Source organism: Melioribacter sulfuriphilus, from assembly GCF_052656625.1.
In genome coordinates this window covers 1-230,686 of record NZ_JBQXXK010000003.1, presented here as the reverse complement: position 1 = coordinate 230,686, position 230,686 = coordinate 1, and the positions used below count along the sequence as shown (strand labels likewise).

Sequence of the window (230,686 nt, the reverse complement as noted above, 5' to 3'; positions counted from 1 at the left end):
ACTTACATTCCGTGCCAATGTTGTGGCAAAGCTGTCAAATCAAAATCCTGAATCGGCTCCTAAAATTAAGCTCGAAAAAAACATAATTGATTTCGGAGAAATAGAAGAAGGTTCAGTAAAAGAAGCAACAGTAAAAATTAAGAATGCCGGCAAGTCGAAACTTGAAATAAGAAATATAAAAAGTTCTTGTGGTTGCACAGCGGTTTTAATATCTAATCCTGTTATCGAACCCGGTAAAGAAATCGGAATGAAAGTAAAACTCGACACCAAAGGAAGAGAGGGCGAACTGGTAAGAACAGTTGTTTTATTCACAAACGACCCTGATAATCCGAAACAAGTAATTACCGTATCCGCAAAAATAATTAGGAAGAGCTGATGCCCTGGTTCAAAAGAAAAAAAGAAAATATTTCGCCCGAAAGTAAAAAGACCGATATTCCCGACGGACAATGGTCAAAATGCAACGACTGCGGTGAAATTATACACAATAGACAACTGGAATCTAATTTGTGGGTTTGTCCGAAATGCAATTATCATTTTAGAATCGGAAGCGACCAGTATATTTCCATTATTCTTGACAAAGGAACATTTAAAGAATATGACAAAAAGATGATTTCAGCTGATCCACTTCAGTTCGAGGACACAAAAAAATATACCGACCGTATTAATGAGACGATTAAAAAGACCGGTTTGAATGACGCAGTTAGGACAGGAACGGGAAAAATTAACGGTATCAAATCAGCGATAGCGGTGATGGATTTTCGTTTTATTGGTGGAAGTATGGGATCGGTAGTGGGTGAAAAGATCGCACGCATCACAGATGTTGCCTATCAAGATAAAATTCCGCTCATAATTGTTAGTCAGAGTGGTGGGGCAAGAATGATGGAAGGTGCATTTTCGTTGATGCAAATGGCTAAAACAAGTTCACGCCTGGCCAGATTGTCTGATGCAGGGATCCCCTATATTTCAGTTTTATCGGATCCTACAACAGGGGGAGTTACTGCAAGTTTTGCCATGTTGGGCGATGTGATCATAGCCGAACCGAAGGCTTTAATTGGATTTGCAGGACCGCGTGTTATTAAACAAACAATTGGAAAAGATCTGCCCGAAGGATTTCAACGCTCCGAGTTCCTTTTAGAAAATGGCTTCCTCGATTTTATTGTTAATCGAAAAGAGCTAAAAGATAAACTAACATTGTTAATTGAATATTTAACCTGATTACTTTCGAAACTTTTTTAGTAGTCTTGAAATTATTTCAAGTGTGTATTCGATTTCTTCGATAGTGTTTTGACTTCCGAATGAAAATCGTATAGTGCCGATTACATCTTCATATTTCATGCCTGTGCTAAGTAAAACATGAGAAGGTTTAAGAGTGCCTGAAGTACATGCAGCTCCGCTCGATACGGCTATTCCATTTATATCGAGATACATCAGAATTGCTTCTGTATCGTTGTTGTAAAAATCAGATAAAAGAGTAATGCTCGTGATGAAAGGGAACTTATGTGGTTCTCCGTTGACAATAAAACTATTGTCGTTCAATGATTTTAAGCCTTCGAGAAATTGTCTTTGTAGAAATTCTGCATGTTCATAATTCTCTTTCATTTCTTTTGAAGCAATTTTTACAGCTTCGGCAAATCCAACAATTGCAGGGACGTTTTCCGTTCCACCTCTTCGATTCCTCTCCTGGGCACCACCATATATTAAAGGTGAAATTGGAGTGCCCGATTTGACATACGCAAACCCGATTCCTTTCGGACCTCTTATTTTGTGTGCAGATGCAGTGAAGGCATCAACACCTAATTCCTTAACATCAATAGTAACTTTTCCAAAACTCTGAACCCCATCTGTGTGCAAATAAACATTCGCCGGTTTTTGATCTGATAGCTTTTTTATGTTGTTAATAATGCCGGTTTCGTTATTAATATGAATGATTGAGATCAACGACGTATCATTGTCTATTAATCCTGCAACATTTTCAACTGGAACAGCAGTAGTTTTCTCGAGGGCAGATTTACGGATTATAAAACCTTCTGATGCCAGTTTATCGCATGTTTCAAGTACTGAATGATGTTCGGACAACGATGTAATTATGCTTTTTTTGCCAGATTCGATGTATTCCGTTTTGCTGATTCCTGACAGAACAAAGTTATTAGCTTCGGTTCCAGAACTGGTAAAATAGATTTCGCCAGGTTTGCAATTAATAAATTGGGCGATAATTTCGCGTGCTTCTTCGACAGCAACACGAGCTTTCCTCCCAAATGAATGAATTGAAGAAGGATTTCCAAAATATTCATTCAAATAAGGAATCATTTTTTCAATTACTCTGGGATCAGTTGGAGTAGTTGCTGCATTGTCCAGATATATTTTTTTCACTTAGTTGCCTTTCGCTTATCTTAGACTTACATCCCCATAATGAATTTTTTCAATTTTGTCTGCTGTCTTTAGCATTAAATATCCTTCCTCGTCAATATCGTCAAAAACTCCCACTAAAGTTTTATTATCCTGAATAATCTTGACTTTTTCGCCTATCATTTTGCAGCGCTCACGCCAGTCGTTCAAAATTTTGTCTGTATTTTCAAATGCTGTAAAGAGTAGATTTTCGAATATATTTAATACTTCACTCAGGAGGCGTTCACGGCTAACGATCGATTTAAATTCCTTTCTAACTGAAGTCGGTTGGATCTCGAATTTACCTGGAAAATTTGGCTGATTTACGTTGATGCCAATTCCCACTACAAGCTTTTCGATTTTTTTCCCTTTCGATACCGATTCGAGCAGTATGCCAGCTATCTTTTTTTTATTTACCAAAATATCATTAGGCCATTTCAATTCAATGTTTAGCTGATATAAATTTTCAAGCGCCTGTGCCACCGAAAGGGAAGAGAGTAGATTAATTATATTGATCTTTTTTTCAGGATAATTTTGTTTGAGTAATATCGAAAAAGTAAGATTTTGTGCGGCATTGCTTATCCATTCTCGATTTTTTCTCCCTTTACCGCGTGTTTGATACTCAGCCATTAATACAGTACCATGCTGATCAAAATCCTTTGATTTCAAAAGTAGGTCGTTTGTCGACTCAACTTCGTCACAATAAACAAAATTTCGTCCAATTATTTCTGTGTCGAGCTTAATATCGAATTCTTCAATATTAAACACTTTATACCTCCGTAATTTCTTGTGAATTTTTGTCGGCCATTTTTGCCATAATTACAAAATATGTTCAATTCTGACTGTTATCTGTCATAGTTACAGAAATTGTTAACTTATACGAAAATTCTCGTAACTTATTATATTTCAATAAATTGCGTAATATTTTATGTTTGGCACATATCTTGAGCAGTATAAAACGAAAATATGTAAAACCAATAAAAGGAGGTGATAACTATGACACTCGTAAAATTTGAACCGTTGAAAGAACTCGAAACCTTACATGACAGAATACAGAGATATTTTGAAGATTTCACCAACTTCGGTTTTACATTTGCCGATAATTTTAATCCTCGTATTGACATTTCTGAAGATAACGAATCAATTAATGTAGTTGCCGAAATTCCCGGCGTTAAAAAAGAAAATGTAAAAATTACTTTGCAAGATAACATTTTAACGATAGAAGGTGAAAAGAAAAAAGAAGAAGAAAAGAAAGAAAAAAATTATTATCGCTCCGAGCGTGTATTCGGTAGCTTCAAGAGGTCATTTACGCTTCCGGCAGATGTTGATACCGACAATGTTGAGGCTAAATTTGAAAATGGAATGCTCAGCATCAAAATGAAAAAATTGAATCCAAAGCCAAAGAAAGAAAAAGTAATAGAGTTGAAGTAATTCACTTCAACTCTATTTTTTCTTATGGTAATTACTAAAACATTAAAAACAAGAGGAGAATAAAATGGGAAAAATTATTGGAATTGACCTGGGTACTACAAATTCGTGTGTCGCTGTAATGGAAGGCAACGAACCAGTAGTAATACCAAATTCTGAGGGTGGAAGAACTACTCCTTCTGTAGTTGCATTTACTAAAAACGGTGAAATTCTGGTAGGACAGCCTGCAAAACGACAGGCTATAACAAATCCGAAGAATACCGTTTTTTCAATTAAACGCTTTATGGGAAGACGCATCGATGAAGTTCAACAGGAAATAAAAGAAGTCCCGTATGAAGTTACTGGTTCGGAGAATGGTTCGGCACGTGTTAAGATTGGAGATCGACTTTATTCTCCGCCCGAAATTTCTGCCATGATTTTGCAGAAGATGAAAAAAACTGCAGAAGATTATCTCGGACAGGAAGTTACAGAAGCTGTTATTACTGTGCCTGCATATTTTAACGATGCTCAAAGACAGGCCACGAAAGACGCAGGCGAAATTGCAGGACTGAAAGTTAAAAGAATTATAAACGAGCCTACTGCCGCTGCTCTGGCTTATGGTCTCGATAAAAAACATAAAGACCAATTGGTAGCAGTTTATGATTTAGGTGGCGGTACATTCGATATTTCGATACTTCAGATTGGCGAAGGTGTTTTCGAGGTTAAATCGACTAATGGTGACACACATCTTGGTGGAGACGATTTCGATCAACGTTTAATCAATTACCTTGCAGACGAATTCCAGAAACAAGAAGGAATTGATCTCAGGAAAGATCCGATGGCTTTGCAACGCCTGAAGGAAGCTGCTGAAAAGGCTAAAATTGAACTTTCTTCGTCAGCTCAAACAGATGTAAATTTACCGTTCATAACTGCAACTCAAGATGGTCCTAAACATCTTAACATCACAATTACAAGGGCAAAATTTGAACAGTTAATTGACGATCTAATTCAAAGGACAATAGAGCCGTGTGAAAAGGCGATGAAAGATGCTGGTGTAACTCCTTCGCAAATTGACGAAGTTATACTTGTAGGTGGTTCTACACGTGTTCCAAAAGTACAGGAAATCGTCAAGAAAATATTCGGAAAAGAACCTCATAAAGGAGTTAATCCAGACGAAGTTGTAGCTATTGGAGCTGCAATTCAAGGAGGCGTACTTGCAGGCGACGTTAAAGATGTTCTCTTGCTTGACGTTACTCCGCTTTCACTTGGTATTGAAACCCTGGGCGGTGTAATGACAGTATTAATACCTGCAAATACGACAATTCCAACACGCAAGAGTGAAATATTCTCGACGGCTTCAGACAATCAGCCTTCTGTAGAAATCCACGTGCTGCAGGGTGAACGTCCGATGGCTGCCGACAATAGAACTCTCGGGCGATTCCATCTCGATGGAATTCCGCCAGCACCACGAGGAGTTCCTCAGATTGAAGTTACATTCGATATTGATGCAAACGGTATTTTGCATGTATCCGCAAAAGACAAAGCAACAAATAAAGAGCAAAGTATACGTATTACATCATCAAGTGGTTTGACAAAGGAAGAAATCGAAAAGATGAAGCAAGAAGCCAAAGCTCACGCAGCCGAGGATAAGAAAAAGAAAGAAGCCGCCGAAGTTAGAAATAACGCAGATAATCTGATATTCCAGACGAAAAAGCAGATTAATGAATTGGGAGATAAATTGTCACCCGACAAGAAAAGCAGGCTCGAAAGTGAAATTCAGAAGGTCGAAGACGCTTTGAAATCTAATGATGTCAATCAAATTAAATCAGCTACAGACAGTCTAACAAAAGTTTGGAACGAAATTGCTCAAACACTCTATCAGCAGCAAAGCCAGCCTGGCGCTCAACAAACACCAGGTGATGGTAGTGCCAAAGCAGAATCAAAAACGGAAGGTAATGTTGAAGACGCTTCGTATGAAGTAGTCGATGATGATAAATAAAAAAGTTTAATAATAAAAAAAGGAGGTGATAACTATGGCAGAAACAAAAGATGTAATGGAAGTTCAGAGCCAGACCCAGAAGAGCTGGGAAGAAGCACTTGAAAAAGAATCGTGGGTTGCTCCCTTAGTTGATATTTACGAAACTGATAACGATTTTTATCTCAATGCTTATTTACCCGGCGTTTCAAAAGAGAATCTTAAAATTAAACTTGAAGACGAACAACTCATAATTATGGGTAGAATCAATTTCGATGAAGCAGTAAACAGAAAATACGTTTTGAAAGAAACCGAAACTGGCAATTTCTACCGCAGCTTCAAAATTGGCGATTCAATCGACGAATCGAACATTGAAGCTCGTCTCGAAAACGGTATACTCGAAATCAAACTGCCGAAACACGAAAGGATAAAACCCAGAACAATTGAAATAAAATAAGATTTAAAAAGGCTGCTTCAAGCAGCCTTTTTTATTGAATAAATCCTTCCTCCTTTATAAGTTTAATTGCTATGAAAATCCGTTATATTATTCTTTCAATTCTTTTAATCGGAGTAATTTTACACTATTCCGAAGAAAAGTCTTTCTTCGATTTCCATTATTCGTACAATGGCCAGGTATACAATAATGGATTAATTGCTTCAGAAAACAAAAACTTTATTCCCGTTGCAAATTACTCATTCAATATAAATTACGACCCGATCAATAACCTTGCTGATGTCAGTGAAAAAATTTACTGGATTAATAGAACCAACTTTCCGACCAATGAAATTTATCTTCACTTATATCCAAACGCTTATAGCAATAATAATACTTTTTTTGCGCAAGCTTATCATCTCGACAAGATAAATATGACTCGAGTAGAAATCGAATCGATTGAATCTGAGGGATTAAAGAAAAATCTCGTTTTTGTTAATCCGGAAATTAGTAATCCGTACGATAGTACTGTGGCAAAATTTACACTCGAAAAAACTGCCAATCCTGGTGACACAGTTGTAATAAAAATTAAATATAAGCTAAGAATTCCTGTGTCTGTTAAAAGGTTTGGTTCGGCAAGAGGGCGAAATTTTGATTTTATTTCTCAGTGGTATCCCAAAGTTGGCGTTTTTGAAAATGGTAAATGGATCTGTAGTTCGTATTATCCGTATCTAAATTACTATTCAGATTTCGGTCAATATAAATTGACAATTACAATTCCTGAGAGTTTTACATTGATAGCTGGTGGCGAAATCACAGATGTGCATGAAAAAGAAGGCTACAAAACGTATACAGTAGTTCAAGCTGGAATACACGATTTTGTATGGGCAGTCACAGATCGCATTGAATATGAAAGAACATATTATAAAAGAAAGGACGGCACGATTGTTAATGTAAATCTTTTTATTCAACCGGAGAGGCGTAAATTTAAAGACAGATACAGAAGAGCTGTTATTAATTGTTTGACTTACTTCGAAGATAAAGTTGGAAGTTATCCATACAGCCATCTTAGCCTTGTTGATGTACCACGTACTTCTGCTTCGAGCGGGATGGAATATCCTACATTGTTTACTTTGAGTGCAGAATTATTCTCACCTGAAAAAACAGGCTGGCCTGAATATCTGGTTGCGCATGAATTCGCACACCAATACTTCCAGGGAATAATTGCAAATAATGAAGTTTACGAAGCATGGCTCGACGAAGGTTTCGCGTCGTATTTTGCCACTAAATTTATGTACGAATATTATCCTGGAATCTACGCTTATTTTCGGATTGCTAAATTTATCCCCGTTTTCGGTCTGAATTTCCTCTCATATGGTGAAATACCAATTATTTATACCATAGCCGATATACCGATAAACCCTGGAGCTCAAAGCGCCGCAAATTATTACAGAAATCTTACAATCGGTTCTATTTCCGACCTCTCATTTACTCATCCAAACAGACTTGCCTATGTGGTTAATTCGTATTCAAAACCGGAATTAATGCTCCATACACTTGAAAGGTATCTCGGTTTCGATAGAATGGAAAAAATAATTAAAGAGTATTACAATACATATAAATTCAAACACGTTACGGCAAACGACTTTATTAATCTGGTCAAGCAATTTTCTGATGAAGAAATAAATTGGTTCTTCGAAGAATTTTATGCCAATTCAAAAATTTTCGATTACAGTATTACAGCTGTCAACAGAGTTAGCCGTAATCGTTATGCAGTTACGGCTGAACGTAAAGGCGATGGATTCTTCAAAAACGACATTGCATTCTACACAGAAAACGACACTTTATTCACAAGATGGGAAGACGAATCGAGATGGAAAATATTTTATTTCGAAACTGATGATAAAGTAGTTGGCGCTGAAATCGACCCTTTCCGTAAAAATCTTCTTGATATCGATTTTGCAAACAATTCGTACATGATTAAAAAAAGGTATTGGGCATCCTTATCGATTTCAGCACGCTGGTTTTTCTGGGTGCAAAATGCTTTGATAATTCTCGGGAGTATCGGATGAAATTGACTGTAAAGGATGCCCTCATTCAGGCTTTTAGACTTGTATTCTATAATATAAAATTTGTCATATTGCTCTGGATTACAAATTCCGCATTTGCTCTTTTGACGAGTGTGGTAATTTTCAATTTGCTTGAAAACAGTTTAAGTCATTCCATTATTAGCGATCAGTTAAATCAACAGTTCGATTATTTCTGGTTTATTCAATTTCAAAATCTCAACAAAACTCAATTTGAACAAATCCCTATGCTCATTTATATAGTAGTTATTATTTATACCTTGATTCAAACATTTTACCTTGGAGGATTGATTTCCGTTTTTAATACAAACGAAAAGAACCACATGGTTGATTTTTTTTACGGAGGGGTGAAGTATTTCTTTCGTTTTTTCAAGGTACTCCTGATTTCGACCTTATTATACGCTCTGACATTTATTTTTAACGACTCCCTGGGAAAGGTAATTTCTTATTTTTTCCGTAATTCTGAAAATGTAATGGCGGAATTTTTAATACGGAGTCTGAGATATTCTTTCCTAATATTTTTAATTGGTATTATCTCAATCATATCTGATTATACTAAAGTATCTCTTGCACTCAACGATAAATATGAAATATTCAAATACATTTTTAAGGCAGCGCATTTTATTTATAAAAATTTCAGAGTTATCTTCATTGTTTTTTTTATTATTGCATTTATTGGGGCAGGGGGAGCTCTACTTTATAACGTAATTGTCTACTTCATGCCGCGTACTCCATATTACTTTTTGGCAATTGCCTTTCTTCTTCAACAAATCTTAGTTATTTTTCGATTGTTGATTCGAATGTATTTTTATGCCAGCGAAGTTTTATTATACAAAGACTTAAGCGCTGAAGTCATAAACAAATTATAAACAGAAGGAGTTATTATGGCTGTTTTACCGATTAAAATTTACGGAAGTAAAATACTCAGGCAGAAGACAAAGAAAATTGATCAGATAGATGATACTGTTATTGATAATATCCGAAATATGTTTGAAACAATGCGCAAGGCATACGGAATTGGTCTGGCAGCAAATCAAGTTGGAATCGATAGATCCATTTTTGTCATCGATTTAAAAGAAGTGGAAGGATACGAAAAATTCAAACCACTTGTAATGATTAATCCAGAAGTAATTGAAGAATCGGACGAATATGTTTCGATGGAAGAAGGGTGCCTCAGTTTACCGACTTTACGTGCCGAGGTCGAAAGACCAAAAGAAATTAAAGTACGATATCTTGACACAGACGAAAATATTCAGGAAATGGATGCTTCTGATTTTTTAGCTCGCGTTATACTTCATGAGTACGACCATTTAATTGGCAAAATGATTCCCGACAGAGTTGCCGACGATGTAAAGAAGCAACTTAAAGAAAAGCTCGAAAAAATTCGCAAAAAAGAAGTTGAAATTGATTATCCGGTGTCGGATTAATTGCTCGGAGGAGATAATTGAATTTAGTATTTATGGGCACACCCGATTTTGCCGTCCCATCTCTGGAACGACTCATTGAAAGTTCACACAAAGTTAAACTTGTTGTTACCGCTCCGGATAAAGAAAGAGGTAGAGGTCGTAATGTAACGCCAACCCCAGTAAAAGAAGTTGCACTCAAACATAACATCGAAGTAGTTACACCTGCGAATTTATCAGATGATTCTTTCATAGAGCTCCTTCATAATGTTCAAGCAGATTTATTTGTGGTCGTAGCATTTCGAATTCTACCAGAAAATGTTTTTACTATTCCACCATCTGGCACAATTAATCTACACGGTTCGCTTTTACCCAAGTACAGAGGTGCAGCTCCAATTCAGTGGGCATTAATTAACGGAGATACTGAAACGGGATTGACCACTTTTTTTATCGATAAAAATGTTGACACCGGAAATATCATCCTTCAACAAAAAATAAAAATCGAGGATGAAGACGACTATGGTTCTTTGTACAATAAAATGAAAATTGAAGGAGCTGAACTCCTCCTAAAAACAGTCGATTTAATTGAGACCGGTAATTACACTCTTCAGAAGCAGGACCCGGCTCAGGTTACAATGGCTCCCAAAATTACGAAAGAATTATGTCGCCTTGACTGGAATAATTCAGCTAAGAAAATTCATAATTTGATTAGAGGACTTTCGCCCCAGCCGGGTGCTTATTTCACACTTAATGATAAAATTTATAAAGTCTATAAATCAGCTGTAGTTAACGAACCGGTACTAAAACCCGCCGAGATTCTTCAGACAAAAAAGGAAATTTTTATCGGTACAGGAGAGGGAACCCTGCAGATTCTTCAAATTAAACCCGAAGGTAGAAAAATCATGACTTCGGAAGAATTTTTGAGAGGCTATTCATTAACTTAACGGAAATAAAAATGAGAAATTTTTGTTATCAAAATATTCTTGATGCAATTGGCAGAACACCGATAGTAAAATTAAACAACATTTCCAGGAATCTTAAGGCAGATATCTATGCCAAGCTTGAGTTCATGAATCCTGGTGGAAGCATAAAGGATAGAATTGCCAAGTATATGATCGAAAAAGCTGAAAAGGAGGGTAAAATTAAACCCGGCGATACGATTATTGAAAATTCATCCGGCAATACAGCTCTCGGTCTGGCTATCGTCTGTCGTCAAAAAGGATATAACTTAAAAATCGTAATCAGGGATACCACAAGTAAAGAAAAAATTAAAATGCTCGAAATTCTCGGTGTCGACGTAATAAAAGTCGATGCAAACTTACCTCCGGAAGATCCTTACTCGTATAACAACTATGCGCTCAATTACGTAAAGGCTAATCCTTCTGTTTATTACATCGACCAGCATAACAATCTCGATAATAATGAAGCTCATTACATGACCACAGGCCCTGAAATCTGGGAGCAGATGGAAGGTAAAGTCGACTATTTAATCGGAGCATTCGGCACTGGAGGTACAATTTCTGGTGCAGGAAGATACTTGAAAGAAAAAAATCCTGAGATTAAAGTCATCGGTGTTGACCCGGTAGGCTCTGTATTCTATGATTATTTCAAAAATAAAAAATTGATAAAGCCCTCGCGATATTTAATTGAAGGAATGGGGGACGAGTTCATAATTAAAACGGCTCAGTTTCAGTACCTCGACGATATGTTTCAGGTTGATGACAAAAAAGCTTTTGGCTGGACTAAAAAGCTGGCCTTTGAAGAAGGTATTATTGCCGGTGGTTCGAGCGGTGCAAATGTCTGGGCTGCAGTTAAATTAGCACGTGAAATCGATAGACCCGCAAATATTGTTACAATTATTTGCGACAGCGGATATAAATACTTTTCTACCATTTACAACGACGATTGGCTCAAGGAGAACAATCTATTATAAACAGAAGCAAGCATTAAGATTGAATGAATTTCAGTATCACTTTTTTAAGAAGAAAAAATAATTTCTCTCATATACCATGAGGTGAAATTAATTCGTATTTATTTTTATGATTTGCTTCTAATTGATTCAACTTATTCGATACTAACTCAATCTGTAGGTGTTACTTCTATTTGCCTTTAGATAACAATACAACGCAATCTACTTTTTGTAAAAATGGAAATTATTTCCGGTCGTTAAATACGGTCGAAATTGTTCATCAACTATCATTAAAATTCATTCGAAATATATAAATGGTTAGTTGTCATAGACTCCCCTTTTTACAATGAATGAGAAAATTATGCGTTTATTAAAGATGCTTTACTTTTCCTCCTAAGATAAAATCTTTTCCGTAGATTCAAATTTTATAAAACCGATATAATGTATGCCTTTAATTTTTTTGCACGTAGTTAATAAATTATTCTAATTCCATTTTTATAGTATGCTGGGATTACATAATTTAAGAGTAAGAAAAAAATAGGAGTGTGTCATGTCAAATGAAAAAAAGAAAAACCAGATAATTGATGAATCGAAGTATTCGATGGCTACCCATTTAATCTATGGGAAATATACGACTGACAAATGGGATTATGCACATCATGTAACAGCGCCAATTTCGTCGTCAACAACGTTCAGGCTCGATTCGGTGGAAAGGGGAGCTCAGGGCTTTTCACAGTTTGCAAATACTAAGATATTTGGAGAAGGTCAACCGATATTTATATATGACCGACTTGGCGAACCAAATAAAGATATGCTCGAGGAAAATATTGCTTATGTCGAAAAAGGGGAAATTGCCGTTAGTTTTGCGAGCGGAATGGGTGCAATTTCAGCTATACTCGGAATTCTAACTAAATCGGGCGACGAAATTATTACTCACAATACTTTGTATGGTTGCACTCTTTCGTTGCTCAGTAATTGGTATCCACGTTATAATATCAAATGGAATCCTATCGACCTGAACAATCCAGAAAACATATACACTAAAATAACCGACAAAACAAGGGTGATATATTTTGAGACGCCTGCAAATCCCAATCTGGAGATTATCGATATTAAGAAAGTTAGAGAGGTCGTTGATAAAATAAACTCTAATCGAAAATCCGAAGATCGAATTCAGATCGTAATCGATAACACATTTGCAACGCCGTATTGTCAAAGGCCAATAGAACTGGGCGCCGATTTTGTAGTTCACTCGCTTACAAAAGGAATTAGCGGATTTGGTACAGATATGGGTGGTATTGTAATCGGCAGAAAAGAATACCAGGATATGTTGCAACTGTATAGAAAAGATTTTGGTGCTGTGCTCAATCCCAAAAGTGCCTGGTCAATTTTAACTTATGGACTACCGACGCTTCCTATTCGAATGAAAAAGCAAATCGAAACAGCGACAAAAATTGCAGAATTTCTGAATGAGCATCCCAAAATCGAGTTCGTCAATTATCCAGGTCTAAAAAATTTCAAACATTATGAATTAGCTAAAAAGCAGATGATCGACTTTGAAGGTAATTTTGCTCCGGGCAGTTTAATTTATTTTGTTATCAAAGGAAATTCTCCTCTTGAAAGCAAAAATAACGGCATAAAATTTATGGATTATGTGGCCGAGCATGCTTATACAATGACTCTCGCAGTAAGTTTGGGTCATACAAGGACATTGATTGAACATCCAGCTTCGATGACTCATTCCGTTGTACCACCGGATGAACTTGCTGACAGGGGAATCGATGCCGGCGGTATCAGGATTGCAGTTGGACTCGAAAATCCAGATGATATAATTCAGGACCTCGACAATTCGTTAAAAGTAATTTAATTGAACGAATGCGAAAGTTTATAAAGGCATTATTTTTTATTAGTATCTGTGTTTATGCACAAAATGGCATTAGCCGAAGTTATTATCCAGACGGCAGTATCCGCTCGGAAATTTCTTACGTAAACGATATTCTCGACGGTGCTGCCGTTGAATATTATCCTAATGGTAATTTAAAATCTTATAAAGAATTCAGTAACGGATTTCTCCATGGCAGGGTAGTCTATTATTATCCCAACGGTTTAATAGAAAGAGAATATAATGTTAAGAACGGAAGAAAGGATGGTACTGAGAGAATTTTCTATGAGAATGGATCGTTAAAAGAAATCTCTGTCTACGAAGACGGAAAATTAATTAGAAGAAACCTCTTCGATATCGACCCGAACTATCAACCATCACCAGAAGAATTCCTGGCGGGGAATAAGCAAAGTGAATTGATTAAAAGAAAGAATCAGGAATTAATTTGCGATGCAGAAATTTGTCCAGTCCCGATTGATGGAATAGAAGCAATCCAAAAAAATCTTGTCTATCCCGAGCATGCTCTCCTTTATGGACTGGAAGGTGAAGTGATACTGATAGCTACCGTCGACAAAAACGGGAATGTCAAAGATGTCGAAATTGTAAAAGGTCTAGGACTGGGTTGCGACGAAGCAGCTCGAGAAGCGGTCAAAAAAACTAAATTTATTCCAGGACAAACTGCCGGTAAACCTGTTGAAAGCAGAGTTACGCTTTATGTACAATTTAAAATATTCGACAGAAATCTTGTGGTTAAAAATCCTGACCTTCCAAAGATAGAAAATAATAAAGCTCAAATTAATCATGTGCCAGAAGTCTTGACTAAAACTGAAATCCAATGCGACTATGAAGAATGTCCTTATCCAAAGGGCGGATTAAAAAGTATTAACGATAACCTCGAAATTCCTCAAATTGCAAAAAGACTCAAATTAAAAGGTGAAATTATTATTGAGGCCGAAATCGATGAATTTGGATTCGTTGTTGATACTAAAATAATTAAAGGTATTGGATATGGCTGCGACGAAGCGGTAGAGTCGGCACTATATAAAACATCTTTTCATCCAGCAAAGAATAACGGTCGTGAATTAAAATCACGCGTCAGAATAATCTTTCCCTTCAACTACGAGGACTAATTTAGATTATTAATAATATTCTTAAATTCTTCTTCGATTGCTTTACCACGGTTTCTGCCATACCAGAGGTGCAATTCTTTCATAAATTCTTCTTTCGATTTCCCATTTTCTTTGGCTTGTTTAATTAAATCCTGTGCCTCACCTGGACGTGGTCCCCATTGGAACAATTCATTACCTTCATAATCGAATGCCACTAATTTCGGTATGCTCCTTGTACCGTTTGTCAAATAAAGGTCCATTATATCAAGATTTTTATCCCTCTCGAGTATTTTTAGTTCAATAAGAGTACTACACTTTGCTATCTTGTTTATGTAAGGTAATGTCTGTGCAGAATCTCCACACCAATATTCTGTTAAAACCATCCAGAGTTGAGGTGCAGTTATTTTCTTTATCGCATTGCAAAGTTCCTCATTCACAACATAATTTTTCTCAATTCTTTGCGACCTTTGAAAATTCATCAATAAGTAGTTGAGATTAGGGTCTTCTATTTCTTGTAAACTGTTTTTTATCATTTCAACTGTATTTCGAAAGTTGTCCATATATTCTTCGTATGTCATTCCATTATGCGGACGTTTTTCGAGGAAAAATTTCTTCGTCATTAATTTCTCCATTTTGATTGTAGTCTTAACAAACGTAATTGTACTCTTTAGTGAACATAATAAAATCAAGAAGCCGTATAGATTTAAAAATTGCATTCAAACAACGGCATATTTATTGACATAAAAATAAAAAAAAGGAGGTTCTCATGAAAAAGATGATATTCATATTAACCATATTTACATTGACAACAATTTCTTCAGAAGCTTCTTATCGGAATCGCCCTCACTTTTACCAGGCTCTTAAACCATACGGTGAATGGATTACCCTCAGTCACAATTTGAATGTATGGAGACCGACCTTTGTTCATATTGATTGGAAGCCTTATACAATCGGTCGATGGAAATGGACTTCGATTGGATGGTACTGGGTATCTTACGAGCCTTACGGAGAAATTGTATATCATTACGGTAGATGGGAATATCATCCTCACTACGGCTGGATCTGGTTCCCCGATGATGAATGGGCACCAGCGTGGGTCGAGTGGAGATATGACGACGATTATATCGGATGGGCTCCTATTCCATATACTTCACATTTCCGTCTGGATATCGATATACATATTTCATTCAAATGGATAACTATTCCGGATTATTGGTGCTTTGTTTCATATAATCATTTCTATTCAAGAAATATCAGAGATTATTTAATTCACGAAAGACACATTAGAAATATTTTCGACAGACCGCACTTTAAGAAAAGTCACTATGATCCACCTCAAAAATACTATATCGAAAGAAGGATGAGGAATAGCGATTTATATAAAGACAATGAAAGAAGAGATATTAGAGTCGATGAGCGTGAATACAAAAATAATATTAGAAGAAACAAAGAAGATGATGCTCGAAACTACAATGAAAATACACGACGTGACCGAGAAAGAAACATAATCAGAAGAAGATAAGTCATTTGATGGCTGCCAGATAATTTTTTTCGAATGCCGATTTATCTGGCAGCCTCAATTTGCTTTATGCACACCTCAATTTTTATATTGCTTACCTGAAATAACCCATTAATGAGGAAAAATCATGAAAAATGAAGCATTGCTCTATTCAGATTTCAAAGATATAAAATTATTTAAAAGAGGGAAGGTTAGAGATATTTATGACCTTGGAGAATATTTTTTAATTGTTTCTACTGATAGGATATCAGCTTTCGATGTAATAATGAACGAGGGAATTCCGAATAAAGGGAAAGTGTTAAATCTAATTTCAGCTTTCTGGTTTAATTTTACAAAAGATATTGTGGATAATCATTTGGTTACAATAAATGTTGATGAATATCCCGAAATATGCCGGCAGTATAAAGAGATATTAAATGGAAGGTCGATGCTTGTCAAAAAAGCAGAATTGATACCTCTCGAATGTATTGTAAGAGGATATATCACTGGTTCCGGTTGGAACGATTACAAAAAGACGGGTAAAGTCTGTGGAATTGAATTGCCTGCGGGATTGGTTGAATCGGAAAAATTACCGGAACCAATTTTCACGCCTTCCACTAAAGCCGAAATCGGTTTACACGACGAAAATATAACCGAAGAAAATGCAATAAAAATCGTTGGTAAAGAGACATATGACCTCATAAAAAATACTTCTCTCAAACTCTACAAAAAAGTAGCTGAATACGCACTCTCAAAAGGAATTATTATCGCCGATACAAAAGTAGAATTCGGTTACTATGACGGGAAAATTATTTTAATTGACGAGCTATTTACTCCTGATTCGTCACGTTTCTGGCCACTTGAAAACTACGAAAAAGGGAAATCCCAGAACAGTTTCGATAAACAATACTTAAGAGATTATTTACTTTCGATTAATTTCAACAAAAAGCCACCGGCTCCTCCTTTACCTGACAAAGTGATTGAGAATACAAGTAAAAAATATTTTGAAGCGCTAAAAATGCTTACCGGTATTGAAAATGTTCCCTGAAAAAGTTAGTATAAACGAGAATAATATTACTATATACTGGCAGGACGGAAGAATATCTAAGATTAAAAACGCCAATATGAGATCTCTTTGTCCATGCGCTTCATGCCACGCAGAAGCCGCAAAAAATGGCAAAAATTATATTCCGATTTATTCAAACGAGGAGATTACATTAGAACGAATTGAACGGGTGGGAAATTATGCCCTGAAATTTATCTGGAAAGACGGCCATGATACCGGAATCTACGAGTTTAACTATTTACTACAAATTGCTGGTCTAAACACCTGATATGGTACTTCCAAATCAATTAACGGTATTAAGAATTATCCTAACCCCTGTTTTTTTCTTTTTGTTTTTATCTGGTGAGCCTTTCTTAATTCAAATGTCGGCTGCAATTTACATAGTTGCGGCTGTTACTGATTGGTATGACGGGTGGCTGGCAAGGAGATTTAATTATATTACGGAATGGGGGAAGTTTCTCGATCCATTGGCCGATAAAATTCTTACGTCTACCGCATTTCTTGCTCTTGTACTTGTTGGTATTCTCGAACTCTGGATGGTCTTAATTATTGTTTTCAGAGATATTATTATAACCGGTTTAAGAGTTTGGGCTGATTACAAAAAGGTGTCGTTTTCTACGAGTAAATCTGCTAAATGGAAAACTTTTTTCCAGATGGCATTTCAGTACTACCTGCTTCTGGTTTTTACCCTTCGAAGTTTCGATTCACTTTATAGAGAATATAAATGGCTATTTGGACTTTTATTAAATCAAGAATTTATTTATTACACAATGCTGGCAATTACCATTTTCACCTTCTATACTGGATTAACATATTTTATTTCAAATTTTTCATTAATAAAGAAAACAATTGGCAAACAAAATTAGTAGTTTAGAAAAATTTATCGGTTCAGGTTTTTTCAGTGGATATTTTCCCTACTTCAGTGGTACAGCAGGGAGTTTCATCGCACTTTTAATTTATCTTATTCCTGGATTCGAAAGCCCGGTAATAATGCTCTCTTTGATTTCTTTTTTTATTCTGATAGGTCAAAAAATTGCTCACAAATTCGAAAAACTCTATGGAAACGACCCAAAAGAATTTACACTCGACGAGTTTATTGGTACCTGGATTTCATTACTTTTTATACCCAAAATTATTTGGTATATTTTACCTGCATTTATTTTATGGAGACTGTTCGATATATTGAAACCATATCCTATCAAGAAACTGGAAAAAGTTGGCAACGGCTGGGGTGTTATATTGGACGACATAGTAGCTGGGTTCTATACTTTTTTCTTAATTCATCTATTATTTAATTTATTTAATCAAATTGGATTTTTACTATGAATGCATTTCTTATTACTATCGGCGATGAAATTCTAATTGGGCAAGTTATCAACACAAATGCAGCCTACATTGGAGAAAAACTATCTGAACTTAGTATTGATGTAATTGGATCGTCCGTAATGCCTGACAACGAGGAGGCTATTAAAAAAGAATTTAAGAGAGCACTCGATTTTTCTGACCTTGTTATTGTAACGGGCGGGCTCGGTCCTACTCACGACGATGTAACACGTAAAGTTATTGTCGATTTTTTTGAAACTGAACTGGTTATCGACCAGGATGTACTCAACGACATCAAAAAATTTTTTGAAAAAAGGGGCAGACAGCTGACTAAAATAAACGAAGAGCAAGCGCTTGTGCCCAAAATTGCCATTCCAATTCGAAATAGCCGTGGCACCGCTCCAGGCATCTGGATCGAAAAGGACAATAAAATATTTATTGCAATGCCCGGCGTTCCATACGAAATGCACTTGATGATGGAAAATTTTGTGATTCCGAGATTGAAGGAAAAACTAAGCGATAGAAAAAAGATTGTATTGAGAAAAAATCTGCTTACAACAGGAATTCCAGAATCCCATCTTTACGAACGCATAGGCGACTTGAATGAATTATTGGGCGATTCTAAAATGGCTTTCCTGCCAAATCAATTCGGCGTACGACTAAGAATAACGGTAGAAGATAATGACGAGAATTCTGCTAAATCCAGAATTGAAGCAATTGAACAAAAATTGAGAACTAAAATAGGTAAGTATATTTACGGCAAAGATGACGAAACGCTGGAATCGGTGGTAGCCAAACTTTTTATTGATAGGGGACTAACTTTAGCAGTGGCTGAATCGTGCACCGGCGGGTATATAATGCATCGTTTGACCAATGTAAGCGGCAGCAGTAAATTCCTTGAAAGGGGCGTCGTTGTATACAGTAACGCTGCAAAAGTGGAATTACTTAAAGTGGATGAGGATGTAATTTCTAAATATGGTGCTGTTAGCATCGAAGTGGCAAGACAAATGGCAGAAGGAATAAAATCGATAAGCGGAACAGATATCGGCCTTTCGGTAACCGGTATAATGGGACCTACAGGCGCAACTCAAGATAAACCAGTAGGACTGGTTTATATCGGCATTTGTGACGATACAATTTGTACAGCAAAAGAATTTCGCTTCGGTGACGATAGACTTCTTAATAAAGATCGTACTTCACAGGCAGCTTTAGAAATGTTAAGAAGAAATTTGCTCGGTATACCGTATGACGATTAGAACATTTATTGCTCTCAATTTACCTGAAAATGTTTTAGACCGAATTATTGAACTTCGCGACGCTTTCTTTAAAAATACGTCCGGGCTGAGATGGGAAGAGAAGAATAAATTGCATATTACATTAAAATTCTTGGGCGATACCGATGAAAATTTAATCCCGGATATTACGAGGTCAATTTCTGATCTTGTAAAAGAACATTCTCCAATTTCTTTAAAGATATCTAAGGCGGGACTTTTTTACAGAGATAGCAAACCTGCGATTTTGTATCTCGATTTCTTAGAGAATGAATATCTCGTAAGAATCTACGAAGAAATTGAAAACTTAATGGAAAGTTTTGGTTATAAAAAAGAGAAAAGAAAATTTAAAACGCACTTAACGCTTCTTAGAATAAAAAACGATAGACATTTGGATCAAATTAAAAATTTTACAAAATTGGAAATTGATATACCTGAGTTCATATCAGATGAAATTACTTTATACAGGAGTATACTTCAAACGACAGGTTCAGTTTATCAACCGATTGCAAGCTTTAAATTGATTAAAAGGAGGAATAATGGCACTTGAAAGAGATGCAAGATTGAAAATTCTCGACGATACAATTGCAAATCTCGAAAAAACTTATGGTAAAGGAACCATAATGAAACTAGGGGATGGAGTAATTAACAAAGTGGAAGCCATCTCTACAGGTTCAATATCGCTCGACTATGCACTCGGAATTGGAGGCGTTCCGAGAGGCAGAATCATTGAAATTTATGGTCCAGAATCTTCTGGTAAAACTACACTATGTTTACACATAATAGCAGAAGCTCAAAAACAGGGAGGCATAGCTGCTTTTATTGATGCAGAACATGCACTCGATGTAAATTATGCAAAACGTCTCGGCGTTGATGTTAGCAATCTTTTGCTTTCTCAACCTGATTTCGGCGAGCAGGCTCTCGAAATTGTCGATACACTCATTAGAAGTAATGCACTCGACGTAATTGTTGTGGATTCAGTTGCGGCTCTGGTTCCTCGCTCGGAAATTGAAGGCGATATGGGCGATCCTCAAATGGCTATGCAAGCTCGATTGATGTCACAGGCTCTTAGAAAAATTACAGGAGCAATAAGCAAATCGAAAACGTGCGTTATTTTTACAAATCAATTAAGAAGTAAAATCGGCGTTATGTTTGGCAATCCCGAAACTACGACCGGAGGAAATGCCCTCAAGTTTTATGCTTCGGTTCGCCTCGATATACGTAGAATTGCAGCAATCAAAGATTCCAATAATATTATAGGAAACCGAACCAAAGTTAAAATCGTTAAAAGCAAAGTGGCTCCACCATTCAAAGAAGTTGAGTTCGACATTCTCTATAATGAGGGTATTAGTAAAACAGGAGATTTGATAGACCTTGCCACTGAAATTGGAATACTTAAAAAAAGTGGTGCATGGTTTACGTATAAAGACGAAAGGTATCAGGGACGCGAACAACTTCGTCAAAAATTACTTGAAGATCCAGCACTTCTCGCTGAATTGGAGACTGAAGTTAAAACCTCACTCGGTATGATTGAAACACAAGTGGAAGAAGAAAAGAAGGATGAAGCACAGAAGAAAAAATCAAAATGATCATCAATTCGTTGGTAAGAAAAAACAACAAAGTTAAAATTACTTTTGACGATTCTTCGTCTTTGTACGTTAATTACAATGTAGTAGTACAATTTGCTCTGCGGAAAGGGGATGACCTCGACGAAAATAAATTAAATCAGCTCCTTAAAGCCGACGAACTTTTCGAAATTAAAACAGCAGCATACAGATTAATTGGCAGGAGAGATCACTCTTCTGCCGAAATAAAAAGAAAACTGCTGAAGAAAGGTTTTGATATTAATCTGATTAATGAATTACTAAAAGAACTTTCAGACAAGAATTATTTAGACGATTACAACTTCGCACAAAAATATTCCGAAGAAGCGATTACAAAAAAGAAATCGGGCATCATAAAAGTAAGAAATGACCTGCTTAAAAGAGGTGTGGATAACGAGACTATCGAGGATGTATTGAAGAAGATTGATGAAAATACACTTATCGAAAATGCACGTGAACTACTCAATAAAAAAATCAAAACTTCTGCTTTTAAAAACACGGAACCTCAAAAAAAGAAACAAAAATTGTTTTCCTATTTGAAATCTAAAGGTTACTCTTCCGAGTTGATTATGAAACTTTTGAATGAATACGACTTTTTAGATTGCGATTAATTTTGCTTATAACTCCAAACTATTTATCTTTAAGTTAATATTTAAGGTAAATTTATGTCTATATATAGCGGTGTTGATTATCTGGATATAGATTCTCTCCTTTCGGAAGAAGAAATTCTTGTTAGAAACAATATCTATCAATTTGTCCGTCAAGAGATAATTCCTGTAATTGAAAAGCATTATGAAGAAGGCACGTTCCCTCTCCATTTAGTACCAAAGATGGCCGAACTTGGAATCTTTGGCATTACACTTCCAGAGAAGTACGGGTGTGCCAATATGAACAATGTGGTCTACGGGCTGGTTATGCAGGAATTAGAAAGAGGCGACAGCGGTATTAGAAGTTTTGCTTCAGTCCAATCGTCACTTGTAATGTATCCAATTTATACTTTTGGTTCGGAAAAGCAGAAAGAATATTGGTTGCCTAAATTGGCAAGTGGAGAAGTCATCGGCTGTTTTGGATTGACCGAACCTGACTTTGGTTCAAATCCTGCTGGAATGTTGACAAAAGCAGAAAAAACCGATAGTGGTTATTTACTCAACGGTGCAAAAATGTGGATTACCAACGGCTCGATTGCAGATATTGCAATAATCTGGGCTAAACTGGAAGGGACAATTAGAGGTTTTATTGTCGAAAAAGAACGTAAGGGTTTTACTGCCGTCGAAATGAAAGGGAAACATTCATTGCGTGCTTCTGTCACTTCGGAACTGATTCTGGACAACGTGGAAATACCGGAAGAAAATTTATTGCCCGGATCGATGGGATTAAAATCTGCTTTAATGTGTCTAAATCAGGCAAGATATAGTATAGCATGGGGTGTTACAGGTGCGATGATCGAATGCTATTTGAGTGCTCTTGATTATTCGAAATCAAGGATTCAATTCGAAAAACCAATTGCCGCCTACCAGATGACTCAGGAAAAACTTGTTTATATGTTAACTGAAATTACAAAAGCTCAATTATTAAATCTTCAGATAGGGCGATTAAAAGACCAAAACAAAGTAAAACATACGCATATTTCAATGGCTAAAAGAAATAACTGCGAAAAAGCACTTGAAATTGCACAAATTGCCCGTGAAATTTTAGGAGCAAATGGAATTTTAAATGAATATCCTGTAATGAGGCATGCTGCCAATCTCCATTCGGTTAAAACTTATGAAGGCACCCATGAAATGCACACATTAATTATCGGAGAAGATATTACAGGTTTCCAGGCTTTTACTTAAATTTGCGAATTAAAAAAAGAGAAATTGAGGCTTTATGAAGAATAATAAAATTGAATTCGAAGGTTTGACATTCGACGACTTACTACTTATTCCAGCTAAGTCTTCAATATTACCGAGAGAAACAGATATTACAACATATCTAACTCGCGAAATAAAATTAAATATTCCATTTATTTCAGCAGCGATGGATACAGTTACAGAATCGGAAATGGCAATTGCTATGGCTGCTCAGGGTGGTATTGGTATAATTCATAAAAATATGTCGATTGAAAGACAGGCTGACGAAGTCGACAAAGTTAAACGCTCCGAAAGCGGTATGATTGTCAATCCGATAACCCTGACGCCCGAACATACGATTTATCAAGCTGAAGAAATTATGTCCAAGTATCGAATTTCCGGCATCCCGGTTGTCGACAACAACGGTAAATTAATTGGGATTTTGACAAATCGTGATTTGAGATTCGAACCAAATCGCAATTTACTCGTAAGCCAATTAATGACAAAAGATAATTTAATTACCGCACCAATAGGAACAACACTCGAAGAAGCCGAAAAAATTCTGCATCGACATCGCATTGAAAAATTGCCAGTCGTCGATAATAAGGGAATATTGAAAGGATTGATCACTTATAAAGACATTATGAAAAAGAAAAAATTTCCGAATGCGTGCAAAGACGATCTGGGAAGATTAAGAGTGGGTGCAGCAGTAGGGGTTGCAAAAGATACGATGGAACGTGTCGAAGCCCTTGTAAATGCAAATGCAGACGTGATAGTTGTGGATACAGCTCACGGGCATTCTGCAGGTGTACTAAAAACAATTAAAGAAATCAGGAAGAAATTTAAAGATATTCAATTAATAGCCGGTAATATTGTTACAAAAGAAGCAGCCCTCGCGCTGGTTGAATGTGGAGTTGATGCCGTAAAAGTGGGTATCGGTGCCGGCTCCATTTGTACGACAAGAGTTGTAGCAGGAGTAGGAGTACCGCAAATAAGTTCGATCCTTGAAGTTGCAAGCGCATTATCTAAGAAGAAAGTGCCGATAATTGCTGATGGTGGTATCAAACAAACAGGTGATGTACCAAAAGCAATTGCAGCTGGAGCAGATACAGTTATGATGGGAGGTATGCTGGCAGGCTGCGACGAATCACCAGGCGAAAAAGTCCTCTATGAAGGCAGAAGCTTCAAAGTATACAGAGGCATGGGTTCACTCGGAGCTATGAAACAGGGTAGTGGTGACCGATATTTTCAGGATATGGAAGAGGATATTAAAAAATTGGTACCCGAAGGTATTGAAGGCAGAGTACCTTATAAAGGAGCTCTGGCAGATACAATCTATCAGTTTGTCGGAGGATTGCGAGCCGCGATGGGATATTGTGGAGTAAAAAATATTCATGAATTAAAAACTAAAACAAAATTTGTTAAAATCACTTCAGCAGGACTGCGAGAAAGCCATCCACATGATGTGGTAATTACTGAAGAAGCTCCTAATTATCAAATTACTAAAAAATATTAAACCTGTTAACCGATATGTTTAAAGTTCTCGTTCTTGCATACTATTATCCGCCAATGGGACTGAGCGGAGTACAAAGAGTACAAAAATTTACAAAGTATTTTCCATATTTTAACTGGGAACCTACAATTATAACTACAGGCAATGTTGCCTACTATGCCCACGACTTTAGTCTTCTCGAGGAGGTTAAAGACCTTAGAATTATCAGAACTGAATCCTTTGACTTGAATTCTATCCTCGGGAAAAAATATAGCACTGTTAACGTTCCAAAAGAATTTATAAGGAAAGCATTCTCAAACTTTTCTAAAATATTTTTTATTCCAGACAATAAAAAATCGTGGGCAGCACGGGCTTACCAGAAAGCACGTGATTTGTTAAAAAACGAACATTTCGATGCAATCTTTGTAAGTGTTCCTCCTTATTCTACATTCGTGTATGCTGCTAAATTGAAGAAGGAATTTAATATTCCATTAATTGTCGACTATCGAGATCTGTGGCTGGACAACCATTTTGCACATTATCCTACGCCTTATCACAGAGCTCGACATAAAAAGCTTGAATATAGCAGTCTCCACGCGGCCGATCGTGTTGTAACAGTCAACAGAAGAATTAAGGAATATCTTATTCAAACGTATCAATTCCTGACTTTTGACGAAGTAGTTATTATTCCTCACGGATATGATCAGGAAGATTTTAACGTAGAAGTGGACGAAGACCTTATAAGTAAGGAAAAATTGCGCTTTACGTATTCAGGACTGTTTTACGAATCAATCACTCCAATCTATTTTCTAAAAGCATTTAAAAAGTTATCTATCGAGAGACCTGATATTGCATCAAATATTGAACTAGAATTTATTGGGCTATTTCGTGATGAATATAAAAAATTGGTTGTCGATTTAGGACTCAACGAATCAGTTAAAATCCACGGCTATATTGAACATAAAGACGTTGTAAAAAGACTAAAAGCAACGAATATACTCTGGATGATGATTGGCAAAACAAATAAAGCCGAGACCATATCGACCAGTAAACTTTTCGAATATTTCGGCGCACGTAAGCCAATTCTTGGCTGTGTACCAGAAGGAGCCGCTAAAACAGCTTTAAAAGAATACGGTGCTTCCTACATAACTGCACCCGACGATATCAACGAAATTAAAGAGACATTAATTAAAATCTATTACGATTATTCAGAAAAAAATCTGCCCACTCCGAATGAAGAATTCGTTCTAAAGCACGACAGAAAATTATTAACCGAACAATTAACAAAGCTATTTCAATTTTGCATGAGGGAACCAGTATGAAAGTTGTAGTAATCGGGTCAGGGGGAAGAGAACACGCTCTGTCGCTTAAAATTTCTCAAAGCCCTTTATTAGAACAACTTTTCATAATTCCAGGAAATCCTGGCACAAAAAAGTTAGGCACGAATATATTATTAGATCCAGATAAAAATGATGAAATCGTAGACTTTTGCCAAAGGATGGGAATTGATCTCGTTGTTGTTGGTCCTGAAAAACCGCTCACAAACGGCCTGGCAGATGCACTCAGAAGCAAAGGAATAAAAGTATTCGGTCCAGATAAAAATGCAGCACGAATTGAAGGAGAAAAATCTTTTGCAAAAAAACTGATGCAGGATTTCAATATCCCAACAGCAAGTTTTAAAACTTTTACAAAAAATGAATATGAAGATGCACTAAATTATTTGGTAAATTCCACTTTCCCGACGGTAATCAAAGCCGACGGTATTGCAGCAGGGAAAGGTGTAATTATTGCAGAAAATTTTGAAGAAGCAAAAGCAGCACTTGACGATTGTTTTTTACATTCGACATTTGGTCCTGCCGGTTACAAAGTAGTAATCGAAGAATTTATGAGAGGGCAGGAAGCATCTGTATTTGCGATTACTGACGGTGTAGAATTTGTAGTTCTTCCTGCGGCTCAAGACCATAAAAGAATTGGAGAAGGTGATACAGGCAAGAATACCGGCGGGATGGGTGCTTATGCGCCCACTCCATTCGTCGACGATAAGATGATGAAAATTATCGAGAATACGATAATAAAGCCCACGCTCGAGGCGATGAACAAAACTGGCAATAAATACATAGGTTGCCTTTATTGCGGTTTAATGTTAACAACAGAAGGACCGAAAGTTGTTGAATTCAATTGCCGATTTGGCGATCCAGAAACTCAAGCCGTGCTCCCCCTTCTAAAGGGAGATTTTCTCAAATTACTTTACACTGCAGCTTCAGGAAATTTAGATAAGAATGCGGTCTCTTATAACGGAGGATCTTCCGTTTGTGTTGTAGCTGCATCAACTGGTTATCCTGACTCTTATGAAAAAGGGAAGGAAATCAGAGGACTCGAAATTGATGATCCACAAATTATTGTTTATCATGCAGGAACTAAAGAAGAAAATGGACATATTTTTACTAATGGGGGCAGAGTTTTAAATGTTACATCTGTTATCAAAGAAAATAACTTAACTAAGGCTAAACAGAAAGTTTACGAAGGTTTATCTAAAATTTATTTCGATGGTATTTATTATAGAAAAGATATTGCAGGCAAAGCTTTGAAAAGCCGGGTTGAGTAAATCAACCCGGAGGCCAGCTAAATTTCCTACCGCCTAAAAGATGCATATGCAGATGATATACTTCCTGTCCTGCGTCAGGTCCTGAGTTAATAACCAGTCTGTATCCGCTTTCTGAAATTCCCATTTCTTTTGCAATTTTATTGGCGGCATCGAACATTTCAGCGAGTAATTGTGCGTGCTCCGCCGGCTTAATATCTTTTGTTGTCTCAATATCAGTTATTTTGGGAATAATCAGAATATGGACAGGAGCTTGAGGTTTGATATCGCGGAAAGCAAGTACGGTGTTACTTTCATAAACGACATCGGCGGGTATTTCTTTCCGGATTATTTTTGAGAATATTGTTTCTCCCATTACTGCTCCTTCTCTATACCGTATTTTTTTATTTTATTATATAAATGACTCCTTTGAATGCCGAGTAATTCAGCTGTTTTGCTGATGTTCCAGTCGTTGGCTTTTAATTGCCTCTCGATAAAAATCTTTTCCGACTTTTCCTTGAATTCTTGAAATGTATTGACAGAACTAAAAAGTTCATCGGTTTTTATCTTTGTTTCAGGTAAATGGGGCTGCAAATCGACCTTCTTAATTTTTTCATGAGGAATCATAATTACTGCCCTTTCTACAAAATTTCGCAATTCTCTCACATTTCCTTTCCACGGTAAATTTTTTAAAAACTCCACTGCATCTGGCTCCCATTCTTTTGGAATAAATTTATTCTTCCTGCAAAAAAAATCGGAAAAATGTTGAACCAACAATGGAATATCTTCTTTTCTTTCCCTGAGTGGAGGAATGTGTATCGGAATGACATTTAAACGATGATACAAATCTTCTCTGAAGTTACCTTTTTCAATCTCTTCGAGTAAATTTTTATTTGTAGCCGAAATTATTCTTACATCGACTTCTATTTTGGTGCTACTGCCGACTTTTTCAATTTTTCCTTCTTCAATAGCACGAAGTACTTTTGCCTGCGCCTGTAAACTCATATCTCCGATTTCGTCAAGGAATAGATTGCTGCCGTCGGCAAGTTCAAATTTTCCGATGCGGTCTTTAATTGCTCCGGTAAAAGCTCCTTTTTCATGACCAAATAATTCCGATTCGATCAATTCCTGAGGAATGGCTGCACAATTGACTTCTACTAATTCTTTATCTGCCCGGTTGCTTTTCTTGTGAATTTCCTGCGCGATTAGTTCTTTGCCAGTGCCGTTTTCACCTGTTATTAAAATACGGGCATCCGTCCTGGCAACTCTTTCGACCGTTTCGAGAATTGACTGTATAGCCCGGCTTTTTCCAATAATTTTATTTTCGAATTCTGCATCTGCTTTCAGCTTTTTATTTTCCTTACGAAGTTGATATTGAAGAAAAGCATTTCTGACTGAAATTAATAATTTATCGCGGTCGATTGGTTTTTCGATAAAGTCGAATGCGCCAAGCTTTGTTGCTTTAATTGCATTCCCTAAATTGGCGTGTGCTGAAATAATTATTATCTGCAGTCCGTTCTCTTTTGTGTTAATCTTTTGCAGGATGTCAAAGCCGCTTATTGCAGGCATTTGTATGTCGAGTAATAATACGCTGTAATTTCCGTATTCGATCTTTTTTAATCCTGTCTCCGGATCTGTCGTGTAGTCGACATCATAGTCTTCATATTCTAAAATCATTTTAATCGACTCGCATATTTCTTTTTCGTCGTCGATAATTAGTACACTTTTCATTTCTAAAACCTCATAAAAATGAAATGATAAAAATTCAGAAAATCCGAAGGCATTAAACTTTTGTTCTTTCTGAGATTAAAACCATATATTTTTCCGAGTCCGTTAACAATAATATCTTTAAAGCTGTAGTCTCCTTCGATTAAGAGCTCCTGTTCGATGTTTTCCACAAAAATACCGATAAAATCTGATAAATTGAAACTCCCGAAATTATACGCAAGAAAAGCATTGCCGAAAAAGTGCGAAAGCTTATCTTTATCACCAAAATCTGTCGAAGGGGAATCATAAAATAATTTTGAAGGTAAACATTCGAGTCGTTTTTTGAATATTGAATCAGTAGGCGAGGGTAAGGAAATTATAATATTAGAATTTAATAAAAAGCGTACGTTGATTTTGTTAAAAGGCAAGCATGCAAATGTTAATGCAAGTAACGTTTCTGAAACGTTACCATCATAATAATTCAGTACTTTACAGTAAAACGAATCTACAAGTTGAATATCCGTTAAATTGTTATTGGAATTACTTAGGGAAATAATTGCTTCTGATGCGAAATTTATACCTTCATATAGCGACTGAGCTTTTAATGCAGGTGTGATTAAAATTACAGAGACAATTACAAACCCGGCAAAATGATTCTTCATTTCCCGAGCAATCTTTGCTTATAATTTTTAAGCAACAATTCCGAAGCTTCGACGTATGATAGTTTTCCTTGCAAAGTCATTGCCACCATTTCGTCAACATAATTTGGTTCGATAAGTTCTGAAATTTCTTCATTGATTAGGTAATTGAGATTTTCAAGAATTCGTTCTTTCAGTTTTTTCATTCTATTTGATTCAAGTTGATTTGTCTCGATAAGTAATTTACGATGTTTATCGATTTCTTCAGCCAGTTCTGCGATCCCCTTATTTTCAGATGCAATAGCTTTCACAACCTCTGGCACTCTTTCTTTTTTATTGTAGAGATGAAGAATTGTTGTAAGAGCCGTATAGGTCGCGTCGGCGCCCTGTCGATCGCATTTATTTATTACGAAAATGTCTGCAATTTCCATCAAGCCTGCTTTCATTGCCTGAATTGAGTCTCCTGATTCCGGTACCAGAATAACCACTGTGGTATCTGCAGCCTTTGCAATATCGAGTTCCGATTGTCCAACTCCCACGGTTTCAAAAATGATAATATCATACTTGGCAGCGTCGAGCAAATCTGCAACTTCGACGGCTTTTTTACTTAAACCGCCGAGACTGCCACGCGTAGCCATACTTCTAATGAATACACCAGCGTCGCAACCGATATCAGACATTCTAATTCGATCGCCCAGTAGAGCCCCACCCGAAAATGGACTCGTCGGGTCGACTGCAATTATCCCGACGGTTTTGCCAAGTTTTCTGTAGTAACTTGTCAATTGATTTGTTAATGTAGATTTTCCTGCACCAGGAGGTCCGGTAATTCCAATTCTGTAAGCATTTCCAGTGAATTTGTAGAGAGATTTCAATAATTGATTTGCAGAACCATTTGAAGATTCGATTAACGTGATTGCACGGGAAACTGTCTTTTTATCCTGCTCTCTTATTTTATTTATGAAATATTCGTCTATCATAACTATTTGTATAGATTATTTTTCCAGATATATTCTTCCACTTTATGTGGAACCATAAATGATATCGGTAAATTATTCTTAATTCTTTCCCTCAGCTCAGAAGAAGAAATTTCAATTGTCGGTGTATCCAGAATAGTGGCATATTCGAAATACTTGTTTTTTGTTTCAACTTCTTTGTCGATTACTCTTTTCATTACTATCAATTTAGATAACTCTACAATTTTTTCTGGTTTGTGCCATTTATCGAAAACAATTAGATTGTCGTATCCAATAATAAGTTCTATGTTAGAGTATACTTTTCTCAATTCCACAATTGTATCATAAGTGTAAGAAATAGTACCTTTTCTGATTTCGTAATCTGAAAGATCGAAATAAGGAATATCCTCAATAGCAAGCCGTAACATATTAAGTCGGTGAATTGGATTTGATAAATTTTTGTCCGTCTTGTGAGGAGAAATATAGCAGGGGACAAAAATTATTTTGTCCAGTTTTCTTTTTTCGAGTACATATTGAGTCGTAATCAAATGACCTACATGAATCGGGTCGAAAGTTCCTCCAAAGATCCCTATCTTTTGACTCATATTTCGCCAATTATTTTTTTAAGTATTGATCTTTTTCTTTCAATCTCGGATGCGTAAAATTCCTTCAGACTACCGCTGCTAATTTTATATTGATGTTTATTGAAAGCCAATCCGACTGCAGTTTTGACATATAATTTTCTTATAGTTTCGTCGATCCAGCCCTTTTGAAATCTTTTATTTGAAAAGAGTACCAATTTGTGTTCGTAGGGAATATCTTCCTCCACAAGTTCTATTTGTAGAATCAACTGTTCTTTCGCAAGAGAATATCTAAAAAACATAATAAAAAATATTGTCAAAGCAATCACAAAAATCAATCCGAAATAGAATGTATCCATAAAACTGACGGAAAAATTCCAGGCTCCGTGAATAAGAATGGCAATTAGATATCCAATAGAAATAAGATAGATTCTTGAAAAACGTCCCGAAAATTTAGCAAAGCCGATCATTGCGCCCAAAACGGCGGTTGATATCATGTGCATAATAATAGTAAATGAAGAACGAATAACAATAAGAACTATCCAGTATTTAATAAGGCCATCAAATGTTATAAAATAAATGAAATTTTCTGTCATACCAAACCCAAGTCCAATTGCGCCTCCATAGACCAGACCGTCGGTAATGTTATCGAATTTCTTTGACCTGAAAGAAAAAAGAAGAAAAAAACCTTTTGCAAATTCTTCTGCTAATGGTGCAGAAATTAAAGCTTCGAATAAATCCGTATATTCACCCCGTCCAAATAATGTCGTAATAAAATAACTTCCCGCTGCGCCCGTTAAAACTGCACCAAGCGCTCCCCAGATAAAATGAGAAACGATGAATGAAATGGGTTCTGGCTCGTTTTTGTCCATCTTCCAAATAAAATAAAGATAGAGCAAAGCTGGCAAAAATGAAGCAAGTAAAGAAATTACTATCAGCATTTGAAAGTTTTCAAATATTTATCAATTCTTGATTATAAGGATACCACATACTATATTTTGAGGTAATTTTTTGCTCTTTGTTAAAATGATTATAAAATATACAAATTTTTCAGATGGTATCCATCAAATTAAATTTGACGAACCGGTAAAAAATATCGGGCTCGACGAAAATTTTTTTGGTAATGTTATTGTCAACTGCAGGATGGATAAGTCGTCGCATCAAATAATCATCGATTTCGATGTAGAAGCCGATGCCAGGCTTACGTGCGACAGATGCAATTCGGAATATGAAACGCATTTACATAACCATTTTCAATTGAGCTATCTTTTTTCAAAAGAGAGCACTCGACTGGAAGAGTATAATGTGTTTTATCTGTCGCCCGATGAAGACAAAATTGACATAACAAAGGATGTTTACGATTACGTTGAGCTGTCAATACCTCTGAAAAAATTATGCAAAGAAGAATGTAAAGGACTCTGCCCGCGTTGTGGTCAGAATCTAAACGAAGGAAGTTGTAATTGCAATGTAAAAGTTAATAACGATATTTGGGAACCACTGAAAAAATTGAAATTCAATAACTAACCAAAGGTTGAACGATGCCTAATCCGAAACGTAAAATGTCAAAAAGCAGGAGAGATAAGCGCAGAGCGCATTATAAAGCTACGGCTCCTTCCTTAAGTCGCTGCTCTCAATGCGGTGAACTGAAATTAAGTCACCGTGCGTGCCCGAATTGTGGATACTATGCTGGCAAATCAGTATTTGTACCAGAATCATAAAAATAATCACTAATTAAATGAATTCTAACTTTACTGACATCAAGTGTAGAATTGCAATTGATGCTATGGGGGGAGATTATGCCCCCCTTAATAATCTGCTGGGCTCTCTCGATGCAATTAAAGAAGACAAATCTATTGATATTGTTTTAGTAGGCAACCGTGATGAAATTCTTAAAGCAGCTGAAAAGGAAAAAATTGCTCTCGACGAGAAACTTATTCACCATACTTCACAAACAATCGAGATGGATGATTCTCCCGTCTCTGCAATAAAATCGAAACCGGATTCTTCAATTGTTGTTGGCACAAAATTAATCAAAGAAAAGAAAGTAGATGCTTTTGTTAGTCCAGGTAATACTGGAGCAGTTATGGCTGCTTCGACATTAATTATGGGAAGAATTAAAGGTGTAAGCAGACCCACAATTGGAGCCACCTTCCCAACATCAGCAGGCAAGTTCTGCCTGGTGTTTGATGCTGGTGCAAGTGTGGACAGCAAACCTCAGCATCTTTTTGAATATGCTGTATTAGGGACAATCTTTGCCCGAGAAATTTATGGTGTGAAAAATCCTTCTATAGGTTTACTGAGCGTTGGTGAAGAAGAATCGAAAGGTAACGAACTTGTATTTGCTACTTATGAACTTCTTAAAAATTCGAATCTCAATTTTATCGGTAATGTTGAAGGCAGAGATATTCTTAACGGACGAGTGGATATTATTGTCTGCGATGGCTTTGTGGGGAATATATTACTCAAATTTGGCGAAAGTGTTCTTACATTCCTAAAAACAAAAATAAAAAATTATGCGAACGAAGGATTCCTTAACAAAATTAAGGCACTCGTTACAAAAAGTGTATTGAAAAAGTCACTGGCAGATATGGATTATCAGATATACGGAGGCGTACCCCTCCTTGGTGTCAATGGTATAACTATAATAGGACACGGCTCGAGTACCCCACTGGCTATCAAGAATATGATATTAAGAGCAAAAGAGATGCACACAAAAAATCTTATTCAAAAATTCGAGGAAGCAATTAAAGAATATGGCAACTCAAAATAATCCAATAAATGCTACAATTACAGCAGTGGGAATGTATGTTCCCGATAAAGTTCTTGACAATAAATATTTCGAATCGATAGTTGACACATCCGACGAATGGATTGTTACTCGAACAGGGATTAAAGAAAGAAGAATTTTAGAAAACGGGGCAACCAGCGACCTGGCAGTTGGTGCAATTCAAGATCTGATGAAAAATACCAATTTAAATCCAGAAGAAATTGATGTTATTATTATCGCCACCGTAACACCCGACATGTTCTTTCCAGCTACTGCATGTTTGGTACAGGATAAAATTGGCGCAAAGAATGCATGGGGTTTCGATCTTTCGGCTGCATGTTCCGGATTTTTATTTGCTCTTCAAACTGGAGCAGCATTAATCGAAACAGGCAGGTACAAAAAGGTTCTGGTTGTAGGGGCAGATAAAATGAGTTCAATTACAGATTATTCCGATCGAAATACTTGCATCTTATTTGGCGATGCAGCTTCTGCAGTTTTGCTCGAACCTACAGATGATTTGTCGTATGGAATTAAAGATTCAATACTTCGATGCGACGGTTCGGGTAAGGACAGCTTATATATGAAAGGAGGCGGTAGCCTTATGCCGGCTTCTCATGAAACTGTCGATAAAAAACTCCATTACATTTATCAGGACGGTAAAGCTGTATTCAAAGTTGCTGTAAAAGGAATGGCAGACGTTTCCTATGAAATTATGACTAGAAACAATTTGAAACCAGAAGATATAGCTTATCTGGTACCTCATCAGGCAAATTTACGCATCATTTCAGCCACTGCAGAACGGATGGGTCTCTCTCAGGATAAAGTTATGATTAATATCGATAGATACGGCAATACGACAGCTGCTACAATTCCACTTTGTCTGACAGAATATTATCGTAATGGTAAACTGAAAAAAGGGGATAATCTAATTCTATCTGCTTTCGGTGCTGGATATACTTGGGGCGCAATTTATTTGACCTGGAGTATCGACTGATGGGTAAAAAAGCATTCATATTTCCTGGCCAGGGCTCTCAATATGTAGGCATGGCGAAAGATTTATACGAGAATTCCGTCGAAGCCAAAGAAATGATTCTAACAGCTGAAGAGGCTACAGGGCTACCGTTAAGGAATTTGATGTTCAACGGACCTGAAGAATCGTTAAAACAAACAGACATAACTCAACCGGCAATTTATGTCCATAGTATTGTTGTAAGCAGTTTGATCAGGACAATTGAACCTGATTTTGTTGCCGGGCATTCACTCGGAGAATATTCTGCTTTGACGGCCGCAAGAGCGGTACAATTTTATGAAGCAATTAAATTGGTGCATGCTCGGGGTAAAGCTATGTTGAAAGCCGGTATTGAAAACCCTGGTACTATGGCTGCAGTAATTGGACTTAATTCTGAAAAATTAGTGGAAATTTGTAATATTGCCAGTCAAGAAGGAATAGTCCAATGCGCAAATTTTAATTCTCCTGGCCAAATAGTAATTTCAGGTTCTGTTACCGGCGTTAAGAAAGCTATGGAAATAGCAAAAAAGGAAGGAGCAAAATTAGTTAAGGAATTGATTGTCAGCGGTGCTTTCCATTCTCCTTTAATGGAAAATGCTAAAGAAGAATTGAAAAAAACACTCGATTCAACTCCTTTTTACGATGCTAAAATACCAGTCTATACAAATGTAACTGCAAGGCCTGTTCAAAATAAAGAAGAAATTAAAGCAATATTGTTAGCTCAGCTAACGAATCCAGTTCGCTGGGAAGAATCGATAATTAATATGATTAACGATGGTGCCGATGAGTTTTACGAAATCGGACCGGGGAAAGTTTTACAGGGTCTTGTTAAGAGAATTAATTCCGATGTCCGTATATTCGGTATTGAAAAATATTCAGACTTAGAAAGGTACCTTTGATGTCCAAAGAAAAGAAATTTGAGAAAAAAATAAAAGGACTTTATATCGATCCTTTAATTTTTACTCAAAAGTTTGTAAGGGGTTGCGATGCCTCTATTTGTGCAGGCGAATGTTGTTACTATGGTGTTTATACAGATAAATATGAAGCGGAGAAAATTCTCGAAATTAAAGACAAAGTAATTGCAGCAATGGACGATTCCCAGATTAAAGATCCAGATAAATGGTTCGAAGCTCCTGAAAAAGATGACGACTTTAAATCCGGTATCGCAATTGGCACACAGGTTTATAATGGTAAGTGTGTCTTCCTCGATAAATTGGGATATTGCACACTCCAAAAAATTGCAATGCAGGAGGGGATTTATAAATGGGAGTATAAACCCTTCTATTGCGTTATTTTTCCTCTCGTAGTTTATGAAGGAACTCTTACAATCGACGACGACCATATGAATCGTCTTCATTACTGCAATAAATCCGAAAATCAACATTCAACCGTTTTTGAAACATGTAAAGACGAAATAATTCATATACTGGGAGAAGACGGTTATAAAGAACTTGTTGAATACAGGGAAGAATATTTCAAAAAATTGAACGAGGAAAAAATTGAAGCTAAAGGGTAAAAGGGCAATTGTAACTGGCGGCACGCGTGGTATAGGAAGAGCTATAGTTAAAGAACTGGTTAAAGAAGGATGCTCTGTTGTTTTCACATATCATAGTTCTGATGATGCCGCGCGTCAACTCGAAAACGAACTTGGAAATCAAAAAGTTTATGGCATCAAAGCAGATGCTACTTCTTTTGAAGATGCAGAAAAAACGGTTAAATTTGCCGTCGAAAAACTTGGTGGTATCGATATCCTTGTTAATAACGCTGGAATAACAAAAGATAATTTACTATTGAGAATGTCAACCGAAGACTTTAATTCTGTTGTGGATACGAATCTCAAAAGTGTTTTTAATTACACAAAAGCCGTACTCAAAAACATGATTTCTCAGAGGTATGGTAAAATAGTAAATATTAGCTCGGTTGTAGGATTAACCGGGAACGCCGGACAGGCAAACTATGCGGCATCGAAAGCAGGTATTATTGGATTTTCTAAATCGAATGCAAAAGAACTCGCTTCAAGAAATATTAATGTGAACGTTGTCGCACCAGGATTTATTGAAACAGATATGACAAATAAATTGACCGACCAGCAAAAAGAAGCTATATTAGCAAATGTTCCTATAAAAAGATTAGGAAAGCCCGAAGATATCGCTAAAACTGTAGTCTTTTTGTGCAGCAGCGATTCGGACTATATAACCGGGCAAGTAATTACAGTCGATGGCGGTATGGTAATGTGATATAAATGTTTCTAATCAATAACTAATTATTCAATAACATTTAAGGAGTAAATAAATGGACATTGAAGCAAAAGTAAAAGAAATAATAATGGACAAACTCGGAGTAGAAGAATCACAAATTACGCCAGAGGCATCTTTTACAAACGATCTTGGTGCAGACTCTCTGGATATCGTAGAATTGGTAATGGGTTTCGAATCAGCTTTCGATATTTCAATTCCTGACGAAGATGCCGAGAAAATTTCAACCGTAGGCGATGCGATTAAGTATCTCAAAGAAAAAGTAAGTTAATAATAGAGAGGCTGTTCAGCTGGACAGCCTCATACTACTTCTTTTATCAAAAAAAGACGGGAATACCATGCAGAAAAGAAGAGTCGTTATAACCGGAATGGGTGCAGTTACACCAATTGGAAATAACATAAAGGATTTCTGGGAAGGTTTAATTTCCGGGAAAAACGGTGCTGGCAAAATTACAAAATTTGATGCTACCGATTTTGCCACACAGTTTGCATGCGAACTTAAAAATTTCGATCCTGCCGATTTTATCGACAAAAAAGAACTTCGCAGGATGGATTCCTATACGCATTATGCACTCGCTTCGGCAGCAATGGCTCTTGAAGACTCTGCTTTAGATCTATCCAAATTAAATCAAGAAATGGCAGGTGTTGTATTTGGTAGTGGCATTGGCGGAATCTGGACTTTCGAGGAGCAACATTCTGCTTTTGTTAATGGCGGACCCAAAAGAGTAAGTCCTTTTTTCGTTCCTATGATGATCCCTGATATAGCAGCCGGATATATTTCGATAAAGTATGGATTAAAAGGTCCTAACTATGCTACTGTATCGGCATGTGCAACTTCCTCTCATGCAATTGCAGATGCTTTTATACTTATCCAGAGAGGCTCTGCAAACTTGATTTTTACCGGCGGTTCAGAAGCCCCAATTACTCCAATGTCAATTGCGGGTTTTAATTCTGCACGAGCTCTTTCAACCTGGAACGATCGCTATCTGGAAGCTTCCCGACCGTTCGATAAGGACCGCAATGGATTTGTGATTGGCGAAGGCAGTGGAGTTCTGGTTCTGGAAGAATTAGAACACGCTCTTTCAAGAGGAGCTAAAATTTATGCTGAAATTGTCGGTGTCGGATTAACTGGCGATGCTTATCATATTACAGCTCCGGCTCCTAATGGAGAAGGTGCCGCTCGAGCTATGAAAGAAGCTTTGCGCGATGCCAATGTAAATCCAGAAGAAATCGATTATCTAAATGCCCACGGTACTTCAACTGAATTGAATGACATTAACGAAACCAAAGCAATTAAATCGGTTTTTGGCGAGCACGCTTATAAGCTTAATATCAGCTCCACAAAATCGATGACAGGACATTTACTCGGGGCAGCAGGCGCCGTTGAAGCTATAGCTACAATTCTTGCGATTAAAAACAGTACTATTCCACCTACAATTAATCTGGACGAGCCCGATCCTGAATGTGATTTAAATTACACTCCAAAGAAAGCCGTTAATAGAGAAATTAAATATGCAATCAGCAATACTTTTGGATTCGGAGGTCATAACGCAAGTCTTTTGTTCAAAAAGTTCGAAGGGTAGTCTTGTTTGGAAAATTTATTAAAAATATTTTTCCCGGAAGAGAAAGAAAATTTGTTAAAGACTATCTAATCGACATCAAATTGCTCGAAAATATACTCGGTTTTAAAGTAAAGAATAGCGAATACTACATTAAGGCATTAACACACAGGTCCTACCTCGAGCTTTTTCCAGTATTTGAAAAATCAAATGAACGACTCGAATTTCTGGGCGACGCTGTACTTAATATGGTTGTGGCAGAGTTTCTATTTCGTAACTATTCGACTCAGGAAGAAGGATTTCTAACCAAAGTACGTTCCACAATTGTAAACAGAGCCAATTTATTCGCATGCGCAGAGAATCTTGGCATTATAAAACTTTTACTCTATAATCAAAAATATATTGACCAAACCACCGAAGGGATGAGAACCATATTATCTGATGCCATTGAAGCTCTTATCGGTGCAATATACCTGGATAGGGGATTGAAGTACGCAAAAAAGTTTATTTTAAAAGCAGTCATTTTCCCCTCGAAAGAACGCGGCAACATTCTGAATGACCAGAATTACAAAGGTCAATTGCTTGAACTGGCACATTCAAAAAAAATCAGTCCCCCGCGATACGTTGTGGTAAGCGAAACAGGACCGCAGCATAATAAAGAATTTTTAGTGGATGTTTTTATAAATAATGAAAAACTTGGTAGTGGAAAAGGAAAAAATAAAAAAACTGCCGAACAAAACGCTGCAAAAGATGCCCTCTCAAAGATTAAGAATAGTCCCTCTTCATCTTAATACTTTTAACTATATTAGCAATACTAAATAATTTATCATATCCATAAAAGAGAGTAATTGATATGGAGACCCCATTATTTAATGACAAATTTGTCAATCGCCACGTCGGACCAGACGAAAGCGATATTCAAAAAATGTGCGACACAATCGCAGTTTCCTCACTCGATGAACTTGTTGAAAAAGCCTTGCCAAAGTCAATTCGCAGCACAAAAAAACTCGAGCTCGGCAATCAATTAAACGAATACCAGATGATTGAAAGGCTTTCTGAAATTGCCAGCAAAAATAAACTCTTTAAAAATTATATCGGGCTCGGCTATTATCCCGTTATTTTACCTGGAGTCATCAGAAGAAACATTCTGGAAAATCCCGATTGGTACACTCCATATACGCCTTATCAAGCCGAAATTTCCCAGGGTAGATTAGAAGCTCTGCTCAATTTCCAGACGATGGTAATTGACCTTACAGGGTTACCAATTGCGAATGCTTCTTTGCTCGACGAGGCAACTGCTGCAGCTGAAGCAATGGCAATGCTTTTTAATTTCCAAAAGATTACGAAGAAAAACTCTAATAAATTTTTTGTATCAAGCGATCTATTCCCTCAAACTATTGATGTATTAAAAACGAGAAGTGAACCACTCGGAATTGAACTCGTAATCGACTCGACCGAAAACGCCGCATTTGACGAATCGTATTTTGGCCTACTTGTTCAATATCCTGCTTCATCGGGAAAAATTATCGATTATACAGAATTGTTTAAGAAAGCCGATAATTATGGAATTCTCAAAGCTGTTGCTGCAGATTTGATGAGTCTGGCGCTGCTGACCCCACCTGGAGAATTCGGCGCCGACGTAGCAGTCGGTACAACACAACGTTTCGGCGTGCCAATGGGATTTGGAGGTCCTCATGCAGCATATTTTGCTACTAAAGAAGAATTTAAACGATTCGTCCCCGGTAGAATTATCGGCGTCTCAATTGACCGTCATGGAAACCGAGCTCTTCGTATGGCTCTCCAGACGAGAGAACAGCATATCAAACGAGAACATGCCACAAGTAATATCTGTACATCTCAAGCATTGCTTGCTGTTATGGCTTCGATGTATGCTGTATATCATGGTCCTGAAGGAATTAAAAATATTGCTAAACGGATTCACTATTTGACCTCGCTTCTAAATCTTCACATAAAGAAATTGGGACTACAGCAGTTAAATGATTTCTATTTCGATACTCTGCTTATTAAACTTAATCCTTCCGATGTCGATTCTGTTCGTAAAACGGCGATCGATAGAAAAATTAATTTCCGATATCAGGATAACGATAAGATTGGAATTTCAATTTCACAAACGACTACGATCGATGATATAGCTGAGATTGTGGATGTCTTTTCGACAGCACTCGGGATCTCATATTCTGAGAATGTCAAGCAAATTGAATTCGATTATTTTGCAATCCCCGACAAATTGAAAAGACAAAGCCCTTATTTGACTCATCCCGTTTTTAATAAATATCATTCTGAAACTGAATTGATGAGATATATCAAAAGTCTGACGGTCAAGGACTTTACTTTGACCACTTCGATGATCTCTCTTGGGTCGTGCACAATGAAGTTAAATGCTGCCACTGAAATGTTTGGAATTACGTGGGAAGAGTTTACCGAAATTCATCCATTTGCTCCTGCTGACCAGGTGGAAGGTTATTACAGGATAATCGAAGAATTGGGTCAAGACTTAATGAAAATCACAGGTTTCAAAGGCATTTCATTTCAACCGAATTCAGGCGCTCAGGGTGAATACACTGGCTTGATGGTTATTCGAGCATATCATCGAAGCAGAGGCGAAAGCAACAGAAATATAGTTCTCATTCCTTCTTCGGCACACGGCACAAATCCTGCAAGCGCCGTTATGGCTGGTAATAAAGTAGTCGTGGTAAAATGTGATGAAAACGGTAATATTGATTTAAATGACCTCAAATCAAAAGCAGAAGAACATCGAGATAATTTATCAGCTTTAATGGTTACATATCCTTCGACGCACGGAGTTTTCGAGGAAGATATTGTAGAGATTTGTAAAATCATTCACGACAATGGCGGTCAGGTTTATATGGACGGAGCTAATTTAAATGCTCTCGTCGGATTAGCCTATCCTGCAGAAATCGGTACGGATGTATGTCATATAAATCTTCATAAAACATTTGCCATTCCGCACGGCGGCGGCGGACCAGGTATGGGACCAATTGCCGTAGCTGAACATTTAAAGCCATTCCTGCCAGGACATCCAATTATAAAAACAGGTGGCGAAAAAGCCATAACTGCTGTTTCTGCTGCTCCTTTTGGTAGCCCCCTCATTTTAATAATTTCTTACGCCTACATTAAAATGATGGGTGGCGAGGGATTGACTCACGCAACTAAAACTGCAATATTAAATGCCAATTATGTTAAAGAAAAATTGAAAGATTATTTCCCGGTTCTCTATTCAGGTAAACGAGGATTTGTTGCACATGAATTGATATTCGACACAAGAAAATTCAAGCAATCGGCAAAAATTGACGTCGACGATATAGCCAAACGATTAATGGATTACGGATTCCACGCACCTACAGTATCTTTTCCAGTACCTGGTACTTTAATGGTAGAGCCGACCGAAAGCGAATCGAAATATGAACTCGACCGTTTTTGTGAGGCTATGATTTCAATTTATAACGAAATAAAAGAAATCGAAGAAGGCAAATTTGATACTGAAGATAACGTATTGAAAAATGCACCACACACTTCGTTTGAACTAACTTCAGACGAATGGAAGCATCCATATTCACGTACAAAAGCTGCTTTTCCTGTAGACTATCTTAAAATTTATAAACCATGGGTTTTTGTTGGTAGAATAAACAACGCATACGGCGATAGAAATCTCGTTTGCAGTTGTCCGCCAGTATCTCAGTATCAATGATTGTGTGAAAATGTATAACTTTACTGAATGTGAATTATTAAAAAAAGCAAAACGGATTGCTGTGGTAGGCTTATCACGCAATCCGTTTAAAATTAGCAGAATGATTGCTGATTATCTAATAAGGCACGGGTATCAAGTAGTTGGCATCAATCCATACAACAATGATGAATTTAATATTCCTGTCTATAAATCGCTAATCGATGTCCCAATTAAAATTGATATTGTGAATATTTTCCGAAAATCAGAAGAGATACCAGAACTTATAACTGATATCCTAAAAATAAATCCACGTGGAGTATGGTTGCAGCAGGGAATAAAAAACGATAGTGCAGTCGCTCCGTTAATTAAGAAGGGTATTACGGTAATACAAGACAGGTGTATTAAAATTGCTCACTCAATGTGCTTCGGAGAGTAGGTAATTGAAAGATTCTTATCTAACCGATGTAGAGCTCTATTATTCCGAAATTGTCGAGACCGACAACTCTCTTATTTTAACTTCCGATGAATCGCATCATCTTATAAACGTTATGCGTCACAAAATCGGAGACGAAATTTTCGTTACGGACGGGAATGGAAATATTTACCTGACAACAATCAGCAATATCTCCAAGAGAGAAGTCAGTGTGGATATAAAACAAAAATATTCTTATCCAAACATCCTAAAAAATATAACCTTTTGTATCCCACGTCTCAGAAATTCGGAAAGATTCGAATTTGCACTTGAGAAATCGATCGAGCTCGGTATTACCAATTTCATAATTTTTGAATCAGAAAGAACTGTCGCGCGAGGAGAAAAACTAACGAGATGGAACAAGATTGCCCTTGCTGCCATGAAACAATCCTTGAGATGCTGGAAACCGATTATTAACTATTTCGAAAGTTTAAACGAAATAATTATTCACGGAGAAATCGTTGTTTTTGATCAGAAAGGAAACATTCCACTTGAGGATTTTATAAATAATAATTTTGATCTAAATCGAAATTATTCTTTCGTATTCGGTCCGGAAGGTGGCTTTGAAAAGAGAGAAATAGATAGACTGGGAAATACGATAATTTTGAGACTGACAGAAAATAGATTGAGAAGTGAAACTGCAATAATCAGTGCAGCTGCCGTTCTGGCTACAGCAATTCGATAGTTTTTTTTACAAGACGTTCAAATTTTTCTCTAACCAGTTCTGCAGTATCGATTACCTCCTGGTGCGACAGTTTATTCTGAGAAATACCCGCCGCCATATTTGTAATGCATGAGATTGATGAAGTTTCCATGCCCATCAAATGGGCGTAAAAAGCTTCATGAACGGTTGACATTCCAACAGCATCACAATTGATCTTCAAAAGCATGTTAATTTCTGCTGGAGTTTCGTATGAAGGACCCTTATTGAACCAATAAACTCCTTCTTTGAGAAAAATCATTTCTTCAGCAGCTGCTTTTTTAATAATTTCATTAAGATATTCGGAAGGGAAACTGCGATTTCGGCTATCAAAATTGCCGGCACCCATAACTTCTGCCATCTCTTTTTTTATATTAAATGAGATGAAAGAAGAAGCAAGCATCAAATCCCCGGGTACAAAGTTTTTGTTAACTCCGCCGGCAGCATTGGTCAATATTATTTTCTTTGCACCAATTTGTGAAGCAATATGAACGGGAAGAAGACAGTCCGATAATCTGTAGCCTTCGTAAAAATGGAGCCTGCCCTGGACCACTAAAATCTTTTTATTATGGATCTCCATAAAATGAAGATATCCTTTGTGGCCTTCAACGGTTGATGATGGATAACCAGGGAGATCTTTTGTAGGAATTGTAAATTTATTTTTAATATTATCTGCAAAGCTGCCCAGACCACTGCCAAGAACGATGCAAATTTCAGGTGTGAACGGCATTTGACTATTAATACTTTCAACAATCTTTTTGTATTTATCTTTCAGGTTTAACATCAGATTAAAATTCCTGCAAGAGTAGCTGTTAATAAATTAGCCAGAGTGCCACCAATTACAGCTTTAAGTCCGAGTTCAGCAAGATCACTTCTACGTGAAGGAGCCAGAGGTGAAATTCCTCCGATTTGAATAGCAATCGAACTGAAGTTTGCAAAGCCGCATAATGCGTATGTTGCCATGAACATTGCCTTTTCGTTTGTAAATATGTTCGATTGAATTAGCGTGCTCATATCGAGATATGCAACGAACTCGTTCAGGACGATTTTAGTTCCAATTAAACTTCCAAAATGGAATGCGCTTTCCCAGGGTACTCCAATGCCGTATGCCAGAAACTGCAAAAGAGAGCCAAATATAAATTGTAGACTTAATTTTGCTTCGAATTTATTATAAAGAAACGAATTGATTCCCGAAAAGTCCCCCAGCCAGGCGAGGAAATAATTAATCATTGCTATCAAGGCAATAAAAGCAATTAACATAGCGGCTACATTCAAAGCCAGGGTCATTCCTTCGGAAGCTCCTGCTGCCGCAGCTTCAATTAGATTCGAAGCAGATTTTTCGACTTTAACTTTCACTTTACCTTTTGTTTCTGGTTCGCCGGTTTCAGGGAAAATTATTTTTGAAATCAACAATGCAGCCGGTGCTGCCATTACGCTGGCTCCCAATAAATGCGTTGCAAAAATCAATTGTGCTTCTTCAAGAGGAATATTGTGTGTTTTTGAAAAAGCCATCCCTAAGATCTGGATATATGCTGCCATTACTCCGCCTGCAATTGTAGCCATGCCGCCGACCATAATTGTCAAAAGTTCGCTCTTGGTCATTCCTTTCAAATAGGGTTTTATCATCAGGGGCGCTTCTGTTTGACCAACAAAAATATTAGCAGTGCAGGATAATGATTCGGCTCCGCTTGTTCCCATAACCTTTGCCATTACCCATGCCATCCCTTCGACAATCTTTTGCATTATGCCAAGATAATAAAGCACCGACATTAAACTGGCGAAGAAAATAATTGTAGGTAATACCTGAAAAGCAAAGAATACACCCATACTTTCATCGTTGCCGGGACCTAATCCGAGATTACCGAACACGAATTTTGCGCCTTCGGTAGTGAAGTTAAGAATCAGTACAAAAAAACTGCTGACAAATCTGAAAAATTCTTTTGGCCAGCCGAGTGGTGAGAAATAGGTACCAAGTATTTCTCCTTTAAGAATCAAAATTGCAAATATGATCTGGATTAATAAACCCGAAATAACTAATCGCCAGTTTACACGCGATTTGTTGTTTGAAATCAGGAATGCAATTCCGATTAATAAAAATATGCCTGTAATTCCCCTGAAAAGTGAAATCAGATCCATCTTTAATCCGGTATATAGTGACATTTACGACATCGAGCTTCATAACTATCCGAAGCTCCAACGAGTACTCTTTCGGTTGAAGAAATCTTTCTTTGAGTCCTGTCTGCAATATTTCCACAGACAACACATATTGCTAAAGTTTTTGTAATAAATTCAGCTGTTGCAAGCAATTGCGGAATTGGTTCGAACGGAACTCCCCTGTAATCCTGATCGAGTCCGGCAACAATTACTCTTTTGCCTTCGTCGGCGAGTTTATTGCAAACATCGACCAGTTTCAAATCAAAGAATTGAGCTTCGTCAATTCCTATGACCTGAGCATCTTCCACATATTCCAGAATTTCTTCTGCATTGTTAACTAAAATTGAGGGAAGCGACTGTTCGTTATGAGAAACTATTTCTGTACTGGAATAACGGGTGTCGATTTTGGGCTTGAAAATTTTAACCTTCTGCCTGGCAATGATTGCTCTTTTTAACCTACGTATTAATTCTTCAGTTTTGCCGCTGAACATACAGCCTGCAATTACTTCAATCCAGCCAGTGCCCAATGGATGAAAATGCGTTACTGGTTCCATATTATATCAAATTTTCTTTATCGAATGAGAAAGGAAGTAATTCTTCAAGGGTCATTTCTTTAACTTCGCCTTTTTTATTGCTCATAATAACTAGCAGGTCTTTGCCACATAATTCGGAAAGCACCTGTCGACAAGCACCGCAAGGCGGGGTAAAATTTCCAGAATCACTAACAATAGCAATTGCGTCAAATTCTTTTTGACCGTCGAGCACTGCATTAAATGCTGCCGTTCTTTCGGCACATATTGTCAATCCATATGATGAATTCTCGATATTAGCACCCAGGTAAATTCTCCCGCTTTTTGTAATTAATGCAGCACCTACATGAAAATTAGAATAGGGGGCATAAGCTTTTTGCGCTGCTTCAACTGCCCTTGAGATTAATTCATTTTTATTCAACATGATAACCAATTTTTATACGAAAAATAATTGAATCAGACTAACTAAACCAAAAAAAATTATTCCTCTTCTATCAGCCATTGAACGGCAAGATTTTCTCCCACACCGTCGATAAATCTGGAAGGCTTTGCAAATGTTATTCCTTGAAATCGATCGAATATATTCATAGGATAACAAACAAATAAATTTTGTTTGGCACGTGTTGAAGCCACATACATCAGCCTTCGTTCTTCTTCCAGAGATTCGAGCTTGTCGAACGACTGCGTTGATGGGAAAAATCCATCTGCTGCGTGAATTATAAAGACTGTATGCCATTCAAGTCCCTTGGCCGAATGGATGGTTGATAAAGTAAGAATTTCTTTTTCTTTATCCGTTGCTTCAATATCGACTACTGAATCCTGAGGCGGCTCAAGCGCCATGTCGGTCAAAAAACTTTCAAGACTCCTGTAGTTCTCAGCAATATTTATGAATATATCCAGGTCTTTTTTCCGTTTGTTCCAGTCGTCATATTTTTCGATAAATAAATTATGATAGTATTTCATGGCTATTTCAGCTTTGTCGGCTGGCAGAATATTTTTCGTGTGAATTTCGTGCAAAACACTGAAAAGATTATAAATCTTGTCATTATAGCTTGCGCTCAAAGTTTTATCAGGATTAATTTTGATTGTCAGAATTCCTTTTGCAAGTTTATCCATTATTTCCCTTGCTTTTTTGGGACCGATACCTTCATGTAGAAGGAGAACTCGATACCAGCTTACGAAATCAAGTGGATTAGAAGCAATCCTTAAAAATGCAAGCAGGTCTTTAATGTGAGCTGCTTCAATGAACTTCATACCACCAAATTTTACGTATGGGATATTAGCTTTGTTCAATTCAATTTCAAGGTCGAATGAATGATACGAAGAACGGAACAAAACCGCCATATCATTTAATGGTACATTTTCTTCGCGTAATTCAAGAATTTTTTCTATGATAAATCGAGATTGCATATTTTCATTTGCAGCACAAATTATTCCGGGTAACTCACCGCCACTTTTTCTGCTGTAAAGATGTTTCGGATATTTTTCAATTGCATGTTCTATGATGTAATTTGAAAAGTCGAGAATTTCCTGTGTGCTGCGATAGTTTTCTTCAAGTGTGATAATTTTTACATCTTTAAACAGTTTTGGAAATTCCATTATATTTTTGAACGTGGCACCGCGAAATGAATAAATCGATTGAGAATCGTCACCAACAACCATAATATTTTCGTTAACCTGACCGAGTCCCTTTATTATCTCTGCCTGTAAATGATTCGTATCCTGGTATTCGTCAACCATAACGAACTTAATTGTATTGAGGAATGATTTTGCAGCGGGACTTAAATCGAACAAAAAGTTTTTCAGATAAATCAATAAATCGTCGTAATCGAGGAGATTATTTTGTCTTTTATAGGAATCGTAGACTTTTTTAATATCGATAAATTTATCGGTATATTCGAGGAAATGAGGATATTCCTCTTCAATCAATTTTTCGATTGATTTGCCTGTGTTGACAGAAAGACTGAGAATTTTATAAATAGTCTGTTTATTCGGGAATCTCTTTTTGTCTTTGGTTGGATTGAGTTCGCTTCTGATTAAATTTATTACGTCTTCGCTGTCGCCCTGATCGAGTATGGTAAATTGGTTGTCCAGATTAACTGCTTTAGCATATTTACGAAGTGTAATATTTGCAAAAGAATGGAAGGTGCCACCGTTTACTTTCGAGCATCGATTATCGAGGAGCATAGCAGCTCTGTCGAGCATCTCCTTTGCAGCTTTGCGTGTAAAGGTCAAAAGTAGTATGGATGATGGATCATAGCCCAATTCTGTAAGTCGAGCCACACGATAGACAAGTGTACGGGTTTTACCGCTACCGGCGCCTGCAATAACAAGATAGTTGCCTTCAACAGCTGCAACTGCTTCGTATTGAGAAGGATTTAATTCTTCTCGGTAATTAATACTAAATCGGGATTCGTCGGTAACATCCTGTTTATTAATTCTCTTAAGTATGTATTTTTTAGCCATTATTTCCGGAAAGCTTTCGGTTTATTCAGAATTTCGGATATCAAAATGAGTTCTCGTATTGTTTTGGGATCCTTCATTTTTTTACGAATTGAATCTGCCTTAGTTTTAGTAGTTTTTTCCTGATATGGTTTACTTAATTTTTTTACTGGAGATTTAGCTATAGTTTCTTTCTGGATTGTACTTTCAGATTTTTTGATATTAATAAACTCTTCTTCGGGATTCCAGGAAAAGGTATTCTCATTTTGAGTTTTCTTTGGCATTTTTGTGCCAAATAAATCCTCAAATAAATCGGGGGAAGAAGAACTTTCTCCTCCCGTACTTGAATTTTCCTCTTTTTTCCTTGCAGCAAATATCGAACTGACAAGTGAATAAATGAGAAAAAGCACAATCAATATTTCAAATAAGCTGTCCATTATGATTGGTCTTTATTTTTATCTTTGCTTTCTTCTGGTTTGGCAATCGAAGCTCTCATTTCCGTGTCAGCTTGAATATTTTTTATGTTGTAATAGTCAAGCACGCCGAGATTGCCTTTTCTGAAAGCATCGGCTATTGCCTTTGGAATTTCTGCTTCTGCTTCGACAACCTTAGCACGCATACGTGCAACTTCGGCTGTCATTTCCTGCTCAAGAGCAACTGCAGCTGCACGTCTTTCTTCGGCTTTTGCGCGAGCAACTTTCAAATCGGCTTCCGCCTGGTCTGCCTGTAAAATTGCGCCAATATTAGTACCAACATCAACATCGGCAATATCGATTGACAAAATTTCAAATGCAGTGCCTGCATCGAGTCCTTTGGAAAGAACTACTTTCGAAATACTATCGGGATTTTCCAGAACTTCTTTGTGAGAATTACTGGAACCGATAGTAGAAACTATCCCTTCTCCTACACGTGCTAAAATTGTAGCTTCGCCAGCTCCGCCTACAAGTCGTTCGAGATTCGTTCTTACGGTTATTCTGGCTATAGCCTTCAATTGAATTCCATCTTTGGCAACTGCTGCTACAAGAGGGGTTTCAATTACTTTCGGATTTACCGACATTTTCACTGCTTCGAGAACGTCTCTTCCTGCCAGGTCGATTGCAGCGGCTTTTTCAAAACCGAGGTCAAGATTTGCCTTGTTTGCCGAAATCAGTGCATTTACAACTTTAGTAACATTTCCACCTGCTAAATAATGAGCTTCAAGAAGTGATATATCGAGGTCAATTCCCGCTTTTGTAGCCGATATAAGGTTCCTGATGATTACCTGCGGAGAAACTTTCCTTAATCGCATTCCAATCAAATCCCTGAAAATCTTTACTTTAACACCCGAAAAATATGCAGTTATGTAAAGTCCGATAGGAACGAAATAGAAAAATACCATAAGGAAAAGAACAATCGCTATAATTATAATTATTGATACCCCCGTTAAAGCTTCCATTTTTACTCCAAATTATTTTAATCCCCTTACAAAATATAAATTCAATCCGACTATTACAATTCATGCTGGGTGAAATCGTAATTAAAAAAGAATAATTTGTATTACCTTGCTAAGTGAATTTTCAATATTTATATTTAAGAAACCATTTGAGACGATTTAGTGTTTAAGACTGAAAGAAAAAGAGAGGATATCTATGGAAGGAAATTTTTCTGAAAGGGTACAGGAAGTAATTCGATTAAGTCGAGAAGAAGCACTTAGACTGGGTCATGATTACATCGGTACGGAACACCTGCTTCTGGGCATTATTCGTGAAGGAGAGGGTGTAGCTGTTAAAATATTGAGAAACCTTGGCGTAGATCTGGTTAAATTAAAAAAAGCAATCGAAGATACAGTAAGAACATCGGGTGGTACCCTGACAATTGGCAATATTCCGCTTACCAAGCAAGCCGAAAAAGTTTTGAAAATTACGCAGATTGAATCCAAGATTTATAAATCCGACGTAATTGGGACAGAACATATTCTTCTTTCACTTCTGAGAGACGAAGACAATATTGCTACACAAATTTTGCATCAATTCAATGTTAATTACGACAATGTAAGAGCGGAATTGAATAACATACTTTCGAGCAAAGAAACTCATAAAACTCCTACTTCATTTGCACAACCTTTTACAGCAAAGAAAGTTGAAAAGACCAAGACACCTGTTTTAGACAATTTCGGCAGGGATTTAACAAAACTTGCTCTTGAAGACAAGCTGGATCCGGTTATCGGTAGAGAAAAAGAAATTGAGCGAGTTGCGCAGATATTGAGCAGAAGGAAAAAGAATAATCCGGTTCTGATCGGCGAACCAGGAGTCGGAAAAACAGCTATTGCCGAGGGATTAGCTCTTCGTATCGTTCAAAGAAAAGTACCTCGCATACTCCAGGACAAACGCGTTGTTACACTCGATCTGGCTGGATTAGTAGCCGGTACAAAATACCGCGGTCAGTTCGAAGAAAGAATGAAAGCCTTAATGAACGAACTAGAAAAAGCCGACGACGTAATTTTATTTATCGACGAATTACATACGATAGTTGGCGCAGGTGGTGCCTCCGGATCGCTTGATGCTTCGAATATGTTCAAGCCTGCACTGGCACGCGGCGATATTCAATGCATCGGCGCTACAACTCTTGACGAGTACAGGAAATATATTGAAACCGACGGTGCTCTCGACAGAAGATTCCAGAAAGTTATGGTCGATCCGCCTTCACCTGAAGAGACAATTGAAATTCTTGAAAACATCAAATTCAAATACGAAGAACATCATCACGTACGTTATTCACGCGAAGCTATCGAAGCTGCAGTACGTCTCAGTGAACGTTATATAACAGACAGACACTTACCTGATAAAGCCATCGATGTAATTGACGAGGCAGGGTCGCGTGTTCATATGGGTAATTTCACTGTTTCCGAAGAAATTTTGCGACTTGAAGAAGAAATTGAAAAAGTAAAATTACAGAAAATTCAAGTGGTCAAGCAGCAGGATTACGAAGAGGCAGCTCGATTACGAGATAAAGAACGCCAGTTGCAGTCCGACCTTGAAATTGCTAAACGAGAATGGGAAGCTAAAACTCAGGATATGATTTACGACGTTACGGAAGAAGATATTGCAACTGTTGTATCGATGATGACCGGCATTCCAACTACAAGAGTTGCACAAGCTGAAAGCGTAAAACTTCTTAAGATGGAAGAAGCTCTAAAACAAAGAATTGTAGGGCAGGACGAAGCCGTTTCAAAACTTGCCAAAGCAATTCGCAGGACCAGAGCAGGACTTAAAAGTGCTAATAGACCGATCGGTACATTTATTTTCCTAGGACCAACAGGCGTTGGTAAAACTGAATTAGCTAAAGAACTTGCTCGTTACCTTTTCGATACTGAAGATGCCCTTATAAGAATTGATATGAGCGAGTATATGGAAAAATTCTCCGTATCCAGATTGGTCGGGGCTCCTCCTGGATATGTTGGATACGAAGAAGGCGGTCAATTAACCGAACGCGTCAGAAGGAAACCGTATTCCGTTGTACTTTTCGACGAAATTGAAAAAGCTCATCCTGACGTCTTTAATATTCTTTTGCAAGTTCTTGACGATGGAGTCTTGACCGACAGTCTCGGCCGAAGAGTCGACTTTAAAAATACAATAATCATTATGACTTCAAATGTTGGTACGAAAGATATTAAAGTTACCGGCGGATTTGGTTTTGGCGATGTTTCAGAAACCGATGCTTATACCAAATTAAAAAATACTGTTGAAGATGCAATGAAGAAACTCTTCAATCCCGAATTTCTAAACAGGATTGATGAGACCATTGTCTTTAGAAGTCTCGATAAAGAAGACATCAAACAAATTATCAACATCGAAATGAAAGACCTGGTTAAAAATATCCAGGAAAACAAGATGGATATCGAATTGCACAAATCTGCAATTGAATTTCTTTCCGAAAAAGGGTACGATCCTAAATACGGTGCAAGACCTTTGAAACGAGCTATTCAAAAGTATATCGAAGATCCGCTGGCAGAAGAATTACTATTAGGCCATTTCAAAGAAGGCGATAAGATTATTGTAAAACATAAAAAGAATACCGATGAACTTTATTTTGTACCCGAAAAAAAATCATCTGAAGAAAATGAAGAAATTCAGGACAAAGCAGACGATGATATAAAAAATCCGGATAAACAAGAAGAAAACAGCGAACAAGAAAACACTATTAATGAATAAACTCGACGAGAAAGCAATTTTCGAAAGACTGCCCTCTATAGAAGGGTGGTCTTTTAATAATAATAAGTTGATACGTAATTTCAAACTCGATTCATTCTCAGATGCAGTTGCTTTCGTTGTTAAGATTGCCATCGAAGCCGAAAAAATTGACCACCATCCCGACATCAGAATATACGGATGGAATAATGTAGAAGTGACATTACAAACCCACAGCGTTAACGGCATTACTGAAAATGACTTTAAACTTGCAAATTCAATAAATCTACTGCAATCTCATGGATAAAAAGGAAATTCTCGATATTTTTTTGAAAACAGAAGCTCTCCTCGAAGGTCATTTCTTATTGACTTCTGGTAGACATAGCAATCAATATTTTCAATGCGCACTTGTACTTCAATATCCAGAATACAATTCATTAATCTCTGGAATGATTGCAGATTTTTTTAAAGATTACGAAATCGATATCGTAATTTCACCGGCAATCGGCGGAATTGTTGTAGGGCAGGAAGTTGCGAGGCAATTGAATAAGAAATCGATATTTGCCGAACGCGAGGAGAAATCTCTCACACTCAGAAGAGGCTTCAACATTGAAGCAGGTAAGAGATACCTGGTATGCGAAGACGTGGTTACAACCGGAGGTTCTGTTTTCGAGGTAATGGAAATTGTTAGAAAAGGAGGCGGCATCGTAGCTGGAGTTGGCTTTATAGTAGACAGGAGTAACAATCAAGTTAACTTTGGTGTACCTCAATTCAGTACATTACAACTTGAGGTTAAATCTTATCTTCCTGAGGATTGCCCACTTTGTAATGAAAATAAAATACCTCTCGTAAAACCAGGTTCCAGAAAAATTAAATAATAATATGAGAAAAATTACTTTTTTCATTTTTGTATTCTATGTATCACTATATCCTCAAGTGGAATTCAACAAATATTTTCTGGATAAAACATTACGAATTGATTTTTATGAAACAGGCGATAAAAATAATGAGATAATTTCAATTAACAGATTAATTGAAGAGAAGTATTGGGGTGGTTCAGACGTCAACTTAATTGATACGTTTTTTTATGGAAATTATTTCTTCAAAGTTTATGATTTACACTCCAACAAATTGATCTATTCACGAGGCTTTTCAACCTTGTTTCAAGAATGGCAAACCACTGACGAAGCCGATACTGTCGTCAAAACATTCACGTGCTCTGTGACCTTTCCATATCCTAAGTCAAAGGTTAGAATCGAAATCGATAAGAGGGACCGAAATGGTAAGTTCGTAAATAAATTTACTTATACAATCGATCCGAATAATTATTTTATAATTAAAGAGCAATCGAAAAAATATGAAGCTTTCAAAGTCCATTATAGCGGAGATCATCACAAAAAACTTGATATAGTGATCGTCCCCGAAGGCTACACGAAAGAGGAAATGGAAAAATTTCATAATGATTGTGATCGATTTGCCGAATATCTTTTTGAATTCTCACCATTTTCTGAATCAAGAGAAAAAATCAACATTTGGGGAATTGAAGCCCCTTCAGAAGAAACCGGCACTGATATTCCTGCAGAAAATATCTGGAAAAATACTCTTGTTAATTCCAGATTTTATACCTTTGATAGTGAGCGATATTTAATGACTGAAGATTATTACAGTGTAAGAGACGTTGCATCAAATGCTCCATACGATCAGATATTTATTTTAGTCAATACGAGCAAATATGGCGGCGGGGCAATTTATAATTTTTATAACGTTACAGCTTCCGACAATCGATTGTCTAAATTGATTTTTGTACATGAATTTGGTCACGGATTAGCAGGACTTGCCGACGAGTATGCAGACACTACAACGTATAATGAATTTTATAATCTTGCCATTGAGCCGTGGGAACCAAATATTACGACACTTGTAAATTTTGATTCCAAATGGAAATCATTAATCGACGAAAATACACCTGTTCCGACACCTAACGATTCAATCTACGCCAACAAAATTGGTGTGTTTGAGGGTGGGGGTTATGTTTCAAAAGGAGTCTACAGGCCTACACTCAACAGTTTGATGAGGTCGTTCAGTTCAAGTGAATTTAATGAAGTGTGCCGAAAAGCAATTATTAAAGTAATTAATTTTTATTCTGAATAATGGATCAGAAAAAACTAATAAAGACTTTTGACACAATTGCTTCGGGAAATTTTAAAACAGATACCGAACTGCTTAAATATGTTCTCGAAGAGATAGTAAGTAAAGAACAATTTAACTTAAACGGCGGAAGACTCTGGAAACTCGATGCCTCGTCGGCTGCTTATAAATTGGTATTGCAAATCGGAAATTTGACCAAGATCCCCGAAAATTATATGCTATCGATAGCAGAAAATCCGATTCTGGAAAAGATTGCACAGGAACGCACAATCTTAGCAGATGAAACCGACATGACTTTGCTTTCGAAAGGAATTTTTAGGTATTCCGCTTCGGGTGTCGGTAAGAAAATTAATGTGAATGGTAAAAAGTATTACGAATATCTGCTCGCTGTTAACAGTGAACAGATTGGTGTAGAATTACGCGACACATTAAATGCGCTGGCCACCGTATTAACTTCAAAATTACGTGAAAGATATCTTACAGCAATCAGGAAAAATCTGATAAAAGACATCGACAAAGCAAAAGAGTTACAAAGGAGTATTCTTCCGGAGCATCAATACAATTTTCATTTTTATGAAATATTTGGAGTTACAATTCCCGCGGAAATAGTAGCCGGTGATTTCTATGATTATTTAAAAATTGGTGAAGACGAAGAGAGGCTTGGCATAGTTGTGGGTGACGCAGCTTCGAAGGGGCTTGCAGCTGCAGCCGAAGCAATGTATATTTCCGGTGCAGTTCGAATGGCTTCCACTTTTCAGGTAAAAATTTCGCCGATGATGTACAGACTAAATCAACTTGTCAATAAAATATTCAGCGACGATAAATTCGTCTCGCTCTTTTATTGCGAATTGTCCGTCGACAAAAAAGGACTTTGTCTTTATTCCAATGCAGGGCATAATCCTCCTTTATTCTACAAAAAGAGCACGAATTCATTTATTAAATTATCTCCGACAGGTCCGCTGCTCGGTCCAGCTCCCAATTCTAAATATGAAACCGATAGTATTAATTTCGACAAAAATGACCTGCTTGTTATTTATACAGACGGTGTTACGGAAGCAGCCAACAATAAATACGAATTTTATGGAGAATCGAGACTATCAGGTATAATCAAAAAGAACTCGAATCTTACTGCAAGAGATGTAGCCTATGCAATTCTTGATGATGTAACAAAATTTTCTACAGGTGAAAGCAAGTATCAGGACGATAAAACCATCGTTGTAATAAAAAGGAATGAATGATGGATTTAGTAGAAAAAATTTTTAACGCGGGAGTGGTTGGGGCTGGTGGCGGAGGTTTCCCTTCCCACATAAAGGCAAGATCCAGAGTAGAATTTTTATTGGCTAACGGTGCTGAATGCGAACCGTTAATTCACAAAGATTACGAACTAATGGTTCATTTCCCCGAAAAAATTATAGAAGGAATTGAGCAGCTTGCAAAACATGTCGAAGCAAAAAAAACTTTTATTGGCATAAAAGAAAAAAATAAAAAAGCTATTGACTCGATTGCCGATTCGATTAAAGACCCAACGATAAATCTTTCTCTCCTGGGCGATTTTTATCCTTCCGGTGATGAATACGAACTCGTTTATGCAGCAACAAACAGATTAATTCCTCCGCATGGCTTACCTTTAGATGTGGGCTGTCTGGTCAATAATGTTGAAACTCTATATAACATATCAAATGCGGTAGAAGATATTCCAGTTACACTTAAATTCCTTTCTGTAACGGGTGCTGTAAAAAATCCGAAATCTTTTTTCGTACCGGTAGGAACGAGTTTCAAAGAATTGATAGAACTTGCTGGCGGAACAACGCTGGATGATTACGGTATTTTTGTCAGTGGAATTTTGATGGGAAAGTTAACATTTGACTTAGATGAGCCGGTAACCAAAACAACAGCGGGAATAATTATACTTCCCCAAAATCATTATTTGATAAAAAGGATGGAACGCCCAATTCACGATATGAACAGAATCGGAAAATCTGCCTGCGATCAATGTAGTTACTGCACTGAATTCTGCCCCCGTTATTTTCTGGGATACGACGTTCAACCTCATAAAGTAATGCGTTCTCTGGCTTTCACAACAACAGGAGAAAGTGTTTGGAATCAATATGCCGACCTGTGTTGTTCGTGCGGGCTCTGCTCGCTTTACGCTTGCCCTGAAGATCTCTATCCTCGTGAAGCTTGCAATCAGGGGAAAGAATATTTAAGAAAAAATGGCATCAGATATAATCAAACAAAAGAAGTCAAAGTTCATCCTATGAAAGAAGGCAGAAGAGTGCCTCTTAAAATGTTAATGAAAAAACTACAACTTACAGATTATGACAGACCGACACCATTTGAAGAAATTAAATATACTCCCAAACGTGTAAAATTATTACTTAAGCAACATGCAGGTCAGGCTGCTAGACCAGTAGTTAAATTAAACCAAGAAGTAACCAGAGGTGAACTGATTGCCGATATCGAACCCGATAAAGTTGGGGCAAAGATTCATGCTTCGATTGATGGTGTGATAAAAGAAATTACAGATAATTTTATAATAATTGAAAAGGGAATATAATGAACTCACTGGGATTAGTTGAAATGACGAGTATTGCAGCGGGGATGCAAGCTGCAGATATAATGCTAAAAACTTCGAACGTAGAATTGATATTATCACGCACAATTTGCTCGGGAAAGTATATGGTACTTATTGGTGGAGAGGTAGCAGAAGTTGAAACCGCTGTAGAAAACGCAGTCAATCAATTATCTTTCGGAATAATTGATACATTTGTTATACCGAATGTTCATAAAGATATTTTCCCTGCACTGGCCGGGCATTCTAATGTTGAAATGCTTGAAGCACTCGGAATTATTGAATCGTTCTCAGTTGCATCTTTAATTGAAGGAGCCGATGCAGCAGTTAAAGCCGCAAGCGTAAAACTGATTGAAATTCGACTTGCCATGGCACTCGGTGGAAAAGCATTTTGTACTTTAACGGGCGAAGTTGCCGCAGTTCAGAGTGCAGTCGATGCAGGTGCAAAGGTAATAGCTGATAGAGGATTGCTCGTCAATAAAGTTGTTATTCCCAGACCACGCAAAGAATTACTTAGTGAGATGATATGATTACTCGTATTGTTTTGGTACTACACAAATGAAGACAAAATTTGTATTCTCTGAGATGTTTTTGTATTGGTGGTATTCATTTGGAAGTACCAGCGCAAAGTCGCCCTCTTTTAATGTGTGCTCGTGCCCTTCCTTATCCACCAGAACACCGTATCCTTCAATTACATAATTCAACTGTTCATAATCGTGGCTATGGTAGGGAGTATATCCGCTTGGTTCAAGTGTAAAAACACGCATCGAATATGCTGGTGTGCCGTCGGCCGAAGAAATTGGAATTTGTTTGTGTACTTTATATGCGCCTGCCATTTCAATCAGGCGATCTTCCATTTCTTTTATATTAATTATTTTCATAATATCTCCTAAATCTCACTTTAATTATATAATTTAAATATAAAAATATCAATAAAATATGAACCTCTCAGATAAATACGGCAAATGGGCAATTGTAACAGGTGCTTCTTCTGGAATAGGAAAAGAATTCGCATTTTATCTTGCAAAAGAAAAAATGAATTTAATTTTGATATCACGTAGAAGTAAGGAAAAACTCGCAAAACATTTAAGAGATCAGTACGGTACGGAGATAATTACACTCGATCTAGACCTGAGCGTACCTGAAAATTTAGAAATTGTTAAAAAAGAAATTGAAGTACGGGATATCGGTATTTTAATAAATAATGCTGGTTTCGGAAAGGCGGGCAATTTTATGAAAAACGATATTGGTACATATATAGAAATGATTAATTTGAATTGCACTGCACCTGTTTACTTGACTCACATTGCGCTTGATAAAATGTTGAAGAAAAAAAGAGGCGCCATAATATTTTTAGGAAGTCTGGTAGCTTATCAACCTACACCGTATATGTCAGTTTACTCGGCTACAAAATCGTTCGATTTGACATTTGGATTGACTCTCTACAGCGAATTAAAAAAAGAGGGGATCGATATTCTTGTTATAAATCCTGGTTCTACTAAAACAGAGTTTCATCAAGTTGCCGGCTCCAGTGGAGGATTTATTCAAAGAGGAGCCGACGAAGTTGTAAGAACTGCAATGAAATCTTTGGGTAAAAAGCCGACTGTTCTTGATGGTATAATTAATAAAATATTAGCTACTGCCGGGAGAATAATTCCTGTTAAATTATCTTTATCAATTGCGGAAAAAATTGCCCGCTCAATTTATGTGAAAAATTAGAATCTGATTTTTTGTACGTCTTCGAGTCTGATGGTTTTGAGGTCGTCGTCGGATGGATTAATTAAAGATGCGATCCTGTTCTCTTGATTGCTGATTGCTGAATAAAGAACGTTTCGTGCTGTCATAGCATTTCTAAAATTGACGTCTCGTTTTTCATAAAGATCGTTGAAAATTTCAAGCAACATTTGAAGTGCTCCCTCGTCGAGCGAGTAACCATGTTTATCTGCGATGTAATATGCTATCGTTAAAAGTTGTCGTGGAGTATAATCTTCGAAATAGAGCACCTGTGCAAAATAGTCGGATAAATTGGGATTTTTCTCTATGACAGAAGTTGCATCGTCAAAATTATCCGCCAATATTACAACGAACTTATTCTTATGAAAATTTATTCCTTTAAGAATTGCATCGAAAGCTTCTTTGCCAAAATCTTCGGTAAAGAGCTTCGAGAAATTATCAATCATTAATATACCACCGAGTGAATCTTTAATTAATTCCTCAGCTCGCAATTGAGTTGAATCCTGAAAATTTCTAACAAGGTCTGCTCGTTCAACTTTAATTAGGTGTCCTTTTGAAAGAATACCGAGTTCACGTAATATATTGCCGAGCAATTTTGCCACTGTGGTTTTTCCCGTTCCGTCGTTGCCGATAAAAATTGCATTCATATTTTTTTCAATAACATGGAGACCCTTTTCACGTTTAAGTTGTGCAATTTTTGAACCGCTTATTAATTTCAGTATCCCTTCTTTTACTTTTTCGAGACCAACAAGTGAATTGAGTTCATCCATATATTCTTGAAGTTTCAGGGGATCACCTTTAACTCTGTATTCACTGGCGTTATATGTAATTCCAGTAACTTCATTTATATCTTCCAGAATTATAGTATTCATAATATCTTCCGTGCGATCTTTCGAATCGAGGTCTGCAATTCTTAGTAAAAGTTTCTTTTTTAATCTTTCGAGTAGATTCCGAACTATACGTGCGTTGCCGAATTTTTTATCGCGATGTACATATAGTTCTTTAAAATAACTTAAAAGAGCTTCTTCGGCATCTGAAGCAAGTTTTTTATTTTCATTCGAAAGAGCACGTTTAATGATTTCCATCATTTCATCAGGAGTGTAGTCTTCAAAGACAATTGATTTAGTAAATCGTGATTCGAGACCGGGATTGCTGTAGATAAATTGTTTCATCTCCTCGGTATAACCGGCAGCAATCACAATAAATTTGCCTCGGTCGTCTTCCATTCTTTTTAAAAGGATATCGATAGCTTCTCTACCGAAATCGGAATTGCCTCCGCCCGTTTTTGTCAATGAGTATGCTTCGTCGATAAATAAAGTTCCGCCGATGGACTTATCGATAACTGCTTTGGTCTTTTCGGCAGTTTGTCCTACATAACCTGCTACCAATCCCTGCCGATCCGTTTCTACCAGATGACCTTTACTCAAAATGCCGAGGGCTGAAAATATTTTACTGAATAAACGCGCAACTGTGGTTTTACCTGTGCCGGGATTACCTAAAAACAGATAATGGTCAGAAAATTTTTCGGTTAAATTTTCACCTTCCTCAGCGAAGAAACGAGCAAGTTTGACCAGCTCATTTATTTCTTTCTTAACACCTGCAAGTCCTACAAGATTATCCAATTCATTAAGAGCTTCAGCTAAAAGCTCTTCATTAATAGGTGTTTTATATGTTTTACCTGCTACCGGTTTAAATACATTTTCGAGGTCGCTCTTTGTTATAGTGGTCAATATTTCTTTGCTTCTAGCAGAATCGGGTAACGATAATATTCTTTTGCTTAAGTTTAGTTTTGATTCATCCAGAATTTTTTTAATAAGTCGCGCATTGCCGAACGATTTATCCCTCTTTCTGTAAAGATTAATAAGTTCTTTTTTAAGGTAATCTTCAGCATCTTTGTCAAGTCTGTAATCTTCAGATTTAGCAGATTTTTTGAAAATATCAACAAGTTCATCAGGTGTATAGTCTTCAAAAATAAAAGTATGTGTGAATCTCGATTTAAGTCCGGGATTAGATTCGAGGAAATTATTCATTTCGTCTGGATATCCTGCTGCGATAACAACAAATTCCCCTTTTTTGTCTTCCATTCTTTTCAATAAAATATCGATCGCTTCCTGTCCGAAATCCTGAGTGCTACTACTTTTTTTGCTAAGAGTATATGCTTCGTCGATAAAAAGAACGCCGCCCAGTGCATCTTGTATAACTTTTTCTGTCTTTTGAGCCGTCTCACCTATATACTGTCCTACCAGTGCTGCTCGATCGACTTCAACGACATGGCCAGAGGGTAGTATACCCATTGCTTTTAAAATATTACCGATCAAACGAGCAATTGTAGTTTTACCTGTACCTGGATTTCCAAGAAAAATGGCATTAATAGCTATCTTTTCTTCTGATTTTAATCCGTACTTTTTTCTTTCCTTAATGAATTCAAGATATGTTACAAAGTCGCGAACAGTTTGTTTGATTGTTTTCAGTCCTATAAAAGAATCGAGTTCACCAAGCAACTCCTCGAGGGATTTATCGTCAGGAGGTCTGGTGTAATTTTGGGAATCTCTGGTTTTTAGAATTCTTTTTTCTTCGTGTTTTTCGTCTTTTTCTTTTATGCGAAATTCGTTTATGCCGAAATATTTTTCACCAACCTTAAATTCATTTACGTATAACTCTAATTTGCCCTGACCTTTCTTCCAGAATCCTGGTAATTCAGAACCAATGTTTTGAGTGAATATAACCGAGTCCCATTCTTTTGGAACGTTCAATTTAAAGTTTGCAGTGCCAACTTCTATATCGTCGATGTATGATATAATTTTGCAATTATATTCGCGGTCGTTTTTATTGAATTCAGGATTGTCAAAAATTACTTCCACGCTAATCCAGCTGCTATTTTTGTCGATTTGTTTGTAGTATTCGCGTGCTCTGGTCTTTGATTCACGTTCCGGATCGAAAATTTTTATTGAGATCAACTTAATATGCTCATTGGGATAAAGGAGGGTGCTACTTTTAAATTGAGAAGGCTTTTCGTCTGTTTTCGATAAATCAGGCAAAATAAATTTGCTTTCTTTAGTTCGACTGATCGATTTATCTTCTTCATCAGTTTCCATCTCTCTAAATTTTAGCAGGGAATTATAGATAAAATTAAACTTTTTGTTCTGAGCAAATTTTACTTTAACCTCTTCAGCTTTACGATAAGCTGGGAGATATTGAAAAAGATAAAACATCGATTCGATATTGAGTAGCTCGGTTTCGTCGCGGTAATACTCGGAATACTGGAGTAACTTTTCTGATACTAACAACGCAAACCAGTATTCTTTTTTATTCAAAGCGTCGGTAGCAAGTCCCAGTAATCTTTCGGAATCTTTTTTACCAAGATTTTTATTTATTTCGGAGATTTGAATAGCCTGTTGAAGAAGCAATTTCAAGTCATTTAGCTTTTCGTTTCCTTCAACTGTCAATAAGGGAGAACTAGTTAATAAATTGAGAGCTTCTCGATATTTTTTTAAACCTGCCAAAGCTCGTATTTTTGTAATCAGCGTCCATTTTAATAAATTTACTTCGTTTTCAATCGATTTGTTGATATCGGCAAGGGCGCCTTCATAAATACACATACGCGAAAGGAGATAAGCCCTGTGAAAGCGAATTCGGGAAGAGTCGCTATCAAGTTCAACGGCTAAATTCGCATATTCGAGAGCTTTAGTCGGATTTCCATTTTCGAGATACGCCCACGCCAACGATATAATCGCTTCAGGGTCGTTCGGTCGAAGTGAATATAATTTTTCTGCAGCAGTAAGCGCTAAACGATATCTGCCATTCCACAAATGTTCGTATATTTCGGTTTGAAGATTATTTAAATCTTCGTTCATCATAGGGCAGTATGATAAATTGATTTTTTGTTAAATAAAATATAAAAAGTTAAGTGGATTTACTATAATTTAAAAAATTTTTTGCTATATAGAACCATTAAGGATTATACACGTCTTAACAGGCAACAAGCGGAGTTATCATGAAAGCTAAGATTATAATTCTACTTATGCTTGCAATTAATATTGCAGGATGTGGAGTCTGGGGAATAAGGGGCAGCGGAAGTTTAAGGACAGAAATGAGAGAGATAAGAAATTTCCAAAAAATTGAAGTTGGGGGAGCTTACGATATAAAAATAAAATGTGGCGAAAAAGAATCAATAGAAATTACTGCCGAAGAAAATCTTCTACCACTTATTGAAACGAAAGTAAAACAGAACCGACTTATTATTGACACACGCAGAAGCATTTCACCAAGAAAAGAAATAAAAATTGTTGTAACAGTACCTGAATTAAATTATATCGGATGCTCTGGTGCAAATAATATTCGTGTTTATAATGTTGATACAGAAGATTTTGACGTCGAATTGAGCGGAGCTGGAAATATAGAGATGGATGGTAGAGTTAAAACTTTACACGCAGAAATTTCTGGAGCTGGAAATTTTGATGCTAAATCCCTTAAAGCCGAGAATGTTTATATATCTGTCAGCGGTGCGGCAAGCGCAAGAGTATACGCATCAAAATATCTTAACGCATCAGTATCAGGCGTCGGTTCAATTGATTATTATGGCGATCCAGAAAAAACAAAAACGAATGTTTCTGGAATTGGTTCGATCAGCAGGAAATAATTGTTTTCAGGAAATTACTTTTTTATATATTTGCTCTACATCTTCATATAAAATAGAAAGGCAAATATGACAGCAAAAAATCCTTTGGTAAGCATTTTAATGGGAAGCGATTCAGATCTTCCCGTAATGAAAAAAGCTGCCGAAATTTTGGAACAATTTGGCATTTTATATGAAATGAGGATCTTATCAGCTCACAGAGTGCCGAATCATTTGAAGGATTATGTTGAAAAGTTAAGCACAAGGGGCGTTAAAGTAGTAATTGCCGGGGCGGGTTTGGCTGCTCATTTACCAGGCGTAGTTGCTGCCTACACTCATCTGCCCGTCATTGGTGTGCCACTTAAAAGCGGTGCTTTACAGGGAATTGATTCATTACTTTCGATAGTTCAAATGCCAGGTGGAGTGCCTGTAGCCACAGTTGCAATTGATGGTTCAAAGAACGCCGCCCTTCTTGCAATCCAGATTTTAGCCACTTACGATTCAAATCTCTCAGAAAAAATTATTCAATACAAAAAAATGATGGAAGAAGAAGTTCTTAAAAAAGATTCAAGTCTCAATCAGTAAGACTCTCATAAATTTACACTCCTTAGTGCAGGGTTCATAACTTGAACCCTCTCTTTAAAAAATTATTATCTCTCTTAATCATTTTGCACAAAAAAAGAGAAAAATAATAGCATATTAAGACACGATATACTTTATAAATTTAGAATTCATATTTTACTTTTCTCACACTTAGGAAAGTTAAAAGCAAAAAAACGGACACTAACCTCATTTTTTACACATAAATAAGTCATTTCAGTTTTAAATTTTTGGCATATTATCTGTATATAATTAATAACCTAAATAAATAAGAGAAATATAACATGGATGACAATATTTTTCAGAAATATCCGAAAAACGACCGTAGTAATTTAATAGCTATACTGCAGGATATTCAGGAAATTCATGGCTATTTGCCCGAAAAAGAACTACGTAAAGTAGCCGAACACATCGGAATGTCTTTGAGCGGTGTTTACGGTGTTGCCACATTTTACAATCAATTTCGTTTAACACCACTTGGAAAGAATATTATACGAGTTTGTCGGGGAACAGCATGCCATGTTAAAAATTCCGCTAATATTTTAACGGCATTAGAAAACGAACTGGGCATTTGCGCCGGTCAAACTACACGTGATAAATTATTTACACTCGAAACTGTCGCATGTATCGGAGCCTGCAGTATCGCCCCGGTTATTAATATTAACGACGATTATTATGGACGAGTTACTGTAAAAGAAATACCCAAAATTCTCAATAAGTACAAAAAACAAGAACAAGCAGTGAGTATAGAATGAAAAGTTTCATTGAAAAATGCTGCGACCAGTGCTGGCATTCTCCCAGTACACCATGCGAACTTTTTGTAGTCTGCTGCCTGGAAGGACCCCTTTGTCACAAAGACGATAAATGCAAAGAAAAATATAAAAGTCTTAATGAAAAGCTTCGCTACGAATCAACAAAAGTCCCTGTAATATTTATCGGTATGGGCACCTGCGGACTGGCTTCGGGTGCAGATAAAGTAAAAGCTGCAATTGAAGAAGAACTTGCCAATGAAAATATTAAAGCTTTGATAGTACCTACCGGATGCGTTGGATATTGTGCCCGCGAGCCAATAGTCGATATTAAATTACCGGGTGAAGACAGGGTTTCATATTGTGAAATTCAACCCAAAGACGTCAAAGAATTGATAAAAACCACTATAATAGATCGAAAAATTTATAAGAAAAAATTACTCGGTACCTACGGCGAAACCAAAGACAATATTCCAAATATTAATGAAATTCCCTTTTTCAAAAGACAGAAAAAAGTCGTTCTAAAAAATTGCGGCGTCATAAATCCAAATTCAATCGACGAATATATTGCTTCCGGAGGATTTAAAGCCTTAGATAAAGCACTTCGAATTCTCAGTCCTGAAAAAGTTATTGAAGAAATTAAAACCAGTGGACTTAGAGGTAGGGGAGGAGGCGGTTTCCCGACTGGAATTAAATGGGAACTTGCATACAAAAAGAACTCGAATACTAAATATATCATTTGTAATGCGGACGAAGGTGACCCAGGAGCCTTTATGGACAGGTCTGTGCTGGAAAGCGATCCATACAGACTAATTGAAGGAATGATTATAGGAGCATACGCAATCGGTGCTTCTTACGGCTATATCTACTGTCGTGCAGAATATCCGCTTGCAATCGAAAGACTTGAAGAGGCAATTCTTAAATGCAGAGAATACGGTCTGCTCGGTAAAAATATACTTAATAGCGATTTCGATTTTGACCTTAAAATTAAAAAAGGAGCAGGCGCTTTTGTATGCGGTGAAGAAACTGCATTAATTGCTTCGATCGAAGGCAAAAGAGGCATGCCACGTCCCAGACCTCCTTATCCTGCCGATAGTGGTCTATGGGGTAAACCAACAGTGATAAATAACGTAGAAACTTTTGCAAATGTACCTTCAATCATAAACATCGGGTCGGCATGGTTTTCATCCATTGGGACGAAGTCGAGTAAAGGCACAAAAGTATTTGCATTGAGCGGAAAAGTTGTAAATAGCGGTCTGGTAGAAGTTCCAATGGGTATTACTCTGAGAGAGGTAGTCTTCGACATAGGTGGCGGTATTCCGAACAATAAAAAATTCAAAGCAGTACAGATTGGCGGTCCATCGGGTGGATGTTTGCCTGATTCTGTACTCGATACCGAAGTTGATTATGAATCATTAAGAGAAGTTGGTGCTATGATGGGTTCCGGCGGTTTTGTTGTTATGGATGAAGATACGTGTATGGTCGATGTTGCCAAATTCTTCCTAACTTTTATTCAAAATGAATCATGCGGGAAATGTGTACCGTGCCGTGAAGGTACTAAAAGAATGCTTGAAATCATTGAAAGAATTCCAGTCCGATACGGTACAAACGGAGACAAGACAGAACAGCTACAACGTTTCAAAGGGATTATTCATCTTCAGAGACTCGCTAAAGTTATTCAGGATACATCGCTATGCGGATTGGGTCAGAGTGCACCGAATCCAGTATTGTCGGGTCTTCGCTACTTCAGGGAAGAATACGAAGAACATCTGTTCGAAAGAAAGTGCAGTGCTAAAGTATGCAAGGAATTATTAACATACGAGATCGATCCGGATGCATGTAATGGCTGCGGTGTCTGTTTGCGTAAATGTCCCGCTGAAGCAATCATAGGCGAAAAGAAACAGCCGCATCAAATTATTCAGATTAAATGTACCAAGTGCGGTATGTGCTTTGAATCGTGTCGTTTTGACGCAATTAAAGTAAATTAATTTCTAACGGAGTATATTATGATAGAATTAACAATTAACGATATAAAAGTTAAAGCCGAAGAAGGAATGACTATACTCGAAGCAGCTAAATCCGTCGGGATTCATATTCCGACTTTATGCCATATGAAAGATTTATTCCCTTCGGGTGCATGCAGAATTTGCGTTGTAGAAGTGGATGGAATGAGAAATCTTACACCCAGTTGCGCTTTCCCTGTTAAAGAGGGGATGAAAGTTCAGACAAACTCGCCCAGAGTAAGAGTAGCAAGAAAAACAATTATAGAACTATTAATCGAAAATCATCCGCAGGATTGTCTGATTTGTGTTAGAAATAAGAATTGCGAACTCCAGGATTTATCAGAGCGTTACAATATCAGAGAACACAGATACGTAGGCGAAAAGAAAAGCCACGCAATCGATATTTCAAGTCCATCGATGGAACGCGATCCTGCTAAATGTATTTTGTGCGGAAGATGTGTAAGAACATGCAATGAAATCCAGAAAATTGGTGCAATTGATTTTACAAACCGGGGATTCAAAAGTAACGTAACAACTCCATTTAACAAAGGTCTAAATGTAAGCGATTGTATTCTGTGCGGGCAATGTATTTTGGTTTGTCCTACAGCGGCACTCCGTGAAAGAAGCCATGCAAAAGAAGTTGTAAATGCATTAAACGACAAAAAGAAATTCACGGTTGCTCAGATTGCACCGGCTGTCAGAGCAACTCTGGGTGAAGAATATAATCTTCCAATTGGTACGAATGTGACTGGTAAAATAATAACAGGTCTAAGAAGACTCGGTTTCGATAAAGTATTTGATACTAATTTTGGTGCAGATTTAACTATCCTCGAGGAAGCCACCGAATTAATAAATCGACTCGGCAATGGCGGAACTATTCCAATGTTCACAAGTTGTTGCCCTGGATGGGTGAAATTTGCAGAACAAAATTATCCCCATTTACTCGATCATATTTCTACCTGTAAATCACCTCACGAAATGGAAGGTGCTATAGTCAAGTCATATTATGCAAAAAAGATGGGATTGAATCCCGAAGATATTTTCGTCGTTTCGATTATGCCGTGCACGGTTAAAAAATTTGAAGCCAGCAGACCAGAACTTTCCGAAGCAAAATTACCTGACGTTGATGCAGTACTGACCACGAGAGAGTTAGTTCGTCTTTTCAAAGTTGCAGGTATCGATTTTAACGATTTGCCGGATGACGAGTTTGATAATCCTTTAGGCGAGTCGACTGGCGCTGCTGCAATATTTGGTACGAGCGGTGGAGTAATGGAAGCAGCTCTGAGAACCGCATATTTTAAACTTTCCGGCAAAGAGCTGGAAAACGTAGATTTGACAGACGTACGCGGTTTTGAAGGAGTAAAAGAATTTTCAGTCGACATTAACGGTTCCACAGTAAATGTCGCTGTGGTAAATGGAATCGGAAATGTACGTGGTATACTTGAGCAAATTGAAAAAGGAGAATCAAAATATCATTTCATCGAAGTTATGGCATGTCCTGGAGGATGCATAAACGGTGGTGGTCAACCAATTCATCAAAAACCGGAAAAAGTACAAAAACGCGCTCGCGCTCTCTATGAAATTGATGCAAAAATGAAACACAGAAAATCTCACGAGAATGAATCTATCAAAAAACTTTATAACGAATTTTTAGGTGAACCGAATAGCCATCTTTCTCACGAACTGTTGCATACTACATATGTCAACAGAAAAAAAATATTAGAAGAATTATGATTCTATGGGAATTGTATCAACCATAGGACAAAGATGTAAAAGATGCTATTCCTGCGTCAGGGAATGTCCTGCTCGAGCAATACGCGTATTAAACGGGCAGGCAGTAGTTATTGAAGAACGATGTATTGTCTGCGGGCATTGCGTCAAAGTGTGCTCTCAAAACGCCAAGCAGGTGCTCGACGATGTTGGAATTGTTTTCAATGAGTTTCTTCCAAGTTACGATACTTATGCAATTGTAGCACCTTCTTTTCCTGCATCATTTCCAGGAGTCGAAAAACAATTCATCACAGCTCTTAAAAAACTCGGATTTAAACGTGTAAGCGAAGCAGCTTTCGGCGCCGACCTTATAAGCGATAAATATAAAACTTATATCGAAAACAATCCTGGCAAAACAATAATTAGTTCACCCTGCCCAGCAATTTATAATTGGATTACAAAATATTTTGTGGAAATTGCCGATAACCTTGCTGAAGTCGTATCTCCAATGATAGCAATGGGACGATTCCTTAAGAAAAATTACGGCAACCATATTAAAGTTGTATTTATTGGTCCCTGCATAGCAAAGAAGAGCGAATACCTCGATCCGGAAGTCGACGACGCAATTGATGCTGTACTGACATTCAAAGAAATCAAACAAATATTTGAACAAAAACAGATAGATCTTAATTTGCTTGAAAGGTCGTCTTTTGATCCACCTCATGCCTACATGGGAAAAGCTTATCCGCTTACGGGCGGGTTGCTGAAAACTACAGATACTCACGGTGATATACTTGAAAAGGAAATTATTGTAGTTGAAGGAAAAGATAAAGTACAGGAAATTCTCAACGAGATTGCCGATAGAAAAATAAAATCGAAGTTTGTGGACATCCTTTTTTGTGAAGGTTGTATAAACGGTCCTGCCATCGATTCCGAATTAAATTATTACTCCCGTAGAGAAAAAGTAATTTCTTTTATCGAATCGGACATCAATTCTTTTGACAAAAAAGTATGGCAAAGCACTTTGTACAACAATCGGGATATTAATCTTTCAAGAAAATTTACGATCAAAAATCAACGGAGACCAACTCCACCAGAAGAAACAATTAGAGCCATACTGGCAAATTCAAATAAACTATCCAAGTCGGATGAACTCAACTGCGGGGCATGTGGATATCCAACTTGCAGGGAATATGCAATTGCTATTGCCAAAGGGTTGGCCGAAGAAGATATGTGTTTGCCTTATTTGATCGACAAATTAGAACAAGCTAATAAAGAAATAAGGGAAACGCAGGAGCAACTTGCTAATGCCGAAAAGCTTGCTTCCATAGGACAACTTGCAGCTGGAGTTGCTCACGAACTGAACAACCCACTCGGTTCTATATTAATCTATGCTTCTATGTTAAAGAAAAAAATAGAAAAACTTGGCGGCGAAAAACAAAGCATTGAGGACTTAAAATTAATAATTGAAGAGACGGAACGTTGTAAAAAAATCGTTTCGAACCTTTTGAACTTTGCGCGACAGGGACGTCTTTGCCTTGAAGAAATTGAGATCAAGTCGATTATCGACTCGATTCTTCAGTTAATTAAAATTCGCACAGAATTCGCAAATATTCAACTCAAAGTAGAAGATAAAACTGATGGCATTAAAATACAGTGTGATCGCGACCAGCTCAAACAAGCTTTTATGAACATTATTATTAATGCTTGCGAAGCGATGGAAAATTCTAAAGAGAAAGTCCTTTCAGTTGTTATTACAGGAACTGATAGCAAAGTCAAAGTAGTCATTATGGATACAGGCTGTGGAATAAAGCCGGAGTATCTCAATAGAATTTTTACGCCTTTCTTTACTACAAAAAAAATGGGAAAGGGAACAGGTTTAGGACTCGCAATTACGTATGGAATTATTAAAATGCACCGTGGAGATATTACGGTCAAAAGCAAACCAAACGAAGGCTCTGTATTTGAAGTGACTTTACCTATTAAACAAAATTATATGATATTGAATTAAAAAGGATGGTGTTAAAATGGACGTAAAAAAAATACTGTTAGTCGATGACGATATCGATTTACTAGAACAGAACAAAGTATTATTAGAATCCAGAGGATATAAAGTAATTACAGCAGAAAACGGGATCGATGGCTGGGAATTGTTCCAAAAAGAAAATCCTGACGTAGCGATAATCGATCTGATAATGGAAGAGATGGATTCAGGTTTTATATTATGCCATCGAATTAAAAAAAGAAACCCCAACGTACCAGTTTTTATTGTAACTTCGGCACCATATACGACAGGTTATAAATTCAGCGCTTCTACAAACGAAGAAAAAGAATGGTTGAAATGTGACGGAATTCTGAATAAACCAATTGTCATTGAGGAATTGATAGCGAAACTAAAAAACATGTAATAAATTATTTAATGGATGAAAAATCCAAAATATTAATTGTTGACGACGAAAATGGATTACGATTAGGTACGGAACGGCTTCTTGTTGAAGAAGGATACCATGTCGAAACTGCTTCGAACGGTGAAGATGGGATACGCCTTGGTAAGTCAAAAGAATTCGATGTTGCAATAATCGATCTAAAAATGCCGGATGTGGACGGATTGACCGTACTCAAGGAAATTAAATCCGTCCATCCCAATACAGTGTGCTTTATTGCAACTGCATTTGCAAGTTATGATACAGCTATTGAATCGACACGCCTTGGTGCTTTCGGCTATATACCCAAACCTTTTTCTCCTGAGGAAATAATTTATCAAATCGAGCAGGGCATCAATCAACGTAAATTAATTCTTGAATCGGAAAAACTGAAAAAGGAACGTGAAGAAAATCTTCTCGAATTAGCAAACGAAAAATCACGCCTCAATGCAATAATAAAATCGATTAACGACGGCATCCTTGTAATAAATAAGAATGCCGAACTTGTCTATTATAACTATGCCGCGCTCAAGTTTCTCGACCTCACAGAAATTGAATTAGGTAGTAAAATATTAAATATACTTCCGGAAAAAGTAGTCAAGACCGTAAATAAACTTTTTGACTCTGAGACATTTCACTTAAAAAGTTATTCACAGCAAATCGAACTCAAGCCGAATAATGAACTTATAGTGGAATTTTCAACCACTCCTATTCCAAATTCCGATGGTAGTCTTGCTGGTGTTGTTTTAATCATCAGCAACATTACAGAATACAAAAAAATAGAATTGCTGAAATCGCAGTTTGTATCGATGGTCGCACATGAACTGAAAGCCCCACTTGCTGCAGTTCAGGGTTATTTGAATGTATTAATTGACAAATCGATACAATTGCCGCCAGAGAAACAGGAAGACTATATTAGACGTTCCATTACACGCCTCAAAAGCTTAACCGATCTTGTAAACGATCTTCTCGATATCTCTAGAATTGAATTAAACACGAAACAAAGAGAAATTGAAGAAATCGATCTCCGCGAAATAATCGAAAATTCGATTCAATTTTTCGAACTCGACATAAAGAAAAAGAACATTTCGATTACAACACATCTAGAAGAAAATCTCCCCTTAATAAATGCGGATCATAATGAAATAACAAGAGTGGTCACCAACCTGTTGAGCAATGCAATAAAGTACAATCGTCTTAACGGTAAAATTAATATAGAACTATATAAATCCCATAATTACCTTGCGCTAAAAATTAGTGATAGTGGTATCGGTCTTAAGGTAGAAGAAAAAGCAAAACTTTTCAATGAATTTTACAGAGCCAAAAATGAAATGACGCGCGGTATTAGCGGTACCGGTTTGGGATTGAGTATCGTCAAAAAAATTGTCGACTCTTATCACGGGAAAATTGAAGTGGAGTCCGAATTTGGTAAAGGGACTACATTTATAATCAATTTACCCATAAACATAAAATAACTTACAGGAGTGACATATGGCTCTAATTGCAATCATCGATGATGATCCGGACATCCTCGACAGCAGTTCAATTGTACTCAAATCGCAAGGGCATAACATAGTTACTGCCGGCAACCCTCACGACGGCTACAAAATCGTCGTCGAACAAAAACCCGATTTGATTATTCTCGACGTTATGATGGATGAGCCGGATGATGGTTTCTATCTTGCTCAAAAATTTCGTAAAGAAGGAATTAAAACCCCAATTTTAATGTACACCTCGGTTTCAAAAGCCACAGGCATGGAATACGATAAGAGTGAAATGGTACCCGTAGACGACTTTGTAGAAAAACCGATTTCACCGTCAGAACTAATTAATAAGGTCAATAATTTGTTGAAAGCAAAGGAGGTGAAATAAGATGCTGGTTTTAGAAAAAAATGCAATGACCGAAGAGATAGAACGACTTGTCGAAAAATATGGTCGTTCCAGATCTTCTTTGCTTCCGATACTTCAGGATATTCAACGAAAGCATAGGTATATCCCCGACTTTGCTCAGCAGGAGATAGCGCGTTTACTCGATATTCATCCCGTCGAAGTCTACAGTGTAATTACTTTTTATTCGTTTCTGAGTACAACACCTAAAGGGAAATATATCGTCAGGCTATGTCGAACCATCGCCTGCGATATGCAAGGCAAGGAAGCAGTTGCTAAAGCTATCGAAAGAGAACTCGGCATTAAATTCGGTCAAACAACAAAGGATAATAAATTCACGCTCGAATATGCCAACTGTTTAGGAATGTGCGACCAGGGTCCGGCAATGATTGTCAATGAAAGAGTATATACAAAATTGACACCCGAAAAAGCCGTTCAAATTCTGAGTGAATTAAAGTGAGGTAAGCTATGGAGAAAAAACAAAGAAATGGCATCGTCATCTTTTCTGAATACAAAAGGGGGGAGGCAATTAAAAAAGCACTCGAAAAATCGCGTGAAGAAATTCTTTTCGAACTAAGAGAATCAAAATTAAAAGGCAGGGGCGGAGCAGGTTTTCCTACAGCTACTAAGTGGAATATGGTAGCAGCGGCTAAATCCGATAAAAAATATATAATCTGTAATGCCGACGAAGGCGAACCCGGCACTTTCAAAGACAGAGTGCTTTTGCTTGAATATCCCGAGCTCGTTTTCGACGGAATGGTAATTGCCGCTTATACAATTGGAGCAACTGAAGGAATAGTTTATCTGCGCGGAGAATATGAATATATGTTCCAATCTTTATACGATTATTTGGAGGCTATGAGAAAAGATAATTTACTCGGGAAAAATATACTTGGCAAAGACGGATTCAATTTCGACATTACAATCCGACTTGGCTCAGGAGCTTATGTTTGCGGTGAAGAAACAGCATTAATTGAATCTCTCGAAGGCAATCGCGGTGAAGCCCGAAATCGACCACCATATCCTGTCAACACCGGTTACATGGGTAAGCCAACCGTTGTTAACAACGTAGAAACTCTTGCATCGGTTCCTCATATAATTCTTAAAGGGGGAGAATGGTTTAAGAAATATGGAACTGACAAATCTACGGGTTCGAAACTTTTCTCAGTATCAGGTGATTGTGAACGTCCTGGTGTTTACGAATTGCCGTGGGGAACAACAATAAATGAACTGCTTGAAATAGTCGGAGCAAAATCTGTTAAAGCTGTTCAAGTGGGAGGAGCTTCTGGCATCTGTATACCGAAATCACAATTCAATCGTAGCCTTGCATATGAAGATGCTGCTACTGGTGGATCGATTATGATCTTTGGCGAAAACAGAAATATGCTGCATGTATTGAAAAACTTCATGGAATTTTTTGTTGAAGAATCGTGCGGTCAGTGCACTCCCTGTCGCATTGGAAATACTAAGTTGTTAGAAGGTATCGAAATGATAGAAAAAGGTGAATATACATTTAGTTATATCAATAAACTAAAAGAGTTGGGCGAAACGATGAAAGTAGCTTCTAAATGCGGCCTCGGTCAATCGAGTCCAAATGCTTTTATATCGATACTGGAAAATTTCAAAGAAGAAATCTTTAACGGAAACGGAGGTCGAAATGGAAAGTAAAGGAGATTTCAGAGCACCCATAAGTCAAGTACCACACAGCGTGCCAATTCCCGAAGACATCACTGGTATTGGCGGTACTGTTTCAGTTGAAATAAACGAAAAGAAAATTTCCGTTCCGTTAGGTACAACAATATTAGAAGCCTGCAAAAAAGTTGGCATATCGATACCAACACTTTGTCATCATGATGATTTATGCATTGCTGGTGTCTGCCGAATATGTGTAGTTGAAGTTGAAGGGATGCGTACGCTTCAGGCTGCCTGTTCCTTCCCGATTACTTCACCGATAAAAATTAAGACATCTTCGCCAATGGTTCGAAAAGCTCGCCGACATATTATCGACTTGCTGCTGAGCGAACACTATGGCGAATGCTATTCATGTTTTCGCAATGGAAATTGCGAATTGCAAAACTTGGCAAAGGAATATGGTGTAGATACTTATACTTTCGGACACATCGACAAGCCACGTTTCGAAGTTGACAATTCATCGTACTCAGTCGTAAGAGATATGAGTAAATGTATACTTTGTAAAAGATGTGTACGTACCTGTATTGATTTGCAGGAAGTTGGTGTTTTAGAAGCCATAGGTAGAGGCGATAAAACACATATAGGCACTTTCCTCGAAAAGCCACTTGCAGATGTAATATGCATAAATTGCGGACAATGCATTAACCGGTGTCCCACAGCTGCGTTGCGAGCAAACGACCCATCAGATGCAATCTGGGAGGCAATTGACGATCCAACCAAACATGTAGTCATTCAAACTGCACCGTCGCCACGCGCCGCAATTGGCGAAGAATTTGGACTTCCAGCCGGTACTTCTATGACAAGAGAATTAAACACTGCTCTTAGGCGAATTGGGTTCGATAAAGTATTCGATACTAACTTTGCAGCTGACCTCACGATCATCGAAGAAGGTACTGAATTAATTCTCCGTCTTTACAATGCATTGGTCAAAAAGGAAAAAGTTGCACTTCCGCAATTTACTTCCTGCTCGCCTGGATGGGTTAAATTTATCGAACATTATTATCCGGAATATCTCGACAATTTAAGCTCGGCAAAATCACCTCAGCAAATGTTTGGTGCATTGATTAAAACATTTTATGCAAAACAGGTAGGTATTGATCCGGCAAATATTGTCTCTGTAGCATTGATGCCATGCTCAGCTAAAAAGTTCGAGTGCAATCGACCGGAAATGAATTCAAGCGGGTACAAAGATGTCGACTACGGTTTGACCACGCGTGAGATGGCTCGAATGATTAAAGAAGCAGGAATAAACTTACCAGAAATGCCGAAGAGCAATTTTGATTCTCCTTTCGGCGAAGCTTCCGGTGCTGGACTCATTTTCGGTGCAACTGGTGGGGTAATGGAAGCTGCATTAAGATCTGTGGTTGAATTCGTCACTGGAAACAAAACCGAGGACATTTTCGAACGAGCCAACATTATTCCTTTACGCGGATTTGAAGGAATTAAGTATATGGAAATTCCGATTGGTAATAAAGTGGGTAAAGTACCTGATTTAATTAAACATTTAATTCCGGATTGGGACTGGTTGAAAGGTGCTACACTAAAAGTTGCTGTAGCCCACGGAACTGCAAATGCAAAAAAAATAATGGAAGATATTAAATCAGGCGGTAAATTCTCCGAGTGTCACTTTATTGAATTTATGGCATGCCCGGGTGGATGCCTCGGCGGTGGCGGTCAACCAATTCCTACAACTCCAGAAATACGTATGAAGAGAGCCGAAGCAATCTATGCAGAAGATGAATCCCTCGAAATCAGAAAGTCGCACGAAAATCCGAATGTAATCAGGATTTACAAAGAATTTTTGACAGAAGGACCTTGCAGTCATTTATCTCACAAACTTCTTCATACTCATTATGTAAAACGGGGAAGATATATCGCTTGATAATAAAAGCCCGTCCTTCAGTAGTGGACGGGCTTTTTATTTAAGTATTAATTCAATATTTTACTGAGGAATTTGAGACCACCTTCATAATTAAATGAAAGCTCTGATACCAGAATGGGCTAAAAATTACGGGGAATTCTGGCGAGCAATTCGCATTCGAAATCTCTGGTTTATCAGACTCCGCTACTTTGCCGTAATTTCTCTATTGCTTTTTCTAATAGCTGGTGAATTTTTACTCAACTTTCAGTTTAGTAATCTTCAGAAAATTGCTATATCCATCATTATAATTTCAATTCTCTCGTACAATATTATCCTTTATAAACTACGCGCCTACATTAAATGTGATGTATCGAGTTTCAATAGTCTGCATCTTTCTTTGATTCAAATGATTCTCGACCTGATTGCATTAATGATACTTGTTTATTATACAGGAATCATCGAATCGCCTCTTTATTTATTTTTTATATTTCATATGATTATCGGAAGTTTAATACTCCCGGCATATGTAGTCTACATTATGGCATGCATCATTTGCCTTACGTTGTCTTTTTTAACTATAATGCAAAATTTAGGTATTATCGAAACACATTTGATAAGTGGTTTATACGACGTAAGAATACCTCATACGATGGCTTATGATATCCTGAGTTTAATAACATTTACCGCAATGATTTTTATAAGCGTCTATCTCGCAAATAATATAGTAAGACAACTCTACAAGCGCGAGCAACAATTGCGGGATACTTTACAACGCCTCGACGAAGCCGAAAAAGCAAAACAAAAATACACCATAGGAATTATACACGAAGTCAAAACTCCTGTAACTGCAATAAAATCAATAATAGATTTGATTCTGAATAACTTTTTGGGAGATATTAATTCAGAAATAAGAGATAAATTAAAAAGGGCACAATTAAGAACAGATGAAACCCTACAACTGCTCAATAACATTTTACGATTATCCCGACTTAAATTGCTCGACATCCGTTCGTCGGAAGAGATCGATATATATGAACTGATCATTGGTCAAATCAATAAAATGGAGGAAACTATTAAAGCCAAATCGATCGATTTGAGTGTGAAAGATATCAGGGAATCGAAGAAAATAATTAAATCGGACATAACTCTTCTTGAACTGGCTTTTTCAAATCTAATTGCTAATTCAATTAAGTACGTCAACGAAGGTGGCATTATCGAAATTCTACTCAGAGAAAACGATTACAAATTATTTATTGAAATATGCGACAACGGTATCGGTATCCCAAAAGAAGATTTACCGAATATTTTCCAACAGTTTTACAGGGCTTCGAATGTAATACGGAGCAAGCACGAAGGAAGCGGGCTGGGACTTGCATTAGTAAAAGAAATTATAGAACGTCTCGGTGGAACTATTACTGCAGAAAGTCCGTCGAGATTGGCAGGGAAAACCCCGGGATCTTGCTTCATCATATCGCTTGAATATAATTTTCAGTCAAAATCATACGACATTTTTCAGATTAGTCCGGACAATTACTTAAATGATAAAAGTAGGTTTGAGGAATATCTTGAATGACTTTCATGGCATCGTATTGATTCTCAAATATGCCATAGACCGTCGAACCGCTTCCAGTCATTTGCGCAAATAAGCAACCATAATGATAAAATTTTTCTTTTAGTTCAGCAATTTCCGGATATCTATTAAATACATATTCTTCAAAATCATTTACCAGTTCGTTCATTGCCTTATAATTCGGCTTACCATTAACAATAACACTTTTATAATCAAGTTCGCAATTAAACGGCACAATATTGTTAAATGCTTCTTTTGTTGATATATGAATTCCGGGATTGACAATTAATATCGGATTTTCTATTTCAAAATCAATATGCTTCAAAACCTCGCCTCTTGAATAACCAATAGCTGGTTTGGCTTTGATAAAAAATGGAACATCCGACCCCAATCTAAGAGCAAGTTCAATGAGTTCATTATAACTAAGATTGAGAGCAAACATTTCATTCAGAGAAATTAAAACTGCAGCAGCGTTCGAACTGCCTCCGCCGAGTCCTGCTCCAATTGGAATTTTTTTATTTAATATAATACTGGCTCCAATCTTTTTCTTAGAATAATCACCGAGCAATTGTACAGTTTTTACTATTAAATTATCGTCGGTATTCAATTCTTCTGTATTCGTACTAAATTCAAACTCTTCCTGTCTTTTTATAATAATTTCATCGAAGAGGTCGTTTATCGGATAGAAGAGTGTATGAAGATTATGATAACCATCGCTTCTTTTCGAAAGGATTCTAAGTCCAATATTAATCTTTGCAGGCGCTTTAATTTCGATATACTTCATCAATATATTCCTTTATTATTTTTGTGTGAGAAGGCGAGGAACCACAGCAAGAGCCGACGTATAACGGCTTCAATTCGAGAAGGGGTTTAATCAAACTGAGATAATATTCTGGACTTATGCCACACGAAATTGATTCGTCGGTATACTCTCCACTACCGCAATTAAGATAAAATCCCCACCTGTCAACTAATAAATCAGGCTTTATCTTATCAAGAAAAAGTTCTGGCTTAATGCAATTGAATCCAACTGCAGTCGGTTTAAAAGTTGCAACAACTTTGACAGCGTCCCTTAGGCTTTCACCACTTAAAAGATTCAACTGGTTATCATAAAATAAATTAATTACATACGGAAGATTTTGACTGTGGCAAAAATTACAAATGATTTCTATTTCATCTAAATGGCTTTGAGTTTCGTTCCAGATTATATCCACGCCGCTTTCCCAGAGTAATTCAATATGTTTTTTATGATTGTATTCCAATTCGTCTTTTGACAGAGTACGTTCTTTCTGATAACAATCTTCTGCAGGCGCATTAGATCCAGCGATAATAACATTTCTATCTTCTCTTGCTTCAATTGCCAGATTTACGCTTATCCTTACAAATTCCTCGACTGAAATTGAATGACCAGATAATTTAACGCTTGCTGGATTAGTCCTGAATGTATTTGTAGTAATGATATCAGCTCCCGCGTCGATATATTCCTTATGTATTTTTCTCACTATTTCAGGGTTTTTCAAATTTGATAAAGAAGACCATAAGTACTTATCGCTTGCTGCGCCGTATTGCTGAAGTAAACTACCCATTGCTCCATCGAGCACTAAAATTCTTTTTTCTGCATGCATGTGCATGATATCGATTCGTTTCATTTTTTTCTGTCGAAGTAATCGACCGTTTCTTTGACGATTCTTTCGAGATCAATCATTTGAATACACTCAAGATTATAGGGGCATTCTTTTTTCCAGCAGGGAGCGCAGAAAAGTCCTTCTGGATATAGTTTGACTCCTCTGTCGTAGAGGTCGATTTCTGTCCAGCAACTCAAGCCGAACCATGCAATAACATATTTTTTGAGTGCTATTGCCAGATGCATTCCAAACGAGTCCCCGGTTATTATAACCTCAGGCACACTTTCGTAGCAGGCGCCGCGTCGTAAGCCTTCGTTAGTGGGAGTATTTATTATTTTTCCCTTGAAATACTCTGCTATTGTTTTATTCCTTTCTGTGTCTTCCGGTCCTCCAAGAAGCATAATTTTAAATCGGTTAAAAGACAAAAATTTTTCAATCAGCACAATATGTTGTTCAATTGTCATTTTCTTATTGGGATACAGGAGAGAGCAGCCGGTATTAAAACCGATTATTTCGTCATCCGGCATAATTCCAATTTCTTTCTTATAATTTTCAATAAACATTTGTTCTTCGTCGTTAAAATTAAAGACATACTCATCGCGTTGATAGTCGAGTTCAAAAGTTTCTGCCAGGTATTCCTGTCCAGTTCTCTGATTAATTTTGAATTTTAGATTGTCGTCGAGACCCAGCATATAATTATATTCTGCACCTTTATTCAAAGGTATGATTTGCCCGTTTTCATTTATTCCGAAACCGAGTTTTTCTTTTGCTTTAAGCTGCATGGCAAGGGCGCCTGACCGCATCGATTTATCGACATTCATTACTATATCGAATTCCATTTCATTGAGAATCAGTATGCTTTCAAAGTCGAATGGAAAAACGCGATCGATATAAGGATTATTGTCGAGGATTCTTACGGCGTTTTTCAGCGTAATCCAGTAAATCGTCGAAACCGGATATTTTCTTTTAATGGCCGGAAGTTGCGCTGTCGTCATTAAAACATCGCCCATTGCGTCGAGATTTATTATCAATATTTTTTTCCCGAACTTCCGTTCCTCCTTGCAGCCGTCTTCGAGACAATTGTGATAAGGGAAACATGGTTTATATCCGCTAAAATTTTTACAATCAGGAATTTTTTTCATAGTAAATACTCTCAAAAAAGGGTTTTAATTTTTCTATTACAGTTTCAAAATCGACACTACTTAAATTCGCATTTTTTGTTATAACTGTTTCGTATTTCGACTTATAAGGATACCAAATTATATCTTCGGTTTTGTACTTTACGTAAAGACCGAAGAGAGGAACTTCAAAAGCTGAAGCAATGTGCACTATTGAAGTATCGGGAGTAAATAAAAAATCGAGAGAACCGACCATCGCTGCAAATACATCAAAACTGTCGTCCTGAAAAATAATCCATTTACCCTTAGATATTGCTTTAGCTTTTTCCAGATCTTTTTTATCTGTAAGTAGTAGAATATTGGTGTCGTATTTACTTAAATAATCGATTAATTTCTGGTAACGTTCAACACCCCAAAATCTTGCGTCGCTGCCCGCTGAAATATTAATACCTGTAAGAAATCTATTTCGGAGGTTATTTTTCTTTAAGAAATTATCGACAATAGAAATAGAAGCTAAATCTGGTTTATAAATAATATTAATTTCGTCTTTGTTGTAACGAATACCGAGTGCATCTGCAAATGCAAGGTTACGATCGACAATATGGTAAACTTTTGAGTCGGGTCTGGGAATCAGTAAATTAAACAATTTATGATTTTGTTTATAAAAGCCCATTTTACATCTTGACGCCGAGAACGCAATAATCATACTAACCGTAAAGGAGACATCGTCGTGCAAATCTATCAAAAGATCGGGATTAATATCCGAAATCATGCGGATGATTTTAGTTAGATTATTTTGTTTTTTATCATAGACTATCAGATTATCTACCAATCCTTTTTGACAGAATATAAAATGATTTGATTTAGAACAAACAAGTGTAAGATTACAATTATAATTCCTTTTCAACAGTTCAAGAAAAGGTGTTGAAGTAAGGGCATCTCCAATTCGGTTCAGTCTTATAATCACTACTCTCGATTTATCGGTCAAATGCGGTGCTTTTGTCTGTCCTTCTTTTTGCCTCAGCATTAAAAAAAGTTTGAGAAGCAATTTCTTTAGCAATATCTCAATTCTTTTCAACTTAAATCCGTATACTGTTTTTATTGAGGAGGATTTCAACTTTAGTGAGAAATAGCTTTTCGCTTATATCTCTAAAGCACTCCTGATTTTTCGGACACACGAGCAGGTTACACATAATGCATTCCAGTTCGTTTAGAACAATATATTCATGTTTGCTGCCAAAAGGACCCTGATGCAAAGGATTTGTCGGTCCATGCAGCGAAAGCACAGGAGTTCCAATTGCAGTTGAAATATGCATCGGTCCGCTGTCGTTTGCAACAATAAAAGCGCATTTGCTCATCAACGCTGCCATTTGTTCGACTGTTGTAGGAGGTGATAGATGTGCACTATCCCCAACTATTTCTTTAATTTTAATTGCATCCTCGTAATCCGACGGACCCCAGAGAATCAACAATGGAATGTTATATTTTTTGTTAAGTGTTCTGACAAGTTCGGCTAATTTTTCCGGGGGACATCTCTTCGACTGCCATCCACCTGTAGGTGAAATGCCAGCTATAACTTTGTCATTTAAATTGCTTCGTAACAAAAATTCCTCTGCATAATTTTCGTCATCTTTACTATAGTAAAAATAAAGTTTGGAATTATTCTTTACAGGTATACCAACCGATTTAAGTACTTCGAGATGAAGTTCGGCGGCATGGTACTTACCTCTTTCATTTGGACCGTAAAGATTATAAGCATATTTTCTGCCTCGATACGGAAATCCAATTCTGTATTCAGCACCACTTAAAAATGTAATTTGAGCGGTGGAGGGATTAGAATAAAAATCAAAAACGATATCATATTTTTTTTTGCGAATCTCAGTTATCAATTTAAGTTTATTAAGCATCCCCGACTTTGGATAAACTAATACAGTATTAACCTGTGTAAGTCCTTTCAGCCAGTTTGCAGAAGATTTATCGGTCAAATAATCGATTTGAGCTTCAGGAAAAAAATTCAACAGATCGTCGAGCACCACAGTCGATAAAACAACGTCGCCAATACCACGTAATTTTATAATGAGTATTTTTTTAATAGCTTTATCGGTCAATGCACTTCTCGTATTAAATTATTTCAAAAATAGGAAAAAAAGCTCACACCCGAAAACTGAATTTGGGTTACCAGATTTTACTCTTATTTATATTAAAATATGCAGCAGAAATTCTTATTACCATCTCCATTTATTTAGTTGATATTCTTATGACTATTTTTTGAAAATATTTTCAATACTTTAATTTTTTCGTTTGGTTCAATAATTCTTTATAGTTCTACTTTAGTTTTATCATTTAGGTAAAATTTACACTATGGCAAAAATAATTTTACTCAAAAGTTTTAAAGTATATTTTCGAAAATTTTCTTAATCTTGAGGCAACAAATTTATAAAAATAATGTGGGGGACTAATGAAGTCATCGACAGCTTCAATTTTATTTTCATTGTTAGTAATCACAACTCTTCCAGCAATGCTCTATTCTCAAACTCTCAAAGATGCATACAAAGATTATTTTCTCATTGGGTGTGCTATCAGTGATTTTCAAGCAGCAGGTAAAGAACCACAAGCGCTGCAACTTGCTGCTAAACAATTTAGTACCATAACACCGGAAAATATGCTTAAATGGGAACGTGTTCATCCCGAGCCAAACAAATATAATTTCGACCTTCCTGATAAATTAGTAGAATTTGGTCAAAAGAATGGGATGTTTATCGTAGGACATACATTAGTCTGGCATCATCAAACTCCCGATTGGGTTTTTAAAGACGACAAAGGTAATTATCTCAGCAGGGAAGAACTACTTGTTAGATTAAAAGAACATATCTCTACTGTCGTTGGCAGATACAAAGGAAAAATTAAAGGGTGGGATGTTGTAAACGAAGCTGTAGACGAAGATGGTAGTTTAAGAAAAAGTAAATGGCTGGAAATTATTGGAGAAGACTTTATCGAAAAAGCATTCGAATTTGCACACGAGGCCGATCCAGATGCCGAACTTTATTATAACGATTACAATACATGGCACAAAGCCAAAAGAGACGGTATAATTAAACTGATTAAAAAGTTGCTCGAAAAGGGAATTAAAATTCATGGTATTGGCATGCAGGGACATTGGGGTTTAGACTATCCAGGTCTGGACGAACTTGATGAAAGTTTAAAAGAATACTCTGCAACCGGCTTAAAAATTATGATTACTGAACTCGACATAAATATTCTTCCTACACCAGATAACTATACTGGCGCCGAAATAACCAAAAGTTTTGAACTGCAAAAAAAATACAATCCTTATCCAGATGGTTTGCCAGATTCAATGCAAACTGTCCTTGCTAATAGATATGCTGAACTATTCAGAACTTTTCTAAAATACCACGATTCAATAACTCGTGTTACATTCTGGGGAATTCACGACGGACATTCGTGGCTTAATAATTGGCCCATTTTCGGAAGAACTTCATATCCTCTTTTGTTTGACAGGAACCTTAAACCCAAACCTGCATTTGATGCAGTCCTTAAGATTGTAAATGAAATGAAATAGAGGATGAATAAATGAAGTACTCTTTCCTGTTTCTGCTAATTATTTTTTCATTTCATATCACGTATGCTGAAGATGGATACAATCTCTGGCTTAGATATAATAAAATAGATAATCCTGCATTACTTGAAAAATACTTGCAACAAATCAAAGGATATTTGTTCAAAGGCGATTCAGAGAGCATTAAAGCAGCAGAAGAAGAGTTGAAAATTGCTTTGAAAGGATTGCTGGGAAATAAAATATGGCCGGTCAATAAATTGTGCTCAAATATAATAGTTGCCGGCAATTTTAATAAACTAAGCACAAATTTGCCTTCTGAAATTAGTACAAAATTAAAAACGCTGGGTAAAGAAGGATATATAATAAAGTCAATTGAAATTGAAGGGAAGAAAATAATTTTAATAACAGCCAATGAAGATATCGGTGTTTTATATGGAACGTTTCACTTTATTCGCCTTTTACAGACGCATAGTAAAATCGATAATCTCAACATTGTGGAAACACCATTAATAAAACTGAGACTCTTAAATCATTGGGATAATCTGGATAGGACAGTTGAAAGAGGGTATGCAGGGTTTTCGATATGGAACTGGCATCTTCTTCCCGATTACATTGATCCGCGATATAAAGATTACGCCAGAGCAAACGCTTCGATAGGCATTAACGGTACTGTACTGACAAATGTGAATGCAAATTCGTTGGTACTCACAAAACAATACTTGATAAAAGTTGCAGCATTAGCAAAAGTATTTAGACCCTATGGAATAAAAGTATATTTAACAGCAAGATTCAGTGCGCCGATGGAAATCGGGAATTTGCCTACAGCTGATCCACTGAATCCAGATGTGCGTCAATGGTGGAAAGAAAAAGCAAAGGAAATTTACGATTTAATTCCTGATTTTGGTGGATTCCTGGTAAAAGCTAATTCTGAAGGACAACCCGGCCCTCAGAATTATGGGAGGAACCATGCTGATGGTGCCAACATGTTAGCAGAAGCTGTCCACCCATATGGCGGCGTTGTAATGTGGCGTGCTTTCGTTTACGATAATAATGTGCCCGAAGACCGCGCCAAACAGGCATATAACGAATTTAAACCTCTCGATGGAAAGTTCAGAAAGAATGTATTGATACAGGTTAAAAACGGACCAATTGATTTTCAGCCACGCGAACCTTTTCATCCACTTTTCGGTGCAATGCCCCAAACATCGTTAATGATGGAGTTTCAGATTACGCAGGAATACTTAGGACAGGGGACACATCTCGTTTACCTTGCCCCACTTTTTGAAGAATCCCTCAATTCCGATACTTACGCTCGGGGCGAAGGCTCCACTGTTGCAAAAGTTATTGACGGTTCTTTAGATAACCAGAACCTGACTGGAATTGCAGGCGTTTCCAACATCGGGAACGAAAGAAACTGGACAGGACATCTATTCGGGCAGGCTAACTGGTATGCTTTCGGAAGAATTGCATGGAATCACAATCTTACGTCGGATGAGATTGCAGAGGAATGGATTCGTCTTACATTTAATAATAACAGTGAAACTGTTCATTTAATTAAAGAAATTATGATGCAGTCACGTGAAAACACAGTTAATTATATGACTCCACTTGGTCTGCATCATATTATGGGATGGGATCATCATTATGGGCCTGCTCCCTGGATAAAAGATAAACCTCGTGCTGATTGGACTTCGGTTTATTACCACCGCGCTGACAGTATCGGAATTGGTTTCGACAGAACAATAAACGGATCAAATGCAGTCAGTCAGTATCATTCTCCAGTTTCTGAAATTTTTAATTCACTTGAGAAATGTCCGGAAAAATATTTACTCTGGTTTCATCATGTCCCATGGAATTATAAATTGAAATCTGGAAAAACTCTATGGGAAGAATTATGCAATCATTACTATGCTGGCGTAGATTCAGTAAGGTCGATGCGTAAAAAATGGAATAAACTGAAAGGCATGATAGACAACGAGCGATTTAATCATGTTGCTATGTTAATGAAAATTCAAGAAGATGAAGCAATCTGGTGGCGTAATGCCTGCGTATTGTATTTCCAGAAATTTTCAAAACTACCAGTGCAGGAAGGTTTCGAAAAACCCGATAAAACACTCGAGTATTATCAAAGTCTTGAATTTCCCTATGCACCTGGTATTCGCCCCAAATAGCATTAATCAACTGTTTCGCATTCAGGAGGTATTTCAGGTTTAACCAGAAGTACCTCTTCTTTTAATAATGCAACTTTACCAGCCTCCATCCCTTTTTTCTTAACTACATATTTTTTAAAAGTGTAACTGACAGGTGCCAGCCCTGCACTTTTAGCTTTGCTATAATATGCAGCGAGCGATGCGACTTTTTTTAAAACCGATTTTGGAACAGGTTCTTTCGGATTATCAACACGCAATACCACATGCGAACCTGAAACTGACCTTGCATGAAACCAGTAATCATTTTGTTTAGCAAACCGTAATGTAAGCTCGTCATTATTCTTACTATCTTTTCCCACATAAACATGATATTTTCCGTCGACTAAAAAATGCCTGAAATTCGGTTGCGATTTATCCTGTAATTCCATTTTCTTTTTAATCCCTAATTGTTTTTCGATATTTTCCAGTTCATCTAAGGAAAGATCGTTCTCGAGTTTTCTGTCAACGTTTTTAAGATAGTCAAATTTATTCTTCAACTCATTGTAAAGTTCTATCGATTTTTCGTATTCGATTTTTTCAGATTTAGCTTTGTCGAAATATCTCTCGATATTCTTTTGGGGAGTAAGTTTTGGATCCAGTTTAATTGTTACCTCTTTACCCTCAAAATTCTTGACTTGAATTTTATCGAGTCCTTTTTTAAGTGCAGAAATGTTTATTAGAAGCAGATTGCCATAATTTGCATATTCATCCTCTCTCGAACCAATCTCGATGCGAGCCTTCAGGTTATTCAATTTCGCACTGAGCCGTTCCAGTTCATTATTAACAAATTTTCTTATGTTCGCCGTTAATACTTTCTCTTTTGAAAGTGAATAATAATTAGACACAAAAGCATTTATTGCATCCTGATAAGTATCGAACTTACCTATTATTTCTGCGTCATCAACAACATAAGGTTGGAAAATTATTGAGGCGTTTGAATCATCTCGAGCAACAATAATTTCATTAAACAGGAAATCAGTGATGACTGTTTTTAATTCAACACCTTTAGTCAAAAATTCTGTTTGAATTTTCCTGTCGATAAATTTATATGTCTTCAACAAATCTTCGTCATTCATAACCTGCAGATCTTTTAAAATATGATCGTATGAAGAGACAAAATGACATTTTTGAAATTCTTCACTAACGATTTTCAATTTCTCTTCTTCGATTTTCTTAAAAGGGAAGAGGTTGTTATTTAAGTCCATAAGAATGATATTCGTATTTGCACCCCGAACCAAAAAGTAGATATAAAAATTATCGCACGAGAATCTGATAATTCGATCGTTGTCGGCAATTTCGACTAAATTAATTTTAGACGGCAAAAATTCTTCAAAGAAATTTTTGTAATTCTTCTTTGCTTTCGAGTGATTGTTCCTGACAATTAAATAGGGCTTTTGAGGATTGGCTGAAATAATTAAATGTTTTTTTTCGAAATTTTGGTCGGGAATTGAGATAAACAATTTATCTTTTTCCTGGGTATAAATTTCTCTTATCGAATGATTTTTTATCAATTCATTGAGTTCAACAACTGCTCTTAATAGATATAAGTAATTTTTGTACATAGCATTAAAATTTGCGTTCATCCTTTGAAAGCTCAAACACTTTCCGTAATAATTTTTCATCTGTTTCAGTAAATTCAACGTTACGGCGAGCTGTGACAATACGCGCAACTTCGATAGACTTTTCTATTTCAAAAAGAGTTCTTTCGTTAACACCGCCCCAAGTAAAAGAAGGAATGAATTTAGGTGGAAAACCGTCACCGAAAATGTTACACATTACTCCGCATACGGTAGCAGTATTAAATTTTGTCCCGATTGCGCTTTTTGAATGATCACCCATTATTAATCCAAGAAAGCGTAAGCCGGTATCAATCTTTTTATTATTTAATGTTACGGTAATCGTACCATAATTATTTTTAAGGTCGCTATTGTTAGTACCGGCGCCGAGATTAACCCAGCTACCCAGATAGGAATGTCCGAGGAAACCGCCGTGCTGCTTATTTGAATAGGAATGAATGATCGATTCTGCAACTTCGCCGCCAACTTTTGAATATTGCCCGATCGATGTTGCCTGATAAATGGTACTATTGGCTTTTATGATTGAATTTCTTCCGATAAAAACTGGTCCCTTGATAACGCTGTTCGACATTATATGAACATTTTCATCAATAAAAACAGGACCTTCTGAAGCATCGACGAAAACAAACGGCTCGATTTTCACTCCTTTATCGATATGAATCAATTTCTTGTGTTGCAATTCGACCTTTTTGAACTTAGGATGTACGGCAGACCTGACTTTCTTCGAACGCTTTTGGAGCAATTTGAAATCGTTCTCTATTTCCTTTCCATTACTATTTACAAGATCCCACGGATATTTGATAATTTCCGTTTCGATAGCCTTAAACTTAAACTTCACATTATCGAAATGGGGAAGAAATTCTTCGTCAAAAATATTTTTAATATTTCCCGCATCGATAACGGCAGCTATTAAATCTTCATCGTATTTCAAAGCTTCGCCGACTTGTAATTTACCGATTTCCTGATGAAGTTTTCTATTCATCAAAACTCGTCCATTCAACAATACTACTTCATTAGTTTCGGGTAGTAAGTTTATGCGGTAATTCTTCTTTTTTTCTCTGTAATTTTCTTCCAGATACTTACGGCAGAATAGATAAATTTCACTGCCTTCAAAAGCATACTCAATTTTTGAGAGCAAACTTAAGATGCCGGATCGTAACTCGTAAACTGGCCTTAAATATGAAATTGGTAATAAATCCAGAAAACCAGTATCTTCAAATATTAAAATTATCTTTTTCATACTAATTCCTTTATTAAAATAACTAATTAAATTTTGTCATTATCCTCAAAAAGAGGAAACAAAATCATTCCAAAGTTTATTATTTTTGTTTCTAAAATAGATAAATCATATGAAAAATTGGATGAAAAGTTTACTTACCAAATCATTAACTGTGATATTGGTATTTGCAGTAATATTTTTCGTGGTCGACAAGATTATAATGCCTTACCTTGTTAGCGCCGATGAATATCAGGTTCCAAACGTAGTTGGATTGCATAAAAATAAAGCGATAGAAATTATTGAAAGAAGCAATCTGGAACCGATTATAAACCGTTCAAGATATGACGAATTTTACCCGAAAGACCATGTCATTTTTCAGAATCCCAGACCAAATACAGTTGTCAAAGCTGGACGGAAAATTTACCTGACTGTAAGTGGAGGACTTCAGAAAGTGCAGATGCCGTTCTTAATCAATAAGTCTGTTCGTGACGCACGTATAACACTTGAAAGAATGGGGCTACAGGTCGATACACTTATTGAAGTTGAATCAGAATTACCCGCAGGGACAATTGCCGAACAGGAATACACTGAAGGTGTATCGATTCCGGTGGGTACAAAAGTTAAATTGAAAGTAAGTATCGGTCCTCAAATTGGTAAAGTGCGGGTTCCGAGACTGATCGGTAAATCTTTATCGGAAGCCGAAGCAATATTAAAACGAAATTCACTCAGGATTGGTTTTAAAACATACATCCATTCATCTAATTATTTACCGAATACTGTTGTTGACCAGCAGCCTTCGGAAAATAGCCTCGTTAGCGTAGGGGATAGTGTTAACGTAGTTCTGATTCAAAATTAATTGAGAAAATTATGAATGCTAAAAAAAAATTACTGGCACCTTCAATTTTATCGGCTGACTTTACAAATTTATCTCAGCAAATACGTTACGTGGAGCTGGCAAATGTAGATATTATTCATTGCGATATAATGGACGGCCATTTTGTTCCGAATTTTACATTCGGACCAATGGTTGTCGAGGCAGTAAATCGAATTACAAACTTACCGATTGATGTTCATTTGATGGTTAAAAATCCGGATAATTTAATAGACAAATTCATTGAAGCAGGTGCTGATTATATTACCGTTCATCAAGAAGAAGTAGTGCATCTTCACAGAACAATTGAATACATTAAGAGCAGGGGAATAAAAGCGGGAGTGGCACTCAATCCATCAACCCGAGTAGATACATTAGAAGAAGTGCTGGAATACTTAGATATGGTGTTAGTAATGTCTGTTAATCCCGGTTTCGGAGGTCAAAAATTTATTGAAAGGTCGATCAATAAAATAGCTGCACTCGATCGAATCAGAAAAGAGAAAAATTATGATTTTCTTATTGAAGTCGATGGCGGTATTTATAATGGAAACATCGAAGCCATTTCTCAAGCAGGTTGTAATGTTTTTGTCGCAGGTTCCACAATTTTTGGCAGCGATAATATTACAGCCGCAGCAATTGAATTGAAAAATCTTATTAATAAGTAATCGGAGCTCTGTATTGATAATTCAACTAATCGACATTTTCTATCCTCATGTATTCAGACGATACAGTGCTAAATACAATATCTATCGTAATCTTTACGAAAAGGACCTGCTTGCAATTGAATTCCGTTCGGTTGAAAAAAAATTAGCACATCGAATAAAAAAAATTGTACTGGCGAACAATGAAATATGTTATGTTACTCAAACTTCAGACGATGAATATTACGACGTTCTCTCAATTGGATCTCTGACATTTTTTAGAGAACTCGCCAAAGAAATCATTGCCATCGGAAACGAAGACACAGGATTGAGACTTTCCAGACTATTACACAATTTGATAAACTACGACCAAAATAGAATTCAGATCGGTCAAAAAGAATTTAACATGTCGCGAGCTTACGTGGTCGGAATATTAAATGTAACGCCTGATTCATTTTCCGACGGAGGAAAATTTTTTGAAAAGAACAAAGCAGTGGAACATGCATTTGAACTGATCGAGCAAGGTGCTGATATTATCGACATCGGAGGAGAGTCATCCCGACCAGGAGCCGATCCAATTCCAGCCACCGAAGAAATTAATAGAGTTCTGCCAGTTATAGAAGAAATAATAAAATCCAAATCGGATGTTTTGATATCCGTCGACACTACAAAATCGGAAGTAGCAGAAGAAGCATTAAAAGCAGGAGCTAAAATCGTCAATGATATCAGTTCTTTTGCCTTTGATGCCAGAATGCCAGAAATAATTAAAAAGTTTGAGGCGACAGCAATTTTAATGCACATGAAAGGAACACCCAAGTCGATGCAAAATAATCCTGAGTATAATGATGTAGTAAATGATATTTACGATTATTTTGTAGAAACTTGTAATAAAGCAGAAAAAATTGGCATAAAAAAAATTATTATTGACCCCGGTATTGGATTCGGAAAAAAAGTACACCACAACTATGAATTGTTGAATCGACTCGACGAGTTCAAAGGTATTGGATATCCAATCTTGGTTGGATTATCGAGAAAATCGTTTTTAGGGAAAGCGCTCAATTTGCCGGTTGAATTAAGAGATGCTCCAACTTTAGCGGCCGAAACTCTTGCGGTAAAAAATGGAGCACGATTTATCAGAACTCATAACGTTACAAACGGCAGGTTTGCTATTTTAATCAATAATTTTATAGAGAATCCGGAATTGTTGATAAATGATTGAGTTATTTAAAATCGGATTTATTACTGTAACCTTAATCGATATAATCGATATTGCTTTAGTTTCCTTTATTTTCTACCAGCTTTATTCTGCAATTAGAGGAACCATAGCAGCTCAAATCTTCTATGGATTATTGATCGTTTTATTTCTTTCTATAATTGCACAGGCAGCAAATTTCAAAGCATTAGGCTGGCTATTGAAATTGATCTCTGATATATGGGTAATCGCCTTTATTATTTTGTTCCAGCCTGAAATTCGAAGAATACTGGTGATGCTTGGCAGGAGTCAGCTCTTGAAAATCTTCATTAGAACTGACGAAAGCAATGTGGCGGAAATAATTACAGAGAGCGCATTTGAGCTTGCCCAACATCAACACGGTGCATTGATTGTAATCGTTAGAACTGTAGGCATCAAAAGTGTTGTCGAAACCGGCGAAATAATCAACGCAAAAGTATCAAAAAACTTGATACGTTCGATCTTTTTTCCGCGTTCACCATTACACGACGGAGCTGTGGTTATTCACAATGATTTGATTGAAGCAGCAAGATGTACACTTCCACTTTCAAACATAACTAGCCTTGATGGAAATCCTCTCGGAATGCGTCATCGTGCAGGACTGGGCATTTCTGAGCAGGCTGATGTAATTTGTATAATTGTTTCCGAAGAAACAGCCAGCATTTCAATTGCAGACAGAGGAAAACTAATTCGAGGAATTTCTAGAGATCAATTGCGCAGTTACCTTGTAAATAATTTACGTGCTGGTAAAGAACGAAAAATTAGTTCAATATGGAAAATTTTACGCAGAAAAAAATAACCTTTATTATTTTGTCAGAAATCTACAATTAGTTATTATTAGAAATCAAAAAATAATTACGGGAGGGGACGATGAAATTAAGATATTTTTCTCATTCTGCATTTCAGATTACGACAGATGGAGGAATTAAAATTTTAATCGATCCGTTCCTGACAGGTAACCCGACGGCTCCTGTAAAAGTTGATGAAGTGACTGCAGATTATATAATTCTTACACACGGACACGGCGAACATCTGGGCGATTCTTTTACCATTGCAAAAAAGTGCAATTCAACATTTATTTGCGTCAACGAATTAGCAAATTATTGCGCAAGGGAAGGATTCAAAGCTCATAATATGCACATTGGCGGCGCTTATACTTTCGATTTTGGTAGAGTTAAATTTACAATTGCTCATCATGGTTCTATGACACCAGATAACTATTATGCTGGTGAACCCTCTGGAGTTGTTCTTTCAATTGATGGGAAGAGCTTATATCATACTGGCGACACTGGACTTTTTTATGATATGAAATTAATCGGTGAATTAACGCCTCTTGATTATATGCTTGTTCCAATAGGAGATAATTTTACAATGGGAATAAACGACGCCGTAAAAGCAGTCGAGCTTGCAAATCCAAAAGTAGCCATACCGATGCATTACAACACATTTCCAGTAATCAAAGCCGATCCATATGAATTCAAGTCGAAAGTTGAAGCAATCGGTAAAAAAGCGATAGTACTTAATTATGGAGAAGAGATAGAACTTTAACATGGCAAAAAAGATCGTCATAGCAAATCAAAAGGGGGGAGTTGGTAAAACCACCACTGCAATCAACCTCTCCGCCTCAGTAGCAGCTGCTGAATTCCGTACACTTTTAATCGACATCGATCCTCAGGCGAATTCCACATCCGGCATTGGTATCGATAAATACGACAAGACAATATATAATGTTTTAGTTGGACTAAGTACCGCGGAAGAATCTATCATAAATTCTTATATGCCTTTTCTTGATATTCTTCCTTCAAATATTAATCTTGTGGGTGCTGAAGTTGAATTAGTCTCTGTTGAAAACAGAGAGTATCTATTAAAAAATGCTCTCCAGGAGATCGATGGAAAATACGATTTCATTTTTATCGATTGTCCACCTTCGCTTGGTCTTCTTACTTTGAATGCACTTGTGGCTGCCGATTCTGTCTTAATTCCCGTGCAGTGTGAGTATTTTGCACTCGAAGGATTGGGACAGTTGTTAAATACTATTAACATTGTTAAAAAAAATTTCAACCCCGAACTCTCTATTGAAGGCGTTTTACTTACGATGTTCGATAAACGTTTACGATTGAGCCAGCAGGTGGTAGAAGAGGTCAAGAAATATTTTGGTGAAAAAGTCTTTGAAACGGTGATAAACAGAAATGTCAAACTTTCGGAAGCTCCAAGTTATGCAAAACCGGTTATTTTGTACGACGCAACATCAATGGGAGCTCAGAACTATATGTCACTGGCGTATGAATTATTAGAACGAAATAATTTAAAACTCAATGCCGTAAAGGAAAAGGAGTAGTAGATTATGAAGTCAGCTTTAGGAAGGGGATTGGATGCATTGATTAATCCCCAGTTAAAAGATAAACTGGACGCTCCGGTAACCGTATCGAGTAAAGATATTCCGAAAGACGACGGTAAATCGTATGATATACTCGCTAAAATTTCAGTTAGCCAGATTTATCCTAATCCATATCAACCGAGAACAAACTTTGAACCCCAGGCTCTCGAAGAACTTAAATTATCCATTCTTCAAAATGGACTTATTCAACCGGTGACTGTCCGTCGCATCGACAAGGATAAATATGAATTAATTTCCGGTGAAAGAAGATTAAGAGCATGCAAGGAAATCGGATTAAAAGAGATTCCTGCTTACATCATTAAAGTCGATACAAAAGAAGCAATGCTGGCACTCTCTTTAATCGAAAATATCCAAAGAGAAAAACTAAATCCAATTGAAATTGCAGTGGCATATAAACGTCTGAGGGACGAGTGTAATCTATCGCACGAAGAGATTGCAGAACGTGTTGGCAAAGATAGAACAACCATAACAAATTTTATTCGTCTTTTAAAACTTCCCGAATCTATTCAACAAAGTTTAATCAATAATAAGATATCCACAGGTCACGCAAGAGCTTTAATTAATTTATCTAACCCGAAACTTCAATTACAAATACACGACAAAATATTAAAGCAAAATCTTTCCGTACGCAAAGTTGAAGATCTTGTGCGAAAATTAAATGACCCTAAAAGCCATACAACTCCGAAGGATAATTCAAATACCTCCTTTACAACGGAATCGGCATCCCAAAGGAATATTGAAGAACGCCTGCAAAGAATACTCGGCACCAAAGTTCACTGCAATGTAAAAAAGAACGGAGCTGGACAAATTGTTATTGAATTCTATTCAAATGATGAACTTGAAAGATTATTTGAACTCTTTGAAATTATCAATAGTAATTACAATTAGTTTTATAATCCTCTTCACAGGTTTCAACAACAATATATTCGGGCAAGAAGTCGACTCGATATCGATTGATACAGTAAAATTTGTGATGCATAAATCACCAATGGGCGCTGTTTTTAGAAGTGCTATAATACCTGGCTGGGGACAAATTTATAACGAATCTTACTGGAAAGCCCCTCTTATTTGGGGAGCACTCGGTGTACTGGGATATTTCTGGGTCGACAACAATGATCAATACAAACACTTCAGAGATCTATACGTCCAAAGTATCAACGAAAATAATCCAAATGGGAATTCACGATATTATGATCAGAGAGAATTTTATAGAGACCAGCGTGATTTGACCGCTGTTTTTATAGGCCTGACTTATATTATAAATATTCTCGATGCATATGTCGACGCTCATCTGTACGATTTTGACGTTACGGCTAATACAAATAGTCTGACTATGTCACTAAAAATAAGATTCTAAAAATGAAAAACAGCATTAAGTGCAACAATTGCATGACCGAAAATCCGTTTTATCAGCTGAACTGTATTAATTGTAAAGCGTATCTCCGAAGCAAAGTACCAAATATCGATTTCTGGCTGTTAACCTCAAAATTATTTGAATCGCCTGTAAAAGCAGCAGAACTTTTGATTCATGCCGAACATAAAAATTTTTTAATATCAGTAATTATTCTTGCTGCAATAAAAATTTCATTAACGGCAGGAATTCTTTCTAACGCTTTTTTAAAAGGGGAGGGAAGTTTACAAAGCATATATTTAACTTTAAGTTCTCTGCCAATCATCTTTATAATATTAATGATTGTCTGGGCTCTTTTAATAACAGTTTTGTTAAAGATTACCGGCATCCAAAGTCGTTTCAAAGATAATCTGGTTATTTATACTTATTCATTCATTCCAGTTGTATTTACTTTGTTTATACTTACACCTGTCGAATATGCACTGTTCGGTCAATACTGGTTTACATTTAATCCAACACCCTTTGCAATCAAATATGTTCCCTCACTATTACTATCAATAATTGAAGGAATATTTTTCGTTTGGAGCTTATTCCTTGCAATCTGTGCTACATTTGCTCAGACGAGGAACTTACTTTTCTCAATTATATTTGGTGTTCTTTTTATTGCTGTTACGGTAGGAATTCCTCTCTATTTTGCTTATTTATTAAATAATTCCATATAAGCCCGTATCTTAATCCCCGACTATTGACATGTAACTCTTTAATTTCTAATAACTCCATAAAAGTTTTTAGGATTCCTGTGCCGGCAGTTATTAAATCTTCCCGTCCCTCTACAACCTGTCCAAAATTTTTTAAGATATCTACACTTTTCATCTTCTTCAATCGATTGTACAAGTCATTTATGTCATTCATATTAAATAAGGTTTTATCGACGATTTCTTCATCATAGACTTTTATATTATTTTTGATACAGGCGAGTGTCGTTGGAGTACCAGCAATTGCAATTGTATATTCTCCCAGACCAGAGATATTTTTCAGTTCGTCGAAATTTGCTTTTACTTCGTTTTCCATCTCATACAATTCAGAATCAAGCGGGGGATTATGCTTCAGATATTTTTCAGTTAAATATACAACTCCAATGGGATAACTTTTCTTGAAGTAAATTTCTTTTTTATTTCCGTATATAATTTCAGTACTCCCACCCCCGATATCGATTAGTGATTTTGGATTATCATTTTCAAATGGATAAGCTGCTCCTAAGAACGATAGTCGGGCTTCTTCTTCGCCGCTTATGATACTCAGATTCCATCCATATCTTTCACTTATTTTTTCAGCTATCTGATTTCCATTTGTGGCCAGTCTGAAAGCATTTGTAGCAGCTGCGAGGACAAATTTGCAATTATGTTCATCAATAATTTTTTTATATTCGTCTAAAACTGAATACAATCGATCGATATTTTCTTCCGGGAAAGGGTTACCTTTTTTAAGATTTTTAGAAACACGAGGAGCACGATAAAAATTTTTGATTGTTTTAATTTCGGAATTTGTTACTTCCGCAATTAGTAGAAGTACAGTGTTCGAGCCTAAATCGATTGAAGCAACAGTCACTTTTTTTTCTTATTTTTTAATCCGAAAAATAGATAATTTTTTTCCGGATTACATCGATGAAAATAAAAATTTTTACTTCAATTGTAGCTCTCTTTTATCTACTATGGATGTGCGGGGTGATGTCAGACTTACTAATTTCGTTCCAGCTTTTCGAAGCAAAGGGACTTGTATTAAAAGAAATATTCAGTCGTACTGATTTATCTGTATCTTTACTTTTGCTTACTCCAGCAATTTCTTTGAAATTAATCGGTTATCCTTTTTTAGTTATATCAATAATTCTCTATTTACTTTTCACGAAACCTAAATTGAAAAAAGAAGGCTGGTTGTTGATTATTTTGTTGTTAATTATAATTACCGCTCCCTTCAACATTTATTTATTATACAAAGATTATGATCTTTTAATGGAGATACTTAACATTGCTCCTGCAACCCAAACAATCGCACATTTGAGAGAAAGGTTTATTATTCTTGGGGGATTTCCATTAATTAATCTATTTGTAAATTTAGCAATATTATTTCTTGCCACTTTAAAACCTTTGCAAAAGACGACATGAAAATAAAAGAGAAAGAGTTTGAAAACATTTTACAGGATTTAAAACAGATAGCACTTCAGATGGGAGCTAAAGTACGTTTCGAAAGGGGAGACTTTAAAGGCGGTTATTGTATAATGAAAGAAGACAAAATAATTGTAATTAATAAACTTTCGTCGTTACAAAAAAAAGTGCTCATTCTATCAAATGCACTGAAAGAGCTGGGAGTTGACGAAGTTTATCTCACACCCCGAATGAGAGAAATAATTGAACAATTGAGTGACAATACATGAAAATACTTGTAATTAATGGGCCTAATCTCAACCTCTTAAAATTGCGAAATCCAGATTTCTATGGCAATAACGATCTGACATCAATTGAAAGCACACTTCGCAACCGTTTCCCTGAAATCGAATTCGAATTTTTTCAATCGCCCGACGAATCGAATATTGTTAATAAAATCAACAATTCAACTGAATTTGACGGCATATTGATTAATCCGGGCGGGTATTCACATACAAGCGTTGCAATACGGGATGCTCTCGAAATTTGTAAACTACCTAAAGTTGAAGTCCATTTATCGAATATCCAGAGTCGCGATAGTTTCAGAAAAGTATCTTTAACTGCGGGAGTCTGCGACGGCTATATAAGTGGATTTAAAACACTAAGTTATCTTTTAGGAGTTTACGCTCTGATAGATTTAATTAACAAATAAATTTAATCTTGCTAATTTTATGTATTTACGTTATTTTACTTCGAGCATGTAAAAAGGTAAATGCATGAAAGATTTCGGTCTCAAAAAGTTATATTATTCTATTAGTGAGGTAAGTAAAATAACCGGTTTAGAGCAATATATTCTTAGATACTGGGAAACTGAATTCGAACAGCTTAAACCGAGCAAGAACAGGGCGGGTAACCGTATTTATACAAATAAAGACATAAAGTTAATATTAGAAATAAAAAAATTACTCCGTGAAGAAAAATATACGATTGAGGGAGCAAAAAAAATTCTTTCTGGATTGAATAAATCGCATGAAAAAGATAACTTTGCAGTTCAAAATGATGCAGTTACCGACACGCATGAGAAACGAGAGTTAAAAGAAGATCTGGAAACAATAAAAAAATTTTTAATAGAATTGAAAGAAAAATTGTAACGGAACGTAGCGCAGCCCGGTAGCGCACTTGAATGGGGTTCAAGGGGTCGCGGGTTCAAATCCCGCCGTTCCGACTAATTCTTTTATTTTTTAATTAAGTCCACTTTATTGAAGAATCTTCCTCTATTTTAAAAAAGCGGAGCCAGTAAAACAGACTCCGCTTCATTAAATAAACACCCCTTAAACTCATTCTAGAACCATGCGCTTAAACCTAAGCCATACCCGAATGTATATTTTTTATTGTGAAGTACTAAAAAATTAACAGTAAGCATATAGAGAGCTTTTTCTGTTGTGAAATTTAGGCCAAATCCGCCTGTGAACTTCAATCCATCTTTTATAGACGAAAATCCTTCGTCGTTCAATAGCATTGCGCCTGCATTTAGATTAAATAACTTTTCCGCATATAGCAATTTTATACTGGTAGCAGTGAGTTTGTAATCTCCATAACCTGTATCGTCTTTTTTACCGTATCCGACTGAAGTTAGAATTCCATAGTTAGATTTTAATAACCCGATATTAAAGCTTGTAATTTCTGGATTGGTAAGATAATCCGCACCGAATCCGATTTTGATATCCTGTGCACTTAGTAGAAAGGGGAAGAATGCAATGAAAATAAATAATTTTTTCATTTTTTCCTCCTAAATATTGTTTTTAATGATTTTTACTACCCGGTAACTAAGAAGAATATCTTTTAGCTGAACTGGAAAGGGCTCGTATTTGTAATTATCGCTATAGAGCAAAGCGAGGTCGTCGCTTATTTTTTTGTATCGTTTTATTAATTGACGGCCATCTCGCAAAATAGTGATTATGATATTGTTGTTATGGATTGGTTCGTCCATGTCAACAAAAACATAATCACCGTCGCTTATTGTCGGGTGCATTGAATCGCCCTCTGCCTTTACAAAAAAGCATCTTTCTTCTTTTTTGTAAGTAAATGCAACTTGTCCAATGACGTTTTCATCATTGAACAGATTTTCGGGGGATAGTGAATTGATGTGTGCCAATAGGGGGTACCCTCTATTGTTTGAATATATGATTTTGTTGATATCATGTTCATTTTTTGGTGGCAGCTTTTTGTAAGTAATGTTATTAATATTTGAATCGTCAATAGAGATGTTCAAAGCCTGTTCAATTTTATGTATAGTATTAGGAAATGGTCTTTTTGTCTGGCCTCTAAGTACACGCATTATGTTCGAGTGGCCGATTTTAGCAATTTTTGATAATTCATAAGGACTAAGCCTTAGTTCACGTAATAAATTATTTAGAAATGCATCCCACCCCATTTTTCCCTCTTTATTTTATTCTTGTTTAATTTGCCCTCATTTAACATTTATTTTGTACAAGAAACTATTTTTTGTAGGAGCCCTTTTTAAAACCAGTTTGTTCTTTAAGAACTTTATGCCCAGCTAATATTCTTTTAATAACTTTCTAATTTCATTTAACATTATTTATAATCGAGTAAAATTGTTTCATATTATAATCAATTTCCTTTCTGATTTTTATGGAGTCGGCGAGTCTGGAAATTTCTTTATCGTATTTAAGCTCATTTAGAAATTTTTCCAGGTCTTCTTCTGCATTACGGTTATATTTACTATTTATAAAATTGTTTACCAATTTCACAAATTGCCTGAAAGAGTCCTCATATAATCTCATCATATAATAAATTATTTCTTCCTCTAAAATAAATCTGAGTATCATGTCAAATTTATTTTTTTCAACTATCTCATTGGCAGTTTCAGTTATTAAATTGAGGGAATTAATATATGCACTATCCTTATTTAATTTATAATCGAGAAATTTATTTAACTCATGCGATACAAAATCAATATAAAGACTTCCGGCAATGAGAACTCCATAAGGGGACAATTTCCAACTGTGAAAAAAATGATCACGATCAGAACGAAGCATTCCCAATCTTCTCAATTCATTTGAAGCAAATCTTGTATTTGTAATAAAGCGCTGAGCTCCTGTCCTTGTCTTGGCATAATCACCCGGTCGCAAAAAATCTTTTAATTCTTTCATAAAAGAAATACTCATATCAAGAACATTCATTTCATTATTGTAATTTTTAAATAAATACATCAAGAGGGGAATTATAAGATGAAATTTAGAGAATGCATTACTATGGCTGAATAGTTCTTCGTACTTCTTAATCTCGGGGTCTTCATAGTAATCGTGTCTAAAGTCGATAATTCCGAGTGTGGCCTTTAAATACCAGGATTGATATTCGAGTAGCCGAAGCAAGCGATTAATTTCCTGTAAAAGCCTTTCGTCTTTGCTCTTTTTATAAATCAGTGTAAGTTCATTAATTGAATTAATTAATTCTGAATTCATAGCTTCAACGTATTTATTTGAAATTTCACTGCTATCGAAAATTCACATAAAAAATGGGAGTATATACAGATATATTAAATTATCTGTAATTGTTAATTATAAATTAAAATTAAGAAGTAATTTGTGCAAGAAAAATTATAATGAATCAATTAACATAATTTTTTGCAATGGAAGCGACTGATTTTCAATGAAGTCCATTCTACTTATCTTTATTATGTGTTAAGTATGTGTTATATTTTGTGGTACAATTCAAACAAAAAGATACGAAAAAATGCAAGATAGACATATTGAGATTAATACGTTGCATGATAAGCCACAATGTCACTGCGGTATTTTTGGTATATACGGATGTAAAGATGCAGCAGTAAAAACTTATTATGGACTTCATGCTTTGCAACATCGAGGACAGGAAGGAGCCGGTATTGTAACATCGACATATAATCAAAAAGGGCAAAAAGTATTTCGGTATCATAAAAATTTTGGATTAGTTTCCGAAGTTTTTAATGACCAGAATTTATTCGAAAATGTATTGACAGGAGTATGCGCAATAGGGCATAATCGATACTCAACGACAGGTTCAGCAGATTCTAAAAAAAATATTCAGCCCTTTGTAGTCAATTACCGCTCGGGCAATTTAGCACTTGCACATAATGGCAATCTAACTAATGCGAAAGAATTAAGACAAAAGTTAGTTGCCGAGGGAGCAATTTTCCAGACTACAAGCGACACTGAAGTAATTCTTCATTTAATTGCCAGGAGCAAATACGACGACCAGATAGATCAAATTCGGGATGCACTACAACAAATTAAAGGAGCATACTGTCTGGTCATTATGACAGACGACAAACTGATCGCAGCCCGTGATCCTCATGGATTCAGACCTTTGGCTGTTGGAAAAAAAGGAAATGCTTTCATAATTGCATCTGAAACTTGTGCCCTCGATATAAATTCCGGTGAATATATACGCGACGTTGAGCCAAACGAAATTCTTGTTATTGATGAAGAAACTCTGGAAAAGGGAACCTTTAAATCCTTTTCGATCTTTCCCGAAAAAAACTCAAAAAAGCATTGTGTTTTCGAATATATCTATTTCTCACGTCCCGATAGCAAAATATTCGGTACAAATGTCGACAAAATAAGACGCAAATTGGGCAAAATTTTGGCAGAAAAACATCCAGTCAAAGATCCGGATGGAGAAAAAGTAATTGTAATTAGCGTTCCTGATAGTTCTAACACTGCTGCAATTGGATACCAAAGTCAATTAGCTAAAATGGGAATTCCTTCAAGATTAGAAATAGGACTGATACGTAGCCACTACGTTGGTCGAACATTTATACTACCAGGACAAAAAGCCCGTGAAATTGGCGTAAAAATTAAGTTCAATACTGTAAAAGGTGTACTTGAAAATAGAACAATTGTGCTTGTCGACGATTCGATTGTACGTGGCACAACTTCGAAACAATTAGTACACTTGCTCCGCGAAGCAAATCCAAAATCGATTCATTTGAGAATTTCTTCACCACCAATTGTCAGTCCGTGCTATTATGGTATGGATTTCCCGTCACAATCAGAATTGATTGCATACAAATACAAAAGTGACGTAGAAGCAATAAGAAAATTCTTAGAAGTCGATTCACTTGAATATATGACAGTAGACGAAATGCTTCAATCAATGGTAGACCATGAACCATCAGACTTCTGTACAGCCTGTTTTACTGGTGTTTATCCTGTAACAGTAGAAATGGGTATAAGTAAAGAAGAATATGACATTGTATAACAATTAGTTATATAAATTTTATGAACAATAATATAGCTAATAAATTAAATATTTTTACATTACCAAATCTATTTAGTTTTTTACGGTTACTTACTGCAATCCCATTGTTCATATTATTATCGAATATTGAGACAGCTACAAATCGATATTACGTACTACTTTTAATTTTTATCGACTTTCTTACAGATATACTTGATGGTTATATTGCTCGAAAATACAACAAGATAAGCGAATTCGGTAAAATTATTGACCCCTTAGCCGATAAAATTGTTATATTTGTCATAATTTTGCAACTTTACCGACATGAATATATTGTGCCACTTTATTTCTGGACAGTAATTTTACGCGATCTACTTATTTTCTCTGGAGGAATTGTCGTATCCCAAATAATAAAAAAAGTGCTCCCATCTAATCTACTAGGGAAAATTACTGCATTCTCAATTGGCATTTATTTGCTCCTTGTAATTGCAGGTTGTGAAATTACTTTTTTTTATAAGACGATATTTTATTTAAGTCTCTTACTTTGTTATCTCTCTTTAATCGGTTATTCTATTCGAGCATATGAATCAATTAAATGGTACAAAAAAAATGAAGCTATTTAAAAACATAAATTTCGGTAAACTAAAAGAGGGTTTGTCCAAAACACGCGATAATTTGCTCAATAAAATATCAGAAACTATTAGTGGCAAGGCAAAAGTTGACGAAAAGACACTCGAAGAACTCGAAGAAATATTGATAACAAGCGACATTGGCTCTCAAATTGCCGAAGAAATAATCGAAAAAGCAAGGGCACTTTTTAAAAAAGAATCTGACAGGTCTGCTGAAAACTTCCAGAAAATAATAAAAGAAGAACTTGAATCGTTGTTAAATCAGGTAAATATTAATGGAGAAATTGATTTATCAAAAAAACCTTATGTAATTGTTATAATTGGTGTTAATGGTTCAGGTAAAACTACTACTATAGGTAAATTGGCTTATAATTTTAAGAAGTCTGGTTTGAAAGTGAAAATTGGTTCTGCTGATACTTTTAGAGCAGCAGCAAATGATCAGCTCGAAATATGGGCAAAGAAAGCTGGAGTTGACATAATCAGTACGAATTCAAAAGAACCTTCGGCAGTGGCATTTGATACGATAAAATCCGCTCAAAAAGACGGTACAGATATTGTTATTATCGATACAGCCGGTAGATTACATACACAAAAAAATCTAATGGATGAACTCAACAAAATTCATCGCGTTATTAACAATTTGCTCCCTTATGCTCCCAACGAAGTGCTGATGGTTCTTGATGGTACAGCTGGTCAAAATGCGGTTCGTCAAGTTGAGGAATTTGAGAAATATACAAAACCTACGGGAATAATCATCACTAAACTTGACGGTACAGCAAAAGGTGGTGTCATTTTTAGAATAATAGCAGAGAAAAAAATTCCGGTTAAATATATCGGCGTAGGAGAGGGAATCGAAGATTTACAGGATTTTTCACCTAAAGAATTTATTGAAGCAATGTTTGGTAATTAAATGAATAACAAGCATCAATATTTATTTATTATTAATCCTGTTGCTGGCAAAGGAAAAGCTCTCAGTTCACTCTACAAGATAAAAGAGTTTCTTTTTCGCAAAAAGGTTGAACATCATATCGAGATATCAGAATTTCCTGGACATATTGTAAATCTTGTAGAAAAATTATCGAAAAATTTCACACATCTAATTTCTGTAGGCGGCGATGGAACTCTTAATGAAGTAATAAATGGTATAAACCCGGAATCAAATCTATCCTTAGGTGTTTTACCTCTTGGTACAGGTAATGATTTTGCAAGAAATTTAAACTTAGATAAAAATATTGATAAAAATCTAAGTCTGATTTTTAACTCTACAACAGTAAAGAATTTCGATATCGGTAATGCAAAAATTAAAGAAGATAACAGAGAAATTAATTTCCGATTTATCAACAGCTTAGGTATTGGTTTTGATGCACTGGTAGCAAAATTAAACCAGAGATCCAAACGTTTAAATGGAATTGTTTCTTATATTTTTGCAGTCATTGTCGGTTTAATGAATTATCAACCTTTAGATGTAGAATTAAAATCGGATTCGAAGCAGATAAATGGTAAAAAATTATTAATAACTATTGGCAATGGTCAAACTTCCGGGGGTGGATTTTATTTGACTCCAAATGCAAAAATTGACGACAATTTACTCGATATTTGTGTAATTGATCATATGGCAAAGCTTAAAATTCTCCGCAAACTGCCATTGGCAGTAATGAACAAACTTGAATCGGCAAAAGAGGCAATTTTTTTTAATTCAGATAAGATCAATATTAAACTAAAGAGGCCTTATTATGTACATGCTGACGGCGAAATTATATCCGAGCGAGCATCAGAGATTAATGTAACGATATTAAAAAACAAACTAAAAATTATCTCAAATTGAGTGTTGGTATGTTAATTAAAAAGCCAAAACATAAGGATTTTGAGTATATACCGCGGTTTTATAACCCCGAAGAAGACCGCGAGGAACGTTTAAAAAGGCGCCTCGGTTTTAATCGCAGCAGAAAATTTAAGAAAAAAGGGAGGAGTCCTTTAATCTGGCTGGTATTATTAATATTAGTTATTTATTTATATTACAGATTCAGTAATTTATAAAAATTAGTTTACATAATATACATTATGTGCTCATTCGTATTTATAAAATCCTTCACCTGATTTTCGTCCTAATTTACCGGCGGCAACCATTTTTTTCAGCAACGGACACGGTCTATACTTGGAATCGTTAAATCCTTCATATAAAACTTCCATTATCGAAAGACATACATCTAAGCCAATAAAATCAGCAAGCTCCAGCGGTCCCATTGGATGATTCATTCCCAATTTCATTATTGAATCGATATTTTCTGCAGTAGCCACACCTTCATAGAGAGCAAAAATTGCCTCGTTAATCATTGGTATTAACACTCGATTACTAATAAAACCTGGATAATCGTTGACCTCAACAGGTATTTTACCAAGATTTTTTGCCAATTCTATTACATAATTTGCCGTTTTATCTGAAGTTTCGTATCCTCTGACAACTTCAATTAGCTTCATAACTGGAACGGGATTCATAAAATGCATACCAATAAAATTAGCTGCTCGACTTTTAGGTGCTAATGCTGTTATTGAAATAGAAGATGTATTTGTAGCAATTATTGCATCACTTTTAATGAAATTTGTTAACTCATTATAAATACTTGTTTTAACATCATAATTCTCTACCACTGCTTCGATAATTATATCAGTTGCTAGATCAATTTTATCAATTCTATCGATAGTGTTAATTCTTTGCAGAGCCTCAATTTTTTCATTTTCGTTAATTATATTCTTTTTAATCTGTCTATCCATATTTTTTGAAATAGCATCGATAGCTTTATTCAATATGGTGTTATTAAGATCACATAATTGGACTCTATATCCATTTAAGGCCAAAACGTGCGCAATCCCTGAGCCCATAGTTCCTGCACCAACTACGGCTGTTAATTTTGAAGACATATTTTTCTCCAGTTATTTATTCTACTTCAAAAGAGAGGCAACATTTGAGTTTGCCACAAGGACCACTCAATTTTCCTAAACTTGACATTAAATTTTGTTCGGTGGCAAGCTGAGTTGTAATTTTTCTAAAATTATTCAAAAAGGATGTGCAACAGAATTCCCTGCCACACGTTCCGATTCCCCCTATTTCCCTGGCTTCGTCTCTTACGCCAATTTGACGTAATTCAATACGTGTTTTAAATTCTGCTGCCAGTGTTTTAGCTAATTCTCTGAAGTCGATTCTTCCATCAGCAGTATAGAAAAAATAGAGTTTTTTTCTGTCAAACTGGTAATGAATTTTAACGAGTTTCATTTCAAGGTTATGCTGTGCAACTGCATTTTTAAAAACCCCGACAGCTTTTTCTTCATCTTTTAAATTTCGATTGAGTTTTTGTACGTCTTCATCATTCATTTTTCTAATAACAACGGGTAGATCTTCACCGTAAAGACCTGCAGAACTCCGTTTTATACGAACAATTTCCCCGATTGCTTTAACTTGAGCAACTTCGAGATCTTCATTTTGCTTAACGATAACAAAATCGTATGGATAGACCTGTAGACCATTTTCGACCACGCAATACTCACAATTAAGTAAACCGTCGCAATCGATTTCTATAATATTGCGCTTATCGAGCGGTGCGTGAGAAGAAAATTCTCTTGTGCAATTGAAGCAACTATGATACGTACTGGCATGAAATTTACTTATTACGATTGACTGGTAAAATGGAATATTTCCATTTGACGAACTTAATTTATCCGTATTATTTAACTCTAAATTGAGAGAACGATTTATATAAATCAATTTTAATTCCTCATTGACAATGAAGCTAATTCAAATATAAGATTAAGAGTTATCACATTCAAGTTCGAATTTCTGGATAGCCCTTTTTCATATTCGGTTAAATTTTCAAATACCTTTTCTACCTGAGCTTCAGGAAATTTTTCGTTGAATTTAATCAATGTATCACGAAATTCTTCATAATAATAATCATTGTACGAATAACGATTGCGTATTAAATCGTTTAGCCAGACTTTGATAAGTGAAATTATCAGTGTCAGTTCTTCCACATTTTTCGAGCTGACAATTTTATTGATGTATTCAGTAGTTGTGTAAAACTTGCGTGCAATAGAATATCGTAAAATCGATATCACTGTCTCAAGCAGAAATTCGATATCGTATTCAATCAGTTTTAGTGCCGTGTGGATTGAACCGCCAGAAAAATGTGCGGCTCGACGAGCATTGTCGTCTTCTATGTCAAATTTACTTTTTAATATCTCGACCACACTTTTTTCACTCAATGGCTGGAATTTAATTTGCCAGCATCGGGATTGAATTGTCGGTAGCAATAAATCAATATTACTTGTAATAAGAATAAAGACGAGTCCTTCTGGAGGTTCTTCCAGGCTTTTTAGAAGCGCATTCTGGGCTTGTTCATTCATTAAATGAGCATCCAGAATAAATATAAATCTGTAAGGAATATCATGATAATCAACGCTTATAAATTTTTTTATTTCACGGATGCTGTTTATTTTAATTGTATTAGCATCATCTATATTTAATTTATGGTAAGGATTTTCAATTAGTTTTTCAATTTCTGATTGTAAGTTTTCAATTTGATTTTGGGTAAGCTTGGAAGTGGGAGAATCTTCAGGAGTTTCTCCTTTGCCTCTTGGAAGAGGTGTTATTAACTTGATATACGGTTCTCTTAACTTATCTATTTTTTCTAAGTGGTGACCATCAGAAGTAATTTCTTTATAAATTGATTTGGCAAAATTTATTGCGGTATTAAACTTACCTACACCTTCTGAGCCATAAAAAATCAAGGCGTGTGGTACACGCCTTGATTTAATAAATCTTGTTAATATTTCTTTGGCTCTGGTTTGTTCGTAGACATCCTCCCACATGTTATCAGGATTTATATTCTTCATCGTCGTTATAAAAGAAATCTTCATCTGTTGGATAGTCAGGCCATATATCTTCAATTGATTCGTATGGCTCATCTGTATCTTCTAATTCCTGCAGGTTCTCAATAACCTCAATAGGAGCACCAATACGTTCGGCATAGTCAATGAGCTCCTCTTTCGTAGCGGGCCACGGTGCATCGTCTAAATATGATGCTAATTCAATGGTCCATATCATATAGCTATCTCCTCTATTTTTTTACAAATTCAAATAAATCCAAGTCTTCATAAATAAAATTCAATGGATTTAAAGGAACATCATTATGTCTAACTTCGTAGTGTAAATGAGGACCGGTTGATAAGCCTGAATTCCCAGAATAGGCAATCAGGTCGCCTCGTTTTACCTTTTGACCAATTTTTACTTTAGTCTTCATTAAATGAGCATAAATTGTTTTATAACCGAAGCCGTGATCAATTTCAAGTGTTAATCCGTAACTGCCTCGATTGCCTTCAAAAATTACAGTACCATTACCCGGTGCATAAATTTTTGTGCCGACGTCCGTGATAATATCCACACCGCTATGCATTCTTTTAACCTTTAAAATCGGGTGCATCCTTAAACCAAAATCGTCTGCAATTGTTCCCGAGCATGGTTTTATTGCAGGAATTGAGGCAAACAACACTTCGTTTTCTTTTAGTTTTCTGACAATTTCATTGTAATTATTACGCTCAGAATTTAGATTGTTTTCAACTTTGTTGACCAGTTTATCAAGATTTTTTACGAAACTTGTTATTGACGATGGATCGTTAGTTGTAATTGGAGTAAAGGCAGCTCCTCCTGTGCCAAATACACTGCTGTCGATTTCAAGATTTGCAGTCAGTCGCAATGAATAGCTTAAATCTTTCAATTCTTTAACCCTTTTATCGAGTTCAACGTATTTTTCAGTCATCATTTCAAGTTTTGACCGCAACAGTGCATTGTCTTTTTTCAATTTTCTGATTTCTGAATCTGGGTTAATAAACTCGTTAACAACAAGGTAAGTTCCAAAAATAAAGAAAGATATTACGACCGATAAGAAGGCCACTAAAAACAGGAACTTTTTGTAGAAGTTTTCGACTTCTACAAACTTAAGCTTAGATTTTGAAAAGTAGTAAAATTTTTTCATAATAATTTATTTGTGTGTCGAAAATAATAAAACCATTATCGGGTGTCAAGTAGAAAAGGCTATTCAAAATCGTGCTCGAAATAATCGACCGTACGGTCGTAATCTTCGCCTTTTTTACGAATTTGATCCTCTATTCTTTTTTGTAAGACTTTTGCTGCGTCGTAACCGTAGTGCTTCAGTAAATAATTAATAGCAATAATTTCTGAAATCACGGTAATATTCTTTCCCGGAATTATGGGAAGTTTTATATACGGTATTTCGATGTCGAGAATTTTAATGAACGAATCCTCGAGTCCCGTACGTGTATAATCGATTTTATCGTCCCATATTTCGAGCTCAACAACTACTTCAAGACGTTTTTGATATCGAATAGCGCGCACACCAAACATACTCCGAATATCGATAATTCCGATGCCTCTTAATTCCATAAAATGTTTAACCAGGTCGGTCCCCGAAGCCATCAGAATTCCTTCCCCCTTTTTAGTTAAAATTACGACATCATCGGCAACGAGTCTGTGTCCCCTTTCGACAAGATCGAGTGCAACTTCGCTTTTTCCAATACCTGATTTACCGGTGAACAAAATACCGACACCGTAGACATCGACAAGCGAACCGTGTACTGTTATGCGTGGCGCAAATTGGTCGTCGAGGAAATCTCCAAGTAAATAAATTAATTTCGTTGTAGTATAATCTGAACCAAAAATGGGAATGTTAAATTCGTTTGCGAGCTCAATCATTTCCGGCGAAGGAAGATTGCTATTTGTTATTATTATACAAGGAATTTCGAATTTGAAAATGCGGTTTAATGAATTCCTCCTTTCTTCTTTCGATAAACTGTGGAGATAGCTCATTTCCGTATTTCCAAAAACCTGAATTCGGCTATAAGCAAACAGGTCTAAAAAACCTGCAAGTGGTAAACCCGGACGATGCAGATTCTGGTCTTTAATTTTTCTTTCAAAACCGACCCGCTCGTTGAGCAAACGTAATTTGAATTTTTCTTTTGTCTTTTTGAAAAAGAAATCAACGGTTATATATTCTTTTCTTGAGATATTTCTATCGTCAAGTTTCATTATTTTTTCCTTGCGTTCCTTTGTGTCTTAATCTTTTGGAGTTGACGTATCAATTTTTCGACTGCAGCAGATACCGATTTTTCAAAGTCGTCACTGGAGTGCGAAACAGATAACGTTTTACCCGGTATTTGTGCAATTATTTCAGCAGTTTTTATACTGTCCTCTGGTTTTGTATAGCTCAATATGACGTCGACGTCCAGGATCTCGTCGTAAAATTTTTCTGCCGACTTGATTTCCTCTTTGATGAAATTCTTCAAGGAATCTTTTGCTCTGAATTTACGCGATGTAATTTTAATATTCATAACGACTCCTTTTTTGATTTTGGATGAGCTTGTTTATAAATTTTTTTTATCCTCTCGATACTGACGTGCGTATAGATTTGAGTGGTAGAAAGATTTTCGTGCCCGAGAAATTCTTTAACAGCAAGAAGGTCAGCATAGTTGTCAAGCATATGAGTAGCTGAACTATGTCTGAAAATATGTGGACTTTTGCGTTTTAATTCGTAACCACTCAATAATTTTCTAACGAGGCGGTAAATATAAAACCTATCCACTGGCTTACCATTTAATGTAATCAAAAAGTCATTACTGTTTTTTGATTCCATATTATCGATATATTCTTTCAAAATTTGATATGTTTTTGCGCCGATCGGGACGTACCTTGTTTTGGAACCCTTACCAAATACTTTAATAGTTTTATTGCTAAGGTCAACATCTTTCAGTTTTAGCGATGTCAGTTCAGAAACCCGAAGAGCACATCCATATAAAAGTTCTACAATTATTTTATAAGTCCTTCTTACCATTTCGTCTTCATCTATTGTATCAATTTTGGAAATGATATCTTCATAAAATGAGGCACTTATTGTTTCAGGCAGTTTCCTTTTGACTTTCGGATTGGATATTTTCTTTATCGGATTAGATGCTATTAAATTATTCTTTAAAGCAAATTGAAAAAGTTTGCGCAATGCCGATAGCTTACGAGCCACCGAAGTTTTGCTAATTCCCTTTTCATTTAACCTGACAAGGTAATTACGAAGATGTCTTCCGGTAATTTTATCCAGAGACGAAACACCTAATTCATCGCAATATTCGACAAATTGATTTAAATCAGTGGAATATGCGTCGACGGTATTTTGAGATACCCGATTGACTCCCGACATTTCGGACAGCAATTTGCCAACGATATTATTTATTTTTTCATAGGACATAAAATTATGAGTTAGTCGTTGTCGACCTCTTCCTCTTTAGGAAGCTTCCATGTTGCATATTCACAATCGGGATATCTGCTACAGCTGTAAAAAATTCGACCACGTTTAGTCCTTTTAGGAATCAATTCTCCTTCGCCGCATTCCGGACATTTAATACCAGTTGTAATTTGTTCTGTATAATCGCATTCAGGATAGTTTTCGCAACCGATAAAACGGCCATATTTGCTTTCGCGGTAAAGAGTTCTACCTCCACATTTTGGACATGTATTGCCTGTATATTCGGGCTCGTTGTTTGAATTACTGATTTCTTTAAGAGATTTAATGTTTTTACATTCGGGGTAATTTGTACATGCAAGAAATTTTCCATACCTGCCAATTTTCACTTCCATGTCTGAACCGCACTTTTCGCACTTAATTTTTTCGAGCTTCGATTCCACTTTAGCAAGCGTTTCAGAAAAAGGTTGATAAAAATCTGTAAGAACCTGTACATAATCATTTTCTCCCTCGGCAATCGAGTCGAGTTCATCTTCCATTTTTGCTGTAAAGCCTACATCGAAAATGTTCGGAAAATTCTTTACTAAAATATCGTTTACTTTTTTGCCGAGTTCCGTTGGCACTAATTTACGGTCTACACTTTCAACATATTTTCTATCGAGTATAGTGCCGACAATTAAAGCGTAAGTGCTCGGTCGTCCTATGCCTTTATTTTCCAATTCCTTTATTAAACTACTTTCTGTATAACGAGCCGGTGGTTTTGTAAAATGTTGATTCGATTTTAGATCTACCAGATTAAGGATTTGGTTGCTATTGAGTCCTGCTGGTATTTTTATATTTTTCAGGTCATCTGTATCATTGTTTTCTTCGTTGCCGTTTGAATCGTCGTATACTTTAAGAAAACCGTCAAATAATAAAGTTGAACCAGTAGCTTTAAAAACGAATTTATCGCCTATAACTGAAACTGTAGTATTCTCGAATACTGCCGGTTCCATTTGTGAGGCTATGAAGCGATTCCAGATCAATTCATAAAGTTTGTACTGTGAAGAATCAAGATACGGTTTAACATATTCTGGTGTATATTTAAGTGAAGTTGGACGAATTGCTTCGTGAGCATCCTGCACATTTTTATTTTTAGAAAGATAAGTTCTCGGGGAATCGGGTAAATATTCGTCGCCATATTGAGTTCTGATATAATGACGTGCATCGTTTAAAATTTCATCGCTCATACGAGTTGAGTCGGTTCTCATATAAGTAATTAAACCTGTAAGACCTTCATCACCGATCGACACCCCTTCGTAGAGTTGCTGTGCAAGCATCATAGTGCGGCGAGGTCGAAATCGGAGTCGCTTCGATGCTTCAACCTGTAAAGTACTCGTGATAAATGGAGGCGACGGATTCCTTTTCGTCTGGCGTTTATTAATTTCGGAAATCTTAAATTCCTTTACGCTTTTGATTTCCGAAATAATTTTATCTGCTATCTCTCTGGAATTGATGGCAAAGTTTTTCTTCAAAAATTCTTCCCATTCTTTATCCGTCATTTCGGGTTTGGGTTGAATTTTTAATTGCCTCCCTTCGATTTCAAATAGTTTTGCCGAGAATTCTTCTCCCCTGTCGGTTTTGAAAACGGCGATAATTGACCAGTATTCAGTCGAAATAAATTTATCAATTTCCTCTTCCCGCTCGCAAATTAATCGAAGCGCAACCGACTGCACTCTTCCAGCTGAAAGTGAACTTCCATATTGGTCGATAACAGCTTTCCAGAGAAATGGACTTACCTGATACCCGATAATACGATCCATCACACGGCGGGCTCGTTGAGAACTGACCAATTTATCGTCAATCTGAAGAGGATTTTCGAGAGCTCTATTTACGGCATTTTTTGTTATTTCGTTAAATAATACGCGCCGCACTTTGGCTCTGTCCTCCTTGTTTAAAATATCGACCACGTCCTGAGCTATTGCTTCACCTTCGCGGTCGGGGTCAGTTGCAATATAAATATTTTTCGACTTCGCCGCTAAATTCTTAATTCTCTTAATTATATCACTTTTGCCGCGAATCGTCACAAATTTGGTTTTAAACTGGTCTTCTACATCAATTCCCAGTTTACTCTTTGGTAAATTTTTAATATGTCCTATCGTAGCTTCGACAATATATTTATTACCTACATATTTATTAATCGTCTTAGCTTTTGAAGGGGATTCAACAAGAATAAGATCTTTGCTCATAATTTTTCACCTTAATTGACGTAGTCGGAAGTATAAAGCAGAATTCGACTGCCGGGTGGAACGTCGGATTCGAAATCGACAAGAGACAGAAGAACAATCCAGTTCAATTCGTTTCTACTTATTTTATTTTCCGGAAACATCGAAATCTGTTCGAGAATATCTTCGAGAGTAGTAGGAGTTATTAATCCTACGTTTATTAAATGCATTAGATAATTATAATTCTCCACGCCCAGAGCATCTTTCTCTTCTTCAGTAAGAAATCTGAAGCTCTTTCTAAACCTATTAATTCCAGCTTTTTCTTCGAGCATTTGAAAACTGTTTTGGAGAATTATTTTATCATAAATAAGACTGAAGGCAATATTGAGAGTCTGTTTGTCGTACTTTTTCTTTTCAGTAAAATATTTATTCAATTCTTCGAGCGACTTACCTTTACCAAGTCCTTCCAGAATTTTAGATATAATTTCAATTACTTCGGGTTTCATATTATCCATAAATCAAACTTCCTAAAATTTTTGCCTTTTTAACATAAAAATCTTCTTTAAGTTTCATTTTTTTTCGCAATGCTGGTGTTCCATCGTCATATCCGATTAAATGCAAAATACCGTGGATGAGAAGCCTTTTTAATTCATCATCAAAGGAAACTCGATATTTTTTGGCGTTTTCTTCGGCAACATTATAAGAAATAAATATTTCACCGTCAATAATAGAACTACTTTCCGAATAATTTAATGAAATAACGTCGGTAGCATAATTATGGTTCAGATATTTTTTATTTAATTCAACGATTGAGCTTATATCCACTATACTTATTTCAAGATTAATTATTTTTAGACCGTTATCGTCTTTTAATAATTTAATAATTCTATGAATAACTTTTTTTGAAATTTTATAAGACGTGTATACATAAACATTTCTGAGCAATTTTACACCTAGATATGATTATTAAGAGATTCTGCTGAAATTCTGGCATACTCCTTATAATTACGAGCAGATTGATGGATCATCTCGATTTCTTCATCGGTCAGTTCTCTAACAATTTTTGCCGGCACGCCAGCGACGAGTTTACCTGATGGTACAACGAATCCCTGTTTAACCAGAGAGCCAGCGGCCACCATGGAATTTGTTTCGAGAATGGCTCCATCGAGTAGAATTGCTCCCATACCGACAAAACAATTTTCCTTAAGAATTGCTCCGTGTAGAATTGCAGCGTGTCCGATTGTTACGTTATTTTCAATAATCAGTGGAAATTTTTGATTTGTAACGTGAAGAACCGAGCCGTCCTGAATATTTGTATTTTTTCCAATTCTAATGTAATTGACATCTCCGCGAATTACAACGTTGTACCACACGGAAGAACCTTCCTGTATTTCGACATCACCAATAATTTTAGCACCTGGAGCTACAAAAACATCAGGAGCAAGAATCGGATATTTTTCTTTGTAAGGATAGAGCTTAATTTCCATAAAAGCCTGGTAATTTAGTTGCTTCTTCAAAATACTTCAGTGCATTCTGAAATTGTCTGTCGATATTCAAAAGAACAGAATACCATCCTTTTTCTTTAAAGAGTTCACGCGCAACAAACGCCTTTAATATTCCAAGTAGAAATTTTCTGTTGTTTTGAAAATCTTTAGATGTAAATTTGATATTATTGTTTTTAGCAAACTGCAAGAATTCATTGATTTCTTTCGAGTCGAAATCGAAATTGCGCAAGAAATTATTCATATCTGAAGAGTAAAGATTTCTCAGTCTTTGTCCATTCCTATCGAGATAATTTCTTACAAATCGATAATAGATATTATTTTTTCGTAAATCAACCAGAAAGTCAGAACTCTTTTCGGCATCGATAATGATGTCGGGAGTAATGCCTCCGCCTCCAAAAACCTTACGCCCGTGTTTAGTATAAAAAATTACAGTAGAGCTATCTTCATAATTATGGTTGATATTAATCGAATCGGGTTCTTCTCTGTAATTAATTTGATTGTAATATTCTTCTCGATTCTTGTAATTTCTCTGGATCTCTCTTCCTGAGGGGGTATAATATTTTGAGACTGTAATTCGTAATGCGGAATTATCCGGTAGGACAAATTGTCTCTGAACCAGGCCTTTTCCAAAAGTTGTTTCACCGACAATCAAACCACGGTCCCAGTCCTGTATTGCACCAGCTACAATTTCGCTGGCAGAAGCCGAGCCACGATTAACCAGAATTATCAATGGTAATTTTTCGAATGGATAATTGCGACGTGCACGGAATTCTTCGTCAAACTCAGCATATCTTCCTTTAGTGTAGACAATCATTTTTGTACTGTCGATAAATAAATCAGCAATGTTAAAAGCTTGTGTAAGAAGTCCCCCCGGATTATTTCTCAAATCAAGAACAAGTTTTTCCATTCCCTCTTTACGCAGTCGATTGAGCGCTTCAATAACTTCCCTGGTAGAAGTTTCCGAAAAGCGTGTCAAATTGATATATCCAATATTGCCGTTATATAACAATGCAATGTCTACTGAATTTAAATTTATTCTATCCCTGACAATAGTAAAATCGATTGTTGAATTATTCGATGGTCTTAATACTGTAACACTCACAGGAGTTCCTTTTTTTCCTCTCAACAATTTAATTACATCGTCATTCGTCAGTCCAGTTGCGTCCTTGCCTTCAATTTTAATAATCCGATCGCCGGCTAAAATACCAACTGATTCGCTTGGACCTCCAGTTATTGGAGAGACTACAACAATAGTATCTTTCAGTATTTGAAATTCGATGCCGATACCTTCGAAATTACCTCTCATCTCTTCTTCTTCGTATGAGAATTCTTCAGGCGTTATATAAACCGAATGCGGATCGAGATTTTTAAGCATACCTTCGATTGCATTGTCAACCAATTCATTTTCATTGAGAGAATCGACATAGAAATAAGAAGTATACCTGTAAGCTTTTTCGAATTTATCCAGTTGAACATCTTTTAAAGGGAATAATAAATCGTCGAGTTTAACACCCACAAAAAATCCGAGAAGTATCGAAATTACTATCGCAGGAATAATTTTCTTCATTCTTAATTTTCCGGCTTCATTTGAGGAAACAAAATAACGTCTCGGATCGAAGGCTGATTTGTAAGTAGCATAACAAGTCGGTCAATACCAACTCCCAGTCCAGCTGTAGGAGGCATCCCATATTCGAGTGCTCTTACAAAGTCTTCGTCGATCTGGTGAGCTTCTTCATCGCCTTCTTCTCGCATTTTTGCCTGTTGTTCGAATCGTTTTTTCTGGTCGATCGGATCATTTAATTCGCTAAAGGCGTTACAAATTTCCCTGCCGAGCACAAAACCTTCAAATCTTTCTACCAATCCTTCTTTTGACCTGTGCTTTTTGGCAAGCGGCGAAAGTTCTAATGGATAATCGACAACAAATGTAGGCTGTATCAAAGAGGGTTGTATCGTTGCTTCAAATAGCTCATCGATTAACTTGCCTTTCGATTCACCTCCCTTAGGCTCTATACCTCTTTCTTTAAGTGCCTTTACCAGCTCGTTATAATCAGCTTTTAGTACGTCGATACCAGTAACTTTAAGCAATTCATCAACCATTGATATTCGCTTCCACGGAGGATTGAAATTAATTTCCGTACCTTCGATTTCAAATTGAGTTTTGCCGAATACATTATTGCACAGCTCTACTACCATCTTTTCAACAAATTCCATCATCCATTCGTAATCTTTATAAGCCACATAAAGCTCGAGCATTGTAAATTCAGGGTTATGCGTTTTGTCCATTCCTTCGTTTCTAAAGTCTTTCGATATCTCGTAAACACCGTCAAAACCACCTACTATTAAACGTTTTAAATAGAGCTCGTCTGCAATTCTTAAATACAAATCGATATCAAGGGCATTATGATGTGTAATGAAAGGACGAGCAGCAGCGCCTCCGTATAAAGGTTGCAGGATTGGGGTCTCTACTTCAGTCAAACCATTATCGTCCAGGTACTTTCTTATTTGCGTAATAATTTGTGCTCTTTTGATAAAAACATCTTTTACTTGAGGGTTAACAATCAAGTCTACATATCTTTGCCTGTATCTTAACTCTTTATCTGCAAATTGGTCATAAATAATCTTATTCCCGTTTTCATCAATAACTTCCTTGGCAATTGGAATAGGTCTTAAGGATTTGGCAAGTAGTTGATACGATTTTGAGTGTACGGAAATCTCACCCGTTTTAGTTTTGAATACAAATCCTTCCACTCCGATAATATCACCAATATCGAGTAGTTTAAAAATATCGTATATATCCCCCAGATCATCTTTCTTGAGATAAATCTGGATTCTGCCTTTGCTATCCTGAATATGAGCGAACGTAGCTTTTCCCATGCGCCTCAATGCCATAATGCGTCCCGCAACTTTTACATCTTTGCCTTCGTACCTTTCGTAATTTTGTTTTATATCGATCGAGTAGCTGTCGACATCATAGCTATATGCATAAGGTAAAATACCTCTTTTAATTAATTCTTCGAATTCTTCTCTTCTTCTCTTCATTAATGAATTATATTCTGCTTCGAGATTATGGTTTTCCACTTTTCCTCCGTATTAATTTCTAACAAAATTGACTAACTTGTTGCAAGCATTATCAATTATATAATTTACCAGATTAGATGATGACAGATAGTTATTAATAAATATAGAGAATGCCAGGATTTCGCCGGAAATGGTTTTAACATAGCCTGCAAGTGTTGATACACCGGGACTGTAACCCGGTTTTGCTCTTAAATTATTACTAGCATGAGTATTTTTCATACGATTTGCAAGAGTTCCATCAAAGCCCGCAATTGGTAATGAATTATAGAAATAGTCCGACATTTCCGATTTAAAGAGATAGGTCAAAAGATTGACAGTTTGACGCGGTGTTACAAGATTTATCCTCGACAAACCGGAACCGTCTACAAGATTTAGATTATCAACATTAATTCCGATGTCATTAAAAAGTTTTCTGCATGCGTCCAGACCATTCTCAGCCGAACCGTATCCATAGACTTCAAGTCCAATTGTTTTTAATAGTTGCTCTGAATAAAAGTTATTACTGTTTTTATTTGTTTCGTTGACTATTCTGTACAACGGAACCGATCGATGAATCAAGAGAGGAGTCATCTCGTCTTTTATAATAAATTTATCTGTCGTGTTGTAGTCGAGAATTTCTCCTTCAACCTGAATACCTCGAGCATTCAAAGTTTCTTTAAATAGTGTCATAAAATAGTATGCGGGTCCGCTAATTGAAATATTTTTAACTACTGGCTCGGATTTAATATTAATCAAACCGTTAATATAAATTACATTAGAGCCTCTTTCTCTCGTTACGTCGATTTCCGTTTCGCCATCTGTAGTTACTGCTTTGTTAATGATTTTAACATAATTTGTATTAGGAGAAATTTTATACTTAGCAGGGAATTTTAATTCGGACGGAGTGATTGTAATTTCAATAGAATTATCGTTAAAACTGAGAGCACCTGAGGGTGCAGCGAACCAATAACTTTCGTTATCCCACGCCCATCCCTCTCCCAGCGGTATATCGTCGAATGCGTGGTCGTCAAAATAAAGATTACCTTCTATCTTATTGATGCCTTTATTTAATAGCTGTTGAGCCCACTCTTCGAAAACTACCGTTGGAGCTCCGTTGTAAAATCGATTAGAAATCGATGGGTCGCCCGAGCCGGATACAAGCAAATCTCCTTTAAGAATGCCGTTCGTAATTTCGCCGTCGGTATAAATTGTTGTTTCATACGTAAAATTGGGTCCCAATATAAATAGTGCTGCTGCTGTTGTGAAGAGTTTAACAGTCGACGCTGGAATAAATAACTTGTCCGGATTTTTCTTGTAAATAGTTTCTCCGGACTTTAATGACCTAATAAAAACTCCTACAAAAGCATTATTCAATGCCGGGTCGTTAAAAGAATCGTCGAGCTGTTCTCTCAATTCTTTAATTGAATATTGCTCTTTCAACGAATCGTTCTGAGCATAGACAAAGCAAGATAAGAGCAATATCAGGAAAAGTCTAATTATCATAGGTTTTATAAACTTTTTCAATTTCGTTAATCGTAATTTCTCTATAAGATCCGTATGGAAGTTTTTCGATATTAAATATGCCGAAGCTTACTCGTTCGAGAGATTTCACAAAATAACCAAGCTGTCCGAACATTCTCTTTACAAAATGATTTCTGCCTTCTACGGTTGTTACTTCCACCATTTTTTTGTTTTTGTAATTGATGATTTTAATTTCTTCGAATTTGCTTTTTCTACCATCGAGATAAATTCCTTTCAACAATTTATCGGCGTGTTCTATAGACAACGGTTTATCGAGCGTGGCATGATAAACGCGTGGAATTTTTTTACTCGGATGCGTCAAGAAATTCGAAAAGTTACCGTCGTTAGTCAATATAAGCACGCCGGTTGTGTTGTAATCGAGTCTACCAACGGGAAAAATCTTGTATTTAGTTTTAATCAAATCAGTTACTTTTTTCCGATTCTTTTCGTCACTTGTCGTTGTAATAAAACCTCTGGGTTTATTGAGGAGGAAATAAACTTTTTTTTCGGGCTTAAGTTTTTCTCCATCGAGATAAACAATATCACTCTCAGGATCAACATAAAAACTAAAATCGGTAATGACATTACCATTTACTGAAACTCGTCCCATTTTAATGTATTCTTCCGATTTTCTTCTTGAGGAGATTCCGCATTCCGAAAGAAACTTATTCAATCGTATCTTCATCGTTTGTGCCTTCGTCGTTAATTTCATTTTCAAGTTCTTCTTCAATTTTGTTCATCATAATTCTTCGTTTTTGTTCCTGAAAATCTTCGTCTTTCATAATCTCTTCGATTTCACGTGGTTTCGGCAAATCGGTAAGACTATTCAGTCCAAAATATTTTAAAAATTCGTCCGTAGTACCGTAAAGAAGCGGACGCCCTACAGTATCAGCTCTCCCCTTGATGGTAATCAAATTCTTTTCGAGCAAAGTATTCAAAGTATAATCGGAATTCACACCGCGAATTGTTTCAAGTTCTGGCTTTGTAATTGGTTGTTTGTAAGCTATAATTGCTAAAGTTTCGAGAGCAGCTTGACTCAGTCGACGTTTACTCTTTTCTGTTGAAAGAAAGCCGACATATTTTGCATGGTCAGCTTTTGTGGCATAAATATAACCATTGGCAATTCTCAGGATCTTAAATGCATGGCCATTTTCTTCATATTTTTCATTGAGCAAATTAACAGCCGCATCGATTTCTTCGACAGAAATATCGGTATCCGCGCCGTCAATTTCTTTAATGGCATTGACAATTTCTTTAGCTGGCAAAGGTTCGTCAGAAGCAAAAATCAACGCTTCGATAACCGAATAATAGAGATTATCCATCAGAGAGCCCGTAGATTATAAAGTCATTAAAATTTGGAGATTCTTCAATACCGACCTGACCGGATTTAACCATCTCCAAAACTGCAATAAATGTAACAATAATCCTAATTTTGTTTACCATTTCTTTCATCAATTCATTGAATGTAATTCTCTTGTGCAACTTCACTTTTTTTTCAATATAATCGATCTGTTCTTCAATTGTAACATTCCATTTTTTAATTTCGTGAACGGGTTCTTCCTTCTTCGATTCAATTACTTTTTTGAAGGCTTTAATAAGATCATAGATGGAAATATTTTTTAACAAGACATCGAGATTAGCAGATTTTTCCTTTTCGTCGTACTCGAAATTACTACGGAAACTATAGTTTCTCATATTCGATTCCATAAAGCTAAATTCCTCAGTCATTTCTTTATATCTTTTATATTCGAGGAGTGCTTTTACGAGGTCAGCTCTTGGATCGATTTCTTCGCCTTTTTCGTCCACTTCTTTCGGAAGGAGCATTTTAACCTTTATCTGCATTAAAGTGGCAGCCATTAAAATAAAATCTCCAGCTATCTCGAGGTCGAGTTGCTGTAGCATTTTAAGATAGTCCATGAAGTCTTTGGTAATTTTCGATATTGGGATATCGTAAATATTAAGCTCGTCCCGTTTGATAAAAAATAGCAGAAGGTCGAGCGGTCCTTCGAATTGTGTAAGTTTGATTTTATACATTATCCGAATTTCATACTTGAATGAACTTCGTCCATCGTCTGTTGTGCCACAACTTTTGCTTTAGCTTCGCCATTGTGCAATATATCTTTTACCAGATCAATATTCTGTTCGTAATATTTCCGTTTTTCGATAATAGGTACGAGGAATTCATTAATTTTAGCAGCACATCTCGATTTACATTCCACACATCCGAGAGCGCCACTACGGCAATCTGCATCAATGCTTTCTGTTTCCTCAGGATTGAATCTTTTGTGATATGTAAATACCAGACAAACTTCTGGACGGCCTGGATCGTTTTTCCGTATTTTTAAAGTGTCCGTTACGGCTTTTCTTAATTTTGCATTGACAGTCTCTGGCTCGTCGGACAAAAGAATTGCATTTCCAATCGATTTCGACATTTTAGCATTGCCATCAAGTCCTGGTAAACGCGAAAAACTCGTAAGAAGTGGCTCCGGTTCCGGAAAAACCTCCCCGTATTGATTATTGAATTTCCTGGCAATTTCGCGTGTGATTTCGATATGCGGAACCTGATCCTCCCCTACCGGTACCAGTTCGCCTTTATATAATAAAATATCGGCTGCCTGCAAGACAGGATAACCAAGATGTCCATATACAACGTTTTCGATATTCAAATCGCGAATTTGCTCTTTTAATGTGGGATTTCTTTCCAGACGAGATTTTGTGATTAACATTGAAAAAATTAAATAAAGTTCGGCATGTTCTTTAATCTGGGATTGTCGAAAAAATGGACTTTTTTCTGGATCGAGTCCTGAGGATAGCCAGTCTATAACCATTTCAATTGTATTGTCATAAATATGTTCAGTGGATAAATCTGTGGTCAATACGTGATAATCGGCAATGAGGTGGTAACTTTCGTATTGATTTTGCAATTTAATCCAGTTTTCCAGAGCGCCTACAAAATGTCCAAGATGTAATTTGCCTGTAGGGCGCATACCGCTTAGAATTCGTTTATTAGCCATAATTTAGTTAGAATAAATTAATGAATATAGAGCACAAAAATAAAGAAAAAAAAGGAAACTTACTTTTAATCGAAGAGGAAAGGTTTCCATGCATTATCAATTCTGCCAGCCGCCGACTTGATAAAAAGTATGTGATTGGGTGTATATGGTTTGATTCTAAGTTTCAAACCCGCTTCTTCAGGAGTTCTGTCCCCTTTTCTATTATTACACGGTAAACACGCTGCCACCAGGTTTTCCCAAGTATCCGTTCCTCCCCTTGATTTCGGGATAACATGGTCAACCGTCAATGGTAAATCACCTCTACCGCAGTAAGCACATCGATGACCATCCCTTTTGAGTATATTTTTTCTGGTAAGAATAATTTTTTTGTAAGGAACTCGAATATAATCTTTCAGCTTAATTACGCTTGGCCAGGGATAAGATTTACTTACGGTTCTAATTTGTCGAGCGCTGTTTTTTGCAACTAATTCTGCTTTACCCATAAGCAGTAATATTATTGCCTTTTTTACGTTACAAATTGTAAGGGGTTCGTAACTTTGGTTCAATAATAGAACCCTTGCATTAAGCGCTCCGTTTGATCCGAACTTACGTTCGAAGATGACCTCCTTCGTTCAAAATTATACAATGGTTATAATTTGGCGTACAATATGCAAAAAATTGATTAATTATGAAAGATCTAATCCTATCACTTATCTATTATTCCACCAGCTAATAGGTAACCATCACTGTCATAAAGAACGAGAGATTGTCCTGGAGTAACTGCATTTTTTGGTTCTAAAAATTCAATTTCTATCGTATCTTGAGACGATTTGAGGACAACGGCTTCTTTGGCAGTATCTGAATACCTAATTTTTCCAAAGACTTTTTCGCCTTTATTCAATGAAGGCCGACTCACGTAATTTATATCCGAAGCTTTAACGTACTTTTTAAGTAGTTCTTCTTTATCGCCAATTTCAATTGTATTTGTTTCATTGTCGATCTTTTTCACATAGACAGGTTTACCGAATGATACACCGAGTCCACGTCGTTGACCAATTGTATAGAATGGAAAACCTTTATGTTTTCCCACCACCTGACCATGGTATACCAGATTACCTTCATGAATTTCGTTGACCACCTCAGGAATTCTTTCGCGTAAAAATCTTTCGTAATTATTATCCGCCACAAAACAAATTTCTTGACTATCCGGTTTACTTGCTGTTTTCAATCCAAAGTCTGCGGCGATTGACCGCACTTCTTCTTTTGTATATTTACCGAGCGGGAATAATGTGCGTGATAAGCTTTCCTGCGTAAGTCCCCATAGAGCATACGTCTGGTCCTTCTTATGGTCTTTTGAATATTTCAATGTAAATCTATTGTTAATTTTTTCCACCAATGCATAATGTCCTGTCGCAACATATTGTGCATCGAGCGAATCAGCTTTTTTCAGTAACTCCTCCCACTTAATTTTGCGATTGCATACAACACAAGGGTTCGGAGTTCTACCTGAAAGATATTCATTGACAAAATCGTCGATTACTGCTTTTTCGAAAGCTTTTGTGAAATCGACTGTATAATGCGGAATGCCTATTAATTCAGCTACATTTTTAGCGTCAAAAATTGCATCGAGCGAGCAGCAGCCCGATTCGTGCTTTGGAGCTCCTCCAACTTCCATAAAGCCCCATGTTTTCATTGTAATTCCAATTACATCGTAGCCTTCCTTTTTCAAAATTGCAGCAGCCACCGAAGAATCGACCCCACCACTCATGGCAACGATTACACGATTTTTGTTCATCACATTCCTTTCTTAAAAAATCTACAATTCAAACGATAAATATAGGAAATAAGTTCTAATTTCAGGAGGTGGTGGTGAGTATTGCAACGCAAGTAACATAATTGTCGGAATGGCTCATTGATATCAATAATTTTTTGTTGTCCCCAAGAAATTCTTTAATCTCATTTTTCCTCAGATTTACAACCGGCATTCCATTCGAGAGATTGCTGATTTCAATATCTTTCCATCCAGGGATAACATTAACTGAAGAGAGAGCTTTTGTTATTGCTTCTTTTGCCGCAAAGCGCGCTGCCAGATGCTGATATTTATTCTTTTTATTTAAGCAATACTCCAATTCAGAAATTGTAAATATTTTTTCTAAAAAACGTTGGCCGTAATTATCTACACTCTGCTTTATTCTGTCGATCTCAATTATATCAATACCCAGTCCAATTACCATATACCTTCTCTTTTAGAAAATATTTGCGTCTACTTTGATACCTTTGCCACGTATTTGCTCTTCTAAAATTTCGACGAGTTTATTGAGCTTTGTCATTGTATTTTTTATATCTTCCATAAATTTATCGTCATACAATAACTTGCCAAGATTATTTTCGCTGCGACGCGTTTCATGTATCATTGAATTCAATTCATTTAATAGTTCCTTCGATTCCTTTAAAGTCAGATTTGCATTTTTAAGGAACACTTTAACTGTATCTCTGTTTTCTAAAATTAGACTATCGACATTCTCTGTAATTTCGACTGTACTGGATAATAATTTTGTAATATTTGATTCGTTCCGAGTTACAAACGAATTGAGATTATCAACTGTATTATTCAAATTTTTTACTAAAGCAGTTACCTCACCCGTAAAGCGGTCGTCGAGAATAGTATTATTCAATTTTGTAAGAGTAAGATCAACTTCTTTAATTAAATGAATTAAATCAGATTGTAAATTGCCTAATAAAGCCATTGTAGTTGAAATATCGCCGAGGAACATGCCATTATGAATTTGGTCGGCGTCGAGAAGAATATCCGAATTCCCCGGAAAAACTTCTACTTTTTTACCTCCCATCAAATCGAGCATCATTATTTGGAAAGTAGCATCCTGACGTAAAGAAATGTTTCTGTCAATTTTTAGTAATGCTATTACATAATTGTTTTCAGTCTTTATATCTTCTACATAACCAGCTCGCACACCGTTGATGGTAACCGGATCTCCAATTTCAAGTCCTGCAACATTATTGAACTTAATCCTCAATTCTGTTTTGTCGGCGTTAAAAGTAATATTTTTAGCCCAGCCGAGAACCCAGAAAAAGATTATAAGTGCAAGGAATACAGTAATACCAACTTTAATTTCAGTTTTTCTCTCGTCTTTCATCTTCGTTAATTATTTTTTTCAGAATATTAAATTCAAGTGAGTCGATGACACTATCCTCAATAAATATTTTTGTGCGATTAACAATTTTTTCAAAATTTTCCATCGATTCTTCGAAATTTTCTTTTTTTAGTTTTTCAATTTTTTCCGAAAAAAGTACCTGCAAAGAATCGTCATATTTATTGTGCTGTAACTTATCAAATCTTTTTTTAAAATCATTTACACCAATTTCGAATATTTTTTCTTTAACATAGTTTTCTATCATCGACCCGTATTGCCTATAGACAAAAATCAAACTACCGATTGCAATTGTAATTATGGAGACCAGGGTTAAAAAACATCCCTTTCTCATTATTGCTCCGGCAGTTTTTCTACAAGAATTTTATTTATTCTTTTGTTAAGAATTTCCTTCACAGTAAATTTAATGCCTTTATCGGTAAAAGAGAAACCTTCTTCTGGAATAGAACCTGCGTGATTTAGAATAAAACCGGCGAGCGTATCATAATCGTCGTCTTCGTTTGACAAATCTTTTCCAAGAAGCTCACTCAGTTCGTCGATAGGCAATCTACCGCTTAGCAAATAAGTATTGTCCGAAATTTTAACTATCGGATTTTCTTCTTTATCGAATTCGTCCCGTATATCTCCAACTATTTCTTCAAGAATATCTTCGAGAGAAATCAAACCGGAAGTGCCACCATATTCGTCGACTACAATTCCCAGATGAAGCTTTTTCTCCTGGAAATCGTGGAGCAACTCGTTTATATATTTTGTCTGGGGCACAAAGAATACTTCACGCGCAATTTTACGAAGTGAAAGTGACTTGCGCATTTCGGGATTCTTCAAATACGGTAGTAAGTCTTTGACATAAATAATTCCAATAATATTATCGAGCGAGTTTTCATATAAAGGAATACGACTGTAACCCGATTCATTAATAACTTTCATTAGTTCATCAAAAGTAATATCTACAGGGACTGCTACAATGTCGACGCGTGGAGTCATTATTTCCCGCGCTGTTACGCTTCTAAAAGATACTATGCCTTCAATAAGTTCGTGCTCGTCTTCTTCAATTGTTCCTCTCTCCACGCCGAGATTAGTCAGTTCGGTAATTTCTGAATTAAGAAGAGGATTTTTGAATTTATCCGTCTTAATTTTTGCAGTAGCCACTCGGAGCAAGTCACTCAATATTTTGGCAATCGGGAAAAACAGCACACTAAACCAGTAAAGAGGCATAGCAACCATTCTGGCAAAACTGATATTATTCTTATTTGCAATTAATTTCGGAATTATTTCACCAAAGAGAAGAATAATTATGGTTAGGATGATAATTTGAACTGTGATAGCAAGTTCCGCTGAGACATTGTAAATTTTAGCGAGGTCTAAAGCTATTAGAACGGAAATGATAGACGCTGCTGTATTAACTATTGTATTACCGAGTAAAATAGTTACCAGAATACGTCTGGGATTATCCAGTAATATCTGGAGATAGCTTCCTATAATTTTGCTTGTTTTCCGAAAATCTTTAATTTTTTTCCTGTCGAGAGAAAAGAGAGCCACTTCCGATCCAGAAAAGAATCCGGAGAGAATAATAAAAATTATTAGAAGAACTATACGCAAAAATGAATCGCTTTCCAAGTTATCGTCAAATCCCGACTTTATTCAACATACAATTAAAATGGTAAATCCTCGTCCGAATCGGCTTCCATAGCAGGAGCATCACCTTGAATTTCTTCTCCGCCGGTTTCTGGTGGTGCTTCTCTGCTATCCAGAGGAATTAGCTGTTCGGCAACTACTTCCGTAAAGTATCTCTTTATGCCGTTCTTATCCTCATAATCCCGTTTTGATATTCTTCCCTCGATATAAAACTTCTTCCCTTTTTTTAAGGCATCTTTATAAAAGTCGGATAAATTGTAAGCCACAACATTATGCCATGTAGTTTCATTAACCCAATTGCCGTCCCGTCCCTTGTAACTTCTCGTAGTAGCCAGTGAAAATGTAGTTACAGATACATTGTTCGTAGTAAAACGTGTTTCAGCATCGCTTCCCAGATTTCCAATAAGCATAATCTTGTTTAAAGAAAAAGCCACTTGCCCACCTTTTTTTTTGTTAAAAAATGCAGTATAAATTTATGATTATTAACTGAAAATTGCCAAACAGAATAAGATTAATCTTCTATCGTAAAAATGAAGGTATTTTTAAATTCGGACACTTTTTTTAACTCATCCCTCACCTTTTCTGCCTTTTCGATAGAGTCAAATGGAAAGAGCTGCACTGTATACATTTTAACTTCATCTTTATAAATAATATTGAGTTCATAGTCTGTTTTACTTGAATTCATTTCAACGAATTTTTCTGCGTTAATTCTGTTCGAAAAAGCAGCGACCTGAACAATAAAATGGATGGTTTTCTTCTTAACCTCGTCGGAAGGAATCTCCTCAATTTTGTTTTCATTATTTAAAGTATCAGTTTTACTTACTTCATCGAGAGTTTCTAACTCATCGAATATATATACTTTTTCTTCGGGTTGTTCATTTTGTGTTTTACGTAAAGATGAACAACCAAATAATAAAATAAAAATGGTAATGATTATAAAACTGATTTTCATAAAAAAATGCCCCGCATAAATCGGGGCATTATCTAATTACAAAGAATAAGAAAAATTAACGCCCAATAAATGTGCACTGTTTGTATAAGTTCCGTTAAAGTTGAATTTTGAATTAGTAACTTCTCTCTCCATAAAGATTAAGTAGAGATACGATAAATCAATCGAGAATTTTTCCGATAATTTCAGTCCGTAACCGATATTCAACCCGATACGGTCGGCGTCGGGCAATGTAGGCTCTACATATTCATCTTTAACAGGACTATTGTCGTAGAACAAGCCACCTCTTAATTTAGAACCGCTTTCCATAGAATACTCAAATCCACCTCGAACAATAAAAGAATTTTCATATTTTCTGTCGGCAGATTGGACATTTTGCTGTCCATTAGCAGGGTTTAAATCGAGATCGTAATTTTCAAAAGTAACCTCGAGTTTGTCATAACTCGACCAGCCAACATATTGAAAATCTGCCGTCAACATTAAATTGTCATTTGCAGAATATGCCACACCGACAGTTATGTTTTGTGGAGTGGACAGTGGAGCTTTAATATTTCCATTTGGAAGGGGTAAAGTTAAACCCAATAACGGATGAACAAATCCTGCTGGAGTACTTGTAGCAGTACCTTCGAAATCAAAATTAACCTCGCTGCGATAACTAAGTCCCACAGAAAAATCCGCTGTGGGTTTGTAGAGTAAACCGGCAGAAAAACCAAAAGCCGTGCCGTCGCCATTCATATTGATTTCAAAATCCCCTCCAACGGGAATAGGCGCTTTGCGAATTATTGTTACATCTGCCCATGCAAAAGTGCCGCCTAAACTTAATGACAGTTGATCAGACAATTGATAAGCAATAACCGGCGTGAAAAAGAACGCCCTTAGTTCTGTTTCTACTGCCAGGTATTTCCCGATCCAATTTGGATCCCATTTTGTCCCCAATCCGTAAGGATTATTCACACCAAGTCCGATATGCAATTTATCGGTCAATTGCTGAGTAAGATAAAAGTTGATAGGAGTAAAGAGCTGATTTTCCATGTCAACTTCAGAAGCTGGCTGAGTAGGAGTTTTGTAAGTAGCAAGAGGAACAATTAATGTGGTTCCAAGATAGAAATTAGTTCCTTTTAATTGAGTAATTCCTGCGGGATTAAAATAGATTGCCGAGGGATCATTGGCTAATCCAGTAAACGCGCCTCCCATAGCCATTGCTCTGGCGCCATGCTCGTTTAATTGGAATCCACTTCCCTTAATTATACCCGCTGTAATTAAAATAAAAAGAAATAATTGTAAAGATTTTTTCACACAACCTCCCTGTTTTTGTTATGCGAACATTAAAATAAGTAATTGTTTTTTAAAAGCAAAAAGAATTATTCTAATAAAATTAACAATTCATTTTTCTCTACACTTACACCTGTCTTAATTCTAATATCTTTTATTTTGCCGTCTCGTGGCGATTGTATTTCGTTTTCCATTTTCATTGCTTCTAGTACAATCAGACTTTGCCCTTTTTTTACTTCACTCCCTTTTTCAACATTTAATTTGACAATTAAACCAGGCATTGGAGCTTTAATTTCGGAATATTTTTCTTTACTCAGTTTTTCTTCGCGTCTGCTCTGAATCAAATATTGAAGACGCGTATGCAGTTTTAATTTATATAGATTTCCGCAAACATTATACGTAAATCTATTATCTTCTGATTGTCCCGATAAGATGTTGTAATGCTTTTGTCCTAATCGAAGTAAATATTCATTCTCATTTTTAGTATTAAATTCATCGATCGTAAATTCCACGTCATTAATAATTATTTTATTTCCTCCTTTATAAGTAACAGAGTATTTTTTGTCATTAATTTCAACTACGAAATCAATCATATTTTAGTTCGTACCATTTATTTTTGTTATTTGTCACATCGCCGTTAGATTTAAATTTATTACTATAATTTAAGACGGCTGAAACTACTGCAGCTATTTCTAAGCCCTGATTGCTTTCCCGAATAAAAGAAAAATTTTTTAGTGTATTAATATTAAATGAAGCATCTCTGAAAATATCGCTCTTTAAAATTTGTTTTAGGAGTGGAATATTAGTTTCAACGTCCGTAATTAAATAATTATCAAGTGCATTCAACATTCGAACAAGGGCTTCGTTACGACTTCTGCCGTGGCTAATAACTTTTGATAATAATGGGTCGTAGTATAATGAAACATCTGACCCGATGTCAATACCATAGTCTACCCTTATACCGGGTAAAGTGGGAATTTTGTGATTTGTAATTTTTCCGGTCGAAGGTGAAAAATCAAAGTCTTCAGAATTAATTCTGCATTCAATTGAATGACCATTAATTGAGACTTCATCCTGAGTAAACGACAGCTTTTCTCCTGCTGCTATTTTAATCTGTTCTTTTACAATATCGATCCCTGTAATTGACTCAGTAACTGGATGTTCCACTTGCAAACGCGTATTCATTTCTAAAAAATAAAAGTTGTGGTTATCATCCATCAGAAATTCAACTGTACCGGCGTTATAATAGTTACATGCCCGGGCAGCTCTTACTGCAGCATCTGTTATTTTTAACCTTAATTCTGGATCAATTGAAGGCGAAGGAGCTTCTTCAATTATTTTCTGAAAACGTCTTTGAAGAGAGCATTCTCTTTCAAATAGATGAGCATAATTGCCATGTCGGTCGCCTAAAATTTGTACCTCGATATGTTTTGGATTGACAATCAATTTTTCGATATAAATTTCGTCGTTGCCAAAAGCCTTTAGAGCTTCGCTGCGTGTTAAGTTAAATACCTGCCGAAGTTCTTTATCTTCGGAGACCATACGAATTCCCTTTCCACCTCCACCACCAGAAGCTTTCAACATAATCGGATATCCAATTTCATTTGCTATTAAGATAGCTTCTTCTAAATTATAAATCGGTTTAATTGAGCCGGGCACAACAGGGATATTACTGTCGAGCATTAACTTGCGAGCGTTTAACTTGTTGCCCATTAGTTTAACTGACTTAGACGAAGGACCAATAAAAGTAATATTGCTTGCCTCTACAGCTTTTATAAAATTTTCGTTCTCAGATAAATAACCGTAGCCCGGATGTATTGCATCTACATCTGCTTTTTGGGCTATTTCAAGAATTAAATTTTGATTTAGGTATGCTCTCGGTTCACCTATTTTGAAGGCTTCGTCTGCTGCAGCAACATGAGGAGAAAATTTATCTATGTCCGAATAAATTGCAATTGTCTTTATACCCAGTTCATTACATGCTCTAATAATTCTTAGAGCAATTTCCCCTCTATTGGCAATTAGTATTTTATTAAACATTTATTATGAGCAGTTATCTTTTAATTAAGATAATAATATTTTTTATCAGAAAAAACTGCTCATTCAAATTCAACGATGGTAATTCCCTCTCCTCCGCTTTCGATATTAGCAAAATAATAATTTTTAATCCCTTTATAGTTCTTAAGAATTGAATGCGCCAATTGTTTTAATGCTCCCGTTCCTTTTCCGTGCAGTATCTCAACTCTTTCCAGACCGTACATTAAAGAATCGTCAAGGAAACGAATAATTTCAAACTCAGCCTCATCGGAACGCATACCTCTTATATCGAGTCGATATTTAACGTGGTCGTAATCAGTAATTACTCTCTTTTTTTCGTAGTCTTTAAAATCTGACTTATTAGCCGGAACCAGTGAGCTATATTTTGCTTTGATTTTTAATGTGCCAATTGTTATTAATGCTTTATCTTTTTCGACATCAATTTCATCCAGTACTCCTACAGAAGTAGTTCCTTTGATAGAGACGAAATCGCCCACATTTAATTTATAATCTGATTTATCTTCGCTTTTTGATTTTTCGAGATAACTTTGAGTTTTCTTTTTTATTGTTTCTATTTCACTTTTTTCTTTCTTAATAACTTCTTTGTTAGCATTCGATTGGATGATATTCTTAATGGTATTTTCGATTTTCCTGTTAACGTCGGACAACAAGAGATTAGCTTTTTTATGAGCTTCTTCGAGTATTTCTTTTTTTTGCTTTTCTAACTTATTTATTTTTTCCTGATAAAGATTAGCAAGACTTTTGAGACGTAAATTCTCCAGTTCGAGATTATGATATTGATTTTTCAATTCATGTGATTTTTTTTCGATATCAATTAAAAATTCTTCTATCTTCGATTTGTCACTGTCAATGTATCGTTTGGAAAGCTCAATAAATTGTTCGTCGAAACCAATTCGACTTGCAATTTCGAATGCATAGCTTGAACCAGGCATCCCCTGATTAAATCGATATGTCGGTTTTAATTTCTCACTGTCGAATTCCATCGAACAATTTTGAAATTTGTCGAGTTGATTTGCAATCAATTTAAGAGAACCATGATGTGTCGTTGCTATAACAAGAGCACCTTTGTCCCGTAATGAAATCAAAATACCGGTAGCTATTGCCGCCCCTTCAACCGGATCAGTTCCAGTACCTACTTCATCAAGTAGTACAAGAGTTCTCTCATTTGCTTCCTCAAGTATCGACTTAATATTTGTTAGATGTGAACTAAATGTACTTAAATCGTCTTCAATCGATTGATAATCACCTATGTCCACAAGAACATTTTCAAAGAGATGCAGATTCGAATCGGGATGACACGGTATCGGGATTCCTGATTGAGCCATCAGTACCAGCAGACCGATTGTTTTGATTGCAACAGTTTTCCCTCCCGCATTTGGTCCAGTCAGTACAAGTACTTTCTGATTGGTTATTTTCAGATTCAAAGGAATTGCAGCTTCAAATCCAAGTTTCTTTAGCAAAATAGGATGCCTTGCATCTATCAATTCAAGTGGTTTATTTTCGTCGAATGTAGGGATAGAACCAATAATTTCGAGAGCATATTTTGCCCTTGCAAATAGAGTGTCTGCATTGGTGACAGCATTGTAAGTAATTAGTAGTTCTTCACTTTTAACAGCAATTTGTTTAGTAAGCACTAAAAGGATTTTTTCGATTTCTCTTTTTTCTGCAAATTTTAAAGAAAGGATATCGTTATTCAATTCGAGTATTTCAGCAGGTTCGATATAGACAGTTTGACCGGTGGATGATTCCGAATGAATAAAGCCTTTGATATGTCTTTTGTGCTCTGCTTTTACGGGTAGAACAATTCTGCCATCCCGTTGAGTAAAATATTCTTCCTGCACAAGGTATTCTTCACTCAATTTTTTCAGCAAACGATTAACAGTCTTTTGAAGCAATAACTCTTTTTCATGAATTTCGTTCCTGATCGATTTTAGAGTAGAACTTGCATTGTCTTTTACATCCCAATTTTCATCGAAAATTTTTTCGATGCTATTTTCGAACACCTTATCGATCATTAAATTATTTCTCAAGTTCTCCAGCGGCGTTTCGATTGGATCTTCGGGTTTCAAATAGCCTACCAGTTTTCTCGACATCTGTGCAAGACGATAAATTTCTCTTATTTCTTTCGACGAAAGGACAACTCCTTCAATTCTTGAACGGTATATTGAATCTGTCAGTTCAGGTAAATATTCGATGGGTGGAATATCTTTCCTGATTAGTAGATTGCGTGCATAGTTTATTTTATCTGTTTCTGAAATAATATGATTACGATCGCTCGAAGGTGATAGTTCCTTTATTTTCTTTTTACCAGCTTCAGTTTGACAATAATTAGCTATATAGTCTGTAATTTTACGGAATTCGAGTTTATCCAGTGTATCGTTTTTTACCATGTCAGTTATTTTTCAAAGTATCTGTTTTTTCAATAAAATCTTTAATTAAGTCGGTTGCGCTCGAACTTCTTTCCATGATGAAATTGATAAATCCCGGAATTATATTATACACGTGCTCATACATTAGAGAATCCTTACGTGTCTGTTTTTCGGGAAATCCTAATAAATCGAGGACCAGAAATAGCCCACTCAGAAATATAATTATCTGAAGAGTTCCTATTAAGCCACCTACAATTTGATTTATCAATTTATTGACTTTATCTGATGGATGGACAATCCTTTTTAAGATTGAAAAAAGAATGATTGTTGTCAAAAATATTAAAACGGCTGCTATTATTTTTGCGAAATATTCGTCGTCATTTAAAATTGGCGTTAGAACAACACCCAATTTATCCGAAAAATTGACAGTCAAAATTACAGCCGCAACAAGTCCTGTAATGCCTATAATTTTTCTGATGAGACCGTCTTTAAAACCAAGAATAAAACCGACTAATGCTATAACAATAATCAAATAGTCTAAGTAGTTCAATTATAACCTTGTCAATGTTGCAAAAACTTTTCGACCATTTCTTTAATCAATTTACCATCGGCTTTACCTTTAAGTGTTTTAGCCGCTACTGGCATTAATTTGGGGAAATCCTCTTTTGTAGAAACCCCTATGGTTTCAGCAATTTTTTTAATTTCTTCGAAAACCTCTTCAGGTGACAATTGTTTTGGGAGATAGCTTTCGATTATTTTCAACTCGGTTTCTTCTTTTTCAGCCAGTTCATTTCTGCCTGCGGCTTTATACTGTTCTACGGCTTCACGTCTTTTTTTTGCGGCGCTGGTAAGTAATTTAATTTCCTCCTCTTCATTTAGAGACTTACCGCTACCGCTTTTTTCAAATTCGAGTATCAATGCTCTAATCGAACGTATTGTTTCGAGGCGAATCTTGTCGCCCGATTTCATAGCCTCTTTAAGGTCATTATTGATTTTATCTTTCAGACTCATTGATTTACCTCACCTAAATTCAAAAAAAAAGGCAGGTTATTAAGAAAACAACCTGCCTTAGAAATTATAAATTGTGCAACTATATTTTGAGCAATGTCGAGTAATTAATTCTGAGACAAGAAGCTTTTCTCAATTCCTGTTGAATGTCGGTTACAATACCCATATCAGAATTCTTATCAATTCGCAAAGAGACAATTACGTTAGGCATTGCAAGGCGTTTATTATACATAATACCTTCAATTTCTTCCAGTTTTGTGATACTATCGTTGAGCTGTATTCTGCCGTCGTTACCAACCCAGATATACGAAACAAGCCTCTTATTTTCAATTTTCTCGATGGCTTTTGCTTCTGGTAGTTTAAAACTTACCAGAACGTCTACTTCTCGAAGAGTAGTGGTAACCATGAAGAATAAAAGAAGCATAAAGACAATATCGGGCAGCGAGGCAGTCGGTATCGATTGTTTTGTATTCGCTCTTTTTTTCTGAAATTTCATCTTTTTCCTCAATTATTTTTTTACAGATTCCGGTTCAGCTAAACTTATAATTATCGGAATTTTTTCTTTAATTTCTTTCATTTCTTCACTGCGTTCGTCCAGGTCAATAATTCTTTTACCAAATTTAGAGCGTGCGTATTCCTCGCGCACCTGGAAATAAGCGTCTTTAATCTGATCCAATGCCTGTATGTAAAGGTTATAATTGGTTTTTCTATCCGTCTTTACGGAAACAACAAGTTTCTTATTTGAAGGCAAATTAATTTTTTCTTCGATTCTCGGTTTAAGAGTTTTTGCAATCTGCGGAATAGCAATAATTTCGTTATTAAGAAGGACGTCGCCGTTTTCGTTTATCAGCACTGCGGCCAGACGATCCTTAGAAATTGGTACAAACTCTTGTTGTTCTGGTGGAATATATTCCGGTAGTACTAAACCGATACCTGTATCGACGTCGATAACTGTGGAGACAAGGAAGAATAATAGCAAGAGGAACGAAATGTCCGCCATCGAACTTGTAGGTATTTCGGCATCGGAAAGTTTACGTTTTTTTATCTTGACCATTTTAAAATACTCGTTTTAATTAGCTTTTCTTGGTTTTCAATTCGTATAAAGCATCAATAAGTTCAATAGAACTTTCTTCCATATCAGCTACCAAACGGTCTATACGGGAGACGAAGTAATTGTAGAGAACCTGAAGGATCATAGCAACAACTAGACCAAAAAGTGTTGTTAAAAGAGCTACTGAGATACCACCGGCAACGATACTCGGTGAAATTTGAGCTGCTTCTTTAATAGCGTCAAATGCCTGAATCATACCCTGTACAGTACCGGTGAACCCAAGCATCGGAGCAAGTGCAATAAAGGTTGAAATCCAGATCATACCTTTTTCGAGGAATCCCATTTCGATTGCACCGTAAGCCATAATAGCTTTTTCTGCAGCGTCGAGACCCTCGTCGGCTCTCAATAAACCAGCGTGAAATACTGAGGCAATGGAACCTCTTGTGTTTTCACATAATTTTATTGCTTCGGGTACACCACCCTTTTGAAGAGCTTCTTTAACTTGAACAATAAATTTTTTAGTGCTTATTGTAGCACGTGATAATGTCCAGAATCTTTCAATTGAGAAGCCCAATCCAATTACCAAGCATCCAAGTATGGGCCACATGAAAAAGCCGCCTTCTATGAACTTTTGTTGCAAATATCCGATAAGGCCCGGTTCTTCTACTTGAGCTAAAATTCCAGTAATAAAGCCTGTAATCTCTGCGAGTTGCATATGGAAAAACCTCCGATTATTTTTTTATTTTTTTAATTAATTCAAAAAAAACTTATTATTCTTGAAAAATGAGTAACGAACATTAAATAAATGAGTCAAAAAAGTCAATAAATAATTTTTATACCTCACTAAATTAAGAATTTTTTAATGATTCTGAAAAGAAAATAATGTTGCCTGTAAATATTTTTTTGCTTTCGAAGATATTTTCTACAACTATACACAATTCTTTTAGTGGTATCAATTTATTTTTATCATCAATCCATTGCCTGTTCGATTCGGTATCCAGTATATAAGGGGCAATTGCATTCGCATTGAGATTAATAGATTTCCCTTCTTCAGCCAGTGTTTTAACGAAATAATTAAGAGCATTTTTCGATGTCCCATAAGCTGCAATACCTGCTTCGTTCGAAAGTGAAGTAAATGCGCTCGTAAAACAAATCGACCCTCCTTTTGAGGATGCTACCAGTCTCATAAATTCTCTTGCGATTAAAAATGAAGTGTTCAGATTTATATCAATCAACTTTTTCCATTCTTCGTACGGCGTCTCGTCAATTCTTTTACCTCCCCAGTATGTACCAATTGTATCGAATAGATAATAATAAGAATCGCTATCTCTTCGAATTTTATTGAATGCCTCAATTACTTTTGATTCGTCAGCTAAATCTCCCACGATGATATTCTCACATTTTTTTTCGGTTGACGGAAGTTCTAATTTTTTTCTGGAGAAGAAATAATAATAATCGTATTCACAATTGAGAAAATAACTAATGGCTTCCTGCCCCAGTTTTCCGGAGGCGCCAAATAATAAAAATATTTTATTCATTACTTTTTTTCTTTGATTAAATAAAATTTTGCCGCTACTGGAAAATGATCGCTGAAACCACCAAAATATCTATTTCCTGCAAATGTTCTCAACGGCGCTCCTTTATAATCCCCTTCCTGCTGTACCATATATTCCGGACGCACAATTTCAAAACTATTTGTAACATAATCCAATCCTCTGTTGTCAACGAGCGCTTTTGAAATTATAATCTGATCAATCATATTCCAGTCTTTACGGTAATAATATGTACCTTCCCCGTTTTTAAATTTTTCGTATGCTGTGTTAATTAAGTCGTTGTAATTTTCAATATTATGCGCTTTCAAAATTTTTGTAATGGATTCGTTGTCGGGCTCGTCATTAAAATCGCCAAGAATTATAATATTCGAATCCTTGTTTAGATTCATTAGACTATCGACAACATTTCTTACAGTTCTGGCAGCAGCCAATCGATTTGGTTCTTCAGATTTTTCTCTTCCACCGCCCCTTGAAGGCCAGTGATTACCCAATAGATAAATTTTTTCTTTGCTCTTTTTATGCATTAACTCAACTAACATAATATAACGCGTCTTATCACCCTCAGGAAGTTTAACAGAAAACGTATCGACATTCAAAACTGAGAAGATACTTCTATCGTATATAACTGTAACGTCAATTCCCCTTTCGTCGGGAGAATCTCTGTAAGCTATAACGTAATCTCTGTAATTAAGCCGGTAAACAAGCCTTTTAGCCACCCATATATTTTCTACTTCCTGTAGACATAAAATATCGGGACCACAGCCGTCGTTCATGTAATTGATTACTCGTTCAAGATTTTCCAGTTTTTGTTCGAGTCTCTCGTCCGTCCATTGTTTTGAACCTTCGGGTGTAAATTCATCGTCGTTTTTTAAGGGATTATCTTCCGTGTCGAATAAATTTTCTACGTTCCAGCTTGCTACATATAGAGTATCCTCGCTCATTTCCAGGCCATTGGAGAACACTCGGGTCTGAATTAAAATTAAGAATAGAGATATTATTGATTTGTATTTCATAATGTGTTCGCTAATTCATATTTTCGGAAGTGAATATAACATTTTAGGGCGATAAATGGGTAAAAAAAAATTTGTTATTATCGACGCTATGTCGCTGGCATATAAAGGTTATTACGCTTTCATTACGAGACCTTTGTATACCAGTAAAGGTGAACCGACTTCGGCGGTCTACGGTTTTTTAAGCCAATTATTTAAAATATTGGAAGATACTAAACCCGATTATGCAGCAATAGCATTCGACTCAAAAGAAAAAAACTTCCGCCACGAAAAATATGAGAATTATAAATCGTCACGCGAAGAAATGCCTGAAGAGATGATTCCGCAAATAGCAAGAATTAAAGAGATAATAGAAGCGTTTAATATACCAATCTATATTTTACCTGGTTACGAAGCCGATGACCTAATAGGAACTGCAGTTAAAAAAGCCGCTGAAGCTGGGTTGATTGCATACGCAATCACACCAGATAAGGATTACATACAATTGATCGGTGATAACATTAAAATCATAAAACCAGGAAAATCGACGGATGAAATTGTAATTTTCGACGAAAAGAAAGTAGAAGAAGAATACGGTATAAAACCTTCACAAATGATCGACTATCTTGCGCTTGTGGGCGATAGTTCGGATGATATCCCCGGAGTTGCAGGCATCGGTCCAAAAACTGCAGCGCCCTTAATTCAAAAATATGGCTCAATAGAAAAGATTTACGAAAATCTCGATAAAATTGAGAAACAATCGGTCGTTAAAAAATTAATCGAGAACAAAGAAAATGCATTTTTGTCGAAAGAACTTGCGACGATTAAAACTGACGTGCCATTCAATTTCAACCTCGAGGAAGCAAAATTTACTAAACCAGACTTCAATAAACTGATGAAAATATTCGGAGAACTTGAATTCAGGTCGTTTGCCGACAAATTAAAAAAAATTTATGCCGGCGAAAACGATGCTCTGGAGCCACTGGAAGATGACGGAATGAAGCTTTCCCCAAATGATTACAGTTCTTTCGATAAGTCGAAGATTAATTATAAACTAATTTCTACCGAAAAAGATGCCGTAGAATTTGCAAAGAAACTATCAAATGCCGAACTACTTGTATTTGATACTGAAACGGATTCACTCGATATATTCAATGTAAATCTTGCAGGTGTTTCTTTTTCACTTAAACCAAACGAAGCCTGGTTTGTGGCTGTTAATCCCGAACGAACAAAGGAAGAATTGTTTACCTCCGAATTGACCGACCGTTTACCGATAAAGAAATTTATCGAGATTTTTAAGCCTGTTTTAGAAAACGAAAAGATCAAAAAAGTTTGCCAGAACGGTAAATATGACATTGCCGTTATGAGAACTTATGGTATAGAAGTAAAGAATTTTTACTTTGATACCATGTTAGCAAGTTACGTTATTGACCCCGATCAGAAGCATGGAATGGACGAACTATCGGCAAAGTATCTGAAATACAAACCAATTCCATTGATCGAATTAATTGGTTCGAAAAAAACACCAGAAAAAATATTTGAAGTAGATTTGAACAAACTTGCAGAATATTCGTGCGAAGACGCCGACATTACTTTTCGACTCTACAAGATTCTCGACGAAATTTTAAAGAAAGAAAAGCTTGAGAAAGTCGCTTATGAAATCGAATTCCCACTGGTACCAGTACTGGAAGATATGGAACGCACGGGTGTTAAGATCGACGTCGAGAGTTTGAAAGAATTCAGTAAAGAACTCGAAATTAAATTAGAATTAATTTCAAAAGAAATATATGCTTACTCGGAAGAAGAATTCAACATAAACTCTACGCAACAGCTTCAGAAAGTTTTATTCGACAAATTGAAATTGCCTCAAACTAGCAAAACAAAAACCGGATATTCTACCGATGCAAAATCTCTTGAATCTTTACGCGGAGCTCACCCTGTAATTGATTTGATTCTGGAATATAGACAAATTGCTAAACTGAAATCGACATATGCAGATGCCCTTCCAACTCTGATCAATCCGAAAACTGGTAAAATTCATACCACATACAATCAAACTGTAGTATCAACTGGCAGACTATCGAGCAACGATCCAAACTTGCAAAATATACCAATCAGAACAGAACTCGGAAAAGAAATCCGAAAAGCATTTATTCCTTCCGACAAAAATAATATTATTTTGAGCGCTGACTACAGTCAGATCGAACTAAGGATAATGGCAAGCATATCAGGCGACGAAAATTTAATTGCGGCTTTCGAAAAAGGCGAGGATATTCACCGCCGCACTGCAGCAATGGTTTTCAAAGTCGACCCCGATGACGTTACACCTGACATGCGCCGTAAAGCTAAAGAAGTAAATTTTGGAATCCTTTACGGTTTGGGTCCATTCGGTTTGAAAAATCGACTGGGTATTTCGCAGTCGCATGCGAAAGAAATTTTTGACAATTATTTTAATTCTTTCACCAAGGTTAAAAAATTCATGGACGAATCGATTGAAAAAGCACGCCAAAATGGGTACGCAGAAACTCTAACAGGCCGAAGAAGATACCTTAAAAATATCAACAGCAAAAACAGAACAATAAGACAATTTGAAGAACGTGTTGCTATCAATATGCCAATTCAAGGTACGGCTGCAGATATGATTAAGCTAGCAATGATAAAAATCTTCAACGAATTAAATAAAAGAAAATCAAAAACTAAAATGATATTACAGGTTCACGACGAACTTGTATTTGATATGCCTCAAAAAGAATTAAGCGAATTAAAGCCGGTAATAAAAAATTTAATGGAAACTGCAATGCCTCTTAATGTCCCAATTGTTGTGGATATTGGAACTGGCTCCAACTGGCTGGATGCTCATTAATCTTCGGTAAGTAACTTGTAAAACAGATAACCAAAATTAATCTGCAACAGACCGAATGCAATTCCACTGTAGATATCGTACCGGTTTACTTTTTCATATAGTTCATTGTCGCCTGAACGAAGATAGTCTTCATAAATACTATCGGCTCTTAGTTTGAAATAAGCAGCAATACCTCCAAGCAGCAGAGATGATGCCATAAGCAATTTGAAGTTGGTTGAACTAGAAAATCTGGCTTTTTGCCTTTCTGGCAAAACTTCTAAATTTACATTCAACTTGTCTTTTACTCCACTATATTTACACTCAATACCATTTCGTGAAACCGAAACCACATCTTCGTCAAAACAAAAAATTCGTAGTGGCGTATAGCCTTTAAATTTATTGTTGACTCGAACAATAGCATCATTAGGTTTTGAGTTAATCACAGCCACTGAAGGTAATTGATAATTAAATGTTTGGGACGAAGATTCGTCTACAATAATTGTATCGACAATCATCATCCCATTCCAGATAAGAGGAGATTCAAATATCAAGATCGTATGTTTTCCTCTATTTAACTTAACCGAAATAGTATCATAACCGACAAACTGATTATCAACAAAAATAGACACCCCAGGACTTTCCGAAATGATCTTAATTTCGTAGAATTCTTGTTGTGCGCTTGCATTAATGACAACAATCAAAAGAAAAACTAATCTCGTAAGCATTTCAACCGTCTCACTTATAATTATAAATATAAATTGTCCCCCTATCGGCGCCTGTAATAATATAATTTCCGTAACATATTGGACTAAGTTTAACCCGTCCGTCATAATTAATTATCTTTTGTATTTTACCTGAAGCGACGTCAATCAAGTATAATTTTTTGTTAAGGTCTGGCTGAAGTAAAATATTTCTGGTTAAAAAGGGAGTAGAATTGATTAGTCCGTTTGTTTTAACTGACCATTTTAACTTACCGTCTATTTTTTCGAAGGCATTAATAATCCCTTTCAGATTTCCTGTAATTACCAAAGAATCGTTTTGGACAGGGAAGTTGATAATTTTAGCACCCGTATAAACTTTCCACAGAAGTTTTTTATGCAAATAATTATAAGCATAAAAATTGCCGATGGCATCCCCGAAATATGCAACATGATTCTCAATTGTAGAACCGGAAGTAATAGATGTATCTGCATCAAAAGAATCGATAATCTTTCTCTGTTCCAAAGAAAAAATAATAAATTTGCCTTCGTTTGTGCCCCACGCAAGAATATTCCCATCCGATGCAGGATGCGAGTTTTGTTCGTGTCTTGTATTGTACGTCCATTCTGGATACCCTGCAGTATTGAAACTGTAAACTGCACCCTTCTTATCAACTGCTATAATTTGATCTTTCAGGAGTAGTAATTCGCTGTTTATGGTAGCGTCTAAATCGTACCGATTAATTTCTTTACCGTCAAAATAGTCAAAGGAAACGAATGTTGAATATGGTTTATTCCTATTATTAACCGCAAAATAAATTCTTCTTCCGATCAGGATGGGGGCAAGTAAAATTTCACCGTCATATTTTTTATAGCCGTACGATTTCCCTGAATTAATATCGAATGCATAAATTCTACCTGAGAGATCGCCAGTAAAGATCAATCCGTTAAGTGCAACCACCGAAGTGTATGCATGGCTCCCTTTTAATTCGAGCTTGTTAATTAGTTCCAGTGAATCGGAAATATTTATATTAGAATAAAATTTTCTTTCCGAAATTTCACCAAACATAGCATATCCCTTTTCGTCAAGCTGTCGAAAATCAACAAGCAGATTGACGGTGCACGAGTAGAGCAGAAGAAATGAAGTTATGATTATTAAACAGTTTTTCAAAAATCCCACCCGAAGAAAAATTGATAAAATAATTTCTTCTGAAATCGTGAAAAATTATCTTCTATTTTTTTACCAATGTCGTATCGAAGAGTAACAACGTTGAAGAGATTGAGTCTGAAACCAAAGCCCAGACTGCCGAGAGTTTCTTTATATTTCGTATCCCATGCGGCACCCGAGTCGAAAAAGAGGGCACCACGCAAGTTGGCAAAGCTAAGACCAAAGAACGGAAATTTTATATAAATTCTGTCAATAAGTGGAAAGCGAAGTTCAAGAGATGAAAGCCACAATTTTTCGCCTCTTATCGACCATCTTGGCCAGCCTCGCAAGTCCCAGCTTCCACCTGCAAAATAGCGACGTGCTTCTTTGCCATGATTAATGAAAATTGCTCCTCTTAATGCTACAGCACTTGCGTATCCAATTCTGAAATATTTTCGATAGTCCGCAATAACTGAATAATAATTGAGATTACTGAATTTAATATCGCTTATATATCCAAAGAGTAATCTGAACCTTGTACCGTCAATTGGACCTGTTGACGCCCAGAGCGAATTATCGTGCACAAAGGAGAGAGTATTCGACATCAATAATGCTTTTCGCGATGAAAATTCTCCAAAAAGTTCTTTGTCAGAGTTGGCAATACTAACACTGAGTTCGATTCGTTTAAATGCAGAAAATGGATAATGGACTTCTGCAAATCCGCCATAAACTCTCTCATAAAAAAATTCTTCCGATTCTCGTATGTCGTATCTCCTGCCGGCAAAATGGAATATGCCGTATCCGTAGTTCCCTCTCTTTTGAAGATTAATCCTGCTGAGAGCAATATTGAAATTATCGAGTATTTCACTCTGTATCTCAGCACTATTGTAAAAGTAGAAGATAAAACGGTCGTCACCCAAAAGATCGCTAATGGCAAAGAGTGCTCCACCTCTCGAACCATAAATTGGGTCGGTCGATAACTGTCCCACTGCATAATCAAGAGTATATTCTCTCTCGTATTTTAAACGATCGTGTTCTTTCATTAAAGAAATTCCGTCTATACTCCATGCGGGTTTAATTTTTTTAAAATCAGATTCAACCTGAGTATTAATCACAAACTTTGAGATATCGAGTTCAAAAAACTGAAAAGAGAGCTTTTCAAATGCAGAAGTGATAAGTGTAGTATCGTCGACAAAATCAAAGCTGTAAACGCTGGTTACAAATTTTGTTATTTGTTCTACTTCTTTGGAATCCCGTTCGAAATTATCGATGCGCCAGATGTTATAAACACCGTCGTAGTCGCAATTAAAATAGATGGTTTTATGGTCAGGAGAAAAACGCGGGAATCTAATATTGGCATTGATATTTGTTATGTAAGAAATAGTATATCTACTTAAATCGAGTTCAAAAAGGTTGAATTTTTGGGCATATTCTCCTGAAGTTCTATCAGAACAAAATATAATTTTACCTTCCCCGTTGAATATTGGGTCGACGTCGGCATAGTAATCATTCGTCAGACGGATTAAAGTGTCTCGTTCAAATTCATACATGTAAATGTCGACGTAAGCTTTCGTGTCGGTTGCAGAAAAGAGTAATTTTTTTCCGTCCTGTGAAAATTTCGGCGAACGTATTGAAATTAGATTATCGAATCGCAGAGTTTTAACTTTTTCTTCAGCTATTACAGAATAAATATGAATAACGTCTCTTTCATTCGATTTGGTAATAAACGCCAGCAAGCCGTTCGTTGAAAGGTCGAGTGTATTATCGAGAAGATGAAAACTTTCGTATTCTGGTTCCTTTTCTCCTTCAATTATTACCTTAGATTTTGGTTTGTTCTTATCGCTGTAATTCATCTTAAAGACAGAAGAATATCCGTTATGATTCCCGATGAAATAAATTTCTCTCTTTCCGTTTCTATTAAAAATCCTCGGATTAAAATTCAGACCCGTTTCAGTCAACTTACGAGCGCCGATAAAATGAGGATAATTACTGTCATAGATCGGATAATATTTTTTTTTGAGAGAATATTCCCACCTGTCACCAATTTCTTTAAGGTTAGAACCGAGCGAAAATTGAAGATTATCTTCGAAAGAATTAAACCGCCACATGTTTTCAATAATATCAAGGATTTTATTTTCTCCGAATTCAGATGATATAAATTCCAGTAAGCTTTGCCCTTCTTTGTAAATTATGTATCCTGCCGCGTTTGAAAGGTCATCTAAAGGAATAAAGAAATTATTCAGCACAAAATCCCTCATAACCATTTCACCTTGAGCATCCCATTCGTACGACCAGTATTCAGCAAGTCCTTCTACAAACCAGAGAGGTGGCATTCTGCTGGTTTCAATTCTGTGGTCTCTGAGAAGATTAAAAATTTTATTCGTCATAAAAACATGAACCAGTTCATGTTTAATTACATGCCGAAAATCTTTTAATGAACCAGGATACGGAATTACTACTCTTCCTTTTAAGAATTCAAAAAAACCTCCCACACCTTCAGGAATAAAATTGGGGATGGTATTTGTCTGCTGGAAATGAATATGCGAGTTATAAAAAATAAGCGGTATTCTAAATGTAACGTAATGATTGAATTTTATTTTAAGTTCTTCGAATGCTTCTTCGGCAAAGCGGGCGCCTATTTCAGCTACCTGCTCAAAATTATCGTAGTAATAGATATTAAAATGCTCTGTTTTAATAACTTTCCATTCGAATGATTCATACTGAACTTTATTTCGACCGAAGAAGTAAAATTGGGCGGAAATTAATTGCGGCATAATTAAAAGCAGCAAAAAATATTTCCGCCCTTTTAATATCAAAGCCGTGCCTTGAGATAATTTATATTGTCGATGGTTGTTGGGTCGAATCCTCTGATGATAGCATAATAATAAGTAGCCCAGTCACTCAGGAATATCAGATCGACCAGACGTAATTTGGCATTTTTTTCCTCGCTTTTCAAGTCGATAATTTCGCAACCTGTTTTGCGAATTACTTCCGAAGTAATTTCAAGACGTTTTTTAACCTGCGGATGATATTCATCATCCCAGATATTAATCAATTTAATTTTCATTTCTTGATAATTGTATCCCTCCCACCCCATAATTTCATTGTGGTCGAGTTCGGGGAAATAGGCAAAGAAAGCATGTTGTTTGGAGTTTTCATTGAATTGACCTTTAAAGCGGGTGCCGACAACCGACGTATAGTCGGACACAGAATAGATCAATGGCACATAACCCAAAAGGCTCTCAGCCAGACTTAGAGCTCTGTTGTCTGGCTTGGCATATTCATCACCTCTTTTCTTGAGCAGTTCTATACTATCTTTAACATTTTGATTCTGGTCGGGTACTAACCTAAGATTATTAAATACATTCAACACTGTAAAGAAATTAATCCAGAGCGCAAATCGAGGTTGATAACCTGGTAAAAGTTTACCAACTGGTATATTGTGTTTAGCCGCAATTCCTTCCATTTTACCGCCTGTAGTTACGCATACAATCTGGCACTTCTTTTCGATAGCCTGATTTAATGCAGATAGGGTTTCTTCGGTATTTCCCGAATATGAAGAGGCAATGACAAGAGTCTCTTCATTAACATAAGGTGGCAATTCGTAATTTCGATTAACAGTATAAGGATATTTCAATTCAGTGCGGAAAAAATTCTGTATCAATTCTCCACCGATAGCCGAACCGCCCAATCCAGTTAGAATGATATTTTTAATTTTTGTAGTATCGATTGATGAAAGATCGATTTTGAGATTCCAGGCATATTCAACCTGTTTATAAGAATCTTGAAGAACCTGAAACTGATTAGCCTTGTCATATCTGGCTATTAATTCACTGATATTACTCATTCTTTACCTCAATATAAGTTTTTAATTTGGTCTGAAATTTTTTCGTTAAAGAATTTATGGAGTTTATTATTAATTTCGTCTTCGTTTTTGAGATTCAAACATTCATCGGCAAGTTGTTTTAGTTCGGAATAGTTCAGAGAACGGAGTATTTTCTTGTGTAGCGGTATACCTGCAGCCGAAATACTTAAAGATTCGAGCCCGAGACCGACAAGCAAAGGCAGTGCAAATGGGTCTGCTGCCATTTCCCCGCACATACTTACAGGCAAAGATTTTTTACCGGCTTCGTTTATGATATGTTTAATTGTTCTTATTACTGCGGGATGAAATTCCTGATATTGAGTAGAAACAATTTCATTACCCCTGTCGACTGCAAGCAAATATTGAATCAAATCGTTAGTGCCGATACTAATGAAATCAACTATTTCAGCAAAATCGGAAGTCAACACCGCTGCCGAAGGAACTTCAATCATAATTCCAACCAGAATACCATTGTCGAAAGGAATATGCTCTTCAAGTAATTCTTTTTTACATTCCTCGATTATTTTTTTAGCTGCGATGACTTCTGAAAGTGAGTTAATCATCGGCAGCATAAACCAGACGTTTTTGTGCTTACTGGCTTTTAGAACTGCACGTATTTGAGTCTTAAAAAGGTTCGGATTGTCGAGCAATAAACGGATACCGCGCCAGCCAAGCATCGGATTTGGTTCATGAAGATCGACTGGTAAAACTTTATCGCCGCCAATGTCAAAAGCTCTTATAATCACAGGCTTGGGATAAATACTCTCCGATATTTTATTGTAAACTTCATATTGCTGGTCTTCGTCTGGAAATACTTCGTACTCCTCAAACAATTGCTCTGTTCTAACCAATCCTATACCATCGGCGCAGTTATGAACTATAAAACTCATCTCTTCGGATATATCGAGATTTGCCATCAACTTAATTTCTTTACCGTCAAGTGTAACAGCAGGAAGTGACTTAATTTTTAATAACTCTTCGTCGTATTGACTAAGCTTATTAATTTTCTCTTTATACTCATTGATTAACTCATTCGAGGGATTTACAATTACTTCACCGTGGAATCCGTCGATAATCAAAAGATCGCCGTTTTGAATTAGATTAGTTGCCTCGTGTATTCCTACGACCGCGGGAATATTTAGCGATCTTGCAACAATTGCGGCGTGTGATGTTAATCCGCCAAAATCGGTTACATATCCTTTTACGTTCGACCTCGAAAGTAATACTGTGTCTGATGGCGATAGATTTGTTGTAACAACGATTACATCATTTGAAACTTTCGATTTCCATTTTTTCTTTTTGAGATTGCGGATGATTCTGTTTTTTATATCTTCAATATCGTGTGAACGCTCTTTCATATATGGCTCGTTCGAGGCGTTCATTATTTTGATATACTTCGAAATTTCATCCTCTACGATATATTCCGGCGACATCTTTTCATTTCTAATCCTCTCTTTGATTGTAGAAATTAAGATCGGATCGTCGAGAACCATCATTTGTGCCTCGAAAATCGCTGCACGTTTTTCCCCAATTTTATCGACGGCGAGATTGAAAATCTTTCGCATCTCTTTTTTCGACAACTCTAAAGCAGCATCGATATTTCCCAGTGCTTCTTCAATGTCTTCAATTTTTTCGGCACTTACCGATTCACTTTCTTTTGAGAAAAGATATGCCGGAGCAATTGAGATTCCCGGCGCGGCAGCAATTCCTTTCAATATGATTTGATTTTTTTCCATTTTACATCTCGTCAAATCCTCTGTTGAAAAAATCGATTATTTCTTTTGCGGCTTCTTCTTCGTCTTCGCCGTCAAAGATAAGCGTTATTTCCGAGCCTTTTTCAGCTGCCAGTGTCATTACACCTATAATACTTTTTCCGTTTATCTGCATACCGTCTTTAATCAGGTAAAAATCGCATTTATATTTTGAAGCCATTTTAACTATTGTAGCAGCCGGACGGGTATGAAGTCCAGCGTTGTTCACTATTTTAACTTTCTTTTCGATCATGTTTTATTTAGTTCTATTTATTAGAGAATTTGCCAGCAAATATAACATTTCGCTTCCTTCTTTATCAGGAAGCCCGTTTAATCCTTTGAGTGCCAACTTAATATACTTATTGATTTCCGTTTTTGCATCATCCAGCACTCCATATTTTTCGTAAATTTGTGTATAGGATTCAATTTCAGAAGATTCGATTCCGCAATTTTTAATTACATTTAGCAGTTTCTTTTTATCGCCTCCTCTGGCTTTCTCCAGTGCTTTTAGAAAAAGAAACGTTTTTTTACCTTCAATTAAATCACTACCTACTTTTTTTCCAAACTTTTTTTCATCGGCTATAATATCGAGCAGATCATCTTGAATTTGAAATGCCATTCCCAGATTTTTTCCGTAATTTTTCAAAATCCGCATTGCACTATCATCGGCTTTAGCAATTAAACCACCAATTGAAGTGCAAGCCGACAGTAAAGCCGCAGTTTTTTTCTGAATCATAAAACGATATTCCATCAGAGATACTTCCTTACGAGTTTCAAATTCTTTATCGAGACTCTGACCTTCGCATACGTCGATAATTCCCTGAGTAAAAGTTTCTATAATCTGTGTTGTATTATACTTACAATCTTTAAGCAGTAATTTAAAGGCAATTGCAATCAGATTGTCGCCAGCAAGAATGGCAGTGTTTGAATCAAACTTTTTATATAAAGAGGGGCGTCCGCGCCTGATGGGGGAATTGTCCATAATATCGTCGTGGACGAGTGTAAAATTATGTAAAATTTCGACAGCTAACGCCGCGTTGTAAGCTTCGTTAAAATTTCCACCAGCTGCTTTTACAGAAAATAAGAGTAAAATGGGACGCAACCTCTTACCGCCCGATTCGAGTGCGTATTTGCACGGTTCATAGAGCGAAAGAGGCTTCTTGTCGATAAATAAATTATCAATTCTTTTCTCGATTTTACTGAGCAATCGAGCGTATAGATATTCGTATTTAACCTTTTTCAATGAAATTCCGATTTATTGATTAATTTATTTTTCCTTAAATCTGACAATCTCCGGCTGCCGGTCAAGAACATAACTTTTTTAATATCTTCGAACAAACTCTTGATAAAATCGACTGCTGCTTCTTCGTTTTTATCAATAATTAATTTAAGTATCGGTTTGGCAGCCGCAGTAAAATCGGCACCAAGTGCATACGATTTGGCAAAATCGATGCTTTCTCTAAGTCCCCCCGAAGAAATAAGTACAAAATTATAATTTTTTTTCAACTTTTGAATCGTACGGAGGCAATAAGAGGTGGGGTTTCCCCAATGGCTTAAAAAGCTGTCGTTGCCACTTCGCATCAATTCAATTTTTGCCCAGTTAGTTCCGCCTGCCCCTGCTACGTCGATACCTTTTACACCTGCATTCAATAATTTTATGGCTGAATCCCGATCAATACCAGCTCCTACTTCTTTAACAATAATTGGTACTTTAACTTTCGTTGTAATTTTTTCAATTTTTTTGAGCAGTCCGGAAAAATTTGGTTCTCCTTCTGGTTGAAGCAATTCCTGCAAAGGATTTAAATGAATGATCATTGCATCGGCTTCGATTAAATCGATGAGATAATTGATGTCGTCAATGATATTTTTTGATTTTACAATTTGAGCTGCCCCTATATTTCCGAGTATTGGAATATTACCGCCGATTCTTCTGATCGATTTATACGATTCGTCGAATTTATTGTCCAGTAACGAGCGGCGCTGACTACCAACTCCAATTGGGATATTGAGCGTTTTTGCTACTTGTGCAAGTCGTTCGTTGATTTCATTCGATTCGGCTGCACCTCCGGTCATCGAAGAAATTAAAAACGGATAATTAACATTCTTCGAAAAAAACTTCGTACGAAAATCAATCTCACTGATAACGACTTCGGTGGCTGCATGATGAATGAATTGATAACATTCAAAACCGTTTGTAACCGAGTCGTAATCAGCTTCGTCGGAAAGTGATAATTTGATATGCTCACCTTTCCTGCCACTGATTATTTTCGATTCCTCGCTCAATTCAGTTTGCCTTCCTGATTTCCAATTGTACGACGAAATTTCCTGTGAATCGCTTCTTCGAAGCCGTAAAATCAAATAACGATATCTGGATATAACGTGGAATCGCATCCGTCAAACTGGAAAACATCGTACCTTTTACCTTGAAATCCTCGACATTATTCCAATCTTTGATGCTTTCATTCCATTGATTACTAAGACAATTCTTAATATCCCCGGTCAGCTTTAGATAAATTTTGTTTGCTTCCTGAATGCTGCTGCCTTCATAAAACTTTGCAATATAACTGCCGTCGTTTTCATCGATGAATGCTTCATTAGAACCTCTTAATTTCACAAATCCCGATCTTACGGATAGAGGCGCTTCAAGCAGTATAAAATTAGCTTTTGCGTGTTCTACAAGGAACGAAATTTGTGTACAAAAATCGGCATCGTCTTTCAGTTCTATTGAATTGGAAGCAGCGAAAGCATATTGTATCGTATAACGGCAATTTGTCTGATTTGAATCCGCAACAATTAAAAGCACCCACTCCCCTTCTTTGGGAATTTGAGCTGAAAGAATTTCTACAGTTCCTGCATTTGCCCGGGTTTGCTTAAATATTTTTCCTTCCGGATCAACAAAAATTAGTGAAAGCGAACCAGATTCTGGAAGTACAATAAAGCTTACAATTTCATTCTGATAAAATTCAATTTCATATCCGTCATATCTCCCAAGTCCGCTTTTGAATTTATCATTCGAATTTATTTCTCCGTTAATTACATTAAACTCCACTGAAAATTGTCCAAATACTGCATTTACAAACATGAATAACAAAGGAATAATTTTTTTCATTTTTTCCTCGATGTGGTTAAAAGTGACTCGCATCCAAATGATATAAATTCTTTTAGAAAAGGTATTTCTGGCAATTTAATTACAGGTAAACCAAAACGGAGGTTGTAAATAGGTCGAAATAAATAAAATTCTTTTACAATAAATTCTAAGCCGAAATCAAATACAAGTTTTTCGAGTTTCTTTACGGTACAACCCGTTGAATAATGAAGTTTAATTTCGTCTACGTAGTTAGGATTTTCTTTTAAAATTCTCGATACAAAACGAAGCAGGTTCGTGGGCAGAAGATGAAGGTAAGGAACAAATTTTAGAAAACTTTTTGCAATTTGCTGATGACCTGCAAACGGTGAATATTTTGGTGGAAAACTGATGAAAATAAATCCATTTTCATTGAGAAGACTTTTTAAATTACGAAATGCAGCTTCTTTATCGCGAATGTGTTCGATTACTTCCCTGATAATTATTAAATAGTACTTCTCGTTTAATTTTGCAGTCAATTCTGGATCTGTAATGTCGCCAACTAAAATGTCGAGTTCTGGATTCTTAGCCAAAGCTATGTCGGCTCTTTTTGCATCGATTTCAATACCGCGGCAACGAACGCCGTATTGTTTCATAACTGTAAGCAGTCCTCCTTCGGCGCATCCGACTTCGAGTAAATTCATCTTTTCGAAACCCGGAACGTATTTTTGCAAATAAGGAATTATGTATCTCCTGGTGTAATCGATTTGTTCGTAATAATGTTTTTCAGCCATAATTTTCAATTAATCAAGGGAAAAATATTTTGGACGGTAAAATACGCAAGATTTTTCAATTATAATAAGATTGCTTGAGGAATCCAATTGAATCCACATGATGTTTTACAAAGCTTAGTAAATGCTGAAGAATTATTTCGATCTAATATTTCTTTGAAGTGAAGATGTCGAAAAATTGAAAAACATCTTTGATATAATCATAACCGAAAATCCAGCATGTTTCAGAAACGTCCGAAAAATCGAGTCCTCCAGCAGCAACTGCATTATTTTTGTAACGATTTTCCTTCCCATTGTATTTATTTGCAATCTGCACAGCTAATTTCCAGATGCTCAAGATTTTTTCGTCTTTTATTAATTGATTCAAGTCGACTGCACGATTTATTACAAATCCGGGCGAGCCGTTTCCAACTATATTGCCGTCAGGTATTTTATGGTAAGAACATTGTTCTTTTACAAAATTAAGTTTATATGGTGTAGTAACGCTTTCATTCCAATCGCTGTGTTGCACAACATGAATACGATTTTTAATATCCACAGTCGAGTCGATATTCATAATATTTCGAATGAGAGAATAAGTAAAGTCCGATTGTCCAGCTTCGGCAATCCAGATATTTCCGCCATCTTTCAACGTGCCAATTACCAGATTAGTAACTTCATCTAAAGCACGATTAAAATTCGAGTGAGCATCAGACCAGTTTTTTCCAAAAGCTGCTTCGAATACTTCGTTCGCAGGAACGTACAATCCCTCTTGAATTCCGTATGCACCAGCAACAGCATGAAATTTTACTCCAACAAATCGAGGATCTGATAAAATTGTAGCCACACCTGCAATAGAGTGGATATCGTCGACGTCGGTCTTACAATCGAAATGTGCCAGATAAAGATCTTTATCTTTATTGAACTTTCCTATTCTCTCTCGCTCTTTTACCTGGTTCTTATACCCGACAAATAAAAGTCCTAAAATTAATACAAAGTAAATATTTTTTGAGTACATATCAGTTTCCCGTTCGTTTGATTTATAAAATAAGTGTCTAATTTATTTTAGTAAAGTTATTGATTTCAAGTCTTTGCTTTTTCTATAATGTAACAATTCCACTTATTTAATTTCATTTTGAGTTCAAGCATCTTTTTCTTGTTTGAATTTATTTATTATTACTGTTAAGCAGGACATTCTTAAATCGCTAAACCAGTCAAATAGGTCAAATCATACCGCATTGCTAAAATTTATTTTCAGCTCATCTACACATTTATTTTCAATTGATTCATCAAAATTCAGTATTAATATAAAATCATTTATTAAAATGAAAATAACCATTTAATAGATAAAAGCTCCATGTAATTTTTACGATTAATTAATAAATTTCGTAAAGTGTTACTTTACATTTAGCAATTTGTTTTCTACTTGCTATTGGTTAACTTCTTGCATTTATTTGAATTTCAAAATAAATTTGGAACGTTTTTTTTAAAGTTATGGCAGACCAGAGTGATGAGAAAAATATAACGGTCAACCGGAAAGCGCAGCACGACTATTTTATTAAAGAGCGCTTTGAAGCCGGAATTGTTCTCGTAGGAACAGAAGTTAAAGCTCTGCGTCAGAATAAAGCCAGTTTGGTTGACAGTTATGCCACAGTAATAGACGATGAAGTCTGGCTGATAAATGCAAATATTTCTCATTACGATCAAGGTAGCTACAACAATCACGATCCGCTAAGAAAAAGGAAATTGCTCCTTAAAAAGAGTGAAATAAGAAAACTAAAAAAGGCCGTTTCCGAAAAAGGCAATACACTTGTGCCATTACGACTTTACTTCAAAAATGGTAAAGTAAAAGTAGAACTGGCAATTGCCACCGGAAAACGTAAGTACGATAAGCGTGAAGACATTGCAAAAAGAGAAGTCAAACGTGAACTGGAGCGCAAACTGAAACAATAAGGAGAAGAATTCAAAATTGAAAAATAAGATTGCCTTTCCTCCTGTTAACGAACAAATGGATATCATCAAAAGAGGAACTTCGGAAATTATACCGGAGGAAGAGCTTTTCGAAAAACTCGAAAAATCGTATAAAGAAGGAAAACCCTTAAATATAAAATTAGGCTGCGACCCAACTCGTCCTGATCTCCATTTAGGTCATTCTGTGGTCTTAAGAAAACTCGCACAATTTCAACAATTAGGTCATACGGCAATTCTCATAATCGGAGATTTTACGGGAATGATCGGCGATCCTTCGGGAAGGAATTCTTCGCGCCCACCACTTTCGTTTGAAGAAGCACGCAAGAACGGCAAAACTTATTTCGAGCAGGCTTCAAAGATACTCGATCCCCATAAAACAAAGATTGTTTATAATTCCGACTGGCTCGGAAAAATGAATTTTGAAGAAGTGATTAAACTTGCCTCGAAATATACAGTAGCACGCATGCTCGAACGTGACGATTTTACCAAAAGAATGAGAAACGGAATTCCTATAAGTATGCACGAAATCCTCTATCCTTTGGCTCAAGCGATGGATTCAGTAGCAATTGAAAGTGATGTAGAATTAGGAGGCACCGACCAGAAATTTAATCTCCTTGTAGGACGGGATATACAACGTGAATTTGGCCTTGCTCCGCAAGTTATCTTAACAATGCCAATCCTTGTAGGAACTGACGGCAAAGAAAAAATGAGCAAGTCCCTCGACAATTACATCGGCATAAACGAACCACCGAATGAAATTTACGGTAAAACACTCTCAATTCCCGACGAACTAATATACTCATATTTTGAATTGGCCACCGATGTATCAAACCAGGAACTTAAAATAATCAAACAACAGCTTGAAAATAAAGAAGTTAACCCAAGAGATTTAAAGAGAGCTTTAGCAAGAAAACTTGTAACAATGTACCATTCCGAAGAAGCAGCATTTCAGGCAGAGCGTGAATTCGACCAGATTTTTGTTAAAAAAGGTTTGCCCGATGAAATACCGGATTTAAAACTTGAGAAAAACTACACCGAGAAAGGTATTGATATACTCGATTTAATTTTAAAAGCTGGCTTTGCTCCCACTCGCAGCGAAGCAAGACGACTCGTAATTCAGGGCGGGGTTTCTATTGACGGTGAAAAAATTGTAGATCCGAAACTGATAATAAATCCAAAAGAAGGTTCCATCTTAAAGGTGGGTAAGCGCAATTTTGCCAAAATTACGATTTAATTAATGGAGGAAATCTAAATTGTACGTACCAACTAAGATCTTTTTCACTAAAGGGGTCGGTCGTCACAAAGAATATCTGGCCTCTTTCGAACTCGCACTACGCGACGCAGGTATCGAAATTTGTAATCTCGTTTCTGTAAGCAGTATTTTCCCGGTTGGAGCTAAAATAATTAATAAGACTCAGGGACTGAGTATGTTGAAGCCTGGTATGATTACCCACTGTGTGATGGCACGAAACTCTACAAACGAACCGAACAGATTAATTGCTTCCTCAATTGGAGTTGCAATTCCGGCCGACAAAAATATGTACGGATATTTGTCAGAGCACCATCCATACGGACAGACAGAAAAAATTGCCGGCGAATACGCCGAAGATCTGGCTGCTACTATGCTTGCAACGACACTCGGCATCGACTTTGACGCAGACAAAAACTGGAACGAAAGAGAACAGGTATTTAAAATGTCAGGCAAAATTGTTCGTACTTTTAACGTCACTCAATCAGCCAGAGGCAACAAAAATGGCTTGTGGACAACAGTTATTTCAGTAGCAATATTATTACCATAATCATATGATACATTCACATTTAGCATTCTGGATTTTTTTCTGGGTCGTAGTATCGATAATGTTCTACATCGACCTTTATGCCGTCGAACATCGTACAGATAAAATCGGCATTAAAACAAGTCTTATATGGAGCGGTATCTGGATTGTTACCGCTCTTATCTTTAATCTTCTTATCTTTTTATTCTTAGAAGATGGACATCAAAAAGCCCTCGAGTTCCTGGCGGGATATTTAATTGAAAAATCGCTCTCTGTCGATAATTTGTTTGTCTTTTTAATGATATTCAACGTAATGAACATCAAAGAAGAGCATCAACCTCATGTACTAAAATGGGGAATCATCAGTGCAATTGTATTGAGAATTATATTTATCCTTGCAGGCGTGGCGCTAATTGAGCTCTTCCATCCAATTATTTACATCTTTGGAATAATGCTTTTTTACGCAGCCTATAAAATGGCATTCGGCAGCGAAGAAAAAATAAACTACGAGAAAAATCCTCTCATTAAGTATTTCACAAAAAAATTCCGTCTTATACACAATTATGAAGGTAAAAATTTCTTCGTTAGAAATTCAGGCAAACTTTTTATCACTCCAGTTTTCCTGACACTCCTCTTAATTGAATCGTCCGACATAGTTTTTGCCATCGATTCAATACCTGCAATTATTGCGATCACACACGATCCTTTCATAATAATTACATCAAATATTTTTGCAATACTTGGATTGCGGGCTCTCTATTTTGCCCTTGCTGGAATAGTCGATTTGTTTTCTTATCTAAAATATGGAGTGGCAATTATTCTGGCTTATGTCGGAGTTAAAATGCTGTTATCAGATATCCAAAAAATACCGACTCTCTATTCGCTGGCATTTATAATAATAGTACTAACATTATCGATCATTTTTTCGTTGATGAAAAATAAAAGCGCCGATAAAGTAGTCCCAAAAGATGAATAATAAAAGATACGGTCAAGCCGACAATCATCGGCTCGATAACACTTAATCCATCGTCGATAAAAGGGCGCAATAATAGCCAGATAATTACCGATAGTGAGCCTGAAATTAATTCTGCAGTAGCAAATTTGGTATCGATTCTAAATTTATCGTAGTATGCACCTATTATAAGTAGAATAAGACCGGGTATGAAAATACTTCCAATTATGTACCAGATGGAAACCACGGATTTCACGAAAAATGCCAGTAGAACTGAGATTATTCCAGCTATAATGATGCCGACTTTCGTATAATAATTCACCGATTTTTTCTTCGAAAAACCGAATTTATGCATTATATCATTTCCAAAAGTGGTCCCACTCAGGAAAAGAAAACTATTGGACGTTGAAATTATTGTTGCAAAAAGAGCGGCAAAAAAGAGTCCTTTTAGTCCACTACCGAGAATTTTATCCGCATAAATCGGGAAAGCCAGTACAGGATCAATCAGGTTTTTCAAGTATGCTCTTGAAAAAAGTCCTGTAGTTGTGGTAAGAAAATCGAATAGAAGCCAGAAGATTACGGAGATTAAAATGCCGTATTTTGCTGTTCGACCATCTCGGGCTGCATAACAACGCTGATGAAAACCAGGGTCGGCAAATGTCCATAACGCAATTAAAAACCATACTGTAACGTATAACGGGGACTGACCGCCCGTTAAACTTAAATGCTCGGGTGGCAAATTTTGGATTAAAAAATCAATATCCCCTACCGAATTAAATGATACAATGACAATTACAATAAAGCCTAAAAACATCACGAAAAACTGGAAAACATCCGTAATTAAATCTGTACGATAACCGCCTTTAATTAAATAGACCGAAGAAAATAGTAACGCAATTATCAGTCCCAATAAAAGAGGAATATTAAAAATTATCTGTAACAGTGCCCCTGTCATAAGGATATAAGGAGCTGGAGAAACAAGAACGAAAATAAAAATCGAAGAGATCAATGCCGGCATTTTGCCGTAGATAATTTCAATTTTATCGGGTATTGTATAGAGTGAAGAATTTCTAACCTTTTCTGCAAAAAAGAATGCAAATATTATGGCAAAAAGATAGTACGGTAAACCTTGAGTAATCCAGCTCAAAATGCCGCTGGTATATGTAAACTCGCCAACGCCGAGGATGCCACCATACCAGGTTGATACATTTGTAAAAATAAACAATAGTAGTCCAACTTTTCGATCTGATAAAAGAAAATTTTCTGTGGAATCTTCCGTATAACGCGAAGCATAGACGCCAATACTCAAAAGGACGAGGAAAAATCCCGTAATAATCAGAATGTCTACCAAACTAAAGCTGACCATTTTTCCTCATTGCTTCAAAATCTCTGATAACGAAAACTCGCCCGCCTTTAATTGTAAGATAAATCGAATCCTTTAATGCTACGTTGCTCGTACTTTCTTTTTCGCCAAAAGGCAGAGATGTTTCCTTGAGAGGATATTTGAGACCTCGCGAAGTAATTTTAGTTTTTCTGTCAAATCCGTAGATTGAAATCGTCTCGCCGGGCAAGGTTTTTATTTCTACATTTCCTTCATAAACGCACAGCACCGACTGTCGATGTAATAGTTTAATCTGGATTTCATCGTAAAATTTCAACATTATACCAAGATTACAAAATGAATGGTCGAGTCGACTGCCTGTAGCACCAATTAAAAACAAATCGGTAAATTTATTTTTAATGGCATATTTAATAGCCTTTTCAACGTCTGTATCATTTTGACGATTTTGCTTGACAATTTTCGACTTACCGGAAAAATATCTGAGATTTTCGTTAGTAATCGAATCCAGGTCGCCTATAATTACATCGGGGACGACATTTAATTGATGGGCGGAGTTTGCCCCTCCGTCGGCACAGATAATTTTATTATATCCCGTACGAACAAGAAAATCAATTATTCTTTTCGACGGAGGGTCTCCATTAGCCCACAAAATTCCTTTTTTCATAAATTAAATTTAATTCCAGCAATAAAATTCCGTTCGGCTGCCGGAAAGAATTCTTTTCCAATTCCGTAAGCAGCATAAAGATTATCGAATATGTTGTTAATCTGCAAATACAATTTAAGATTTTTCAAGTACGAATTTAATTCTATTTCGTAAGAAACAAAGAAATTAGCCACAAAATACGACTCGACCTTATTATCGGTATAATCGGTAATGTCCTGATAAATTGACCTGAATTTCGAAAGCTTTTTGTCATAATTATCAGTAAAAAATTCACCGACGTATTTGCCAGAGAGTTGTGTAAATAATCCGCCTGTTTTGTATTTGAAAAGCGCATTGAACATTACATCGGGGAAACCGCTGATTCGGTTGCCAGCCAGATCAAATTCGTATGCCTTCGATTCTTCGTCACTGTAGAAATATGCAAATCCTTTGCTGATATAATTTTTACTAACTGTACCATTGAAAACTAATTCGATTTCTTTAGTCGGTTTAAAAATAAGAGAAGATTCAATTCCGTAATGGATTGTTCTATCCATGTTGCCGGTTATCGGTTGACCGAATCGATCGAGTTGTCCCCTTTTAACAATTTCGTCATTAAATAGCATATAAAAAGCATTCAGAGCCAGACTCAAATTATCTTTATTGAAAATGGCACCTAACTCGAAATCGTTCATCGTTTCAGGTTTAACCAGAGGTCGGGAAAAATCATACGAGCCATCTGGCAGTTGTTCGAATTGAGGAGTTTCGCCCCAGCTCGATTCTGCGGCATCGTAATAATTCTTTAACCGTGGTTCCCTTGTAACTCGCGCAAAAGTAAAATAGAAATTTAACGACGGTGTAAAACGGTAATTCAATCCGAAACGTGGATTGAAAAACAAATCGTCAATCTCGAATTCATTATTTAGATAACGTTCATTTGCAATTTCGTACCGGTGGTAAGCCAGTTGAGCTTCTGCAAGGAAACTTAAATGTGAATTGAAATTATATTTTTCGTGTGCAAAAAATGTAAAAATGTCTTTAGCACCTTCGTAATAATAGTATCGATAATCTTTTGTAATTCCTTCAGGCAAATATTCACCGTAATTCAAACTGCCCCAGTGAACCGAACGATGCAAACGAAGTTCACCACCGAGAATTAATTCGCCATTTGTATGATTCAGACTTAAACGTGGTATCCACCCCCACTGTTTATTTTCTACCATTGCACGTATCAAAACATTCGACGGATTGACTGTTGGATTAAATCCGTTGTCATGAGTAAGTCTAAAATATGTAGTGTCACCCCATGAGCCGTCGTAATCGAAAAATCCGTTGCCAAGTACGAGGAATAAAGCAGAATTAAAAACAGCATTTTCATTCAAGCGAAATTCGTTAAGCAATTCAAAATGTGGTTGCGAAAAGTTTTCAATTTCTTCTGGTCTTCTTTCTAAAGTGTAAGTATAACCATTCTCGTCTGCTTCCCAGTAAGAATAATTGGCTTTTCTTAGTTCTCTATCTTTTATCGCAAATTTTGGTAAACCTGTGTAAACCAGGCCATCTGATAGAGGACCACCAAAAATATTAATCTGGGTAGTCAGATTTTTATCAAGTCTTACAGCCGATAGGTAATATGATCTAAGGTTTACCCAACTAATGTTACGATAACCGCTGCTCAGGGTATGAGATAATTTTGCATAAACCGAATATTTGTTGTTGACCAATCCGCTGGAGACCACAGCCGAATATTTTCTTGTGTTGAAGCTTCCAATTGAAGATGAGAGTTCAACAAGTGGTTTACTGGTAATTGAAGTAGTTATTATATTAATTGAGCCACCGATAGCAGCATATCCAGCAATACCGGAACCAGCTCCTCGCTGAATTTGAACTAATTCTGTATTTTCCAATAAATCCGGGAAATCGATCCAGTAAACATTATGGTCCTCAGGGTCATTCTGAGGAATACCATTAATCGATACTGATATCCTACGCTGGTCAAATCCTCGTATACTGAGATAGTTGTATCCCAGCCCATTTCCACTTTCTGAGTAAAAGGTAGCTGACGGCGTATAACTGATGACTTCTGGTATATCCTGAATTATATAGTCTTCCTTAATTTCGTTTTTATTTAGTTTTGTAAATGTGAGTGGAGAAAAACCGCTCTCTCCGATAGTACCTTTAACTAAAACTGTCTGACTGACAATAATGTCACTTATGAGTTTAATGATTTTATTTTTTAAGGCAAGAAAATCTTCGACTGTAATTTCATATTTTCGGTAGCCAATATAACTGGCAACAATAATGTCGTCGCTTTTAAAATTTCCTTTAAGTACAAATTCGCCTGATGAATCGGCAGAAGCACCATAAGGAGTATTTTTGATATATACATTAGCAGAAGGGAGAGGCTCTCCGGTATCTCCATTGACAATTTTACCTTTAATTTCTGTTACCTGAGGATAGATTGAAGAAAAGAATAGAAAAAAAAGAATAATTAAGTTTTTCATATTAACCTCCGTTTTTAAAATAAAAAAGCCGTTTGATAACGGAAAACGGCGTTCAACTTAATTATTCTTCGACCGTTTTCCTACGCTGGCATTACCCAGATCAGGTTCAAGGGTATAATCTCAGCCCCCTCAAATGGGAGCACCCCTAACGACTTTTTAGATGTTAAAAGAACTAATTAATTATTTTAAGTTTTTGACCTACTTTTATTTTATCAGACTTCAGGTTATTCCAGTTAATAATATCTGCCACAAATACTCGATAAATTTTTGCAATTGTCCAGAGCGATTCACCCTGTCTTACTTTATGAATAGTAACATTAGATTTACTATTTCGCTTGGCAATATATTTATTCTCGGTATTATTTTCCAGTCTTTGCTTAACATAAAGTTTTTGTCCAGCATAAATTTTATTCGAACTGAGTTGATTCCAATTTTTTAGATTATCGACTGTAACATTATATTTCTTTGCAATTTCGTTAAGACTGTCGCCACTTTTTACCAGGTAATAACCGCTGCTACTGTTGTCATTAGCATCTGCATAATCTTCATTTTTCTGATATATTTTTAAACTCTCTCCGACACGAATAACATTGCTTTTCAAATTATTCCATTCTTTGATATTTGACACTCTAACGCCGAACTTATTTGCTATTTCGCCTATTGTATCGCCTTTTTTAACTGTATATTCTACAAGATTGGAATTTCTCTTTACAGTATTGTCGCCATACGAATAAATATTGTCGGTTCCTTTGAGTGTAAGAATTTGTCCATATTTAATTCTATTGGACTTTAGATTATTCCACCGCTTAAGTTGAGCAACAGAAACTCCGAACTTTTTTGCAATTTCACTTAAAGTATCACCGCGTCGTACTCTGTATTTGCTTGCTTTTTTATTGTCAAAATTTTGGGAGGATGCAATTTGTGTGTAACCGGGATATACAATCAACTTTTTGCCTCTATAAATTCTGTTACTGTGCAGGTTGTTCCACTCTTTCAATTGCGAAACGCGCACCCCGTAACGAGCAGCAATTGTTGATAAAGTTTCACCGCGGCGTACGCGATGCTCAATCATTGTGTTACCGGAATTTGCCAGTAACAGTTGATTCTTTTCATTTGTCGATAGCGAATCAATTTTTGAATAATATCCAATTTGTTCTTCCGGTACGTAAATTTTTAACTGTTGACCAACTTTAACCCTTCGAGTATAAGGGATATTATTCCAGTTTCGCAAATCTGATACGCGTACGTCGAAAAGTTCGGCAATATCAACCAGGTTATCGTTACTTTTTACAGTATATTTAATTGCAACTTTTCCTTCGGGAACTATATATTCAAGTGAATCAGCGCTGTAAAGTGAATCATAAATCTCGCTGAATTTATAATCCATATCTGGATTGGTTAGTTCAAGTTTATAAGTAGGATTTTCGTCTGCAGAAGCAACTAAATCATCAATTGCAGGCAAGATATCCGTATTTATTGGAATGTCATCAACATTTAAACTCGATACCGGTATTTTGAGCTTAGTGCCGACGGTCAATTTACGTCGTGGTGATATGTTATTGTAAGAGGCAAGTTGTGATATACTCACATTATATTTTGATGCTATCATCCAGAGAGTTTCGCCGGAACTAACCGTGTGAAATGTATACTGAATTTTGGCATCGTGAGGAATACTTTCGAGGTTGGCTACAAATGCATCGTATGTTTGAGCTGGTACTTTAAGCGGATATCCTCCTTCAAATTTGGGAGGAGTCATATTTTGAATTAATTCCGGATTTAGTTCTCTTAAAAACTCAACGCTTACACCTGCACACTTCGCCAGTATATTGAGATCAATCGCCTCTTTAATTCGATAAATTTTATATTCAATCGGCTTTTCATACTGGATATTATTAAAGCCAAATTTGTCCGGTTGACTCGCAATCAGGGTAACTGCGATATATTGAGGTACATAATTTCTTGTTTCTCTTGGAAGATATCGACTCATTTCCCAGAAATTATTCGAGCCCGATAATCTCATTGCTCTTCTAACTCTGCCTTCTCCGCTGTTATATGCAGCTATTGCCAGATACCAATCGCCCAGCGAATAATAAAGGTCTCGTAGATGCCTGGCAGCTGCTCTTGTAGCTTTTTCAGGATCGCGCCTTTCATCAATATGATAATTGATTTTAAGGTCATACAAACGAGCAGTACCTTTCATAAATTGCCAGATACCGACAGCACGAGCCCATGAACGGGCAGTTGGATTCAAACCACTTTCAGCCATACTCAAGAATATTAATTGCTGCGGAACCTGTTCTTCTGCAAAAACCTTTGCCATCATTGGGAAATACCTTCCCGAACGGGAAAGCCACCTTTGCATATATGTTCTACCTTTACCCGTAAAATATTCTATATATTTCTCTACGTACCGATTTATTTCAAGCGGAAATTCTCCTACTACTACTTTAACTGTACTATCTTCAGTTACTTCCAGAGTGTCTTCACTCACAGACAAATCAGGAATACTCTTGTTCATCCATTCATCGAGTGCACTTATGGAAACATCCTCAGGAAGTTCATCCAGACTTTCAATATAACTTCTGTAATCCTCAACTATGGCATTTTCCAGTTCGATATAGGCACCATTTTCTTCGATATTAGGATAATAGCTTAATTTATTAATGATCGACAGCGCTGACTCGTAATAATTGATTGCTTCGGTTTTAAAGCCTAATTTTTGTTTATATAATGCGGTCAGATAATCCTGCCTGGCATTTTCGAGCATGTCACTTGTAATCGAACCGACTGTCAGGACTTTGGTAGTATCGGGAGGGGCTGTTTTATTTTTTTGAGATAAATAGTTTAGTGTTCCACACGAATTAATTAAAAAAATACCCAGGACAAGTAAAATTATAGTTTTATATTCCACACTAAACTCCATCTCTTATTTTTTATTGCAATTTAGTCTGTTATATCAATTTTGTCAAGGAAATTATAATAAAAAATTAATTATACATTGTAATCAAACGACTTAGAATTATAAAGGAATATTAGAATGCTTCTTTTTCGGGTTGTTATCGACTTTAGTTTTGAGAAGAACAAGCGAATCGATTAATTTTTTTTTGGTTTCTCTTGGAAAGATTACTTCGTCAATATAACCTCTTTCGGCAGCAATATAAGGATTGGCAAATTTTTCTGTGTATTCCTCTATTAATTCTTTCAATTTTTGTTCTGGTGAAGCGGCATTATTTATTTCTTTCTTAAAGATAATTTCAACCGCTCCTTTTGGACCCATAACAGCAATTTCTGCAGTTGGCCAGGCAAAATTGAAATCGCCTCTGATATGTTTTGAATTCATCACATCATAAGCGCCGCCATAAGCCTTGCGAGTTATAACAGTTATTTTGGGAACAGTAGCTTCGCTGAATGCGAAAAGTAATTTAGCACCGTGTCTTATAATTCCGTTCCATTCTTGCTCTGTGCCAGGCAAAAATCCAGGAACATCGACAAACACAACAAGCGGAATCGAAAAGGCATCACAAAATCGAACAAATCGAGCTCCTTTTACAGATGCATTTATATCCAGCACACCCGCCAGAACTTTAGGTTGGTTTGCAACAATACCCACCGACATTCCCCCAACTCTACCGAATCCAACTATTATATTTTCTGCGTATTGACTATGAACTTCATAAAAGTCTTCGGTCAATAAATTGATCACATCTTTCATATCATATGGTTTATTGGGATTATCCGGTACAATCTTATCAAGTTCTGGAATAATCAGATTATCCGAAACAAAGTGTTTTTCTGGTGGCGAATCCATCCAGTTTAAAGGTAGATAAGAGAATAATTTTCGAATTCCCTCAAGCACTTCCACTTCGCTGTTAAATACAAAGTGAGCCACTCCACTCTTGGAAGCGTGCGTGTCGGCGCCTCCGAGTTCTTCGAACGATACATCTTCATGTGTAACTGTCTTTACCACATTAGGTCCAGTTACAAACATGTAGCTTGTATTGCGAACCATAAAAGTAAAATCCGTTATAGCAGGTGAATAGACGGCACCACCTGCGCATGGTCCTAATATGGCTGAAATCTGGGGCACTACGCCCGAAGCTAACGTATTTCTCAAAAAAATTTCAGCATAACCGCCCAAACTAACAACTCCTTCCTGGATTCTGGCACCACCTGAATCATTCAGTCCAATTATCGGAATACCTGTTTTCAAAGCCATATCCATAATCTTGCAAATTTTTTCAGCATGAGCTTCAGATAATGACCCACCGAATACCGTAAAATCCTGACTGAAAAGAGCCACAGGTCTACCGTCAATTTTAGCAAAACCCGTAATTACTCCGTCGCCGTAGAATTTTTGTTTGTCTAATCCGAAATCCTGACTCCTGTGAGTAACGAGAGAGTCTACCTCCTGAAATGTGCCGCTGTCTACAAGAAGTTCAATCCTTTCCCGTGCAGTTAATTTTCCTTTTTTATGTTGCTGTTCTACCTTCTCTTTGCCACCCCCTTTGAGTGCTTCGGAACGTAATTTCTCTAATTTCTTAAATTTATCTTCCATTATTTTATACCAGTAAATTGGCAAGCTGATTTTCCGAGTCGAGTTTTTTAAATTCGTTTATAATTGCTTTCGTTAATTCTAAAAATTCATCAGCTTTAAAAGTATCCAGACTTTCCTGTTTTTGTATGTTAACTTCGATTTTTTTGATAATTTCGCCCGGACTTTTTTTCATCAAAAAAATAGTATCAGATAAATAAATGGCTTCGCTAATATTGGAAGTGGTAATTAACATCCCTATCTTCAATTCATTCTTTAATCTTCTGATTAAGAAATAGAGTTCGGACCTTGTACGGTAATCCATCTTTAAGAAAGGTTCATCGATTAAAAGGAAGCGCGGATTTCTCATTAGAGCTCTTGCAAGACTAATACGAAACCTGAAGCCAAAACTATTATTATCCGGGTAATGATTTTCGTATCCTTCAAGACCAGCAAATTTTATGGCATTCTGGAAGTTTGATTCATCGTAATTTTTTAGTTCGAAAAGAATATTATCTTTAACATTCAACCATGGATAAGAAGAGGGGTTAGCGGGAAGATAAATTAAAGGTGCTGGAATATTATATCGGATTTCCCCTTCGGTGGGTTCTTCCAGTCTACATAAAATTTTCAACAGTGTCGATTTTCCCGCTCCAATTGGTGCGAGTATTGTACTGATTTTGTCAGCTATTAATTCACAATTAAGTCCTTTAAATAATACTTTTCTGAAGCCCTGTTCATCGATATAAATTTTGCCAAGGTTTATAAGTTCAATCATCTTATTCTTCCCAATTAAAATATTTTTCTTCAATTAAAACGAGAATTTTTTCGCCCACCCAGATCAAGATTGTGGTGATAATTGTAACGACGAAAAGAAATACAAAATCATTGTAATAAAGTGCTCTATAGTAGATACCGCCCAGTCCATTCCCTTTTTCGGCAAATTCATAAAAAAGAATTGCCATCCAGAGCAAATAATGTTTTTCCGACAATTCGTGATATAAATGCTTCCCTAAAATCTTATGAGCAATTTTCTTAGCCGCTTCATGCCTGGATAAGCCGAGATTAACTGCTACATCCAGATATTCTTTTTTAATATTTTTTAATCCATTTGCCGCTGATAATTTAAGAAACGCTGATATAAGAACGAATGCAAAGAGGAACTCGCCCCAGAAAGAAGCACCAAACCAGAACAAAAATAAGAGTACTGGAAAAACAAAAGGTACATATTTTATCGGCTTAACAGTCGATAACTCGATTGATGCAAAAAGAGCTGGCACAACTTTTAAGATCCCGAGTATCAACAAATAAGCAATAAACATCGAGACATAAATTACAGAAGTTGTGGAAGCAATGCTTTGAAATATATTATAAACATACCACGATTCTGCAAGGGATTCTAATATCTGTGAAGGTTGAGGTAATACCTTGTTTACAGGTAAGATAAATTCGAATAGTACTAAATAAACAAACAGGAGCGTAATAATAAACTTAACTCCATAATAATTTTTTTTCATTTTAATCCTGTTGGTTTTATGTACTTAATTTATCGATAGGAAATCGATAATGCAACAATATAATCAGATTAAGAAAGGATTAATTTCTTTTTCCTTTCCAATCGTGGAAGAGTCGCCATGTCCTGGATAAATAATTACATCGTCGGGCAGTGTAAGCAACCTGCTTTTAATCGATTCGATAAGCTGATCGTAATTGCCGCCCCATAAATCTGTTCTACCAATACTTTCTTGAAATAGTACGTCGCCTGTAAAACAAATTTTTTCGTCGGGCAAATAAAACGAGAATTCTCCGGGTGTATGGCCTGGGGTGAAAATAAATTTCAATTGAGAATCACCCAATTTCAAATTAAATTTTTCCTCAATATAAAAATCGGGCAAAGGAGATTCTTCGTATTCTATCCCATAATTGACGGCAACTTCTTTCATCAAGTCGAGAAGGAATAAATCTTTTTCAGGTGCATAAAATTCTGTATGAAATTTTTCGTATATAAACCTGTTACCCAGAATATGGTCGATATGGCAATGGGTATTAAGCAGGAAACGGAGTTTAATACCATTCAATTCGATAAAATCAGTTAAAAGATCCTTCTCTTTCTGGCTGGAACAACCAGGGTCGATGATAGCGGCATCGAGAGTAAGACTGTCCCAGATTAAATATGTATTTTCCGCAAATGAATTAAATACAAATTTTCTAATTGATATCATCTACTGAAGTTTTCTTTAAGTCTCTTTTCAATTTTGCTCGTATAATTCAAAAAATTTTCTCTGGTTTCTTCGATTGAATCTCCACCGAATTTTTCGAGGAACAATTTAGCAACACTCCAGGCGGCCATCGACTCTGCAATAACTGCACAAGCGGGAACTGCAACAAAGTCGCTTCTTTCTCTTCGTGCTTTGATATTCTTCATCTTCGATAAATCTACAGAACCAATTGGCGACATAAGAGTGGCAATTGGTTTCATTGCTACTCTAATAATAATCGGTAGACCAGTTGATATACCTCCTTCAATTCCGCCAGCATTATTTGTTTTGCGACTGATTTTTCCTTTTTTCAGAATAATTTCATCGTGAACTGCCGAACCGTATTCATCAGCCATCTTAAATCCTTTGCCAATTTCAACTCCCTTAACCGCCTGTATCGACATTATCGAATGAGCCAGGTCGGCTTCGAGACGAGTATCGTAATGTACAAAACTCCCGATGCCAACGGGTACGCCAGTTATAACAACGTAAAAAGTACCACCAAGTGTATCTCCATTCTTTTTTGCAAGTTTTATCCGTCGAATTATTTTTTCCTCGTGTTCTTTATCGAGTACTCGCACGGGACTTTTATCCGAAATTTTATTTAATTTTTCCGCGGAGTAATTTGGACTTATTTTATTGCCAAAAAACTTTTCGATAAAATTCTCTTCGGGATAAATACCGCCAATACTCTCAACGAAGCTGCCAATGTGGATACCGAAATCGCTCAAAAATTTTCTTGCAATTGTACATGCAGCCACACGTGCAGCGGTTTCACGCGCACTCGAACGTTCAATTGAATTGCGTATATCGTTAAAATTATATTTTGTTACACCAACTAAATCGGCATGACCCGGTCGAGGTATCGAAATCTTTTCAATCGGCTTCTCAACCGGTTCGGGATTCATTTTATCAGTCCAGTTTTCCCAGTCTTTATTCCAGATAACCATCGATATAGGAGAACCGAGAGTTTTGCCGTGACGAATGCCAGATAAAATTTCTGCCCTATCTGTTTCGATTTTCATTCTGAGGCCGCGTCCATAACCTGCCTGCCGTCTTTTCAATTGTTCGTTTATGTATTCAGATGAAATTTCAATATTCGATGGGAATCCGCTTACAATAGTTACAAGAGCTTTTCCGTGGGATTCGCCAGCAGTGACAAAATTAATCATTTAATCAGCCCTATTTTTGTGATGCGTAAATATAAAAAAAGCGTCCTAATAATGGACGCTTTTTTAGATTAAATTTGATTACTCTTCATCAGGAATTTCAAGTCCTACCAGGCGCGAATTGCCCTGTTCATCGACCAATTTTAGTAGAACTGCTTTGCCCTTGTTGTCAGCAAATATTTCTTCAAGATCACCCACAGTCTTAATTGGTTTCTTATCTGCTTCTGTTATGACAACTCCTCTAATTATACGCTGGTTATAGGCTTTACTGAAGTTTTTTACTTCCGTAACCAGGACACCGTAATCGACTTTATATTCTTTCAGTTCATCTTCGGTCATATTCCTAACAGTCATTCCCACATTATCGAATTTAATTTCCTTCTTATCTATTTTTCCTTTTGATTTTCCTTTGTTCGAAGTTTTAACATTGTCCGACGAGTTGTCGTCGTCTCGTGCTTTCAATTTAACATACTTTTCAATTTTTTTGCCGTCTCGATAGAGAGTTAATTTAACTTCGTCGCCGGCTCGTTTTGAAGCTACATACGATTGTAATTCATTAGGTGCGCTTACTTCTTTATCGTCGATTTTCAAAATAACGTCGCCTTGTTTAATATCGGCTTTTTCAGCTGCTCCACCTTTCACAATATCTTGAACAAGCACGCCTTTCGGCTCTTCGAGTCCAATTGCTTTAGCAGTTTGAGCGTCGAGTTCGGATATTTGTACGCCGATATAACCACGGCTTACTTTTCCATTGGCGATCAAATCTCTTGCAACGCTTTTAGCCAGATTAATTGGTATTGCAAATCCATAGCCGATATATCTTTGAGTAATGCCATCGGTAGCAATTGCAGAGTTCACACCGATGACGGCACCGTTTAAGTCGACCAGTGCACCACCGCTATTGCCGGGATTTATTGCTGCATCTGTCTGAATAAAATTTTCGATTGCATATTGATCACGGATGATATTGATGTTTCTACTTTTTGCACTGATAATTCCAGCTGTTACAGTTGATGCAAGTGAAAGCGGATTTCCGATTGCCATAACCCATTGACCAACTTTTATATTGTCTGAATCGCCTAAATAAGCGACAGGCAAATTTTTTGCATCAATTTTAACAACTGCCAGATCTGTGAGCGGATCGGTACCAACGATTTCTGCATCAAATTCTCTTTTGTCGTGAAGTGTTACAGTTACCTGCTTGGCATCTTCCACAACGTGATTATTGGTAAGAATATATCCATCTTCTGATATAATAATCCCACTGCCCCCTCCCTGCTGTTCGCGTGGAATATCATCCTTGAAGGGGAAAAAGAAATGAAATTCTTCAGGTAAATTATTTTTAACCGTCGTAACCACAGTAATCTGTACAATTGAAGGAGTTACTTTCTCGGCGGCAGTTATGAATGCATTATTGAAGGCGGCGGCTTGCGGGTCTAAATTTTCAATTGGAGCTTTTTCGGCGCCAATCTGGATGTCGGCATAACTTGGGCGAACCCAACCAAACCCGGAAACCAGTACAGCTCCGAAGACAATTCCGATCAATATTAGAGAAATAGTACCCAGCAGATTTTTTCTATTCATTTTTATTTCCTCCTGTTATAATACTTTTAACGATCTGAGTCCTTTGAATTCATCTATGTGATATTTTAAAAATTTTTCAAGCAACATAATTAATGTACTTAGATCATTGTCACTGTATTCAATATTAAAATTTTTTGTGCTTAGACACTGTAGTAAATTGAAAAGTTCCTTTGTAAAACGGAAATGACTCATTCTGTCCTTGCTGCATTCCTCACACATTATCCCTGAATCATAATTATAATTTACCAGCATATTGGTTTTCAATTCTTTACCGCAAACAGAACAATGAGTTGTAGGAAATTGATAACCAATTTCTTTGATAAAGAAGAGAAGATATTTTGTAAAGTAGTATTTGGGATTTTTATCAGGATTATTGATTAACTCTAAAATCCTGACTGTGCCATCAAACAGTCTCGGATGTGGATCGAGCTCAATGGTTAACTGCAGAAGCAATTCAACCACAGCAGTAGCATACTTCATCCTTTCAATATCTTCTTTGATAATGGAAAAATGCTTCAACAAATCGGCGTTGCTGATTAATTGTATTTCCCTCGTTTCTTTTTTGTAGATAATCACCTGTATGATGTTTAAAGTGTCTACAATCATACCGATTTTAGATTTTGGTGAGCGTGCACCTTTAACAATGGCCGACATTTTTCCATAGTCGCGGGTAAAAAGATGGGCAATTTTACTCGTATCCCCGTAATTGAGTTTGTTTAGTACGACGGCGTCCGTCTTTATAATTTCAGACATTCTCGAATCTATAAGGTTTTCTAAAAACGCCCTCTTCGGTTATTATTCCGGCAATCAATTCTGCAGGTGTAACGTCGAATGCGGGGCAATAAGCATCGTACGCATCGGAAGTAAAACGGCAATCGCCAATTTTTACCAATTCGTCTTTACTGCGCAATTCGATTTTAATTTCATTTCCGGTTGGACAATTTCTATCGATTGTTGAAGATGGCGCCGCAATATAAAAAGGAACATTATGATGCCTGGCTAATACAGCAAGGTTATAGGTGCCGATTTTATTTGCAGTATCACCATTTACCGCAATTCTATCCGCCCCTGTAATAACCAGGTCGACTCTTTTTTCTTTCATTAAAACTGCTGCAGTTGAATCGGTATTTATTGAAAAGGGAATTCCTAATTGATCCAGTTCCCATGCTGTAAGTCTTGAACCCTGTAGAAGCGGACGCGTTTCATCGACGTAGACATGTTCAATCAATCCGTTTAAATATGCATGACGAATAACATTCAATGCAGTACCACTCCCACCTGTAGCCAATGCTCCTGTATTACAATGCGTAAGCACTTTAAGCTTTTTATTGAAAACTGTCATGCCATTAAGTGCAATTTTCTCGCACATTTCAATATCGTCTTGATGAATTCTTTTTGCCGCTTCAATTAATTTCGTATAAACCTGCTGATCATTCTTATAATTCTCAAACACATTTCTAATTGACTCTAAACCGAAAAAGAGATTGACAGCTGTTGGACGAGTAGCTTTTAACCTTTCGTATGCTTTAAAGAATTCTTCCGTTAAGTTTTTAGTTTTATTTTTAATCGAAAGGGCGAGAGCATATGCAGCAGTAACACCGATAGCCGGAGCCCCTCTCACCTCAAGTCTTTCGATTGCAAGTGCAATTCTCTCGTAATCATCTGTCACAATAAATTCTTCTTTCAATGGAAGTTTTGTCTGGTCGATTAAAATAATTTTATCTTCCGAAAACTTTACGGCTTCGATTTTTTTCATTTCAAAAACTCGAGAGTTCTTTGAATTCAAGGAAACGATTCTGGATTTCTAAATAGCTCAAATCTTCCAGTCCTTTAGTACTGAATTTTTCGACGCAAAAGGATGCCATCACGCTTCCGTAAATGACTGCACGTTTTAAATTATCGAAGTTCAGGTCGCGGTTTTTGTGGAGATATCCAGTAAAGCCTCCCGCGAAGGCATCGCCAGCGCCCGTTGGGTCGTTGATATCTTCCATCGGGTATGCAGGAGCAGAAAAGATCGAATTGTTTCCAAAAAGCAGAGCGCCGTGTTCCCCTTTTTTAATTATTAAATATTTTGGTCCCATCGCTGCAATTATATTAGCCGCTTTGATTAGATTTGGCTGTTGAGTCAAAAGTCGAGCTTCTGACTCGTTAATAATCAAGATGTCAACTCTTTTAAGAACTTTCAGTAAATCATCTTTTGCACCTTCGATCCAGAAATTCATAGTGTCGCATACTACAAACTTCGGATTGGTCAATTGGTCAAGTACTTTTAGCTGCAGTACAGGCGAAATGTTTCCCAGAATAACAAAACTACTTTTCTTTTTAGATTCGGGTATTATCGGGTCAAAGTGCTCGAAGACGTTCAGATGAGTAAAAAGAGAATCCCTGACGTTTAAATCGTAATGATATCTGCAGCCGTATCTGAAAGTTTTTGCTCCTTCAATTATCTGCAATCCTTCAAGGTCAATATTATGATTTTCGAGCATCTGAATATGCTTTTTTTCAAAATCGTCACCGACAACACCAACAATACTTACAGGAGCAGTAAAGTAGCTTGCAGCCAGTGCAATGTAAGTAGTCGAACCGCCCAATGCATTTTTAACACTGTCAAAGGGAGTTTCGATATCATCGAGACCAATTGAACCAACGACGAGTAAACTCACAGCATTCACCTTTTTTTGTTTGTATAAATTTATGGATCATTTATGAAAATTAATTTCAAGTAGATCAAAAAAATTTCTTCGATTCAAAAAATAGTCTTCAATAATCATTACTGATTTGCACTGCCCTTCCCAGGCAAGCATTTCACATGCACCTCTGGCATCTGTCCATTTGTATTCATTATGCTCTTTAGATAATTTTATTTTAGCATCTGCACGAAGTAAGGCAGCAAAAACAGGGATAAAAATTATTCTATCTTCTTCATCGGAATAAAATGAATTGATATTCGGTACAGTCCATAATCGTAACGGTGTTAATCCCGTTTCTTCCTGAATTTCTCTCAAAGCCGTTTCAAATGCTTTCTCGCCTTCTTTAATTTTTCCTGAGACCATTTGCCATAGCAAAGGATATTTTTCTTCGGGTGATCTTTTTAAAAGTAAGAATTCGATTCCTTCGCCGTTTTCTCTGAAAAGATGCACCTCAACCATATTTGATAATTGTTTCATTAAAATATCTCAAAAATATGCTCGGGCTTCGGCTCGCATTGAATGAATAATTTGTCTTTTACCATAAATCCGGGCTTCGTAATTGATCGATGTCTGTATGTAATCGGTAATTTTATAATCAAAATAAGCTCTACAAAAATAATTCTTTCCGACAACATTTCCCTTTAATATTTCAAAAGGAATATTGTTTTTGTTTGTATTTGCATTAATTTCAACTCTCTCCAGTTCAATTCTGAGTCTTCCAAGGTTCAAAAAAGAATAGTTAAATTGAAGTACTTGAGAATTGTCATTAATAATTGTTGGAATTTCTGGATATTTATCCGAACTTCTTCCTGTTGTAATCTTAAAACCCACTTCGATTTTTCTCGTGGGTCTATACGAAAATGTAGTAGAAATTTCGTTTCTAGTAACATTACGCGATCGTTTTGTTATTGGCGGCGCAATATAGATGTCCGTCTGATTTAAATACTCCGTTTGATTATTTAACTCACTTAACATTTTGAATCTCAAACGTACTGAGCGGTCTTTATAATATCCCTTTTCAATTCCATTACTGTACTGATTTAAATTCTTGCGTTGTAAGAAACGAAATCTGATAGAAAAATCAGAACGGTTTTTAAATAAGTCTAGATCCTGTTGAAAAAATTGAGTTCCGTTAATGGTTGTCGAATCATTTAAAAACTTCGACAATTTAAAGAGATAAATATTGGCAGAATTTTTATCCCTGCTGTTTTCTTCGACACGCCAGATTGTTTCAGTCGAGACGGACTTTAAATATTGCCCAAAACTTCCCTCTTTGAATTTAGAAAAGTCAATTCTGAATCGTACGTTCGACTTCAAATCAACCACGGGAAATTGTTCTTCTGTAGGGACAGTAACTAAAATGAATTCTCCATTATAAGAAGTCAATTCAAACTCGCCTTCATCGGCTATGCCATTGCTATTCAAATCTCCTAAATAAATATAATTTCCGTAACCTGTATTTACTTTAACAAAAACTTTTTCGTATTTAGCCGACTGTTCAGTTGATACCTGATAATAGACATCGCCACTTAACGCTCTGTTGAAAAAATTAAATCTACTTTTTGAGAGCAATAAAAATGTCTCGTTGTCGGCAAAGCCTTCCGATAAAAACTCTTCCGTAAATTTTTTGTTGCGCAGGCTGATATTTAATGATGAATTCAGAGAATTCGATCCATTAAAGTCAATGGTCAAATGTTTTATATCAGCTTCGGATTGTTTTAGCAATCGATTATTCCTTGCGGCAAATTCTTCTCGGAGAGAATATGCGACTTTGATATTTAATCCGCCGGAAAAAAATTCGATGTAAGGTGCTGCTTCCCTGTATTCAAAACTGCTGCTGACGAGACTATCTGAAACCTCATCTTCTTTTTTTTCATATAGAAGATCAATACCCGGACGAAAAACAAAAATTTTATAAAATGCATTTCCATTCTGACGATTCCAATTCGAATTCAGAGTGCCGTTTTGTGATGAGACATAGTCCACGCGATAGTCAACATTGTATGATTTTTCGTCCGTAACTAATGCTCTGCTGAAAAAACGGTTCGATCTAAAATTCGTACCCTGCTTCAAAAAACCATAACTCGAATTCAAAGTGATTTTTTCAGCTGGTTTATATAAAATTTCGGCTTCTCTGAGCAACTGACTCCCTTCCAGATCTGCGTCAACATTATAATATCTGTTGAATTCCACATCGTTAATTCTGTCGAGTGTGGAATAACGAGTGTCGATAAATCTTTCCTTAAGATTCAATCCGATATTTCCCAGCTGAATGTTGAACAACTCTGCATTACGCGGTTTAATATCCAATTGCAGCAGTCGGGCATAACCGTAGTTGTTATTATCATCAAGAGATGAAAATCTGTTTTTGTCGTAACTACTACCGGAGAATTCGAGTTTAAGATTTATTCCATCTCCAAGATCTGAAGATGCAGATATAACGGCAATTTGTTTTAACTCGGGCAAGGGTAAAAATATAACTGGCATATAATTGCCATTTTTAGGTCCGACAAAACGATAATTACCAAGACCCTTTTTTACATAATCTCCCTTCGACTCGCCAACATAACTAAAACTAACATTGTAAATTGCCTCATTACTGCCTGGCGCATAGAAATAATATTCATAATGATTTCCATTAATAACAGTATCCCTTTTTGAATAGAGACCTTTTATATTTCCCGTTGAATCGGCTTCTGCAATTCGAACACCGCTTTTAAAGGCTTTAATCCTGGAATCCCCTGCATTTCTTAAAATGTTAATGTCGTCTTCGGAAAGAGAGAGTTCCACAGGACTGTCCTGGTTGTCGGCTTCTCTGTAATAAGAAATTCCAATATTAAGATGATCGTCAATCATTTTTGAATTTAAATTCATTCCCATAAAATTTCGTGAATAATTCAGGTCAGTATATTCGAAGTCAACATGAATTCTGCTGGCTGAGGTAATAATTCTTTTTGGGGTAAATGTAATAGTTGCATTCGAATAGTCGACAACATAATCGTAGTTTTCACCTCGAGTCAATTCAATACCATCGAGATAGACTTTCTCGCTGCCTGCAATAACGATAATGTTTCTTTCGTAATTCTCTCCTGTTAGGCGATACGGTCCTTGATTACCGTCAAATCCAAAGAAATCGATTGAGTTGAATTTGCCACGAGCGCCTGCAATAACCAGGCTGCCATAAGTTTTGCCGTCATTTGAACGAATATCAGTTTTAAAGCCCTGTAATTTTTTAGTTACTCTGGAAAATTGCGAAGCGTTATCGATGAAATCGATGTCACCAAAAGTACCAGTAAAGTTGTGATGTTTCAGTTCAATAAATACTTTGTCGATTTCATCAAGAGTTTGTGTGTTCCCTTCGGGTTGAATAGGAGTATTTTCATCGGTCAGGGCGGCAATCAATTCTAAATCATCTGACAATTGACCGTTTAACTGCAATCTCAAGCCACTGTTCAGTGTGAAGTCTCTGTTAGTACCGATAGTAAATCCTCTTATAATCGAGCCGCTTTTGTTAATATCACGTCCAAATATCGATTCTGCAGAAACAATCTTGGATAATGGCTCAACGGTAACGAACGTATCCTTCGTGCTTTCGTCATATCTGAATAAAGGAATCTGTCGACGATACTCTTTTTTCAACGAAACATCGATGGAAGAATAACGGATAATTAATGTATCTCCGATATTAAACCGAGTTATGTCGTTTAACTTAAAGATGCCCTTCTGGTAAAAAACTGTATATTGTTTTTTTTCGATGGGGGAATTATTTATATAAATAATTTCAGAAAAAGGAATAATATTGAGTGATGAGATCTGGTAATTATTTTGTAAGCTAACAAAGAAAGTATCTGATTTAGTTACAGTTTGAGCGTAGAGATTCCATCCACTTAAAATCAAGGGAAACAGTATGCTTAGTTTTTTCGACAATTTTAATTTCATAATAAGGTAAAGACAATCGATATCACCTCAGCATCATTCGTAACGAAGAGCTTCTATCGGATCGAGATTTGCTGCTTTCATTGCAGGATAAACTCCGAAGATAATTCCTACAATGGTGGTAATAATAAAACCGATAATAATCCAGTCAATTGGAAGTATAAGAGAAACATTTAGATAGATGGCAACGATATTACCTCCGATTAATCCCAGTAGAATTCCAATCATGCCGCCGAACCAACTCAAAGCAACTGCTTCGATGACGAACTGAGTGAGAATATTCTTTTTCTTAGCGCCGACGGCTTTTCGTATGCCAATTTCTTTTGTCCTTTCGGTAACACTTACCAGCATAATATTCATAATGCCAATTCCAGCTGCTATCAGAGCAATAAATGCAATTACCGCTGCACCTAACCTGAAATATTTTGTCAGTTCGTTAAATTGTTCGGTCAACTGGTCGTTAGTAACAATCTCAAAATCGTTATCCTCTCCTGCAGCAACTCCGCGTATTAGTCTGAGAGCACCGATAACCTCGTCCATAGTTTCCTGAATAAGTTCTTTACTCGGTGCCATTATTAAAAACGACGCCGATCTTTCGCGTCCAAAATATTTTTGAAAAACCGGCAAGGGAATGCAAACAAAATTATCCTGGGACTGCCCAAGCACTGTACCGCGCTTTGCAAATGTACCAATTACTTCAAATTCATATTTGTCTACTCTTATTGTTTGACCAACCGGGTTGATGTTCTTGAATAATTTTTCGACAACATCATGTCCCAGTACAGCTACCGGGCGACTTAATTCGACATCGGCATTAGTATACATTCTGCCATCTTCCAGTTCAAGGTCGAGTGCTACAAAATAATCGACATTAGTACCAGCAACATATACAGAAGGATTAGTTTTTTCATTATGAAAACGGACAACCTTTCCCGTGGCATTAAGGACAATACCGACAGCAGCTGGTAATTGTGTCATTTCTCTCAATTTTTCCCCTTCAGCGGGAGTTAAATCTTTCCTGTTTCTGAATTGTCTTCTTGCGTGAGGTCCTCCTGCCTGAAATGCAGGATATTTCTGAATGAAAAAGTTATTTGCTCCTATTTCATTGAATGCATCGATAATATTTTGCTGGATTGCACTGATTGCTGTCATAACAATAATAATCGAAAATAAGCCAATGGCAATTCCCAGTAGAGTCAGAAACGATCTGAGTTTGCTTCCTATTATTGATTGATATGCCAGTTTAATGCTTTCGAGTATCAGCATTATTCATACCTCAACGAATCGACTGGATTCAAACGAGAAGCTTTCCATGCGGGTACAAACCCTGAAATAATACCAACCAGAGCAGAAATCAAAAGCGAGATAAACACAATATGCAACGGAAGAGAAGTCGGCAAAAACTGATTAATTACCAGACTTAGAGGGTACGAAATGATAATACCAATAATTCCTCCGAGCATGCAGATTACTGCTGCTTCAGTTAAAAATTGCAATAGTATCGACCAGGTTTTTGCACCAATTGCTTTGCGTATCCCAATTTCCTTTGTCCTTTCTGTAACTGAGACAAACATAATATTCATTATTCCAATGGCTCCAACAAATAAAGAAAGAGCAGTTATAACAATACCGGCAATGGCTACTACACCTACCGTCTGGTCATACATTTGCTTAAAGGCTTCCTGTTGATTGATGGCAAAGTCATCTGGTTTACCGGGGGGCACTTTTCTAATAATGCGCATAGCTGATATAATTTCCTCTTTGGCATCTTCAAGTCGTTCAACGCTGCCAATTTTGATATCAATTCTCATTCGGTTACGAGCCTCTCCGACTGCTGATTCAAAAGCTTTGAATGGAATTATGACCTGTCCATCCAGACTAAATGCTCCTAAAAAGCCACTCCCCTGTTTTTCAATAATTCCAATAACTTTAAAAGGAATATTATTGATGCGAATTTCTTCTCCAATCGGATTAAGGTCGGGGAATAATTCGTTCTGAATATCTTTTCCAATTATACATACACGTCGTCCTGCTTTGGCTTCCCACTCATTCATGAATCTGCCTTCTTCGAGCACAATTTGACTGGTGCGGGCATATTCCTGCGTTGTACCAATAATCATTGCGGATTCAACAGTTCGATTCTTCCTTTTAACCGAAGCACCAAATGTCCTCTTAGTGGGCGCCATTGCTTCGTAATTCTTAAGTATCATTCTTAGTTTTTCGTATTGTTCGTATGTTATGTCTTTGCGGTTTCTATAGAGGCGCCAATCGTTCATTGCAAACCAGGGGAATTTATCGACATACAAAACGTCGCTTCCAAATGACGAGATTGAACTCATAAAAGCTTCTCGCAATCCCACAATAGCAGTTGACATTGTAGTTACTGCTACAATCCCAATGATAATACCAAGGGTGGTCAATACGGAACGCATTTTATTTGCCCGTATTGCCCTCAAAGAAATCAATAGAATTTCTTTAAACTCTATAAAGAATTTTTTCATAAGCTGATTGATTTATTAAACCTTAATATAAAAGTTTAACTTTAATAAAAAAATAAAAATATTGGACCCTCATGAAGAGAAGATTATTCGTTTCGCATTAATGAATCTCGACTTCTAAGTTATGCCCTCGATAAAGTCCCTAATTAATTTCCTTCCCATTTATTTTTACATTTTTCAAAATAAGATTCCGTGTAAATGAAATTGAATTTCCCTTCCGAACACCGTTAAAATCACAATCGATTATTTCTACATTTTCAATCGGAGATTCTTCAAGTCCCAAAAATTCCAGGGCAAATTCACTCTTTTGACTCGTTACTTTTTCCACCCGAATATTTCTAAATTTCGGCGGGAAATTACGAGGACCAATTTCTTTCGGGTCATAAAACATATTCAATCGCACTATCGCATTACTGACTTCACCCACTTCGATATTTCTTACATAGATATGTTCAACCACCCCTCCTCGAATTGTATTGGACTTTATTCTAAGCATTCTGTCGAGATTTGGACTGTCCATCTTACAATCTTCAGCAAATACATAACGGCAACCACCTGAGATTTCACTTCCTATTACTACTCCTCCGTGTCCGTCCTTCATAACACAATTTCGGATAATTAAATTTTCACTTGGAGCATTAATTCTACGTCCGTCATTATTCCGCCCCGATTTTATGGCTATACAGTCGTCGCCATTGTCGAAATAGCATCCTTCAATCAACACATTCTTGCACGATTCTGGATCGCATCCATCATTATTCGGTCCGTGACCGATGGTTTTGACATTACGTATTATGATATTTTCTGAAAGAACAGGATGCAAAAACCACATTGGAGAATCTTTGAATGTAACCTCTTCAATCAGAATATTCTTCGATTTATAAAACTGTACAAAATTAGGTCTGAGATAATGCCCTTCTCCAAAAATCCGTTTTTCAACCGGAACATTATTGTTGTTCATTTCTAGAAGCTGGAGTCTGCTGTTGTTTTGCTTTTGTTCATCTTTGGGATTCTTTCCCAGTTTCCATTGCCACCAATTCTCCTCCGAAGCCATACCATCGAATATCCCTTCGCCTGTAATGGCTACATTCTCTACTTCATATCCATATATTAATGGCGAATAATTGTAGCATTCAACACCTTCCCATCGTGTAAAAACTACAGGCAAATAATCTTTCGGATTGGTACTGAATAAAATCACTGAATTTTTATCGAGATGAAGATTTACGTTGCTCTTAAAATGAATTGGTCCTTTACACTTATAAACCCCAGCAGGAATGAAAATTTTGCCGCCTCCAGATAGGCTGCATTCATTAATTGCTCTGTCGAGTGCTGGTTTTATATTTTCATGCAATGACGTACTGTCAGCAAAATCGGTTATATTGAAGACTTTCGGCGGAATTAGGGGTTCGTGAATATTTTGAAGTATTTCATCTGCTTTTTTCCAGGGATCATTTAAGGTCTGCGGATGGATAAAAAGTGGTAAAAAAAATACAATAATTCCGACGTAAAATTTAATAGTAGTCATAAGAATTTCTCTAAATTTTAGGCGAAATTACTTTTCGTTGCAACTGATGCAAGTGCCTCTCAGAATAAGCTCAGATTCAATTGTTATGTTCTTTGAAGTTTCATCAGTTTTTTTGTCGATTAGATCGAAAATTAAATTCATTGCATTCTCTGCAATTAATTTTGTCGGTTGATCAACACAGCTCAGCGGCGGCGAAAGAAATTTCTGAATTCTGGCATTCCCAAAACAGATTACATCGACATCATCCGGAATTTTATATCCCACTTCATTTGCCGCCATATATACACCAAGAGCTACTGGATATGTAACCGTAAAAATCAATTTTGGCAGGTCATTTTTGAGATACAATTCCATAAACGATTTATAACCGTATTCTTCCCCAAAACCACCTTCAATTACCCAATCCGGATTTATCTTTACACCATATTTATTCATCGCCTCTTGAAATCCCAATAAACGTTCTCTTCCGATATTTATATCCGTATAACCTGCAAAGTGTCCAATTCTACGATATCCTAGTTTAATAGCATGTTCAATTGCCTTAAAAGCTCCGCCTCTGTCGTTAACCACAACTGAATGAATATTTTCCATTTCAGGGATGCGGTCAATAAATACTATTGGCACGTTCCTACTCTTTACAAGCTCGAATATCTCATAGTTTTTCGTCTCCTGCGTTATCGAAACGATTATACCGTCTACCTTCATCGATAAAAGTGTTTGTATTTGTCGCTTTTCTATTTCGGCATTCTCCTGTGATACAGTTAAGATAATATCGTAGTTTTTAGAGAATGCTATTTGATAAACGTGTTCGATTATCGAACCGAAGAAAAAGTGAGCGATTTTAGGAACTACAAGGCCAATCGTATTCGATTTGCGAGCCGAGAGATTTCGTGCCATTATATTTGGAATATAACCAAGTTGCTCAGCTGTTTGCTTAACCAGATTTGTTGTCTCTGGTGAAATGTCGGGGTGGTTTCTGAGAGCTTTTGAAACTGTTACCGTAGAAACATTAAGCTTCTTGGCAATGTCACTGAGTGTAACTGCTTTGTTTTTCAATTTTTTAGACCAATTTTATACAGAAAAATAACAAAATAAATATAAAAATGGGACTGCATTTTTGCAGTCCCATTAAAACTAAGTTACTTCAATAGAATCATTTTCTTTGTAAGAACAAGATCGCTCGATTTCAATTGATAGAAATAGATGCCTGAAGCTACCGATTTACCATAATTGTCTTTAGCGTTCCACGTAATTGTATGGACGCCAGCCGATTGCAATTCGTTGTTGACCAATTTAGCTACTTCCTGGCCGAGCGAATTGTAAACAGTAATTGTAACATTTGATGCTTTTGGTAGTTGATAACGAATGCTGGTAGTAGGATTAAACGGATTCGGATAGTTTTGCTCGAGTACGAATTCGTTTTTGATTACTGGTTCGTCATCTACACCAACTGTACCGCCTTCCAGCCATAACTTTTTCAATTCAGGGAACCAGTTGAGATCACCAGCTGGAAAACCTTTTGCTGCTCCGGTATATGCCGGCGAACTTGTAGAATATGATGCATCAAATTCATTTACATAATAACCAATCGGACGTCTGTCCATATCCTGTGTAGCAGGATCCCAGTAATCATTCGGCGTATCCTTTGTCTTATTGGCTACCGTTACATAATATTCCATCATGCCTAACATTAAATTCGGTTTATTTTTCAAGCCCGGATCCTCTATCATCTTAAATGCATCTGCTGCCTGCGCACCCAATGCCGATTTTATATAATTCGACAATGGCTCGCCTACCCCTATCTCCGGATACTTGTCGAAAAATGACTGCCCGGCTGCACTCACTGCATAATAGTTATGATCTACTACCCAACGTGTCGTATCATTCGGAGCTGCAAATATCCACGCCATCCGATTATTCCCATTGGCATATTGCTCTCCCGTATTTGCCCATTCTGCCGTCCTCGTCTGATCCGTCGAATCCTCTCCTGCTGCAAATGCATCTACAAACAGGTTATTCGTTATCACTATCTCTTCACCTACATTACCCAACGATAATAATCCATGAAAACCCATTCCATTGACAAACGTGTTATGGTCAAACAATCCATATCCTATATTCCCTGTACCCGCCAATGGATTACTAAAATTATAATGACGAATAGGACGATCTATATAATTCACAAACGTGTTGTTTATCAATATCAAGGAATCACACGTAGATGCTCGTAAGTCTATCCCTTTACCTGCTCCAAAATTTGATGTCGACAACGCTCCTAAATTTGCAAATATACAATCCTCTACTTCTATCTTCTTCGTCGAAGCTTCTGTCCGTATTACCTGACCCGATACATTTGAGAAAATACAATCCTTCAATATTATTGAAGCCCCTTCACCGTCTGTCCTTAAAAATGTTCCTCCTACTGTGTATAATTGATCAAAAACTCCGTTTGCCGGATCATCACCCGGTTCATAGTATCCTGTTATGGCTATCCCCTCTAATATTATATCTCCTCCTCTCGTGCGTAGTAAGTATCCAGGTGGATCTTGTGGATTGTCCCCTGTACCTGTTGGATACTGGTATATTATTGCTTTCTGATTGTTCGAAGAACGCATGCGGAACGTGTATTCCTTCTCTACATAAAATGACTCCGTATTCAGATAAATCTTACCCCCCTCTAATTCATATACTCTACCTTCTGGTATGCCACCATTTGCCGTTGTATCCGCCCGTATCTGCGCCATTAAATACGATTCCGGCGTCCCATCAAACGGCCTCAACCTTAATACGTTTTCCGCTAAGTTTTCACCTGCAAGCCATTTAACTTTCAATTCAGGGAACCAGTTGAGATCACCAGCTGGAAAACCTTTTGCTGCTCCAGTGTATGCCGGCGAACTTGTAGAATATGATGCATCAAATTCATTTACATAATAACCAATCGGACGTCTGTCCATATCCTGTGTAGCAGGATCCCAATAATCATTCGGCGTATCCTTTGTCTTATTGGCTACCGTTACATAATATTCCATCATGCCTAACATTAAATTCGGTTTATTTTTCAAGCCCGGATCCTCTATCATCTTAAATGCATCTGCTGCCTGCGTAATCATTCGGCGTATCCTTTGTCTTATTGGCTACCGTTACATAATATTCCATCATGCCTAACATTAAATTCGGTTTATTTTTCAAGCCCGGATCCTCTATCATCTTAAATGCATCTGCTGCCTGCGCACCCAATGCCGATTTTATATAATTCGACAATGGCTCGCCTACCCCTATCTCCGGATACTTGTCGAAAAATGACTGCCCGGCTGCACTCACTGCATAATAGTTATGATCTACTACCCAACGTGTCGTATCATTCGGAGCTGCAAATATCCACGCCATCCGATTATTCCCATTGGCATATTGCTCTCCCGTATTTGCCCATTCTGCCGTCCTCGTCTGATCCGTCGAATCCTCTCCTGCTGCAAATGCATCTACAAACAGGTTATTCGTTATCACTATCTCTTCACCTACATTACCCAACGATAATAATCCATGAAAACCCATTCCATTGACAAACGTGTTATGGTCAAACAATCCATATCCTATATTCCCTGTACCCGCCAATGGATTACTAAAATTATAATGACGAATAGGACGATCTATATAATTCACAAACGTGTTGTTTATCAATATCAAGGAATCACACGTAGATGCTCGTAAGTCTATCCCTTTACCTGCTCCAAAATTTGATGTCGACAACGCTCCTAAATTTGCAAATATACAATCCTCTACTTCTATCTTCTTCGTCGAAGCTTCTGTCCGTATTACCTGACCCGATACATTTGAGAAAATACAATCCTTCAATATTATTGAAGCCCCTTCACCGTCTGTCCTTAAAAATGTTCCTCCTACTGTGTATAATTGATCAAAAACTCCGTTTGCCGGATCATCACCCGGTTCATAGTATCCTGTTATGGCTATCCCCTCTAATATTATATCTCCTCCTCTCGTGCGTAGTAAGTATCCAGGTGGATCTTGTGGATTGTCCCCTGTACCTGTTGGATACTGGTATATTATTGCTTTCTGATTGTTCGAAGAACGCATGCGGAACGTGTATTCCTTCTCTACATAAAATGACTCCGTATTCAGATAAATCTTACCCCCCTCTAATTCATATACTCTACCTTCCGGTATGCCACCATTTGCCGTTGTATCCGCCCGTATCTGCGCCATTAAATACGATTCCGGCGTCCCATCAAACGGCCTTAACTTTAATACGTTTTGTGAGTAAGTATAGCTTGTAAAAAATACCAGAAGCAGAAACAGACTTAAGTACTTCTTGGTAATCATGTTGCCTCCTTTTATTATTAAGTAAATACTGAGTTTAACTCAGTTAAAACTATAATTCCAGCCATATGCCTGCTTCAACTGTAATACCGTATCGTTCTGCAGAACGAGGTATTTTATAACCGTCTTCTCTGTTTTCGAGTAAGTTTTCTTCTTTAATATTAGTCAGGTTATTAATATTACAGAGCACGGTTATGTTGTCTGTAATTTTTTGTTTTAATACAAGGTCTAAGCGAGTAAATGCACCTACAATTCTGTCGGAACGTCCACTGGGTGAATATGTTCGATAGTATTCGGATTGATGGAAAAGAGACAAACGCCCCGAGAATCCACCAATATCATATCCGATGGAAATGTTTCCAAAAAATTCGGGTTGACTTTCAAGACGCTGTTTGTATGAAGTAACTATTACCTCATATTTCGGCAGCGGAATTCCAAGAATTGGATCAGTTACATAAGTAGTATCTCGTTCTGAACCAATAAGAGATGTTTCGGATTTTACCATCGAGAAGTTATAACCTAATACAACATTTTTCAGTAACCCAGGCAACCAGGTAAAGTTAATTTGATGTTCGACTTCAAAGCCCCATACTTTTGAATTATCAGGAGAATTATAAGGGACATATAAATTGTAATTTCCTTTGTGGGGAGAACTCCATTTCAGACCGAGAGCATGAATTAAAGTATCACCTACTGTTGAGATACCATTTAACATATGATACATATCTTCGATTTGCTTATAGAAAGCAGATACTGAAAAGAGACCAATACGGTTGCCGTAGAATGAAGTATTTATTTCGAAGTTCCATGCCTTGGCAGTCTTAAGCAATGGATTGCCAAGAATCAAAATTCTGTCTCCGCCTGTTTCAGCTTCTCTCCAAGCAAAAAACGATAATAATCTCATATTAAAATCGGGACGGGCAAGAGCACGGTATGCAGCAAGCCTAACATTAATAAAATCGGTTACCGCTATATTTAAATGTAAATGCGGAAGGAGAATTGTCTCTTTGTAAGTAGAATTTGTATCTCTTGTAGAACCTACTGGAATCGGGAACCCGCCTATCTGACGCGGAGAATATTTGTTTGTGTAGTCATGACTTTCTTGCTCGATTCTTGCCCCTACAATAAACGTAACCGTTCTGCCAATTTTAAGAGTATTCATAGCATAGCCAGACGAAACAGTTTCTGTAATATCGTAAGTATTTGCTTCGGAGGATGGATCATTATGATATTCAGGATTTGTGCCTGCTTGATTGATTCCATTCTTGTTGAGTGCATACCATTGTCTCAATTTATCCCTATTAATCAAGGGATTCATATTAAAATCGTCCAGAATAATTTTCGAATTAGGAGCTGGATCCAGAAAATCGTTAAACGAAACTGTTCCAATATTTGGGTTTGCTAAATAGCTTTGATAAAAATCTTCGAAATAAGTACCTGTAAAGTTTTTCGGGACAATGGAACCGTCCTCCAGCTTTTCGTATGCACGCCAGTATCCTAAGTAATAAGGCGAGTAGGTTTTAGAATTTACATTCGTTCTATTTTTTGAACGATACTTTGCGCCGGCTTTAAATGTCCCAGTTATAGCTTTAGTTACAGTATAATCTCTCGTCATATCCAAGAATGCAGTAATTTCTTTTTCTGCATTATCTTGAGTATAATAATAGGCCTCGCTGAGAGTTGCCGCTCTGAAATTATTGTAAGCATAGTTTGTAAGCACTTCGGGATTTGATTTAATTATTGGAGCGCTCATCATACCGGAGGATCCAGCGCTGGAAGGTTCAACGAAACGAATTTCATAATCATAGGGATAGTAGGCTTTCGACCGTGCATATGACAAGCCCCAATTGGTATTCATTCCGAATAAATTATTTTCGCCGGTTAACGCGCTGCTGAAGAGATCGATTGTTTGTTCTCTGTCTCTAAAGATATACGAAACCGAGGCAGCAGTTACAGGATAATTTCTTGAATGAATTAAATAATCTCTCGTGGTTGAACTAAAAGTAGTGTTGAGTTTAATATTACCTTCATCAGGTGTATTAACATCAATTATCAACCCGGCACCTTTTCTAAGTCTAATTTCATCTGTAAATTCTAAATCGAGATCACTTATGAAATAATCGGATTGATTTTCTCCTGTTGTCGTATAGCTGATATCGATACTCTCGTTGCTTCGAATCTTTCTTTCGATATTTCCGTTAACCTGAAGACCAAGTAAATTTCCGAAAAAGCGCTCACCATATTTAAGGCTGAAATCATACTGTCCGAAGGAATCCATTATCCCATTATAGCCACCTTTCGAAACAAACCTTAAGTCTCTTATTTCTGGAGCTTTTTTAGTTACCAGATTAATACTCCCGGCAATGGCGTCGGCATCTTTATCAGGCGTTAAAGCTTTATAGAGTTCAATTCCAGCAAGAGAACTTTGTGAAATAGTACTTAAATCAAGACCGCGTTCAAGAGCGTCGGTAGAAGGAAGCCTTACACCGTCGACTGTAACGTTTAAATATTTGCCTGAAAGACCTCGTAATATAACCTTGTTAGCCTCGCCACCTGAACGAATTAAAGAAACACCAGGTAATCTGCCAATTGATTCCGCCGCATTAGCATCGGGCAATTCCTGTATCTTTTCTTCTGAAACTACATTAATGATTGTATTGGATGAAATTTGCTGGTTGATCGCCGCCACCTGTCCAACAGCCTGTGCGGTAATTGTTATTTCGGTTCCTTCAATCACATCAGCAACTAACGGAACGTCGAGAACAAGTGTTCGATTATTTTGAATTGTCACCCTAAGAACTTTTGGTTTGTAACCAACATATGAAATTTTAACATCGTAAGTACCTGCCGGTATTCTGGAGATATGATATTCTCCCTCAATATTAGTGGCACTTCCGAGTGAAGTTCCCATCAGAAATACATTTGCACCTATCAACGGCTCAGCTGTTGCTGAATCCGTAACAACACCCTTCAAATTTCCCTGTGCATATAAATTACCTATGATAAAAAGTAGAGTTATTGTGCGACTTAAAAATTTCATGGGTACCTCAATTAAATATTATGACTGTTAAGTTAATGTTTACTTAATTGCTAACTTAAATTCCCCAAAAAAAATTTCATTGTCAAGAAAAAAATTGACGCTTGTTTGATTTTAATTTATTATAATTTTGAAGTGAGCAATAATAAGTTGTGTAGCGCTCACACTATTTCGTGTATGACTGCCCCAAACTAAATCCTGTTATTTTATTGTTCTTAATTTAGTTCGGGACAGTCATTCTTATTATTTTACCAGTCTGAGCATTAGTACATCGTGAGATGGTACGACTACCTTCAAGGGTTGTTTTGTCGTACCTATGAATTCATGTTTCCATAAATCTTTCAAGCGATAAGATTTATTTTTCGTGTCGAGTTCCCGCTTATTCAATTCATCGAATACTTTTTCGTTCTGCCAATCGAAAACAATTTCTTTATCTATTTTATGGCGGTTCAAAATACACATAGCCCATTCATCGTTAACAAGCGGCTTAAACCAAATTTCAACACTATCGAGAGAAGAATATTTAAATCCTTGAATTCCAAGTGAATCCTGATCTACTGCAATGGCCTCTTTGTTAGTAAGTATTTCGAGAGTTTCATCCGACATATTCCTGATATCGTTGCCTGCAATTAAAGGTGCAGCAAGCATACACCACATTGAAAAGTGAGCCCTGTCTTCGTTGATGCTCATCCCATTACCAACTTCAAGCATATCCGGATCGTTCCAGTGGTCAGGACCGGCGTATTGCCTCAAACCTTTCTGCATATCGAGAATATACATTACTCCCCACGATTTCCAGGTGCCATGATCGACAACACAATCAAAACAATTGGTGATATCACCCGTTGTACGCCAGAGATGACCTACATCTTTTCCCCATTCCCATGGCTGATTGTTCCCCCATTCACAAATGCTCAACACCATCGGTCTCCCCGCTGCACGAATTGCATCTCGCATGGTCATATAAGCACCTTCTGCACAGAGACCTTCAGTATTGCACCAGTCATATTTTAAATAATCGATGCCCCATTTTGCATAAGTGAGCGCATCCTGATATTCATACCCCCTGCTTCCAGGTCTTCCCCCGCATGTTTTAAAACCAGCACATGAATAAATACCAATCTTTAAACCTTTCGAATGAATATAATCCGCAAGGGCTTTAATTCCCGACGGAAACCTTACAGGATCGGGATGGATAAATCCGAGACTATCCCTTTCGCCATGCCAGCAATCATCTAAATTAATATAAACGTAACCGGCGTCTTTCATTCCCGACTCAACCATTGCATCTGCAACCTCTCTAATAAGGTTTTCATCAATATCACATGCAAACCTGTTCCAGCTATTCCAGCCCATCGGAGGAGTAAGCGCAAGTCCTTCATATTTTTGAGAGAACAAATTGCTGTTTCCCAAAAACAAGATTATAATAAACAGGCTTAAGATTGCTTTTTGGTTTTTCATAAAGTTCTCCTCTTATTCTTTTATATAGAGTTCCATCATGCAATTTTTGCAATCGAACTTCAATTCGAATTTCCCGTTTCTGTTTCTTAAGTAATAACGCTCTGAAACATTTTTCCCAGTTTTTTTACATAAACCGATTTCGTCCAGAATGCAATACCTGGAAACCATTAATGGTTTTCTGCTAAATTCTTTAGTATAATCCAATCCCCACTCGATCTTTTCTACTCCGCACTTACGATAAAAATTCTCGGCAAGTTTATTAATAACATTCTCACTGTAATCAATTTCTTTTTTAAAATAATTTGTATAGCGGGGTTTGAAGTAAGAAGTTCGATTTTTCTTGTGATATTCCTTTCTAATTTCTGTCAGTTCTTCAAGTAGATCCCTTCTAAAGCCGTTAATTTGCGAAACTGTAAGAAACGATATTTCATTTTGATCGATTTGCACCTGTTTTACGTTATAAATTGTATTTCCTGTTTTTGAAAATTGTTTTTTCAGCAAATCGATGAATTCAGTTTCTTTTTGTGGTGGAACGGAATTAATTTGATATTCCTTTCTTACAAAAATGCCGTCCTCGCATACGGCTTTAATTGATATTGTATTTTTATCGAAGGAAACATACAAAGAGATATCGATTTTACGTTCTGTTTTTCTATCAAGTTGTTTTTCTAATCCTCTGTTGTAATTTCTAAAAACTTTTGTATTCTCGTGAATCACAAAATCACCGTCATAATAAATCGAATCGTTTGCCATTTTATTTACATAAAAACCACGAAGATTTCCGTTGCTATCAAAAAAGCAGAGCCCATCTCCCGTAGAAATCTCAATATCGGTATCAAGTTTAACAAATCCTTTTCCTGATTTTTTAACTTTTCCAATAAATTCGCCTATCGATTTTGGTGAGTTAATCGAGGCTAAAGGTGCATTTTTTCCATTAATAAAAAGACTGGTAAAACCACGATTAAAAGATTTTTCCAGCTCAGGTACAAAATTAATTTTAGATTTACCGACTGAAGCTCTTGCAATTTCAGTGGCGCCGTTTATCAATTCATCGAGCTGCTTACGATAAAAAGACGTCACGTTTTTAACATAATTGACGTCTTTAAGTCTGCCTTCAATTTTAAAAGAAGTAATCCCTACTTCGATTAACTCTTTTAGATATTCTGTTAAGTTCAGATCTTTTAACGAAAGGAGGTATTTATCTTTTATTATCGGTTTTTCATTTTCATCAAGAAGGTCAAATGCCATACGGCAGAATTGAGCGCACTCGCCTCTGTTTCCACTTCGATCGAAAAGCGCTTTACTTATATAGCATCGACCACTAAAACTTACACAAAGAGAGCCATGTACGAAAAATTCGAGTTCTGCATTTGTGACCTGGCGAATTTTTTTAATTTGTTCTAACGACAATTCTCTTGCAAGAATTATTCGGTCCACTCCTATGCTATCGATAAAACGAATTCTATTAAGAGAATAATTATCAGTTTGCGTAGAAGCAATTAGTTTTACAGGAGGAAGTTCAAGTTCGAGGAGAGCAAAATCCTGAAAAATGATTCCGTCGATTCCTGCATCAAACAAAGCAAATAATAATTTTCTTACTTCATCGATTTCTTCGTCATAAATGAGAGTGTTAACAGTCGCATAAACATTCACCCCGTAAGGATGGGCATAATCTGTCAAGCGTTTAATATCATCAATCGAATTACCAGCTGTTTTACGAGCACCAAATTTAGGGGCACCAATATAAACTGCATCTGCACCACAATCGACTGCCGCAATGCCTATTTCCAAATTACCTGCAGGAGCCAGTAACTCAATCTTCTTTTTCATATTATTTTTTTTCTTTTTGCTTCTGACATGCTTGATATCGATACATTTAGATCTTGCAGAAGCCCATCTTTTAATGAATAGATAACACCATGTACACTGAGGTTCTTCTTTTCTTTCCACCTCTTTTGAATTATCGATGTACCGCATAAGTTTCTGACCTGTTCAATAACATTTAAGCGGCACATCATATCAATCCGATCTTCAGGATTTTTTACTTCCTTAAACATATCTTGATTAAATCGATATACGTCTTTAATATGTCTCAGCCAGTTGTCGATCAGTCCATGTTCTTTCGACTCCATTGCAGCTTTAACACCCCCGCATCCATAGTGTCCACAAACAATTATATGTTCCACATTCAAAATTTCGACTGCATACTGAATAACCGATAAGCAATTCAGATCTGTATGAATTACCATATTTGCAATGTTACGGTGTACAAATACCTCGCCGGGCATTAACCCGATAATTTGATTAGCAGGCACTCTACTGTCAGAACATCCAATCCACAAATATTTCGGATTCTGCTGATGCGATAATTTTTCAAAAAATTCCGGATCTTTATTTTTAATTGACTGTGACCATTTTCTGTTTTGAGCAAACAATTTTTTTAATGCGGGGTTCATATACCTCCTAAAACATTTTTTCCCTTTTTCTGAAATAACTGAATAATGCTTTTTCAAAATTTTCGTTTGTCATGATCAAGTTATATTCGATCCCATAATTGAGCATCTCATTCTTTAGTTTATCGATAAAACCGGCAACCGATTCTGAATAAACTTTTCTGATGTGATACGGTTGCGACGATAATTCTTCGTTTGTTTCCAGGTCAACAAAGAGAGCATCCTTATCAAAATCGAAGTCGATTTCCGTCGGGTCGAGTAGATGGAAAAGGATAACTTCGTTTTTTCTGAGCTTAATTTTTTTGATTGCTTTGGCTATATTCTCTACATCGTCGAAGAAATCGGAAATTACAATTGTCAAGCCCCTTTTTTTTATCTTTTCGGTTACTTGACTCAAACATTCGGTTGTATTGGTAGTTCCTGCTGTCTCTATTCCAGCAAGAGAGAGTAATATTTTTTTTAAATGCATTCTGTTGGATTTAGGAGAAAGATAATTGTGAATCTTGTTAGAATAAATCGTAAGAGCCACAGCGTCTTTCTGGTTAATCATAATATAACTCAAAGCCGAAGCAAGCGTAACGGCATAATCTAATTTAGTAACTGGTGCATCATGCCTGAACTTCATCGAATTGCTCACATCCAGAAAAATATTACAAATTAAATTTGTCTCTTCTTCATACTGTTTTATATAAAATTTGTCGCTCTTGGCATAAACTTTCCAGTCAATATCGCGAACTGAATCACCCTGCATATAAGGTCGATGTTGACTGAATTCAACGCTGAATCCATGATAAGGACTTCGGTGGAGTCCAACCATAAAACCCTCAACTACAGCCTTTGCTCTCAGCTCAAGGTTTTTAATTTTAGTAACGATTTCTGGCTGCAGGTATGAAACTATGTCTTTCGATTTAATATACATCTCATTGACTTTTAAGTCTTTGTTCAAGCAATTTATCGGGAGAAACTCCGAGATATTCCAGCTCAAGTTTAACTGATGTGGCCATCTCGCTGTCAGGGTAACGTTTCAGAAATTCTTCGTATGTTTTTCTTGCAGAGCTTGTATCGTTCAACTCATTAGCTTCGATATATCCCGCTATGAATAAAGCTTTTTGCGCCTCTGGAGTGTCTGGATATTCCGTAGAAAGTCTTTTATAATAGATTACAGCATTTTTAAGGGATTCAATTTTATTGTTCTCATTTATCAAATTCATTTGATAAATTTTGGCAATCTCAAGGAGGGCTTTTGGTGCAAGCTTGCTGTCTGAATGTTCATCGAGCAATTTTTTGTATTGATTTATTGCCCCATGATAGTCATTCTTTTTAACCAGTTCGACTGCTTTACTGAACATTTCGGTATCGCTTTCTGAACTGCAAGCGATAATAAATGCAGAGAATAAGATTATGATTATCTTGCGCATAAATATCCCGATTTTTGCTTTCTAATATACAATATTAATCGAATAATAGACGTGAAATCAGTTTGACTGTTTGAAGAGTTTGAGCGAGTCGCCCCTCGAATTGGAAACCTTTCTGCCAATCGATTCGATTTGTAATTGCAGGCAGGAACGACAATCATCTGGATCGTCATTGACGCATTTTCGATTGGCATAGATTTGATAATTTTCTCTATAGGGAGAAGGTGTAAAATCGGGCATGATCACATTTGCGCCAACTTTAAGCCCTTTTATTCTGCCGTCTTCATCGAGTGTTGCAAGAGCAGTTGTAGCGGGAATATGAACATCTTTTAGTACAATCCTGGCAATAGCCATCGTTTTGAGTGTAAGTAAAACATCACCGGGTTTTTTATTCTGCCACGGAGTACCAGGAGCAGGAACAAACGGGCCAAATGCAGCCATGTCAAGCTCATATTCTTTGCAGAGAAGAATATCGTCTGCAATATCTGCGAGAGTCTGATTGGGCAGTCCAATCATGTTTCCCGAACCGACTTGATAACCGATCTCTTTCAAAAAGCGAATATGTTCCAGCCGTTCGCTCAATTTTTGATTTTCATGGTATGCTGCATACAATTTGGGATTTGCCGTTTCGTGCTTTATTAAATAGCGGTCGGCACCAGCAATTTTCCATGTTTTGTATTCTTCAAAATCACGTTCTCCCAGACTCAATGTGATTGCAACATCAGCTTTTTGTTTAATTGAATAAATTATATAGGCTATTTTATCCGTATCGTAAAAACTATCCTCTCCCGATTGTAGCACAATCGTAAAAATTCCTTTATTTATAAACTTATGTGCTACTTCGACCACTTCGTCGGGTGCCATGCGATACCTGGTAATACTCTTATTACTTTTACGCAACCCGCAATAGAGGCAATCCTGTTGACAGTAATTTGAAAAATCAATAATTCCTCTCAGATGAATTTCGTCACCGCAGTAGATTCTGCGTACTTCATCTGCCCGATTGAACAACAGTTCAATCTCTTCTTTATTGGATAAACCGAGAAGATATATAATTTCCTGCCGGTTAAGATTATCTTTGTTCAATAACTCATTAATGTCCATAATCAAGGAGCTTATATTTTAGTTATTAGAAAAATACATCGCGTTCGCCTGCATCAACTCGCTCGACCATTTTCAATGTTTTATTTTTGGTTGGCTCTTCCAGTTTTTCAATTTCCTTGAGGAGAAAATCAAGAGCAACTTTTTTAGTTTCTTCCGAGGCGTAGTCGAGTAAATATTCCTTGAAAGTTGAAATTGCATTTGGCGAACAAAGTTTTCCAATATTGCCTGTTTTAGCAAGTTGCATAAATCGATCACCGGTGCGTGAGGATCTGTAACATGCTGTGCAAAAACTTGGGAGGTATCCTAATTGACAGCAGTCGCGCACTACTTCGTCCAGAGAGCGGTGGTCTCCTAATTGAAATTGCTCCATCTGGTGTTCTTCCAAACTTTCTTGCGATTCTTTATACGCACCTGGTGAAGTGCGGCTACCTGCACTTATTTGTGAAACGCCAAGGTTGAACAATTCTCTCCTTAATTCCGGGCGCTCACGAGTTGACAAAATAATTCCCGTATAAGGTACGGCCAGTCGAATTACTGCAACAAGTTTTTTGAACGATAAATCGTCTACGGCAAAAGGAGGATTTTCCGAAATGGGAGCATTTAGTGCCGGTTCAAGACGTGGCACTGAAATGGTATGGGGACCAATACCGTATCTTTCATCAAGATTAAAAGCATGACTTAGAATTCCAAGGGTTTCAAACTTATAATTCGTAAGACCAAATAATGCTCCGATTCCAACGTCGTCAATGCCAGCCTGTAAAGCTCTGTCCATTGAATATAATCTCCACGCAAAATCGCGCTTCGGTCCATCAGGATGCATTTTTATGTAAGTTTGATAATGATATGTCTCTTGAAAACACTGATAAGTTCCTATTCCAAAACTCTTTAAAGTTTTGAATTCATCCACCGTGAGAGGTGCAACATTAACATTAATTCTTCTGATATTTCCGCCATTAATATTAACTTTATACATCGTATCGATAGCTTTACCCACAAAATCGAGTCCCGGTTTTTTCGGATGTTCACCTGCAACGAGTAAAATTCTCTTATGCCCCTGTTTAACCAAAAATTCTGTTTCTTCTCGTATTTCTTCGAGGGTTAACGTTTTCCTTTTTAATTCTTTGTTATCTCGACGAAATGCGCAATAGAGACAATTGTTAACACAAACATTTGTTATATAGAGAGGAGCAAACAATACCAGTCTATTTCCATAAATTTTTTCCTTAACCTCTTTTGCTGTATGAAACAATTCTTCGAGTATCTCATTATCTTCGATATTTAGGAGAGCAGCACTTTCTCTGAGACTCAATCCTTTTGCATCTTTTGCTTTTTCGATAATTTCACGTTGATAGGATTGGTCATTAAGTCTTTTGTCCTCAATTAAAGAATAAATATATTCTTCATTAATGAATTCCATACTGCCTCAATAAAATTGTGTAATTTTAATAAAACAATAAGTATACCAGAACTGAAATTAGTACGTAAATGAATTAAAAAGGAAGGTTTTTCTTAAAAAAGAGAAATATTTAAGGCAATATTCTATAATTACGATAAAATCAGACAACGCCGTTTTCGGGTATTTCGATAAATCCTTTAGAACCGTTAACAATACATTGCAATCCAAAGGGAATGGTAATATTGTCTTTAATGTGTCCATGCTTGAAGTTGTAAATGACAGGCACTTCCATTTTTTCGAAATATTCGAGAATAACTTCATTAAGCGTAAAAGAAGCTTTACTCATATCGGTTTCATAACAATCAACAAACCTTCCCAAGATTACTGCCTGCGCATTAGTAAAAAGTTTTGCTAGACGAATCTGGTTGAACATTCTGTCAATTTTATACGGCGGTTCGTTAATTTCTTCGAAGATTAAAACTGGAGACTTAAGTTTAGGTAAATATTCTGTTCCAATAAGAGACGTAAAAATACTAAGATTTCCTCCGATTAAATTTCCTGCTCCGCGGCCATTACGGAGCACAAAAAATCTTTCACCAGAAGGATTTTTAAGTCGACCGATTTTTTTATTTGACGTAAGCGTACGCCAGAAAATTTCTTCTGTGAATTCACTTATCTGATCATGAAAATCAACTGCAACCATTGGTCCTGCAAACGTAACAAGACCACATTTTTTCAAAAAAGCCAGTTGAAGTGCATTAATGTCGCTGTAACCGACAAAAATTTTGGGATTTCGTTTAATTAAATTATAATTGATTTTATCGAGAAGGCGAGTAGAACCGTAACCACCACGTATTGAAAAAATTGCTTTAATATCCTTTTTTTCGAACATATAATGCAAATCTTCGAGGCGCTGCTCGTCTGTTCCTGCTAAATAGCCCTTCTTCAATCCGACATTTTTACCTACCTCGACACGATATCCGATGCTTTCAAGATAACTAACTCCTTTATTGATTTTATTCAGGTCGTCAGGCGAAGAAGCAGGCGATATTAATCCAATAACATCACCTGCCTTTAATCTTGCAGGCTTAAGCAATCTCATTAAGACTTTTTATTTTTTTCATAAGCTTATTACAATATAAAAAAAGTATGTCCTTTGGCAAAACCTATTTCGTTATACTTTGCTCTTATAAAATGATTTTTTTATTTCAGTAAAGGGTAATGAATTTTTATAGTATCAATATTCGTCCAAGGCAATTCATCAAGAGTAATAACTTTTTCATCGTGATAAATTTCAAGAAATTGAGGATTTGATTGAATACCGCTGTATGGGTCGCTCCAATGCATAAACCAGACCCAGCGCGGTTGAGCTTCCAATATATCACTTGAAGGAAGTGCTCCAACCTCGCCTAATGCAATAGGTTTATTCTTAGCCAGTTCGAGCAATTCTTCGTAATTCTCCTGATTAAATCCTTCTGAATAGACGTCAGTAGCAAGGATATCTACCACATCGTCGCCGGGGTAATATTCAGCATAAGAGTCGACTCCAGGTTTTACTTCATTTGCATTAAAGACCCAGAGCAAATTATTCAGCTTATGAAAATTAACAAGTCTATCAAAAAGCATGCGATAAAGTTTTTTATAACCATTTTCTCCTCCTTTTTTTCCCCACCAGAACCATCCACCATTCATTTCGTGATAAGGTCTCCAGAGCACAGGTACCCCAGCATATTTAAGTTGTTTAAGAAACCATGCAATTACATCAACCTGAGATTTCCATCTTTGGTTTAATTCCGTACCATCCGTTATCAGTTCATTCCATTCTTCATCGGACAACTGACTTTGAATAGCCGAACTAAAATCAACCGGTTCATCCATATTTGGAGGCACAGCATGCCACATTAAAGTAATAATAAAGCCCTCGTGATATCGTTTTATTGCTTCGTCAACAATTTGTTGTCTGTAATTAATTCCGTCCCATGAACCAGGCTCGCTGAATCCAAAATCCTGTCCAAATAGAGCAGGGTATTTTCCAGTTGTTTTGTGAACTGCAGGCAATCTTAAAGAGCCGAGCAATGGTACAGAATGTTGGCCAGCCAGCGTAAATTTTCCTGAGATCGAGTAGAGGTAATTAAGCAATTTGACTGCTTCGGGAGAAGCATCTGGAGTTACTGGCAAAATCTTGATATCCTGCGCCATAACAGTCAGTGTTAAGCAAAACAGTAAAAATATTTTTTTCAACATATTTACTCCGCATTAGTTAATATATGCTGCTTCCATTAAAATAAAGAAAGCCTGCCCTTCTGTAGCTGTACCCGGGTGATTAAAATCTGGCGAACCACATACACCTTGAATTAGACCGTACTTATCAAATTTCGAATGAGCTGCTTTCCTCATCAATTCAGCCTTTTCAAGATATGAACTATCGAGCCATCCTCCTTTTACTCCTTTGAAAATCGAATATGACAACATTTGAGATAAATTGGTTTCTACAAACGAATTATTGTCATCTACTATATTATAAAATAAGCCGTCGTCACGCATATACTTTAAGCAGCCGTCGAGTAAATTTTTCAGTCGGTTTATTAATAACTGCTTTTCATTTGTCATCGATTCGGGAAGTTTTGGAATAACTCTCGTAAAACCTGCCGCTGTCCAACCATTTCCAACTCCCCAGAATTCTTTCCTTGCAAATTGATTTTTCTCGAAATCCCACATATGCGACAACAGTTTTTTTTCGTCATTCCACAAAACATGCCAGACTCCGTTTATTTGTTTCATTGCCTCTTGATATTTTCCTGCGACAACCAAAAATGGCGGCAACATGTAATTAATATCACTCCAGACCTGAGGTACATTTGTAAAATGATAAATAATTCCGTCTTTATTCCTTGGAGCATCATTTAAAATATAATTCAAGAGTTTGTTAAATCCTTCATATAAATTATCATCCCCTGTTTTTCTGGCTGCCCAAAGAAGAGCTTCGCCTGGCGAAGCGGCATCGCTCAGCGCAAATTCTTCTCCTAACATTGCCAGTCTACCGTCAGCACTCTGTCTTACGACTGCCTCTTTTGCCATTAGAATCACAAGTTCTTCTTCTCCATATTCAAGTAAAGCTTGCATTGCCACACCTTGCTCCCATGGGGCTCTTTGCATTGTCAGCATTGCAAGTATGGCTTTCTCGATCATATTAGTGCTCTTATCAAAAATTGTTTTTTCTTTTGTCGCGTTATTTAATAATTTTCCCCGAACGATACCCGAACTAACTAATCCAAAAGGAAGAATACTTAAAAATTGTTTTCTATTCATTCTCAAATGCGATTTTTACTATTAAATAAAATGCCTATTTTGTATTAATAAAATAAGTTATCTATCTTATTTCGCATTTATTATATCAAAAATATTTTTTGACTAATTCGAGCATTTTACGGTCTAATTTATGTCCTTTATAATTTTCATATTTAACATCATTTCTTCGACTGTTTAATATGCCGAAGTCTCCTTTTAAATTCCACATTGCATGCCCCCAACCGACCTCTTTCCATAGGGATAAAACATCTTCCATCCATCTGAGACATACATCGTGTGGAGTTTTATTGTAGCAACCCCATTCGCCAACGTGAACGAGCGTACCTTTCTCCACTGCTGGCAGCCACGAATCGATTAATTTTGCTCTTAAAGCTTCTTTGTCCCATATCTTTCCATTATCCGCTTTCAGTGGCCAGGTGGGAGGATTAAAAGTTTCAAATTCGTCTTCTGGAACCCATGTAGCTGTATAATGACTCAAACTCATCGGATCATATCCTCTTGTGCTTTGCATTGGTACAATACCAATAAGTTCCATCACAGGATACCGCCCAATTTCTCTACCATCGGCTATAATAAATCTATCAGGATCTTCTTCCCTTATCCCATCAACTAAGGCCTTAACAATATTTACATATCTTTCCACATTGGTATTTTTAGGTGGCTCGTTAATTAAGTCAAAACTAAGTTGTGAATTTGAAATTCCTTTATAGCGTCTTGCAAGAAATTTCCAGTGATAAACGGCAGCATTAAGAGCTTTTTCCATATTTTCAGGAGAATCTTCAAACAAATCATACGGTTCTAAATTTCTTCCATTAATACAATAGCCTGGTATTCGATGTAAATTGAGATTTATGTGAATTTTATACTGGCGCCCAAACTCAATTAATTCATCGATATCTTCAAATACATCTTCGTTTATTTCATACCAATTATCTTTTGATGCCCAGTTCCAGTAGGACATAGGAATTCTTGCGAAATTGAATCCCCATTCGGCCATTATTTCAAAGTCTTCTTCATTAAATTTTCTGCGGGGTCCCTCGCCGCTTGTTTTTTCTGTCAAATTAAAACCGATATAGCGAGGAATTGAAAGTTTATCTTTTTTATTTGCATATGAAAATGATAGTGGTAAACCACTTAAAAGACTGCTTGCTCCTAAAACTCCACTAAGTTTAATAAATTCTCTCCTGTCCATATTGATTTCCTTATTATTTGTTCAATATATGGTCGGCTGCCAATGCCAAAAGAATATAATCGACTGTTCCTCCGCCAAGAACATATTCCGTCTGCTGCCATAAATAGGGCCATACTTTTAGTTCAGGGAGATCGGGACGTATGAGAGCTGTTCCACTTCCAATTCCACCGGGTATATATGACCAGTCGGCACGATTAAAACCATATGCCGTTGTCAATGAATTAATTCCGACTCCCGACACAAAGGAGGCATTATTTTTACCGGGGTGCACACCTAAGATAAAGTTCAATGCATTTAAAAAGTAATCTGGCTTAAATAACTGCGGAAAATAAAGATTAAGAAATAATTGTGAAACTCCGAAGGCTTGAATTCCCCATCCTGCCCCCCAAATATATGGTTTATAAGGAACACCAAAGGGATTTTCTTTTTGAGATTCTACAACATGATTATAAAATTTAACAACACTATTTTCTATCTCATTTTGAAATTCAGCATCAAAAATTTCTTTTATTCTTCCTATTACAATTGTATGAGAATAAATATTTTTTAGTAATTCAAAACGATTTTCCAATAATAGATTTTTATATCTTTCGTCTTTGGTAGATAAATAGAGCTCGGCCGCAGCATTGAGCTTTTCTGAATTAAAATTCGAAGTATCTTTTTCGAATAATTCTTTGGCAATCTTCAAGCATTTTTGTGAAAGTTCATCATTAAAATTCTTCATTGTTCGATAAGCAGTAGCAAGTGCTTGAACTGTTAGCATTTCATGTTCAGTATTTTTTTCGGTAAAGACCCAACGATCATCTTCATCAGGTAGATTATTAGTCATATTTACAGGATCACCAAGTAAAACATACTGTCTTAAATCTCGACATATAATTCCACGGTACAATCTGCCCAACGATTCGTATGAATTTACAATCGAAAGCAAACCATGTTCAATTTGTTGAAGGAGATCGTTCTTGCCGTCGGGGATATGGATTTCGACAATTTGATTTTTTTGATCAATCGTTGTAACGTCTATCTCTGGATGGAATATTTCATAAGCTAAAGATAACTTATAAACTGTTTCCGATTGCGATTCTATTCTCAGGTCAAAATCTCCCGCGTCGTGCCATCCACCTTTGTTCAGTCCAGGCACGTGCGTACCGGAGTTAAAGTTTGTCATAGTAGATTCAGGCTGAATATATCCATCAAAATGGTTATAATTAACTGGAGCCATAACTGCATCATCGATATGACATCGGCCATGCCATACACGATAATTTTCATTTACTCTCATATGACACATTTGCACAGGAAGAAAATATTCAATTGTAGGCTGCCAGATATAACTGGAATAAATATTTCTATCAATTCGGAATTGGTTGCTAATAATCTGGAGATTGTTTTCGTTATAAACAATTTGATATAAGCCCTCTTTGTCTAAATCGCTGAAATCCCACGTAAAATATTTATAACGCAAGAATTCACCCCAGAAATCAGGAACTATCTTGTCTCTTAAAATAACTACCGTATCTTTATCAATCCTTTCAAGACGTAAATTGCCTTTCCAGCTAAAATTTTTGTCGGTTTCAATTACTGCCAATTTTTTCTGTACAGGATGGTAGCCCAGTTGCGAAACTTTGACGACTGGTGTGTAGTGCCATGTAGTATCAATTGTAGGAGTAATAATCCAGCGAAGCGCTTCATTCTTATTATCTGCATTAATTCTTGACCTTAAAATAAACCATCCATTATTATGATTTATTCTACCATCATAAATTTCTATATCAGTGGTAAGACTTTTAATAGAAATTTTGCTTTTCGTATCAGCGTCCAGTACAACTTCACGACACCTGGTCAAAGGAGTATGAAGAGAAAATAATGGATCTTTTGGGAAAGCAACAGGTTTTCCATCTGCCATGAAAAATTTACCAAAGAAGTAGCCTGGAAAAAGTTCTAAATTAAAACCAATTTTATCCATCCATTCATCAGGAATGGGGTCATCAATTACAACTGTAACAAGTATTGAACGATTCTCGTTAATTAGTTCAGTATTGATTTTGTATTTTAATTTCAAGTCGGGATAGACAATTGGATTAAATCCCTTACGGTTTTTAGACGAATCGGGATACCAGAGTTCGACACTAATTACCTGGTTTACCCTGTCGATTGTTTTATTACCCATTTTGGGTACAGGCGACCATTGCCCTGGTGTTGCTTCAAGACGCAAATCACCATTAGCAGCAATTCTTTCATCATTTTTTATAATTGTTATGCCGCCTTGATGTCCTTCGGGATAAAAGTCATCAAATACTGTAAGGTTAAAACCGGGTGCTTCATAATAATTTTTTTGATTTAGGAATAATTTGCTCGATTGAGCTGATAACTGAGTTATTAAAAATAAATAAAGGATTAATAAATTTTTTGTTTGCATGAGGTTTAATCGACTTATGTGCATAAATAAAAGACAGCCGGCAAAAACCGGCTGTCTGAAGATAATGAAATGAGAATCAAATTACTTGAGCAGGATCATTTTCTTAAATGTTTTGAAATTCCCTGCTTCGATACCGTAGAAGTAAATTCCTGAAGCCAGATTTGAAGCATTGAAATGGACAATGTGTTGACCTGCAGTCATTGGACCATTGACCAGAGTAGCCACTCTTTGACCAAGAAGATTGTAGACTGTTAATTTGACCATTTCGGGTTTAGCAAGTGTAAATCTAATTGAAGTTGTGGGATTAAATGGATTCGGGAAGTTTTGTTCGAGAGCATAACCCGTAGGAATTTCATTTTCGTTGACAGATGTAATAGTAACTTTCAATAATTGTATCTTATCAAGATTAATATTGCTGGCAGAAATAGCTACCTGGTGAGAACCCTGTGTTAATTCGAAACTGTCAGTTAATAATGCTAAGCCAGTTGAATCGTCTTTGCTTTCAAATGCAAGTGTAGCGATATCAGCACCATCGACTTTTAGAGTACCATTTTGCGTACCTGAGTAATTCTGATAAAGAATATTTAATGCATAGGTACCATTAGCTGGAGCATCGACATTAAACGTAACTGTGCCGTTTGAATTCATTGCAACCGACCTAAACCCACTTGGTACCCAAGCTGCACCTTCGACCTGAGGTGTTACGAGGTCGTAGGTAGCATCAGGAATGCGCAGTTGAACTACAGGAGTATTGGTTCCGGCAGGTATGACATCAATACCAGCAAAATTTTGATAGCCCCAAGAGGATTCAATGCGTATTGTATTATGTCCTGCGGGCAAAGTTAAGGCACCGGCTTCGAGAATTTCTTCTTGTTTTATCAATGTCCATACCCATTCATTTGGATTAAATTTGCCATACCAAATATTAGCTTGCTGTTCTAAAGGACTCCAAATATATTCACCCCATCCCATCGGATCATGAATACTAACGCCATTTACTATAATTCTTTGGCCTCTTGTTCCATTGCCGCGTAAATTAGTCCATATATTCAAATCATATTGACCAGCTTCTGCTAGTTCAAAATCCCACTGAATATACCCGCCGCCATCCATTTGGAAGTAAGCAAATCCCTGCACTTCTTTAATTTCTGCGTCGCCAGATAATGTGGCATTTTCAGCTTCGTATTCAGCTAAGGGTTCATACTCAACAACAGGACCTGCCATAGCTTCTATTTGAGCAATATATTGATCTTTGTTTTGTTCAAATATTTCCTTTTTATCGGGGAACCAATTCAGATCGCCCAACGGTAAACCATCAGTACTTGCTGTCATTAATGCTGCATCAGTATATGAAAAGTTTTCGGGAAGTGGCCAACTGGGACAAACATTGCATACTTCTCCAGTTATATTATCGATAGGTAATTTCCAGAAATATTCCTTGGCAGGTAGAGTGTTGGAACGAATATCCTTAATGTTTTGAATCATATCGTTAATAATTTCAGGTGTATATGTTCCGATATTCGGCATATTGCTCAACCAGACAGTGTCTTTAATTACCATATTTTCATAAACGTCAAAATAATCTTCCTTTGTCATTGGTCCAGCAAAAGGTTGCGCAACGATTGTATCTCCGTAATAAGCAGCAAAAGCAGGGTCACGCCATGCATATGCATTTGAAAATAAAATACGACGTCCTTGTTCAGGGCCATATTTTGTGGGTAAGGCGCCAACACTGAAAATCGATGCCGGAATTGTACGAGGATCGCGCCCTGTTGCAGTAATATCAGCATGACCTTCACCATGCCAGAATGGATTAATAAAGAGGTTATTTGTAAAGTATGCTTCTTTCCACCAGTTACCTGCATTTAATGCACGGCCCATATTCACAATTGTATTGTGGTTGAATCTGATATAATTTGCAGCGCCACCTTCGAGCTGAAAAACAGTCATATTAATATTAAAGAAAGTATTGTTTTCGACTATCACTGTATCCTGGTCTGCCCAAATTGACACACCGCGCCCTTGCCATTGCTGATCGGCCGGGTGACCTTGTATATTCCTGAAAACACAATTAGTAATAAAGATATCATTATTTTTTCCTGTAAATGCTATAGGAGCAAAATTTGTGCGTTCGAAAATACAACCGTCAAACACAAATCTTGAATCGTTGGCATCAAGTTGAATTGGTTGATAGTAGGTCTGAGAACCAAATTCGTCGCAACCAATAACATAAATATTTTTCATTGTAAGAGAAGCGCTCGGTTGCATCAAGCGATCGGCATGTGTTCCGTCTGATCTTCCTACTAATTGTAATACAGGAGGATTATCAAATTCTGTAGACCCTCCTTTTTCACCAACCAGTCTAAGATGAAAGTCAGAATAAGTGATTTTTTCAGAAATCCAGTAGAATCCCCCGCGTAATAATTTGTAAACACGTCCTTCAGGACGGTTTGTATCGTTTTCTATGGCATTTCGAAGAGCATCCGTCATTACTTCACCCGTAACCGGGTCCTGCCATTCTACGACTAATGTATCCCCCGCTTGAGCACTGGCTTTTTCAACAGGCAATACGAAAACAGCAAAGAGCAGTGCTAATATTAGAAAACGGTAATTGAACTTCATATACTCCTCCACTTATTGGTTTGATTTAAGTTTACTTATGTGATTAACCACATTATAAATTATATCTAATTCCCACATCCATTGAGAAGCCATAATATTCAATATATGTGGGATTCTTCAAAGACGAACCCCTGAATGATTCGTCAGGCCGATTGTTCAGATTTGTAAAGTTAGCAAATACCTGAATGCCGTTATTGAGCTTTTGCTGAATTGTAAAATCCCATCTGGAATACGGTCCTGTAAAGTTATCCAGCGCAGATTCGGATGAAATATAGGTGACTTTGTCTGTTTGATAGAGATATGATATACGTGCCGAGAAGCCCTTGTAATCATATCCCAAAGTAATATTAACAATATGTTTAGGTTGATCGGGCATACGTGCTACTCTGAAGCTGTCGACAAGTATTGGTTGTCTTCTCGGAGGTCGTGTACCAGGAATTAAATCGCCTAATTTATTGTAAAAGAGTTGTTTTTTAATTTCTGAATGAATGTATGTATAGTTGACATTAAGTACTACACCTTTTAGTACACTGGGTAAATACCAGAAATTTGTTTGCCACTCAAGTTCAATTCCCTTATAATATGCAGGCTCAGGATTGTTAATATATGTGTCAATTTGAGGCGCTGACTTTAACCAACTGTTTGGGATGTTCAAACCGGAAACAAATGCAGTATCCTCAAATGTGTATGCTAAGCCAGGCTGTAAAATATAGGATGCATAGAATACAAGATCGTCAATTTTTTTGTAAAAACCTGTGACGCTGAAAAGTCCAACATAATTTTCATAAACCGATATCGACAGGTCATAATTTGTTGAGTGTGAAGGTTTAATTTTAGAATTAGCAGCTTTAATATAACTTTGATATGAATTAACCCACGTTATTGGAGCATATTGAATATAATCGGGACGCGTCAAAGTTTCTGTACGAGCCAACCTAATTTTCATCCAATCAACAGGTTTGACAATAAGATGAATCATTGGAAGGAAAAATTCATTATCGCGTTCGACTTCTAAATCCTCGAAATCAGCTGGAGCAGCTTCTACATTATTGGGTGTTACCTGACGGAATCTTTGACCGTTATAAACAGTATTTTCTTTTTCCCACCTCATTCCACCAATTAACGTGAGGTACTTTGTTACATTTAATTCACCCATTAAATAAGCAGCTTGAATTGATTCTTTGCCGTCATAATCATTGCCGAGTGAACCAATAGAATAACGTCTGGCAATCGCAGCTGTATCGCCTTCAATTTCTTCTTTTGAAAATATGGCTTCCATCACTTTATTCATTAAGTCATTATCTGCAACAAATCCGAGAGGGTAATCACCATTTAGAAAGTCATCGCGATTGTAATCACTAAGAAATCTCGAAATTGGCAATACAGCGTTTTCTCTTACCAATATTGAATCGCTCTGAAAGTTAAACTGATCGGGATACTTTTGTGCAAGATATAATAGTATTCTTCTTAATTCGCGACTTAAGCCAGTACCTGCACCATATTGCAAACTACCACGCCCATTTTGTTCTTGATCATAAAGTCGCTTCAACCATTTGAACTTAGTACCCGCTTTTAGATATCCATTAATATCTTTACTGAGTGTAAAAGGCATTTGTAAATTCAATTGGAATGCAGTTTCATCTTCATTTAGTTTCGTGCCGTAGATATAACCCGATTCGAGTCCCGTGGAATTTGTATCTAAAGTGACTAATGAAGGTACTTCGGTTGGATGTGTTTCAGGAGTAATCATTCCTGTTTCAAATGAAGCATTTTCCTGGACAAACGTCCATGTTCTGTCACTGGGATTATTATTTCTCGATGAAGTATGTGAAATGCTGAAGTCATATTTGAGCCAGTTAAAATCCTGTTCCATTCCAACAGCACCAGTGAATATAGAAGTTGTTCCACCTCGATCTTCCAAATCATAAAAATGTCTATTTTCACTTAAAAGCATTCGATTAATACGATATAAACCATCCCACGTTAATTTGTTGTAAAATGAATTTGCCGTTATTTTCCCATTTGAGAGTTTATAATCAAGAAGTAAACTGCCGCCTGTTCTTTGTCGTTTGACATTTTCTTCACGCAGTCTTAATTGAGAAATGTATACTTGAGTTTCGCCCGTATTGATATCTGTAGTCCTCAAATATTCACCTTGAAATTTATCTGCACTTCTGTCGTAATTATCAGTATTAAAACTTGCTATCACTCCAAGTTTATTATTATAGAATCGATTGCTCAGATTTGCAGATAAATTGTAATTACCGTAATAATTCTGAAGTTTGTTATATCCACTTTGGATATTAGTATTCAAATGAAAACCATCTGGAGCTTCTCTTAGTTTGAGATCAACAGTTCCACCTAATGCATCGGCATCCATATCGGGTAAATTTGCTTTTTTAACTTCGATTCCATCAAGAATATTCGAAGAGATTAATGATAAATCGACACTCCTATCGTCACCACCGGTAGCGGGTAACCGAACACCATTGACAGTAACGGCATTATATTTGGGTGAGAGACCTCTAATTTCAACCTTTGTGGCTTCCCCTCCGTATCGTTGAATTGATACTCCTGGCAAACGTCCGATCGATTCAGCAGCATTGACATCAGGCAGTTCTTTTATACGACTTTTCGATACCACATTTGCAATAGTATTTGACGAAAATTGTTGATTTATTGCTTGGACCTGACCTTCTACTTGAGCAGTAATTACAATCGTCTCGCCCTCTAACGTTATGAACTCAAGATAAAAATCCTGCTGAACAGTCCTATTATCAAAAATTTCAATTTCAGTAGTTACCTGGCGGTAGCCGATATATGATACTGCAATTGTATGTTTACCAGCAGGTATACCAACAATGCTATATCTTCCTTCGAGGTCGGTCGCCGACCCGAGACTCGTTCCCTGTACAATTACATTGGCACCAATCAAGGGTTCGTTTGTTGCTTTATCGAATACTCTGCCTCTTAGCCCCCCTGCAGCATTTAAAATTTCAGCCGCACCTAAAAAGAATGAAATAAAAATCATCAGTTTACTGCAGAAATCATAAAATGTAGAACTTTTCATTCTGCCTCCTCTAATCAACAATTAAGTTAAATTTAATTATAGATATAGTTTACTGATAGTAATTTATCACGGTAATCCAAGAATCTTCCCTCCATATAAATATCAGCCAGCCCTATTCTATTTCTTTTCATAAAAATTAATTACCAATTATAATGCCATTGAATATTATCTGAATTAATTGCAAAAAGTTCGAAAGTCTTCTTGTGTAATTATCAATTCAATAAAATTTTATAAAAATAATAAAGCATAATTATAGAGATAGTATTTCCTTAATTTTTGAGATTTTTCAAGCAATTAATGAGCGCCCGTGTTGTATGATAGTTTGCTTTCCAGATTGATGCCTTCGGATAGTATTCCATTTTTTCAACCGAATCTTTCCCCCAGAAATACCATCCCCCATAGTTTGAGTCAACAAGATATTTTTCGATATAGACTAAGGTTTTTTCAAAATATGCATGATATTCATTTTTTTCAGCGGGGAAGTAACGCGACATAAGGAGCGCTGTATTTAGAGCTTCTGCCTGAGCCCACCACTCTTTGCTCCTTTTAATAATTGTAATCTTATCTTTGCCTTTGAAATAATATCCCCTATCAAAAATACCACCTTTACTTAAATCCCAACCGTTCATTAATGTATGGTCGGTCAATTTTTTCGCAATTTTCAAGGTGATGTCATGGTCACCTAAATGCAATATTTCAGAGGTTTCCAGCAATAAATAAGCAATTTCGATATCGTGCCCGAAAGAGACATGGTCAAATTCATAATTTCGCTTTCTAACTTCCTCACTCGAATCGCGATATGAAATCGGTTTAAGATCACGACTGAAAAAGAGATTCATATAACCAGTCGGAGTTACAATTTTATCACGAATCAGATAAAAAATTATCTCTAAACGTTTTTTCAAGTGATCATCTTTCCAGACTTTATATAGTTCGGTAAACGCTTCAAGTAAATGAATTGAACTATTCTGATCTTTGGGAGGTGTATGGTTATATCCGTTTATAAAAGGAGTCCCGTCACGTTCCATAAACTGGAAATAGCCGCCGAATTTTTCGTCATAACTATGTTTATCGAGCCATTCGAACGTATTGATGGCTAATTTCAAAGCATTGGAATCGCCTGTAGCCCTGAAATATGCCGCCAATCCATAAATTGCAAATGCATTCCCATACGCTTTTTTAATAATCCTTCCATCTTCCCTGATTATCCTCCCTTTTCTGTCGACAAGATCATAAAATCCACCATATTTTTTATCCCACATAATGGTTCTGAGAAACTCGACACCATGCTTGGCGTATTTGAGATATTTCCGATATTCCGGAAAGTGGATAGCGGCATTCGATATCGACCAGACGTGTCGCGCTTGTGTAACTATCATTTTGTTCTGGATTCCTTCGACTTCCCACTTATAATTAATATCGCTGAAATATCCTCCATATAGAGTATCGACACAGAGCGGATACCAGAGAGAAATCTCCTGCTCGAGTAGATAGTTCAATCTTGCAATAATGCTTTCCTGATTACTTTGTATTCTACTCGTCGAAAACAGGAGAGTATTAGAAAAAAATATTAATAGAGATAAAAATTTTTTCATACGATTTACTTTGAATTTATTTAACTGTTTTATCGAGTTCCATATTTAAACTTTTATACAAATCTTTTCTGCCCGCTTTATCTTTTTCAAGTATTTCACGGGCATATTTTGCAACCTCTTCTGCTACATAACGAGGAACGACCACTACTCCATCGCCATCAGCCACAACAACATCTCCCGGACATACCAGCACGCCACCGATAACAACAGGACGATTGATCGATTCAATTTCATTTCTGCCCGGTCTAATTCCTCTCCCTTTTTTTCTGTGATAAAGCGGAACGCCTTCAATTTCAATTTCATCCGTGTCTCTTGAAGCTGCATCTGTAACTACGCCTACTGCACCGAGTTTTTTCCAGGCAAGAATATTATATGATCCAATACTGCCAATATCCTTCTCTTCTACGTCATCAATTACAATAGCAGAACCAGGACGAATAAGTTTGACAAATTCTTCGTGCGAATATTTGCTATAAAAATTTCCTTCCCACTCTTGAAATTTTTCACCAGGAGCCGGACGGTCAGATTTTTGAGTCGGAACATATCTCACAGTTAGAGCAATGCCCCTGAACTGGTGTGTTAAATTCTTGGAATCTTTCCAGCAAGCCTGAATCGATGGATCGACCAATCCTGTATTTGGAAGTCCAACCATATCCAATCCGTCAGAAACGTCGGCAACACGCAATCCCTCGTACATTTTCAATATCCTTGCATCTTCTTCAGCCGTATAGACTTTTGTCGGTATATAATTGTATCCCTGCCTCAATTTTTCATCCGACAGTTCCTGAGCTGTTGTCAACCTTACAATTAAAAAAACGGTTAGAAGAATCATTATTTTTTTCATAGATACCCCGCTCTAATTTTTAGACTCAACTATTACTATTACAAACAAAAATTTTGTCGACTTAAAAACTTTCTGCCCCCATAATATCGTATTCCATGTAGATGACTTTCTTAATTAAGGAATCATTTAATTTATTTCAAGATAATAATCAGCTATTAACTAATAACCCTAACTTCTCATACTTCCATTCTAATCCCTAATCCCTATTCCCTAATCCCTAATTTTCTATACTCTTTAATAATTCTATCGATCATATCGTTAGTTTCTTTTTTCACGATCATTCTTTCAGGTTTTTCTTCGAACCACGTTAAAGTTCTTTTAATTCCTTCCTGAAAAGGGATCATCGCTTTATAATATGGGACGAAGGATTTGATTTTCGAATTATCAAATATTGCCGTCCATGTTTTATCGCCCAGTAGACTTCCTTCCATTGAAGGTTCGCATTTTACAATGAAATCCGAAGGGATATGAACGATATTTGGTTTAGTTCCTACGGCATCAGCAATGTAATAATGAATCTGATCCCACGAAAGAGCTTCGTCTGAAGTAATATGAAATGAATGACCAATTGATTTAAGATTTCCAATCAAGCCGACAAAACCAACTGCAAAGTCGTCCGAATGAGTTAAAGTCCAGAGAGAAGAACCATCGCCGTGGACGATAATTGGCAGTCCCTTTTTAATTCTGTCGACGATTGTATATTCAGTCCAGCCACCGATCGGCACTGGAATAACATTCGAGTATGTATGAGAAGGTCTTACAATTACTGACGGAAAGTCGTCATCGCGGTAAGCTTTGTTGAGCAACTCTTCGCAAGCAATTTTATTGCGCGAATAATCCCAAAAAGGATTCTTTAACGGTGTCGATTCTGTAATCACAGAATTGAGAGGTGGTTTCTGGTAAGCTGAGGCCGAGCTAATGAAAATATATTGTTTTGTTTTCCCTCCGAAAAGTTTAATATCTCTTTCAACGTCTTTGGGGTCAAATGCAATCCAGTTGACTACCGAATCCCAGTAGTGTTCCTTCAGCAATTCTTTCATTTTATCGATATCATTAATATTGCATTTAATATGTTTTGCACCTTCAATATTAACATTGTTCTGTCCCCTGTTTAGCAAGTAAAGATCGTAACCTTTTTGTACGCACAACCTGCTAACGCTTGTACTAATATTTCCTGTACCACCAATAAAAAGAACTTTCATAATAAATCCTTTATTTCTTTATTCTGATCAAAGATAACGAGTAATAATTCAAAACACTATTATTTTTTAGCGTCATGATGAAATTTTTCATGAATATTAAAATGGAGTCGTGGAGCAAATTTTGAATTTTCCGATGCAAAAAAAGATGCTATTACAGCACCAAGAGGCTTTATAATAATTCCCTTTGTTTTTCCTTCAATTAATCGCTGCATAACAGGCCTCGATATTACAAAATAATTCTTTGCCCCTTTTCTCATCTTTACCTCGTAGTCGATAATCATTTGAGTATTTATTACGCGGTCGATGCTTTTACCTTCGAGGAGGAGATCGAGAGTTACATTCTCGTCCACCCATTCTAAATTGCCATCCAGGATTTCTGAAATGCGTACCATGCCGAAATCCTTTTTGTAGTCTGGGGAATTTTGCAAAGAATACGTTGTCAATTCCAGAAGCGCCGGACCGGCAGCAATTTTACTTCTAAATTCTTCAAAATTCCATTTGAGAATTACATATTGTGTCCCGCTCACTGTAAGCAGATTAACAAAATTACCTTCTTCATCTTCGGTTCCCCAATTGTTAAAGTTATAGTTAGAATAAGATAAATCTACACTAGCGTCTTCATCGACAATTAAATGAAATTCAAATTCTGAAGTATCCGGAATTGGCGGATGATATGGTATCGGCTCGCCCAGATCTTTTTCAGTTTCAGATACCTTAACGACATCGACTTTAATATAATCAATATCGACCCAGTATTTATCGAATCCCCAATCCATCATTGCTATCTGTACATAAATAGTATCACCGGGATGAGCGTCGAAATTTTTTGTAGTCATACTTATCGTATGCCATCCAGAGGTGTCTGAGATGTCATACTCCATAAGATGCGTATGAAAATCGGTAGTGCGTTGTGTATTGAAATGCATGTTAATTCTTTTTGGTGCGCTGCTTACTCTTACTTTAGCTTCAACTCTGAGTTCGTAATCTTCTTTTTCAAGCAAGGACAAATCGAGATACTTTGAGACGGCTCGTTTTATCAATGCCCACCAGATGCCTCTTTTATCGTGTTTAGCGTCTACAATTAACGAAGCGTAATCGTCGACCTGCTTAAAATCGATTTTTACATTACCGTCACCAGCAAAGTATGTCCAGCCGTTTAATCCTTTAGGGTCGTACTGCAGTCTATCTTTATCAAACTCATCAATAAATTGTGCCGAGATATTTATGAAAGTTAAAAATAGTATTATAACAAACATTCTCTTTTTCATAATAAATTTTGTATTTACGTTTAGTGTATGCTTAATCCAAAACATAGTTCCAGCATGATTCTCTCTTTGAGAATGAACTGTAAAGAATCAATGTGATTATATTTTTAATAAAAAATTATTCTTTTAATAAAAGCAATGCATTTTCAACCTATTAAATTCAGGTAAAGAATTTATTAAAATCTGGAATCTTATTAGTTGATTTTCAAGATATATGCCAGAAAGTTATTGTTTGGGGTGCTTTGTGCGGGAGTTCTTTGTGCTGGGGTTGTTTGTGCGGGAGTTCTTGGTTTTAGATATTACCAAACACTCAACTATATCATCTATAAACTAACAGGCATCAACTCTCTTCGTCGGGTTTATCTCGTTCCATCTTTTGTAATTTCTTTTTGTGAGAAATAATTTTTGCTTCTACATAAAACACTAAATCCTCTGCGATATTTGTGGCGTGGTCGGCAAGTCGTTCGATATGTTTGGTCATAACAATTAAATGTGAACACGGTTCGATTAAATCCGGATTAGATTGCATTTTTGAAACGAGGAATTTGAAAGCTTGTTTATTATACTGATCCACAATTTCGTCTTCTTTCATAATCGCTTCAGCCAGCTTGCTGTCGTTATAGATAAAAGAATTGATCGCATCTTTTAACATTTTACGTGCTTGTTTACCCATCTCGTTAATTTGCGCCTCGACAATCAATGGGTAATTGTTGGCTGTTTTTTTTACACGTTTGGCAATGTTAACGGCTATGTCGCCACAGCGTTCAAGTTGATTATTGATCATCATTGCAGATATTATAAAACGGAGATCACCTGCAAATGGTTGAAAAAGTGCCAGTATGTTTTCGCATTGAGCCTGTATTAAATTGTCGTAGGCGTCAACTTCGAGATCGCGCGATTTAACTCCCTGACACAATTCGACTTTACCTGTTTCAAGCGCTTCAATTACTCTTTCGACCTGTTCATCGACAATCGAAGCCATTTTAATAAGATTATTTTTTAGACTTTCTATTTCAGCGTTAAAATGTTCCTGCATAATTACTCCGTTTAATTAACCAAATCTACCGCTAATATAAGCTTCTGTTTTATCGTTTTGAGGTGCGGTAAATATTTTTTTCGTTTCGTTAAACTCAATCAAATCGCCCATATAAAAGAACGCAGTTTCATCGCTTACACGGGCAGCCTGTTGCATATTATGTGTAACTATAACAATTGTATAATTTTTTTTCAACTCAAAAATCAGGTCCTCAATTTTTGTCGTCGAAATTGGATCCAGAGCACTTGCCGGTTCGTCCATTAAAATTATTTTAGGTTCAACAGCAAGAGCGCGTGCAATACAGAGCCTCTGCTGTTGTCCACCACTTAGCGACAATCCACTCTTTTTCAGATCGTCTTTTACTTCTTCCCAGAGTGCTGCCTTTCTGAGAGTGTTTTCAACAATTTCTTCGAGTTGTTTTTTATCGCGTATACCGTTGATTCGAGGACCGTATGCAACATTGTCAAAAATCGACATCGGAAATGGATTCGATTTCTGAAAAATCATTCCGACATTTTTCCTCAATTCTACTATATCGATTCTGTCTTTATAAATATTTTTACCGTCAATTATTACGTCACCTTTGATTTTAACACCGTCAATCAAATCGTTCATCCTGTTGAGACATCTCAGGAATGTCGATTTACCGCAACCCGAAGGTCCAATAAGCGCAGTAATCTTATTCTTTTTAATATCAATCGAAATATCTTTCAATGCCTGAAATTTGCCGTAAAAAAGATTCAGATTTTTTACTTCAATAATATTCATATTTTCAGCCGAAACGTCCTGAAATATATTCTTCAGTTTGTTTATTAGAAGGATTAGTAAAAATTTTTTTTGTATTGTCGAATTCAATCAATCTACCCATATAGAAAAAAGCGGTATAATCGCTCACACGCGCTGCCTGTTGCATGTTGTGCGTTACGATCACAATAGTGTATTCTTTTTTTAATTCATAGATCAAATCTTCGATTTTAGCTGTGGCAATTGGATCCAGAGCACTTGTGGGTTCATCCATAAGAATTACTTCGGGACTGAGAGCTATTGTACGGGCAATGCACAATCTTTGCTGCTGTCCTCCAGAAATGCTCGCACCTGAACGGTTGAGATTATCTTTAACTTCATCCCACAATCCGACTTTCTTTAAATTTTCCTCGGCAATCTCGTTCAGTAATTTTTTATTGCGCATTCCGTTTAATTTCAATCCTGCAACGACATTATTCATAATCGACATCGTAGGAAACGGATTTGGCTTCTGAAAGACCATCCCAACTCTCTTCCTCAGTTCTACTGGATTGATGTCTCTGATATCAGTGCCATTGAATAAAATATTTCCAGTATAACTTCCGCCAATAACTTCGTGCATTCTATTCAAACATCTGAGAAATGTAGATTTACCACACCCTGAAGGACCAATAATGGCAGTAACCTGTTTTTCAGGAATATTGAGATTTACTTCAAATAAGGCTTGTTTTTCTCCGAAGTAAGCAGACAATTTATTTGTGGAAATTACGGCTTCCTCCTGAGTCACTTTACTGCTTTCGTAAATTACATTTGTTATGGGTATTTTATCCACGTCTCGATTCAGTTGGTTTTATATTTAGAACGAGTAATTATTTTGAAAGTTAAACTTAGTAAAGAAATCAAAATTATTAAAACAAGAGCGGCAGTCCATGCCTGGGCATTCCAATCTTCAAAAGGCGCCCGAGCGTAATCGTAAATATAGACCGTAAGAGAAGCAATCGGTTCGAAAATATTTGTAGACCAGAATCTATTACCCAGAGCAGTGAACAATAAAGGAGCAGTTTCACCTGCAGCTCTCGATAACCCGAGCAATACACCAGTTGCAATCCCCTTCCAGGCTGTTCTCAAAACAATGAATAGAGAAGTTTTCCACTTCGGTATACCTAGCCCCAGTCCTGCTTCGCGATAGCTGTGTGGCACCAATTTGATCATTTCTTCTGTAGTTCTGGTAATCGTGGGAATCATCAAAATTGCTAATGCAACTCCTCCTGCCAGTGCAGAAAATTGTTTCATTGGTACTACAACAATTGTATAGGCAACAACTCCAACTACAATCGACGGTACACCACTTAAAACATCTGTCAAAAATCTTAATAATTGTCCGAATTTGTTATTTCCAAATTCAGCCAGATAAATGCCCGACATAATTCCTACAGGCAATCCAATCGCCCCTCCTATTCCGACCAATATCAATGTACCGACAATTGCATTTGCCATTCCACCACCAGATTCTCCAACAGGTTTGGGCATTTCTATGAAAAATTCGAGATTCAATCTGCTGATGCCTTTCGAAACAGTATAGTAAAAAATAAAGATCAAAGGTAATATGGCAACCAGAGCTGCAAGGAAAGTCAATGAATTAACAACAAAGTTGACTGCCTTCCGATATTTAAGTCTACGTTTGTATTTTTTTAATACTGTTTCCATTGTTTTTCAATGCTCCAGACTAATAAACGTGCGGCGATATTGATTATTATTGTAATAACGAACAATATCAAAGCCAGTTCGATTAATGCGCTTAAATAAAGCTCTGTGGTGGCTTCGGTAAATTCATTGGCAATTATACTAGCCATTGTATAACCTGGATCGAACAGCGATTCCGAAATAATGGGGCGATTGCCGATGACCATAGTTACAGCCATCGTTTCACCAATTGCTCTGCCTAAACCAAGCATGATAGCACCGAGGATTCCAGATTTAGAATTTTTCAATACAATTTTAATTGCTTCCCATTTGGTTGCACCTAAGGCAAGAGCTGCTTCTTTTTGAATAGACGGTACCGATTTCATAATATCACGTGATATCGAAGTAATAATTGGTACTACCATAATCGAAAGAATAATAGCAGCTGCTAACATTCCAAAACCGTACATCGGGCCATCGAAAAATGGTAGGTAACCGAAATTTTCGTTTAGAAATGGTTCAACATCTTCACGCAACCATGGGACCAGTACAAATATTCCCCACAAGCCATAAACAATACTTGGCACGCCAGCTAGTAATTCTATCATAAAAGACAAAGGTTTTTCGAGCCAGCCTGGGGCCGATTCAGCCAGGTATATGGCAACAGCCAGACTAAGTGGAACTGCCATTAATAGAGCAAGAAAAGATGAAACAAGCGTGCCGTAAATTGATGGGAGTGCCCCGTAGATTTCTTCCACAGGGTCCCATGTAGTTTCGGTTATGAAATCCCATCCAAATTTATCAATCGATAATTTCGAATTGATATACATCTCATATCCCATCAGTATTACCATCAAGAAAACGACAATCGCAAAGATCAAAGTCAGCTTCTCGTAGATTAAATCGCCAGGATTAATACGCGAGGCTTTGAGGGATTTTTTTGCGAATTTCATTTTTCCCCTAAATTTTATTTGACCTTAATCGGTTTTCCATTAACGGTCAACATATCGATCTTTTTCATACACAATTTAACAACTGAAGGTGGTAAAGGCGCATAGTAAAGACTTTCAGCATACGATTCGCCTTTTGTCAAAGCCCACTTTAAGAATTTAACCAGAGCTTCGGCTTTCTTTTGATCTTTCATATCTTTATAAATTAAAAGCCAGGTGAAACCGGAAATCGGGTAAGAATCTTTTCCGTCAGCGTTTGTTATCATCGCTCTTAAATCATCAGGCATTTCCCTTGCAGCTCCATCTGATGCAGCAGAAACAGTCTTGAAATTAGCTTCGATAAAATTGCCAGCTCGATTTTTTATAAGTGCATAGGGAAGTTTGTTTTTTACTGCATAAGCAAGTTCAACGTATCCAATAGCTCCAGAAGTTTGTTTAATCATTCCAGCCACACCTTCATTACCTTTGCCGCCCAACCCAACTGGCCAATTAACCGAAGTATTGTAACCAACTTTTTTCGCCCATTCTTTGCTTACATTCGAAAGATAGTGCGTATAAATGAACGTTGTACCGCTACCGTCTGAACGATGTACCACAATAATGCTTTTATTTGGAAGTTTTACGCCTGGATTAAGCTGTGCAATTCTTTTGTCGTTCCACTTGTAAATTTTCCCCATAAATATATCTGCAATTGTGGGACCATCTAATTTTATTTTTTCCTTTACTTCTGGCAGGTTATAGCTAAGAACAACAGCCCCTAATACTGTCGGAATATGGATTACCTCTGTGCCTTGCTTTTGTTTGGCTTCCTGCAGTTGTGCGTCGCTCATTGGACCATCGCTGGCTCCGAAATCAACTGTCCCTTCTATTACCTGCTTTATACCACCACCACTACCAATCGATTGATAATTTATCTGAACACCTGTCTGTTTATTAAATTCGTCGAACCATTTTGAATAAATAACGTATGGGAAAGTGGCTCCGGCACCGTTGAGTTTTACCTGCGCCTGCAGGTTTAATATACCTGCAAAAATAAACACCATTAAATAAACTATCTTTTTGTGCATTTTATCTCCTCTAAATATTAATAAATTACAAAAGTAAAATATATGGAACAAAATCTGTTTGTAAATACCTTAAGTTATCATTTAAATAGTGGTTCTTTTATGAAATTTTTCCAGAATATTATCAACAACCGTAGTTATTGAAGAATATCCGTACTTCGATTGGTCATCTATCAATCCAGATTTAATGTAATTAAAATAAGTTGTAATTAAAACATATTTATCAGAAGTCGATTGAATAAATGCAAAGTAACTTATGAATTTGGAATCCTTTAATTCACTCATTGGATTAATAATAACATTAAACCAGTACATTATTCCCCGATTTGATACTAAATTTATTTGATAAAACTTTTCGGCTATTTTAATGCTGGTATTAAAGAAAATTCTCCTGAACTGAAATCCGTTGATGTCGTCATTATGGCTGTTGTTACGTTTAACTCTATAATAATAATCCCCAAAGACAAATCTGCTAACTATGGGAAGGTCATGTGCTGAAGTTTGAAATGTAATCATTAAAAAGAACGTAATTAATGGGAGAACAATTTTATTGCTCACCTCTCTCCTCTCTCTCCGGTTTATAAAAAAAATGTGTTACACAATTATAAGAATTAAAAGTATTCCAAGTGTTAAGAAATTGTTAAATCTATTAATCCCTGAAAATGAGGTTAATTATCCATTTGATTTGTAATGCGGGAAGAAGAAAATCATATAAATAACTAAGGCGTTCCGCCGGAGAACGGAACGCCTTCTGGAAGAGAGGAGAGAGAAAGTTTATTTTAACAATGTCATCTTTTTAGATACAACATAATTTTCTGTTTCCAATCGGTAAATGTAGAGTCCCGAAGGCAGATTATTTGCGTTCCATGTAATATTATATTTCCCTGCTTCTTTGTAACCGTTAATTAATTTTTCGATTTCTTGACCGAGTACATTGTACACCGTCAATTTTACGTTGCCCGATTTCGGCAGTACGAATGAAATTGTGGTTGTTGGATTGAAAGGATTTGGATAATTTTGACTCAATTCATAACCAGCAGGAATTATATTCGTGTATTCTTCTTCTACGCTAGTGATTGTATAGTCTGTAAATTGTGGGTCGTAATTTGCCCAGTATTCATCCCATCTAACACCCGAAGGATCAAATGCACCGATATAATTTACTACTTCAAAGAATCCACCAATTAAACGTGGATTATCAAAGCTTGCTCCACTTGCTGCCGGTGAATCTCCCATCGGTACTGCATTTGGATTATTCTGATTGAATGGATCGGTTAACTTTACTTCTGCACTTGTTGCAAATTCATGGTTCGAATATGATGGAGTCTTAAACCATGATGCAACGTCAAATCCTGATACGTTGGTCGTAAGATTTTTTCCACTCTGTGAACCTGCTATTATCGTATTGCGTATCTGTAGACTATCTGACTGCGCTCCTGCTACGCTATTCTCTCCGTCGAGATACAATCCCACCGGATAACCCATCACTATCGAATTGTACAACGACGTCAATGTCGACCTACGCAAGTGTAATCCGCGTTTGAAATTTGGATTATATCCACTGTAATCCGGTGTTACCAACGGTCCTACCATTGTCACGTTTGAAAATATCGGTCGTGTACGTGGCTCGTTCAATGTACCCGTTCCATCGTTGTCAGATTCAAATCCATTGCTACCACTTATATCCGCTACGTTGAAATCTCGGTATGCTACCAAAAATTGTAAATTCCCTCTGTATCCGAAATCTGTATCAAATTCATCATCCACTCCTTTATACGATATCAAATACTTTGCATTTACCGTACCTCCGAAAAATTCATACGAATCATCCCCTGCATAACTAACCTGTATGTGATCGATTGTCGTACCTCGTCCTACTGCTGCTAACGTTAAACCATTTATTTCATTGTCCGGCAGAAATGCTATACCAGGAAATTCTATCCTGACATAACTCATCCTTCCACTATTATCGTTGTCATCCGGATTATCTCCACCTCCGTATATCGTCCCCGTTCCTCCTTCTATTACCGCCGTTCCTCCTGGCACATTTATTCTTGCCTTACCTGCTATGATTATTCCTCCCCAATCTCCTGCTCCTCTTTGACCTGCGGGCTGTTGACTTGTAAATATTATTGGACGACTGGGAGTTCCTACTGCATTGATCTTTGCCCCTCGATTTATTATCAGTGTACCCTTCGAAGATTTCTCTCCATATATTATTGTACCTGCAGGGATTGTCAATGTAGCACCCTCATTTACATTAACAAATCCCCTCAATAAATATTTCTTATTTGCATCTAATGTACGGTCTGTATTTATCTCCCCTTCCAGTACTTCGTCATAGGATGCTAAATTACCACCACCATTCGATACTGTATAGTCAGTATTTTGTGGGTCGTAATTTGCCCAGTATTCATCCCATCTAACACCCGAAGGATCAAATGCACCGATATAATTTACTACTTCAAAGAATCCACCAATTAAACGTGGATTATCAAAGCTTGCTCCACTTGCTTTGTGGGTCGTAATTTGCCCAGTATTCATCCCATCTAACACCCGAAGGATCAAATGCACCGATATAATTTACTACTTCAAAGAATCCACCAATTAAACGTGGATTATCAAAGCTTGCTCCACTTGCTGCCGGTGAATCTCCCATCGGTACTGCATTTGGATTATTCTGATTGAATGGATCGGTTAACTTTACTTCTGCACTTGTTGCAAATTCATGGTTCGAATATGATGGAGTCTTAAACCATGATGCAACGTCAAATCCTGATACGTTGGTCGTAAGATTTTTTCCACTCTGTGAACCTGCTATTATCGTATTGCGTATCTGTAGACTATCTGACTGCGCTCCTGCTACGCTATTCTCTCCGTCGAGATACAATCCCACCGGATAACCCATCACTATCGAATTGTACAACGACGTCAATGTCGACCTACGCAAGTGTAATCCGCGTTTGAAATTTGGATTATATCCACTGTAATCCGGTGTTACCAACGGTCCTACCATTGTCACGTTTGAAAATATCGGTCGTGTACGTGGCTCGTTCAATGTACCCGTTCCATCGTTGTCAGATTCAAATCCATTGCTACCACTTATATCCGCTACGTTGAAATCTCGGTATGCTACCAAAAATTGTAAATTCCCTCTGTATCCGAAATCTGTATCAAATTCATCATCCACTCCTTTATACGATATCAAATACTTTGCATTTACCGTACCTCCGAAAAATTCATACGAATCATCCCCTGCATAACTAACCTGTATGTGATCGATTGTCGTACCTCGTCCTACTGCTGCTAACGTTAAACCATTTATTTCATTGTCCGGCAGAAATGCTATACCAGGAAATTCTATCCTGACATAACTCATCCTTCCACTATTATCGTTGTCATCCGGATTATCTCCACCTCCGTATATCGTCCCCGTTCCTCCTTCTATTACCGCCGTTCCTCCTGGCACATTTATTCTTGCCTTACCTGCTATGATTATTCCTCCCCAGTCTCCTGCTCCTCTTTGACCTGCGGGCTGTTGACTTGTAAATATTATTGGACGACTGGGAGTTCCTACTGCATTGATCTTTGCCCCTCGATTTATTATCAGTGTACCCTTCGAAGATTTCTCTCCATATATTATTGTACCTGCGGGAATTGCCAATGTAGCACCCTCATTTACATTAACAAATCCCCTCAATAAATACTTCTTATTTGCATCTAATGTACGGTCTGTATTTATCTCACCTTCCAGTACTTCGTCATAGGATGCTAATTGAGCATATAGAGAGATTCCACAGAAAAAGAATAGTAGTAGTAATATACGTTTGTGCATTATGTACCTCCTTAATTATATTTTATATGAAATGCTTATAGAAACCGCTGATTCTCTACTGTTTAGGCGTGCTTTTTTATCGCCCTGTCTAAAAGTTTGATCTTTGCCGAGAAGATCTTTGGCTGTAAATTTTAATGAAAGGTTATCTGTTAATTTTTTATTGATTACAAAATCAATAACATCACGCGGCTCTTCAACTATATCTTCCTGATAAGCTGTAGCAACCTCGATTATTCTTTCTCCAATTCTGTTATATAAGAATGTTACACTTGTACCCAGATCTTCGCTGTTATACGACAGGCCAATATTTATTGTGTATGGCGACTGTCCTTGCAGTGGTCTACCATTTCGTGCAATTGTAGTTTCGGTACCCTGTACTGTAACAGATGATTTAACACGCGTGTAATTTCCGTTTATGAAAAAATTTGAAAGAAGTCCCGTAATTCTACCCAATCCGAACCTGCCTTCAAGTTCAAGTCCATATACTTTTGCATTATCAGAATTTCTGTATGTTCTTTCGGAGCCAAGAGCACTTCCAGAAACAACAACTTGTTCAATAGCATCTTTCATGTCTTTGTAAAAAAGACTTGCCGAAATCATCTCGCCGATTCCAAAGTATGATTCGTATCGGAAATCGTAATTTTTTATTACAGCACGTTTGAGTTCCTGATTTCCACGAATTGAAGTCTGAGTATAGAAATCGAAATAAGCAAATGGAGCCAGTTCCCGTAATTCAGGTCGATTTACAGTTTGATTGGCAGATAGCCTTAGATTTGAAGATTCGTTCAACTGATAAATTAGATTAAGAGAAGGTAAAATGTCGTTGTTCGTTAGTTCAATAAAAATATCCTTTTGATCGGATAAGTCCCTTGATTTTACTGTCTGTTTTGAATTCTCTAAACGAGCACCACTAATTAATTTAAGTTCGTTTCCGAAGAAATCGAAGCTGTATTCAAACATGAAGTAGAAAGCTGAAATTGTCTGATCAGCGTTATAATTGTTAGTTCCATTCAGATACTCCTGAATTGAGAATCCATTTCGTCTATAATTTTCAGGGCTGAAGATCCGATCAATCGGCAAATAAAGAAGTCTAAAGTCTGTAAAACCATTGCCTGGAGCGTTTATAATTGTCCCGATCAATCGAGACTTAAATTCTCTATCTTTATTTTCATACAAACCACCAAATTTGAATTTCAACTTATTAAACGGAATGCTGAAGTCTGTGGCAAATCCGGTGGTCGACTCGTCAAGGTTTGAATAGAATCGTCCGCCATTTTTAAGATTGACCTGAAATCCTAAAAGTGCAGCAAATTGATCGTCGCTCCCAATTTCCCTCGCATAAATTACACGACGATAATCGGGTTCATCGCGCTTCGAAATAGAATTAAATAATCGCCATTGAGTTTGAAACGATTTCCCGAAATAATGTTCACCGGATAATTGACCATGGTAAACCTGACGAGAAGTAAATCTAAGTGCGTTTTGAATTTGTTCGGTACCAGAATCGGTATACTGCATGCCCCGTAATTCCGAAACTTCGTCGTCTGAAGTATGGCTATAAGTATTTTTTAAACTAAATTTATGATTGTTACCGAGTTTATAACTAAGATTTAACAATCCCCCCCACAAAGTGGAATATTTATATTGTTGACCTGCATAATTAAAACGAGTTTCACCACTGGCCTCGTATTCATTACGCTCTAAATTGGTTTTGCTGAAATTATTTTTATACGAAATAGCGGCAATAAAGCCGAATCGAGGACCGAACAATGTGACACCATCACCAAGCGAAATCATGAATCCACCATTCAAAGGAGCTTTCTTCGAATGAGTCGACCAGTTGTTTGGCAATAATTTTGCAAATCCCAGCATTTCCTCAGTTGTATAATTTCCTTTGCTCAAGTCTGATGGAATCGAGGAAGGGATACTTCTCGTACCATCATCGATACCCAAAAAGTCAAGCTTTCCACCATTATAAGTCTTGAAATCCGAAAATGAAGTGTTGTTCGAAAAAGAACCATCGATTGTTACGTTTAATTTCAGTTTATCCGGAAAATCGACGGTATTGAGATTGACAAGACCTCCAGCGAAATCACCCGGCTTATCCGGTGTATATGATTTGTCGATAACAGTATTGGCAAGAAGATTTGATGGAATTAAATCGAAGGCAAATGATTTTTTGTCAGGTTCTGTGCTGGAAAGTGGAGAACTATTCAATAGTGCATTGCTATAACGTTCACTTGTACCTCTTACAAAGATAAATTTATTGTCGACAACAGAAATTCCCGTTACACGTTTTAATGCATCGCTCGAAGTTGCGTCGGGCGATCTTCTTATTTGTTCTGCACTTATACCGTCACTGATTGAAACAGATTTTTTTTGTTTATTCAGCAAAGCCGCTTCAAACGATTCGTCTGCTTTACTGGTTACTACTACTTCGTCAACTGCAATAGCCTCAGGTTTGAGGGCTACGTTCTGTATTACAACATCTCCAGCTTTAACAACTATATTTGGGATTCGAGTTTTAGCAAATGAGATATAACTGACAATTAATTCATATTCTCCACCTGGTACGTTTTCAATTGTATAATTGCCTTCTATATCGCTTGCAGCACCAATATTAGTACCCAGAAGCAATACATTGGCACCAATAATCGGCTCTCCGCTTTCCGCATCTATAACTTTTCCTTTAATCGTCCCTTTATTAGTTTGTGCGGATACATTAAATGATAGCATTCCAATAAATAGTAAGATAAGTTGAATTGTTTTGACCAGTTTGGACATTTTTTTTCCGGTTGTAATTAAATAATTCATTTTTTCTCTCTCCTTTTATGTTACACTGCAAAACTATAGGACTAATGTTAACAGAGTGTTAAGCGTATGTTAAGGTAATGTTAATATTGGATGAGAGTAATAACGCTTGTGAAAACTTATAAATCGATAGTGTGGAAAATTATGAAGCTCTTATCTAATATTAATCTGGAGTAAGTACTTTAATTATCTAAAACGAGCTAAATTGAGTCACAAATTTTTATTGCACCTGCTATTATCAAATTACAGAATAGTTTATTCCAATCTTTAATACCAACTAGCTATATGAAGAAAAAGATTAAACTCATGAAGAAAAAAATCTTCGACTTACAGGAATAATTTAGAATAGGCAGAAGTTTCTATTAACTTTTAATTGTATATCTTTTTATACCCCGAGATATGTAATAAAGAGAATAAGGAGGAAATTGAAATATGCTTTGCCTGCTGACATTGAATGGAATTAAGTGATTTCCCTTTTATAAAATTTTATCTCAATTAGATCAGGAATTGAGGGTAGACTTATTCAATAGCTGTCAAATCCGAATAGATCAATTGCCATTTGCCATTAGTTCGTTCGAGATAAGCATTTCCGAACTGGTAAAACACACGGAAGATAATCAATGCCTGTGAAAGCGATTTATCGATATAAATCTTCAGAACAATTGGCATTGTAATTTTGTGGTAATCATCAACCCAGTGGTGATGTGTCAATTGAATTGCCTGCCTTAAAAAACTTATACGCTCGGAATGGTCGGGTTCTGGAGTTCCGTCAGATTGATACAAAAACCGATAGATCATCGAATCGGCTTCAAGTGAAAGATAAACTAATGGTAAATTAACTGAGGGCTGTGGTCGAAAATCAGTTATTTGATTATTAATCAGTTCAACACCTTTATAATAATAAAATTCAGGATTGGTATCTGTCACGGCATACTCAATGCTGTTTTGTACTACGATATATCGGAAATCCGTTTCAAAGTTTTCGTGATAACCGCCAGTGATACGATTTAAATCTTCTGGTGTATAAAACTCCTCGAAAATGTTGTATATCTCACGGACAGTATCTGGAAAAGAATTTTTTTGATTTTCGTTAAAAGGAGGGAGTAGATTCTGCCACATTGCAAATACTGAATCCAGTCCTTCAAGAGAATTATTTTGATATGCAACTTCAAGCAGCCGGGCAATTTCGTCGAAACCAGATTTAATTACCGATTCGTCAGGTTCGATAATCTTATCCCTGCATCCGAAACTTAAAATCAATGTAAGAGAGAGGATGTAGAAAAAATGACTAATTTTTAATTTCATTAAACAACGCCCTCAAAAAGTTATCTATAAAACGAGAAGTAAACTTATTTAATAGATAAAGTCAAAAGCTTCTAAATCAGCAAAAATGAATCTTCGTGTCATTCCTTTATTAAATCCGTTCTACCCCACTCGATAAATTTTTTCTTGATGAATTCTATTGTTTGGAAGTGTTCCTCGTTGCCGTTAGATTTAATTTCGATTGGTTCACCGAAACTAATTTTAACTTCTTTTGAGGGATCAATTTTGCCAAAGTCTTTTAAATATTTCCCATTTGCCCATGCATCGGAGACTAAAGCCACAGGAATAACCGGGACATTATTTTTCTTAGCCAATTTAATACCAAGCGTATTGAAAGATTTAACGTCGAGATAAAGCGAGCGTGTTCGCTGAGGAAAGATGATAATCGATTTTCCATTTTTAATTTTTGCAGCTCCCTGATTCAATACGGCCATTAAATCCTCACGGGGATTTTTCCTCGATACCAGGATCGGGTCACGTGCTGCCGAGACAGGTCCAAACAATGGAAAACGTACCAGCTCCTCTTTCATGACGAATACAACTTTTTTAACTGGATGAATTATGCAGGGGAAAACAAACGTTTCGAGTATGCTCATATGATTCGAAATAAAAATTACTGGTCCATCAACTTTTTTGATATTACTCATACCGTCAATGTTGAATCGTACACCTGTCTTTTCAAGTCCTCTTAAAATATTAAACGATGCTTCAATCCATTTTTCATCGTCGTATTTTCCTTTAACCGCCAATCGGTTAGAAGTATAGACCACTTTGAGCAGTCTAAAAAAATAAAATCCGAATGATGGAAAAACTGACTTTTTGCTTTCACGCGTAATGTATTCGTCTTTTTCTGCCAGATAGTTCATCGCAATTCCGAATAAATTGTAGTGATAATTTAAGAAAAACAATTTTTAAGGGAAAATTTTGTTCGCCGAGAGCAATTATGGCAGGTAGTAAATTGAAGTGAAGTAACTGGGAAGAAACCTCTGAAAAATTATCCAGAATTTAAAAACTTTTTAATGAAAAGCGTTGTAAGAGAATAAACAAAAAAGAGGAAAAGATGCGCAGCAATAAGATTAATAATATCGATTTGTTTACCCAAGC

At 36.5% G+C, this 230,686-nt stretch carries 213 protein-coding genes, 1 tRNA gene and 1 riboswitch (1 of these 215 cut by a window edge); of the genes, 84 read left to right on the top strand and 130 right to left on the bottom strand.

Translation table 11 applies throughout. From position 1 onward, the window contains the following. On the top strand, positions 1-376 hold the 3' portion of the coding sequence (locus ACUN8G_RS04825; RefSeq protein WP_437345996.1) for a DUF1573 domain-containing protein. 353 nt of this gene lie to the left of the window's left edge; the window shows 376 of its 729 coding nt (coding positions 354-729); the start codon falls outside the window, past its left edge; its stop codon occupies positions 374-376. Beyond that, on the top strand, positions 376-1,215 hold the full coding sequence (accD, locus tag ACUN8G_RS04820; protein WP_437345995.1) for an acetyl-CoA carboxylase, carboxyltransferase subunit beta: 840 nt from the start codon (positions 376-378) through the stop codon (positions 1,213-1,215). The genes ACUN8G_RS04825 and accD overlap by 1 nt, the downstream gene beginning before the upstream one ends. Here the strand turns inward: accD and ACUN8G_RS04815 are convergent, their stop codons facing one another. Together ACUN8G_RS04815 and ACUN8G_RS04810 are read right to left on the bottom strand one after the other, a co-directional pair. Beyond that, the gene (locus ACUN8G_RS04815) at positions 1,216-2,370 is read right to left on the bottom strand and encodes a cysteine desulfurase family protein (RefSeq protein ID WP_437345994.1); all 1,155 of its coding nucleotides are present in this window, start codon (positions 2,368-2,370) and stop codon (positions 1,216-1,218) included. A 15-nt stretch (positions 2,371-2,385) separates the two neighbouring features. Continuing rightward, the gene (locus tag ACUN8G_RS04810) at positions 2,386-3,153 is read right to left on the bottom strand and encodes a biotin--[acetyl-CoA-carboxylase] ligase (protein ID WP_437345993.1); all 768 of its coding nucleotides are present in this window, start codon (positions 3,151-3,153) and stop codon (positions 2,386-2,388) included. Between the two features lie 228 nt (positions 3,154-3,381). On the opposite strand from ACUN8G_RS04810, the gene ACUN8G_RS04805 reads away from it, so the two are divergent. From ACUN8G_RS04805 to ACUN8G_RS04760, 10 genes are all read left to right on the top strand, one after another. Then, the gene (locus tag ACUN8G_RS04805) at positions 3,382-3,816 is read left to right on the top strand and encodes an Hsp20/alpha crystallin family protein (protein WP_437345992.1); all 435 of its coding nucleotides are present in this window, start codon (positions 3,382-3,384) and stop codon (positions 3,814-3,816) included. A 64-nt stretch (positions 3,817-3,880) separates the two neighbouring features. Next, complete coding sequence (gene dnaK / locus ACUN8G_RS04800) at positions 3,881-5,791, top strand: molecular chaperone DnaK (RefSeq protein WP_437345991.1); 1,911 nt, start codon at positions 3,881-3,883, stop codon at positions 5,789-5,791. 34 nt (positions 5,792-5,825) lie between these two features. Next, complete coding sequence (locus ACUN8G_RS04795; RefSeq protein ID WP_437345990.1) at positions 5,826-6,224, top strand: Hsp20/alpha crystallin family protein; 399 nt, start codon at positions 5,826-5,828, stop codon at positions 6,222-6,224. 71 nt (positions 6,225-6,295) lie between these two features. After that, the gene (locus tag ACUN8G_RS04790) at positions 6,296-8,272 is read left to right on the top strand and encodes a M1 family metallopeptidase (protein ID WP_437345989.1); all 1,977 of its coding nucleotides are present in this window, start codon (positions 6,296-6,298) and stop codon (positions 8,270-8,272) included. Beyond that, a complete protein-coding gene (locus ACUN8G_RS04785; RefSeq protein WP_437345988.1) occupies positions 8,269-9,156 on the top strand; it encodes a hypothetical protein in 888 nt (295 codons plus the stop codon). The genes ACUN8G_RS04790 and ACUN8G_RS04785 overlap by 4 nt, the downstream gene beginning before the upstream one ends. Positions 9,157-9,171: 15 nt before the next feature. After that, positions 9,172-9,714: a peptide deformylase gene (gene def, locus ACUN8G_RS04780; protein ID WP_437345987.1), complete on the top strand. Its 543-nt coding sequence runs from the start codon at positions 9,172-9,174 to the stop codon at positions 9,712-9,714. Positions 9,715-9,731: 17 nt separating this feature from the next. After that, a complete protein-coding gene (gene fmt, locus ACUN8G_RS04775) occupies positions 9,732-10,634 on the top strand; it encodes a methionyl-tRNA formyltransferase (protein WP_437345986.1) in 903 nt (300 codons plus the stop codon). An 11-nt stretch (positions 10,635-10,645) separates the two neighbouring features. Further along, positions 10,646-11,623: a PLP-dependent cysteine synthase family protein gene (locus ACUN8G_RS04770; RefSeq protein ID WP_437345985.1), complete on the top strand. Its 978-nt coding sequence runs from the start codon at positions 10,646-10,648 to the stop codon at positions 11,621-11,623. Between the two features lie 526 nt (positions 11,624-12,149). Beyond that, positions 12,150-13,466 carry a trans-sulfuration enzyme family protein gene (locus ACUN8G_RS04765; RefSeq protein ID WP_437345984.1) on the top strand — a complete coding sequence of 439 codons (1,317 nt, stop codon included), beginning with the start codon at positions 12,150-12,152 and terminating at the stop codon, positions 13,464-13,466. Positions 13,467-13,474: 8 nt separating this feature from the next. Continuing rightward, positions 13,475-14,611: a TonB family protein gene (locus tag ACUN8G_RS04760; RefSeq protein ID WP_437345983.1), complete on the top strand. Its 1,137-nt coding sequence runs from the start codon at positions 13,475-13,477 to the stop codon at positions 14,609-14,611. On the opposite strand, the gene ACUN8G_RS04755 is transcribed toward ACUN8G_RS04760, so the two are convergent. Further along, entirely contained in the window at positions 14,608-15,210 is a 603-nt protein-coding gene (locus ACUN8G_RS04755; protein WP_437345982.1) for a thioredoxin family protein, read from the bottom strand. The two genes, ACUN8G_RS04760 and ACUN8G_RS04755, sit on opposite strands and share 4 nt — an antisense overlap. A 146-nt stretch (positions 15,211-15,356) precedes the next feature. Between ACUN8G_RS04755 and ACUN8G_RS04750 the strand changes: the two genes are divergently transcribed. The 13 genes from ACUN8G_RS04750 (at position 15,357) to purD (ending at position 27,281) form a co-directional block, all read left to right on the top strand. After that, the gene (locus ACUN8G_RS04750) at positions 15,357-16,112 is read left to right on the top strand and encodes a DUF6600 domain-containing protein (protein ID WP_437345981.1); all 756 of its coding nucleotides are present in this window, start codon (positions 15,357-15,359) and stop codon (positions 16,110-16,112) included. Between the two features lie 124 nt (positions 16,113-16,236). Then, the gene (locus ACUN8G_RS04745) at positions 16,237-17,136 is read left to right on the top strand and encodes a phosphoribosylaminoimidazolesuccinocarboxamide synthase (protein ID WP_437345980.1); all 900 of its coding nucleotides are present in this window, start codon (positions 16,237-16,239) and stop codon (positions 17,134-17,136) included. Further along, positions 17,126-17,422 (top strand): DUF971 domain-containing protein, encoded by a 297-nt coding sequence (locus ACUN8G_RS04740; protein ID WP_437345979.1) that lies wholly within the window; start codon positions 17,126-17,128, stop codon positions 17,420-17,422. Before ACUN8G_RS04745 ends, ACUN8G_RS04740 begins: the two co-directional genes overlap by 11 nt. A 1-nt stretch (position 17,423) precedes the next feature. Then, positions 17,424-18,020: a CDP-diacylglycerol--glycerol-3-phosphate 3-phosphatidyltransferase gene (pgsA, locus tag ACUN8G_RS04735; protein ID WP_437345978.1), complete on the top strand. Its 597-nt coding sequence runs from the start codon at positions 17,424-17,426 to the stop codon at positions 18,018-18,020. Then, on the top strand, positions 18,004-18,480 hold the full coding sequence (locus tag ACUN8G_RS04730) for a phosphatidylglycerophosphatase A family protein (RefSeq protein ID WP_437345977.1): 477 nt from the start codon (positions 18,004-18,006) through the stop codon (positions 18,478-18,480). Before pgsA ends, ACUN8G_RS04730 begins: the two co-directional genes overlap by 17 nt. Further along, positions 18,477-19,733 (top strand): competence/damage-inducible protein A, encoded by a 1,257-nt coding sequence (locus ACUN8G_RS04725; protein WP_437345976.1) that lies wholly within the window; start codon positions 18,477-18,479, stop codon positions 19,731-19,733. Before ACUN8G_RS04730 ends, ACUN8G_RS04725 begins: the two co-directional genes overlap by 4 nt. Further along, a complete protein-coding gene (gene thpR, locus ACUN8G_RS04720) occupies positions 19,723-20,298 on the top strand; it encodes an RNA 2',3'-cyclic phosphodiesterase (protein ID WP_437345975.1) in 576 nt (191 codons plus the stop codon). The genes ACUN8G_RS04725 and thpR overlap by 11 nt, the downstream gene beginning before the upstream one ends. Continuing rightward, on the top strand, positions 20,288-21,337 hold the full coding sequence (gene recA / locus ACUN8G_RS04715; protein ID WP_437345974.1) for a recombinase RecA: 1,050 nt from the start codon (positions 20,288-20,290) through the stop codon (positions 21,335-21,337). Before thpR ends, recA begins: the two co-directional genes overlap by 11 nt. After that, positions 21,334-21,963 (top strand): regulatory protein RecX, encoded by a 630-nt coding sequence (locus tag ACUN8G_RS04710; protein WP_437345973.1) that lies wholly within the window; start codon positions 21,334-21,336, stop codon positions 21,961-21,963. Before recA ends, ACUN8G_RS04710 begins: the two co-directional genes overlap by 4 nt. A 54-nt stretch (positions 21,964-22,017) precedes the next feature. After that, complete coding sequence (locus tag ACUN8G_RS04705; RefSeq protein ID WP_437345972.1) at positions 22,018-23,187, top strand: acyl-CoA dehydrogenase family protein; 1,170 nt, start codon at positions 22,018-22,020, stop codon at positions 23,185-23,187. A gap of 34 nt (positions 23,188-23,221) precedes the next feature. After that, complete coding sequence (guaB, locus tag ACUN8G_RS04700; RefSeq protein WP_437345971.1) at positions 23,222-24,700, top strand: IMP dehydrogenase; 1,479 nt, start codon at positions 23,222-23,224, stop codon at positions 24,698-24,700. A gap of 14 nt (positions 24,701-24,714) precedes the next feature. Next, the gene (locus ACUN8G_RS04695) at positions 24,715-25,998 is read left to right on the top strand and encodes a glycosyltransferase (protein WP_437345970.1); all 1,284 of its coding nucleotides are present in this window, start codon (positions 24,715-24,717) and stop codon (positions 25,996-25,998) included. Beyond that, positions 25,995-27,281, top strand: coding sequence for a phosphoribosylamine--glycine ligase (purD, locus tag ACUN8G_RS04690; protein ID WP_437345969.1), 1,287 nt, complete (start codon positions 25,995-25,997; stop codon positions 27,279-27,281). The genes ACUN8G_RS04695 and purD overlap by 4 nt, the downstream gene beginning before the upstream one ends. A 1-nt stretch (position 27,282) precedes the next feature. On the opposite strand, the gene ACUN8G_RS04685 is transcribed toward purD, so the two are convergent. Genes ACUN8G_RS04685 through ACUN8G_RS04660 form a run of 6 tightly spaced genes read right to left on the bottom strand, consistent with a single transcriptional unit; the run spans position 27,283 to position 32,077 of the window. Beyond that, a complete protein-coding gene (locus ACUN8G_RS04685) occupies positions 27,283-27,633 on the bottom strand; it encodes a histidine triad nucleotide-binding protein (protein WP_437345968.1) in 351 nt (116 codons plus the stop codon). Further along, on the bottom strand, positions 27,633-28,988 hold the full coding sequence (locus ACUN8G_RS04680; protein ID WP_437345967.1) for a sigma-54-dependent transcriptional regulator: 1,356 nt from the start codon (positions 28,986-28,988) through the stop codon (positions 27,633-27,635). The genes ACUN8G_RS04685 and ACUN8G_RS04680 overlap by 1 nt, the downstream gene beginning before the upstream one ends. 2 nt (positions 28,989-28,990) lie before the next feature. Beyond that, positions 28,991-29,626, bottom strand: coding sequence for a hypothetical protein (locus tag ACUN8G_RS04675; RefSeq protein WP_437345966.1), 636 nt, complete (start codon positions 29,624-29,626; stop codon positions 28,991-28,993). Continuing rightward, entirely contained in the window at positions 29,623-30,579 is a 957-nt protein-coding gene (gene meaB / locus ACUN8G_RS04670; RefSeq protein WP_437345965.1) for a methylmalonyl Co-A mutase-associated GTPase MeaB, read from the bottom strand. Before meaB ends, ACUN8G_RS04675 begins: the two co-directional genes overlap by 4 nt. 2 nt (positions 30,580-30,581) lie before the next feature. Continuing rightward, a complete protein-coding gene (nadD, locus tag ACUN8G_RS04665) occupies positions 30,582-31,160 on the bottom strand; it encodes a nicotinate-nucleotide adenylyltransferase (protein WP_437345964.1) in 579 nt (192 codons plus the stop codon). Beyond that, on the bottom strand, positions 31,157-32,077 hold the full coding sequence (locus ACUN8G_RS04660) for a PrsW family intramembrane metalloprotease (protein WP_437345963.1): 921 nt from the start codon (positions 32,075-32,077) through the stop codon (positions 31,157-31,159). The genes nadD and ACUN8G_RS04660 overlap by 4 nt, the downstream gene beginning before the upstream one ends. Positions 32,078-32,147: 70 nt before the next feature. Between ACUN8G_RS04660 and ACUN8G_RS04655 the strand changes: the two genes are divergently transcribed. From ACUN8G_RS04655 to ACUN8G_RS04595, 13 genes are all read left to right on the top strand, one after another. Continuing rightward, the gene (locus tag ACUN8G_RS04655; protein ID WP_445480909.1) at positions 32,148-32,660 is read left to right on the top strand and encodes a YceD family protein; all 513 of its coding nucleotides are present in this window, start codon (positions 32,148-32,150) and stop codon (positions 32,658-32,660) included. A gap of 14 nt (positions 32,661-32,674) precedes the next feature. Beyond that, on the top strand, positions 32,675-32,854 hold the full coding sequence (rpmF, locus tag ACUN8G_RS04650) for a 50S ribosomal protein L32 (RefSeq protein ID WP_437345961.1): 180 nt from the start codon (positions 32,675-32,677) through the stop codon (positions 32,852-32,854). Positions 32,855-32,871: 17 nt separating this feature from the next. Continuing rightward, the gene (gene plsX / locus ACUN8G_RS04645) at positions 32,872-33,906 is read left to right on the top strand and encodes a phosphate acyltransferase PlsX (RefSeq protein WP_437345960.1); all 1,035 of its coding nucleotides are present in this window, start codon (positions 32,872-32,874) and stop codon (positions 33,904-33,906) included. Further along, a complete protein-coding gene (locus ACUN8G_RS04640) occupies positions 33,890-34,897 on the top strand; it encodes a beta-ketoacyl-ACP synthase III (protein WP_437345959.1) in 1,008 nt (335 codons plus the stop codon). Before plsX ends, ACUN8G_RS04640 begins: the two co-directional genes overlap by 17 nt. Then, positions 34,897-35,811, top strand: a complete 915-nt coding sequence (fabD, locus tag ACUN8G_RS04635) for an ACP S-malonyltransferase (protein WP_437345958.1) — start codon at positions 34,897-34,899, stop codon at positions 35,809-35,811. The genes ACUN8G_RS04640 and fabD overlap by 1 nt, the downstream gene beginning before the upstream one ends. Further along, complete coding sequence (locus ACUN8G_RS04630; protein WP_437345957.1) at positions 35,811-36,428, top strand: DUF3109 family protein; 618 nt, start codon at positions 35,811-35,813, stop codon at positions 36,426-36,428. Before fabD ends, ACUN8G_RS04630 begins: the two co-directional genes overlap by 1 nt. Further along, a complete protein-coding gene (fabG, locus tag ACUN8G_RS04625) occupies positions 36,412-37,149 on the top strand; it encodes a 3-oxoacyl-[acyl-carrier-protein] reductase (protein WP_437345956.1) in 738 nt (245 codons plus the stop codon). Before ACUN8G_RS04630 ends, fabG begins: the two co-directional genes overlap by 17 nt. Before the next feature lie 55 nt (positions 37,150-37,204). Further along, entirely contained in the window at positions 37,205-37,438 is a 234-nt protein-coding gene (locus ACUN8G_RS04620) for an acyl carrier protein (RefSeq protein ID WP_437345955.1), read from the top strand. A gap of 67 nt (positions 37,439-37,505) precedes the next feature. Next, positions 37,506-38,750 carry a beta-ketoacyl-ACP synthase II gene (gene fabF, locus ACUN8G_RS04615; RefSeq protein WP_437345954.1) on the top strand — a complete coding sequence of 415 codons (1,245 nt, stop codon included), beginning with the start codon at positions 37,506-37,508 and terminating at the stop codon, positions 38,748-38,750. Between the two features lie 2 nt (positions 38,751-38,752). Then, on the top strand, positions 38,753-39,517 hold the full coding sequence (gene rnc, locus ACUN8G_RS04610) for a ribonuclease III (RefSeq protein WP_437345953.1): 765 nt from the start codon (positions 38,753-38,755) through the stop codon (positions 39,515-39,517). A gap of 62 nt (positions 39,518-39,579) precedes the next feature. Next, positions 39,580-42,456: an aminomethyl-transferring glycine dehydrogenase gene (gcvP, locus tag ACUN8G_RS04605; RefSeq protein ID WP_437345952.1), complete on the top strand. Its 2,877-nt coding sequence runs from the start codon at positions 39,580-39,582 to the stop codon at positions 42,454-42,456. Positions 42,457-42,466: 10 nt separating this feature from the next. Continuing rightward, complete coding sequence (locus tag ACUN8G_RS04600) at positions 42,467-42,871, top strand: CoA-binding protein (RefSeq protein WP_437345951.1); 405 nt, start codon at positions 42,467-42,469, stop codon at positions 42,869-42,871. Positions 42,872-42,875: 4 nt separating this feature from the next. Beyond that, positions 42,876-43,592, top strand: coding sequence for an RsmE family RNA methyltransferase (locus ACUN8G_RS04595; RefSeq protein WP_437345950.1), 717 nt, complete (start codon positions 42,876-42,878; stop codon positions 43,590-43,592). Here ACUN8G_RS04595 and ACUN8G_RS04590 read toward each other — a convergent pair. From ACUN8G_RS04590 to floA, 7 genes are read right to left on the bottom strand one after another with little or no spacing between them, the layout of a single operon-like run. Next, on the bottom strand, positions 43,576-44,391 hold the full coding sequence (locus ACUN8G_RS04590) for a purine-nucleoside phosphorylase (protein ID WP_437345949.1): 816 nt from the start codon (positions 44,389-44,391) through the stop codon (positions 43,576-43,578). The genes ACUN8G_RS04595 and ACUN8G_RS04590 overlap by 17 nt on opposite strands. Then, on the bottom strand, positions 44,391-45,743 hold the full coding sequence (locus ACUN8G_RS04585) for a NupC/NupG family nucleoside CNT transporter (RefSeq protein ID WP_437346147.1): 1,353 nt from the start codon (positions 45,741-45,743) through the stop codon (positions 44,391-44,393). The genes ACUN8G_RS04590 and ACUN8G_RS04585 overlap by 1 nt, the downstream gene beginning before the upstream one ends. A gap of 2 nt (positions 45,744-45,745) precedes the next feature. Then, the gene (locus ACUN8G_RS04580) at positions 45,746-46,315 is read right to left on the bottom strand and encodes a thymidine kinase (RefSeq protein WP_437345948.1); all 570 of its coding nucleotides are present in this window, start codon (positions 46,313-46,315) and stop codon (positions 45,746-45,748) included. A 1-nt stretch (position 46,316) separates the two neighbouring features. Further along, positions 46,317-46,712, bottom strand: a complete 396-nt coding sequence (gene cdd / locus ACUN8G_RS04575; RefSeq protein WP_437346146.1) for a cytidine deaminase — start codon at positions 46,710-46,712, stop codon at positions 46,317-46,319. A 59-nt stretch (positions 46,713-46,771) separates the two neighbouring features. Next, positions 46,772-48,757, bottom strand: a complete 1,986-nt coding sequence (locus ACUN8G_RS04570) for an ATP-dependent helicase (protein ID WP_437345947.1) — start codon at positions 48,755-48,757, stop codon at positions 46,772-46,774. After that, entirely contained in the window at positions 48,757-49,170 is a 414-nt protein-coding gene (locus tag ACUN8G_RS04565; protein WP_437345946.1) for a hypothetical protein, read from the bottom strand. The genes ACUN8G_RS04570 and ACUN8G_RS04565 overlap by 1 nt, the downstream gene beginning before the upstream one ends. Further along, entirely contained in the window at positions 49,170-50,168 is a 999-nt protein-coding gene (gene floA / locus ACUN8G_RS04560; RefSeq protein ID WP_437345945.1) for a flotillin-like protein FloA, read from the bottom strand. The genes ACUN8G_RS04565 and floA overlap by 1 nt, the downstream gene beginning before the upstream one ends. Positions 50,169-50,361: 193 nt before the next feature. On the opposite strand from floA, the gene ACUN8G_RS04555 reads away from it, so the two are divergent. From ACUN8G_RS04555 to ACUN8G_RS04525, 7 genes are read left to right on the top strand one after another with little or no spacing between them, the layout of a single operon-like run. Continuing rightward, positions 50,362-52,923 carry an ATP-dependent Clp protease ATP-binding subunit gene (locus tag ACUN8G_RS04555; RefSeq protein ID WP_437345944.1) on the top strand — a complete coding sequence of 854 codons (2,562 nt, stop codon included), beginning with the start codon at positions 50,362-50,364 and terminating at the stop codon, positions 52,921-52,923. Continuing rightward, positions 52,916-53,206 (top strand): 4a-hydroxytetrahydrobiopterin dehydratase, encoded by a 291-nt coding sequence (locus ACUN8G_RS04550; protein ID WP_437345943.1) that lies wholly within the window; start codon positions 52,916-52,918, stop codon positions 53,204-53,206. The genes ACUN8G_RS04555 and ACUN8G_RS04550 overlap by 8 nt, the downstream gene beginning before the upstream one ends. After that, positions 53,199-53,777, top strand: a complete 579-nt coding sequence (gene pyrE / locus ACUN8G_RS04545) for an orotate phosphoribosyltransferase (RefSeq protein WP_437345942.1) — start codon at positions 53,199-53,201, stop codon at positions 53,775-53,777. Before ACUN8G_RS04550 ends, pyrE begins: the two co-directional genes overlap by 8 nt. A gap of 4 nt (positions 53,778-53,781) precedes the next feature. Continuing rightward, complete coding sequence (locus ACUN8G_RS04540; protein ID WP_437345941.1) at positions 53,782-55,050, top strand: M64 family metallopeptidase; 1,269 nt, start codon at positions 53,782-53,784, stop codon at positions 55,048-55,050. Then, a complete protein-coding gene (locus ACUN8G_RS04535; RefSeq protein WP_437345940.1) occupies positions 55,050-56,285 on the top strand; it encodes a PP2C family protein-serine/threonine phosphatase in 1,236 nt (411 codons plus the stop codon). The genes ACUN8G_RS04540 and ACUN8G_RS04535 overlap by 1 nt, the downstream gene beginning before the upstream one ends. Continuing rightward, a complete protein-coding gene (locus tag ACUN8G_RS04530; protein WP_437345939.1) occupies positions 56,282-57,604 on the top strand; it encodes a 4Fe-4S dicluster domain-containing protein in 1,323 nt (440 codons plus the stop codon). Before ACUN8G_RS04535 ends, ACUN8G_RS04530 begins: the two co-directional genes overlap by 4 nt. Then, positions 57,604-58,149 (top strand): BMC domain-containing protein, encoded by a 546-nt coding sequence (locus ACUN8G_RS04525; RefSeq protein ID WP_437345938.1) that lies wholly within the window; start codon positions 57,604-57,606, stop codon positions 58,147-58,149. Before ACUN8G_RS04530 ends, ACUN8G_RS04525 begins: the two co-directional genes overlap by 1 nt. Here the strand turns inward: ACUN8G_RS04525 and ACUN8G_RS04520 are convergent, their stop codons facing one another. Further along, a complete protein-coding gene (locus ACUN8G_RS04520; RefSeq protein ID WP_437345937.1) occupies positions 58,150-58,500 on the bottom strand; it encodes a cupin domain-containing protein in 351 nt (116 codons plus the stop codon). 58 nt (positions 58,501-58,558) lie between these two features. Here ACUN8G_RS04520 and ACUN8G_RS04515 point away from each other — a divergent pair, with 58 nt between their 5' ends. Then, complete coding sequence (locus tag ACUN8G_RS04515; RefSeq protein WP_437345936.1) at positions 58,559-59,338, top strand: SDR family NAD(P)-dependent oxidoreductase; 780 nt, start codon at positions 58,559-58,561, stop codon at positions 59,336-59,338. On the opposite strand, the gene ACUN8G_RS04510 is transcribed toward ACUN8G_RS04515, so the two are convergent. After that, positions 59,335-63,210 (bottom strand): AAA family ATPase, encoded by a 3,876-nt coding sequence (locus ACUN8G_RS04510; RefSeq protein WP_437345935.1) that lies wholly within the window; start codon positions 63,208-63,210, stop codon positions 59,335-59,337. The two genes, ACUN8G_RS04515 and ACUN8G_RS04510, sit on opposite strands and share 4 nt — an antisense overlap. A 137-nt stretch (positions 63,211-63,347) precedes the next feature. On the opposite strand from ACUN8G_RS04510, the gene ACUN8G_RS04505 reads away from it, so the two are divergent. The 13 genes from ACUN8G_RS04505 (at position 63,348) to ACUN8G_RS04445 (ending at position 78,466) form a co-directional block, all read left to right on the top strand. Further along, entirely contained in the window at positions 63,348-63,992 is a 645-nt protein-coding gene (locus ACUN8G_RS04505; RefSeq protein WP_437345934.1) for a head GIN domain-containing protein, read from the top strand. Between the two features lie 66 nt (positions 63,993-64,058). Beyond that, on the top strand, positions 64,059-64,553 hold the full coding sequence (gene purE, locus ACUN8G_RS04500) for a 5-(carboxyamino)imidazole ribonucleotide mutase (protein WP_437345933.1): 495 nt from the start codon (positions 64,059-64,061) through the stop codon (positions 64,551-64,553). A gap of 299 nt (positions 64,554-64,852) precedes the next feature. Further along, entirely contained in the window at positions 64,853-65,323 is a 471-nt protein-coding gene (nuoE, locus tag ACUN8G_RS04495) for an NADH-quinone oxidoreductase subunit NuoE (RefSeq protein ID WP_437345932.1), read from the top strand. Next, positions 65,320-67,305 carry an NADH-ubiquinone oxidoreductase-F iron-sulfur binding region domain-containing protein gene (locus tag ACUN8G_RS04490; protein ID WP_437345931.1) on the top strand — a complete coding sequence of 662 codons (1,986 nt, stop codon included), beginning with the start codon at positions 65,320-65,322 and terminating at the stop codon, positions 67,303-67,305. Before nuoE (ACUN8G_RS04495) ends, ACUN8G_RS04490 begins: the two co-directional genes overlap by 4 nt. Positions 67,306-67,323: 18 nt before the next feature. Beyond that, entirely contained in the window at positions 67,324-69,054 is a 1,731-nt protein-coding gene (locus ACUN8G_RS04485) for an NADH-dependent [FeFe] hydrogenase, group A6 (protein ID WP_437345930.1), read from the top strand. 4 nt (positions 69,055-69,058) lie between these two features. Further along, a complete protein-coding gene (locus ACUN8G_RS04480; protein WP_437345929.1) occupies positions 69,059-71,041 on the top strand; it encodes a [Fe-Fe] hydrogenase large subunit C-terminal domain-containing protein in 1,983 nt (660 codons plus the stop codon). Between the two features lie 16 nt (positions 71,042-71,057). Continuing rightward, positions 71,058-71,438: a response regulator gene (locus ACUN8G_RS04475; protein ID WP_437345928.1), complete on the top strand. Its 381-nt coding sequence runs from the start codon at positions 71,058-71,060 to the stop codon at positions 71,436-71,438. Between the two features lie 11 nt (positions 71,439-71,449). Next, positions 71,450-72,928, top strand: a complete 1,479-nt coding sequence (locus ACUN8G_RS04470; RefSeq protein ID WP_437345927.1) for a sensor histidine kinase — start codon at positions 71,450-71,452, stop codon at positions 72,926-72,928. A gap of 16 nt (positions 72,929-72,944) precedes the next feature. Continuing rightward, the gene (locus ACUN8G_RS04465) at positions 72,945-73,325 is read left to right on the top strand and encodes a response regulator transcription factor (protein ID WP_437345926.1); all 381 of its coding nucleotides are present in this window, start codon (positions 72,945-72,947) and stop codon (positions 73,323-73,325) included. A 1-nt stretch (position 73,326) separates the two neighbouring features. Beyond that, complete coding sequence (gene nuoE / locus ACUN8G_RS04460; protein WP_437345925.1) at positions 73,327-73,800, top strand: NADH-quinone oxidoreductase subunit NuoE; 474 nt, start codon at positions 73,327-73,329, stop codon at positions 73,798-73,800. A gap of 8 nt (positions 73,801-73,808) precedes the next feature. Next, positions 73,809-75,008, top strand: coding sequence for a complex I 51 kDa subunit family protein (locus ACUN8G_RS04455; protein ID WP_437345924.1), 1,200 nt, complete (start codon positions 73,809-73,811; stop codon positions 75,006-75,008). Then, positions 74,998-76,914, top strand: a complete 1,917-nt coding sequence (locus ACUN8G_RS04450) for an NADH-dependent [FeFe] hydrogenase, group A6 (protein WP_437345923.1) — start codon at positions 74,998-75,000, stop codon at positions 76,912-76,914. The genes ACUN8G_RS04455 and ACUN8G_RS04450 overlap by 11 nt, the downstream gene beginning before the upstream one ends. 94 nt (positions 76,915-77,008) lie before the next feature. Beyond that, positions 77,009-78,466, top strand: a complete 1,458-nt coding sequence (locus tag ACUN8G_RS04445) for a sensor histidine kinase (protein WP_437345922.1) — start codon at positions 77,009-77,011, stop codon at positions 78,464-78,466. On the opposite strand, the gene ispE is transcribed toward ACUN8G_RS04445, so the two are convergent. Genes ispE through ACUN8G_RS04420 form a run of 5 tightly spaced genes read right to left on the bottom strand, consistent with a single transcriptional unit; the run spans position 78,411 to position 83,314 of the window. Continuing rightward, complete coding sequence (ispE, locus tag ACUN8G_RS04440) at positions 78,411-79,247, bottom strand: 4-(cytidine 5'-diphospho)-2-C-methyl-D-erythritol kinase (RefSeq protein ID WP_437345921.1); 837 nt, start codon at positions 79,245-79,247, stop codon at positions 78,411-78,413. The two genes, ACUN8G_RS04445 and ispE, sit on opposite strands and share 56 nt — an antisense overlap. Beyond that, complete coding sequence (locus ACUN8G_RS04435) at positions 79,228-80,112, bottom strand: homocysteine S-methyltransferase family protein (RefSeq protein WP_437345920.1); 885 nt, start codon at positions 80,110-80,112, stop codon at positions 79,228-79,230. Before ACUN8G_RS04435 ends, ispE begins: the two co-directional genes overlap by 20 nt. After that, the gene (locus ACUN8G_RS04430) at positions 80,109-81,230 is read right to left on the bottom strand and encodes a glycosyltransferase family 9 protein (protein WP_437345919.1); all 1,122 of its coding nucleotides are present in this window, start codon (positions 81,228-81,230) and stop codon (positions 80,109-80,111) included. The genes ACUN8G_RS04435 and ACUN8G_RS04430 overlap by 4 nt, the downstream gene beginning before the upstream one ends. Further along, positions 81,214-82,284 (bottom strand): glycosyltransferase family 9 protein, encoded by a 1,071-nt coding sequence (locus ACUN8G_RS04425; protein WP_437345918.1) that lies wholly within the window; start codon positions 82,282-82,284, stop codon positions 81,214-81,216. Before ACUN8G_RS04425 ends, ACUN8G_RS04430 begins: the two co-directional genes overlap by 17 nt. Position 82,285: 1 nt before the next feature. After that, a complete protein-coding gene (locus ACUN8G_RS04420) occupies positions 82,286-83,314 on the bottom strand; it encodes a glycosyltransferase family 9 protein (protein ID WP_437345917.1) in 1,029 nt (342 codons plus the stop codon). Positions 83,315-83,664: 350 nt separating this feature from the next. Between ACUN8G_RS04420 and ACUN8G_RS04415 the strand changes: the two genes are divergently transcribed. Beyond that, complete coding sequence (locus ACUN8G_RS04415) at positions 83,665-84,786, top strand: endo-1,4-beta-xylanase (protein WP_437345916.1); 1,122 nt, start codon at positions 83,665-83,667, stop codon at positions 84,784-84,786. A gap of 11 nt (positions 84,787-84,797) precedes the next feature. After that, positions 84,798-86,954: an alpha-glucuronidase family glycosyl hydrolase gene (locus ACUN8G_RS04410; protein WP_437345915.1), complete on the top strand. Its 2,157-nt coding sequence runs from the start codon at positions 84,798-84,800 to the stop codon at positions 86,952-86,954. Positions 86,955-86,956: 2 nt separating this feature from the next. On the opposite strand, the gene ACUN8G_RS04405 is transcribed toward ACUN8G_RS04410, so the two are convergent. Together ACUN8G_RS04405 and ACUN8G_RS04400 are read right to left on the bottom strand one after the other, a co-directional pair. After that, positions 86,957-88,555 (bottom strand): NFACT RNA binding domain-containing protein, encoded by a 1,599-nt coding sequence (locus tag ACUN8G_RS04405; RefSeq protein ID WP_445480908.1) that lies wholly within the window; start codon positions 88,553-88,555, stop codon positions 86,957-86,959. Next, the gene (locus ACUN8G_RS04400) at positions 88,539-89,789 is read right to left on the bottom strand and encodes a putative sugar nucleotidyl transferase (protein WP_437345913.1); all 1,251 of its coding nucleotides are present in this window, start codon (positions 89,787-89,789) and stop codon (positions 88,539-88,541) included. The genes ACUN8G_RS04405 and ACUN8G_RS04400 overlap by 17 nt, the downstream gene beginning before the upstream one ends. A 121-nt stretch (positions 89,790-89,910) precedes the next feature. On the opposite strand from ACUN8G_RS04400, the gene ACUN8G_RS04395 reads away from it, so the two are divergent. The 9 genes from ACUN8G_RS04395 (at position 89,911) to ACUN8G_RS04355 (ending at position 96,982) form a co-directional block, all read left to right on the top strand. Then, complete coding sequence (locus ACUN8G_RS04395; RefSeq protein WP_437345912.1) at positions 89,911-90,624, top strand: PASTA domain-containing protein; 714 nt, start codon at positions 89,911-89,913, stop codon at positions 90,622-90,624. A gap of 11 nt (positions 90,625-90,635) precedes the next feature. After that, complete coding sequence (gene rpe / locus ACUN8G_RS04390; RefSeq protein WP_437345911.1) at positions 90,636-91,304, top strand: ribulose-phosphate 3-epimerase; 669 nt, start codon at positions 90,636-90,638, stop codon at positions 91,302-91,304. A gap of 13 nt (positions 91,305-91,317) precedes the next feature. After that, positions 91,318-92,499, top strand: a complete 1,182-nt coding sequence (gene folP, locus ACUN8G_RS04385; RefSeq protein WP_437345910.1) for a dihydropteroate synthase — start codon at positions 91,318-91,320, stop codon at positions 92,497-92,499. Continuing rightward, complete coding sequence (cdaA, locus tag ACUN8G_RS04380) at positions 92,492-93,310, top strand: diadenylate cyclase CdaA (RefSeq protein ID WP_437345909.1); 819 nt, start codon at positions 92,492-92,494, stop codon at positions 93,308-93,310. Before folP ends, cdaA begins: the two co-directional genes overlap by 8 nt. A 71-nt stretch (positions 93,311-93,381) precedes the next feature. After that, on the top strand, positions 93,382-94,059 hold the full coding sequence (locus ACUN8G_RS04375) for a metal-dependent hydrolase (RefSeq protein ID WP_437345908.1): 678 nt from the start codon (positions 93,382-93,384) through the stop codon (positions 94,057-94,059). Position 94,060: 1 nt separating this feature from the next. Continuing rightward, positions 94,061-94,849 (top strand): ParA family protein, encoded by a 789-nt coding sequence (locus tag ACUN8G_RS04370; RefSeq protein ID WP_437345907.1) that lies wholly within the window; start codon positions 94,061-94,063, stop codon positions 94,847-94,849. A 6-nt stretch (positions 94,850-94,855) separates the two neighbouring features. Next, positions 94,856-95,797, top strand: coding sequence for a ParB/RepB/Spo0J family partition protein (locus ACUN8G_RS04365; RefSeq protein ID WP_437345906.1), 942 nt, complete (start codon positions 94,856-94,858; stop codon positions 95,795-95,797). Then, positions 95,769-96,266, top strand: coding sequence for a DUF5683 domain-containing protein (locus ACUN8G_RS04360; RefSeq protein WP_437345905.1), 498 nt, complete (start codon positions 95,769-95,771; stop codon positions 96,264-96,266). The genes ACUN8G_RS04365 and ACUN8G_RS04360 overlap by 29 nt, the downstream gene beginning before the upstream one ends. Before the next feature lie 2 nt (positions 96,267-96,268). Continuing rightward, positions 96,269-96,982, top strand: coding sequence for a hypothetical protein (locus ACUN8G_RS04355; RefSeq protein ID WP_437345904.1), 714 nt, complete (start codon positions 96,269-96,271; stop codon positions 96,980-96,982). Here ACUN8G_RS04355 and ACUN8G_RS04350 read toward each other — a convergent pair. Beyond that, positions 96,930-97,868 (bottom strand): Ppx/GppA phosphatase family protein, encoded by a 939-nt coding sequence (locus tag ACUN8G_RS04350; protein ID WP_437345903.1) that lies wholly within the window; start codon positions 97,866-97,868, stop codon positions 96,930-96,932. The genes ACUN8G_RS04355 and ACUN8G_RS04350 overlap by 53 nt on opposite strands. 56 nt (positions 97,869-97,924) lie before the next feature. Here ACUN8G_RS04350 and ACUN8G_RS04345 point away from each other — a divergent pair, with 56 nt between their 5' ends. The 5 genes from ACUN8G_RS04345 (at position 97,925) to ACUN8G_RS04325 (ending at position 99,626) form a co-directional block, all read left to right on the top strand. Beyond that, a complete protein-coding gene (locus tag ACUN8G_RS04345; protein WP_437345902.1) occupies positions 97,925-98,422 on the top strand; it encodes a hypothetical protein in 498 nt (165 codons plus the stop codon). Continuing rightward, positions 98,419-98,691 (top strand): hypothetical protein, encoded by a 273-nt coding sequence (locus ACUN8G_RS04340; protein ID WP_437345901.1) that lies wholly within the window; start codon positions 98,419-98,421, stop codon positions 98,689-98,691. The genes ACUN8G_RS04345 and ACUN8G_RS04340 overlap by 4 nt, the downstream gene beginning before the upstream one ends. Continuing rightward, complete coding sequence (locus ACUN8G_RS04335) at positions 98,688-99,113, top strand: type II 3-dehydroquinate dehydratase (protein ID WP_437345900.1); 426 nt, start codon at positions 98,688-98,690, stop codon at positions 99,111-99,113. Before ACUN8G_RS04340 ends, ACUN8G_RS04335 begins: the two co-directional genes overlap by 4 nt. 64 nt (positions 99,114-99,177) lie before the next feature. After that, positions 99,178-99,552 (top strand): MerR family transcriptional regulator, encoded by a 375-nt coding sequence (locus tag ACUN8G_RS04330; protein ID WP_437345899.1) that lies wholly within the window; start codon positions 99,178-99,180, stop codon positions 99,550-99,552. Beyond that, a tRNA-Pro gene (locus ACUN8G_RS04325) sits at positions 99,553-99,626 on the top strand. A gap of 117 nt (positions 99,627-99,743) precedes the next feature. On the opposite strand, the gene ACUN8G_RS04320 is transcribed toward ACUN8G_RS04325, so the two are convergent. The 3 genes from ACUN8G_RS04320 to ACUN8G_RS04310 form a co-directional block, all read right to left on the bottom strand. After that, positions 99,744-100,181 (bottom strand): hypothetical protein, encoded by a 438-nt coding sequence (locus ACUN8G_RS04320; RefSeq protein WP_437345898.1) that lies wholly within the window; start codon positions 100,179-100,181, stop codon positions 99,744-99,746. A gap of 9 nt (positions 100,182-100,190) precedes the next feature. Beyond that, complete coding sequence (locus ACUN8G_RS04315) at positions 100,191-100,835, bottom strand: S24 family peptidase (RefSeq protein WP_437345897.1); 645 nt, start codon at positions 100,833-100,835, stop codon at positions 100,191-100,193. A 151-nt stretch (positions 100,836-100,986) separates the two neighbouring features. Beyond that, positions 100,987-101,886 (bottom strand): hypothetical protein, encoded by a 900-nt coding sequence (locus ACUN8G_RS04310; protein WP_437345896.1) that lies wholly within the window; start codon positions 101,884-101,886, stop codon positions 100,987-100,989. A gap of 271 nt (positions 101,887-102,157) precedes the next feature. On the opposite strand from ACUN8G_RS04310, the gene purF reads away from it, so the two are divergent. The 4 genes from purF to ACUN8G_RS04290 are packed head-to-tail and all read left to right on the top strand — an operon-like array spanning position 102,158 to position 106,096. Further along, positions 102,158-103,663 carry an amidophosphoribosyltransferase gene (purF, locus tag ACUN8G_RS04305; RefSeq protein ID WP_437345895.1) on the top strand — a complete coding sequence of 502 codons (1,506 nt, stop codon included), beginning with the start codon at positions 102,158-102,160 and terminating at the stop codon, positions 103,661-103,663. A 20-nt stretch (positions 103,664-103,683) separates the two neighbouring features. Continuing rightward, positions 103,684-104,265, top strand: coding sequence for a CDP-alcohol phosphatidyltransferase family protein (locus ACUN8G_RS04300; protein ID WP_437345894.1), 582 nt, complete (start codon positions 103,684-103,686; stop codon positions 104,263-104,265). After that, complete coding sequence (ftsY, locus tag ACUN8G_RS04295; protein WP_437345893.1) at positions 104,252-105,181, top strand: signal recognition particle-docking protein FtsY; 930 nt, start codon at positions 104,252-104,254, stop codon at positions 105,179-105,181. Before ACUN8G_RS04300 ends, ftsY begins: the two co-directional genes overlap by 14 nt. Further along, the gene (locus tag ACUN8G_RS04290; RefSeq protein WP_437345892.1) at positions 105,182-106,096 is read left to right on the top strand and encodes a diacylglycerol/lipid kinase family protein; all 915 of its coding nucleotides are present in this window, start codon (positions 105,182-105,184) and stop codon (positions 106,094-106,096) included. A 242-nt stretch (positions 106,097-106,338) separates the two neighbouring features. Here ACUN8G_RS04290 and ACUN8G_RS04285 read toward each other — a convergent pair whose 3' ends face one another. From ACUN8G_RS04285 to ACUN8G_RS04100, 38 genes are all read right to left on the bottom strand, one after another. Continuing rightward, the gene (locus ACUN8G_RS04285) at positions 106,339-107,190 is read right to left on the bottom strand and encodes a 3-hydroxyacyl-CoA dehydrogenase family protein (RefSeq protein ID WP_437345891.1); all 852 of its coding nucleotides are present in this window, start codon (positions 107,188-107,190) and stop codon (positions 106,339-106,341) included. 16 nt (positions 107,191-107,206) lie between these two features. Beyond that, positions 107,207-108,031, bottom strand: a complete 825-nt coding sequence (locus ACUN8G_RS04280) for a PSP1 domain-containing protein (RefSeq protein ID WP_437345890.1) — start codon at positions 108,029-108,031, stop codon at positions 107,207-107,209. Between the two features lie 2 nt (positions 108,032-108,033). Further along, positions 108,034-109,158 carry a DNA polymerase III subunit gene (locus ACUN8G_RS04275; protein WP_437345889.1) on the bottom strand — a complete coding sequence of 375 codons (1,125 nt, stop codon included), beginning with the start codon at positions 109,156-109,158 and terminating at the stop codon, positions 108,034-108,036. Beyond that, positions 109,139-109,369 carry a DUF2795 domain-containing protein gene (locus ACUN8G_RS04270; protein WP_437345888.1) on the bottom strand — a complete coding sequence of 77 codons (231 nt, stop codon included), beginning with the start codon at positions 109,367-109,369 and terminating at the stop codon, positions 109,139-109,141. The genes ACUN8G_RS04275 and ACUN8G_RS04270 overlap by 20 nt, the downstream gene beginning before the upstream one ends. A gap of 13 nt (positions 109,370-109,382) precedes the next feature. Beyond that, on the bottom strand, positions 109,383-110,297 hold the full coding sequence (locus ACUN8G_RS04265) for a M23 family metallopeptidase (protein ID WP_437345887.1): 915 nt from the start codon (positions 110,295-110,297) through the stop codon (positions 109,383-109,385). Positions 110,298-110,356: 59 nt separating this feature from the next. After that, positions 110,357-111,367, bottom strand: coding sequence for an HPr(Ser) kinase/phosphatase (hprK, locus tag ACUN8G_RS04260; protein ID WP_437345886.1), 1,011 nt, complete (start codon positions 111,365-111,367; stop codon positions 110,357-110,359). Beyond that, entirely contained in the window at positions 111,367-111,669 is a 303-nt protein-coding gene (gene hpf / locus ACUN8G_RS04255) for a ribosome hibernation-promoting factor, HPF/YfiA family (RefSeq protein WP_437345885.1), read from the bottom strand. Before hpf ends, hprK begins: the two co-directional genes overlap by 1 nt. Continuing rightward, entirely contained in the window at positions 111,666-112,574 is a 909-nt protein-coding gene (locus ACUN8G_RS04250) for a tyrosine-type recombinase/integrase (RefSeq protein WP_437345884.1), read from the bottom strand. Before ACUN8G_RS04250 ends, hpf begins: the two co-directional genes overlap by 4 nt. Before the next feature lie 11 nt (positions 112,575-112,585). Further along, a complete protein-coding gene (topA, locus tag ACUN8G_RS04245) occupies positions 112,586-114,796 on the bottom strand; it encodes a type I DNA topoisomerase (RefSeq protein WP_437345883.1) in 2,211 nt (736 codons plus the stop codon). An 11-nt stretch (positions 114,797-114,807) separates the two neighbouring features. After that, entirely contained in the window at positions 114,808-115,287 is a 480-nt protein-coding gene (locus ACUN8G_RS04240) for a DUF494 family protein (protein WP_437345882.1), read from the bottom strand. After that, the gene (gene ybeY, locus ACUN8G_RS04235) at positions 115,280-115,717 is read right to left on the bottom strand and encodes an rRNA maturation RNase YbeY (RefSeq protein ID WP_437345881.1); all 438 of its coding nucleotides are present in this window, start codon (positions 115,715-115,717) and stop codon (positions 115,280-115,282) included. Before ybeY ends, ACUN8G_RS04240 begins: the two co-directional genes overlap by 8 nt. A gap of 8 nt (positions 115,718-115,725) precedes the next feature. Further along, a complete protein-coding gene (locus tag ACUN8G_RS04230) occupies positions 115,726-116,259 on the bottom strand; it encodes a gamma carbonic anhydrase family protein (protein ID WP_437345880.1) in 534 nt (177 codons plus the stop codon). Then, on the bottom strand, positions 116,249-117,844 hold the full coding sequence (locus ACUN8G_RS04225; protein ID WP_437345879.1) for a S41 family peptidase: 1,596 nt from the start codon (positions 117,842-117,844) through the stop codon (positions 116,249-116,251). Before ACUN8G_RS04225 ends, ACUN8G_RS04230 begins: the two co-directional genes overlap by 11 nt. Before the next feature lie 2 nt (positions 117,845-117,846). Next, the gene (gene lysS, locus ACUN8G_RS04220) at positions 117,847-119,316 is read right to left on the bottom strand and encodes a lysine--tRNA ligase (protein ID WP_437346145.1); all 1,470 of its coding nucleotides are present in this window, start codon (positions 119,314-119,316) and stop codon (positions 117,847-117,849) included. A 51-nt stretch (positions 119,317-119,367) separates the two neighbouring features. Next, complete coding sequence (dacB, locus tag ACUN8G_RS04215) at positions 119,368-120,858, bottom strand: D-alanyl-D-alanine carboxypeptidase/D-alanyl-D-alanine endopeptidase (RefSeq protein WP_445480907.1); 1,491 nt, start codon at positions 120,856-120,858, stop codon at positions 119,368-119,370. Next, entirely contained in the window at positions 120,827-121,540 is a 714-nt protein-coding gene (locus ACUN8G_RS04210; protein WP_437345877.1) for a pseudouridine synthase, read from the bottom strand. The genes dacB and ACUN8G_RS04210 overlap by 32 nt, the downstream gene beginning before the upstream one ends. Continuing rightward, positions 121,521-122,177 carry an SMC-Scp complex subunit ScpB gene (gene scpB, locus ACUN8G_RS04205; RefSeq protein WP_437345876.1) on the bottom strand — a complete coding sequence of 219 codons (657 nt, stop codon included), beginning with the start codon at positions 122,175-122,177 and terminating at the stop codon, positions 121,521-121,523. Before scpB ends, ACUN8G_RS04210 begins: the two co-directional genes overlap by 20 nt. Continuing rightward, positions 122,170-122,889: a segregation and condensation protein A gene (locus ACUN8G_RS04200; protein WP_437345875.1), complete on the bottom strand. Its 720-nt coding sequence runs from the start codon at positions 122,887-122,889 to the stop codon at positions 122,170-122,172. The genes scpB and ACUN8G_RS04200 overlap by 8 nt, the downstream gene beginning before the upstream one ends. After that, the gene (trpS, locus tag ACUN8G_RS04195) at positions 122,889-123,869 is read right to left on the bottom strand and encodes a tryptophan--tRNA ligase (RefSeq protein WP_437345874.1); all 981 of its coding nucleotides are present in this window, start codon (positions 123,867-123,869) and stop codon (positions 122,889-122,891) included. The genes ACUN8G_RS04200 and trpS overlap by 1 nt, the downstream gene beginning before the upstream one ends. Before the next feature lie 65 nt (positions 123,870-123,934). Further along, positions 123,935-124,414 carry an HNH endonuclease gene (locus ACUN8G_RS04190; RefSeq protein ID WP_445480906.1) on the bottom strand — a complete coding sequence of 160 codons (480 nt, stop codon included), beginning with the start codon at positions 124,412-124,414 and terminating at the stop codon, positions 123,935-123,937. A 140-nt stretch (positions 124,415-124,554) separates the two neighbouring features. Further along, entirely contained in the window at positions 124,555-125,643 is a 1,089-nt protein-coding gene (gene mnmA / locus ACUN8G_RS04185) for a tRNA 2-thiouridine(34) synthase MnmA (RefSeq protein ID WP_437345872.1), read from the bottom strand. A gap of 61 nt (positions 125,644-125,704) precedes the next feature. Beyond that, a complete protein-coding gene (gene acpS / locus ACUN8G_RS04180) occupies positions 125,705-126,082 on the bottom strand; it encodes a holo-ACP synthase (protein ID WP_437345871.1) in 378 nt (125 codons plus the stop codon). Positions 126,083-126,094: 12 nt separating this feature from the next. Next, the gene (locus tag ACUN8G_RS04175; RefSeq protein WP_437345870.1) at positions 126,095-127,003 is read right to left on the bottom strand and encodes an MlaD family protein; all 909 of its coding nucleotides are present in this window, start codon (positions 127,001-127,003) and stop codon (positions 126,095-126,097) included. Then, complete coding sequence (locus tag ACUN8G_RS04170; protein WP_437345869.1) at positions 126,981-127,352, bottom strand: hypothetical protein; 372 nt, start codon at positions 127,350-127,352, stop codon at positions 126,981-126,983. Before ACUN8G_RS04170 ends, ACUN8G_RS04175 begins: the two co-directional genes overlap by 23 nt. Beyond that, positions 127,352-128,617, bottom strand: a complete 1,266-nt coding sequence (locus ACUN8G_RS04165; RefSeq protein ID WP_437345868.1) for a hemolysin family protein — start codon at positions 128,615-128,617, stop codon at positions 127,352-127,354. Before ACUN8G_RS04165 ends, ACUN8G_RS04170 begins: the two co-directional genes overlap by 1 nt. Before the next feature lie 53 nt (positions 128,618-128,670). Next, positions 128,671-129,087, bottom strand: a complete 417-nt coding sequence (locus tag ACUN8G_RS04160; RefSeq protein WP_437345867.1) for a single-stranded DNA-binding protein — start codon at positions 129,085-129,087, stop codon at positions 128,671-128,673. A gap of 77 nt (positions 129,088-129,164) precedes the next feature. Then, entirely contained in the window at positions 129,165-129,605 is a 441-nt protein-coding gene (locus tag ACUN8G_RS04155) for an SPOR domain-containing protein (protein ID WP_437345866.1), read from the bottom strand. 36 nt (positions 129,606-129,641) lie between these two features. Beyond that, positions 129,642-130,898, bottom strand: coding sequence for an OmpP1/FadL family transporter (locus ACUN8G_RS04150; RefSeq protein ID WP_437345865.1), 1,257 nt, complete (start codon positions 130,896-130,898; stop codon positions 129,642-129,644). A gap of 65 nt (positions 130,899-130,963) precedes the next feature. Then, positions 130,964-131,467, bottom strand: a complete 504-nt coding sequence (locus tag ACUN8G_RS04145) for an acyl-CoA carboxylase biotin carboxyl carrier protein subunit (protein ID WP_437345864.1) — start codon at positions 131,465-131,467, stop codon at positions 130,964-130,966. Next, a complete protein-coding gene (locus tag ACUN8G_RS04140; protein ID WP_437345863.1) occupies positions 131,460-132,914 on the bottom strand; it encodes an acetyl-CoA carboxylase biotin carboxylase subunit in 1,455 nt (484 codons plus the stop codon). The genes ACUN8G_RS04145 and ACUN8G_RS04140 overlap by 8 nt, the downstream gene beginning before the upstream one ends. A 59-nt stretch (positions 132,915-132,973) precedes the next feature. Continuing rightward, the gene (locus ACUN8G_RS04135) at positions 132,974-135,322 is read right to left on the bottom strand and encodes an endonuclease MutS2 (protein ID WP_437345862.1); all 2,349 of its coding nucleotides are present in this window, start codon (positions 135,320-135,322) and stop codon (positions 132,974-132,976) included. 1 nt (position 135,323) lies between these two features. Then, complete coding sequence (locus ACUN8G_RS04130) at positions 135,324-135,851, bottom strand: CvpA family protein (protein WP_437345861.1); 528 nt, start codon at positions 135,849-135,851, stop codon at positions 135,324-135,326. An 11-nt stretch (positions 135,852-135,862) separates the two neighbouring features. Beyond that, positions 135,863-136,312, bottom strand: coding sequence for a GatB/YqeY domain-containing protein (locus tag ACUN8G_RS04125; RefSeq protein WP_437345860.1), 450 nt, complete (start codon positions 136,310-136,312; stop codon positions 135,863-135,865). Positions 136,313-136,391: 79 nt separating this feature from the next. Next, positions 136,392-136,805, bottom strand: a complete 414-nt coding sequence (locus ACUN8G_RS04120; RefSeq protein ID WP_437345859.1) for an ExbD/TolR family protein — start codon at positions 136,803-136,805, stop codon at positions 136,392-136,394. 12 nt (positions 136,806-136,817) lie between these two features. Then, on the bottom strand, positions 136,818-137,363 hold the full coding sequence (locus ACUN8G_RS04115) for an ExbD/TolR family protein (RefSeq protein WP_437345858.1): 546 nt from the start codon (positions 137,361-137,363) through the stop codon (positions 136,818-136,820). Between the two features lie 19 nt (positions 137,364-137,382). Beyond that, positions 137,383-138,075, bottom strand: a complete 693-nt coding sequence (locus tag ACUN8G_RS04110) for a MotA/TolQ/ExbB proton channel family protein (RefSeq protein WP_437345857.1) — start codon at positions 138,073-138,075, stop codon at positions 137,383-137,385. A 133-nt stretch (positions 138,076-138,208) separates the two neighbouring features. Further along, complete coding sequence (locus ACUN8G_RS04105; RefSeq protein WP_437345856.1) at positions 138,209-138,898, bottom strand: SDR family NAD(P)-dependent oxidoreductase; 690 nt, start codon at positions 138,896-138,898, stop codon at positions 138,209-138,211. Next, positions 138,898-139,854, bottom strand: a complete 957-nt coding sequence (locus ACUN8G_RS04100; RefSeq protein ID WP_445480905.1) for an endonuclease/exonuclease/phosphatase family protein — start codon at positions 139,852-139,854, stop codon at positions 138,898-138,900. The genes ACUN8G_RS04105 and ACUN8G_RS04100 overlap by 1 nt, the downstream gene beginning before the upstream one ends. A gap of 127 nt (positions 139,855-139,981) precedes the next feature. Here ACUN8G_RS04100 and polA point away from each other — a divergent pair, with 127 nt between their 5' ends. After that, a complete protein-coding gene (gene polA / locus ACUN8G_RS04095; RefSeq protein WP_437345854.1) occupies positions 139,982-142,765 on the top strand; it encodes a DNA polymerase I in 2,784 nt (927 codons plus the stop codon). Here the strand turns inward: polA and ACUN8G_RS04090 are convergent. The 11 genes from ACUN8G_RS04090 to ACUN8G_RS04040 all read right to left on the bottom strand — a co-directional run bounded on the left by ACUN8G_RS04090 (position 142,762) and on the right by ACUN8G_RS04040 (position 155,057). After that, positions 142,762-143,469: a hypothetical protein gene (locus ACUN8G_RS04090; RefSeq protein WP_437345853.1), complete on the bottom strand. Its 708-nt coding sequence runs from the start codon at positions 143,467-143,469 to the stop codon at positions 142,762-142,764. The genes polA and ACUN8G_RS04090 overlap by 4 nt on opposite strands. Before the next feature lie 10 nt (positions 143,470-143,479). Further along, complete coding sequence (locus tag ACUN8G_RS04085) at positions 143,480-144,613, bottom strand: outer membrane protein assembly factor BamB family protein (RefSeq protein ID WP_437345852.1); 1,134 nt, start codon at positions 144,611-144,613, stop codon at positions 143,480-143,482. Continuing rightward, on the bottom strand, positions 144,610-147,378 hold the full coding sequence (locus ACUN8G_RS04080; protein WP_445480904.1) for a TolB family protein: 2,769 nt from the start codon (positions 147,376-147,378) through the stop codon (positions 144,610-144,612). The genes ACUN8G_RS04085 and ACUN8G_RS04080 overlap by 4 nt, the downstream gene beginning before the upstream one ends. 23 nt (positions 147,379-147,401) lie before the next feature. Continuing rightward, the gene (locus tag ACUN8G_RS04075) at positions 147,402-148,436 is read right to left on the bottom strand and encodes a bifunctional phosphoglucose/phosphomannose isomerase (RefSeq protein ID WP_437345850.1); all 1,035 of its coding nucleotides are present in this window, start codon (positions 148,434-148,436) and stop codon (positions 147,402-147,404) included. Positions 148,437-148,444: 8 nt separating this feature from the next. After that, the gene (ptsP, locus tag ACUN8G_RS04070) at positions 148,445-150,190 is read right to left on the bottom strand and encodes a phosphoenolpyruvate--protein phosphotransferase (RefSeq protein WP_437345849.1); all 1,746 of its coding nucleotides are present in this window, start codon (positions 150,188-150,190) and stop codon (positions 148,445-148,447) included. A 1-nt stretch (position 150,191) separates the two neighbouring features. Next, positions 150,192-150,458, bottom strand: a complete 267-nt coding sequence (locus ACUN8G_RS04065; RefSeq protein ID WP_437345848.1) for an HPr family phosphocarrier protein — start codon at positions 150,456-150,458, stop codon at positions 150,192-150,194. 3 nt (positions 150,459-150,461) lie between these two features. After that, entirely contained in the window at positions 150,462-151,448 is a 987-nt protein-coding gene (locus ACUN8G_RS04060; RefSeq protein ID WP_437345847.1) for a polyprenyl synthetase family protein, read from the bottom strand. Continuing rightward, positions 151,445-152,488, bottom strand: a complete 1,044-nt coding sequence (fni, locus tag ACUN8G_RS04055; protein ID WP_445480903.1) for a type 2 isopentenyl-diphosphate Delta-isomerase — start codon at positions 152,486-152,488, stop codon at positions 151,445-151,447. The genes ACUN8G_RS04060 and fni overlap by 4 nt, the downstream gene beginning before the upstream one ends. Before the next feature lies 1 nt (position 152,489). After that, complete coding sequence (locus ACUN8G_RS04050; protein WP_437345845.1) at positions 152,490-153,314, bottom strand: hypothetical protein; 825 nt, start codon at positions 153,312-153,314, stop codon at positions 152,490-152,492. Beyond that, positions 153,311-154,063, bottom strand: coding sequence for a class I SAM-dependent methyltransferase (locus ACUN8G_RS04045; protein ID WP_437345844.1), 753 nt, complete (start codon positions 154,061-154,063; stop codon positions 153,311-153,313). The genes ACUN8G_RS04050 and ACUN8G_RS04045 overlap by 4 nt, the downstream gene beginning before the upstream one ends. Positions 154,064-154,205: 142 nt before the next feature. Beyond that, a complete protein-coding gene (locus ACUN8G_RS04040) occupies positions 154,206-155,057 on the bottom strand; it encodes a hypothetical protein (RefSeq protein ID WP_437345843.1) in 852 nt (283 codons plus the stop codon). 476 nt (positions 155,058-155,533) lie between these two features. On the opposite strand from ACUN8G_RS04040, the gene smpB reads away from it, so the two are divergent. The 4 genes from smpB to ACUN8G_RS04020 are packed head-to-tail and all read left to right on the top strand — an operon-like array spanning position 155,534 to position 158,761. Then, positions 155,534-155,992 carry an SsrA-binding protein SmpB gene (smpB, locus tag ACUN8G_RS04035; protein WP_437345842.1) on the top strand — a complete coding sequence of 153 codons (459 nt, stop codon included), beginning with the start codon at positions 155,534-155,536 and terminating at the stop codon, positions 155,990-155,992. Between the two features lie 16 nt (positions 155,993-156,008). Then, the gene (gene tyrS, locus ACUN8G_RS04030) at positions 156,009-157,244 is read left to right on the top strand and encodes a tyrosine--tRNA ligase (RefSeq protein ID WP_437345841.1); all 1,236 of its coding nucleotides are present in this window, start codon (positions 156,009-156,011) and stop codon (positions 157,242-157,244) included. Positions 157,245-157,263: 19 nt separating this feature from the next. Then, positions 157,264-157,809, top strand: a complete 546-nt coding sequence (locus ACUN8G_RS04025) for a pyruvoyl-dependent arginine decarboxylase (protein WP_437345840.1) — start codon at positions 157,264-157,266, stop codon at positions 157,807-157,809. Between the two features lie 4 nt (positions 157,810-157,813). Continuing rightward, positions 157,814-158,761, top strand: a complete 948-nt coding sequence (locus ACUN8G_RS04020) for a TerC family protein (protein WP_437345839.1) — start codon at positions 157,814-157,816, stop codon at positions 158,759-158,761. Here the strand turns inward: ACUN8G_RS04020 and ACUN8G_RS04015 are convergent. The 52 genes from ACUN8G_RS04015 to ACUN8G_RS03760 all read right to left on the bottom strand — a co-directional run bounded on the left by ACUN8G_RS04015 (position 158,703) and on the right by ACUN8G_RS03760 (position 230,448). Then, on the bottom strand, positions 158,703-160,103 hold the full coding sequence (locus ACUN8G_RS04015; RefSeq protein ID WP_437345838.1) for a sodium:solute symporter family protein: 1,401 nt from the start codon (positions 160,101-160,103) through the stop codon (positions 158,703-158,705). The genes ACUN8G_RS04020 and ACUN8G_RS04015 overlap by 59 nt on opposite strands. Beyond that, positions 160,090-160,743: a thiamine diphosphokinase gene (locus ACUN8G_RS04010; RefSeq protein ID WP_437345837.1), complete on the bottom strand. Its 654-nt coding sequence runs from the start codon at positions 160,741-160,743 to the stop codon at positions 160,090-160,092. Before ACUN8G_RS04010 ends, ACUN8G_RS04015 begins: the two co-directional genes overlap by 14 nt. After that, positions 160,740-163,223 carry a TonB-dependent receptor gene (locus tag ACUN8G_RS04005; protein WP_437345836.1) on the bottom strand — a complete coding sequence of 828 codons (2,484 nt, stop codon included), beginning with the start codon at positions 163,221-163,223 and terminating at the stop codon, positions 160,740-160,742. The genes ACUN8G_RS04010 and ACUN8G_RS04005 overlap by 4 nt, the downstream gene beginning before the upstream one ends. A 60-nt stretch (positions 163,224-163,283) precedes the next feature. Beyond that, positions 163,284-163,380: riboswitch (TPP riboswitch) on the bottom strand. A 15-nt stretch (positions 163,381-163,395) separates the two neighbouring features. Beyond that, the gene (locus ACUN8G_RS04000; protein ID WP_437345835.1) at positions 163,396-166,134 is read right to left on the bottom strand and encodes a LysM peptidoglycan-binding domain-containing protein; all 2,739 of its coding nucleotides are present in this window, start codon (positions 166,132-166,134) and stop codon (positions 163,396-163,398) included. A gap of 108 nt (positions 166,135-166,242) precedes the next feature. Further along, entirely contained in the window at positions 166,243-167,778 is a 1,536-nt protein-coding gene (locus ACUN8G_RS03995; RefSeq protein ID WP_437345834.1) for an acyl-CoA carboxylase subunit beta, read from the bottom strand. 4 nt (positions 167,779-167,782) lie between these two features. Continuing rightward, positions 167,783-168,532 carry an ABC transporter ATP-binding protein gene (locus tag ACUN8G_RS03990; protein ID WP_437345833.1) on the bottom strand — a complete coding sequence of 250 codons (750 nt, stop codon included), beginning with the start codon at positions 168,530-168,532 and terminating at the stop codon, positions 167,783-167,785. A 1-nt stretch (position 168,533) separates the two neighbouring features. Continuing rightward, the gene (locus tag ACUN8G_RS03985) at positions 168,534-169,271 is read right to left on the bottom strand and encodes an ABC transporter permease (RefSeq protein ID WP_437345832.1); all 738 of its coding nucleotides are present in this window, start codon (positions 169,269-169,271) and stop codon (positions 168,534-168,536) included. A 63-nt stretch (positions 169,272-169,334) separates the two neighbouring features. Further along, entirely contained in the window at positions 169,335-169,976 is a 642-nt protein-coding gene (locus tag ACUN8G_RS03980; protein WP_437345831.1) for an MBL fold metallo-hydrolase, read from the bottom strand. Further along, positions 169,973-171,184, bottom strand: coding sequence for a chorismate synthase (aroC, locus tag ACUN8G_RS03975; protein WP_437345830.1), 1,212 nt, complete (start codon positions 171,182-171,184; stop codon positions 169,973-169,975). Before aroC ends, ACUN8G_RS03980 begins: the two co-directional genes overlap by 4 nt. Before the next feature lie 78 nt (positions 171,185-171,262). Further along, positions 171,263-172,765 (bottom strand): Do family serine endopeptidase, encoded by a 1,503-nt coding sequence (locus tag ACUN8G_RS03970; RefSeq protein ID WP_437345829.1) that lies wholly within the window; start codon positions 172,763-172,765, stop codon positions 171,263-171,265. Positions 172,766-172,780: 15 nt separating this feature from the next. Beyond that, entirely contained in the window at positions 172,781-173,518 is a 738-nt protein-coding gene (gene recO / locus ACUN8G_RS03965; RefSeq protein ID WP_437345828.1) for a DNA repair protein RecO, read from the bottom strand. After that, a complete protein-coding gene (gene mtnA, locus ACUN8G_RS03960; protein ID WP_437346144.1) occupies positions 173,511-174,512 on the bottom strand; it encodes an S-methyl-5-thioribose-1-phosphate isomerase in 1,002 nt (333 codons plus the stop codon). Before mtnA ends, recO begins: the two co-directional genes overlap by 8 nt. Positions 174,513-174,522: 10 nt before the next feature. Continuing rightward, positions 174,523-175,428 (bottom strand): PfkB family carbohydrate kinase, encoded by a 906-nt coding sequence (locus tag ACUN8G_RS03955; RefSeq protein ID WP_437345827.1) that lies wholly within the window; start codon positions 175,426-175,428, stop codon positions 174,523-174,525. Between the two features lie 36 nt (positions 175,429-175,464). Next, complete coding sequence (locus ACUN8G_RS03950; RefSeq protein WP_437345826.1) at positions 175,465-175,932, bottom strand: NUDIX hydrolase; 468 nt, start codon at positions 175,930-175,932, stop codon at positions 175,465-175,467. A gap of 9 nt (positions 175,933-175,941) precedes the next feature. Continuing rightward, positions 175,942-179,382 (bottom strand): DUF8818 domain-containing protein, encoded by a 3,441-nt coding sequence (locus ACUN8G_RS03945; protein ID WP_445480902.1) that lies wholly within the window; start codon positions 179,380-179,382, stop codon positions 175,942-175,944. Positions 179,383-179,427: 45 nt separating this feature from the next. After that, on the bottom strand, positions 179,428-180,657 hold the full coding sequence (locus tag ACUN8G_RS03940; RefSeq protein WP_437345824.1) for an ABC transporter permease: 1,230 nt from the start codon (positions 180,655-180,657) through the stop codon (positions 179,428-179,430). Continuing rightward, the gene (locus ACUN8G_RS03935; RefSeq protein ID WP_437345823.1) at positions 180,657-181,892 is read right to left on the bottom strand and encodes an ABC transporter permease; all 1,236 of its coding nucleotides are present in this window, start codon (positions 181,890-181,892) and stop codon (positions 180,657-180,659) included. Before ACUN8G_RS03935 ends, ACUN8G_RS03940 begins: the two co-directional genes overlap by 1 nt. Positions 181,893-182,031: 139 nt before the next feature. Next, entirely contained in the window at positions 182,032-183,417 is a 1,386-nt protein-coding gene (locus ACUN8G_RS03930; protein ID WP_437345822.1) for a glycoside hydrolase family 28 protein, read from the bottom strand. A 27-nt stretch (positions 183,418-183,444) separates the two neighbouring features. Then, on the bottom strand, positions 183,445-184,473 hold the full coding sequence (locus tag ACUN8G_RS03925) for a LacI family DNA-binding transcriptional regulator (protein ID WP_437345821.1): 1,029 nt from the start codon (positions 184,471-184,473) through the stop codon (positions 183,445-183,447). An 83-nt stretch (positions 184,474-184,556) separates the two neighbouring features. Further along, complete coding sequence (locus tag ACUN8G_RS03920; protein WP_445480901.1) at positions 184,557-186,527, bottom strand: T9SS type A sorting domain-containing protein; 1,971 nt, start codon at positions 186,525-186,527, stop codon at positions 184,557-184,559. Then, on the bottom strand, positions 186,499-187,755 hold the full coding sequence (locus ACUN8G_RS03915; RefSeq protein WP_445480900.1) for a hypothetical protein: 1,257 nt from the start codon (positions 187,753-187,755) through the stop codon (positions 186,499-186,501). Before ACUN8G_RS03915 ends, ACUN8G_RS03920 begins: the two co-directional genes overlap by 29 nt. A 49-nt stretch (positions 187,756-187,804) precedes the next feature. Further along, complete coding sequence (locus ACUN8G_RS03910; RefSeq protein WP_437345819.1) at positions 187,805-190,792, bottom strand: TonB-dependent receptor; 2,988 nt, start codon at positions 190,790-190,792, stop codon at positions 187,805-187,807. Positions 190,793-191,032: 240 nt separating this feature from the next. Beyond that, entirely contained in the window at positions 191,033-192,250 is a 1,218-nt protein-coding gene (locus tag ACUN8G_RS03905; RefSeq protein WP_437345818.1) for a glycoside hydrolase family 27 protein, read from the bottom strand. Positions 192,251-192,262: 12 nt separating this feature from the next. Beyond that, on the bottom strand, positions 192,263-194,080 hold the full coding sequence (locus tag ACUN8G_RS03900; RefSeq protein ID WP_437345817.1) for a peptidase U32 family protein: 1,818 nt from the start codon (positions 194,078-194,080) through the stop codon (positions 192,263-192,265). Beyond that, on the bottom strand, positions 194,077-194,706 hold the full coding sequence (gene can, locus ACUN8G_RS03895; protein WP_437345816.1) for a carbonate dehydratase: 630 nt from the start codon (positions 194,704-194,706) through the stop codon (positions 194,077-194,079). Before can ends, ACUN8G_RS03900 begins: the two co-directional genes overlap by 4 nt. Before the next feature lie 7 nt (positions 194,707-194,713). After that, a complete protein-coding gene (locus tag ACUN8G_RS03890) occupies positions 194,714-195,622 on the bottom strand; it encodes a DUF58 domain-containing protein (protein WP_445480899.1) in 909 nt (302 codons plus the stop codon). Between the two features lies 1 nt (position 195,623). Beyond that, complete coding sequence (locus ACUN8G_RS03885) at positions 195,624-196,121, bottom strand: tetratricopeptide repeat protein (protein ID WP_437345814.1); 498 nt, start codon at positions 196,119-196,121, stop codon at positions 195,624-195,626. Between the two features lie 57 nt (positions 196,122-196,178). Then, complete coding sequence (hydE, locus tag ACUN8G_RS03880) at positions 196,179-197,222, bottom strand: [FeFe] hydrogenase H-cluster radical SAM maturase HydE (protein ID WP_437345813.1); 1,044 nt, start codon at positions 197,220-197,222, stop codon at positions 196,179-196,181. Between the two features lie 25 nt (positions 197,223-197,247). After that, positions 197,248-198,639 (bottom strand): [FeFe] hydrogenase H-cluster radical SAM maturase HydG, encoded by a 1,392-nt coding sequence (gene hydG, locus ACUN8G_RS03875; RefSeq protein ID WP_437345812.1) that lies wholly within the window; start codon positions 198,637-198,639, stop codon positions 197,248-197,250. A gap of 139 nt (positions 198,640-198,778) precedes the next feature. After that, on the bottom strand, positions 198,779-199,720 hold the full coding sequence (locus tag ACUN8G_RS03870; protein ID WP_437345811.1) for a S66 peptidase family protein: 942 nt from the start codon (positions 199,718-199,720) through the stop codon (positions 198,779-198,781). Between the two features lie 101 nt (positions 199,721-199,821). Beyond that, the gene (locus tag ACUN8G_RS03865; RefSeq protein ID WP_437345810.1) at positions 199,822-200,862 is read right to left on the bottom strand and encodes a glycoside hydrolase family 26 protein; all 1,041 of its coding nucleotides are present in this window, start codon (positions 200,860-200,862) and stop codon (positions 199,822-199,824) included. 12 nt (positions 200,863-200,874) lie between these two features. Then, positions 200,875-201,807, bottom strand: coding sequence for a glycoside hydrolase family 88 protein (locus tag ACUN8G_RS03860; RefSeq protein ID WP_437345809.1), 933 nt, complete (start codon positions 201,805-201,807; stop codon positions 200,875-200,877). Positions 201,808-202,012: 205 nt separating this feature from the next. Then, on the bottom strand, positions 202,013-203,119 hold the full coding sequence (locus ACUN8G_RS03855; RefSeq protein WP_437345808.1) for a glycoside hydrolase family 5 protein: 1,107 nt from the start codon (positions 203,117-203,119) through the stop codon (positions 202,013-202,015). 13 nt (positions 203,120-203,132) lie between these two features. Further along, a complete protein-coding gene (locus tag ACUN8G_RS03850; protein WP_437345807.1) occupies positions 203,133-205,538 on the bottom strand; it encodes a glycoside hydrolase family 9 protein in 2,406 nt (801 codons plus the stop codon). 81 nt (positions 205,539-205,619) lie between these two features. Then, entirely contained in the window at positions 205,620-208,160 is a 2,541-nt protein-coding gene (locus tag ACUN8G_RS03845; RefSeq protein WP_437345806.1) for a T9SS type A sorting domain-containing protein, read from the bottom strand. Positions 208,161-208,212: 52 nt separating this feature from the next. After that, complete coding sequence (locus tag ACUN8G_RS03840) at positions 208,213-211,230, bottom strand: TonB-dependent receptor (RefSeq protein WP_437345805.1); 3,018 nt, start codon at positions 211,228-211,230, stop codon at positions 208,213-208,215. Positions 211,231-211,499: 269 nt separating this feature from the next. Then, positions 211,500-212,825 (bottom strand): AGE family epimerase/isomerase, encoded by a 1,326-nt coding sequence (locus ACUN8G_RS03835; RefSeq protein WP_437345804.1) that lies wholly within the window; start codon positions 212,823-212,825, stop codon positions 211,500-211,502. Positions 212,826-212,841: 16 nt separating this feature from the next. Next, on the bottom strand, positions 212,842-213,669 hold the full coding sequence (locus tag ACUN8G_RS03830; protein WP_437345803.1) for an RraA family protein: 828 nt from the start codon (positions 213,667-213,669) through the stop codon (positions 212,842-212,844). 203 nt (positions 213,670-213,872) lie between these two features. Beyond that, the gene (locus ACUN8G_RS03825; RefSeq protein WP_437345802.1) at positions 213,873-214,871 is read right to left on the bottom strand and encodes an SDR family oxidoreductase; all 999 of its coding nucleotides are present in this window, start codon (positions 214,869-214,871) and stop codon (positions 213,873-213,875) included. A 59-nt stretch (positions 214,872-214,930) separates the two neighbouring features. Further along, positions 214,931-216,184: a hypothetical protein gene (locus tag ACUN8G_RS03820; RefSeq protein WP_445480898.1), complete on the bottom strand. Its 1,254-nt coding sequence runs from the start codon at positions 216,182-216,184 to the stop codon at positions 214,931-214,933. A gap of 292 nt (positions 216,185-216,476) precedes the next feature. Further along, on the bottom strand, positions 216,477-217,172 hold the full coding sequence (gene phoU / locus ACUN8G_RS03815) for a phosphate signaling complex protein PhoU (RefSeq protein WP_437345800.1): 696 nt from the start codon (positions 217,170-217,172) through the stop codon (positions 216,477-216,479). Positions 217,173-217,187: 15 nt separating this feature from the next. Further along, positions 217,188-217,940 (bottom strand): phosphate ABC transporter ATP-binding protein PstB, encoded by a 753-nt coding sequence (gene pstB / locus ACUN8G_RS03810; protein WP_437345799.1) that lies wholly within the window; start codon positions 217,938-217,940, stop codon positions 217,188-217,190. Between the two features lie 4 nt (positions 217,941-217,944). Continuing rightward, entirely contained in the window at positions 217,945-218,739 is a 795-nt protein-coding gene (pstB, locus tag ACUN8G_RS03805; protein WP_437346143.1) for a phosphate ABC transporter ATP-binding protein PstB, read from the bottom strand. 17 nt (positions 218,740-218,756) lie between these two features. Continuing rightward, positions 218,757-219,623 (bottom strand): phosphate ABC transporter permease PstA, encoded by an 867-nt coding sequence (gene pstA / locus ACUN8G_RS03800; protein WP_437345798.1) that lies wholly within the window; start codon positions 219,621-219,623, stop codon positions 218,757-218,759. After that, positions 219,608-220,552 (bottom strand): phosphate ABC transporter permease subunit PstC, encoded by a 945-nt coding sequence (gene pstC / locus ACUN8G_RS03795; protein WP_437345797.1) that lies wholly within the window; start codon positions 220,550-220,552, stop codon positions 219,608-219,610. The genes pstA and pstC overlap by 16 nt, the downstream gene beginning before the upstream one ends. Before the next feature lie 14 nt (positions 220,553-220,566). Further along, complete coding sequence (pstS, locus tag ACUN8G_RS03790) at positions 220,567-221,616, bottom strand: phosphate ABC transporter substrate-binding protein PstS (RefSeq protein ID WP_437345796.1); 1,050 nt, start codon at positions 221,614-221,616, stop codon at positions 220,567-220,569. Between the two features lie 81 nt (positions 221,617-221,697). Continuing rightward, complete coding sequence (locus ACUN8G_RS03785; RefSeq protein WP_437345795.1) at positions 221,698-222,171, bottom strand: hypothetical protein; 474 nt, start codon at positions 222,169-222,171, stop codon at positions 221,698-221,700. A gap of 216 nt (positions 222,172-222,387) precedes the next feature. Next, positions 222,388-224,157: a T9SS type A sorting domain-containing protein gene (locus tag ACUN8G_RS03780; RefSeq protein ID WP_445480897.1), complete on the bottom strand. Its 1,770-nt coding sequence runs from the start codon at positions 224,155-224,157 to the stop codon at positions 222,388-222,390. After that, positions 224,108-225,448: a beta-helix domain-containing protein gene (locus ACUN8G_RS03775; RefSeq protein WP_445480896.1), complete on the bottom strand. Its 1,341-nt coding sequence runs from the start codon at positions 225,446-225,448 to the stop codon at positions 224,108-224,110. The genes ACUN8G_RS03780 and ACUN8G_RS03775 overlap by 50 nt, the downstream gene beginning before the upstream one ends. Before the next feature lie 15 nt (positions 225,449-225,463). Next, complete coding sequence (locus ACUN8G_RS03770; protein ID WP_437345793.1) at positions 225,464-228,262, bottom strand: TonB-dependent receptor; 2,799 nt, start codon at positions 228,260-228,262, stop codon at positions 225,464-225,466. Between the two features lie 516 nt (positions 228,263-228,778). After that, positions 228,779-229,564 (bottom strand): hypothetical protein, encoded by a 786-nt coding sequence (locus ACUN8G_RS03765; protein ID WP_437345792.1) that lies wholly within the window; start codon positions 229,562-229,564, stop codon positions 228,779-228,781. 98 nt (positions 229,565-229,662) lie between these two features. Next, positions 229,663-230,448, bottom strand: coding sequence for a lysophospholipid acyltransferase family protein (locus tag ACUN8G_RS03760; RefSeq protein ID WP_437345791.1), 786 nt, complete (start codon positions 230,446-230,448; stop codon positions 229,663-229,665). Positions 230,449-230,686: the final 238 nt, after the last annotated feature.

Coding starts and splice junctions, on each gene's coding strand:
- accD (WP_437345995.1), top strand. CDS start 376: ATGCCCTGGTTCAAAAGAAAAAAAGAAAATATTTCGCCCGAAAGTAAA.
- ACUN8G_RS04805 (WP_437345992.1), top strand. CDS start 3,382: ATGACACTCGTAAAATTTGAACCGTTGAAAGAACTCGAAACCTTACAT.
- dnaK (WP_437345991.1), top strand. CDS start 3,881: ATGGGAAAAATTATTGGAATTGACCTGGGTACTACAAATTCGTGTGTC.
- ACUN8G_RS04795 (WP_437345990.1), top strand. CDS start 5,826: ATGGCAGAAACAAAAGATGTAATGGAAGTTCAGAGCCAGACCCAGAAG.
- ACUN8G_RS04790 (WP_437345989.1), top strand. CDS start 6,296: ATGAAAATCCGTTATATTATTCTTTCAATTCTTTTAATCGGAGTAATT.
- ACUN8G_RS04785 (WP_437345988.1), top strand. CDS start 8,269: ATGAAATTGACTGTAAAGGATGCCCTCATTCAGGCTTTTAGACTTGTA.
- def (WP_437345987.1), top strand. CDS start 9,172: ATGGCTGTTTTACCGATTAAAATTTACGGAAGTAAAATACTCAGGCAG.
- ACUN8G_RS04770 (WP_437345985.1), top strand. CDS start 10,646: ATGAGAAATTTTTGTTATCAAAATATTCTTGATGCAATTGGCAGAACA.
- ACUN8G_RS04765 (WP_437345984.1), top strand. CDS start 12,150: ATGTCAAATGAAAAAAAGAAAAACCAGATAATTGATGAATCGAAGTAT.
- ACUN8G_RS04760 (WP_437345983.1), top strand. CDS start 13,475: ATGCGAAAGTTTATAAAGGCATTATTTTTTATTAGTATCTGTGTTTAT.
- ACUN8G_RS04755 (WP_437345982.1), bottom strand. CDS start 15,210: ATGACGAAGAAATTTTTCCTCGAAAAACGTCCGCATAATGGAATGACA.
- ACUN8G_RS04750 (WP_437345981.1), top strand. CDS start 15,357: ATGAAAAAGATGATATTCATATTAACCATATTTACATTGACAACAATT.
- ACUN8G_RS04745 (WP_437345980.1), top strand. CDS start 16,237: ATGAAAAATGAAGCATTGCTCTATTCAGATTTCAAAGATATAAAATTA.
- ACUN8G_RS04740 (WP_437345979.1), top strand. CDS start 17,126: ATGTTCCCTGAAAAAGTTAGTATAAACGAGAATAATATTACTATATAC.
- pgsA (WP_437345978.1), top strand. CDS start 17,424: ATGGTACTTCCAAATCAATTAACGGTATTAAGAATTATCCTAACCCCT.
- ACUN8G_RS04725 (WP_437345976.1), top strand. CDS start 18,477: ATGAATGCATTTCTTATTACTATCGGCGATGAAATTCTAATTGGGCAA.
- thpR (WP_437345975.1), top strand. CDS start 19,723: ATGACGATTAGAACATTTATTGCTCTCAATTTACCTGAAAATGTTTTA.
- recA (WP_437345974.1), top strand. CDS start 20,288: ATGGCACTTGAAAGAGATGCAAGATTGAAAATTCTCGACGATACAATT.
- ACUN8G_RS04710 (WP_437345973.1), top strand. CDS start 21,334: ATGATCATCAATTCGTTGGTAAGAAAAAACAACAAAGTTAAAATTACT.
- ACUN8G_RS04705 (WP_437345972.1), top strand. CDS start 22,018: ATGTCTATATATAGCGGTGTTGATTATCTGGATATAGATTCTCTCCTT.
- guaB (WP_437345971.1), top strand. CDS start 23,222: ATGAAGAATAATAAAATTGAATTCGAAGGTTTGACATTCGACGACTTA.
- ACUN8G_RS04695 (WP_437345970.1), top strand. CDS start 24,715: ATGTTTAAAGTTCTCGTTCTTGCATACTATTATCCGCCAATGGGACTG.
- purD (WP_437345969.1), top strand. CDS start 25,995: ATGAAAGTTGTAGTAATCGGGTCAGGGGGAAGAGAACACGCTCTGTCG.
- ACUN8G_RS04685 (WP_437345968.1), bottom strand. CDS start 27,633: ATGGGAGAAACAATATTCTCAAAAATAATCCGGAAAGAAATACCCGCC.
- ACUN8G_RS04680 (WP_437345967.1), bottom strand. CDS start 28,988: ATGAAAAGTGTACTAATTATCGACGACGAAAAAGAAATATGCGAGTCG.
- ACUN8G_RS04675 (WP_437345966.1), bottom strand. CDS start 29,626: ATGAAGAATCATTTTGCCGGGTTTGTAATTGTCTCTGTAATTTTAATC.
- meaB (WP_437345965.1), bottom strand. CDS start 30,579: ATGATAGACGAATATTTCATAAATAAAATAAGAGAGCAGGATAAAAAG.
- nadD (WP_437345964.1), bottom strand. CDS start 31,160: ATGAGTCAAAAGATAGGGATCTTTGGAGGAACTTTCGACCCGATTCAT.
- ACUN8G_RS04660 (WP_437345963.1), bottom strand. CDS start 32,077: ATGCTGATAGTAATTTCTTTACTTGCTTCATTTTTGCCAGCTTTGCTC.
- rpmF (WP_437345961.1), top strand. CDS start 32,675: ATGCCTAATCCGAAACGTAAAATGTCAAAAAGCAGGAGAGATAAGCGC.
- plsX (WP_437345960.1), top strand. CDS start 32,872: ATGAATTCTAACTTTACTGACATCAAGTGTAGAATTGCAATTGATGCT.
- ACUN8G_RS04640 (WP_437345959.1), top strand. CDS start 33,890: ATGGCAACTCAAAATAATCCAATAAATGCTACAATTACAGCAGTGGGA.
- fabD (WP_437345958.1), top strand. CDS start 34,897: ATGGGTAAAAAAGCATTCATATTTCCTGGCCAGGGCTCTCAATATGTA.
- ACUN8G_RS04630 (WP_437345957.1), top strand. CDS start 35,811: ATGTCCAAAGAAAAGAAATTTGAGAAAAAAATAAAAGGACTTTATATC.
- ACUN8G_RS04620 (WP_437345955.1), top strand. CDS start 37,205: ATGGACATTGAAGCAAAAGTAAAAGAAATAATAATGGACAAACTCGGA.
- fabF (WP_437345954.1), top strand. CDS start 37,506: ATGCAGAAAAGAAGAGTCGTTATAACCGGAATGGGTGCAGTTACACCA.
- gcvP (WP_437345952.1), top strand. CDS start 39,580: ATGGAGACCCCATTATTTAATGACAAATTTGTCAATCGCCACGTCGGA.
- ACUN8G_RS04600 (WP_437345951.1), top strand. CDS start 42,467: ATGTATAACTTTACTGAATGTGAATTATTAAAAAAAGCAAAACGGATT.
- ACUN8G_RS04590 (WP_437345949.1), bottom strand. CDS start 44,391: ATGTTAAACCTGAAAGATAAATACAAAAAGATTGTTGAAAGTATTAAT.
- ACUN8G_RS04585 (WP_437346147.1), bottom strand. CDS start 45,743: ATGGATCTGATTTCACTTTTCAGGGGAATTACAGGCATATTTTTATTA.
- ACUN8G_RS04580 (WP_437345948.1), bottom strand. CDS start 46,315: ATGGAACCAGTAACGCATTTTCATCCATTGGGCACTGGCTGGATTGAA.
- ACUN8G_RS04570 (WP_437345947.1), bottom strand. CDS start 48,757: ATGGCTAAAAAATACATACTTAAGAGAATTAATAAACAGGATGTTACC.
- ACUN8G_RS04565 (WP_437345946.1), bottom strand. CDS start 49,170: ATGGACAGCTTATTTGAAATATTGATTGTGCTTTTTCTCATTTATTCA.
- floA (WP_437345945.1), bottom strand. CDS start 50,168: ATGGAAGCTTTAACGGGGGTATCAATAATTATAATTATAGCGATTGTT.
- ACUN8G_RS04555 (WP_437345944.1), top strand. CDS start 50,362: ATGGAAGGAAATTTTTCTGAAAGGGTACAGGAAGTAATTCGATTAAGT.
- ACUN8G_RS04550 (WP_437345943.1), top strand. CDS start 52,916: ATGAATAAACTCGACGAGAAAGCAATTTTCGAAAGACTGCCCTCTATA.
- pyrE (WP_437345942.1), top strand. CDS start 53,199: ATGGATAAAAAGGAAATTCTCGATATTTTTTTGAAAACAGAAGCTCTC.
- ACUN8G_RS04540 (WP_437345941.1), top strand. CDS start 53,782: ATGAGAAAAATTACTTTTTTCATTTTTGTATTCTATGTATCACTATAT.
- ACUN8G_RS04535 (WP_437345940.1), top strand. CDS start 55,050: ATGGATCAGAAAAAACTAATAAAGACTTTTGACACAATTGCTTCGGGA.
- ACUN8G_RS04530 (WP_437345939.1), top strand. CDS start 56,282: ATGATGGATTTAGTAGAAAAAATTTTTAACGCGGGAGTGGTTGGGGCT.
- ACUN8G_RS04525 (WP_437345938.1), top strand. CDS start 57,604: ATGAACTCACTGGGATTAGTTGAAATGACGAGTATTGCAGCGGGGATG.
- ACUN8G_RS04520 (WP_437345937.1), bottom strand. CDS start 58,500: ATGAAAATAATTAATATAAAAGAAATGGAAGATCGCCTGATTGAAATG.
- ACUN8G_RS04515 (WP_437345936.1), top strand. CDS start 58,559: ATGAACCTCTCAGATAAATACGGCAAATGGGCAATTGTAACAGGTGCT.
- ACUN8G_RS04510 (WP_437345935.1), bottom strand. CDS start 63,210: ATGATGAACGAAGATTTAAATAATCTTCAAACCGAAATATACGAACAT.
- ACUN8G_RS04505 (WP_437345934.1), top strand. CDS start 63,348: ATGAAAGCTAAGATTATAATTCTACTTATGCTTGCAATTAATATTGCA.
- purE (WP_437345933.1), top strand. CDS start 64,059: ATGACAGCAAAAAATCCTTTGGTAAGCATTTTAATGGGAAGCGATTCA.
- nuoE (WP_437345932.1), top strand. CDS start 64,853: ATGGATGACAATATTTTTCAGAAATATCCGAAAAACGACCGTAGTAAT.
- ACUN8G_RS04490 (WP_437345931.1), top strand. CDS start 65,320: ATGAAAAGTTTCATTGAAAAATGCTGCGACCAGTGCTGGCATTCTCCC.
- ACUN8G_RS04485 (WP_437345930.1), top strand. CDS start 67,324: ATGATAGAATTAACAATTAACGATATAAAAGTTAAAGCCGAAGAAGGA.
- ACUN8G_RS04480 (WP_437345929.1), top strand. CDS start 69,059: ATGGGAATTGTATCAACCATAGGACAAAGATGTAAAAGATGCTATTCC.
- ACUN8G_RS04475 (WP_437345928.1), top strand. CDS start 71,058: ATGGACGTAAAAAAAATACTGTTAGTCGATGACGATATCGATTTACTA.
- ACUN8G_RS04470 (WP_437345927.1), top strand. CDS start 71,450: ATGGATGAAAAATCCAAAATATTAATTGTTGACGACGAAAATGGATTA.
- ACUN8G_RS04465 (WP_437345926.1), top strand. CDS start 72,945: ATGGCTCTAATTGCAATCATCGATGATGATCCGGACATCCTCGACAGC.
- nuoE (WP_437345925.1), top strand. CDS start 73,327: ATGCTGGTTTTAGAAAAAAATGCAATGACCGAAGAGATAGAACGACTT.
- ACUN8G_RS04455 (WP_437345924.1), top strand. CDS start 73,809: ATGGAGAAAAAACAAAGAAATGGCATCGTCATCTTTTCTGAATACAAA.
- ACUN8G_RS04450 (WP_437345923.1), top strand. CDS start 74,998: ATGGAAAGTAAAGGAGATTTCAGAGCACCCATAAGTCAAGTACCACAC.
- ACUN8G_RS04445 (WP_437345922.1), top strand. CDS start 77,009: ATGAAAGCTCTGATACCAGAATGGGCTAAAAATTACGGGGAATTCTGG.
- ispE (WP_437345921.1), bottom strand. CDS start 79,247: ATGAAGTATATCGAAATTAAAGCGCCTGCAAAGATTAATATTGGACTT.
- ACUN8G_RS04435 (WP_437345920.1), bottom strand. CDS start 80,112: ATGAAACGAATCGATATCATGCACATGCATGCAGAAAAAAGAATTTTA.
- ACUN8G_RS04430 (WP_437345919.1), bottom strand. CDS start 81,230: ATGAAAAAAATTCCTGATTGTAAAAATTTTAGCGGATATAAACCATGT.
- ACUN8G_RS04415 (WP_437345916.1), top strand. CDS start 83,665: ATGAAGTCATCGACAGCTTCAATTTTATTTTCATTGTTAGTAATCACA.
- ACUN8G_RS04410 (WP_437345915.1), top strand. CDS start 84,798: ATGAAGTACTCTTTCCTGTTTCTGCTAATTATTTTTTCATTTCATATC.
- ACUN8G_RS04405 (WP_445480908.1), bottom strand. CDS start 88,555: ATGAACGCAAATTTTAATGCTATGTACAAAAATTACTTATATCTATTA.
- ACUN8G_RS04400 (WP_437345913.1), bottom strand. CDS start 89,789: ATGAAAAAGATAATTTTAATATTTGAAGATACTGGTTTTCTGGATTTA.
- ACUN8G_RS04395 (WP_437345912.1), top strand. CDS start 89,911: ATGAAAAGTTTACTTACCAAATCATTAACTGTGATATTGGTATTTGCA.
- rpe (WP_437345911.1), top strand. CDS start 90,636: ATGAATGCTAAAAAAAAATTACTGGCACCTTCAATTTTATCGGCTGAC.
- cdaA (WP_437345909.1), top strand. CDS start 92,492: ATGATTGAGTTATTTAAAATCGGATTTATTACTGTAACCTTAATCGAT.
- ACUN8G_RS04375 (WP_437345908.1), top strand. CDS start 93,382: ATGAAATTAAGATATTTTTCTCATTCTGCATTTCAGATTACGACAGAT.
- ACUN8G_RS04370 (WP_437345907.1), top strand. CDS start 94,061: ATGGCAAAAAAGATCGTCATAGCAAATCAAAAGGGGGGAGTTGGTAAA.
- ACUN8G_RS04365 (WP_437345906.1), top strand. CDS start 94,856: ATGAAGTCAGCTTTAGGAAGGGGATTGGATGCATTGATTAATCCCCAG.
- ACUN8G_RS04355 (WP_437345904.1), top strand. CDS start 96,269: ATGAAAAACAGCATTAAGTGCAACAATTGCATGACCGAAAATCCGTTT.
- ACUN8G_RS04345 (WP_437345902.1), top strand. CDS start 97,925: ATGAAAATAAAAATTTTTACTTCAATTGTAGCTCTCTTTTATCTACTA.
- ACUN8G_RS04340 (WP_437345901.1), top strand. CDS start 98,419: ATGAAAATAAAAGAGAAAGAGTTTGAAAACATTTTACAGGATTTAAAA.
- ACUN8G_RS04335 (WP_437345900.1), top strand. CDS start 98,688: ATGAAAATACTTGTAATTAATGGGCCTAATCTCAACCTCTTAAAATTG.
- ACUN8G_RS04330 (WP_437345899.1), top strand. CDS start 99,178: ATGAAAGATTTCGGTCTCAAAAAGTTATATTATTCTATTAGTGAGGTA.
- ACUN8G_RS04320 (WP_437345898.1), bottom strand. CDS start 100,181: ATGAAAAAATTATTTATTTTCATTGCATTCTTCCCCTTTCTACTAAGT.
- ACUN8G_RS04315 (WP_437345897.1), bottom strand. CDS start 100,835: ATGGGGTGGGATGCATTTCTAAATAATTTATTACGTGAACTAAGGCTT.
- ACUN8G_RS04310 (WP_437345896.1), bottom strand. CDS start 101,886: ATGAATTCAGAATTAATTAATTCAATTAATGAACTTACACTGATTTAT.
- purF (WP_437345895.1), top strand. CDS start 102,158: ATGCAAGATAGACATATTGAGATTAATACGTTGCATGATAAGCCACAA.
- ACUN8G_RS04300 (WP_437345894.1), top strand. CDS start 103,684: ATGAACAATAATATAGCTAATAAATTAAATATTTTTACATTACCAAAT.
- ftsY (WP_437345893.1), top strand. CDS start 104,252: ATGAAGCTATTTAAAAACATAAATTTCGGTAAACTAAAAGAGGGTTTG.
- ACUN8G_RS04290 (WP_437345892.1), top strand. CDS start 105,182: ATGAATAACAAGCATCAATATTTATTTATTATTAATCCTGTTGCTGGC.
- ACUN8G_RS04285 (WP_437345891.1), bottom strand. CDS start 107,190: ATGTCTTCAAAATTAACAGCCGTAGTTGGTGCAGGAACTATGGGCTCA.
- ACUN8G_RS04275 (WP_437345889.1), bottom strand. CDS start 109,158: ATGAAGAATATAAATCCTGATAACATGTGGGAGGATGTCTACGAACAA.
- ACUN8G_RS04270 (WP_437345888.1), bottom strand. CDS start 109,369: ATGATATGGACCATTGAATTAGCATCATATTTAGACGATGCACCGTGG.
- ACUN8G_RS04265 (WP_437345887.1), bottom strand. CDS start 110,297: ATGAAAAAATTTTACTACTTTTCAAAATCTAAGCTTAAGTTTGTAGAA.
- hprK (WP_437345886.1), bottom strand. CDS start 111,367: ATGAAACTTGACGATAGAAATATCTCAAGAAAAGAATATATAACCGTT.
- hpf (WP_437345885.1), bottom strand. CDS start 111,669: ATGAATATTAAAATTACATCGCGTAAATTCAGAGCAAAAGATTCCTTG.
- ACUN8G_RS04250 (WP_437345884.1), bottom strand. CDS start 112,574: ATGTCCTATGAAAAAATAAATAATATCGTTGGCAAATTGCTGTCCGAA.
- topA (WP_437345883.1), bottom strand. CDS start 114,796: ATGAGCAAAGATCTTATTCTTGTTGAATCCCCTTCAAAAGCTAAGACG.
- ACUN8G_RS04240 (WP_437345882.1), bottom strand. CDS start 115,287: ATGGATAATATGAAACCCGAAGTAATTGAAATTATATCTAAAATTCTG.
- ACUN8G_RS04230 (WP_437345880.1), bottom strand. CDS start 116,259: ATGGAAATTAAGCTCTATCCTTACAAAGAAAAATATCCGATTCTTGCT.
- ACUN8G_RS04225 (WP_437345879.1), bottom strand. CDS start 117,844: ATGAAGAAAATTATTCCTGCGATAGTAATTTCGATACTTCTCGGATTT.
- lysS (WP_437346145.1), bottom strand. CDS start 119,316: ATGAAGAGAAGAAGAGAAGAATTCGAAGAATTAATTAAAAGAGGTATT.
- ACUN8G_RS04210 (WP_437345877.1), bottom strand. CDS start 121,540: ATGAAGATACGATTGAATAAGTTTCTTTCGGAATGCGGAATCTCCTCA.
- scpB (WP_437345876.1), bottom strand. CDS start 122,177: ATGGATAATCTCTATTATTCGGTTATCGAAGCGTTGATTTTTGCTTCT.
- ACUN8G_RS04200 (WP_437345875.1), bottom strand. CDS start 122,889: ATGTATAAAATCAAACTTACACAATTCGAAGGACCGCTCGACCTTCTG.
- trpS (WP_437345874.1), bottom strand. CDS start 123,869: ATGGCTAATAAACGAATTCTAAGCGGTATGCGCCCTACAGGCAAATTA.
- mnmA (WP_437345872.1), bottom strand. CDS start 125,643: ATGAACAAAAATCGTGTAATCGTTGCCATGAGTGGTGGGGTCGATTCT.
- acpS (WP_437345871.1), bottom strand. CDS start 126,082: ATGGTAATTGGACTGGGTATTGATATAATTGAGATCGACAGAATAAAG.
- ACUN8G_RS04175 (WP_437345870.1), bottom strand. CDS start 127,003: ATGAAAGACGAGAGAAAAACTGAAATTAAAGTTGGTATTACTGTATTC.
- ACUN8G_RS04170 (WP_437345869.1), bottom strand. CDS start 127,352: ATGAGAAAGGGATGTTTTTTAACCCTGGTCTCCATAATTACAATTGCA.
- ACUN8G_RS04155 (WP_437345866.1), bottom strand. CDS start 129,605: ATGAAAATCAGTTTTATAATCATTACCATTTTTATTTTATTATTTGGT.
- ACUN8G_RS04145 (WP_437345864.1), bottom strand. CDS start 131,467: ATGATTGATTTCGTAGTTGAAATTAATGACAAAAAATACTCTGTTACT.
- ACUN8G_RS04140 (WP_437345863.1), bottom strand. CDS start 132,914: ATGTTTAATAAAATACTAATTGCCAATAGAGGGGAAATTGCTCTAAGA.
- ACUN8G_RS04135 (WP_437345862.1), bottom strand. CDS start 135,322: ATGGTAAAAAACGATACACTGGATAAACTCGAATTCCGTAAAATTACA.
- ACUN8G_RS04125 (WP_437345860.1), bottom strand. CDS start 136,312: ATGAGTCTGAAAGATAAAATCAATAATGACCTTAAAGAGGCTATGAAA.
- ACUN8G_RS04120 (WP_437345859.1), bottom strand. CDS start 136,805: ATGAAATTTCAGAAAAAAAGAGCGAATACAAAACAATCGATACCGACT.
- ACUN8G_RS04115 (WP_437345858.1), bottom strand. CDS start 137,363: ATGGTCAAGATAAAAAAACGTAAACTTTCCGATGCCGAAATACCTACA.
- ACUN8G_RS04110 (WP_437345857.1), bottom strand. CDS start 138,075: ATGCAACTCGCAGAGATTACAGGCTTTATTACTGGAATTTTAGCTCAA.
- ACUN8G_RS04105 (WP_437345856.1), bottom strand. CDS start 138,898: ATGAATAAAATATTTTTATTATTTGGCGCCTCCGGAAAACTGGGGCAG.
- ACUN8G_RS04100 (WP_445480905.1), bottom strand. CDS start 139,854: ATGAGCGAGGATACTCTATATGTAGCAAGCTGGAACGTAGAAAATTTA.
- polA (WP_437345854.1), top strand. CDS start 139,982: ATGGGTAAAAAAAAATTTGTTATTATCGACGCTATGTCGCTGGCATAT.
- ACUN8G_RS04090 (WP_437345853.1), bottom strand. CDS start 143,469: ATGCTTACGAGATTAGTTTTTCTTTTGATTGTTGTCATTAATGCAAGC.
- ACUN8G_RS04075 (WP_437345850.1), bottom strand. CDS start 148,436: ATGAGTAATATCAGTGAATTAATAGCCAGATATGACAAGGCTAATCAG.
- ptsP (WP_437345849.1), bottom strand. CDS start 150,190: ATGGAAAAAAATCAAATCATATTGAAAGGAATTGCTGCCGCGCCGGGA.
- ACUN8G_RS04065 (WP_437345848.1), bottom strand. CDS start 150,458: ATGATCGAAAAGAAAGTTAAAATAGTGAACAACGCTGGACTTCATACC.
- ACUN8G_RS04050 (WP_437345845.1), bottom strand. CDS start 153,314: ATGAAAAAAATTATTCCTTTGTTATTCATGTTTGTAAATGCAGTATTT.
- ACUN8G_RS04045 (WP_437345844.1), bottom strand. CDS start 154,063: ATGGCTGAAAAACATTATTACGAACAAATCGATTACACCAGGAGATAC.
- ACUN8G_RS04040 (WP_437345843.1), bottom strand. CDS start 155,057: ATGTACTCAAAAAATATTTACTTTGTATTAATTTTAGGACTTTTATTT.
- smpB (WP_437345842.1), top strand. CDS start 155,534: ATGGCAGACCAGAGTGATGAGAAAAATATAACGGTCAACCGGAAAGCG.
- ACUN8G_RS04020 (WP_437345839.1), top strand. CDS start 157,814: ATGATACATTCACATTTAGCATTCTGGATTTTTTTCTGGGTCGTAGTA.
- ACUN8G_RS04015 (WP_437345838.1), bottom strand. CDS start 160,103: ATGGTCAGCTTTAGTTTGGTAGACATTCTGATTATTACGGGATTTTTC.
- ACUN8G_RS04010 (WP_437345837.1), bottom strand. CDS start 160,743: ATGAAAAAAGGAATTTTGTGGGCTAATGGAGACCCTCCGTCGAAAAGA.
- ACUN8G_RS04005 (WP_437345836.1), bottom strand. CDS start 163,223: ATGAAAAACTTAATTATTCTTTTTTTTCTATTCTTTTCTTCAATCTAT.
- ACUN8G_RS03995 (WP_437345834.1), bottom strand. CDS start 167,778: ATGGAAGATAAATTTAAGAAATTAGAGAAATTACGTTCCGAAGCACTC.
- ACUN8G_RS03990 (WP_437345833.1), bottom strand. CDS start 168,532: ATGATTGAACTTATAAACCTTGGCAAAATTTATATCGATGAACAGGGC.
- ACUN8G_RS03985 (WP_437345832.1), bottom strand. CDS start 169,271: ATGAAAAAAAATTATTATGGAGTTAAGTTTATTATTACGCTCCTGTTT.
- ACUN8G_RS03980 (WP_437345831.1), bottom strand. CDS start 169,976: ATGATATCAATTAGAAAATTTGTATTTAATTCATTTGCGGAAAATACA.
- aroC (WP_437345830.1), bottom strand. CDS start 171,184: ATGATTAATTTTGTCACTGCTGGCGAATCCCACGGAAAAGCTCTTGTA.
- ACUN8G_RS03970 (WP_437345829.1), bottom strand. CDS start 172,765: ATGAATAGAAAAAATCTGCTGGGTACTATTTCTCTAATATTGATCGGA.
- recO (WP_437345828.1), bottom strand. CDS start 173,518: ATGTCTGAAATTATAAAGACGGACGCCGTCGTACTAAACAAACTCAAT.
- ACUN8G_RS03950 (WP_437345826.1), bottom strand. CDS start 175,932: ATGAAACAATTATCAAATATGGTTGAGGTGCATCTTTTCAGAGAAAAC.
- ACUN8G_RS03940 (WP_437345824.1), bottom strand. CDS start 180,657: ATGCTGATACTCGAAAGCATTAAACTGGCATATCAATCAATAATAGGA.
- ACUN8G_RS03935 (WP_437345823.1), bottom strand. CDS start 181,892: ATGAAAAAATTCTTTATAGAGTTTAAAGAAATTCTATTGATTTCTTTG.
- ACUN8G_RS03930 (WP_437345822.1), bottom strand. CDS start 183,417: ATGACTACTATTAAATTTTACGTCGGAATTATTGTATTTTTTTTACCA.
- ACUN8G_RS03920 (WP_445480901.1), bottom strand. CDS start 186,527: ATGATTACGCAGGCAGCAGATGCATTTAAGATGATAGAGGATCCGGGC.
- ACUN8G_RS03915 (WP_445480900.1), bottom strand. CDS start 187,755: ATGATTACCAAGAAGTACTTAAGTCTGTTTCTGCTTCTGGTATTTTTT.
- ACUN8G_RS03910 (WP_437345819.1), bottom strand. CDS start 190,792: ATGAAATTTTTAAGTCGCACAATAACTCTACTTTTTATCATAGGTAAT.
- ACUN8G_RS03905 (WP_437345818.1), bottom strand. CDS start 192,250: ATGAAAAACCAAAAAGCAATCTTAAGCCTGTTTATTATAATCTTGTTT.
- ACUN8G_RS03900 (WP_437345817.1), bottom strand. CDS start 194,080: ATGAAAAAGAAGATTGAGTTACTGGCTCCTGCAGGTAATTTGGAAATA.
- can (WP_437345816.1), bottom strand. CDS start 194,706: ATGAACCCCGCATTAAAAAAATTGTTTGCTCAAAACAGAAAATGGTCA.
- ACUN8G_RS03890 (WP_445480899.1), bottom strand. CDS start 195,622: ATGTATATTAAATCGAAAGACATAGTTTCATACCTGCAGCCAGAAATC.
- ACUN8G_RS03885 (WP_437345814.1), bottom strand. CDS start 196,121: ATGCGCAAGATAATCATAATCTTATTCTCTGCATTTATTATCGCTTGC.
- hydE (WP_437345813.1), bottom strand. CDS start 197,222: ATGGACATTAATGAGTTATTGAACAAAGATAATCTTAACCGGCAGGAA.
- hydG (WP_437345812.1), bottom strand. CDS start 198,639: ATGGAATTCATTAATGAAGAATATATTTATTCTTTAATTGAGGACAAA.
- ACUN8G_RS03870 (WP_437345811.1), bottom strand. CDS start 199,720: ATGAGATTGCTTAAGCCTGCAAGATTAAAGGCAGGTGATGTTATTGGA.
- ACUN8G_RS03865 (WP_437345810.1), bottom strand. CDS start 200,862: ATGTTGAAAAAAATATTTTTACTGTTTTGCTTAACACTGACTGTTATG.
- ACUN8G_RS03860 (WP_437345809.1), bottom strand. CDS start 201,807: ATGATCGAGAAAGCCATACTTGCAATGCTGACAATGCAAAGAGCCCCA.
- ACUN8G_RS03855 (WP_437345808.1), bottom strand. CDS start 203,119: ATGGACAGGAGAGAATTTATTAAACTTAGTGGAGTTTTAGGAGCAAGC.
- ACUN8G_RS03850 (WP_437345807.1), bottom strand. CDS start 205,538: ATGCAAACAAAAAATTTATTAATCCTTTATTTATTTTTAATAACTCAG.
- ACUN8G_RS03845 (WP_437345806.1), bottom strand. CDS start 208,160: ATGAAGTTCAATTACCGTTTTCTAATATTAGCACTGCTCTTTGCTGTT.
- ACUN8G_RS03840 (WP_437345805.1), bottom strand. CDS start 211,230: ATGAAAAGTTCTACATTTTATGATTTCTGCAGTAAACTGATGATTTTT.
- ACUN8G_RS03835 (WP_437345804.1), bottom strand. CDS start 212,825: ATGAAAAAATTTTTATCTCTATTAATATTTTTTTCTAATACTCTCCTG.
- ACUN8G_RS03830 (WP_437345803.1), bottom strand. CDS start 213,669: ATGAAAAAAATAATGATTCTTCTAACCGTTTTTTTAATTGTAAGGTTG.
- ACUN8G_RS03825 (WP_437345802.1), bottom strand. CDS start 214,871: ATGAAAGTTCTTTTTATTGGTGGTACAGGAAATATTAGTACAAGCGTT.
- ACUN8G_RS03820 (WP_445480898.1), bottom strand. CDS start 216,184: ATGTTTTGGATTAAGCATACACTAAACGTAAATACAAAATTTATTATG.
- phoU (WP_437345800.1), bottom strand. CDS start 217,172: ATGCAGGAACATTTTAACGCTGAAATAGAAAGTCTAAAAAATAATCTT.
- pstB (WP_437345799.1), bottom strand. CDS start 217,940: ATGAATATTATTGAAGTAAAAAATCTGAATCTTTTTTACGGCAAATTT.
- pstA (WP_437345798.1), bottom strand. CDS start 219,623: ATGGAAACAGTATTAAAAAAATACAAACGTAGACTTAAATATCGGAAG.
- pstC (WP_437345797.1), bottom strand. CDS start 220,552: ATGAAATTCGCAAAAAAATCCCTCAAAGCCTCGCGTATTAATCCTGGC.
- pstS (WP_437345796.1), bottom strand. CDS start 221,616: ATGCACAAAAAGATAGTTTATTTAATGGTGTTTATTTTTGCAGGTATA.
- ACUN8G_RS03780 (WP_445480897.1), bottom strand. CDS start 224,157: ATGAATACTGGGCAAATTACGACCCACAAAGCAAGTGGAGCAAGCTTT.
- ACUN8G_RS03775 (WP_445480896.1), bottom strand. CDS start 225,448: ATGCACAAACGTATATTACTACTACTATTCTTTTTCTGTGGAATCTCT.
- ACUN8G_RS03770 (WP_437345793.1), bottom strand. CDS start 228,262: ATGAATTATTTAATTACAACCGGAAAAAAAATGTCCAAACTGGTCAAA.
- ACUN8G_RS03765 (WP_437345792.1), bottom strand. CDS start 229,564: ATGAAATTAAAAATTAGTCATTTTTTCTACATCCTCTCTCTTACATTG.
- ACUN8G_RS03760 (WP_437345791.1), bottom strand. CDS start 230,448: ATGAACTATCTGGCAGAAAAAGACGAATACATTACGCGTGAAAGCAAA.